This window comes from Sediminibacterium sp. KACHI17, assembly GCF_040362915.1.
Taxonomy (GTDB): Bacteria; Bacteroidota; Bacteroidia; order Chitinophagales; family Chitinophagaceae; genus Sediminibacterium.
This window is the reverse complement of the sequence record NZ_AP029612.1, coordinates 2768229-2975000: the sequence shown is the minus strand read 5'-3', so window position 1 is coordinate 2975000 and position 206772 is coordinate 2768229. Positions and strand designations below refer to the sequence as shown.

Below are 206772 nucleotides of genomic sequence, written 5' to 3'. Positions count from 1 at the left end.
TGTTAAAACGCTTGCCAGATAAAGGTTTCAGGGGATAAAAAATTATACCAGTTTGAGATGAAGACATTAACTCGGCATCTTAACATCATAGTAGACTTCATATCCACGTTGCAGATTATTCTATGATTTGCAGTAACATTCCTTCCGGATATGCAACCGATTCGAGATATAAACCTTTAGCAGGTGTTGTAAAATCTGCATGTGTACAATCTTTGCTTTCTATAATAGATCTGAATAACTGTTCTCCTTCTTGCACCGACACTTCCATTCTTGCAATACGCATCATGGTTCCTACAATACCCCTGATCATTCCTCTTAAAAACCGATTCGAAATAATCCTATAGGTCAATGCCCCATCCACCCCTTCCTCCCAATATGATGACCGGATTGAACAGATATAGGTCTTTACCTGACTATTACGCTTCGAAAAGGATGTAAAATCGCTGTATTCCATCAACACCAAAGCCATCCGGTCCAATAAGGTCTTATTCACAGGATAAGGGAATAACCACCCCCGATTCACCATAAATGGATTTTTCTGTCTGTAAATCAAGTATTTATAACTCCTCTGGATCGCATCAAACCTACAATGAGCATCATCTGCCACCCGATAAATGGCACTGATGGCTATATCAGAAGGCAATATCGCATTCAGGTTATACCTGTGTTTTGAAGTGAATTCCAGCGAACTGTCAAAATGAAAGAAATTCTGCAGCGCATGTACACCTGCATCCGTTCGGGAAGAGCCGGTTAGCGAAAAAGATTGTCTGAATAAGGTTTCCAACGCCTTGGTTACCTGAGATTGGATCGTTTCCTGTCCATCCTGAACCTGAAATCCACTATAGCGGGTACCATCATATGATAGTTCAAGAAAATATCGCATCAGAATAACTTGGGTCTGGTAAATGCCGAATGATTGACTGTTCTAAACATAACCTGATGCTGATTCTTCGCTTGCTGCGCCTTCAGCTCCTTTACAACTTGGGCCTCTCCCTTAGGTTTCAAAGCCGGGACATATAGAATAACAGTGTCGTTTTTAGGAGATCCGGATACAACAAATACCATATCAATGCCCTCCTCGGTTGCTTTATCATAGATTTTTTTGATCTCAGGCAAGACTTTATTGACTTTAGGTATTGCTACCACTTCTTTCGTTGATACTACTTCTTTGACTGTAATTGGTTTCGACTCACCCACCTCAGAAACCTGCTTGGTCGGCTCCGGTATTTCAACCGCTGGCTCTTTCTTTTCTTCTTTTGGCTGAACAGCAACAGAAATACCCTTTATCAAAGTAAAATCTACCAGATCAAATAGACTCCAGTTGTTATCTAATTCCTGTTTTAATGAAAATCCAAGGTCTTTGCCCGCTATCTTAATTGTGAACTTTTGTTCTTTTTCACTTTGCGCAAAACCAATATGCAATTCATACTCACCATCTGAAAGCTTTGGGATCAATAGATAACCTGTTGCATTAGAGCTCAGGTTAGCGCCCATCAAGCGCAGGTAAAATGGCTGATTGTTTTCTGTTTGTATAAATAAGTAACGTGCTGATTGACCATAAACCGTCGAAAAAAACAATATCCCCGTAATTAGGCACAATGTTTTGCAACTAAAAGAATACAAGTAGCGGTTCATGTCATAAAATTAAGACTTTCCCTGTGTCAGGATACGTTGGTGCATAACCTTTCAACCACTGGTCAAATTCTTAACTATTCACACGAGTTCTGTCTACTATCTTTAAGGCTTCTAAAACTGAAATATGAAACGTTTATTACTGCTTATTGCATTTCTACCCCTATTTACGGTAGCCCAAACTTCTGGAAGTGAGGATTGGAAAAAGATCTACAGATCCTTCCCTACCAAGATCAACAACCTTGTGCATACACGTCTGGATGCAAAATTTGATTATGAACAATCTTACTTGAATGGAAAAGTTTGGATCACGCTTGAACCACACTTTTATGCAACAGACTCATTACAGTTGGATGCCAAGGGAATGAATATTCATCAAGTTGCGATTGTAAAAGCCGGGAAAAATATTCCGCTGAAATATCAATACGACAGTCTGTTCCTGAATATTCAACTTGACAAGACCTACAAAAAAGGTGAACGCTATACTGTGTACATCGACTACACTGCTAAACCCAATGAATTCAAAGCCAATGGTAGCGCTGCTATTACAGATGCCAAAGGTTTGTATTTCATCAATCCAAAAGGAGAGGAAAAAGATAAGCCCACTCAAATCTGGACGCAGGGTGAAACAGAAGCAACTTCTGTTTGGGTGCCTACCATCGATCGTACCAATCAGAAAACAACACAGTTATTCAACCTAACCGTTCCTGCTAAATATGTGTCGCTATCTAATGGAAAGCTGATAGCACAAAAAGTCAATAGCGACGGAACACGCACTGATACCTGGTCAATGGACCAACCACATGCTCCATATCTATTCTTCATGGGTGTTGGAGATTTTGCTGTAGTAAAAGACACCTATAAAGGCAAAGAAGTTAACTATTATGTTGAGAAAGCCTACGAGAAAGTAGCGCGCAGAATATTTGGTGATACCCCTGAAATGATGTCTTTCTTTTCAAAAAAATTAGGTGTTGAATATCCATGGGTAAAATATAGTCAAATGGTTGCGCGTGATTATGTGAGTGGCGCCATGGAAAATACAACAGCAACCCTGCATCAGGAAAGTGCTCAACAAGATGCAAGAGAATTAACTGACGGTAACGGATGGGAAACGACCATTGCTCACGAATTGTTTCATCAGTGGTTTGGAGACCTTGTGACTGCAGAAAGCTGGAGTAACCTCACCGTAAACGAAAGCTTTGCTGATTATAGCCAGTTATTATGGTTAGAATATAAGTATGGAAAAGATGAAGCGATGTTTGAAAATTTCAATCAAATGCGCGGCTATATCGGCAGTGGTCAGCAAGGACGTGATCTGGTTCGTTTTTATTATAAAGACAAAGAAGACATGTTTGATGCAGTTAGCTACAACAAGGGCGGACGTATCCTGCATATGTTACGTCATCTTGTGGGTGATGATGCATTTTTTGCTTCTTTGAATAAATATTTGACTACAAATAAATTCGGGACAGGAAGCGGACATAAACTACGTTTAGCTTTTGAAGAAGTAACCGGTAAGGATTGGAACTGGTTCTTTAACCAATGGTATTTTGGAAACGGACATCCCAGAATTGATATCAGTTATCAGTACAATGCTGAAAAGCAATTATCTTCTGTCATCATCAAACAAATTCAATCTGGTGATAAAGTATTCAAGCTGCCTTTCACCATTGATATCTGGCATGGTAATGAAAAGAAAAGACATTTGGTATGGATGGAAAATAAAGCAGATACTTTCAACTTTTCTGTGAAGTCGAAGCCCGACCAGATCAATGTTGATGCCGATAAAATATTATTGGTTGATAAAAAAGACAACAAAACATTGGCAGAGTTTATTCATCAGTTCAAACATGCAGGTAACTATCTTGACCGCCGTGAAGCTGTTGCATTTGCCGGTAACAATACCAAAGAGGCAGCAGCTGTTCAACTGTTAACAGATGCATTGAGCGATCCATATTTCAGAATTCGCTCTTTGGCCATCACGAATTTAGGCAAGGTGAAACCCGATGATGCCATCACTGCAAAAATTGAAGCGATCGCAAAAAATGAGACAAGGAAAATGGTGAAAGCTGAAGCGATCACATATTTAGCGAATCTCAAGAAAGACAGCTACAAGACATTCTTTAAAGAAGCAACCAAAGACTCCTCTTATACGGTTGCAGGTGCTGCTTTGGAGGCGCTTACAGCTATAGATAGTGTTAGTGCATTACAAGTTGCCAATGAATTAAGTAAAGAACCTTCTAAGGGCCGTTTGAGTGAAGCGATTTCAAATGTATTGATCAGCTATGGTGATGAGAAAGCTTTTAAAGCTGTGTCAGAAAGTTATGCGAAGATGCCTTTGTCTTTTCCGAAGGTACAAATGAGTGCAACATATGCAGCATTTGCAGCCAAGTTGACAAATATGGAAGAATTCAAAAAAGCTGTTGATGCGATCATGGAGTTTCGTGATCTGATCCCCGGTTCTGCAAAAGCACAAACAGACCCTATCATCATTGGTGCATTGAAAGAATTAGCACAAAAGAAAGAAGCAGCAGGCGCCACTGCAATGGCAGAATATGTAAAAAGCAAACTTCCTGCTGATAAGAAATAATATTTTTCTCTCCTAACAAAGAAGGCCGCCCGATCATATCGGTGCGGCCTTTTAGTTGAAGTTGAATCAACAAATTTATAACAACTTAACGCTTGTTTTCGTTTCAATTTTACTGGTCAAAGGCATTTGTTGTCCCATCACTTCCATATTACCTTTGATATCACCTGAAGAAACCTCAGAGATCATCAATCCGGTTGCTCTGTCATAAATACGAGTAGACTTAACAGTACCTTCCGTTTTTTGCTTGATCTCCATTCCATTTTGAGTCATGGTAGATGATACTTTAACAGTAGCATTTGCCAGCACCTGAATTTCTTTATCCGTTACTTTTTCGATAACATTATTTATTTCAGATGTACCAGTTTCAGTAGAACTATTGGATGTCCAAGTATAACCCTCTTTGATTACTTCATCTTTCAACATCAAAAAGACGCGACCCATATCATTTCCTTCAGAAGCCGCTCCCGGAATTGTTTTCAGTGCTTCCAGCATTTCACCTTGCATGGTCACTTTTCCGCCGTCAATTGTAATTTCTGCTTCTTTGCCCAATGATTTAAAAGCATCTGCTAAAGCCGGATTAGATCTTACCGCTTCATCGTCAGAATCGAAACTTTGTTCTTGTCCCATCATAGAAACACTCGCCGTAATTCGTTTGATGATCACACCCATTGAGAACTTATTTGTTCCAACAGATTTCAATTCATGATCCAGGTATACTGTTGAGGTATTTGACATTTCCATATCCTGTCCCATCATAGAAGTAACATTATTCCCTTTTACCTCCGTGATCACCTGAAATTTTTTACCGACCGGTAATTTAATCTGTTGTGCCTTTGCTACGATCATGCATCCAAGCATCATCGTAGTCATCAAAAATTTGTTCATATTGTTTAGTTTATAATTTTTACCAGCCACCACTTGCGCCGCCGCCGCCGCTGCTACCACCACCGAATCCACCAAATCCACCGCCGCCGAAGCCGCCACTTCCTCCTCCCCAGCCACCGCCGCTGCTTCTGCGACCGCCACCTAAAACAGATGACCAAAAAATAGCTTCTGCAATATCTCCATAACCTCTTCTACTCATCATACCACCGCCTTTACCTCCACCGCCACCACCACGGGCAACGATCATCAATACCACAAATAAAATGATCACAAATGTCAGAATAGATTTACCGGTAGTGCCCCCCGATCCTTTTCGTTCTCGTTTAACTTTATATTCTCCGGCAGCTGCTTTTGCTAATGCATCCGTTGCTTTGTCAATGCCTCGATAAAAATTTCCTTCTTTGAAATTTGGCCCTATCTCATTTCGAATGATACTCGATGCAACCACATCAGGTATCGCTCCCTCTAATCCATACCCTACTTCTATCCGAATCTTTCTGTCTTCAATGGCAGCAATCAGTAATATACCATTATTTGTTTTTGCATTACCAATACCCCATTCTCGAAATAATTGATTGGCATACTCTTCAATTGGATAACCATCCAATGTCTTCAACAGCACAACTGCTATTTGGTTGGATGTACTATCATCTAAAGCCACCAATTTTTGTTCTAATATCTGGCGCTGTTCAGGAGAGAGCACATTTGCTGCATCATTCACCAATTTTGGCGGATTGGGTTTGGGTAGAATATTCTGTCCAACACCCACTGCCAGCCAACAAAAGGTCAGGAATAAGAGTAATAATTTTTTCATGCTTTCAGTTCGCTGTCATTTGTATGATCAGCCATTGATTTTATTTACCAAAAACAATATCGTCGGGTAATTCGTTTTTATCCCCCTTGTTGTCATAAGGGAAATGAAATGCCAATGCTTCACCGATATCTTCGATGATGGTTGCCAGGCCTTCTGCATAATGTTGTTGCCTGAATTCAGACAACATTTTTTTTACTTCGGCATTCCAGAAATCTGAACCCACTTTTTGATGAATACCCTCATCTCCAAAAACAGCGAGTTGCCGGTCTTTCATCGCGATATAGACCAATACAGCATTTCGCTGTGCCGTTTCATACATTTTCAGGTTACCGAAAATTTCCTGTGCTCTGCGAAGTGGATCAACGTATTCACATCTGTTCTCAATAAAGATCCTCACTTCACCACTGGTTCTTTGTTCTGCATTGCGAATAGCCGTAACAATACGCTCTCTTTCACTGTCTGAAAAATAGCGATCCGGTTTTTTTCTGAAGAGTCCGAACATGACTTTGATGCATTAAAAAACCACAGCGAGAATAGTTATCAGGATTGCCTGATATGCAACATCTGCACTGTGGTTTGTATGATTAAAATTTAACTTCCGGAGCTTTTTCAGCACCAGCATCTGCTTTAAAGCCTTCTTTTACTTTAAAGCCGAACATGCTAGCGAGAATATTCATTGGGAATGAACGCGCTTTCACATTGTAATCAGCAACGGCTTTATTGAAGTCATTACGAGATACTTTGATACGATTTTCAGTTCCTTCCAATTGCGCCTGCAATCCACGGAATGCTTCATTAGCTCTCAGGTTAGGATAATTTTCTGTTACCATCAACAAACGACCCAATGCCTGCGACAATTGTCCCTGTGCAGCCTGGTATTGCTGTAATTTTTCAGGTGACAGATCATTTGCATCTACCTTGATCTGTGTTGCACTTGCGCGTGCTTCGATCACATTCTGTAAAGTGGTTTGCTCAAAATTGGCTTCTCCTTTTACAGTGTTCACCAGATTAGGAATCAGATCTGCACGACGCTGATAATCACTTTCTACATTGGCCCAGGCATTTTTAACGACTTCATCCTGTTTTACCAATCCATTATATCCTCTGCAGCCACAACCACCTAAAATCAGGATCAGTGCAGCAATTACAATAAGGGTTAAATTCTTTGTACTCATGTTTAACTTGTTTGTTATGAAATTAGGGTTTTTATTCCTTTTAGAGCATTAGTAGTGGGGTTAAGTAAAATATTACATGGTTCATAGTTAATAGTCTATGGACCATGGTCTATGGACTATTCTTCCTATGCTTTTACCGCCGCTATGCCCGGCAGCTCCTTGCCCTCAAAGTATTCCAGCATGGCACCGCCGCCGGTGGATACATAACTTACTTTATCTGCAAATCCAAACTGGTTCACGGCAGCTACACTATCTCCACCACCCACAAGCGAAAAAGCACCATTTGCAGTGGCTTCCGCAACAGCGATTGCTATGGTTTTTGTTCCGTGCTGGAACTTCTCCATTTCAAATACGCCCATCGGACCATTCCATAAGATAGTTTTAGATCTTTTGATACAGTTGGCGAACTGTTCACAGGCGTTTGCACCGATATCCAATCCCATCCATCCATCGGGAATATGGTTACTTGGTGCAGTAGAAGTATTTGCTTCAGCTGAAAATTTATCCGCAATAACAGAGTCTGAGGGCAAGTGAATACAAACACCTTTGGCTTCCGCTTTTTTTAATAATTCAACAGCTGTTTCTAATCGATCATCTTCACACAATGAATTACCGATCGTACCTCCTTGTGCTTTCATGAAAGTATAAGCCATTCCACCACCAATGATTATATCAGTAGCTCTTTCCAATAAATTTTCGATGATCAATATCTTATCACTCACTTTCGCTCCGCCGATGATAGCAGTGAAAGGCTTTTCGCTTTGATGCATTACTTTCTCTGCACTCGCCACTTCACCATCCATCACTGTTCCAAACATTTTTTTATCGCCGGGGAAGAATTGAGCAATCACGGCAGTAGATGCATGTGCACGGTGTGCAGTTCCAAATGCATCATTCACGTATACATCTCCCAGTTTACTCAACTTCTCAGCAAATGCAAAATCTCCTTTTTCCTCTTCCTTGTAAAAACGAAGGTTCTCTAGCAATAATACCTGTCCGGGTTGTAAAGCAGCAGACATACTAACAGCTGATGCACCAATACAATCATCTGCAAACAACACTTCCACTCCACCCAGTAATTGACTCAAATGTTTCACCAAGTGTTTCAAAGAATATTTTTCAGTAGGACCTTCTTTTGGTCTACCTAAATGGCTCATAAGAATAACACTACCCCCATCAGCCAGAATTTTTTTGATGGTGGGGATGGTAGCCCGCATACGATTGTCGTCTGTTATTTCATACGCGGCATTCAGCGGCACATTGAAATCAACACGGATCAATGCACGTTGATTACTAAAGTTGTGGTTCAAAAACTTGCTCATAAAATGATTTGACATTGAATGGTGAAAATAAGAAAGAGTGACCAACCTATAAAGAAAAAGAGGCTGTAATCGCAATGATACAGCCTCTTTTAAATATGATGAATGATCAGTTTTTATTTTGAGATCAATCCTGCAAAATACTTTACAGTTCTCACCAACTGACTTACATAGCTCATCTCATTATCATACCAGCTCACAGTTTTTACCAACTGAGCATCTCCAACGGTCATCACTTTGGTTTGAGTTGCATCAAACAGTGAGCCATAGCTGATACCAATGATATCAGAACTTACGATCTCATCTTCTGTATAACCAAAGCTTTCATTGCTAGCTGCTTTCATGGCTGCATTGATCTCTTCTGCAGTTACTTTTTTATTCAGGATCACTGCCAATTCAGTTAATGAACCGGTGATGGTTGGTACACGCTGAGCGCCGCCATCCAATTTACCTTTTAATTCAGGCAATACCAGTCCGATCGCTTTTGCAGCACCGGTGCTGTTAGGAACAATATTAGCAGCAGCAGCTCTTGCTCTACGCAAATCCCCTTTAGGATGCGGTGCATCCAAGGTATTTTGGTCATTGGTATATGCGTGAATGGTAGTCATGATACCGGTTGCAATACCAAATTGATCATTCAACACTTTTGCCATTGGTGCCAAACAGTTGGTAGTACAAGATGCACAAGAGATAATGGTTTCACTGCCATCCAAAATGTGGTGGTTCACATTGAACACCACTGTTTTCAGATCTCCGGTTGCAGGAGCTGAGATCACAACACGCTTAGCACCAGCTTTGATATGTGCTTCTGCTTTTTCTTTATCTGTGAAGAAACCTGTTGATTCGATCACCACATCTACACCATGATTACCCCAAGGAATTTGAGCAGGATCTTTTTGTGCGTAGATCTTTACAGTTTCGCCATTTACCACGATTGCATCATCAGTAGAGGTAACTGTGGCATCAAAACGACCCTGTGCACTATCATATTTCAATAAGTGGGCTAAAACTTTAGGACTGGTCAGATCGTTGATCGCTACTACATCAATTCCTTCCATGTTGTAAATCTGACGGAACACCAAACGGCCGATACGTCCGAAACCGTTGATGGCAACTTTTACTGTACTCATTTGACTAATTTTTAAGGTATATGGGCTTTAAGAGTGGCAAATTTACATGGATTGATAAGAAATAAGCGGATATTTTTTGTAATGCAGGTATTGTGAGGATACTTGATCGTATAATGACGGATTTTGTAGCCACAGATTCACAGATTAGGCATGTAATCTGTGAATCTGTGGCTTATTTGTAACATTCTTGAAGAGCATCTAAATCATTGATTTCCATAAAAAGCATAAAAAATTTTGGCAGGAAGTTTTCAAAGCCTATTTTTGCGTCCCGATTGACAAAAAAATGCCCGGTTCGTCTATCGGCTAGGACATCTCCCTTTCACGGAGGAAAGACGGGTTCGATTCCCGTACCGGGTACAAAAGGCACTCTATCTGAGTGCCTTTTTTGTTTTATAGATTTCGCCCCACCCACCTGAAAGTTTCACCACTTACCTGACCCGGCTTTCATTCATGTGCTGGCGCTATCAGAATGTGAAAAAAGAAGATTTTTTCAGGACGGTGCAACAGTTTCCACATTTAAAATATCAAGCAGAAAAACAAACTACCATGAAAAGAAACAGTTTCATCGTACTCACCAGTTTGTTCCTGCTCATCACTGCCGGTTGTGAAAAGAACGAACAAACAAATACTGAAGGATGTATTCGGGTAAAAGTGCTGGATGCCGTTTGTAATACAGCAGTATTACAAATACTAGATCCTGCTTATTACCATCTTGGTGAAAATGGATATCAAAAAAACGGAGTTACTTATGACCATGTTTTTGGAACATCAATGCCCTGTAGATTACCCAACAATACTTCACCAGGCAGACCTGAGCAAGGTGTTGCAGATAAGCCCATGTACGTTAAGATCATTGATCAACCTGAACCGAGTGATCCAAACTGTGGAACATGCTTAGCTGTAATAAGCAACGCACCTAGTAAATGGCTACATGTTTCTTTTTCTCCACAATGCAATTCGAATTAAAAATAAAGTTATGAAGCTTAGATCGGTCACTTTACTACTATTACTCGCGTCCGCCTTATTGTCTTGTGACAAATCCTCCGACGAGTTGAAAGACCAGTGTTTTGAAGTGAAAATATTGAATGAGATCTGTGGTAATGCTGTTGTACAAATATTGGATCAGGAGCTTTACACGCACGGAGAGAACGGTTATAAACTTGATGATAGTAACTATGACCATGTTATTTCCACCAGATTCAGTTGCGCAGACATGTCAAAATTATATGCGAGTTCTTCTTCCCTGAAAGGTTTACGAATCAAAGTCAAGGTCACTGACAGACATGAGGATGACGCTTATTGTACCAGATGTGCTGCTACAATAGCCAATGCGCCACAAAAGTTTGTGTTGCTAAAAGTGACCAACGACTGCAAATAAATCAATCACTTTGTTCCATGTGCAGTTTCTGATGATGCGCGCCTGCCGCAATATGCAGTGCAAACCCGGCAATGGCGGTATCTTTTAAAAGATTGATAAACGCCATTGCTTTCATTTCTTTATCCCCCGCATTTAAATAGTTAGGCACATGCAGCGTGAGAATAAAAACGAAAAGGATAAAAGCCAATAAATACGCCGATGTCTTCACCATTCTGTTGGTGATAAATGAGAGGGCTACCAAAATGAATGCGGCACCTGTCAAATAAACCCACCATATTCCTCCGGGCAAAGAAGAAGGAATATAAACGACCAGATCCCTTGCATTTTGGAAATGATAAATCCCGAAACTGATCATCACTACCGATAAAAGGTAGATCGCGATTTTAGATACGATGTGATAGTTTTTCATGGCCGGCTGTTTTGTTGTTCTCAAAAATTACAAAACGAAATCGGCTCTTGCAAGTAAACCGCGTTAAAATTGTGCTTGCACCAGAGAAGTTCCCGCTGAGATCGTCACAGGATAAGCACCCGGCAAGATGCCGAATGTTTCTAAATATGTTTCTGAAGCACGGTCAATAAAATCTGTCACCCCTTCTTTCTTAATCAGATTAATCGTACAGCCACCAAATCCTCCTCCCATCATGCGTGCCCCTACAACATCTTTATGTTTACCTGCAAAGGTCACAAGAAAGTCTAACTCCGGACAACTTACACGATACATTTCACTCAAGCCTTTGTGTGTCTCAAACATTTTCTTTCCAAATGATACATAATCCTCATTCACAAGATCGATACATGCTTCCTGTACTCTTTTAATTTCTTGAACTGCATACAAACAATGATCGTATACATCATCGCTCAACCCTTTCAACTCAGACTCGATCATTTCTGCTGTCGCATCTCTTAAGCTACTTACTTCCGGAAATATTCTATTAAGGTGTGCAACACCAGCCTCGCAATCTAATCTGCGTTGATTGTATTCAGAATCTGCCAACGAATGTTTCACTTTGGTATTCAGTAATAAGAGTTGATATTCATTAGGCTGAAAATGGAAATACTGATATGCCAATGATCGGCAATCGAGTTGAATCACCTGATCTTGCTTGCCTAACATACTTGCAAATTGATCCATGATCCCACATTTCACCCCAATAAATTCATTCTCAGCTCGCTGTGCCAGTTTTACCATTTGCATGGTATCAAGGTCTAATGCCAATAATTGATTCAACCCAAAGATCACAGCGCACTCCACCGCAGCGGATGATGAAAGACCCGAACCGATTGGGATATCTCCTCTTACCACTGCATTAAATCCACCTAAACGATATCCGGCTTCTTGTAAGGTTACAACAACAGACAATACATAATTTGCCCAATGCACCTGCGTTTTTTGTATCGCTGTCAGTTCTATTTCAAAATGTTCCTGATAGTCTACTGAATACAATGCGATCTTTGTATCTGTTCTTTTTCCGATCGATACATAAACTGCATTATCAATAGCCGCCGGCAATACAAAGCCCCCATTATAATCGATATGTTCTCCAATGAGATTGATCCGCCCGGGTGAACGAACAATAAAATCCGGTTCGCCAAAATGTTCCCGGTAATAACGACCGGCATCTTGTATCAACAAATTCATTATTGCAGTTTTGTCTGATAATGCATTTCAGGTATCACTACTTCCTGAAACCCTTTTCTCAATAATCGATGCGCGAAATCCTGTTGCACTTCATATTCACCATGCACTAAAAACAAAGTGCGTATTTGTTTGGGATCCTGACAAGCCAGGAACTGACAAAGATCATCATAGTCGCCATGCGCACTCATGCTTCGCATCTGACCGATCTCTGCCTTGACTTCATACATTTCACCAAAAATCTTTACCTGATCTGCACCATTGGCCAATCGGCCACCTAAAGATCGGGGCTCACAATAACCAACCAAGAGTATCGTATTTTTCTCTTCCCCAATATTATTCATGATATGATGTTTCACCCTACCTGCGTCTGCCATTCCACTTGCAGATATGATCACACATGGCTGCGTCAATACATTCAGGTATTTACTTTCATCGACTGTTTTAATGAATTTCAATCCCGGAAAATCAAATGGATCTTCATCCTTCTCCATCACTTTACGAATACGCTTATTGAAATACTGAGGATAGGCTTTGAGCATTTCTGTTGCTTCTCGACTTAACGGGCTATCCACATAAATGGGAACATTTGGCAATCGGTTTTCCAGATCTAATTGATTCAATGCATACAATAATTCCTGGGTTCGTCCCACACTAAACGCAGGAATGATCAGTTTCCCTTTCTTCTGAATACAAGTCTTATCGATCCATTCATACAAAGTATCAGGCGTACCATGCACTTCGTCGTGTAACTTATTTCCGTAAGTACTCTCCAGAATAATATAATCAGCTTGTGGAAAAACAGAAGGAGAACGAAGAATAGCATCGTTGTATCGTCCCACATCACCACTGAAAGTCAACTGACGCGTGACTCCATTTTCAGATATTCGTAAATGTACTGCCGCGCTTCCAATGATGTGCCCCGCATCTGTGAACAACAATTCTACTCCTTTACTAATGTTGGTCCACTCATCGTAATTCACTTCTACAAAAAGCTCTAAAGCTTTTGCTGCATCCTCCAGATCATATAAAGGTTCGTAAGGAGGCAATCCTTGTTTTGCTCTTCGCTTGTTGATGAATTTAGTATCATCTCTTTGGATCACTGCCGAATCTTCCAACAAGATTGCTCCCAACTCTTTTGTTGCAGGTGTAGCATAGATCTTTCCCTCAAATCCTTCCTTAACCAGTCTGGGTATCAACCCAGAATGATCGATATGTGCATGTGATAATACAAGAATATCGATCGATCGTGCATCAAAACCGAATTCAGCATTCAATGCATCTGTTTCTTTACCCATACCCTGAAACAAGCCACAGTCTAAAAGGATCTTTGTTCCATCATCTAATGTCAACAAATGCTTCGATCCTGTTACTGTTCTTGCAGCTCCGTGAAATGCTATTTTCATACGATTATTTTAAGCTGATCAATGTTTTGCTTTGAATGTCCATGTCACCCAAAAATTGGCAACAACTTCCTGTTCTTCATTGGTACCTACTGAGTGACAAACAACCGTTTGCCCTTCTCCTGTTTGTATTGCTTTCTCTACTGCTTCTTCGATCATTTTACCATCCTTACAAATGAAGCTGATAAAGCCGGTTGCTTTTTTTGTAAAATTTCCTTCAACCTTTAATACCAGCATACTCACTGATGGCTTTCGTTGATAGATTTGTGCAAAACCTAAAATACCAGTACTCATTTCAGCCGCCATCGATTGCACAGCAAAATACATGGAACGAAAAGGGTTTTGTGAAAACCAGCTATAACGAACTCCGATAACTGCCTCGTTCGCATCAAAAGAACGGATCTTTAATCCGGAGAAAAATGCAGAAGGAAGTTTTTGTAATAGAAAGAACCGAAACTTCCAACGATTGGATATCTGTTTCCTAAAAATGTCAAAAGATGGATTCATACGACGGCTACTTGTTCTATAAATGTAACAAGAGACGTCCGAATGATCTTAAAAAAATTAACCGCTTACAAAAGAAGGGATGCAAGCAGATAATCTGCACAAAGAATCAAAATACAGCTTACGACCACTGCGCTCGTACTGGCACGACCGATTTCCAGTGCCCCGCCTTTTACATTGTAACCATAATATGCAGAGATACTACTCACAATAAAGGCAAATGTGTAAGACTTGTACAAAGCAAAATTGATGTTATATAAGTTCAGATTTTGTCTTAATCCAATATCAAAAATGTCTGGTGCTAAAATACCGGTAAGATTTCCTGCTGTTCTTCCTCCCCAAATACCCAGTACTGCTGAAATAGTGATCAAACATGGAATCACCAATAAAGAGCCTAATATCTTAGGCATCACGAGATAACTTTTTGTATTGATACCCATGATCTCTAATGCATCGATCTGTTCACTGATACGCATGTTTCCAAGTTCACTGGCTATCTTACTACCTACTACGCCTGCCAATACAATACTTACAACTGTTGGCGACAATTCAAGTATCATACTATCTCTTACGATCTGTGCAATCGTTGCCTGTGGCACCAATGGACTCACCAATTGATACGCAGTCTGAACCGTGGTTACAGCTCCCAGAAATAATGAAATAATGACAACGATGGGTAATGCTCCCAGTCCAATTTCCACACACTGATGCATGAACTCTTTCCAATACATACGCCAGTTCTCAGGCTTGGTAAACATGCCTTTTAACATGAGCAGGTAAGAACCTAAGTGGGTGAAGAATGACATGGTATGATTTTTTGCTTGCTGTTATTTAGACCATAGTCCATGGACCATGGTCTATGGTCTGTAGTCTATCTCTTCCTCTTCTTCAATCTCTTCCACCAACTGCTTCGCTGAACGACATCATTGGTGTCCATTCTGCATTTCAGTTGCGCGTCTACTACGGCTACTAAAGCCATATTAATGATGCTTCGAACGGTGCTGCCTAATTGTAATACATGTACAGGTTTTTTCAAGCCTAACAAGATCGGACCAATTGCATCAGCACCACCTACTTCTTTCAATAAATTATATGCCACATTACCCGCTGTTAAGTTGGGGAACATGAGCACATTGACGTCTTCATCTACCAGTTCGCTGAAAGGATAATTATCTCTTAAGATCTCTTTATTGAAAGCCATACTTCCCTGCATCTCACCATCCACAACTAAGGAAGGATTGCGTTGTTTTAAAATTCTGGTGGCATCTGCTACCAATTTAGCTTCGCCTGAGTCACTGCTTCCGAAATTACTGTAACTCAACATAGCGATACGTGGTGTCAGGTTGAAGTTGCGCACTTCTTTGGCTACCATCATCGTAATATCAGCGAGCTCTTCTGCAGTAGGATTGAAATTCACAGTGGTATCTGCCAGGAATAAAGGTCCTTTCTTGGTGAGCAACAAATACATTCCCGCGATCTTCTTCACACCCTCTTCCGTACCAATGATCTGTAATGCCGGACGAATGGCTTCTGCGTAATTTTTTGTAAGTCCTGATAACATTGCATCTGCATCGCCTGTCTCTACCATCATACAACCAAAATGATTGCGATCTTTCATGATCTTGATGCTTTCATAATGATTGAAGCCTTTTCGCTGTCTCTTTTTAAAGAATAACTCACCATAGAATTCACGCTTAGATTCCATTTCATCGCTACGTGGATCAATGATCGGCAGATCGGTGATATCAATATTATGCTCTTCAGCGATACGATTGATCTTGACAGGGTCACCCAATAAGATCGGATAAGCAACGCCCTCATCATAAATAATGCTGGCGGCCTTTAATATTTTTTGATTATCGGCTTCCGCAAATACCAATCGCTTAGGATCACGACGTGCTTTGTTACCGATGACACGGATCAACTGATTATCCAAACCTAAACGCTTGTTCAACTCCAACACATAAGCATCCCAATTCTGGATCTTCTTCTGCGCTACACCACTTTCCACCGCAGCTTTTGCTACAGCAGGTGCTACGGTTGATAATAGTCTCGGATCAAGTGGCTTGGGTATGATGTATTCAGGACCAAAAGACATATTGGTCTGGTTATAAGCCATGTTCACGATATCCGGAACAGGTGTTTTGGCCAGTTCCGCCAAAGCCTTTACTGCTGCCAGTTTCATGGCTTCATTGATCTGCCTCGCACGAACATCCAATGCTCCTCTGAAGATATATGGGAACCCCAAAACATTATTGACCTGATTTGGATAATCCGTTCTGCCGGTTGCCATGATGATGTCTTTACGAACAGCAATTGCATCTTCATAACTGATCTCCGGATCAGGATTGGCCATCGCAAAAACGATCGGGTTTTTTGCCATGCTTTTTACCATGTCCTGTGTTACTACATTACCCACACTCAATCCTAAAAATACATCTGCATCTTTCATCGCTTTTTCCAGCGTAATATCAGAACGTTTGACTGCAAATTTTCTTCGTGTAGCATCCAGGTCTGTTCTTCCTTCATGAAGCACTCCATCCTTGTCAAACAGAATAAAATTTTCATAGCGTGCCCCCAAAGCCACATACAATTGTGTACAAGCCATAGCAGCAGCACCGGCACCATTCACGACAAATCGAACTTTCTCAATTCTTTTTTTCTGTAACTCCAATGCATTCAAAAGTGCAGCACCGCTAATGATCGCTGTTCCGTGCTGATCATCATGCATCACAGGAATATTCATCTGCTGCTTGAGCTGCTGTTCAATATAAAAACATTCAGGAGCTTTGATATCTTCCAGATTGATCCCTCCAAATGTGGGTTCAAGTGCTTTAACGATCTGTACAAATTTTTCCGGGTCTTTTTCATTGATCTCAATATCAAACACATCGATATCTGCGAAAATTTTGAACAATACACCTTTCCCCTCCATCACAGGCTTACTCGCTTCTGGACCAATATCTCCCAATCCCAATACAGCTGTTCCATTACTGATCACCGCAACAAGATTTCCTTTTGCGGTATACTTATACACTTCTTCTATATTGTTATGAATCTCTTTGCAGGGTTCTGCTACTCCCGGACTATACGCCAATGAGAGATCTCTTTGTGTTTTGGCTTCTTTGGTGGGGATCACTTCAATTTTTCCCGGTCTACCACTAGAATGGTATTCAAGTGCTTGTTCCTTCCGCAGATCTGTATTTTTAGCCATATTATTTTTTTTCGTTACCAGCAACACATCGCTATTCAACTGCTGTTGTGTCACTCACTTCAGGTTCCGGTTCCCTGGCCGGACCATTTGGGGGATTGGGGTGCAAAATACAATATAAATAAAATCCGACGGGTATTTACTATGATTTCCCTTACCATTTTCTAAGGACGCAAATTGTGTCCTTAGAAAATGGTATTCCTGCTGTGTTAACTCAAACATGAAATCAGTAGGGAATCGTTCAATATTACGTCTGCCAGATTTTTTCAAATACTTTGTTTGCACTGCATATAATAAAGCCAGATCAAAATCAAGAATTACCTTCTGCGCTCGCAGTGTGTAAATTTTATGCTGGATATGTATAACGTTCCAATCAAAAAAAAATTTGCTAAACCATCCTTACATGACTTACAAAATATGATTGGCTTTGTAAGCACGTATGAATTACTGTAAAACCTTTGTATTTACCGCAGAACTAGCCGACAGTCGCTCCCAACCAAGCCATATTGCCCATGCCAATTTCTATGGCACGCTCATCTATATCAAACAATGGTGTGTGTACATTATGAACAATCCCTTTTGCTTCATTACGTACACCCAATCTGAAAAAGCATCCAGGAATAACCTGAGTATAATAACCAAAATCTTCCGCTCCCATTCTCATCTCAGTTTCCAGTACATTTTCTTTCCCCATGAATACATCAGCTTGTTGCCAAGCTGTTGCTGTGAAAGCTGGATCATTATCCACAGTAGGATATCCGATATCAATATGTAGATCGATCTCACCACCCATTGATTCTACCAATCCCACAGCATTTTTACGAATCAAATCATGTGCTTTGAAACGCCACTCTTCATCCATTGCTCTGAATGTACCCATGAGCTTTACTTCACTAGGTATCACATTGGTTGTATGTCCACCCTGAATGGAGCAAATCGATAAAACAGAAGGAGACAAAGGATTTTTATTTCGCGAAATAATTTGTTGCAGACTTACAATCAAATGGGAAGCGATCAAAACGGTATCAGCAGTTAAGTTGGGAGAAGCTGCATGTCCACCTTTGCCTTTGATGGTCATATAAATTTCATCAGCACTGGCCATCACTCTTCCTTTTCTGAAACTCAGCTTGCCGGTTTCCAATCCCGGATGAACATGTAATCCAATAATACCTTGAGGTGTAGGATTTTGCAATGCCCCATCACGTATCATATAACTGGCTCCCCCGGGATTCTTTTCCTCTCCGGGTTGGAACAAAAGTTTAACAGTGCCTTCCCAGCTATCGCGTAATTCATGTAAGATCTTGGCCGCGCCTAATAAGATGGAAGTATGCACATCATGACCACAGGCATGCATCACTCCGTCATTTTTTGAGCGATAAGGACGATCATTCTCTTCTTGAATAGGCAATGCATCCATATCGGCACGCAAGGCGATCACACGGCTTTCCGGATTTTTTCCTTGTATGACTCCTACTACTCCGGTAGTTGCCATTACAGTGAATGTGATGCCGATCTCTTTCAATTTATTTTGAACAAATGCGGAAGTATTGAATTCCTGATAGCTTAATTCCGGATGTGCATGTAAATGCGAACGAACCGCAATGAATTCCGATGCGTATTGCTGTGCTAATGTTTTTATTTTTTCTTGCAGCATGTAATGGTTAATTATTATTGCAGGAGGTCTTCATCATCGGTTATTGTGTACTCGATGACATCTTCAACTACATATACTCCTTTGGGATAAAAGCGATTCAATGTTTTTCTGAATTGTTCTGCGTCTTCCTTCTTTAAAAAATTACCGATCCGAACTTTGAATAAAGGCGATTGATAAGAAGTGTAGCTTTTCTGATCAGGGAATCGACTCAACAACTCAGTTTTGACTTTAAATGCCTGATCTCTGTTGGTAGTACTGATCACTTGTATGCGATATCCTTTATACTGTCCATTGCTGGTCATCATTGCAGAACGTTTATTGATCTGCGCTTGTTTGGCAGTAAGCAGATCTAAACGCTGATCTTTTCTTACAATGATCGAATCTGATGCCTGTGCGAAATGCATCCATCCCATCCAAAACAAAAACAATACAATACGCATAATGGACGTTTTCAGAAAGTTAGTAAAATTCTTTTGCAAAGATACGAAGCTCTGTTTCTCCGTAAGAAGTTCATGGATCGTTTAACAAATCAATAGTCGCTACCGCCTTTTGCCCCTTGCACAATGGCAACGCTGGCACTGCAACCTAATCTGGTAGCACCCGCGTCGATCAACTGCTGGGCAAACACATGGTCTCTGATGCCGCCCGAAGCTTTGATCTGCACATGTTCTGGTAGATGTAGGCGGAATAATTTTACTGCTTCGATCGTGGCTCCTTTTTCTGCGTACCCCGTGGAAGTTTTCAAGTAATCAATTCCCGCTACCCCATACAATTCACAACATTTAATGATCTCATCATCTGTTAATACCCCGCTTTCTATAATAATCTTTATGATCTTATTTTTACTCTTGATCACAGGCATGATATGATTGATCTCATTCGCGAGATAGACCCAATCTCCATTCTTAATGGCAGAAATATTTACTACCACATCCAACTCATCGGCACCATCCACCATCGCTAAAACGGTTTCTGCAATCTTTGCTTCTACTGCCGAATAACCGAAAGGGAAACCAATGACAGTTGCTACTTTAACAGCAGTACCTTCCAACAGAGATTTGGCTTTTTTAACAAAGTTGGGCGGTACACAGACTGCTGCAAAATCGTATTGCCTTGCTTCAGCACAAAGCTTTTCTATATCAGCTATCAGTGTAGTGGATTTAAGAATGGTGTGATCAATGTACTGATTCAGTGCCAACATATGCTTTTATCGTTTTATAATCTTTTCGTAACAATAATAGTAGCCATACAAAACCCAATCCCGATATAATAGTTACCCACATGGAGAATTTTCGTTTTGCTGCGAAATTCTTCAATTGCCAATGCTCATTCTCTGCATTGATAACTGTTATAAACTGTCTTTCGCCATCCAGAATCACATCATCATATTGTAAACGCATGGCATGTTTGTGTTTGATCTCTTCTTCGAATTCGTTCCACTCAGATGCTCTTAGTTCATTCAGCCTCAGCAATCTGTTCGGCTGATCTTTTAACTGAAAGAAAAAGTCGCGGTGCGGAATCATCCTCCTCCTTTTGCCTCTCGGAAGTTTATATTCAGCAAAACGTGTCTCTGAAATTATACCTGCCAAATAAGGTCTTTGTTCCTGTCGCTGTAATTGTTTTGAATATACTCGGCTAAATACTACGATGAACAAGATGAAAATGAATAGTATCCAGAGGGTAAAATGTCTTTTCCAAAAACGACCTGTCATGCTACAAAACTAAAGAAAAAGCCTCCCGAATAGGAGGCTTTTCTTTATAAGTCTTTACCGTGACAGGCTTTGTATTTCTTACCGCTTCCACACGGACAAGGATCATTGCGTCCTATTTTGGGTCCTGTAACAACGGGCTGCTGCTTAACAGGTGTAGGATCATAATAATCGTTCTCAGTAGGTGGTGCATCCATATCTTCTTTGGTAGTGCTGAGCTTACTCAGATCCGTCTTTTGTTGACGTCCTTCACGCACTTCTTCCCCATCATTCAAAGGAATACCTGCATGACATAAGAACTGAACAATGTTGACATTTACTTCACTGTCCATTTTCTTGAAGATATTGTAAGCTTCCATTTTATAGATCACCAGCGGATCTTTCTGCTCATAGGTTGCTGTTTGTACACTCTGTTTGAGATCATCCATGGCACGCAGATGTTCTTTCCACGCATCATCGATGAGTGCTAGTGTAACGGTTTTCTCTAAAGCATTTACCAACTCAGCGCCATTGCTATTGAGTGTTTTTTCCATGTTCGCCAATACCTGCATGCCTTTTCTTCCATCGGTAAATGGTACGATCACATTTTCAATATGATTGCCTTGCTGTTGACGAATATTTTTAAATACAGGAATGGCTTGTGTCATGATCTCCTGCTTCTTCCTGTCATAGTTCGTAACTGCTTCGAGGTATAACTTTTCGGTCAGTTGCTGTTCAGAGAGTTTAGCTAATTCTTCAGCAGTAATAGATGGATCAATTCCAAAATTCACGATCACTGCCAGTCTGAATCCTTCATGATCATTCTGCTCTTTGAAAGAATTCACCAGATCTTCTGCCACTGCATAAAAAGCATTATCCAGATCCAGTGCAAGTCTATCACCAAACAATGCATGACTTCTCTTCGTATAAACAACTGTTCTTTGTTTATTCATTACATCATCATACTCCAGCAATCGCTTACGAATACCAAAGTTGTTTTCTTCTACTTTTTTCTGAGCACGTTCAATAGATTTGGTGATCATGCTATGCTGGATCACTTCTCCTTCTTTATAACCTGCAAAGTCCATGATCTTGGCAATACGATCGCTACCGAACATACGCATCAGATCATCTTCAAGAGATACAAAGAATTGAGATGACCCCGGATCACCTTGACGACCCGCACGACCTCTCAGCTGTCTGTCTACACGACGAGACTCATGTCGCTCAGTACCCAGAATGGCCAATCCACCTGCTTCTTTCACACCCGGTCCGAGTTTGATATCTGTACCACGACCCGCCATGTTGGTAGCAATGGTAATGGCACCGGCCAATCCTGCTTCAGCAACAACCTGTGCTTCACGGGCATGTTGTTTTGCGTTCAATACATTGTGAGGTATTTGTTTCTGGCGCAACATTCTGCTCAATAACTCACTCACTTCTACGGATGTAGTACCCACTAGTACCGGGCGACCTGCATCACGCAGTTTTACCACTTCTTCAATTACTGCACCAAATTTTTCACGCTTGGTCTTATATACCAGGTCCTGCTCATCTTTTCGAATGGCGGTCACGTTGGTAGGAATAGCTACTACATCGAGTTTATAGATATCCCAAAATTCTGCAGCTTCAGTTTCAGCGGTACCGGTCATACCACCCAACTTATGATACATCCTGAAATAATTCTGGAGTGTAACTGTTGCATAGGTTTGCGTAGCCGCTTCGATCTTCACATTTTCTTTTGCCTCGATAGCCTGATGTAATCCATCCGAATAACGACGACCATCCAGGATACGACCTGTTTGTTCATCAACGATCTTTACAGAGCCATCCATAACAACGTACTCAACATCCTTGTCGAATAAGGTGTACGCTTTTAATAATTGATGAACAGTATGGATACGATCAGCTTTCACAGAGTAATCATTGATCACTTGTTCTTTCTGGTGTAATTTTTCTTCTGCGCTTACCCCTTCATTTTTATCAATGGTGGAAAGTGATACGCTGATATCCGGTAACACAAAGAATTGTGTGTCTTCACCTGCTTTCGTGATCAATTGAATACCCTTATCGGTCAGCTCAACTGAATTGTTTTTTTCATCGATGTAGAAATAGAGTTCTTCATCTGCTTTTGGCATTTCTCTTTGCTGATCTGCGAGATAATAATTCTCTGCTTTCTGCAACTTCACACGCATACCGGGCTCACTCAGGAACTTAATGAGTGCACTATTCTTCGGCAAACCACGATGCGCACGGAATAAAGCCAATCCGCCATCTTTCGGATCATCATTGCCCTCAGCTATTTTCTTTTTTGCCTCATTTAAAAATTGATTCACTGCTTTTTTCTGCGCCTCTACCAATTTTTCGATCCTTGGCTTCAGCTCAAAGAATTGCTGCTCGCCGGTATTATGTCCGATCGGACCTGAAATGATTAAAGGTGTACGAGCATCATCGATCAATACTGAATCGACTTCATCCACCATCGCAAAATGGTGTTTGCGTTGTACCATTTCCTGTGGAGAATGCACCATGTTATCCCGCAGATAATCAAAACCAAATTCATTATTGGTACCATAAGTGATGTCTGCGAGATATGCATTGCGTCTGGATTCTGTACTTGGTTCATGTTTGTCGATACAATCCACTTTCAATCCCAGCCATTCGAAAATAGGACCATTCCATTCACTATCACGACGAGCCAGATAATCGTTCACGGTAACAATATGTACCCCTTCTCCGGCAAGTGCATTCAGATAAGCAGGTAAGGTTGACACCAAGGTTTTACCCTCACCCGTAGCCATCTCAGCGATTTTACCTTGGTGTAAAACACTACCACCAATCAGCTGAACATCATAATGCACCATGTTCCAGGTAACCGTACCGCCCGCTGCTGTCCAGGTATTCTTGAAAATACTTTTATCGCCTTCAATACGGATATGCTCTTTCTTGACACTTAGCTCTCTGTCCAATGCGGTTGCCGTAGACACCATTTCCGGGTTTTCTTTGAAACGTCTTGCTGTTTCTTTTACCACAGCAAAAGCTTCAGGTTGGATCTGAGCCAGTATCTCTTCGATTTTTTTATCTCTTTCCTTCTTCAGTTTATCTACCTGCTGATAAATGGTATCTCTATTATGGATCTCATTTTCAGGCAAGCTTTCTGCTTCCTGTTTTTTATTCGCGATTTCTTTGTCGATATCTGTTAGATAAGACTGAATACGTTGTTTGAACTCTTGTGTCTTATTACGCAGTTCATCATTGGTCAACTGCTGATATTGTTCGTAGAATTGATTTATTTTTTGGATGATGGGCATGATCTGCTGCACATCCTTTTCACTTTTACTACTTCCGAATAATTTTGAAAAAAGTTTCAACATATATAATGCATCTAGTGTATTAGAAAAAAGTTAACAGTCAAAAACGGTGCGCAAAAAGTTTTTGAGCCAATTTGGCATTTTTAACTGAGGCCGCCAAAGGTAAAGAATTTGAACAGAGCAATTGCTCCGCTTATCAAGCGGCGATGATTTATACAAATACTTAACGAATTGAAGATGACCCAACTACGTGTCTTATTGCTGATTCCGGCTTTTTTTTCCGCCGTTATGGCACAATCACAAGGGAATGAACAAGATTCCATTGCCCGTCAGCGCATCAAATTGATAGAAAATAACATGTATGTTTTAGGCGCCTGGGCCAGTGCCAATATTATTCAGGGAACGATCTCGGCCAGTAATACCCAAGGCAGCGAGCAAGCCTTCCATCAAATGAATGCATATTGGAATACGGTCAATTTCGCCATTGCCGGGGTTGGGTTATTGGGCGTTCGAAAACAGATGAAAAAGCAATATGGGTTTAGCGACAATTGGAAAGAACAACAAAAAATAGAAAAGATACTATTGGTGAACAGTGGGTTAGACCTGGCTTATATCGCTACCGGTATGTACCTGAAAGAAAGAGGGATGCGACTAAATAACCCCAGGAATGAGGGGTTTGGGAATAGTTTACTGCTCCAGGGAGCATTTTTGCTCGTTTTTGACCTGATCCAATACGGTCAGCATCATAAAAACACCCGATGGCTGGAAAAAAAGATGGATCACTTACAAATGGGCGTTTCGGCGAATGGATTCGGGCTTAGTTATCGTTTTTAACGGCCACGGATAAGTGGTGCGTAAAAAAGCAAAGTTTTGATGGAATTTCAGGGTGATTCTGCTACTTTTGCAGCCAAATTGAAAACAGGGATCACAGAGCAACCTGAATCCTTGTTTCTTGAAAAATGAAACTTTTCAACCCATGGCAGGTCAGTTAAAAGAAGTACGTAATCGGATTAAGAGTGTTCAGAGTACTCAGCAGATCACAAAAGCAATGAAAATGGTGAGTGCGGCTAAATTACGCCGTGCACAAGATGCCATTACGCAAATGCGTCCTTATGCACAGAAGCTGCAGGAAATGTTGAGCAATATCGTGAGCAATACTGAAGGTGATATGCACATCAAACTGGCAGAAGAAAGAGCCGTTGAAAAAGTATTGTTGATCGTTATCACCAGCGATCGTGGTCTTTGTGGTGGTTACAATGCGAACCTCATTAAACTGGCCAAACAAACCATCGCTGAGAAGTATGCCGCTCAACACCAGAAAGGAAATGTAACCATCTGGAATATCGGTAAAAAAGGATACGAAAGTTTACAAAAAGCAGGCTACAAAGTAGATGCGACCTATAAAGATATTTTCCTGAACCTGAGTTTCGAATCTGTTCAGTCTGCAGCTCAGGCAGCGATGAAAGCTTTTGAAAATAAGGAGTTCGACGCTGTTGAGATCATTTACAGTGAATTCAAGAATGCAGCTACTCAGCGCTTTACTGCTGAGCAGTTCCTGCCAATTCCTAAAGTGAGCAACGGTACGTCTGCTAAAAAATCTGATTTCATCTTCGAACCTGCGAAAGAAGAACTGATTGCTGAACTGATGCCAAAGATCCTGAATACGCAGTTATTCAAAGCGGTATTAGACTGTAATGCCAGTGAACACGGTGCTCGTATGACAGCTATGGATAAAGCCAGTGAAAATGCGAACGAGTTACTGAAGACCCTTAAAATTAGTTACAACAGAGCCCGTCAGGCTGCTATCACTACTGAATTGACCGAGATCGTAAGTGGTGCTGCTGCATTGCAGGGATAAGCTGATTTGAAAATGTGGTAAAGTAAAAGTGTGGCTTTGCACATTTTTATGCTCCATTTATGACAATTCGTTATTTTCAAATTTTCAAATCAGCCCATTTTCAAATTAATCATGGAGATAAGCCAAATCATACCACACATTGAAGTGTTGATCTTTGCCAGTGAGAAACCGCTCACTTCTTTGGATATCGTTGAACTCATCAACAATACATTTGGTTTTCTGGAAGAGCGCGTAACGCTTGACCAAGTGGAAGCTGCGATACAAGGTATCTGTGAAAAATATCAATCTGAGTTTTATCCTTTTGAGGTACGTGAAAGTGGTGGTGGATGGCAATTCCTGACCAAAAAAGATTATCACAAGACCATTGCACAATTGAATGGCGATAAATTCCTCAAGCGCTTATCCAATGCGGCGCTGGAAACACTGGCCATCATTGCTTATAAACAGCCTATCACCAAAGGTGAGATCGAGTCTATCCGTGGTGTAAACAGTGATTACAGCATCCAGAAACTTCTGGAAAAAGAATTGATCCTCATTAGTGGCCGTAATGAACAAATGCCGGGAAAACCACTGGTATACGCTACTTCTAAAAACTTCATGGACTACTTTGGCATCAATTCTCCGGAAGACCTACCAAAGATCAAAGAAGTATTGGCGGAACAGATCGTTGAAGGAACGGTCATCCGTCCGGAAGACTTTACAGATCAGCCTGTAGCTGATGTTGTTGCAGAAGATGCCCCTACTGAAGAGGCGATCATTGATGGCGATACCTCTCTTTTGACCGTTAATGAAGATGGAGAACTCATCATCCAAGGTGAAGAAGAGCCTACCGAAAACAATGAGCCTTCCGATTCAGATAGCGAAGGTTCTACCGATGAAGAAAACCCTTCTGACGAAAATCAACAATAAGATGGAACAGCGGTGACATGAATATCTGCCAGACAAGTATCTTCGCAGTATGTCATCTTTTTTATCCAACGAGCAATTAAGAAATATTGCTGCTGAATACGGTACGCCATTGTATGTGTATAATGCAGATCGTATCACCGAACAATTTCAACAACTAAAGCAGGCTTTTAACAGTGAGAAGGTCAGTTTCTTTTATGCCTGTAAAGCACTGACCAATGTTAGTATTTTGAAACATATCAAGTCTATTGGTTGTAAGGTAGACTGTAGCTCTATTAACGAAGCGAAATTAGCAGTACATGCTGGCTTTCCATCTTCCGATATTTTGTATACCAGTAATGGCATTGCATTTGATGAAATCGAAGAAGCTGTTTCACTGGGTATCAACATCAATATTGATAGCTTATCAAACCTGGAAAAGTTTGGAAAAAAATATGGTCATAATTATCCGGTAGGCATTCGTCTTCGTCCGAATATCATGGCAGGAGGTAACTTAAAGATCTCTACAGGTCATGATACCAGCAAATTTGGGATACCGATCGAACAGTTATCAGATATCGTTCGCATCATGCAACAATATCAAATTCATATTGCCGGATTACATGTACACACGGGGAGTGAGATCAAAGATGTGGCGGTATTCATGAAAGTGACCGATGTGTTTTTTGATCTGGTACCACATTTCCCTGAATTACAATTCCTCGATCTGGGTGGTGGATTCAAAGTGCCTTATCAGGATCAAGAAGAGGGAACTGATATACAAGCACTGGCAAAAGAGATCTTGGCATTTGAAGAGAAAATTGAACAAACCTATCAGCGCTCGTTTCAGGTATGGTTCGAGCCCGGTAAATTTTTGGTAAGCGAAGCAGGATATCTGCTTACATCGGTGAATGTTTTAAAAGAAACCACCGCCACAACTTTTGCGGGTGTGAACAGTGGATTCAATCATTTGATCAGACCGATGTTTTATGAAGCCTACCACCGGATCCGAAACATCAGTAATGAGAAGGGTGAGATAAAAAACTATACCATCACCGGTAATATCTGTGAAACAGACACATTTGCGTGGGAACGTCCGATGCATGAGATCAGAGAAGGAGATCTACTGGTGTTTGATAATGCAGGCGCTTATGGATTTGAAATGGCGAGTAATTTCAATTCGCGATATCGTCCTGCAGAGGTTTTGGTAAAAGAAGGCAAATCCTATCTCATACGCAAAAGAGAAGTTTTTGAGGATTTATTAAGGAATCTAGTAGAGCCATTCTAAAACAAAAGATTAGTTTGCAGTCACATGATCGAGATCAAAAACATAAAGAAGATTTTTGGAGAGCGCACTATCCTTGAAGATATCAGTGCAGTGATGGAAGCTGGAAAGTGTAACCTGATCATCGGTACCAGTGGCAGTGGTAAAACCGTACTCACCAAATGTATGGTTGGATTGTTTCGTCCTGAAATTGGCGAGATCCTTTATGATGGAACAGATATGCTGTTGATGAATAATGATGAAAGAAAATTATTGCGTCAGCAAATTGGCATGCTGTTTCAGGGTACTGCTTTATTCGATTCAATGACCGTTGAGCAGAATGTTTTGTTTCCGCTAGATATGTTTACCAATTGGTCTGTAGCAGAGAAAAAGAAAAGAGTGAACGAGGTGTTGGATCGTGTGAACCTGAAAGATGCCCATAAGCGATATCCTTCCGAGATCAGTGGAGGAATGAAAAAAAGAGTTGGTATCGCCCGTGCGATTGTACTCAACCCTAAATATCTGTTCTGCGATGAACCCAATTCAGGGTTGGATCCACAAACATCTATGGTGATCGATCGTTTGATCAAAGAGATCACAGAGGAATACAATATCACGACCATTGTTGTAACACATGATATGAATAGTGTAATGGAGATTGGTGACCATATTGTTTATTTACATCAGGGAAGAAAACAATGGGAAGGATCTAACAAAGACATCATTTTCAGTAAAGATGAGTTACTCAATAAATTCATCTTTGCATCCGAATTCTTACAAGATGCAAAAGAAATGCGGATGATGGAGGCAAAAGCAGCAAATGGTAAAAACGGTCAATGAAAATAACCATGAAAAAAATTTTCTTTACACTTTTAGTGTCACTGACAGGCTTGATGTCTTATGCGCAAAACTCTTCTGAAGACCAGCCTCCTTTCCTAAAGACAAAAAAATTACCTGAATTCACGATCCTGCAAACCGATAGCACTTGGTTTACCAAGCAAGAGCTGCCTGCTTCCGATTTTACGATCATTGTGTATTTCAGTCCGGATTGTGGTCATTGCCAACATGAAGCCAAAGAAATGATGGCTGTGATGGACAGCCTGAAAAATAGTTTTATTCTTTGGGTGAGTTATCGTGAAATGGCAGATATCAAAGGCTTTGCGCAGGAGTATGGTTTTTTTAACCATAAAAACCTCAAAGTGGGTCGAGACCCGAATTATGGTATTCCTTCTTTTTTTCAGGTAAAATATACTCCCTATGTAGCTGTGTATGATAAAAAAGGCAACTACATAAAAGCTTATGAAGGAGGTGTGGAAATGCCTGAGTTATTAGGCCTTCTTAAAGAGTATAAGCAATAAAAAGGGCTGACAGGAAAAGTTTGTTAAACTGCTATCCACAGTGGTGTCAAAAAGCCTGAAACGTCGTCAACAAACGACTGCCAACCCTTACCTTTGCAGCGGAAAAAATTCCTCACTTTAAATAATCATTGTTTATGAAAGTAACCGTAGTAGGTGCCGGAGCCGTAGGAGCTACTTGTGCCGACAATATTGCACGCGCCGCATTGGCCGAAGAATTGGTATTACTGGATATTAAAGAAGGTCTGGCCGAAGGTAAGGCACAAGACATGATGCAAACCGCTGCTTTGCTGGGTTTTGACACCCGTATTACCGGCAGCACCAATGATTATTCAAAGACTGCTGGTTCAGATGTAGTTGTGATCACTTCAGGTTTGCCTCGCAAACCGGGTATGACACGTGAAGAACTGATCGGTACCAATGCCGGTATCGTAAAAGGTGTGTGTGAAAACATCCTGAAGTATTCCCCTAATGCCATCATCATCGTGATCAGTAATCCGATGGATACTATGACATATCTGGCATTACAATCTACAGGTTTACCTAAAAACAGAATCATCGGTATGGGTGGTACATTGGATAGCGCCCGTTTCAAATATCAATTGAGTCAGCACCTGGGTTGCAGTCCTGCTGATCTTAATGCAGTAGTAGTAGGTGGGCATGGTGATACCACTATGATTCCATTGATCCGTTTGGCTACTTGGAATAGTGCACCTGTTACTAATTTCCTAACAGAAGAACAGCAAAAGCAAATCGTGGCGGATACCATGGTTGGTGGTGCTACGTTAACCAAACTGATCGGTACTTCTGCATGGTATGCACCGGGAGCAGCTGGAGCAGCACTGGTAGAAAGCATTCTGCGTGATGAAAAGAAATTGTTTACCTGCTGCGTAAGTCTGGAAGGTGAATACGGACAAAAAGATATCTGTTTAGGTGTTCCTGTGGTGATCGGTAAGAATGGTTGGGAAAAGATCATCGACTTTAAATTGAATGAAGAAGAACAAGCTTTATTCAACAAGAGTGCTGAAGCAGTGAGAAGCATGAATGATGTGTTGAAGACTTTATAAGCTGCTGTTCATCCTTTTATTGAACCGTTTGTACATACATCCCTGTCTGTAAAAAACAGACAGGGATTTTTTTATCTCGACCTGCGACCGCTTGTCATGCCTTTGTCACTGCTCATCCCGAAACAACCCACTCAGCTGTAACATTCTTAAGTGCTTTGCGTCTGATTGAGCAACCTAAACAACAATAAAATGAGAAGGATTTTAACTGCGGCTGTGATCGGATTGAGTTCATTATTGAACACCGCTATCGCGCAAACCAGCAGTACTATTAAAGGAAAGATCAGTGATAACAGTGGCAAAGCATTACAGTCCGTTACTGTATCCTTACTAAAGTCTACAGACAGTTCCCTCGTAAAAGCAGATGTTACAGATGCCAATGGTGCATTTGAAATGGTATATGGCAAAGAAGGAAAATACTTGCTGAGTTATGTAATGATCGGTTTTGAAAGAACATATTCTCCTGTATTTGAAGTAAAAAACGGTCAAGGATTTGATGCAGGCAGTATCACATTACAACCCGCAGCTACTAAACTGCAGGATGTAACAGTTACTTCCCGTAAGCCAATGATCGAAATCAAGGCAGATAAAACTGTTTTCAATGTTGAGAATAGCATCAATGCTACCGGTAGTAATGCATTGGAATTATTACAAAAAAGTCCGGGTATCCAAGTAGATAATAATGAGAATATTTCCATGAAAGGAAAGACCGGTGTACGTATTTATGTTGATGGAAAGATGACCCAGTTAGGTAGTCAGGACCTAGCTGCTTATTTAAAAAGCATCAACAGCAATGATGTTGAAGCAATTGAAATGATCAGTAATCCGAGTGCTCGTTATGATGCGAGTGGTAATGCCGGTATCATCAATATTCGTTTAAAGAAGAATAAAAGATATGGCACCAACGGTTCTGTAAATATGGGATTGGTACAAGGTGTTACGCCGAAAGGTAATGGCTCTGTTAGCTTGAACTATCGCGATAAAAAAGTGAACTTGTTCAGCAATGTTGGAATCAATATCGGTCGCTATGAGAATACCTTAGATCTGTATCGTGTACAAAGAGACTCTGTTTATGATCAGAAAAGTACAAACTGGAGTAACAATAAGAGTGTGAATGCGAAATTGGGTGCCGATCTGTTTCTTAACAGTAAGAATACTTTAGGCTTTCTCGTTACCACCAACTTTAGTGATAATGACTGGACCAGTGAAAGTAATACCAACATCTCTTATAATCCGACCAAGCAGTTTGTAAAAAAACTGGTGGCTTTGAATACCATTCCCGGTAGCAGAACGAATATGAATTCCAATATCAACTATCGTTATGCTGATACCAGTGGTAAAGAGATCAACTTTGATGCTGACTATGGTTTATTCCGTGGTACCGGCAGAAGCTATCAACCTAACAATTACCTTGACAACACAGGTAATATGTTATCACAAGTGATCAACCGTAACTATACTCCTACCGATATTGATATCTATACTGCTAAAGTGGACGTAGATCAACCAAAATGGAAAGGTAAATTAGGATATGGTGCTAAGTTCTCTTATGTAAAGACAAAAAATACATTTGATTTCTTCAATGACATCAATGGAGTTCCAGTAAAAATCTTAAGCAGAAGTAACAGCTTTACTTATAATGAAAATGTGAATGCTGCTTATGTAAACTATCAGCGTCAGTTCAGTCCAAAATGGAGTTTACAAACAGGTTTACGTATGGAACAAACCAATAGCGAAGGTGTGTTGACCAGAGCTGATGGTGTGATTCAAGCTGATAACACTGTTAAACGCAGCTATCTGGATTTCTTCCCAAGTGCAGCGTTAACCTGGACTGTTGACCAGAAGAACACCTTGAATTTAACCTTTAGCCGTCGTATCGATCGTCCGACTTATCAGGATCTGAATCCATTTGAGAACAAATTAGATGAGTTGACCTACGAAAAAGGAAATGCGTTCTTACGTCCGCAGTATACCAATACGATTGAATTATCGCATACTTTCAAATACATGTTGAACACCACGATTGGTTATAGCCATGTCAAAGATTTTGCGACACAAACAACCGACACTACCAATAATGCCACTTATGTACAACAAAGAAACCTGGCAACACAACGTATCCTGAGTTTCAGTATCGGTTCTCCTTTACCGATTGCAAAGTGGTGGAATGGTTATGCAAATGTTTGGTACAACTATCAGATGTTTAAAGGAAAGATCGGCGCCAATGAGGTGAAAACTGAAATCCCAATGTTTGGAGCTTATATGCAACATACATTCACTTTAGGCAAAGGATACAATGCAGAGTTGAGTGGTTGGTTCAGTGGTCCGAATGTTTGGGGTGCAACCTGGAGAACAAAATCATTGGGTGGATTGGATCTTGGATTCCAAAAACAGATCTTGAAAAAACAAGGCACATTAAAACTTAGTGTAACGGATATCTTCTTTACCAATCCATGGACTGCTACCAGTAATTTTGGTGGATTGTTCATCAATGGACGTGGTCAGAATGAAAGTCGTACTGTACGCTTGGCATTCTCCTGGAGATTTGGTAACAACCAAGTAAAAGCTGCACGTCAACGTCAGACCGGATTGGAAAGTGAAGCAAAACGTATCAAAGGATAATAGTTGGTTTTGGTAATAAAGAAAGGGCTCCGAAATTTCGGGGCTCTTTTTTTATGCCATAGATGTGAGATATTGACCCGCAGTAGCAACGATCAAATTAATATCCTGATCCTGCATACATTTAAAATGTGCTCTCGGACAAGTCTTTGTTCCATAATTAGAACAAGGCTGACAAGCCAAGCCTTTTACGATGAAGTTATGATAAGCAGGTTTGTTGTGCTGTAGTAATTGTTCTGTACCATAATAAGGCTCTACATCCAATGCAGGTGAAGTACCTCCCCAAATAGCAAGTACAGATTTGTTGAGTGCACAAGCAATGTATTGCATACCGGTATCATGCGATATCACCAATTTGGATTGACGAATGATATCTGCCGATTCATGTAAACTGAATTTGCCACAAGCATTGTAAATCTTAACAGGATCAATTTTTGCGATCTCCTCTCCTTCTTGCTTATCTTCTTTTCCACCCACGAGTATAATGGGGTACTGCAATTTGGCGCAAAGCTCCCTTAGTTTATAAACTGGCAGTTTCTTGGTATAATAACTCGCGCCTATAACAATGGCTACAAAACCCGCACTATGCGATAAAGGAAGATCCTCAGCTTTTACCCTCACCGTTGCAGGAATAAAATAGTCCATTCCCTTCCCATCATTTTGAACACCAAGTGGTGCTAATGTATCCAAACAACGATCCACAATATGTCGGCCTGCCATTTTATTGATGTGCAGTCTTGTGAGTAATACTTTTTCAATGACCTCTTTATTGTAAGACAATACCGGAACTTTCAGTGCTTTTTTTATGCGCCAGGTTCTGAAATTTTTGTGAAGGTCGATGATGTAATCGTATTGCTCTGCTTTTAAAGCCTGGATCAAGCTATCGAGATCACTAGAGAAATAATAAAACTTATCGATATAAGGATTGGCTTCAGTAACTGCTTTCATCGATTGCTTGGACAAAAAATGTACTTCAGCGTCGGGTACTTGTAATTTCAAACAACGGATGGCCGGTGTTGTCAATACAATATCTCCGATAGAAGAAAAACGAATGACCAAGAATTTCATAGCTGCAAGATAAGAAGTATAGATATCACCTCTGTGAAACGCTGTACATACTCTGAGTAACACATTTATTCACCACAGAAGCAATAAATTACACGGAATACTATTATTCTTCAACGTAGTTGAGATCTTTATGAAAGGTCTCTTCGGTAAAGTAGTAAGCAATCAGTGTGATCGTCATTACAACAATACCTGTGATGATACCGCTGTACACCAAACTCCATCCCCATGATTTCTGAAAAAGATCCAAGAACATCATGTTGATCAATGGTAAAGCACCTCTCACCATATTAGGAATCGTAGTAGCTGCTGTTCCACGTAAATTGGTGCCGAATTGTTCAGCCCCCATCGTTACAAAAATGGCCCAGAAGCCCGTACTAAAACCTAGCAATGTACAGATAGCATACATGCTTGTATCCGATCGATTGTAATCACTAAAAAATAAAACCAACCCAACGATCGTGAGCATATAATAGATCAGCAACGCTTTTTTCCTGCTTTTGAAATACTGACTTACCAATCCAACCAACATATCACCGATCGCTATCGCTGCATAAGCAAACATGATGGATCTTCCAGAGTCAATGGTAGTACTTCCAAACATGGTATTCCCAAAACGATCACTTTGATTGACCAATATACCGATCACATACCATGTAGGTAAGCCGATCAGAATTGCGAAAACATATTTTTTGAGTCGTTTACCATTATTGATCAGCATGAAGAAATTGCCACGTACCACTTTTTGTTCTTTCGCTTCTCTGAACATGCCTGATTCGGCCACACTTACGCGTAGTAATAATAGTGCGATCCCTAATCCGCCCCCGATCTTATAACACAAACGCCAATCATCAGTGAACTGATAGGTGAAGTATGCTGCTACGGCGCCGCTTAATCCGATACCGGCTACCAGTGATGTACCTACACCTCTTTTATGCTTAGGCAACAATTCACTCACCAATGTAATACCCGCACCTAACTCACCTGCAAGACCTAGTCCACCAACAAATCTACAAGCCGCATACTGGTTTACTGTTTGAACAAACCCTGTAGCAAAATTCGCCAAAGAGTATAAAATGATCGATCCGAATAATACGCTGAGTCTTCCTTTTTTGTCTGCCAGCATCCCCCAAATGATCCCTCCAAGTAACAATCCGGTCATCTGCCAGTTGATCACACGTGTACTGTCTACCAGCATGGTAGCATCTGTTGCTCCAACACCCAGCATACTGGGTTTTTTGACAATGGTAAATAGTAAGAGATCGTAGATATCAACAAAATAACCTAGTGCAGCAACAATAACGGGCAAGGAAAGAACACCGTATTTTTTTTCGGTCATGACAAGCAGTTTGGAAAGTGAATGATCTATTCTTGGTATTAGATACCTTGAAAGAGATATCAATTATTTTGTTACGCTTCTTTGTTATCCTTCTTTTTTCCTGCAAACAGTTTAATGAATACCGGTGCGGTTGTGACCAGCACAATACCCAATACAATTACCTCCAGATGATCTTTCAGATCAAAACCAAATTGATTCAATATCCATTTTTGCAGAAAATGTCCCGCAAACAACATACTGAATACCCATGCCAAGCATCCGATAATATTAAAGAACACAAATTTCTTTTTATCCATCTGAACGATACCTGCCACAATCGGTGCGAAGGTTCTTACAATAGGAATAAAACGAGCAACAATGATGGCACCACCACCATGTTTCTCATAAAACTCATGTGCTTGTTCGAGGTATTTTCTTTTGAAGAGTATATTTTCTTTCCAGTTATACATGGCCGGACCAACTTTTCGTCCAAACCAATACCCGACTGTATTTCCGGCGATACCGGCTGCGGAAATAAGTAACATCAATAATAAAAGATCCAGGTATTCATTTCCGGTAGGAATAAATTCATTTGCCAGGTTACTGCTGTAGATACCGGCAACAAACAGAAGACTATCACCCGGTAAAAAGAAGCCTACAAATAAACCGGTTTCTGCAAAAACCACAAATAAAATGAGCCAGAGTCCTCCATGTTCAATGTAAAACTGAGGTTGTAGTAATTGACTCCAGTGAAAATCAGATAATAATATTTGTAACATGGAATGAATCTTAGGTTAAGCAGAAACTGAAATATCGGAAGGCTCATCCAATGCACCTTCCCATTTACTTACCACACTTGTTGCCAATGCATTTCCTACTACATTGGTAGCAGTTCGAAACATGTCACAAAAGTGGTCGATGGGTAAGATAAGTGCAATGCCTTCCGGTGGGATATTGAACATCGCACAAGTAGCAGTTACCACAACCAATGATGCACGTGGCACACCGGCAATCCCTTTACTCGTGAGCATGAGTACAATAAGCATGGTCAATTGTGTTCCCAGATCAAGTTGTATACCATAAGCTTGTGCAATGGCGATACTGGCGAAAGTCATATACATCATACTTCCATCCAGATTGAAAGAATAACCTAATGGAAGAATAAAGGATACGATCTTATCCTTACAGCCAAATCTTTCCAGTTCTTCTGTAAGCTTTGGAAACACTGCTTCACTACTCGTAGTACTAAATGCGATGATGAGTGGCGGAAAAATACGGCGTAAGAGATCGGGCAAACGTTTACCTAAAATGATAAAACCTACCGTTAACAATATTGCCCATAATGCTGCAATACCGATCAGGAAATACAGGAGATATTTGCCGTAAAAAATAAACACATCTAATCCTTTGGTAGCAATAACTGCAGCAATGGCTCCAAATACACCGATGGGTGCAAAGTTCATCACATATCCAACCATTTTCAGGATCACATGCGCAACAGCATCCAATCCTTTTACAACGATCTTGGCTTTTTCTCCCAATGCAGCGGTAGCCACACCAAAAAAGATACTGAATACTACTAACTGTAATATTTCATTGGTGGCCATTGCATCGATCACACTTTTCGGAAACACATGCTCCACAAATTTCTGAATGCTGAATTCTTGTGTCTTACCAACAAGGTCTTGCGCACCCGAGATATCAGCATTGCTAAGGTCAATTCCTTTCCCGGGTTGAAAAATGTTGACCAATAACATCCCTAATAATAAACTCACCAATGAAGCAGAGATAAACCATAATAGTGCTTTACCTCCGACACGACCTACCGTTTTCAAGTCTCCAAGTTTAGCGATCCCCACAACTAATGTTGAAAATACCAATGGGGCAATGATCATCTGTACGAGACGAAGAAAAATGGTTGTAAACAGCTTCAGATTCTTTGAAAAACTCTGAATGGTTTCAGCAGATGCGTTATCATGTACAAAATAGCCAAGAATAACACCGGCGATCATGGCTATGATGATATAGAGTGTAAGCCTATTCGATTTCTTCATTGGGGCTTTGTTAGTGACGCAATATAATACTTCTGGTGAAATGGCCTTTGTGAACGGTGAAATGACTGGTTCATAAAAGTTTTAGGGGATGAAAGCCAGAAATCCCTATTTTGCCAAATCTTTCTAATTCAGAAACTTAACCAAACTGTACTATGAGTTTATTTGTAAAGAAACCATTGGGTCAATTACTGGCCCAGGCCGATGAGGGCGACAAAGGATTAAAACGTACCCTCGGAGCCGGCAATCTAATTGCCTTGGGTATTGGTGCCATTATTGGTGCCGGACTTTTCGTGAGAACTGCTGCTGCTGCCGGACAGGCTGCAGGTCCGGCTGTTACCATTTCATTTATTATTGCTGCGATCGGTTGTGCTTTTGCAGGTCTGTGTTATGCAGAGTTTGCGGCTATGATTCCTATTGCGGGTAGTGCTTATGCTTACAGTTATGTAACCATGGGTGAACTGGTTGCTTGGATCATTGGTTGGGCATTGATCATGGAATATGCATTGGGTGCTGCAACGGTATCTATTGCATGGAGTGAATATTTAAATAAGCTTTTTGATGGAGGTATTCCTTATGAATGGTCGCATAGCCCCTTCGAGAGTTTTACAGACTCTGCTGGGGTATTACATAAAGGAATCATCAATGCTCCTGCATTGATCATCCTCTTATTATTGACTTTATTATTGATTAAAGGAACACAGGAGTCTGCAATGGTGAATGCGGTGATCGTATTCATTAAAGTAGCGATCGTAATTCTCTTTATTGTGTTGGGCTGGCAATATATCCGTCCTGAAAATCATACACCATATATGATCCCCGAAGGCACAGCAGCTGTTACAGACAGTGCCGGAAAAGTGATCGCTGACTATACAGGTGTATTCAAACATGGATGGGGTGGTGTTCTCGGCGGTGCAGCTATTGTATTCTTTGCCTTTATTGGCTTTGATGCAGTTAGTACTGCAGCACAAGAAGCCAAAAATCCAAAACGTGATATGCCGATCGGTATCTTAGGCTCATTGGTCGTTTGTACGATCCTGTATATCCTCTTCGGACACGTATTAACAGGTGTGGCTAACTGGCAGGAGTTCGTTGATCCAGAAAAAGGACGTGAAGCTTCTGTTGCTTATGCGATCTCTACCTATATGGTGAAATACCAGTGGTTATCTACAGCGGTAACCGTTGCGATCCTTGCCGGTTTCTCTTCTGTGATCCTGGTAATGTTGATGGGACAAAGCCGTATTTTCTATACCATGAGTAATGACGGATTGATCCCCAAAGCATTTGGTGTACTTCACCCTAAATTCAAAACGCCTTATAAAGCCAACTGGATATTATTTGTGTTCGTAGGACTGTTTGCAGCTTTTGTACCAGGCCACGTTGCGGGTGATTTGACCAGCTTTGGTACTTTATTCGCCTTTGTACTGGTAAGTGCAGGTGTATGGATCCTACGCGTGAAATCACCAGAGATTGAAAGACCATTCAAAACCCCATTGGTTCCATTGGTGCCGATTTTGGGTGTGATTGTTTGTACTGCGATGATCTTTGCCCTCGATGCACAAACCCTGAAAGTAGCTTTCGGATGGATGGCATTGGGTCTGGTTGTATACTTTGTGTACAGCAGACATCATAGCAAACTCCGTAATGGACAATAAAACAATCTAACTAACTGCTGAAAAAGCCTGCCCGAGTGGCGGGCTTTTTTATGTGCAATACACTTATTTTTGCAACCCGTTCACCTAAACAGATCATTATGGGAAGGATTTTTGAAGTACGTAAAGCAACCATGTTTGCCCGTTGGGACAGAATGGCCAAGCAGTTTACCCGTATCGGTAAAGAGATTGTGATAGCAGTAAAAGCCGGCGGACCAGATCCTGCCACCAATCCGGCACTACGTCGTTGTTTTCAGAATGCCAGAAGTGTGGGTATGCCAAAAGATCGTGTGGAAGCGGCGATCAAAAGAGCACAAGGGAAAGATACTTCAAACTATGAAGAGATCTTGTATGAAGGATATGCTCCACATGGAGTTGCACTGTTGGTAGAAACCGCCACAGATAACCATGTAAGAACCGTAGCCAATGTAAAAAGTCATTTCAATAAAGGAAATGGAGCACTGGGAAATAGTGGCAGCGTTAGTTTCCAATTCAAAAAAATGGGTGTATTCAAACTGAAGCCTGAAGGATTGAATATTGATGATCTTGAGTTGGAATTAATTGATTTCGGTTTGGAAGAATTAGGAGAAAGCAATGATGATAACGGAAATCCGATCATTGTTTTACGTTGTGCATTCGTAGATTTCGGAAGTCTGCAAAAAGCGTTGGAAGATAAAGGCCTCAATCCTATCAGTGCAGAACTTGAATGGATCCCAACGACTACCGTTCCTGTAACTGATGAACAAGCAGAAGATGTCAGCAAACTGATCGAAAGACTGGAACAGGATGAGGATGTGAATAAGGTGTTTCACAATATGGGTTAGAAGCTACTAGTTTCAAACAATAAGCTTCAAGCTAAAAATAAAAGATTGATATCTGCAGCAGCCATTTCCACACAGGGAATGGCTGCTTTGTTAAAAAACTTGTGGCTTGCGGCTTAAAGCTTGAAGCCTGCCCGAATGCTATTACCTTTACACTATGAACACTATTACAAATACTTCCCACGCTGTTATTCTTTTCGATGGCGTGTGCAATTTGTGTAATGCAAGTGTTCAGAAAGTGATCAAATATGATCCGAAAAGAAAATTTCGTTTTGCTTCTTTACAAGGTTCATTCGGACAAGAAGTCTTAAAGCAGTTTCATTTATCAGGTACTGATTTCAATACTTTCATTTTATTAAAAGACGGCCAGATCTATACCAAATCTACTGCTGCATTGAAAGTGGCAAAAGAGATGAGTGGGTTATGGTTTTTGCTTTACTGCTTTATCATCATCCCTCCTTTCATCCGGAATTTCTTTTATGACTTGGTTGCCAGGAACAGATACAAATGGTTTGGCAAACAAGATTCCTGCTGGCTTCCAACTCCTGATCTGAAAGAATTGTTTTATGAATAAATTAGCTACAGATTCAAAGATTACTGAACATCTGTGAATCTGTGGCTAATAAATAATTCCTTGAAGTTTATACCTTGATGCCTGTAGCTCCATCACTCCGCCATCAATGCTCTTACCGCATCTATTACATCTTCTGCATTTGGCTTAGCGAAATAATCACCATCACTTCCATAACCCGGACGATGTGCTTTTGCAGTTAATGTTCTTGGACTTGCATCCAGCCATTTGTATCCGCCTTGTTCTTCCATCACTTTATTGAACATATAAGCAGCTGCACCTCCCGGAACATCTTCATCAATGAAGATGATACGGCTTGTTTTTTTCAGTGATTGCAATATCACGTGATTCAAATCAAATGGCAATAAAGTTTGTACGTCCACGATCTCACAATCAATTCCTTCTGCCGCAAGTCTATCCGCTGCATCCTGAATGATACGTAAGGTAGAGCCGTAGGAAACAATGGTCACATCAGCACCTTCACGTATGATCTCCGGTACACCTAATGGAACCGTATACTCCAATAAGTTATCCGGTAATTTTTCTTTTAATCGGTAGCCATTCAAACACTCTACTATGATAGCCGGATCATTCGATTGCAACATGGTATTGTACATCCCTACCGCCTGCACCATATTTCTTGGCACACAGACATACATACCACGAAGTGCGTTGATCACAACACCCATCGGAGAACCGCTATGCCAGATACCTTCAAGTCGATGTCCGCGTGTACGAATGATCACGGGGCAACTTTGCTGTCCTTTGGTTCTGAAATGAGTAGTAGATACATCATCACTCAAAGGCTGTAAGCCATACAACAGATAATCGAGGTATTGAATTTCAGCGATCGGTCTTAACCCACGTAACGCCATACCGATGGCCTGTCCAACAATGGTCAATTCACGAATACCGGTATCTAATATTCTGTCTTTTCCATGCTTATCCTGTAACCCTGCAAAACCTTGATTCACGTCACCGATATGTCCAACATCTTCTCCAAAAGCATACACTTTCGGATTGGAAGCAAAGAGCATATCGAAATATTTATTCAATACTTCATACCCATTTACTGTGGGTGCATCAAAAGCGATCAAAGGTTTTACTTCCGGTACATTAAGTGCACTTTTTGTTCCTTCATTGTAGAGATGACTGTTGTACAGCGAAGTGTTTTCTTCCAGCAACTCAGCTCTCAATGATTTCAGTTCTTCTGCAGAAGGTGAAAATGGAGCGGTTTCAGTAACAATCGCAATTGCTCTTAGAATATCTCTTCTTAAAGGTTCTTTGTTGGCCGCCAGTTCATTGGCCATTTGTTGAATGGCATTGTATTTATCAATATCATTCACCATTACCTGACGAATCAGTGTTGCTGCTTTTTCTGCTTGTTGTTTGATTGGTGCAACATATTTTTCCCATGCACGATTGCGGGCTTCTTTTACGGTTTCTTTTGCTGCAGCTTCAACTTCTGCCAACTCCTCAACAGATGCCAGTCCGTTTTCTATCATCCACTCTTTCATCTTTTTGATGCAGTCCCATTCTTTCTCCCACTCCAATCTTTCGGCGCTCTTATAACGCTCATGACTACCACTGGTAGAATGACCTTGTGGCTGTGTTACTTCTTCTACATGGAACAAAGCGGGCTCATGTGTTTCACGCACTTTTTGCAAGGCCTCTTCAAACACTTCACACATACCTGCATAATCCCATGCTTTCACTTTATAAATATGAATACCGTTGGTATCTGCTTGTTTCTGAAATCCTTTTAATGCAGAAGAGATAGATCCCTTTGTAGTCTGGAAATTTTTTGGAACAGAAATACCATAACCATCATCCCAAACAAATACCGCAAGGGGCACTTGTAAAACACCGGCTGCATTAATGGTTTCCCAGAAATGTCCTTCACTTGTACTTGCATCACCGATGGTGGTAAAACAAATCTCATTACCGTTATGACTTAATTGCTCAAATGCTTCCGGATTTCTGGTCGAACGAAAACAACGTGAAGCAAATGCAAGACCTAATCCACGTGGCATTTGTCCTGCAGTAGGTGCTATATCAGAGGAAACATTTTTTCTGTTGGCAAGATCAAGCCAGTTACCATTGTCATCCACAAAACGAGTTGAAAAATGCGCGTTCATTTGACGACCGCCGCTGAAAGGTTCATTCTTCACATCCGGATCTGCATACAACTGGGCAAAATATTGTTCTACACTTGCCAAGCCGGTTGCGAACATGAATGTCTGATCACGATAGTAGCCACTTCTAAAATCACCCGGCTGAAAAAATTTCGCCATAGCGATCTGAGCTACTTCTTTACCATCACCAAAAATTCCGAATTTGGCCTTCCCGGTCAGCACTTCTCTTCTACCCAATAAACTCACTTCCCGACTGATCATGGCAATACGATAATCTTCGATCACAGCATTGCGAAAACCGTCAAAAGACAACATATCGTTTTTGTATCCCAAAGATGAACTTGATTCCATGCGGCAAAAATAACATTACCAACGGAATAGGCTAACGGAAATTAGTTTTCCGTAAAAAATGTACCTACCCGCAAAAAACGGCATGATATTAGCGATATTTATCCTGCGAAGCCGTTTAAGTTACCATAGAACCAAAAAAATTGACAAATGGTAGACTTGCTGCTATTATTTCTGTTGTAACTTTGAGAAAAGCATAATAAATACCTATTGATATGAAGAAGTTTTTGTTTTTAACCGTACTCGGTTTGATCGCTAGTGTTGGAGTCATGGCTCAGGATGTGAAATTTTCTGAAGGTGCTTTTAAGTTTGGAAAAATTGAGCAGAACAAGCCTGTAACTCATGTTTTCACTTTTACCAATAACGGTTCAAAACCGGCAGTGATTGAGTTTGCAACTGCAGAATGTGGCTGCACTACTCCAGAATACAGTAAAGAACCGGTTTTAAAAGGTAAGAACAGCACGATCAAAGTAACCTATAACGCAGCGGCATTGGGTACTTTTAGCAAACGTGTTACGATCAAGTTTGCAGGTATCAATGATCCGGTCATTCTTACAATCGAAGGAGAAGTAGTGGCTGCCAAAACATCCGGCAAAGCCAGCAAATAATATTCGTTTGAACCTATTTTAAGATGAGCGGTCCTGATGAAGGATCGCTTTTCTTTTGTACACTCCTGTAGCCCTATCTTTGCGGCATGTTACAGATCAGTCAACGCGGACAGGCCATGCCTGCTTCCCCCATCAGAAAGCTGGTTCCCTATGCAGAAGCTGCCAAAAAGAAAGGAACCAAAGTATACCATCTCAATATTGGTCAACCGGATATTGAAACACCCAAAATGGTACTGGATGCAGTTCGCCATAGTGATTTCAAGGTATTGGAATACAGTCATAGTGCAGGTAACGAGAGTTACAGAAAGAAATTGGTCGGGTATTATCAATCTGTAGGTATTGATGTTACTGCCCAGCAGATCATTGTTACCACCGGTGGTAGTGAAGCCATTTTATTTGGTTTTATGGCTTGTCTGGATGCAGGTGATGAAGTGATCATTCCGGAACCTTTTTATGCCAATTATAATGGTTTTGCCGTGGCTGCAGGAGTTACTGTTGTACCCGTAACTTCTCACATTGAAAATGGATTTGCTTTACCTCCGATTGAAGAGATAGAGAAAAAGATCACATCGCGCACTAAAGCCATTGTGATCTGTAATCCCAATAATCCAACAGGATATTTGTACAGCGCTGCAGAAATGGAGCAACTGAAAGATATTATTCTGCGTCACAATCTTTACCTGTTCTCCGATGAAGCGTACCGTGAGTTTTGCTATGAAGGTCATCAGGTGAGCGCCTTACATTTGAAAGGCGTGGATGATCATGTGATCATCATGGATACCATCAGTAAAAGATACAGCGCATGCGGAGGAAGAATCGGCGCTTTTATTACCCGTAACCAACAAGTACTGGATGCCGCTATGAAGTTTGCGCAGGCAAGACTCAGTCCGCCAAGCTTTGCACAGATCGCGGGAGAAGCTGCTATTGACTTGCCGGCAGATTATTTTGATACTACAAAAGCGGAATATAAATCAAGACGAGACCTGATCGTTAAGCGACTCAATGCGATGGAAGGTGTCTTTTGTCCGAACCCAGGTGGTGCTTTTTATGCCATGGCACAGTTACCCATAGATGATGCGGATATTTTCTGTCAGTGGCTGCTTGAATCATTCGAATATGAAAAGCAAACAGTAATGCTGGCACCAGCTACCGGATTTTATGGTACACCGGGATTGGGGAAAAAGGAAGTAAGACTTGCTTATGTATTGAATCTTCAAGATATCAATGCTGCCATGGATTGTTTGGAAAGAGCGCTGAAACAATATCCCGGCAGACAATAGACTGATTATCAACCTATTTCATAAATATAATAGCCTGATGTTTTAAATCAGGCTATTATTTTTATAATATTATATTATTTTTAATGTTTATTAAATGATTAATTTTTTGTCATTATCAAGTAAAAAGTCACCTTTTTTATAATATTATTTAAATAAATATATTAATGAGTGACAAAAATATTTATCTTTATCGGCAATCGATCAGTGGGGTATTAACAGACAAATGACCTCTTTCTTATATGGCAAGCAATCGAAGACCGTCCTCTGTTTCTACAGAGGACTTTTTGTTGGCAATATCTCTATCAACTAGCTGATTTAACATAGTTTAGATATTTTTAGAGCAACAGTAGTTACACAAAAGGTATCTACCCCTGTATGAAGAACTGCTATTCCATACTTATCTTATTGGTCTTTATTGCTATCCATAGTAACGGACAAAACTATACTGCTACATACGGTTCAGCTTATGCAGGGAGCACGGGAATTAGAAATAACCCAGCTGCTTCAGTGAATGCTGCATATAAATGGGACCTCACTTTTTTTACAGTGCAAGCGAAGGTGAGCACGAACTCATTGTTCATGCGAAATGACTCTGTTTTCCTTACACACCCTTTCAAAAACAGATTCCTGCACAACAATGTCGATCTAAGCCTATTCAATTTTTTATACAAGCCGAATAATAAACATGCTTTCGCCATTAATTTAAGAGCAAGGACTTATAATCACATCCGAACTGAACCGATCTCAGCCAGTGACTCGATATACAGTATCCATGATTTTATTGTACAAAACAGAATGACTCCTTATTTGGAAGGTTTTGCTACACACACTGGCTGGTTAGAGGCAGATCTGAATTATTCGCATGTCATACATGAAACCTATAACAGTAAACTCACGGGAGGTATCACGGTTCAAATCATGAAAGGTATTTCCGGAGCCTTTGCCAGGGTCAATAAACTGAGTTATCTCGAAACAAAAACATCTACTGATACTTTATACAATTTTATAACCGGAGGTAGTGCCTTTGGATACTCATCCAATTATGATGAATCGCCATCCGGTTCAACAAATTCCAGCAGCTTCATCAAGAACAGTTTAACAGGATTGGGATTAAGTATTGGCGCTGAATATTTATTATACGGAGAAAACAGTAATAGCTACCAGCAAAATAATGCCATCAATTATCAATGGAAAATAGGTGTTGCTTTAATGGATTTGGGCGCCAATAAATTTAAATCAGGTGAATACGGCGGACAATTCAGAAATATTGATCCGTCAATCACAGACATTGATGTAGATAGAAAGTTCACCAATATTGAATCGGGAAGAGATTTGAGAGATTCTTTAGCAACGATTTTTACAACCTCTGAAAATATCAGTAATCGTTTTAAGATCGGCAACCCAACCAGATTGAACATTAATGTTGACAGGTCTTTTGGAAATAATCTGTACTTGAATACAGACTTAAGTATCAATCTTCATGGCACATCCGGCTTCAGAAGACTTTTATCAAGAGAAATCAATTTATTGACTGTTACGCCAAGGTGGGAGACATTAAATTGGGGGTTTTATCTACCCATCCAATATAATAGTCAAAATCAGTTTCACATAGGTGCAGCATTTAAAGCCGGTCCATTGGTATTGGGCTTACATAATCTTCAATGGGTGAAGCAAATCAAAAATCTAAGTGGTGGCGGATACCTGATGTTAAGTATTCATCCTTTTAACAAGAGAAAAGTGTTAACCAAATTGGATTGCCCGGAATAAAAAATGGGTGGTAATGAATTCATCCAATACAATCGCTGTGTTAATCCGCTCCACCGCAATCAGGTATTTTATTGATTCACTACCAACCCAATGACTTAAGCAATCATTTGCTTTGTTACATCCTGTTGATGATTTATCGGGGGGAAATTAAAACTCATTTTTCCATACTTCGCTTTCAACTCATTCAAAATCTCAAAACTGATCGGGTGACGAATGAGATCGATCACGATTGAAAAACGATTCAACTTCACAATGTCATCAGGATCGATCGAAGAAGAAAGAATTACAAAACGAACTGAAGGAAATATGTACGCATATTTTTCAGAGAATAATTCCAGAAACTCCCATCCATCCATCACCGGCATATGAAGATCTAGAAATACTAATTCAGGTACATCTGAAGGCGTTCTACTATTGAGTAATAACTGATCAAATACCTGTAAAGCTTTGAGGCCATTTCCCGCGGTGATCACATCAGCTGCAAAAGCTGTTTTGCTGATCATTTTACTGGATACAAACAAAGAAATCTCATCATCATTCACAACCATTACTTTCCTGAACATATACTTTGTTTTTAGGTTATCTAATCCCTTCCACTGTTTTTATACAGTGAATTTCATTAGGGGGGTGGATATTGGATTTCAAACCTCTGCATCCTGCTCTTTTATTTACGTAAAAAGAACCGATTCAGTTTAACAAAGTAAGATCGCTTTTCACCCTTTCGCAATAACGTTTCCCTTTAAAAAACGGTAGGTGTTCTGATACATCCGGTAGTGATTATACTACATAAAAATGCCCTGTATGATAAGCATACAGGGCATTTAAGAGAAAAGGACAATAAATTATTTAGTTCAATCCGCCTTTACGTGTGGCTTTTGTAGGAGTAGGCCACTGTCCGGGCTGACCGGTTCTTGGATTGATCGGTAATACAATTTTTTCGCGTGAAGTCTTGGTATTGTCTTCACTAGCCATATAGGCTAAAATGGCAGTTAGGATTGCATTGTTCCTCACATCATCAAAAACAATTTTATCATACGTATCGCGGTTGGTATGCCATGTATAGTTTCCATAAGACCAACCCAGCGAACTTAATGAGAAAGCGGGTGCACCTGCTGCCAGGAATGATGCAAAGTCTGATCCGCCACCACCAGGAGAGCCGGGAAAGTTAGTAGTGATGTGTTGACGAATATCTGAAGGAACACGAGTCAACCAACGACTGATATACTCATAAGAATGCAAAAAGCCTTGTCCGGAAATATTGCTCACACGACCCGTCCCATTATCCTGATTGAACAATGCCTGCATATTCTGAACGATCTCAGGGTGATCTTCCACAAATGCACGTGAACCATTCAATCCTTGCTCTTCGCTTCCCCAATGTCCAACAAGAATCGTTCTTTTAGGATTAGGTAAAATCTTTTTCAGAATACGCATCGCTTCCATCATCGTAAGAGTACCGGTACCATTGTCTGTTGCACCTGTACCACCATCCCATGAATCGAAGTGCGCAGAAAGGATCACATATTCATCAGGCTTTTCAGAACCTTTGATCTCTGCAATCGTATTGAAGGTAGGTTGTACACCTGTTTCTTTAGAATCGGCACGAACACTGATTTGTGGCTTACTGCCTGATTCTGTCAAACGAAACAACAAACTATAATCTTCCAGAGAAAGATCAATCGTTGGTGTTTTTTTGGTGTTCGCACTGAAGATTTTATTGACACCAAAACCCTGTGACCAATTGGATTGTATCACACCCAATGCACCTGCTTCTTCTAATGCGATAGCCAGTGTACGAGCATTGTATCCTGATTTGGTGATTCTTCTTTGCCATGCCTGCGTTAACTCAGTACGATTTTTCTTCATCTTCTCAATGGATTCTTTCGTACCAAACTCATCCCAGTTATAATCGGGTCTACCGGTTGGCTGTGCCATTGATACCAACACGAATTTTCCTTTTACTGAAGGAAGCCATTGCTGAAAAGCAATAGAATCAGCTGCATCAGCGAGGACAATGGTTTCGCCAGTAACGGTTTTTCCGCCGGTACTAGGACTCCATGCAAGTTGCATACCTTCTAATGACTTTACCCATGGTGAGATCATATCCACATGTGTGATACCACGATCCCATCCACGCCATTCACCCCATTTTTCATTGCGGGCAGAAATTCCCCATCCTGCATATTTTGAAACAGCCCAATCATTGGCTTGCTTCATTTTCGGACTTCCGACCAATCTTGGTCCGATACCATCCATTAATTCATGCGCCAATTTTTCTAATTGGGAATTTTCTGTTGCTTCTTTTACGATCGCATCTACAATTGGGTCTTTGATGGATTGCGCAGGACCGAATCCGGGACGCTGAGCATAAGTCAGACTAGTGGTGCAAAAGGCAACCATTACAAAAAGCGAAGCCATATACCTGATATGACTGTTTCGCAGAAAGTTGGTGTTGGTTTTCATGTGTGAAAGATAACCAAAGCAACCCGAAGATGAAAGCTCCTCTATCATTTTAGGATGAGTGGATAAATACAGTGTGGTAAACCTTGAAGTTTTTAAGCCATACATAAAATACCCTATTCGATCTGATGAATAGATAGACGGCTTTCGTTCATTTGCAAGAAATCATACGGGCAAGTGGATGATAAATTTAGTACCCTTGCCACTCTCCGACTCCAAGGTCAACCTTCCTCCATGTCCTTTGGTAATGATATCATAACTCAGACTTAATCCCAGACCTGTTCCTTCTCCGGTAGGTTTTGTTGTAAAGAAGGGTTGAAAGATCTTACTTTTTATATGTTCCGGAACACCCATACCATTATCCGCAACTGTAATGCTGATCTCATTTTCATGCTTCTTGGTTTCAATGAATACCATTGGTTCATAATCTTTTTCACCCGATCTCTTTCGCTCATTGACGGCATAAAGTGCATTATTGATAAGATTCAATATAACGCGACCTATCTCCTGTGGCATCACTTGAATCACCCCGATACTTTCATCAAATTTCGTTTCAAAACCTGCATTGAATGTTTTGTCTTTGGCCTTTAATCCATGATAGGCCAATCTACAATACTCATCACATAAGTTATTGATTGCAATGGGTTCCTTTTGTCCTGAACTACTTCTGCTATGCTGTAGCATTCCTTTGACAATATCACCTGCACGCTTCCCATGATAATGTATCTTTTGCAGATTCTGTTGTATGTCTCCTGCAATATCTTTTACATCATCCAAATTACCTTTATCGATCTCCTGTTTCATTTCTTCCAGCAATTCTGCACTCACTTCACTGAAGTTATTGACAAAGTTCAACGGGTTCTGAATTTCATGAGCGATACCTGCAGTCAATTCACCCAAGCTAGCCATCTTTTCTGACTGAATCAATTGAGTTTGGGTATCTTTCAATTGCTTCAAAGTGTCCTCTGCTATTTGTTTTTGTATTTCAACGTTTTCTTTTTCTTGTCTTATTTGTTGTGTAGCAAGAACAACTTTTTGTTCCAATGTTTTTTTCTGTTGTAAAATTCTTCTGGTATTCCAACGAAAAACAAATGTTATACCGGCAAAAACAGCCACTACATAGAATACATACATCCACCAGGTTCTCCACCATGGTGGCAATACTTTGAATGTATACATCAAAGGTTCACTTACCAATCCTTGATCATTTTGAGCCTTTAACATGAATGTGTAAGACCCCTCATCAATGTTTCCGAAAGAGGCTGTTGTGGTGTTGGTCCAAGGACTCCAATCCTTATCGTATCCTTCTAATTTATATTGATATTTGACCAGATAATTTTTATCGGTTTCAATTGCATTGAATTCGAAACCAATGCTGTTTCTTTCATAAGGTAATACCAGGTCCTGTGGAATCGGATACCAACTATTGATACCTGAAAATTTGATCTTCTTAAACTTATTTTTTTGTTGCACCCTTTCATCATCATTCAGTTGTCGACCAAAGGCATTCATTTCTTCGATCACAACAGCCTTATCATGATCTACACCTAAGGAGTCAAGATCATTCCAAATAGGATTTTCATTATTGATCTTCAACTTTTGAATAACGAGAACAGGTGGTTTTGAAGATGTATTTCTTATGGCAGTAGGATCAAACCTAACCAGGCCTGTTTTCTCTGACCCTGTTGCGATCCAAATGATTCCTTTGCTATCGAGGTACATAGCTCCCTGACCTGCATTTACATCTTTAATAGGATAGCCGGTAATGGTATTGAAAACTTTTCCAACATGCCATGAAGGTTGTGTTTGATCGGCTGACGAATCAGCGATCAGTTCGAACATCCCTAAATTGGTTCCAACATACAGTATATGATCATTGCCCTCTACGATCTGAGTAACAAAATTATCCGGCAACCCATTTCGGATCGTATAGGTTTGAAATATTGGTTTTGTCAGTACCGTATCCTTTGAAGATAAAAAATGAAACGTATTGACCATTTCTTTGGTCATCATATTTAATCCTTGTTGTGTACCGAACCACAGATTCTTTTTGTTATCCTCCGTGATCGTCCATACAGTGTTATCTGCAAGACCCTGTTGTGTATTAAAGTTGATGAAAGATTTTCCGTCGAACTTACTGATGCCGCCACCATAGGTGCCGAACCATAGATCACCGGATGAATCTTCGGTGATACAAAACACTCCATTCACAGGAAGCCCTTGCTCCTGGGTATAATTCACAAAACTCTTTCCATCAAATTTACTGACACCACCTGTAGAAGTACCAAACCACAGATTCCCTTTTGAATCTTCTTTGATACAAAAAACAATATCACCTGCCAACCCATTTGCAGTAGTATATTGAGTGAAATATTGGCCATCAAATTGTATCACACCACCTTCAAAAGTGCCAAACCATAAATTCCCTTTTGAATCTTTAGCCGCACAATAAATATTATAATTTGAAAGTCCCTGCGCAAGACTATATCCGGTAAAGCTTTTAAGATCATATTTACAAATACCTCCTCCAAAACTACCCAGCCAAAGATTTCCGGACCTGTCTTCTGTTATACCATAAATGATATTATTAGGAAGACCTTGCTTTACCGTATAATTACTAAACCCATTCCCACCAAACTTACTGACACCGCCACCAAATGTTCCAAACCATAAGTTGCCTCTATCATCTTCTGTGATACAAGGAACCCTACTGCTCTCCAATCCGTTTCGGGATGTGTAATTGATAAATTTTTTACCATCGAATTTGCTAACACCTCCCCCATTGGTTCCGATCCAAATATTTCCTTTCGAATCACCCCTAACCGTCATGATCTTATTACCTGCAAGTCCATCTTTGATGGTATAAGACACAAATCTAACCCCGTCATATTTACATAAACCTGCACTATTGGTACCAAACCAGATGTTTCCTTTTACATCTTCATAAATGCTTCTAATTGTATCACTGGTTAATCCATTCCCTAAACGATACGTTGTAAAACTACTACCATTGTACCTGCTCACTCCGCCACCTAATGTAGCAAACCAAAGATCTCCCTTTCGATCTTCGAGAATATCTTTAATGGTATTGTTATATAATCCTTCAGTAACAGTGTACTTCGAAAATCTTTTCCCGTCATATTTAGTAATACCTCCTGAAGTACCAAACCATAACATTCCTTTTCGATCTTCTTTGATACTAAAAACCACATCGCCTGATAATCCTTCTTTGGTAGAGTAATTGGTGAAGACTTTACCATCATATTTGCTCACACCATTACCATCGGTACCAAACCATATATTTCCATTCCGATCTTCCAGAATACTCCAAACAATATTACTCGCCAGCCCATGTAGATTCGTATAGTTGGTAAATTTTTTTCCGTCAAACCTACTTACACCACCTCCATTGGTACCAAACCAAAGATGTCCGTTTCGATCTTTATAACTGCTATGCACCTGATCCAACGCAAGACCATCATCGCTTGTGTATGTTGTGAAAAGGGCTTTACCCTGTGCTTCTTCAGGAATTGGGAGATTGGTATTCTTATCGATAAAAAAATGATTCGCTGAACTCTCTTGATTTCCAATAGATGTTTGAACACCTGTGATTTTTGTTTTTTTAGGGGTCGGTAAATTCGCTAAGAAATATTGTTGAGGTGCTTTATATCCAACTTCGTTTTGCGAACTGCTTTTCTTGATTGTAAGGTTTAATGCTTCGGTATTCATTGTGTTCTGTGTGGGCTCATTACATCCACACATGCATAAGAAAGCAACCAAAATAAATACCTGGATAAATGAACCCAGATTCAATATTCTTTTATAAAAAAGCATTCGCAGGTATTATTTTAAAAATGTTGAGCGATGATTATCTGTTAATATATTATTTATAAAGCTACAAAGTCGAAAAATCTTATTTCATTTCACACACATATCACCAAAATGGCACAACTACTTTTCTACGGATGATAGACACATTCGATTCCCTAGTTTATTTTGTTCACCAAACATCTGCTACAATCTTTGTGTAAACTAGGTTTTCTCAATTAAATTACTTATTTTACCGTAAATGGTTGGTATGAAATATCCAATCCATTTATATTTTTCACCTAAACCCATTAATTATGCCAAAAGCAAAAAAGGCTGCGCCGAAGAAAAAGGCCGCACCAAAAAAGAAGGCTGCTCCAGCTAAAAAAGCTGCGGCAAAGAAAAAAGCAGCTCCTAAAAAGAAAGTAGCAACAAAAAAGAAAGCAGCTCCCAAGAAAAAGGCGGCAGTAAAGAAAAAAGCAGCCCCAAAGAAAAAAGCAGCTCCTAAAAAGAAGGCAGCAGCAAAAAAGAAAGCCAAGCCAATGAAATTTGGCGGAGTTCCTAATAACGGGAGTTAGTATCCTTGATCTTCTTACAAAAAGAATATAATCTAGAAGATCATTTGTTGTGATCTAACAGCATAGCAATAAAAAGCAGGATATTAATCCTGCTTTTGTTTTTTTAGATTTTCAATATCATTCAAAAGTACTTCTACTGATATGCCGGTAGGTGTTTTATCATTTTTGATGAATGTTTCACTGAACACAGCATAAGATTCCTCTCCATATTCTTTCCAAAAATCAATGGTCATTGTGATCTCTCTGCCCCATGTTACCACACGTAATTCATCCTTATTATAGCCTGTAACCAAAACCATATGTCCGATCCAAGAACCTTTTTTGGCATCTTTCTTTTTCCCACCTCTTGGAATTGTCCATTTCTTGGTTGTATTGTATTGTCGCTCTGCTGATTTAGGCAAATTCAAACCTACATAACATCCCCCAAACAGGTAAATGGTCTTTAATAATTGCTCGTGATTACCGTCCTCCACTTCTGCAAATGCAATGATCTTCTCACCCGCAATCCCATTCTTTCGCCAATATTTTAACACCTTCAATGCTTCAACTCCCTCGTCATTTTCATCCGTTTCAGGATTGTAATTGGTTAGGTCACAATAGGCCTTCATAATATCTTCTTCTTGGGGGCGTTGAAGTTTAGAAGTGTTAGAGGTCCATACCATAATAAGATGACCTGCCGCAGCACAGGTACATAAATTGGTTCTGAAATTACCCATAACACCCCATTTATCTTTCTTGATCTTTTTGCCCCAGTTATGTCTTTTGGGTATTGGAAGTTCATTTTGGGTATCAAGGTATCCGCTGAGTTTGAATGTCCGTTCATCAGAAATACGTGGTCTTCTTCCAAACTTAACTTTGGAAAACTTGATCTTATCTGATTGAGTAGATTTCATAGCCAGGGATTAATAAATATGCAGACCTTTTGGTTTAGGAATTTACAAATTTTAATTGAAAGATCTTATTTATACTAGGATCGTAATGCTAAAAATATCAGCACTTCATATAAGTTGTACTTTGTTTAGGAATAAATATCTCTATAGTGGAATGTCTCAGCTATATAACTTTCCTTATCACAGGAATCAGTCTAATTAAATAAGTGAAAAAATAAGACACTACAAAAGCAGCTATACTGACCATGAGAAATTTACTGGTCGCGTCCAATTCTAGTTTCAATAATAGTTTTTGAAGGATTATGACGACAAATACATGAACTAAATATATACCGAATGCATTTTCTGATAAAGATCGAAATATTTTCGTCTGTGCAGTTAATTTACTTTTAAATAAACTCATAATACCAATAGACAATCCAACACATAACATAGACTCTAATGAGCTTTGAATAAGCCAATGCCCGGTAAAAGATTCTGGAAGGAAAAATTGAATAATAAAAGCCGATACAGATACAAAAAAGAACAATAGCCCATTTTGTGGATTCAAAAATTTCAATGAATCTGTCTTTTGAAAAAAGATACCCAGAAAGAATAAGCTCAGATACTGCGGTATATGGGCAACTTCGACTGGTATTATCCAGGTTTTCCAAACATCAATAGGATAGAGCAAACGTATCAAGCCGGAACTGATTGACAGCACAACGATATATCCCACAACATGAATAGAGGTTATCTGTACTGCTTTAAGTTTACTAAAACGCTTAAAGCCTCTTTTCATTAAAAGAAATAAGAAAGAGTAGGCCAATAAAGAGGCGACAAACCACAAATGCCCTACGGCCTTGGGTGGTTCAAAAAAATAGGTTTGATAAAGAAAAGATAAGATCGATTCATTGGAATCAGATAGGAAATAATTGAAAGGCAAAAAAACAAATAATGTAAAGAAGATCAGTGGAATTCCAAGCCTTTTCAGTCGTTCGGAAATAAATACTGTGACTCCTTTTCTTTGTAAGCTAAACATCATAAAGTAGCCTGATATAAAGAAATATAGGCCCATCATAAAAGATGCGTTGATAAAGAAAAAATATCGCAGATAATCAGCATTTACGATGTCTTGAACAGGCCACATTCCTCCTGTAGGTCCGTAGGATTGGGCTGCATGATGCGATACAACTAGAAAAGTAAGAAATACTTTAACGTTGTCAATATAAGTGATCCTGATTTTTATACTCATGTGAAAATATGGTTTTGAACTAGTAATATCACTTCTATTACCCCAACCTCAATAGTCTAACCAACACTTGAATTCTACAATTCGGTCTTTACTTACCTGCACCAAAGAATCGCTTCCAGTTCCGGGTTTAATATGCACCACTACATTTCTTCCTGCATGAATTTCAATTTTCTCAATAGCCTGATGTGTGATCAAGAAATTTCGGTTGACTCTGAAAAAATGTTTGGGATCAACAGATGATGAGAGCTGATCTAAACTTCCGGAATATGGCAGTTTCTGTCCATCAGACTTTACAATAAAAATGACCTTATTGGCCGAATAAAAATAAGACACCTCTGCAACGGGAATGGAGAGTAATCTGGAACCTAAAGTAACTGCAAATCTTTCCTTGTAATTATTTTTTTCTGTTGCCAGCATTTTGATTTTTTCGTACAGTGACTCAACACTTTGATGTACCTGACTGTTTCGAAATTTATCTAGTGCTATACTAAGCTCTTCTTCATCACATGGTTTTAATAAATAATCAATACCACTTGTTTTAAATGCCTTTATTGCATAGGCGTCATAAGCAGTGATAAAAATCACAGGTTTTTTCCATTGCAAAAATTCAAATGCAGAAAAGGAAATACCATCATCCAGATGAATATCAGCCAAAACAAGATCCACATTCAATAATGGCAGTTGTTGTTTTACAGACTCGACACTGTCTAAAATTGCTACAACCTCCATATCCGGAGCTATGGTTGCCAAAGTATCTTTCAGATATTGTGCAGCATATTTTTCATCTTCGACAATTACAACTTGATAATGCATACATTCATTAAGATTGTTTTACCATGGGTATTTCCACAAAAAAAGTTTTACCGATTATGTACTTGATTGGCATTTCAGCTCCAAGATATTTATAACGACTTTTAATATTAAACCATCCGATACCAAGACTTTCGTCTGCTACATTCTTTGGATTATGATTATTTGAAACTACCAAACGCATTGACTCATTAAGTCTGATAACAATTTGCAAAGGTTCCTGTTTACTACAATGGTTATGCTTTATAATATTCTCTATTATAGGTTGTAAAATAAAATCAGGAACAAAATAACTCATCTGTATTTCTTCAGGAATACTGATCTCATAGTTGATCTTATCTTCAAACCTAACACTAAGCATATAGAGATATGACTTCACCGTCTTAAGCTCCTCTTTCAGTGTTATCCACCCCGACCTCTCTGTTTCCAAAACCTTACGGTAAAAATCAGCCATGCTCTTCGTAAAATCATGTGCGAGTTTAGGATTGGTATTGATCGTGGCGGCTATGATATTGAGGTTATTGAATAGAAAATGAGGATTTAATTGTTGACGAAGCATTTGCAACTGAGCTTGCATGAACGACTGCTCAGCTTGATGCTTTGCATCCTTCTCATGACTATATAATCGAAATACACGAAGTCCCACTTCTACACTGAATAAGATTGCATTAATAAAAAAGTAATACACCATTATAAAACGAAACTCCGAAAGTTCTTTAAGCTTGATGTCTATTGATTGTTTTATCAGGACGGTTAATAGTATCCCTATTAAAAAAAGCATTATAAGTCCAATCAATTCTGCTTTAATAAAATTAATAAGCACTTCCATTTTCCCATTTTCACCTCGAATGGTTTTTGCAAAAAAGCCACGCATTAAAAAGCGGGTCATCCAAAAGAAACAGTATACATAACAAGATGCAAATAATATTTCACCAAGAACATTTTCATGAAAATGAACAGGTAATCCATGTATAACAATGTCCTGAACAAGACTGATCAGGGCACCCAAAATGATAGACAGAATAATTCTGTTGAATTCCTTATTCATATACTAGAAAGACAACCGGGGTTATCCGGTTGCCTTATAGATGTAATTTACTGATTTAGGATCCATTCTACACCCGACCTCACCAATTTTGGTTCGTCGAGCTGGATGTAATGTCCACTATTTGATGTAGCAATAAACCAGCCTTTTGATCCTGCTGCCGTAGCCCATTCTCTGTGTAATGCCTCTATGATTGCTTTTATTGGAGCCGGCTCTTCAGAACTCGGTTTAATACTTGTCAAAACAGCCATTGGCAATTCAGTGATGGGAGGAAAGTTTTTGATAATTGCATAATTATCCTTGAAGTTTGATCTGAATTCTTCTTTTACCGCTCCATCAGGCATAACTGCTAAAGCTTGATTCAGTTGTTCTTCCAGAATGGCAGAGAACTCTTGTCGTTTATCAGCAGGAATCATTGTCATTAAAGTATCAAGCTGACGTTCATGCGTTGCGTCCACTAAAATAATCCCTTTTACTAAAGTTGGATATTTGTGGTAAAAAAGACGTGCGTAAATACCCCCCATTGAATGCCCTACGAGTGTGTAAGGAGGCTTAGCGTTCACTGCATCTAACACTTTTTTCAATTCGTTAACGATAACAGTAGCATTTCTCACACCTTGCACATTCTCTGACTTACCTACACCTGGTCGGTTATAAGCGAAGAAGCCATATCGTCCATCGTGCATATTGTACATGTAATTCCAATTATCCAGCTCAGAATTATATCCGCTTACATAAACAATGGTACCCAACTCACCTTCAGCATAGGCAACTTCAGTTGCTTTTTGGTTGACTTGAATGATACTTTTTTTGATAGTAGCACTTTGAATCTCTGATTTTTTACATGAAAGTAAAGTGATGACCGATAGTGCTAAGAATAATATTTGTTTCATTGGTTTCATTTTTATTCATTTATAATCCACCGAATAACAAACTAATTCCACCATCAACCCCATTCATTCTCTGTTTGGTAAATCCCATGTTATTTGTTTTACCTGTCATTAAGTAAGATCCGTGAACCTGGACCTGCATAAAAGATGTGACAGGTATATTCAAGATCAATTTAGGTTGAACGACAGGCGTCCATTTACCATCAAGTTTATACTCCGGTTTTACTCCTGTTGATTTTGTATGAAGTGCTCCAATACCTGTTGTGATACCGGCAGAGATGTGTACATTTCTTAATTGTCCAAAACGATATTCATTATACAGTCCATAATAAGAAAATTGAAACTTTCTATTTTCGGCACCAATGCGTTTACTTAAGAAGAAGTTATTACCTGATGCACCAAATGTCCACTTATCATTGATCAGGATACCACCATATCCACCAATATTTAAAGCCATTTTACCATCAACATTTGTTACTGATACCATACCGGCACCTAACCCTTTAATTTTACTTTTACTTTGAGCATTAACAGCTATCGCTGCAGTCACTAGAAATGCGAATAAGATTCCTTTTTTCATTGCTTACTTTTTTTGATAAATATTTTGTTTTACGAGGCAAAAATGAATCAGTGCCAGAAGACAACTTATCAACTCTTTACCGAATGACCATTCTGACCTGCTAAATGACCACCCAGGTGATTTTTAAATGGAAAAGAAACCATCTATAAGCAGCAATAATTTAAATCATACCATTAGCTACGTATGATCCACCTGTATTAGGAGAAAATATTTATTATCGACTTTCACTAGAAGTCAATGAATCGAAAAAAGTAACTGAGTGGCCAAATGCACGTATTTAGAAATCAGATAAGCCATTTCCGGCTAAAACAGTGGACATTTTAGAATATTATGAAGTACGGCAGGAGTTGAACCCGAGACCTTTGGGTTATAAGCAAAAAAAGAGCCTTCATAAGAAGGCTCTGTATCGTAGCGGGATCGGGAGTTGAACCCGAGACCTTTGGGTTATGATAATCAAATCATTAAGTTAAAAATCATATTAGACTAATCGGAATAAACAGGTAATTCAAAGAAAAAAGTTGAGCCCTTGCCTACTTCACTGGTAAACCCAATATTCCCATGATGTAATTCAACTATCTTTTTTACAATTGCCAATCCCAATCCTGTTTTTGACTCATTATTTGTAGGCTTATTATCAGTAGTGACGAATGGATCAAAAAGTTTATCATGATATTTTGCATCAATGCCTAAACCATGATCAATAATGCTTGTCTTTATTGTTTCACCATTATTTTTAGCTATCTGAATTTCTATTTCAGTATTCTTTTCGGAATATTTAATCGCATTTGTGATTAAATTATTTAGAACTTGCGTAATTCTACCTTTATCACAATTAACTTCTAATTGAGTATCCTCTGCCTTAACAATGATTTTTTGTCCCTTCTGATTAGCCATAAATTGATTGGATACAACAACATCATTAATAAGCTGTTTATAGTCAAGTTTCTGAATGACTAAATCGATTGTACCTGACTGAATCTTACTGATATTTAAAGTATCAGAAACAATATCCAAGGAATTTTGAGCAGTTATGCGAATCATGCTTAACCATTCTTTAGATTCTTCTGCTGTATTCTCATCTTCTAACATCATTTCAGTACACATTAATATTGATCCTATTGGATTTCGTATGTCATGTGCTGCCATACCTATGAACTTATTTAGTTCACTATTGGTTTGCTCTAAACTTTCTTTTGAAGCAGCTAATTCAATTTTAGTAGCTTTCAAAAATTTGTACTGCCTAATCCCGATGACTAAAATAACAGTTAAAAACCCTTTGGTTAAAGCATTTACAATATGAAAAAGTTCCTTGGTATAATCATGTTTATGATAATCAATAAATGACCAGATAAATGGAATTAGAATAGCAAACAAAATACAATAGGTACTAGAAATTCGCTCCTCGTCAGCAAATAATATAAGTGGAATTACATAAAGTGGAGCAATTGTTACTTCTGGAGAAATAAATAGGTCTAAAAAAGCAATGCAGAATAATAAACCAATTGATATAGCTATCCGCTTACCTACAGATCGAATCTTTATAAAACTAATCATAGACTAAGTTTAATAACTATATACTTCGATAAAATAAGCATTACCAAACTCCGATATAAGAAAGTTAATAAAATTTTTAACTATACATACAAAAGCTAATCGTCTCGGCCCGAGATCTTTAGGTTATGAACAAAAAAAGAGCCTTGATGAGAAGGCTCCTTATATCGTAGCGGGATCGGGAGTTGAACCCGAGACCTTTGGGTTATGAATCCAACGCTCTAACCACCTGAGCTACCCCGCCATGTGTAAATTTTCATTTACGGGGTGCAAATATAGGGGTTCATACTTAGTATGCCAACAATTTAGCGATCCGTTCTTGAACGGTTTGGGCATTGGGGAGCATGGCGGCTTCTAAGACCAGATTAATAGGTACCGCAGGCAGGTTCAATGCCCCCATCACTTCTACACGGGCATCCAGAAAATGATAGCAGTGGTTGGTAATGCGTAGGGCCAATGCTTCTGCAAAGGAATTATTTTGTTGCTCCTCGCTTAAAACCAGCACTTTGCCATGTTTTTTGACCTGGTTAAAGATCATTTCTTCATCTAATGGATGCAGGGTTCTTAAATCAACGATCTCAACCTGTCCGGGGAACTGAGCCGCGGCAGCTTTTGCCCAATAAACACCCATTCCATAGGTGATGATACAAACCGTTTCCCCCTTTTTCACACGAGAAATATCAGCAGCCAACACAATATTAGCCTTACCCAATGGCAACAGATAATCACGCGAAGGCTCTACCATTTTTGCATCTTCTGTGCCGGGTACTTTACTCCAATACAATCCCTTGTGCTCCAGCATGACCACCGGATTGGGATCATGAAATGCTGCCTTGAGTAAACCCTTCATATCAGCGGTATTCGATGGATACACCACTTTAATCCCCTTAATGGTTAGTAAAGTACTTTCCACACTACCACTGTGATAAGGTCCTCCCCCTCCATAAGCACCGGTTGGCACTCTTAAGACCATCCCTACAGGGAATTTGCCATTAGAGAGATAGCAAGATTTTGATAATTCTGTTACCAATTGATTGAAGCCTGGATAGATATAATCAGCAAACTGTACTTCTACCATGGGCTTGATACCAAGTGCAGAGAGCCCCGCAGTAGAACCTACAATATAGGCTTCCTGAATTGCGGTATTAAAAACACGATGCTCTCCAAATTTTTCACCCAATGTTGCTGCTTCTCTGAATACACCACCCAAACGGGCGCCTACGTCCTGACCATATAGAATTGCTTCAGGATATTCTTCCATCAGTTCTTCAATAGCATGTAATGCTGCATCTACCATCAAAACTTTCTCACCATTCTTAGGACTACGTTGCCCTTTTTCTTCGGTAATAGGTGTAGGAGCAAAAACATGTTCTTCAACCGAACGCGGATCGGGATCCGGTGCTGTTTGTGCACGTTGAAAATCTGCCTGTACTTTCTCTTCCGCCTGCTTCTCAATATCTGTGATCACATGTTCTGCAATTCCTACATCAGTAAGTAATAATCTTAATTTGGGAAGTGGGTCATACAATCCATGCTTCAATAAATCTTCCCTGCTTCTGTAAAACTCTCTTCGTACACCACTGGTATGATGTCCTAATAAAGGCACTTTAGCATGAACCAATGCAGGTTTTCTTTCCGTTCTTGTATATGCAATGGCTTCCGCCATGGTTTCATAACTGCGAATAAAATCACTGCCATCACACTGCCATCTTCTTAACCCTTTAAACCCTTGTGCATAATCATAGGCATTCATAGCTCTCACTTCTTCCGCAGAAGCACTGATGCTCCATTGATTATCCTGTACCAGGTATATGATCGGCAATTGCTTGAGTACCGCAAACTGTAAGGCTTCACTGACCTCACCTTCTGTAACACTTCCATCCCCTAAAGAACAAACTACTATCGGTAATTGACCGTCGGTAGTGGGCATTTTATTATGCTGTGTCTTTTCTAAATATTGAATACCCTGCGCCAATCCTGTTGTTGGAATGGCCTGCATACCGGTGGCACTACTTTGATGAATAATGAAGGGACGATTTTCATCTCTGCTGCTAGGATGACAGTAATAAGATCTTCCCCCGGAAAAGGGATCTTCTTTTTTGGCCAACAGTTGAAGCATTAGTTCATACGGTTGAAAACCGATGGATAACATGATACTATCATCTCTATAATAAGGGCTCACCCAATCGCAAGGCAGCAATTGCATACCAGTTGCGAGTTGAATGGCTTCATGTCCGCGAGAAGTAGAATGTACATATTTACAGATCTGTCTATTGGCATCATAAGTATCACACATGGACTTTGCGGTGACCATGAGTTGATATGCCTTGAGAAGTAATTCCGGGGTAAGCATTAATTAAGACGATCTTCTTTTTCCTGATGATTATTTGATCTCTAATTCAAACATTTTTTCTTCCTTGAGATAACCTTCCAAAATATCTCCAACCACACACTCACCTACTCCTGAAGGAGTTCCGGTAAAGATCAGATCACCAATATTGAGTGAAAAATACTGTGATATATGAGCCACAATATAATCACAGGAAAAGATCATGTGAGAAGTATTTCCGTCCTGAACCAGTTCTTTATTTTTTTTCATAGAGAACTGTATCGGTGAACGCATGAGTTCCGGTTGAATAGGTACCCATTTGCCTACAACTGCAGACTGATCCCATGCTTTGGCTTTCTCCCAGGGCAACCCTTTCTTTTTCAGTTCTGCCTGGATATCTCTCGCTGTAAAATCAATTCCTACGGTAATCGCATCATAATATTTAGATGCCTGATGTTCTTGAACGTATTTACCATTTTTAGAGATCCTCAGTACCAATTCAGCTTCATAGTGTAACTCATTGGTAAACTCAGGATAATAAAAAGGAGCATTGGGTTGAAGAAGTGCAGATTTCGGCTTCATGAAAATAACAGGCTCCTCAGGAACTGCATTTCCCAGTTCCTTTGCATGATCTGCATAATTCCTGCCTACACAAAAAATTTTCATACTCGTACGTTTATCATGTTAACCAGACATCAAAAACATCTGTTCCTAAAAAGGTCTGATGTTTTTCACAGGATCATGGACAAATCTTATGAAAGAATAACGTCTGAAACAGACTTATATTATAAAAAATTCAGGTTATTTACCTGACTCATGGTTTTCTCTAACCCAACAGTAGCAAATGACTCTATGATCTCCACGGATCTATCAATCTTTGCCTGAATGATCTTTTGTTCATCCGGCAACCATTTGCCCAGCACAAATTCTACCTGTCGACCTTTCGGGAACTGGTTACCAATACCAAAACGCAGTTTGGGGTATTGGTCAGTGCCTAAAGTAAGTTGAATATCCTTCAATCCATTATGACCGGCATCCGAACCGGATCCCCTCAACCTCAATTTGCTCAAAGGTAATGCGAGATCATCTACAATGGTAAGTGTCCTGGAAATATCAACCCCCTCTTTATCCATCCAGTACTTCATCGCTTTCCCACTTAAATTCATATAAGTGGTGGGTTTGATACAAATAAATAAACGGCCTTTCCATTTCACTTCCGCTACTTCTGCCAAACGATCCAGCTTAAAAAAGCCCCCATGCTTCAACACAAATGCGCTCACCACATCAAATCCAATGTTATGACGGGTATGCTTGTACTCTTCGCCAATATTACCTAGCCCAACGATCAAGAATTTGTTCATAAAGAGCAAAAATAAACAAGAGTTTTCTCAGTAGATGACTTAATTTTCAAGAACGATATTTGTGACCCCTGTATGTACATCCCTAGAGCAATAAGAAGCATCTTAGATATTGGTATTCACGCTGCATTAGACCCCATTGAATTGAAGAAAACAAGGGTGCTGAATCTTTGTGTTACATTAGGAATGCTTCATAACCTTATTTTCATTCCCATCAATATTTATGAAGGCCATTATTGGAATGTAGGCTTATTAACCTTGAATACGACAGGAGGATTGATCTTTCTCTTTATCAACTATTATAAATACATACAAACGGCTCGTTTGATCCTAAATATTCTGTCAACAGCCAGTATCTGTTTAAGCGCTATTAAATTTCAAAATGGGAATGAATATTTTCTGATCGCAAATTTGGTGATCATCAATATTATCTTCAAACGCCCTATCCTGATCACCCTCCTCTCTGCAATTACTATTTTTTGTTTTGTGTTCATACGAATTACCGATACCACTATCTGGATGATCGAAGCGTTTCCTGAATACAGGGTCAATATCAATATGACCAGTGCCTTGATCCTGGCTTTTCTTGGGTTACTCTACTATCGATATGAACAGATCTTTTATGAAAAAGAGTTGCAAGAAAGTCAATTGAACCTCGAGAAAAAAAATGCTGAACTGTCTGAATCGAATACAACTAAAGAAAAACTCTTTTCGATCATTGCGCATGATCTTCGTTCACCCATTGCTCAACTCCGTAACACATTAGATCTTGTAAATAAACAGTTGTTGACCTCGGAAGAATTCAATAAACTCACAGAACATATTTCATTACAGGTAAAACAATTGCAAGGCGGACTCGATAACTTATTGAAATGGAGTAACAGTCAGTTGGAAGGTATTGAAGCAAAGCCTCAAAAAGTTGATTTCAATCAAATGATCAGTCTGGTATTATCATTGATGCAAGCTGAACTGGAAAATAAAGAGATCAAAGTGAATGTGCGATCTGAAGGAGGCCCGATTTGGGCTGACCCCGATCATCTCCAACTGGTATTGAGAAACCTACTATCCAATGCCATCAAATACAGTTTTAAGAATCATAGTATAGATATCCATCATTATACACGTAATCATGAAGTGATCATTTCAATAGCAGACCAGGGAGACGGAATGGATAAGGCACTGAGGGATCATGTATTTTCTTCTGCGAATATTGTTTCCAAGCGAGGTACTATGAATGAAAAAGGAACCGGATTAGGTTTGAAATTATGTAAAGAGTTTGTAGAGAAGAATAGTGGAAGAATTTGGGTGGAAGAAAATCAACCGAAAGGAAGCATATTCTTTGTTTCATTTCCAGCAACGATCTGATAAAAAAGAGACCCGATACATATCGGGTCTCTTTGCTTCATAAGTATGTTCAACTTATTTCTTCTTCTCTTCTTTAGCAGCAGTTGCTTCTTCTTGTTTCAACTGACGAGTCATTACAACTGAAGCGATAGGAATACGAGGAGAGTTCAAAATCTCCATATTCTCTGCTTTTACATCTTCAACACGGATGTTACCATTCAATTCCAGATTGGTAATATCTACTGCGATGTTTTCTTTCAGATCCTTAGGGAAAGCCTTCACTTTCAGGGCTTTCATTTTTGTAACCAATTTACCACCCTCTTTCACACCTACAGAAGTACCTGTAAATTTCAGAGGAAGTGTAGCGATTACTTTTTTGTTGTCAACCAGCTCTAACAGGTCAACATGGATCAATGAATCTTCTACTTTATCAAACTGAAGATCTTTCAGAATGCATTTGTAGGTTTTACCATCCACTTTAACCTCGGCCAGTTGGAATTCACTTGTGTAAACCAAAGGCTTGAAAGCCTTTGCAGGAGCAAAGAAATTGATCTCCTGTGCACCCCCGTAAATTACACCTGGCACGTTTTCCTGAGAGCGAATCTGGCGGGCGGCTTTTTTGCCATGCTCGGTCCTCAGTTGTCCTTCGATTGTAATTGTTTTCATGTTTAAAATTTTGGACGGCAAAAGTAGGGAAAATCTGACGATTTTAAGCTACAAGTTTCAAGCTTCCAGCTTCAAGAGGATCAACAGCATAAAAAATCCTGTAAACATTTGATTTACAGGATTTTATAAATTTACAACTTGAAGCTTGCAGTGGGCAACTTATCTTATCCTCTTCCTTTCAGTTGAGAATGAATGAACAAGCTGGTGATACTTTTATTCTCGTAAGCATTGCGGATGGCAATTGCGAAAAGATCGGCTACAGAAATCACTTTAATTTTTGGAGACTCCTTTTTTAAAGGGATGGTATCACAAACCACAAGTTCCTCCAATACACTCTCCTCAATATTTTCATACGCCTTCCCACTCAGAACGGGGTGTGTGATCAGTGCTCTTACGCTTCTGGCACCCTTTTCTTTTAAGAGTCCGGCTGCTTTTGCCAGTGTTCCACCAGTATCACAGATATCATCTACCAATACGATGTCTCTGTCCGTTACATCACCAATCACTACCATGCTGGCAATTTCATTGGCACGTTTACGATGCTTATCGCAAATCACCATTTCTGCATTGAAATAACTGGCTATTTCTCTTACACGGTTGGTACTTCCTACATCCGGTGCAGCAAATGTGAGGTTTTGCAATTTCAATTGCTCGATATATGGAATGAAAATAGCAGAGCTGTCCAGGTGGTCAACCGGTACATCAAAAAACGCCTGAATTTGAGCGGCGTGGAGATCCATGGTTATCACCCTGTCCGCTCCGGCTGCTTCCAACAGAGTTGCTATAAGTTTGGATCCAATAGCGACCCTTGGTTTATCCTTACGGTCTTGTCTCGCGAACCCATAATAAGGTATCACGGCAATGATCTTATAAGCACTGGCACGTTTTGCTGCATCGATCATGAGGAGTAATTCCATCAGATTATCAGTGGGTGCATACGTACTTTGAACAAGGAAAACATAATCGCCACGAATACTCTCCAGAAAGATGGGCTGAAATTCGCCGTCGCTGAATTTCTGAATATTGATTTTTCCAACAGGAGCGCCAAACTGATGCGCTATTTTTTCTGCCAGCACCTGAGATCCTGTACCGGAGAAAATCTTGACAGATGGATTCATAATTGCAGGAATGAGCGGCGAAGATAGAGATTAGGTTCACAAATTTTCATTTGAAATTTTCAATTTTTTTACAATGCAAAAAAATACCATCAAAGATTGGGCTGCTGATGACCAGCCACGCCAAAAACTGCTTCATAAAGGGGTCGAAAACCTAAGTGATTCTGAATTATTGGCCATTCTTATCAACAATGGGATACCGGGAAAATCCGCTTTAGAGGTTGCCAAAGACCTATTAAGCCAATGTAACAATGACCTCAATGTTATGGGCAGACTCTCCGTTCAATCAATTTGCAAATTGAAGATAAAAGGATTGGGGGCGGCGAAAGCCATTTATATCACCGCTGCGCTAGAATTGGGACTACGCAGACACTTAAGTCATGTGAAAAAAGAAGTTATTAGAAGCAGCGGTGATATCGCAGATTATCTAAGAGCCAAACTAGCACATAAACACAAAGAAGTATTCGGTGTACTTTTTTTGAACCGCAGCAATAAGGTCATTGCATATGAACAGATCAGTGAAGGGGGAATCACCGGCACTGTGGTCGATATCCGCATTATTTTGAAAAAAGCATTGTTACATGAATGCGTATCCATGGTCATATGCCACAATCATCCAAGCGGCAATCTGGACCCCAGTCTGGCAGATGAGCTGATCACGCAGAAGATCAAAGAAGCAAGTGCATTACTGGATATCCGGTTACTCGATCATATCATTGTAAGCACTGAAGGACATTACAGTTTTGCTGATCAAGGTAAAATTTGAATGCTGTATTATGCTTGTGCAGTAGGACCTCCGAAGTTCATAGGAATTTCGATGTGTTCAAGATCTTGAATCGTTCCGTTGGCTGCTTCAAAGCGAGCAATATTTTCCTCCAATGCTTTCATAAAACGTTTGGCATGCATTGGCGTAAAGATGATTCTCGATTTAACGCGACTCTTGGGAGTACCGGGCATGACATTCACAAAATCTATTACAAACTCAGCATTACTGTGAGTGATGATTGCAAGGTTTGCATATTCACCTTCTGCCATTTCTTCACTGATCTCAATATTCAACTGGTGGTTGGGTTGCTGTTCCATGTTCATGATTTAAGGCGACAAAAATAAGCGATTAATGATTGCGTAGTAGATAAAAAGAGAAGGCCGGTAAGACTACCGGCCATTCTCATGTGCATGATAAACTATAAAAACTGAAAACGAGTGAAACTTAAATTCGGTATTGAATATACGGAATTTTAATATTTTTCAGATTATTTATCCCACCAAACTTTTGCATTTTGTGAGTTAGAATTATAGCCTGCTGCAGCAGTTGCATAATTCGTTGGATTATACAAAGGCTCATTCGGGCCATAAGGAATTCTTCTCGGAACCGGACTTGTAGAACCAGGAACAGCTGCCAGTACAGGGAATCCTGTTCTGCGCCATTCTGCCCATCCTTGGTTTCCATCAGGGAAATAAGACAGCCATCTTTGTTCTGCAATTTTTTGGTTGTCGCTGGTAGTACCAGTAAGTGCAACATTAGGCTGTGCCAAATAGGTAGCAATAGCAGCACTGTTGGTAATACCCCAGCGATTCATTTCTGCGGTGATACCGGCTTCATACATCACTGCTGCCACTTCTGTTGTCCAACCCAATCTTGCAGCTTCTGCTCTGGCGAGGTACATCTGACCAGCAGTCATCAGGAACATGGTTCCTGTTTGAGGAGTAGCAGTAAAAGCATACAAGAATGCAAAAGTTGGGTTAGCAGTTTGCCATGCCAATGCATCACTACGTGTTAATCCATAAGGGAAACCTTTAGCATTACTTCCGAATGTGTTGATACGAGGATCATTTTTATCGGTAAGATTATCCGTAATGGTCTTGCTCACAGCAAAGTCAAAACGCTGTGTGATCACGTAATAGTTATAGATCGGATTACGATAGTTACCACCAGGATAAGCAATACCGGCATTATCTGCATTGTTATCAATAACACCAGCAGCAATAGCAGCAGCAAACTCTGCTTTTCCTAAAGTTGCATTGGCTTTTGACATACGTAATGCGATGGTTGCGATGAGTGAATTAGCAAACTTTTTCCAACGAGTGGTATTGCCGCTGTACATCACATCACCTTGAACGGTAAGACCTCCATCAAATTGAGCTACGGCAGCTTTCAATTCTTTGATCAGATCAGGATAAATAAGCTCTTGCTTATCGTAAGCGATGGTTCCGTTCCCTTTTAATGCTTCAAAATAAGGGATATCACCATAAGCATCTGTCAGCATCATATAGTTATATGCTTTCAGAATTCTTGCGATAGCGATCTGGTTATTATTAGAACCAAATTGCGCTGCAGCAGCTTTTGTTGCAGGATCTGTATTTACATTGATGATGTTCTGAAGATCATACAGGTCACCCGCATAGATACCATCCCAGTTCAAAGTAGGGGTAGCATAACGTGAGATATCCGTGTATTGTGTTTCCGACATGTACTGACAGTACAAACCGGCGGTGGTATTGATACCGCTGCCCCATACGTTACCGCCTGCATTGGCCAATACGTTGGTCAGCAAGGCTGATGTAATAGGAACAGTTGTTGCATTCGGGTTGTTATTGATATTACCGAAATCGTTAATACCCTTGCTACAACCCGTAAGTAAGGTAGCAAAAACCCCTAACGCCAGTGCGGCTCTTTTTATATTCATTTGTTTCATATTAAATGATTTAAGGGTTTTAGAAATTAAGTTTTAAGTTGAAACCAACAGAACGTGAACCAGGCAGGTTACCATCTTCACCGAATACACCACTGATCTCTGATGGATCGAAGTTCTTAGTATCACGATAGATAAAGAACAGGTTACGAGCGATCACAGAAACAGATGCACCCTGGAACACTTTACCCAGCTTACCCAATTTTTGAGTAGGGATCGCATAACCTAAACTCAATTCACGCAGCTTCACAAATGTGAGGTCATGAACGAAAGGTTCTGCAATTTGCTGATAGTAGAATTGGTGGAAATAATCATACGCATCTACATATACATCTACTGGTGTTTTTCCGTCAGCGGCATCAACACCTCTCACGCGTACACCACCACCTGAAGCAACAGGGTCACGGATAGGATTGCCTTTATCATTCTTACCTGCTGTAGAAGCTAACAGACCAGAGAACGTTCCCCACTGCTCAGACAGAGAGAAGAATTTACCACCTACCTGATAATCAAATGTGAGGCCTAAGTTCCAATTCTTGTAGGTAACAAAGTTTTGGAAACCACCTGTTAATTTAGGTACAACAGAACCCCACTCTTTGGTAGCATCACCCTGATACCAACCTAAACCACCACTGAAACCGTTGGTAGTGATCAATGGCTGACCTTCTGCATTACGCTTGATACCACCGCCTCTTAACATACCCCACTGTTTGTCAACAAAGTGGAAGGCACGTGCGAAACGAGTACCAAATGAACCGCCGGCAAGTGTATAGCTGGTCAAACCAGGAGCCAACGCTTTTACTTTATTGTCTAAGAGGTAAGCAACTGTTTTACTTACATCCCAGCTAAGATTTTTTCTCTTAATGATACTTGCACCCAATTCTAATTCAAGACCCTGACGAGTTACACGTGCAGCGTTGATGGTTTGAGAAGTAAATCCACTCACACCACTCACGGTTACACCCAATGGCTCATCTCTGTTGTCTTCATTATAGTACACAAGGTTCATACGGATCTTGTTCTTTGCAAAACGGAGATCCAAACCTGCTTCCCATGTTGTGGTCAAAGCACCACGAAGATTAGCATCCGGAGTTGCATTTGGAGTTGACATCAGGAAGTTAGAACCCCACAATAATGGGTTAACTGCATAATTCAAATTCAAAGCATATGGACTGAGGGTCTTTGGTTTCTTACCCCATGAACCAAATACTTTACCAAAGCTTAACCAGTTAACACTCTTGGTGAATTCACTGAATACAAATGAAGCACCTACTGATGGAGATAACAATGAGTTATTTCCTTTAGGCAAAGTAGAGAACCAGTCATTACGTATAGCCCAAGTTAAACTCAGGTATTTCTTATACTCCAGATCACCGAATGCAAACAATGAATTCGCTTGTTGGTCAGATCTAGTGTTTGAAATAGTAGGCGTTGTCTTAGAGTTACTGATCGCATATAAACCAGGAACGTTCAAACCGTTATTGGTATTAGCTGCAACAGCTCTTTGACGAATATTCAATTTGTTCGCACCTGCATTCACAGTTACGGCCAAATCTCCAAATGTTTGGTTATAGGTGGCTACACCTTCAAAGTTCCATTCGTTGTTTACAGTATTGCTGGTTCCATAACTAGCCAACAAACCGGTTTGTCCACCAGAAAGTTCCAGTTCATTCGGTATTATATTTTCAACATTACCATTGAACTGATCTTTACGGATCGCACCTTTAAATCTGAAGTTTTTAGAGAACTTAACGGTCAGATTCAGATCTCCATATAAACGATCTCTTCTTTGAGTGAGATCAATATTCTGGAAATAAGTAAATGGATTGTACCAGTAGTTCGCAGCATATACACTGTTTCTAGGAGCAGCAGCACTCCATGAACCCGGATTACGACGGAAGTTCCATGAAGCAAATGTTCCGATCGGTGTTTTTAAGCCTGCAAGCTCACGCATGATATCAATATCCAAATCACGGTGAAACCACTGACTGAAGTTACCGGCAGAGTTATTGGCATATCCATCAGAAAAATCACCACTGATCTGCTGATTGGTATAATTCAAATTTGCTCCAACAGTAATATACTGACCCATATCCATCGTAAACGATGTATTCAGGTTATGTCTGAGTGATTTTGTATTCTCCAACATACCCTTGATGCTCTGATTCGTATAAGAAACACGCAGACTTTGTCCGGCACCATTGCTTTGTGTAAAGCTTACATTGGTATTAGATGTAACGCCTGTGTTCCAGAAATCTTTTGCATTATTCGGCTGAGGTGTAAAACTGGCTGTTTTACCAGAACGAGCATGTCCGGGAATGAAAGCATACCAAGGAATATACTCTGATCCATCAATCTTAGGACCCCATGAAGCATCATCCGTAAAATCACGATATCTTTTTCCATTTAATCCCTGCCATTCTGTTGGCATACCGGCTACATAGTTAAAAGTTAACCATGGGCCATCGCCACCACCATATTCATTTTGATATTGAGGTAAAAAAACAGCTCTATCAAAAGTTACTGACTGGTTTACTTCTACACCGATCCCTTTTACTTTACGTCCTTTTTTGGTCGTAACAACGATCGCACCATTACCGGCACGGCTACCAAACAAAGCAGTAGCATTCGCACCTTTTAAAACGGTGATATCTTCTACATCATCCGGGTTAATATCAAATGAATTGGTAATAGTACCATCTACAACATAGATAGCTCCCGCATCATTCAATGATCCACCACCACGGATACGTAAGAAACCTTGATCATTCAATTTAGCAGATGACTGACCTCTGAACTGAACACCGGCTACTTTACCGGCAAGTGCATTATTCAGATTCGGCTGACGAATCACATTCAATTGCTCTGAACTCACCACCTGAGAACTAAAAGGAGTGGTACGCTGAGATTTCTTCACACCGAATGCACTCGTAACGAACACTTCTTCCAACTCTCCTGCGAGGGTCTTGATCTGAATGTTCTGATACGCAGAGCTAGCCGTAAACTCATAGGTCTCATGACCGATGGCAGATACGATAACTTTTGCTCCCTGCTTTACTCTGAGTGTGAATTTGCCGAGATCATCGGCTCTTGCGGCATTATTTGTGCCTTTTTCTTGGATAGTGGCATTTGGAACAGGACCCCGGTCATCTGAAACCTGACCCTGAACCACCACTGTTTGCGCAAAGCTGGATAGCGTCCACAGCAATGCAGCAGCTAACAGTGTTAGACTTTTTCTCATGTGTATTATTTTAGAATGAAGAATAATTGTTAAAAGGCTTTAACAATTTCCAGCTTCAAGATAAGCCGTTTTTGTTCAACCGTTAAAAATTTTTTTATTTTTTTTAACATTTGCAAAAAAAAGGCTGATTAGCAGCCATTTATGCAAAAAAAGTATAAATATGATACTTTTTAAATATACGTTTAGGGCATCAGTCCGCAATTTGAGGTCGGTGAAATTGGACTAAAAATCGACGAAGTAGCTATTTTCTTGATCATATTGGAACAATGTAGAAAAAAAATGAAGGTTAATTTCCTTTAATAATTAAGAAAAAAATTAATCTGTTTTCTTTTTTTCAATACAAAAGGGAAGTCCTGTTGCATTTAAATACTTTTGCGCCATGTTAGTATTAGATGGAAAAATAGCAGCCGCAGCAGTTAAGGAATCCCTCAAACTCAAAACCGCTCAGTTGGCAGCCGAAGGCAAACGAAAACCACATTTAGCAGCCATTTTAGTGGGTAATAATGGTGCCAGCGAAACCTATGTGGCGAGTAAAGTCAAAAACTGCGAAGAAACAGGCTTCGAATCTACCCTGATCAGACTATCCGAAAATATTGATGAAGCCGCATTGCTATCTACCATTCATTCACTGAATAACGACCCTGCCATTGATGGTATTCTGGTTCAATTGCCATTACCTAAACAGATCAGTGAACAAAAAGTGATCGAAGCGATCGACCCTTCTAAAGATGTGGATGGATTTCACCCGATCAATGTAGGTAAACTCGTGCAAGGACTTTCCACTTTTATTCCGGCAACACCTTACGGCATCATGTTAATGCTTGAACATTTCAATGTTCAAACAAAAGGTAAACATGCGATCGTGATCGGGAGGAGTAATATCGTAGGTCGCCCCATCAGTATATTACTGAGCAGTAATGTAAAAGAAGGAAACTGTACCGTTACTGTTTGTCATTCACATACTCCTAACCTAAAAGAACTTTGTTTACAAGGCGATATTATCGTTGCAGCTCTTGGCAGACCCGGATTTGTTACTGCAGAGATGGTGAAACCCGGAGCTGTGATCATTGATGTTGGCATCACTCGTGTTGAAGATCCTACTGCGAAAAAAGGATTCCGCATCAAAGGTGATGTAGCATATGAAGAAGTAGCCGCCAAAGCATCTGCCATTACCCCTGTTCCCGGAGGTGTGGGATTGATGACCATTGCAGGATTACTTAAAAATACCATGCAGGCATACGAGCAAAGAGTGAATAGATCATAGACCAGGGTCCATGGACCATAGACAAAAAATAATCATATCAAAAACAACACTACATATACTACCACTTTACCCGTCATGGAAGCCTTCTACACCCTGCAAGGTGAAGGGTTTCATCAGGGTCGTGCTGCCTACTTTATTCGTTTGGGCGGTTGTGATGTTGGTTGTGTTTGGTGCGATGTGAAAGACAGTTGGGATGCATCCAAACATCCGCAACTATCCATTGATGATATTGTAGCAGAAGCAAAAAAATATCCCGGCAGATTAGCAGTGATCACTGGTGGTGAGCCCTTGATGCATCCGCTTGATGAGCTCACCCATTCCTTAAAAGCTGAAGGATTTGAAACCAATATTGAAACATCGGGCTCCTCGCCTTTAAGTGGTGACTGGGATTGGATCTGTTTATCACCTAAGAAATTCAAAGCACCGTTGCCTGATATCATCCCACTTGCTCACGAACTGAAAGTGGTGATTTTCAACAAACATGATTTTGAATGGGCTGAAACCTATGCTGCGCAAGTCAACCCTAACTGTAAACTGTATTTACAGCCTGAATGGGATAAAGCAGAAAAAGTATTGCCGCTGATCATCGATTATATCAAAGCAAATCCTCAGTGGGAATTGAGTCTGCAAACACACAAATACATCAACGTTCCCTGATCACGGGAATTTTAACAAGATGCACTTCTCTTTTTTACGAACTTTCAGCAGTGAAAAAAACGATCTTCCTTTTGGCTTTTGCATTATTGAGTCTGCATCTCAATGCACAGAGCTATGATGCTGATAAAATAAAGCCAAAGGCTTTGGCGCGCTATGAAAATGCCATTCAATTACTCAAAGATGGTCTGACACGCGAAGCCGTTCCCGTTTTACTGGAATGCATCAATATTGATTCTAATTTTTTAGATGCATATCTGTCATTAGCAGGAGCATTCGGTGAACTGAAACAATACCAACGTTCCGTGAACTTGTATGAAAAAGTGCAAGCAAAAGATGCGGAATATTTTAAAATCTATACCCTACCCTATTCTATTAATCTTGCAGGATTGGGAAGATTTGAAGAGGCACTAAAAGCGGTGAATACATTCTTATCGATCCCAAACATTAGTGAGAGAGGTCAAAAGAGTGCGGCCTATCGAAAACAATCCTATCAATTCGCTATTGAATATGCAGCCAAGCATCCTGTAACGGATTATCAGTTTGCACCGATTAATTTAGGTGATAGTGTTAATGGACCACGTTCAGAATATTACCCATCAGTAACTGTAACAGATAGTTTATTGGTATTCACTCGTAGAACCGGTGATCAGCGTGAAGATTTTATGCAGAGTACCATCACCAATAAAAAATTCGGGAAAGCACAATTGATTGATGGCGATATCAACCTAGAACCCAGAAAAGGGGCCATCACTGTTTCACAAGATGGCGAATGGTTACTGTTCGCCGGTGATTTCTCAGGACAAGGTCTAGGCTGGTATGATATTTATCTCTCACAATACACACCGCAAGGATGGAGTGAACCTGAAAATTTAGGTCCTGCGATCAATACAGAATTTTGGGAGAGCTCGCCTTCGATTAGTCCTGATAAACGAGTGCTCTATTTTAGTAGTAATCGGCCGGGCGGTTATGGTGGCAGAGATCTGTACATGTCTTTCAGACAACCAAACGGCAAATGGGGAAAAGCCATTAACATGGGTCCGATGATTAACTCGGCGGGTGATGAGTTTTCTCCATTCATTCACGCCGACAACCAAACATTATTCTATACTTCTGATGGATTACCCGGCTATGGAAATTCTGATCTATTTGTATTGCGTAAAAACGAAAAAGGAGAATGGGGGAAGCCAGAGAATTTAGGTTATCCCATTAACACGATCGAGAATGAAGGGAGTCTGGCTGTTTCAGCAGATGGACTCACTGCTTACTATGCAAGTGATCGGAGTGATAGCAGGGGAAATCTCGATCTCTATTCTTTTCAATTACGTCCGAACATCAGACCCAATAGAACTTTGTATGTAAAAGGAAAAGTAACAGATGCGATCACGCAAAAAGGTGTACCTGCTACTGTTGAATTAACAGATAACAACAATGATCTTGTATTGATGCGTGTACAAACGGATGAATTGGGAGAGTATTTCATAACGCTTCCCACAGGAAAAGATTACACATTCACGGTGAACAGAAAAGGATACTTGTTTTACAGTGAATTGTATGCGCTGAGTAAAAAGGAAGCAGATAGTGTGTACAAAAAAGATATCACACTAAAGCCTGTAAAACTGAATGAAAGCTTCGTCTTCAACAATATACTATTTGAATCAAACAGCTATGCATTACCGGAGAATGGTTTGGCCGAATTGTCGCAACTCATTCAAGTACTGAATGATAACCCAACACTAAAAGTAGAGATCAGTGGTCATACTGATAATATTGGTAATGCAAAAGATAACCTTACACTTTCAACAAATCGAGCTAAATCGATCGTAGATTATTTGATCAGCAAAGGAATCCATACAGAACGATTATCGTACAAAGGGTATGGAGATACGAAGCCGGTAGCAGATAATAATACAGAAACAGGCAGAGCCAAAAACAGAAGAACAAGTTTTACAATTACAGGTTTGTAACCATTGACTCAGTTTCTTCTTAAGGTTTCTAGCGCTTTAAAAAAAGTTTCCTGCGTAACCGGCTTTCCTTTGAAAGGCTTTACGATCGTTCTTTTCTCAGTCTTGATTTCTGTAGCTATTAAAACAGCTCTACTTTTTCCATTATAAGTTTCACTTGCAAGTACGAGACCAGGCAACCCGCTAAAACCTAAATGAGAAATAGGATATGGCAAGGAAGGTGCATACCACATTACGCTATTAGTCTGGTTCCCGGGTTTAGCCTTTAGAACCGCTTTGTAGCATGTATATCCTAAAACTGAGATGGAATCATTTATCAGATCATATACTGTTTGCCGATATTTTTCCTGCACCAAAAATTTATCAAGACCTATCGGCTCTGATTGAAAATATTGGTATTGATTTTTCAAATCCACGAATATGGTATGTGATCGAAAGCCAGATCCAATCATACTTTCAGCCCTTTCTCGTTCTCGTTCATAAGGCCTGATCAATGCAGCTGTGTCAAGTATGGTAATTTCATAATTAGGTAATCCCAAGCCATTTTTCTTACCCACATTTTTGATCAATAATGAATCAGTTGATCGAATCGATCCAGAAAAATATTTGACCGAAAAAGGTAATTGCAGCTGCTGAGCATCCGATTGAAGGGCAACAACCAAAACAAATAAAAAAAACGTACCGCGCATAAATGATAAAAAATATATATCTGTAAAATAAGGTAATTCCCTATGTATAAATACCTGTTTTTCGCATTATTTTTTTGGTGACATTGTTCGGATGATTACGGAAGAAACCATCTATCAATTATCCCTAACACGAATACCCGATATCGGCAGCATTCTCACCAAGCAACTGATCGAATATTTTGGAACCGCCTCTGCGATTTTCAAGGCCAGAAAAAAAGAGCTCGCAGCAGTAGAAGGCATTGGAGAAATAAGAGCTGCAAAGATCAAAAAATTCACAGATCATCATTTGTCTGAACAAGAACTGAAAAAGATAGCACAACATGGTCTTTCCATCCTTTTCATTACTGATCAGCAATATCCGCAACGACTTAAAAATTGTGCCGATCCTCCATTGATTCTTTTCTTCAAAGGCAATAGATCTTTGAACACATCCAGGATCATCAGCATCATCGGCAGCAGGAATGCAACCGACTATGGCAGAATGGTAACTGAACAACTGATCAAAACCTTACAACCTTATGATGTGATCATCGTAAGCGGATTGGCACACGGTATCGATGCCATTGCGCATCGATCAGCATTACAGCATCAACTTCCTACCATTGGTGTGATGGCACATGGTTTCAAAACTATATATCCGCATGTACACAGATCCCTTGCTAGAGAAATGATAGACCAAGGTGGGCTTCTCACAGAATTCTGGTTTGATGCATTACCTGACAGACATCATTTTCCCCAACGAAACAGGATCGTCGCGGGAATCTCTGATGCTACAATCGTGATAGAAACTGCTATAAAAGGCGGGAGTATGATCACTGCTGATCTTGCTTTTGGATACAACCGTGATGTATTTGCCGTGCCGGGTCGCATCTACGATCATCGCAGCAGTGGATGCTTGCAATTGATCGCTCAAAATAAAGCCACTATACTCACGGGCCCTGAGCAACTGGTCAGCGCATTGGGTTGGCAAGAACCAAAAAAGAAAAAAAATTCTCAAAAAAAACTATTCCTCGAATGCACACCCAATGAACAAATCATTGTATCCATCCTCTCCACTTGTGAACATATGCATGTGGACGAACTCTACCTCAAAAGCAACCTCAGCAGTTCAGCCATGGCTTCTGCGATTCTAAATCTTGAATTACAGAATATCATTATTCAACTGCCGGGGAAGAGATACCAATTGAGTTAGTTGGTTGATAGACCATAGTCCATGGAATACTGACTATGTTCTACCATGGTCTATGGTCCATCGACCATGAACCAAGACCACCAAATCATTTTTTGGAATCAATATTCCCATTGAACTATCTTTGCACATGGCAACAAGAAAATCTTCTCCCAGCAACACTGCTGCTGCATCCAGGTTATTCGGTGAGGGACTTACCTTCGATGACGTTCTGTTGATGCCCGCTTACAGCGAAATACTTCCACGTGAAGTTGACATCCGTTCTCAGCTTACCAAAGCCATTACATTGAATGTTCCGATCCTTTCTGCTGCAATGGATACCGTAACAGAAGCAGGTTTGGCCATTGCATTGGCGCGTGAAGGCGGATTGGGTATTCTCCATAAAAACATGACGATCGAAAAGCAAGCCGAACAGGTGCGCAAGGTAAAACGCAGCGAAAGCGGCATGATCATCGATCCGGTTACCTTATTGGTTGACGCTACGATCGGTGACGCTTTAAAACTGATGAAGGAGAATAAGATCGGCGGTATTCCTATCATTGATGGTGGACAGAAACTAGTGGGTATTCTTACCAACAGAGACCTCCGTTTTGAAACAGATAAAAAGAAAAAGGTAAAAGAAGTGATGACGAAGGAAAATCTCATCACTGCCCCCGAAGGAACCGATCTGAAAAAAGCAGAAAAGATCTTACGTCAATATAAAATTGAAAAACTTCCTGTTGTCAATAAACAGGGAAAGCTCATTGGACTGATCACTTATCGTGATATCATGCAGCTGAGTAATTTCCCTAATGGTGTAAAAGATAATTTAGGCAGACTATTGGTCGGTGCTGCCTTAGGTATCACAAGGGATCTGATGGATCGTGCTGCAGCATTACAACAAGTTGGTGTTGATGTGGTAACACTTGATAGCGCACATGGTCATAGCAAAGGTGTTATCGAAGCATTGAAAGCACTGAGAAAAAATTTCAAAAACTTACAGATCATAGCAGGTAATGTGGGTACAGCCGCTGGAGCGAAAGCATTGGCAGAAGCGGGTGCCGACGCCGTTAAAGTAGGTATTGGTCCGGGATCTATTTGTACCACCCGTATCGTTGCCGGCGCGGGTGTTCCTCAGCTCACCGCAATTATGGAAGCAAGTCATGCCCTAAAAACAAAAGGTACACCCATCATCGCTGATGGTGGTATTCGTTATACAGGTGATATGGTCAAAGCTTTGGCAGCAGGTGCAAATGTTGTGATGATGGGTAGTGTATTTGCCGGTGTGCAGGAAAGTCCAGGTGACACCATCATCTACGAAGGCCGTAAATTCAAAGAATATCGCGGTATGGGAAGTTTGGGTGCAATGAGTCAAGGTAGCGGCGACCGTTATTTCCAGGATGTTGAAGATGATATCAAAAAATTTGTACCGGAAGGAATCGAAGGTCGTGTGGCATATAAAGGTAGTTTGAGTGAGATCGTTTATCAATACGTAGGTGGATTAAGAGCCGGTATGGGTTATTGCGGTGCAAAGAATATCAAAGCTTTACAGCAAGCCACTTTTGTAAAGATTACAAATGCGGGAATGAAAGAAAGTCATGCACACGATATTGATATTACCAAAGAAGCTCCGAACTATAGTCGGAAATAACTGATACCCTATTATAAAAAGCTCCGGCATATACCGGAGCTTTTTTATTTTTTATTACGAACTTGGGGCAATAAATACAGCTTGTGAAAACACCTTCTTTATATCTCATCATATTATCAGGACTACTGCTGTACATAGCATGGCCTGCTTCTTCATTGATGCCATTGATATTTATTGCTTGGATACCATTATTGATGGTAGCAGATAGGAATATGACTGCCTCTCGTTTTTTTGGATCGACATTTCTCACAACACTCATCTGGAATACCGGCACTACCTGGTGGATGTGGAATTCAACGGATGTAGGAACCATCGCTGCTATCATGTTCAATAGTATGTTAATGACTTTTCCATGGTGGGGCTATTTTCATTTGAAGAAAAAAGGGAAACGCATCGGTTATATTTCTTTGATCAGTTTCTGGATGTGCTTTGAATATATACACCACAACTGGCAATTAAGCTGGCCTTGGTTATCATTAGGAAATGTATTCGCCATGTATCCTGATAGTATCCAATGGTATGAATTCACAGGTGTACAAGGTGGTACCTTATGGGTATTGATCGGCAATGTTTTTTTGTACGAAACTATTTTGTCTTTCCAACAAAAAGTCAATGTCAAAAAAAATGTGTTGATCAGTATCACTATACTCATCATACCTGTTATGCTATCGATATTCATCAAACCTAAGATCGAGGAAAATACCGCAAAACAAAATATTGTCATCGTACAACCCAATGTAGATCCTTATGGAAAATTCAATGCAGGATCTACCAGCGAACAGATCAATTCGTTATTACAATTAACAGAACAAAACATAGACAGTAATACTGCTTTGGTACTATGGCCTGAAACAGCCATGAGTGACGCTGAATGGCAGGACAATGTTTTATACAACGGCTATTATCAACCTGTTTTTGCGTTCAGTAAAAAACATCCAGCTATCAGTCTTGTTTCCGGGATTGAGACCTATAAAAATTATGGGTATGAAAAACAAACTGCAACAGCAAGAACAACAGGGAGTGGTACTTATTACGACGCTTTCAATGCAGCAGTACATATTACCAACGGGCTACCCATCGCATTCTACAACAAAAGCAAATTGGTACCCGGTGTTGAATCACTACCCACTTTTTTAAATTTCATGGCCCCTGTTTTTGAGCAATTTGGCGGAACAACCGGTGGATATGGAAGATCTGAAAGTGCTACTGCTTTCTCAACACCACAAAACCCTTATAGCAGTGCTCCCATTATTTGTTATGAAAGTGTGTATGGAGAATATGTGGGTGAATATGTGAAACAAGGAGCGAATATTCTCACCATCATGACCAATGATGGTTGGTGGGGAAATACGCCGGGGCATCGACAACATTTGCACTATGCAAAACTCCGTGCTATTGAAACAAGAAAATGGGTGGCCAGAAGTGCAAACACGGGCATCTCTGCAGTGATCGATCCACTTGGTGAGATCAAAACAAGCCAACCTTGGAATCAAAAAACGGCTATTAAATATCCAGTACCGGTGGTTAGCGGAGAAACTTTTTATGTGCAATGGGGTGATTATCTCTATAAAATTGCATCAGCGATCAGCTTGCTGTTGATCTTGTGGAAATTCACAGATAGATTCCGAAAAAAATAATCACATGTTCAATCAGTGTAGTTGGTCAGATGGAACCATTCATTATCAAGTAGTCGGAAAAGGTACTCCGGTTATATTGCTACATGGTTTCGGAGAGGACAGTAGTATCTGGGGTGCGCAAATCACATACTTAGAAAAAAAATGTATGCTGATCATTCCTGGTTTACCAGGTACCGGATCTTCAGAATGGACAAGCACTCAGGATATTTCAGCTCACTCAAATGCTGTTGACCCATCACGATTCACGATTGACAAGCTTGCAGATGCCGTTCATGCCATGCTTGAAAATGAACATATTGACCGATGTTTCATGCTCGGTCATAGCATGGGTGGGTATATCACATTGGCTTTTGCAGAAAAATATCCTGAGCAATTACTTGGCTTTGGATTGATCCATTCTACTGCATTTGCTGACAGTGAAGAGAAAAAAAATGTTCGGTTGCGAGGTATTGAAATGATGCACATTTATGGCGGATTCGCATTCTTAAAAAATACGATCCCGAATTTGTTTGGCGACCGGTGTAAAAAAGATAATCCGGAAATCATAGAGCAGTTGATCCAAAAATCAGCATCACTCACCACTTCTTCTTTACAGGCATACTATTATGCCATGATGCAAAGACCCGATCGAACAGCCGTTTTACAAGGCAACCCCTTGCCTATTTTGTTCGTTCTTGGAACAGAAGATGTAGCTGCCCCCTTAAACGATGTGTTACAGCAAACGCATCTTCCTCTAATCTCGTATATTCATGTACTGGAAGGAATTGGTCATATGGGTATGTTAGAATCAACAGAGAGGATCAATCAATATATCGATGCATTCATACATCAATCGTAATACTTTTTATGAAGAAACTATTCTTCATAATGTTTCTTCTACTATGCGCATTGCCCGCACTGTCCAGACATGTGGCGGGTGGAGAATTGTATTATGAATACCTGGGTTCTGGCAATGCTCCCAATACCAGTAATTATAGAATCACATTACGTCTCTTCAGAGAATGTTCTTCCTCCGGACCTCGTTTAGAAAACGAAAGGGTCAATGTAGGTATCTATGAGAATAGTATTTTATTCACAGAACTCTCTTTGCCGATCGTTGGTTCAGTGAATACACTTAAACTCCGAACAGATCTATTTCCTTGTTTAGTAGGTGATCCAGAAGTATGTTATGAAGTAGCGATCTATTCTAATGTTATTGCATTACCCAATAATATAAGCGGTTATTTGCTAACACGTTTAGGGTGTTGCCGTATTAACCAAATTTCAAATCTTGCGAATCCTGTGAATGTTGGTAGTAATTATATCACAAGAATTCCAGGTACCGCATCACTTGCTGAAGGACAACACAACAGTAGCCCTCAATTCCGCGTAAAGGATACGGCTTTGGTTTGCACACAAAAGAAATTTATACTTGATTTTGGAGCAACCGATTCAGATGGCGATAAATTGACCTATTCATTTTGTGAAGGGTTTAACGCACCTGCGGGTAGTAATGCTGCCAATTTTACTATCCCAAAAGACTTGGCCTTAGATCCCTTGACGTATGTGTTTCCTTACAATGGTAATCAGCCCTTGGGTGATAAAGTAACCATTGACGCGGAAACCGGTATCATTTCAGGTATTGCGCCAGCAGGTGGACAATATGTGGTAAGCGTTTGTATTACGGAATGGAGGGCAGGCAAACCATTTACAGAACATCGAAAAGATTTTATTTTAAAAGTGGATGACTGTGATCTGATCGAAGCAGATCTGCCGCCGAGAATTGTCAAATGTGATGACAATACGGTAAACTTTGAAAATGGTTCTACTTCGTCTTCCATTACTTCCTATTTGTGGGATTTTGGTGTTCCCGGAAACATGAATAATTTTTCTAGTTCCCCCACTCCTGTTTTTACATATGCAGATACAGGTAGATACATGGCACGATTAACAGTAAAAGGTCCTGAAGGATGTGAAGGAACAGATAGTACAGAAGTATTGGTATATCCCGGGTTTAAAGCTGACTTCAATAGTACAGGATTTTGTGTTCAATTACCTTATCAGTTTACAGATGCCAGTTTCGCCAAGTATGGTACGATCAATACATGGAAATGGAATTTCGGTGTAGATACTACGTTAGCAGATACCGCCATCATTGCCAATCCACAGTATAAGTATGCCGGAAGCTTGAACGCATCCGTAAAGTTGATTGTTGAAAGCAATAAGGGTTGTATCGACAGTGTTCAAAAATCAGTTACGATTCGTGATAAACCAACGATCAATTTACCTTTTCGGGATACGGTTATTTGTAGTATTGATAGTTTATTGATCCCTGTAACCGGTACCGGTAATTTCACTTGGCTACCCAATACCCATATTCTCGGAAGGAACACAAACCGACCAATCGTTTTTCCAAAAGATACTACCAGGTATATCGTAACCATGTCTGACAATGGCTGTACCAATACGGATACTGTTACGGTAAATGTAGTTGACTATATCACCGTACAAGTTGGACCTGATACAACGATATGCCTGAGCGATCCTATCACACTTCGAACAAATACAATTGCCAGTTCATTTTCATGGTCGCCTGCATTAACGCTTAACAATGCTTCTGTGAAGAATCCGATAGCAACGCCAACAGCGAATACTACTTACACTGTAATCGGCAATTTGGGTAGATGTCAGGCTACGGATCAGATCACTGTGAGGGTTGCACCTTATCCGCAAGTCAATATCTCCACACGTGATACTATTATTTGCTACGGAAGCCGGCTACAGTTAAATGCAAGTTATACCGGAACAGATTTTCGTTGGTCACCTACGAATGCATTATTGAATGCAAGCGGCATGAATCCTTTGGCTGGCCCTACGCGCAATATGGTTTATACACTTGTAGTGAGAGATACTCTATCCGGATGTCCAAAATCTGTTCGGGACTCAGTTCGGATACAAGTGGTTCCGAATATTATTGTAAAGGCCGGAAGAGATACGATGATCGTTCCGGATCAGTTATTGGCATTAGAAGCAACCGCATCGAGTGGATCTCAGTTTAACTGGACACCCTCCATCGGCTTAAACAATTCGATGATCTATAACCCGATCGTACATTTGGGAGAAGATATCGATTCGATATTGTATCGTGTTCGGGTTACGGATGCTGGAGGATGTTATGGTGAAGATGATATTCTCGTAAAAGTATTCAAGAGTCAGCCGGATATCCTTGTACCAAGCGGATTCACTCCCAATGGAGATGGTAAAAATGATGTTTTAAGACCCATTGCCGTAGGCATAACCGAACTCCAATATTTTAGGATCTATAACCGATGGGGGCAATTACTCTTCTCAACCAATCAACAAGGATTGGGATGGGATGGCAGGTATAATGGTATTCTCCAAGGTTCCGGTGCCTATGTCTATATCGCACAAGGAAAAGACATTTATGGAAAAACAGTATTTCGTAAAGGCACGGCGGTATTGATTCGGTGAAAATGAACCGTTTTCAGACAACAAATCGGTGTATTGACTTGTCAGATAAAAGAATTTCCTGTTATTTGACAAAATAAGCAGCAATTCATACCTGATTCTACTCTTAGGGTTGTTGTAAACCCGTTAAAAACGAAAAGGACTGAGTTTCTGGATTAGATGGAGTGTAATTTCACGCCACAGTAAGAAAGGAGTTTTGGTTCTATAAGCATGAAAAAGACGATACTCACCATATTTTTAATCGGCTTCCTGATCCCGGCTTTTGCAGGACATATTGCAGGTGGGGAAATTTATTACAGTTATCTAGGAGTAGGTAACGCAGGCAATTCACGATATCAGATCACACTTCGTTTATTTCGAGATTGTAATGCCTCCGGTAATAACGTAGCACAACTTCCGGGTTCTGTTCAGATCGGTATATTTAACAACACACTACCTTCCACTCGTTTTGGGAATCTGGTACCTGTCAATAGATCCGGCAATATTGAAACACTTAACTTAGGTAGTCCTGATCCTTGTATTACCGGTAATGTATCGGTATGTTATCAATTAGCGACTTATACTTTTACTGCTGAATTACCGGTTACTTCAGCAGGTTATATTATCATGTATCAAACATGTTGCAGAACAGATGCCATTACTAATATTGTTAAAGAACAAATCACTGCAACCACCTTTGGAGAAGGCGCTACATACACCTGTACTATTCCGGGAACTAACTCATTAGGTTCCGGAACAAATTCCAGTCCTGTTTTCGCTTTAAAAGACACAACGCTCGTTTGTCAGAACTCTCCTTTTAGTATTGATTTTAGTGCAACTGATCCTGATCAGGGTGATTCACTTTCATATAGCTTATGTGCAGCATACAATAGAGGAAATACGACCAATGCCAATGATGTCAATTATTCAAACCCGCCATTTGGTTTTGTGGGATATACAAATGGGTTTTCCGGTAGTAATCCTCTTGGTCCAACAGCCACAATTAATCCTGTCACCGGTATCATTTCAGGTATTGCTCCTGTTAATGGCTACTATGTAGTAAACGTATGTATCACTGAATGGCGCAATGGAATAGCGATCTCCGAGCATCGAAAAGATTTTACATTACGGGTATCAGATTGTTCGCTCACAGGGGCTAGTCTAAAACCTAGTTATATTACTTGTAATGGATTCACGATGAATTTTCAGAATGAATCTGCCAGTTCAAATATCACAAGCTATCTCTGGGACTTTGGTGAGAATAGACCAAACTCGAACTCAACGAATCCCACACCCACACATACTTATGCAGATACCGGAACCTATGTGCTGAAACTTACTGTTACCAGTTCAGGAGGATGTAAAGATTCTGCAACTGCTCAGGTAAAAGTATATCCTGGTTTTGTACCAAACTTCAATGTACAAGGCACTTGCTATCTCAATAGTTTTAATTTCACAGATGCAACAACAACACAGTATGGTGTTGTGAATAGTTGGCGTTGGGATTTGGGAGACCTTACTACAACAGCTGACACATCAAGAAGAAAAGACACCGTTTGGAAATATGCAACGCCACAAACTGTTCAGGTAAAATTGGTAGCAACGAATAGTAAAGGTTGTATCGATTCCATCACAAAGCCCATCATCATCCGCGATAAACCACTCGTTAATCTTGCATTTCGAGATACACTGATCTGTAGTATTGACACACTTACTTTACGAAGCACGATCGGAAACGGAACCGTTACATGGACCACCGACAGACCCGCGAGTTTGGCTCGGATGTTGAACATCAATACACCCAATCCCATCGTATACCCTGTTGATACCACCCGATACTTTATCACCATCAATGATAATGGTTGTATCAATACCGATACCGTCACCGTGAATGTTTTGGATTTCATTGATGTTGAATTAGGAATGGATACGAGTATCTGTCGCACCGACCAATTCACTTTGAGTCCGGTCAGTGACGCCCTGAGTTATCAATGGACCACTTCTACCGGAGTTACCATTCCCGGTAATACAAAATATCCGATGGTCCAACCGTTGGTGAATACCATGTATTATGTAACTGCGAATTTGGGTTATTGTCAGGATAGAGATTCTGTATTTGTGAAAGTTGCTCCTTATCCTCAGGTAGCTGTCCGTAGTGACACAACCATTTGTTTTGGAGATCGTGTACAATTAGGAGGGGCTATTGTAGGTGCAGATTTTAACTGGTCGCCATCTTCCTCTTTGATCAATGCCAATACTTTATTCCCGACCGCTGGTCCATCAAAGACCACACAATATATTCTCACAGCAATCGATACTTTAGGTTGTAACAAACCGGTTCGAGATACTGTGACCATCTTTGTTACACAGCCCCTCACTGCCTATGCAGGTAGAGATACTTTTGCTGTTGCCGGAAGACCTGTACAATTACTGGCTGAAGGCGGAATCAATTATTTATGGAATCCCATCACTGGATTAGATGATCCCACCAGTGCCACACCAATATTGACACTCCCGGAAACAATAGATTCGATCCGTTATATTGTTCGTGCGATCGGTGCAGGTGGTTGTTACGATGAAGACGATGTGATCGTTCGTGTGTTTAAAACAGGACCGGATCTATTTGTACCCTCCGCCTTCACTCCGAATGGAGATGGAAAGAACGATGTGATTCGACCCGTAGGTGTAGGCATTGCTACCTTACAATATTTCAGAATTTATAATCGCTGGGGACAATTATTATTCTCAACCAGTCAAACAGGAAAAGGTTGGGATGGTGTTTTCAATGGCATTGCTCAACCCCCGGGCACTTATGTATTTGAAGCAGTAGGAACAGATCAGTTAGGTAATCGTGTGTATAAAAAAGGTACGATCGTGTTGATCAGGTGATAGCGAATGGTTCATCCTAATGGAAGAACCCAAGAATCAACATCTTCATTTTTTACTATACGCAATGACCTATTAGCTATCCACCACCTTAACTTTGCACTATGAAAAAAATCATACTCATTACCGGAGCTACATCAGGTTTTGGAAAAGCTATTGCCTATACGTTTGCCGCAGCTGGATGGAACTGTATCATTACAGGTAGAAGAAAAGACAGATTAGATACCATAGCATCTGATCTAGAAGCAAAATATACTATTAAGGTTTTGTCATTGGCTTTTGATGTACAAGACCGGAAAACAGTGACCGATACATTGAGCCAACTGCCTGCTGAATGGCAAGCAATCGATATACTGGTGAATAATGCCGGTCTTGCATTGGGCAGAGATAGTTTTGAAAACGCCAACTTGGATGACTGGGATACGATGATCGATACCAATGTAAAAGGATTGATGTATGTAACCAAAGCGGTCATTCCTTTTATGATCAGCAAAAAGAAAGGTCATATCATCAATATTGGTTCTACAGCAGGTAAGGAAGTATACAAAGACGGGAATGCATACTGCGCCAGCAAACATGCGGTGGATGCGATCAGTAAAGCAATGAGAATAGATCTTTTACCACATCGTATAAAAGTAACAGCCATACATCCCGGTGCAGCCGAAACAGAATTCTCGATCGTAAGATTTAAAGGAGATGCATCTAAAGCCGATGCCGTTTATGACGGATACCAGGCATTACAGCCAGAAGATATTGCCAATATCACTTTGTATGCTGCAACCTTACCGGAACATGTTTGTATCAATGATCTCGTAGTGACCTGCACATCACAGGCCAACTCCTACTATTTACATAAGTAAAAAATATTCTACTTGAAACCTCCGCTATGATTCACATTGCGGAGGTTTTATTTTGGGTCGAATTGAACCAATTGTTGTAGTCGCATATGATACTCATTGATCATCTCTTCGACAATTGCTGAAGCAGGTTTGATCTCATGAATCAGTGAACTTACTTGTCCGATCTCAAGTTCACCTTCTTCCATATCACCTTCAAACATTCCTTTTTTAGCCCTAGCTCTGCCTAGTATTTGTTTCAATTCTTCTTCTGAAGCACCACGCAACTCTGCAGATTTGATTTCTTCTGCGAATTTATTTTTCAATAATCGTACAGGAACTACTTTTTTCATGGCCAATTGTGTATCACCTTCCCCCGCTTCCACGATCGCTTGTTTGAATGAAGGATGCGATGAAGCTTCCGGCGTACACACAAACCGACTACCCACCTGAACACCGTCTGCTCCCAATACCACTGCAGCCAACATTTGTGTACCGGTTGCAATACCTCCTGCCGCTATTACAGGAATATTAACAGCTGCACGTACCGCTGGTATCAAGACCATGGTAGTAGTTTCTTCACGACCATTATGTCCACCAGCTTCAAACCCTTCTGCTACAACTGCATCACAGCCTGCTTCTTCAGCTTTTTTAGCAAACTTGCTGCTGCTCACAACATGTACTACTTTAATTCCCTTATCCTTCAAAAATCCTGTCCATGTTTTAGGATTACCCGCACTCGTAAAAACGATCGGTACTTTTTCTTCAACAATGATATTCATCAACTGATCAATATCTGGATACAATAACGGCACATTGACACCAAATGGCTGATCAGTCGCCAGCTTACATTTTTGAATATGCTCACGTAATACATCCGGATACATACTTCCTGCACCCAACAAACCCAATCCCCCCGCATTGCTCACCGCACTCGCCAATCTCCACCCACTCGCCCATATCATTCCCGCTTGAATGATGGGATAGCGGGTGGTGAATAGGTTAGTAAGTCTGTTAGTTAATAGCTTATGGCTCATAGCATATAGTTATTGAAGTGATTTTTGAAAATTCGTGATCATCTTACATAAATGTTCATACTTGATATAAAATTGTCGAAAGACATCTTCTGAAAGATACCCTTTCTCTCTGGCTATAAAAATACAAGAAACCACTTCAATACCGGATCGAAGTGCATATCTGAGAAAGCGACAAAACTCTAATTTACTTTGACCCGTTGACCCTTCTGCTATGTTTAAAACAACTGAATCTGAGGCTCGTCTGATTTGACTTGACAAACTATGAAGTTCAAATGATGGAAACGTTTTTGCTAAGTCATTTACTTCGACAGATAATTGCAGTGCTTGATTCCATATTTGTAATCCTTCAAATCGAAATGCCATTGGATAAAATTAGTAACCATTCCTATTTATCGGATACGCATTTCTACTTAGTATTTATACCCATATGCCATGACCTATTAGCCATCTGCTACCCAAAATCAATCTCCGTATTATCCCCAATATTCAAACTACGACTGAGTCCTTTGACTGAGGCATCACTGCCGATGAGGGAGTTGTCCAGGACCACTTCATAAAGATTGGTATAAGATCCGATGATACTATCGCGTACAATAGAGTGTTTGATCGTGGTGTTGGCTCCAATGGCTACGTGTGGACCTATAATTGCATTTGAGATATCACAACCCGGCGCTATACTAACCGGTGGAATGATGATCGTGTCTTTAAAATCGTGTCCATCGACAATATTGCCTCCGAATTTTTTTAGCAAAGTAGCATTACTCTCCAGTAAAGTTTCTTTCTTACCACAATCAAACCAATTTTTCACTTTGAATGATTGAAACTTTGCACCACGCTTGATCATACAATCCAATGCATCTGTCAGATTATATTCACCATAGGTTTTAATATCCTGTGTAAACAGGTGATGTAAACATTCAAATAGGAAATGGGTCTCTTTGATCTTGTATAACCCTACCAATGCCATATTGCTTTTCGGGATAGCAGGTTTTTCTACGACTTGCTCGATAAATCCATCATCACCGATCGATGCTACTCCAAAATTTCTCGGGTCATCTACTTTTTTGATGCCGAGCATACTGTAAGGACTATTCACCACTTCTTTTACATCATACTCACAAATAGTATCCCCTAAAGCAACAAATACCTCATCTTGTCCAACGATATTTCTGGTCAATTCAATCGCATGACCGGTACCCTGACGTTCATTCTGAAACACAAAATGTGCGGTCATATCAGGATAGGTTTGCTTCACATAATCCTGAATTTTTTCACCCAGATATCCAACGATAAAAATGAACTCATTGATACCAGCTTCTCGAAGTTGATCAACGATATAACTAAGAATGGTTTTCCCTGCAATAGGAATCAACGCTTTAGGTTGTGTATAAGTATGCGGTCTTAGTTTAGTACCTGCACCCGCTACTGGTATGATTGCTTTCATGGGAGATATTTTTTGATGAGTCCATTCGCACAATGCTTACAACAGCTCCAACCTGAAGCGGTCTTACTCATCAAGAGGTCGAAAATAGGAAAATCTGGTCATTGGGCAAGTAGTGTGGAAATTTAAGCTGCAAGCCCCAAGCTGCATGCTGCAAGTATTTATGTATGTGATCAAGTGCTAATTTATTAACTACTTGTAGCTTGTGGCTTGTAGCTTGTACCTTGCCCCTCTTGGCTTATATTTGCATCAAATACTTCATCATGCAAAGAGATACCCTCGTATTCGATCTCATTAAACAAGAATTAGAACGTCAACGTCGTGGCATTGAACTGATCGCTTCAGAGAATTTTACCAGTTTACAGGTGATGCAGGCCATGGGTAATGTAATGACCAATAAATATGCCGAGGGGTATCCGGGAAGAAGATATTATGGCGGTTGTGAAATTGTGGATCAAACAGAACAATTAGCGATCGATAGACTTAAACAAATTTTCAATATTGAATATGCCAACGTACAACCACATAGTGGTGCCCAAGCCAATGCGGCATTGATGTTGGCAATACTCCAACCGGGTGATAAAATTTTAGGACTTGATTTGAGCATGGGTGGACACCTCACACACGGATCACCAGTGAACTTCAGTGGTAAATTGTATGAGCCGCACTTTTATGGTGTGAAAAGAGAAGATGGATTGGTAGATTATGAAATGCTAGAGGAAAAAGCAAGAACTGTAAAACCCAAACTGATCATTTGTGGTGCCAGTGCCTATAGCCGCGATTGGGATTATGCACGTATTCGCAAAGTAGCTGACGAGGTAGGTGCATTTGTATTAGCAGATATTGCACATCCTGCCGGATTAATTGCAAAAGGACTATTATCTTATCCTTTTGATCATTGTCATTTTGTTACTTCTACTACACATAAGACTTTGCGTGGACCAAGAGGCGGGGTGATCATGATGAAAAAAGACACCGAAAACCCATTTGGTTTGAAAGATGTAAAAGGAAATCTACGCATGATGAGTAATCTCATTGACATGGCTGTATTTCCCGGCACACAAGGTGGTCCGTTAGAACATGTGATCGCCGCTAAAGCCATTGCATTTGGAGAAATTTTGACTGATGAGTTTTTGACCTATCAACAGCAAGTGCAGAAAAATGCGCAAGCCATGGCAAAAGCTTTTGTGGATCGTGGTTATCAAATCATCAGCGGTGGTACAGACAATCACTTGATGTTGATCGATCTGAGAAATAAAAATATCAGTGGTAAAAAAGCAGAACAGGTACTCGGACATGCAGATATCACCGCTAATAAAAACATGGTACCTTATGATGATAAGAGTGCTTTTGTTACATCGGGGATTCGATTTGGTGTTGCTGCGATCACCACTCGTGGTATGATCGAAAAAGATATGGAGTTCGTAGTGAACTCAATTGATCAGGCACTCATGAATGCTGATGATGAAGGAAAATTGAAGGATATCAAAAAACAAGTGAATGAGTTTATGTCTCAGTTCACATTGTATCCTGAAATGTCATAAGAAAGATTCAAGAAGAAAGAGACAAGAATACAGTCTGTTTATTAAAAGAATTTTTCGCTAAAAGAAATATTATGATACAACGTGTACAATCATTGTGGTTGCTGGCAGCATCCATTTGCGGGTTCGCAACTTTGAAAATGCCTTATTATGTGGGTAGCGTTGGTGCAGCACCAGCTGAAGAATTTTCAGCGATGAGTCATCTTTTATTACTCATTCTTACAATCGCCGCTGCCATTGTTGCGCTCGTATCGATCTTTTTGTATAACAACAGACCTTTACAGTTGAAAATAGCTTTAGCCGGAATGGCAGTAAGTATATTGAATATTGTTTTGTACTTCGTCTTCACCAAGAAATATGATACCGGCGCAATTGCATTAAGCGCTGTATTCAGCTTCGCGGTACCGATCTTTTTTCTGATGGCTATTCTTGGAATTAATAAAGATGAGAAACTGGTAAAAAGTGTAGACCGATTGAGATAAAACTAGATTTAAAAAAATAAAGCCACAGCAATCTGTGGCTTTATTTTTTATAGAAACTTTCCCGTATAACTTTCTTTCACTTTTTTGATCCCTTCTGGAATACCGGCATAAACCACTTGTCCTCCTGCATCACCGGCTTCAGGCCCCATATCAATTAACCAGTCCGCAGATCTGATCACATCAGTATTATGTTCGATCACGATCAATGAATGTCCTTGTTCGATCAAAGCCTGAAATGATGCCAGTAATTTTTTGATATCATGGAAATGAAGTCCTGTAGTAGGTTCATCAAAAATGAATAACATATGCCCCACGCCCTTTCCTTTACCCAGAAAGCTCGCCAGCTTTACTCGCTGGGCTTCCCCGCCACTCAGTGTATCACTGCTTTGTCCAAGTTTGATATATCCCAAGCCCACATCCTGTAAAGGTTGTATGGCTGTCTTGATATTTTTTTCATCAGCAAAGAAATCAATCGCATCATCCACACTCATATCCAGGATATCAAAAATATTTTTCCCTTTATACTGCACTTCCAATACCTCTTCTTTGAATCTCTTACCATTACATACATCACAGGTCAGATGTACATCTGCGAGGAACTGCATTTCAACAATCTGTTCTCCTTCCCCTTTACAAGCATCACATCTTCCTCCGTCTACGTTGAAAGAAAAATGTTTGGCTTGAAACCCACGCATTTTTGCCAGAGGCTGCTTGGAATAAAGATCACGTATGGTATCATACGCTTTGATATAAGTAATGGGATTGCTTCTGGATGATTTACCGATCGGATTTTGATCTACCAACTCTATTTGAGAAATATAATCAGTATCTCCACTGATCTTATTATGTAACCCTACTTTCTCTGCCGGCTCCCCCTTTAATTTTTTGAGGGCAGGATATAATACCTGCTTTACCAATGTGGTCTTACCACTGCCACTCACACCACTCACCACACAAAGTGTATTCAGCGGAAATGTGACGGTGATATTTTTAAGATTATTCTGAGCAGCACCTTCAACAATGATGGAGCGGTTCCATTTCCGTACTTTGTCCGGAGCTTCAATTTTTAATTTTCCGGTGAGGTATTTACCCGTTAGACTTTCCGGATGATTCGTGATCAAATCGTAATCGCCCTCAGCAACTACTTCACCACCTAAGTGGGAAGCCAGTGGTCCCATATCAATAATATGATCTGCTTCACGCATCATCATCTCATCATGCTCCACAACAACCACCGTGTTACCAAGATCACGCAAAGACATCAATACACTGATCAGTCTTTCTGTATCTCTGGAATGAAGACCAATGGAAGGCTCATCCAAAATATATAAAGAGTTGGTGAGGTTGCTACCTAAACTTCTTGTTAGCTGGATACGCTGACTTTCCCCACCGCTAAGAGAGTTGGCCAAACGGTTCAAAGTGAGATAACCCAAGCCTACATCCAATAAAGTTTGTAAGCGCTGATGAATTTCAATCAGGATCCTTTTTGCGATCTGCTGATCATTTTCAGACAATACCAGCTCATTGAACCAATTTTTTAAATCACGAACCTGCCATTCACAGAGCTCACCAATATGCTTGCCGCCTACTTTAACATACAATGCTTCTTTACGCAATCGATATCCTTCACAAGCTGTACATGTAGTCCTACCACGATAACGACTCAATAAAACCCTGAACTGCACTTTGTATAAATTCTGTTCAACATCTTTAAAGAAATCGTCAATACCATAAGCGCCTCCAACGCCTTTCCATAATTGCTGGTATTGCTCTTTGGTCAGTTCTGCAATGGGCTTATGTATGGGGAATCCAACTTTAGAAGCACCTTTGATAAACTGTTCTTTCCACCAGCTCAATTTCTCACCCTTCCATGGAGCAACTGCACTTTCATACACACTGAGTCTTCGATCAGGAATCACCAGATCGGTATCAATACCTAATACCTGACTGAATCCTTCACAAACCGGACAGGCACCATATGGATTATTAAAGGAAAAAAGATTAGGCACCGGTTCTTCAAATACGATCCCATCCAATTCAAAACGATTACTGAAATGATGCAGATGATCTCCATCTACTTCAATGATCATTTCTCCATCACCTTCATAAAAAGCAGTATTCACTGAGTCCGATAAACGGTGTAGATCTTCTTCTTCAAAGTCTTTCACTACCATTCGGTCGATCAATACATAAGTGGCTTGCTTACCTGACTTATTATTTGGAATAGCTTTCTGTAAATTTTTATCGTCCATTTCAGTCAGCTCTTCGATACGAAGTATCTGACCTGCTCCTGCTTTACTCCATATCCGCGAAAAACCTTTCTGCATGAGGATATTCAGCTCTTCACGTGTATCTCGGTTGGCATGTTGTTTAAAGGGTACCAATATGACAACCTTAGTTCCATGGGGAAGTTTTTTTACAAAAGATACAACATCTGAAACATCATCTTTTTTTACCTCTTTGCCACTGATGGGAGAAATGGTTTTCCCTGTACGTGCATATAATAAACGCAGGTAATCATAGATCTCGGTCATACTCCCCACCGTACTTCTGGGTGTTCTGGTTATGACTTTTTGTTCAATGGCAATAGCAGGACAAAGACCTTTGATATAATCAACATCAGGCTTTACCATTCTAGCCATGAACTGCCGTGCATATGCGCTCAAGCTTTCGGCATAACGTCTTTGACCTTCCGCAAATAAAGTATCGATGGTCAAGGAAGATTTACCACTTCCGGATACACCGGTCACTACGATGAGTTTATTACGAGGAAAAGCTACCGTAACATTTTTAAGATTATGCATCCTGGCTCCTTTCACCAGAATGTTATCTCCATTATCCTTTCCGCTGAGAACACGTTGTTTCGTCTTTGTAGCCATAAGTGCAGCAATTTAAACACAATAATGACCGGTAGGTTTAGAAAAAGGAAAGATTTACCTGAAAGTGGTCATAAAAACAGATGTGAAAAATGTGAATAACCATTTCCTTGAAAAACAATGTATCCACAAAAGAAACTCGCGTATAAAAGATATTTAATTTAACATAATCGATTTAAAATCAGGGAAATTGATCCCTGATCGAAACTTTTTTTACAATCCAATATCCTGTTTTTAAAACGTAGCCAAACGACCCAAACATGAAAACATTAGACCATGTGTCTGATATTGATCTGATCCGTTCCTTTCAGGAAGGCGATGCCGGCTCCTTTGAGGTTTTAGTGACCCGATACAAAGACAGGATCTATTCATCCATTCTGTTTTTTGTAAAAGACACTTACCTCGCCGAAGATCTCTTCCAGGACGTTTTTATCAAGATCATCGACACCTTAAAGAACAGACGTTACACAGAAGAAGGGAAATTCTTACCATGGGCTTTACGCATTGCTCATAACCTGTGTGTTGATTATTTCCGTAAAGTAAAAAGAGCTCCGGCTATCAAGACCAGCGATAATCAGGATATTTTTGAAGTGATACAGATCACTGAAGAAGGTCCTGATGCGAAACTCATGCGTGCACAAAGTCATGACCGTGTCCGTAAAATGTTGGATCTATTACCCGAAGAACAAAGAGAGATCATTGTTTTAAGACATTACGCCAATCTGAGTTTTAAAGAGATCGCTCAGATCACCAATTGCAGTATCAATACCGCTTTGGGACGTATGCGATATGGGCTGATCAATCTTAGAAAAATGATGGTAGAGAAACAAATCGTCTTATAAGTTTACGCTCACTTGTTACGATAAAAAATAAAGCCCCGATCTAACAGTCGGGGCTTGTCAATTTTATAAGGATCTCTTTATTATTTCTTCTTTTCAAACGCCGCTTTCATTGCATCTAAATGATCGATGAATTTTTGCACATTTGGTACGTATCCATATTTGATATCACTTAAAGGGTTTCCCTCCAGATCCAGGAACATGTAAAGGGGTTGTGCATTAAACCCGAACTTAGTGATCTCATAATCTAAATTCTTTTGTCCCACATTGGTGATCAGATTACCATTTTTATCTTTGTAGTGTTCACTTTCAGGCAATTCAGTATCATACTCATCCACATACAAACTAACCAGTACAAAATTCTCTTTGATCCTCTTTAATACTTCAGGATTTTTCCATACCTGTTCTTCCATCTTTCGGCAGTTAGCACAAGTATGACCTGTAAAATCCAGCATCACAGGCTTGTTCAGGGCTTTTGCTGCTGCCATTCCTTCTTCCAGATCAAAATATGCAACCAATCCAAAAGGCACTTTTAATTTATCTGTGTATTTCACCGGAGCTTGTGCTGATGCACCATTGCTGTTTGATACCACTGCCGTATTAGTTCCGATCTTATATTTCAAATCATCCAGATTAAATTCCTGTGTTGTAGATGGAGGAATGAATCCACTCAACAATTTTAAAGGAGCGCCCCATAAACCCGGTATCATGTACACAGTAAAACTAAAAGCAATGATGGCGAAAAATAAACGAGGAACGCTTATGAATTTCAAATCACTATCATGAGAGAATTTCAGTTTGCCGATCAGGTATAATCCCATCAATCCAAATATTACGATCCATAAAACCAGGAACACATCTCTGTTCAATAATCCCCAATGATAAGTTAGATCTACATTTGATAAGAATTTCAAGGCCAATGCTAATTCTATAAAACCAAAAGTCACTTTCACTGAATTCAACCAACCACCACTCTTTGGTAAGGATTGTAACATAGATGGGAAAAAGGCGAATAAGGAAAATGGAATGGCCAGTCCAATACCAAATCCCATCATTCCTATGATCGGTGCTATACTCACACCTTGGGTGCTGGTTTGTCCGAGTAAGGTACCCACCAATGGTCCTGTACAAGAAAAGGAAACAATGACCAACGTCAAAGCCATAAAGAAGATCCCCAATAACCCACCTTTACCCGCCTGCTGATCTGCTTTATTCGCCCAACTATTCGGTAGCGTTAATTCAAACGCACCAAAGAAAGAGATCGCAAAAACAATGAAGAATGCAAAGAATAGCAAATTGGAAACCGGATGTGTTGAGATGGTATACAAAATCGTATCTCCGAAAATCAATGTCAATATCAGTGTTGGCACTGTATAAATCAAAACGATACTGAAAGAATACCACAAAGCATTGCGAATACCTTCGGCTCTGCTTTTACTTCTTTTCAGGAAAAAGCTAACGGTAACAGGAATCAGTGGAAATACACAAGGCGTTATGATAGCCAATAAACCTGTGATCAAGCAGATCAGAAAGATATTCCACAATGATTCATCTGCCTTTGCCTGAGCATCACCACCTGTGATTGCATCAACAGCAGGAATGGTAACAGATACTGTTTCAGAACCACTTGGATACTCATCTCCCCGAATCCCCAGCCAATCAAAGCTTCCTCTGATCTTCACTGTATCTTTTCCAATCTTTAAAAAATAGGTAAACGAAGCGCTATCCGTATACACCCATGAGTTCTGTTCTACGCCTGCAGGTTTCACAGATTGACTTGTAATTGGAGATTGTACAGAATCAATGATGAAACGACTGTCTGACTTTGTTGTATCCTGATTAAGTGTACTAACAAACACATCTTCTGTGTTTTGTTTTTGTACACCAAACAGCTGTACACCTTTACCAATGATTGCTTTCACCGTAACTACAGCAGTGGTATCTGAAGTTCGTTCTGCCTTGAAAGAAAACTGCACAGGTTTGTTCTCCTGTGCAGTAAGTATATTGGTAAAAGATAATGCTGTAATAAATAGGGTCGCTAAAAAATACTTCATACTTATTGTAGCTTAATATCAAAAGATTTTTTTGTTGGAGGTAAACACTGTGCATCGTCACAAACCATATAATCAATGGTACCTGTAACATTGGTTTTTACCTTTCCCTTTAATTTCACGGTTTGTACATACTGCACTTTATTCGATAAATAGAGTACATCTGTTTGGAATATTTCATCGTAGATCTTTTCTACTTTCCCGATCTCTTTAGGTGTACCAACCAGCGAGATCAATGGATTGGGCTTAACGGTCATTTTGGTAGGAATCGGACCGCCCTTACCTGTTTTCTGTGAGTAAATATGCCATTTGCCTTGAATGGTAGCGGTCAACACCACATCATAAGTATCTGCTGTTTTTTTCTTTGCTTCAAAAGTCCAGCTAACAGGATCTTTGATCTGAGCAGTAACCACTCCCGCGATCAACGTTAATAAAAGTGTGTAGTATATTTTTTTCATACGATGGATGTAAAGACGTTCATGAATAATAAACCTTACAATTAGTTCAGCCCTAATAATTCAAATACTTTTTTTCCGTCAAGATTATTCAAAGCGTTTGAAGTAGCTCTTTCCGGGTGTGGCATCATTCCGAATACATTATTACCTGCATTTTTAATACCAGCAATATTTCTTACAGCTCCGTTAGGATTGTATGCTGCATCGATATTGCCATGCTCATCACAATAACGGAAAATCACTTGACCATTGGCTTCCAGTTGATCCAGGGTTGCATCATCAGCAAAAAATCTTCCTTCTCCATGAGCGATCGGTATTTTCAAAGCTGCTCCGTCACCGTTTTTGATATATACATTCTTACAAATAAACTGTTGATTGGCATTTTGAAGCAATACACCAGGCAATAACCCACTTTCACAAAGAATTTGAAACCCATTACATACTCCCAGTACTTTTCCGCCGCGGTTCGCGAAATCGATCACGCTTTGCATCATGGGACTAAAACGAGCAATAGCACCACAACGGAGATAGTCACCATAAGAAAAACCTCCAGGGAGAATGATGCAATCATCGGTAGAAAACATACTCAGGTCTTTGTCTTTATGCCAGAGCATGATCACTTCTTTACCCAGGTCATGTTGTAATGAATCCTGCATATCCCTATCACAATTAGATCCCGGGAAAACGACAACACCAAATTTCATGAAAGTTAATTTATAGATGATTGCGTCCTTGTTTCACAGTTAAAAGACCCGAAAACAGGGGCACGACTAAATTTTGGCACAAAGGTACGTTCACACAAGTTAATACACCCCTAATTTTTCAACAGATACCAGTTATTCAGTGCAATGATGACGACCGCAGCGATGAACAAAAGATTGGGAAAACTGAGGTTCCGTGGATTGGAAAAGGCATTGGCAACAAAAGCGCTGATCGGAATCAGACATAGAATGCCAGATTCTAGTCCACCCAACTGAAAAATAAAAGGAACAGGTAATAAAGTCAGTAACATGACCATCATTACCCCCCAATTTTTCCGGATCTGGATCACCATCCGATTGATGCTTACCTGCCAAAAGAATAGTCCACACAATAATAAAACCCCTAATCCGATGATCCCTCTTAAAAAAACAGTACCCGAGGCGCCTTTAGGGATACCCAAATAAAAGTCAGGTATCATTGATTGGAAATCGCTCATTCGATCCATCAGGAAGAGCCCTGATACAACAAAATAGTAAGGCAAGGCAATACCCATCAATAAAATCAGCCATTCTGCCAATCGGAAAGGTCTGACAACTGCGAGTGCAAACATGACCAATCCTACCAAAATAGCCATCGGATGATAACACAATACTGAAAGTCCGGTGATCATTCCGGTATTGAAAAGAAGTGTTTTAGGATTGGAATGATTGTAAAGTCGACTCAATTTTACGAATATCCATATCACCAGCGAATTAGATACCAATGCCGGCGAAATGGCGCACCATTGCGGAATCACAGCCGTTAGTAATACATAGGTCATAGCAGGCACATAATTCGATGTCTGATACATCCTGAGTTCATTCAGTGCAAGATTCAATCGAATGGCCTGTACCAATACCAAACCATGATACAAGAGTAATCGGACCACAGAGGGCAATGAAGCAATATATCGATCTAAGATCAGTGAGATGAGTCCATCATTTGTTCCGCTATTGGTATCGATCACCGGGGATTCGGTTAAAAAATGAAAATGGATACCAACGCTTAATACAATTAAGAAGAAAATATTAATGAATGACTTATCTCTGAATAATCCGACCACAATAAGAAATCAAAGGGTTAATAATCAATTTTTGCAAAACAAGTATATCCTCTGTACTGACAAGGAATGATCAGTTGTCTGGCCCCAACTTGCTTTGCATGTCTGGGCATAAAGTTATAACCTCTATCCAGATTTTTAAAGGTTGGATTTCGATTGATCTGTCCATTTGGTGCAATACTTTGATCAGACAAGATATTATCCCTTTTCTCCTGAACATTGAAAAGGAAGTGCAACCTGTCTCCGGAGTTAAGCATACCGAATCCGATAAAGTTATCAGTATTATCATCATACTGTGATTTTCTGATCACATTGCTCCACTCCATTTTACCGGTTTTATCAAAAGAAATAACAGTTACATTATCCGCATAATAACGCGTCATATTGTTGTTGAAAGTGTTCATACGCCACCATGGATAAAACCCGAGGGGACTATTCCAGCTGTAATAATCAAGTTGTGACCAATATGGAGAACCGTAGAGATAATCCCAGCGACTCAGTGTATTTCCACGAGTACTACTGTATGCCGATTCTGAGATCACGATAAAGCCTCCGTCTTTGCGAAGAATGATATTATTCAAGAAGAAATCATTGAAAGCTGTTTTGGTGTTGCCTTCATTACGTGCATCAGTTCTAAACTCATCTGTAAATACTGTGGCTGTATTGAGCATCTCTTTTTGAGCATCTTTATCCCAGAGATAATAATAAAGACCATCAATATTACCTCTTCGCTGTTTACTGAAGTAAGAGGTTACGATATAATGTCGATTCAAATTATCCGCTTTGATTCGGATATCATCGAGATAAAATCCTTTGATCGACAGATCAGTGAATTTCACCACATCTTCATTTGCTTTTTTTGTGACCAGTGTCACTTTATTGATATTATCGTTTTGAGAAGTGCCGGATGCACGAATACAAGCCATATCACCATCATTATCGATGATGAATTCAGAGAGAAAATCATTGCGCTGTGGCATTTCAACACCTACCCTGCTTTTCTTAAGCAGATTCAGGTCTTTATCAAACAAAGCAGTTGTCAATACGTGCATACGATCATTCCTGCTGCTGACTTTGAAGACCATGATCTTCTGTTTATCATCACTGAAAAGAACAGTATATACATTCCTGTTGCTGGCATAGGTCATGTTGCTGGTTGTATCCAGTTGAATCGGATCACCTATCCGTTTTCCCTTTGAATCGAATTTCACTGCCATACAGTAAAAGACATTCCTCCGCTGAAACTGATAGAACATGTAAGCAAAGCCCGGATAGATCTGAAATTCTGTACTGATGGTACGCTCAGGAAGAAAGTCGAGTCTGTTTTTCTCGATCATTTTCATTCCGTTATCAAATGCACACATAAAACCAATATCCCGATAGCTCTTGTATATTAAAATATTCCCATCGACTTTACCCAATACCTCAAAATTCATGACACGGGCATCTTCCCTGTCCGGCTCAGAATAGGTGATCTGTTGAGCAAAGATTGATGGACATGTCAGCAAAAAGAGACATGTCAGGAAGAAGAGAAACTTTTTCATTTCCGAGCCCATTTTATGTATTTCAAATGTAAGGTATATGGCCTATACAAGGCAAGTAAGCGCTGAACCGATTTATAAATAGGTTTTCTTTAGAAACAGCTGCCTGTTACTAAAGTTGCCTGACAGGGGTGAAATAAATCTTAATTTCTTATATCCAATACTCTTTATGGTTACTTGAAATTTCCTATACATTTGTTAAAGATTCTGGCACAAATGCCGGACTCTACTTCGAGTGAGTAAGAATTTAAACAAGGTTACCTCTGCAGGACTCATCATTGCACTCGGTATCATCTACGGCGACATCGGTACTTCCCCTCTTTATGTACTGAATGAAATCATTCATGGAAAAGTGATAAGTGAAGCATTGATCCTGGGATCATTATCCTGTGTGATATGGACACTGACACTTCAAACCACGATCAAATATGTGATCCTGACTTTAAAAGCGGATAACAAAGGGGAAGGTGGCATTTTCAGTCTCTACGCTTTGGTACGAAGAAGAAAAAAATGGTTGGTAGTACCTGCCATGATCGGTGGAGCGGCTTTACTTGCTGATGGGATCATCACTCCTCCCATCTCTATCACTTCTGCTATTGAGGGCTTACGACAATTGCCTTCATTAAGTCATATTGAAACCAGTACCATTGTTGGGATCGTGATCGCTATCATCAGCGTTATCTTTTTTATGCAGCAATTCGGTACTGCATCCATTGGTAAACTATTTGGTCCTATCATGCTGGTATGGTTTGGTATGCTGGCTGTTTTAGGCGCCATTCACTTATTGGATGATATCGCCATTTTCAAAGCATTCAATCCTTATTATGCATTCGAACTGCTGACCATGTATCCGAAAGGGTTCTGGCTTTTAGGTGCTGTATTCCTTTGTACCACCGGTGCTGAAGCCTTGTATAGTGATCTGGGCCATTGCGGAAAAGGAAATATCCGTATCTCATGGATGTTTGTGAAATGCTGTTTGATATTGAACTATCTCGGACAAGGAGCTTGGTTATTGGCCAATTATGAAGGGGGGCCTATTCCTGAAAATCTTATTGCAGGAGGTTTCAATCCATTCATTGGTATCATGCCACAATGGTTTAAACTGGCAGGTATCATCATCGCCACTACGGCTGCCATTATTGCGAGCCAGGCATTGATATCCGGATCTTTCACATTGATCAGTGAAGCCATGCGACTCAATCTTTGGCCAAAGATGAAGATCCATTATCCGACAGAAGAAAAGGGTCAATTGTATATACCCGGCATCAGTTTGTTATTGTACATCGGTTGCGTCGCCATCGTTTTGTATTTCCAGAAGTCTGCCAATATGGGCGCAGCTTATGGTTTAGCGATCACCATGTGTATGATCAGTACTTCTATTCTCTTCGCGAATTTTTTGGTAAGCAGGAGAGTACTGCCTGTATGGATCTATATTTATTTGATCGTGTATCTGGCCATTGAATTATCGTTCCTGGTTGCTAACCTGGAAAAATTCATGCATGGCGGTTATGTAACACTCATCGTCGGTGGCGCATTATTCGCAGTGATGTATGTATGGTTCAGAAGTAGAAAGATCAAAAACAGATATGTTGAATTCGTTCGGATGGAACATTATATACCCATGATCCAGGAGTTAAGTAATGATAAGACCATCCCGAAATACGCTACTCATCTGGTTTACATGACCAGCGCCAATAATCCGAAAGAGATAGAGCACAAGATCATGTACTCTATTTTGAACAAGAAACCCAAACGCGCGGATATTTATTGGTTTGTACACGTGGATGTTTTGGATGATCCTTATACCTGCGAATATTCCGTAGAACATATCATTCCGAATGATATCATTCGTGTTGAGTTCCGACTAGGCTTTAGGGTGGAACAACGCATTAACCTCATGTTCAGAAAAGTAGTAGAAGAACTCGTGAACAATAAAGAAGTGAATATCACCAGCCGATACGAGAGTTTAGAAAAGAACAATGTTGTGGGTGATTTTCAATTCATCGTATTGGAAAAGTATTTGAGTCAGGATAATGAACTCCCCTTCTTTGAACGTATCGTGATGAAATTATATTTCTGGTTGAAAGAGATCAGCCTGGGTGAAGAACGTGGTTTTGGACTTGACCCCAGCAATGTGACCATTGAAAAGTTCCCGCTGATCGTTGCACCGGTTTCCAAGCTGAACCTGAAGCGTGTTTATTACGAAGGAAGTGATTTTGAATGAACCATATCTCTCCACAGGAACTGAAACAAAGAATAGAGGATGACCGCTTGTTTCTTCTCGATGTAAGAGAACAAACGGAACATCAGGAATTCAATATTGGCGGTAAACTGATACCACTGGGAGAACTTATGCTACACACCAACGAAATACCCTCTGATCAACCCGTGGTTGTGTATTGTAAAAAAGGTATTAGAAGTCAAATCGCCATTCAAAGACTCGAAGAAAAACTGGGGCTCACCAATTTGATCAATCTCAAAGGAGGCATGGATGCCTGGAAGAGAATCTTTGATCAATGATATTCTACGCCTAGTTACTTGTTCTTTTTTATTAGTATTTGAGGATATCCCTAATAAAATTATGATACTCATGAAAAGAAGGGAGATTGTTATGTCCACCACCTTCAATTCTGATGAGTGTGATCTTATGCGGATTGAAGCGTTGTAGTTTCTCACTATGGCTAATCGGTATCAGCCAGTCTTTTGTACCATGAATGATATAAGTATGGCAATTCACTTTCTGAATCCATCTATCAGTACGTAAATGAAAGCGGAGTACATATTTAATGGGCAGAATAGGTGCAAACCGCTCTGCTACTTTTCTAAAGCTGTAGTAAGGAGCATCCAATATCAAATAACGTGGCGTATTGTCTGATGCGATCTTTGCTGCAAATCCGCTCCCCATGCTTCTCCCATATACTAAGATATGATGCTGCGCATACTTCTCTACCAGCTTTTCATAAACAAACTGCATATCATTCAGCATATCTTTTTCCGTTCGTTTGCCGGTACTTTTTCCAAAGCCTCTGTAATCAACCAACACCACATCATAATCATACCGATAAAAATCCTTTGCATACTTCGCCCATCCTTTGATACTACGCGTATTGCCATGCAGATAAAGAATCAAGCCCTTGGGTTCAGGTCTGTAAAAATGCAGCCCATTGATCCGTACTCCGGGAGCAGGGTCGAAAAACAATTCTTCAAAAGGAATATCATATTCAAACCTGAAGTCATGCTTTAATTTCTCGGGCTTGAATATCAAACGTTCCTGTACAAGGTAGGTGAGTACAGATAATAAGACAACCGCCAGTGCAATATATAACAGTAGTTGACCCAAGGGGTACCGTTTTGTTGTAAGTTCCGAAAAAAGAAGGATTTGATCTTTGATTTTTTGATCTTTGAATGCCTGATCTGATTTTTTATGAAATTAGACAGCTGATATTGATGGATCTTTATCAATTCACAGGTCAAAAAATCAAAGATGAAAAAAGTCCCTCGTTGGCTCAAGATCATACTTCTCGTGTATGCCCTGATCGGGATCGCTTTTTATTCTTTCCAAAAGAAAATACTATTCCAGCCTGTAGTAGTTACAAAAGATAGTGTTTATCAATTCGAACAGCCTTGTGAAGATGTCTGGATACCTGTAGATGAAAAGAGTGAGACACATATGGTACACTTCACGGTTCCCGATAGTCTTCGAAAGGGAGTGGTACTATACTTTCATGGAAACAGGGGTAATGTAAGACGTTACCGACGTTTTGTAGAACAATTCACTTCACACGGTTATGCTGTATGGATGCCTGATTATCCCGGTTTTGGAAAGTCGACAGGTGAATTGACAGAACAGGCCATATATGATCAGGCTTTACAAGTATATAAAAGAGCCCGACAATTTTATCGTCCGGATCAAATCATCATCTACGGTAAATCAATGGGAACAGGAGCTGCAACCCAGTTGGCATCTGTACGAGATTGTAAAAGACTGATATTGGAAACACCTTATAACAGTATGCGTTCATTGGTAGGCATATACTTATGGATGTATCCTTTAAAGTCTATTCTGAAATACCAGTTCCCATCAAATGAGTTCATGAAAAAAGTCACTGCACCCGTTACCATTTTCCACGGAACAGAAGATGGGGTGATCCCTTATAGGAATGCAGTGAAACTAAAATCAGTTCTCAAACCGAGCGACGAATTCATCACCATCGAAAACGGCTCTCACAGAGATTTGAATACTTTTATTGAGATGAAGCAGAAGATGGATAGTTTGTTGGACTATAGACCATAGACCATGGTCCATGGTCTATGGTCTATCAACTAATACAGCTCCCCCTCTCCCCACTTTCAACTCATGCTTCACTCCTACTTTAAGCGGGTAGTTTTCGCGGGTGTGGCTTACGGGGAAATCAAAACAGATGGGGTATTTGTATTTTTTTACACGCTCATGGATCACTTCTGTGATAGTGGCGCCAAATGGGATGACAGTGTCTTTCATATCAGTAAATCCACCAATGATCAATCCCGACAAATCTTTCAAAACACCATTTCTTTCCAGTTGGATCATCATGCGATCAATATTGTAGATATACTCACCAATATCTTCAATAAATAATATCTTCTTTTTGAAAGAAAACGCTGATCTGCTTCCTGTCATATGTGCCAGTAAAGACAAATTACCTCCTACCAGCTCACCAGTGGCAGTGCCTATTTGATTCAAAGGATGGGCAACCGATCTGTATTTGTATGAACTGCCTTTGAGTATTTTTTTTAAAGATTGGATGAACTCATTTTCATATTCTCCGTCATTGAACGCAGCAGCCATCGGGGAATGTAATGAAGCAGTTTTCAGCTGTGTATATAAATGAGCATGCAGCAATGTGATATCACTGTATCCGATGATCCATTTAGGATTTTTTTTGAAGCGACTGAAATCAAGTAAGTCGATGATCCTGCTCATACCATAGCCACCTCTGCCACAAAGAATTGCCTTTACACTTTTATCATCCAGCATTTGCTGCAGGTCTTCCAGTCGCTCTTGATCTGTCCCGGAAAAATAATGGAATTGATTACCAAGGGTCTTTCCTACTTTAACCTGATAACCCCATTCCTGCAACACTTTGATGCAGGTTTGGGCCTTTTCTGAGGGCATATAACCGGAAGGGCAAACAATACCGATGATATCTCCTTTGCGTAAGTACGGCGGTGTCTTGATCATTCGGCAATTTAGCGTATTTGCACTTTCAGCGCCGCTTACGGGGCTAATCTGTATTTTTGCAGACTTATAAACAGGAAACAGCCAAGAGCGGATTTTATGGAGCAACCTAAAAGATACCTGATCACAGCGGCCCTTCCCTATGCGAATGGGCAAAAACATATCGGACATTTAGCCGGCGCTTATTTGCCGGCTGATATCTATGTGCGGTACCTCAAAGCACAAAAAAGAGATGTGGTATTTGTATGCGGAAGTGATGAACATGGAACAGCCATTCCTATCCAGGCCACTAAGGAAGGAACAACGGCAAGAGCCATCATTGACAAGTACCATCCTTTGATGGAACAAAATTTTAAAGACTTAGGTATTGCTTTTGATGTGTACCATCGCACCAGTGATCCATTGCATCATGAAACGGCACAGGAATTCTTCACCAAACTGAATAATAACGGCGACCTTGAGATCAAGGAATCAGAACAATATTATGATGAAGCTGCGAATACATTTTTAGCAGACCGATATATTAAGGGTACTTGCCCGAATTGTAGTTTCGATAGTGCTTATGGCGATCAATGTGAACGTTGCGGAAAAAGTTTAAGTCCTGATGAATTGATCAACCCTGTCAGCACACTGAGTGGAAAAACACCGATTAAGAAATCTACCAAGCATTGGTATTTACCGCTGAATCGTCATGAAGATTTTTTGAGAAAGTGGATATTGGAGGAACATGCCAATGACTGGCGTTCCAATGTACTCGGACAATGTAAAAGCTGGATCGATGGCGGATTACAGCCTCGTGCCGTAACACGTGACCTGGATTGGGGCGTGAAAGTACCCGTTGCAGATGCTGAAGGAAAAGTGTTGTATGTATGGTTCGATGCACCGATCGGTTATATCAGTGCTACCAAACAATGGGCGATCAATACCGGAAAAGATTGGAAACCTTATTGGGAAGATAAAGATACCAAGCTGGTGCATTTCATTGGCAAGGATAATATCGTATTCCATTGTATCATCTTCCCTGTGATGCTGAAACTGCATGGCAATATTTTACCGGATAATGTTCCATCCAATGAATTCATGAACCTGGAAAGGGACAAAATGAGTACGAGTCGCAACTGGAAATTGGATATGCAGGATTATATCAATGATTTTATCCAAAAAGAGAATGGTGGGACACAAATGGCGGATGTGTTGCGTTACTATCTTACTCAGATCGCTCCTGAAACAAAAGACAGTGAATTCATGTGGAAAGGCTTTCAGGATGCGAACAACAGTGAACTGGTGAGCATTTTCGGCAATTTCGTGAATCGCACTTTTGTATTGATGCATAAACTATGCAATGGAAAAGTTCCTGCCTTTCATCAGGATATTGCAGATGAATTAGATCAGCAGACCATTGCGGAGATCAAGAATTGTGCAACAAAAGTCACTTCCTTATTGGAAGAGTACCGCTTCCGTGAAGCATTATTTGAAGTGATCAATCTGGCTCGTACTGGCAACCAATACATGCAGAAAAAAGAGCCTTGGATCGTAGCGAAATCACTCGCAGAAAATCCGTCTGCTCAAAAAAGCATTGACAATTGCTTGCATATTTGTTTGCAGTTAACCGCTAACCTGGCGATCCTCAGCAACCCTTTCCTTCCTTTTACGGCTAAGAAAATGTGTCATATGATGAAGGTGGTTGAAAAAATGTTGGACTGGGAAAATGCCGGTAGCCTGAAGTTGCTGAGTGTTGGTTATAGCCTCAGAGCTCCGGAATTATTATTTAGAAAAATTGAAGACAGCGAAATCATGGAACAGATCGAAAAATTAAATGCAGCTAGTGTTAAGAAAGAGAGTGAGCAATCAGTAGTGAGTGGTGAAGCAAAAAAAATCACGGTAAAACCAGAGATCGTATTTGATGATTTTGCAAAGATCGATCTCAAAGTAGGTAAGATCCTTTCTGCAGAAAAAGTAGAGAAGGCAGATAAATTATTGAAACTACAGGTAGATCTTGGTTTTGAAACAAGAACCATTGTATCTGGCATCGCTATGCATTTCAAGCCGGAAGAGATCGTTGGAAAACAAGTAACCGTAGTGGTGAACTTAGCTCCACGTAAAATGAGAGGTATTGAAAGCAATGGAATGATATTAATGGCGGAAGATGCCAATGGAAAATTACATTTCATCAATCCGGAGGAACCCATTAATCCGGGTAGTGGGGTAAGTTAAGCGAACACCCATGGCTTCAAAAGAAAAACGCTGTGTGATTTTGATGATCACACAGCGTTTGTTTTTTAGCTGTAACTCGCACACTCTTTCAATTCTCGTTCAGAGTATGCCAGCTTGTATTGTTTTAGGACATCATCAGGTACGCCATTCCATTTGTTCGGAACATTGCCACGATAATCCAGGTCTTTTACACCGATCTCAGACGTATAAAAACCAGTCAGTGTCAGATCACGCATCAGGTTAAAGAATGATACACCTTGAGCCATTTCGGGCTTTGCCTTTTCAGGATAAGCGATCTGATCCACCAGTTGTATCCTTTGTGCAGCTGTACAGTCTACAAAAGACTTCTCAAACTGCTTGAATGATTGGATATCCAACCAACGCAAGCCTCCGCGCATCGGTGTTTGATGGGATGGCATATCCTTTACAATGAATTCCAGAAAATCCGGAACTTTTGCATCGGTGGCACTTCCACTTACATCATCTTTTGGAACAATGATATCAACCAAAATAGTAATGGTCGCCATTTCATGCTCTGTAAAGAATTTTTCTTCTTTCTCCAGTTTTGCGAGATACTTTTTTTCTTCTTCCATTCTGTCATCCAGATTTCCGGATGCAGTAGTGTTCTCTCTTTTATCAGTAGGCTTACAGGCATCAACCAATACACCGGTTACTACCGTACCGACTACCAACGCTTTAATGGATTTTCTTCTGTCCATATGAATATGTTTTTCCCGTCTCGTTCAAAACAAGACAGATCGATTTACAGATTTTGTTTTTTCATTTCATCAATGATATACTCAGATGCACGCATAGACAATGCAAGTATCGTCCAGGTGATATTCTTATCTGCCTGTGAAGTAAACTGACTTCCATCCACACAGAACAAGGTTTTACAGTCATGTGCCTGACTCCATTTATTCAATGCAGAGGTCTTTTTGTCATTCCCCATACGAGCAGTTCCAGCTTCATGAATGATGTTACCGGGATTGGCCAATCCATAATTATTGGAAGCATCATCATCGCCACCCCAAGTAATGATCGCACCCATTTCATGCATGATCTCTTTAAAGGTTTCCTTCATATGCTTGGCCTGCTTGATCTCGTAATCGGAATGCGTAGTATGAAAACGCAATACAGGGATACCATATTTATCTACGACCTTCGGATCGATCTCACAATAGTTATCAATTCTTGGAACAGCTTCACCTCTTCCGGCCATACCCACTCCTGCGCCATAGAAATAACGTACATCTTCTTTCAATGAAGCTCCATATCCTCCTGCTTCTTTTTTCACACCATTAACAGCATACTTACCATTCATGCCTTGCATGCCAAAGCCAAAGCCATAGGCAGGTTGACTCATACCGCCCCAGTATTCAATATGGTAACCACGAGGGAAGTCCAGTTTTTTATTATCCAGCCACCATGGTGTGTATACATGCATACCACCTACCCCATCTTCATTGTAACGCTTACGTCCGAAGAGTTCAGGTAATACACCCCCTAATGCAGCACCGGTAGAATCATGCAGGTATTTACCCACTACATTACTACTATTGGCTAACCCATTAGGGTGTCTGGTAGATTTTGAATTGAGCAATAAACGAGCTGTTTCACAAGCGCTTGCTGCAAGAATCACAACACGACCGCTCACTTGGTATTCCATCATGTCTGTTTTATCGACATAAGAAATACCGGTTGCGATACCTTCATTATTGGTGATCACTTCACGCGCCATTGCTTGTGTGATCACATCTACATTACCTGTTCTTACTGCTGGCTGTACCAATGCAGATGAAGAAGAAAAATCTGCAGCAGCTTTACAGCTTCTTCCACATTGTGCGCAATAAAAACATTCTCCTCGTTCTTTATTGATCTGTTTGGTAAGTATCGATAAGCGTGATGGGATAACAGGAACACCAATACCTGTTGCCGCTTTTTTGATCATCAACTCATGTAAACGAGGCTTAGGTGGTGGAAGGAAGATACCATCCGGATCATTCTCTAATCCTTCCAGTGAACCAAATACCCCTAATAATTTATCGATCTTATCATAATAAGGTTTTACATCATCATAACTGATCGGCCAGTCATCACCTAACCCATCGATGCTTCTGCGTTTGAAATCCTTAGGACCAAAGCGTAATGAAATTCTTCCCCAGTGATTGGTACGTCCACCGATCATACGGGCACGCCACCAATCCCATTTATCACTTCCTTCTGCCATGGTATAAGGTTCGCCATCGATCTCCCAGCCCCAGAAACAACCATCAAAATCACCGAATGGACGAAACTTGGTACTCGCTCCTCTGCGTGGCGACTCCCATGGATTTTTTAGTTGAGATGAATGTTTTGCAGGGTCATAATCTGCACCTGCTTCCAATAAACAAACTTTTAATCCGGCATTGGCCAATACATATGCAGCCATACCGCCACCAGCACCAGAACCTACGATCACAGCATCGTATTTCTTAGGTTGTTTTTTAATTTGGAGATCTCCCATGGAAATTTGAAAACCTGTCTACCGACAGGCAGGTTTGAAAATTTGAGAATGAAGTTATTGATTGTTTCTTGATAGTAATTCTGCTTTTATCTTTTTCCTGTTGGCTATATTCATAGTAAACAAAGGAAGAAATACAATTGGAAGAACGGTTGTTGCACTAAACCCTTTTTGGGTAAAAATGTAAATGGCAGATGCTGTCATCAGCACAATAACCACTCCCATGATTTGAATTGCAAGTTTTAACGATTTATCAGTTTTTTGCAACTCCTCAGTTGTCATTTCTGAAATAGGTTTTGATGCCATTTCCTAAGTTGTAATTGAAAAAAATATGGTGGTGAATTCACCTCAATATAAAGAAAAGATGATTTGAAATACGATTATGATCGCTGAATATATACCCATGCATTTTTTCCTGACAATAAAGTGACCAACACACGCTCATAAGCATCTACTTCATAAGCATCTGCCCGTTCTAATTCTGCCTGTGTAATTTCAAATACCATCCCGTCGATACTATCTGCTGAATGGTTTGCGGGAACTGCAATGGGGTGAAACAATTGTTCACTGGTAGCCAATACAGCTTCATCGGTGATCTCTAATTGCTGGATCCTATAACCCATCAATGTATCTGGGTGGCCTTCCAATAAACGTCCGAAAGATTCCAGTTGAACCTTAGGTTTCTGAAGGGTTCCATAAGAAAATAAAAAATGCATCAGGCTGTTTTCCCGAAGATACTGTATCTCTGTATTCACCAACCAAAGCCATACGATACAGATATCACTAATGATCGGGTCAAACCATCGGGCCTATTGTTCCTTACAATAAATGGGGAAGCTATACTGAATTGAAGATATCGGTGTGCATTGAGCTGATGAGTTGCCTGAAGGTTCCCATTCAAAGTCAGACCGGCTGAACCCGGGATATTTTGTCTGTCTCCCATGCGATTCTCATAACTATCCTCTCCCAAATGATAAATGGCCAATAAATTCGGATCAAACCTCCATTTACCAGATTTTGATTTGATGGGCAAACCTACACGCCATAATACGTCTGCTTTTCTTCGAAAAAGATTGGTGGAAGGAAATTCACCAGGTATGGGTGCAAGATCTTTAAAAAAGCTATTTCTATTGGATTGTATGACGGGTAATTGCACGGCTAAATTCATATCCAGTTTGCCCGTTGTAAATGCGGTTCCCAATATCAGATCATATGTACCTAAGCTAGTCTGGTAAACCATCGGTAAGGAAATATTGCGAATCTTTAGGTTAGATTGATTGAAAGGGATTTTCACTCCACCCAATATGTGCATCTGTTTACCTTTTCCTGTTTTGATACTATACCGAACCGTTGAATATATGTCACTCAAATTCGATACAGTACCATAGCCACCATTCACATGAGTAGCTACGAGTTTATGATCCCACTGCCATTGCTTGGAAACCTGTCTGGAATAAGACAATGATACCGCCCACAGATGTGTATCTTCTTCTCCTCTCAAATAAGAAAACTCAGAACGAAAACTATTCTTATCAGCTGCTGCCGGACGAATGGGTATCGTACAAAAACCTGCATCACTGCAACCTTGTGCAAATGGCTGAGCACTTATAATCGTTAACCATGAACCAGTAATAAAAAGAAATAAATGTTTACTGAAGTTTCGCATAACTAAAGAGATGATTGTATTGCTGACAGTGTATCAGCACAAATGAATAATCGGATACATTGGTACCTGTGGGTATATTGTAAGATTGTGTTCCACTATTTGATTTCAGGTTGCCCAAGTTCAAATGATTGCCGGGCGTAGCTGCTTGTGATAAATACACTTTTAAATCCGGACCGGAGCTCACGGAGAAACTATCTAGCTGAACTTGTAATGCACCTGATGCTTGAATGATCTTTGCTACTCCCATCACTTGAATACCTGCGGTAGGACTAAATGTCCCTCTTTTTAACGCAGGCGATGACATGGTGATGGGTGTATTGTTGTTTTGCAATGCTGCTCTAAGTTTTTCACTTTCCTTAGTGCAGGATATTACTAAGATGGATAGGGAAAGAAGCGTAATGAAAACTTTCATCTATGGCGATTTGTGCGATAGACGAAGGATTTCAGAGTGCCTTACAAATGGTATGATAAATAAAAAAGAGCATTCCTTCATCGTGATTTACGACTGAGCAGGAGCCCACTTGGTATGATGCGTAGGTGGTGTAACAATAAAAAAACCGCCCCTTAAAAGGAAGCGGTTTCTCATTGTATTTACTAACAATTTCATGTTAACTACTAGCTACAGCCCATGCTATTACCACAGTTCAAGCACTTGTAACAAGTACCCGAGCGAATGGTGATATGTCCGCAAGTGTTACAAGCAGGAGCATCACTTTGCATGTTCTTCGCTGCTGCATTCACTGCATCCATTCCGCTGTTCTCTGCTTTTACAGATGCTGTTGCGCGCTGTAATTTTTGAGGTTGTGCAGCAGGAGTGGTATTTGCCGAAGGAGCGGTTACACGAACACTGCTCAATTCAGGCTTTCCCAATAATGTAGCATCGCCATCATCTTCACCGGTATTACCGATCGTTGGACGATCCAGTACATGTACCAGGTCTGTTCTTCCTAGGTATTCGTAAGCCAATGCTCGGAATACAAAGTCTACCAGTGAAGTAGTGGTCTTGATATTCGGATGGTCTACCATACCGGATGGTTCAAACTTGGTGAATACAAACTTCTCTACAAACTCTTCCAGTGGCACACCATATTGTAAGCCTACAGAAACAGCGATCGCGAAGCAGTTCATAAAGCTGCGAAGGGTTGAACCTTCTTTAGCAAGATCGATGAAGATCTCACCCAATGTTCCGTCTGCATATTCACCGGTACGTAAGAAGATCACTTGTCCGCCGATCTTTGCTTTCTGTGTGAAACCACGACGCTTAGCAGGCAATGATTTTTTCTCAACGATGGTTGACAACTGACGCTTCAACTTCGTATCAGTAGACGCGTTCATGCGCTTCTGTACTTCTTCCAATAACTCATCCACAGTCAATTGACTCAGGTCAACGATATTAGAACCTGTTTCAATAGCAGGTGTTTCTTCATTGGCAGCTTGCACCTTATCGCTTGAAGTATCTTCTTCTTTCTTCTTCTTATCAGACTTATTGCTCAATGGCTGACTCAGCTTAGAACCATCACGGTACAATGCATTTGCTTTCAGACCCAACTTCCAGCTCAGCATATAACAATCAGCGATTTCCTCTACTGATGCTTCATGAGGCAGGTTGATGGTCTTAGAGATCGCACCACTCAAGAAAGGCTGACAAGCACCCATCATACGGATGTGTCCGTAAGCATGGATATAACGCTCTCCTTTTTTACCACATTTATTGGCACAATCAAATACAGGCAAATGTTCATCTTTCAGGTATGGAGCACCTTCGATGGTCATGGTACCGCATACATAATCATTGGCAGCATCGATTTGATCTTCAGTGAAGCCTAATGCTTCCAAGAGGTTGAAGCTCCAATCAGCATATTGCTCTTCTTTAAATCCTAAACGCTGCATGCACTCATCTCCCAGTGTAAAGCGGTTGAAGATGAATCCGATCTCAAAAGCAGATTTAGCAGCGCCATTCAACTTAGCGATCTCATCGGCTGTAAATCCTTTAGCAGCAAGGGTTTCATTGTTGATGAAAGGAGCACCTTCAAAAGAAGCGGCACCTACAGCATATTTTTCAATAGCAGTGGCTTCTGATTCATTATAACCTAAATTCTTTAAGGCCTGAGGTACAGACTGGTTGATGATCTTGAAATAACCACCACCGGATAATTTCTTGAATTTCACTAATGCGAAATCAGGTTCAACACCGGTAGTATCGCAATCCATAACCAATCCAATGGTTCCTGTTGGAGCGATCACGGTAGTTTGCGCATTGCGATAACCATATTGCTCACCCAATTGTACTGCATCATCCCATGCTTTGGTAGCAGCTTTCAACAGGTAATCAGGACAATATTTTGCTTTGATACCTTGTGGTTTGATCTCCAATCCAACATATGCATCTTCAGCATCATAAGCAGCTGCACGGTGATTGCGCATAACACGCAACATGTCTTCTTTATTTTCTTCGTACTTGTCAAAAGCACCAAGGAAAGAAGCCATTTCTGCAGAGGTTTTATAAGCCACACCGGTCATGATCGCAGAGATCGCACCAGCAATACCGCGAGCTTCTTCGCTGTCATAAGCAATACCGCTTACCATCAACATAGAACCGAGGTTCGCGAAGCCAAGACCCAGTGTACGGTAATCGTAAGACAGCTGTGCCACTTCTTTTGAAGGGAACTGAGCCATCAATACAGAGATCTCCAGTACGGTGGTCCATAAGCGGGTAGTATATTCAAATCCTTCTACATCAAATACATTGGTATCATCATCATGAAACTTACGCAGGTTGATAGAAGCTAGGTTACAAGCAGTATTGTCCAGGAACATGTACTCTGAACAAGGGTTAGATGCATTGATACGACCGCCTTTTGGACAGGTATGCCATTCGTTGATGGTTGTATCATACTGTGTACCCGGATCCGCACAACGCCATGCAGCATAAGCGATCTTATCCCATACTTCACGGGCAGGGATCTTTTTCATGGTACGACCATCGGTACGGGCTTTCAATTCCCAATCACCATCTTCTTCCAATGCTTTGAAGAAACTATTAGGGATACGAACTGAGTTATTGGAATTTTGTCCGGATACAGTTGCGTATGCTTCTCCTTCATAACTATTGTCATAACCGGCAGCTACCAGGGCAGCTACTTTTTTCTCTTCTTCTACTTTCCAGTTGATGAAGTCCATGATCTCTGGGTGATCCAGATCCAGACACACCATTTTGGCAGCGCGACGTGTTGTTCCACCGCTTTTGATAGCGCCAGCTGCGCGGTCTCCGATCTTCAGGAAACTCATCAATCCGCTTGAAGTACCGCCACCGCTCAGTTTTTCTCCGCTACCACGAATTTGTGAAAAGTTGGTACCCACACCAGAACCATATTTGAAAATGCGGGCCTCGCGTGTCCACAGATCCATGATACCACCTTCGTTCACTAAGTCGTCGCTCACGCTCAGAATGAAACAGGCATGCGGCTGTGGGCGCTCATATGCGTTGGTAGACTTTTTCAGTTTACCGTCTTTAGCATCTACATAATAGTGACCTTGTGGTTTTCCGGTAATACCATACACTTCATGTAATCCGGTATTGAACCACTGAGGTGAGTTGGGTACGCATGCCTGATTCAGGATGCTGTATACCAATTCATCATAAAATATTTGGGCATCTTTTTCAGAAGCGAAATAACCATAACGCTCTCCCCATACGCGCCAACAATGTGCCATACGGTGTGCTACTTGCTTCACGCTCGTTTCTCTTCCCACTGAACCATCGGGTTGCGGAACACCGGCCTTGCGGAAATATTTCTGGGCAAGGATATCGGTGGCGATCTGGCTCCATTGTTTAGGAACCTCCACGTTGTTCATTTCAAATACTTTTTCACCATTTGGATTTTTAATCACAGAATCTCTGTAATCGTATTCAAACTGGTCGTACGGACTAACGCCTTCTTGGGTAAAGCGACGTCCGAATTGCAAGCCTTTCTTAGAGCGAGTAGTAGCCATAATGCAGTTCTGATTTTAGCGGTTATTTAATGGGTCCCAGCGGATTAACGAAATGTTAAGCGGTTGACGAAAATATCTTTCCGATTTGATAATCCAAGTCCGTAAATATGCACAGCTTGTGAATAAAGAGTGTGAATTTTTTCACACCTCAAATCAGGGTTGAATTTGCGGGAATATCCCCCGTTGTGGGAAAGATTTTTTGGCATCTACCCTTGTTGAATAAAGAATTTTCCGTAAATAAAAAGGTAGAACAAAACGGAAATTTCTGCTTTTAAAAGGCCTTAAATTGCTTTCAACACATTATCTTTCAAATAAATACGAAACAAACAGGGGTTTAGCACCTTAAACAAAAACTTTTCTGCATTTTTGCAGTAGCATCTATATAATACTGAATGAAGCAGGTCATATATCAGCAATTGGCAGAAAGAAAGGAGGCGGGCAAGAAATCCTTCACCGTACTTATTGATCCTGACAAGGTCGACAATGCTAGCATTGAACAGTTGGTATCCCTATCTGTAGATGCGAAGGTGGACTATTTCTTTCTGGGTGGAAGTCTGGTGATCTCCAGTCACCTGGATGAATGCATCCAGCAAATCAAAGCTGCCTGCGATATTCCCGTGATTTTGTTTCCCGGCTCTCCTTCTCAAGTAAGTAAATATGCGGATGCGCTTTTATACCTGTCACTGATCTCGGGTCGTAATCCGGAATTATTGATCGGACAGCATGTGATCAGTGCACCTTTCGTGAAAAAGAGTGGTCTTGAGATCATGCCAACAGGTTATATGGTCGTTGACGGCGGCGCTCCTACTACCGTTTCCTATATCTCCAATGCAACCCCGATTCCGGCTGATAAAAACGAGATCGCAATGTGTACTGCCATGGCCGGCGAAATGCTGGGCATGAAATTGATCTATATGGATGCAGGTAGTGGTGCCAAAAGACCCATCACTGAAAATATGATCGAAAAAGTAGCCCGTCATATTGAAATTCCATTGATCATCGGCGGCGGGATCACCGACCCAGAAAAAGCCTACCGCAATTGCAAAGCCGGAGCTGACGTGATCGTGATCGGTAACGCCATTGAAAAAGATGTTTCTTTGATCAAGGAAATGAGCGCAGCCATTCACAGTAGCTCTATGGTTCAGCAGAACGGTTGATCTACCTCTTTTTATTTCAATAGAACCCATACCCATTAAGGAAATCAGCCCTTACCGTTAATGGAATTCATTGATGCCTGAATAGGCAATTGTTTTTCTTTGTACAAATTAAACCCTTATGAACAACGTCCCTTTGTATCTACCATTGGGCTTTGTAGCCACTGTTTTACTGACCTGTTTCTTTTTAGTAAAAGCTGCTCACGGTAATAAAATTGTTGCAGGTCTTTTGATCCTTTGGATGATCGGACAAGGTAGCATTGCAGCTACAGGTTTCTATACAAATACACAAACCTTACCACCAAGGTTTTTGGCCTTGTTACTGCCTCCTGTATCACTCGTCATCATTTTATTTGCCACTTCGAAAGGACGTAACTTTATCGATCTACTCAGACCTGATCAATTAACGCTATTACATGTTGTGAGGATCCCGGTAGAGCTTTGCTTATTCTCTTTGTATACACTTCAACTGGTGCCCGAACTGATGACTTTTGAAGGAATCAACTTTGATATCATTTCTGGTATCTCAGCACCGCTGGTTGCTTATTTGGGCTATTACAAAAAGCTACTCAACAAAACAGTGTTACTGATCTGGAATCTGATTTGCTTAGGGCTATTGATCAATATCGCTTACCACGGTATTCTTTCCGTACCTACATCTTTTCAGCGTTTTGGTTTTGAACAACCGAATATCGGGTTGACGCATTTCCCTTATGTATTTCTTCCCGGATTGATTGTTCCGGTTGTGCTATTTGCGCACTTGAGCAGTATCAGACAATTGCTAAAATCTTAGTGATCACCTACTCTCTTTTCTCCCGCTTCTATTGCAAGATGTAATATGTTTTGCGAAGGAGGTAAAAGACAAGTGGCATAAGATGTAAATACACATGGAGGATTGAATGCTTTATTGAAATCGAGTACAGTGATGCCATCTTCGCCTGGCATAGCTGCATACAAATAACGTCCGGATGCATAAGTAGACTGACCACTTGTTCGATCACCAAAAACAATAAACAGTTTATTACCCTCCTGCAATGCGTCGAGACTATAGGTTTCACCTTGCAAATCGAAAACAAGTTTTCCAGGTGAAAACTGTTGTGTTATTTGTCCAAGTACATTGGCTACTGGAATCTTTTTAGGAATAAGTGGAGGAACCAGTTTCGCTTTTACGCGAAATAATGTGTTCACCGGAAAACATGGAATGTGCTGCAAGGCATCGATAGCAGGATTTTTTAGATCTCTGAAACGTATACCAATCAACTCATCTCTTTGTAATAATGTCCATCGATAATGCGCAAAAGACATAGTCGACTGTTGCAATGAATCTGCATGGAAGACTACTTGTTCCTTTTGTGATCTTCCATTCGTTAATAATGCAATATCCTTTTCCAGGACCTGTTTGACCATATTCCCCTTTCTTTCAAAATATCCAACCTGCGCAGGAAAAGATGGTATCGGGAAACGAATATCATCAGTGGCACTTCCACCAAAATACTGTTTACCTTCTTTGATCCAGAAAAGTCCGGCCAGATTCAGCCATCCATTTTCAGCTTTTAATTCAATGATCCGCTCTTTCTTCCATTGGGCAATCTCTTCCTCGTAACTCAATTTTTGAGCTTGTACAAATAGAGATAGCAAAAGGAAGATGATAAAAAGGGCGTTTCTTAAATTCATCTGAGCGCAATTTCTAGTAAGGTATAAAAAAGAAAAAGGCTGTCCATGTGAACAGCCTTTCCTAACAAGCATTTTTTATCTCAGATCACTTGTATTCACTCTCGTAGGTGTATCTTTTCCACTCACAATACCTCTCGAACTCAATGCGATCGCGCGAATGATGCGTGTCATGTTATCAACATCAATAGTGTTGAATTCATCACTCGCTTTATGGTAATAAGGATCAACATCGATCTTGGTAGTAGAAATGGTATGTGCAGGTACTCCTAATCTTGCAAGGGTTGCATTATCAGAGCGATAAAACAATTGTTGTGCAGGATAAGGATCTGGATAGAATGTAAAGTCGGTTCCTGCTAAATTCGACTGCAGGATCTTACCCATATCTGTTTTTTCGTAGCCAGTGATGAATGCAGAATTCTTTCCCCACTTACTTTCTGATCCGATCATTTCAATGTTGAACATTGCCATTACTTGCTCAGGATTGAATTGACGTGAAAAATAAGTAGAACCATAGCCTCCTACTTCTTCCGCGGTAAAAGCAACAAAGATCAATGTACGCTCATTGTTATTGATGGCTTTGAAATATTGTGCGAGCACCATCATAGCTGTTGTTCCTGCAGCATCATCATTTGCACCATTAAAGATCGAATCTGTTTGAACATTCCCGTTTCGATCTTTACCCATGATCCCTAAATGGTCATAGTGACCTGAAAAGATCACGTATTCATTTTTTTTGCTCTTGCCCGGCAGCACACCTACCACATTCGCTAACGGCATTTCTGTGACCTCATGTTTGCTTTCGATACTGTAGGTCTTAGGATCAGTAGTGGCCAACATGAAAACAAGGTTCTTATCTGTTTTGAAAAGGTTGCTCTTCATCCTTGTGAGCGTACCCATGGCACGTGCATGACTGGTATCCACCAAAACAAAATAATTTTTGTTGGCGGTCATCAACTTTCTTGCTTCTGTAACGAGATTCGCCCCTTTACCAATGGTTATTTTTTCGTAACCGGATTGTTCTGTCACTTTGATCTCAGGTTGACAAGTCATCACAATCACATCTCTGCTATCAACACTGATGCCATCGATACTTGCGGTTACGCTAATGAACTTAGGACGTACCATGGCAAACTGTTGCAAGTAAGAGCCACTGTTGTTCCAGGTTTGCAATCCGGTTTTTTTGAACTCATCAGCGATAAATGCAGCTGCTTTGTCTATCCCTTTTGTGAAAGTTCTTCGGCCTTCCATTTCATCGGAAGACAATATCTTCTCAATTCTGGCTACTTCTTTTTCCGAGATCAGATCTTCTATCTTCTGCGCAAAACTGCTCAGCGATAACAATAAAAAGGCTGCAAGTAATAGGTTGTTTTTTTTCATATGGGGCTAATAGTAAATGAACCATAGTCCATGGTCCATGGTTAGGAAGATATGGTTTGATAATTATTCTGATTAACCAAGACGTTACCATCCATGGTCTATGGACCATGGACGATCAACCTTCTTTACAGACTCATCATTTCTTTAAACTTCACCGTTTGTCTGCGGCTTACTTCGATCTTTTCGCCACCTTTCAGGTCAACTAGCAGACCGCCGTTAAAGTAAGGTTCGATTTTTTCGATCCAGCGAAGGTTGATGATATGTTTACGGTTAGCACGGAAGAACATACGATCGTCCAATCTTTCTTCCAGTGCATTGAGTGATTTTAAGATCAATGGTTTATTGGTACCAAAGAAAACTTTAGCATAGTTACCAACACTTTCAAACAAACGGATCTCACCCAACTTTACAAACCAGCAACGCTCACCGTCTTTTACAAAGACCTGATCGTGTTCTGTAAGAGGACCTCTATTGATTCCATTCAATCCGGCGGATTCTTTAAAGATCTCAGCTTGCAGTTTTTGGATCGCATCAGCCAAACGTTTTGGTTCGATGGGTTTCAGCAGATAATCCAAAGCATTGACTTCAAAAGCTTTGATGGCATACTCATCATATGCAGTTGTAAAGATCACTTTTGGTGCCTTCTCTACTTCTGCCAGCAGATCAAAGCCGGTTTTACCGGGCATTTGAATATCGAGGAAGATCAGGTCTGGATTGAGGGACTCAATTTTTTCGATCCCATCATCCACATTAGCTGCTTCTTCAATTACCTCTATATCTGAGTGATCCTGCAATAATTTTTTTAACTCATTACGTGCAAGTCTTTCATCATCAATAATGATCGCTTTGATAGCCATAGATCGGTTATTATATAGAATTAAGAATAAACAGGTTGTACAGGCATTTTCACCACCGCTTCTACCATATTGCCTCCAATATCCCTGATCTCAAAGTTAGCTTTTCCGCCGAATAATAACTTCAGTCGGTTTCGGGTACTGTTGATACCAAATCCATCTGAGTTGGTGGTACTATTCAATTGCCCTGTATTTTGAATGATCAGTTCATGATGGTTATCTCTGTAATCAGAAATCACTTTGATCAATCCACCATCTTTTTGCTTCCCGATACCATGTTTAATGGCATTCTCAACCAATGTCTGTAACATCATCGGAGGCACTGGTTGGTCTAAGGTATCTTCATCGATCTCATACTCTACACGTAGTCTGTCCTCAAATCGGATATGTTCCAATGCCAGATAATCTTTTACAATATTCAATTCCTTTTCAAAAGGAACGGTCTCTAATTTTTCTGCCTGCATACTGCTACGCAGGATATTGCTCAACTCAGTGATCGCAGTACGGGCGCGATTCGGATTCTCATCCACCAATGCACGAATACTATTCAATGCATTAAAAATAAAGTGTGGATTGATGTGCGATTTAATGGTTTTAAGTTCCAGTTCTTTTACAAGGCTTTCCAGTTTTACTTTCTGGATCTCACTCTTCGTACCCAATTCCACATAATGCCAAATGTAATAAATTGACACCCAAACTAGTATCATGGGTGAATCAAAAATCAGGTTGGACAAGAATCTTTTTGCCACCGAAGCCTTGATGGCGGGGTCATAATATTGCAACCATTCCACTACTGCACTATTGGATAAGCTGTACAATACAATAATGCATAAAATAGTAATGGTCAACAACCACCATTTATTGGAATCAATAGGTGGACGAAGCTCCATTCTAATCACCAACTCACGTAATAAATGTGTAAATACCATACCCGTGAGAATGGTTACGACCAAACGATAATAAAATATCTCATTAATAGCGCCCTGACGATCTCTGAAGACAAAGGCAAAGAAAACCATGGTCAATCCGTAGAACAACCACCCCCCTAACTGGCACCACCAATACAAAGTAGATTTACTAGTCTTCATGTGGGAACAAATATAGCGGGAAAGCATCGCCGACTTATCCCGAAATTTGATTAAAGGCAAAAAGCACACTTGTTTGGCGTAAATTAATGTTCCTTGCCGACGAACCTTCTCTTTTGCCAACTGTTTCTTTACTTATTCTTGGCATATTGCTAAACACGAAAAGCCTATTTTTACATTTCAAACCCTTCCGCATGGAGATTAAACCGGGACAGTTACTAGGTAGAATCAATAACCCCGACGACCTTAAAACCCTTACCAGAGAGCAATTACATCAGGTTTGTGATGAATTGAGGCAGTATATCATTGATGTGGTAAGTGTTCATGGCGGACATTTTGCTGCCAGTTTGGGGGTGGTAGAACTAAGCGTTGCTCTTCATTATGTGTACAATACACCTTATGATCAATTGGTATGGGATGTGGGACATCAGGCTTATGGACATAAGATCCTGACGGGTCGCCGTGACCAATTCATTACCAATCGCAAATACAAAGGCCTGAGCGGCTTCCCAAAACGCTCTGAGAGTCAATACGATACATTCGGTGTAGGACATTCCTCCACCTCTATTTCAGCCGCTTTAGGGATGGCCATGGCTGCCAAATACAAGGGGGAGAACCGAAAATCCATTGCAGTGATCGGTGATGGGTCCATGACAGCGGGCATGGCTTTCGAAGCCATGAACCATGCCGGTGTGGCGGATAGCGATGTATTGATCATCCTGAACGATAATTGTATGAGCATCGACCCGAATGTGGGTGCTCTGAAAGAATATTTGACCGATATCAGCACATCACCTACCTACAACAAAGTAAGAGATGAAGTGTGGAATCTATTGGGTAAACTGCCTGTCGGTAAAAACTTAAGTCGCGACCTCGCTTCAAAAATTGAAGCTGGCGTGAAAGGGGTGGTGAGCAAGAGCAGTAACCTTTTTGAAGCGCTGAAGATTCGTTATTTCGGTCCAATCGACGGACATAACATCACCAAACTGGTAGATACTTTAAAAGATCTGAGAGAGATTCCAGGTCCAAAGTTGTTGCATATCATTACCACAAAAGGAAAAGGATATGCACTGGCAGAAAAAGACCAAACCAAATGGCATGCCCCGGGCTTGTTTGATAAAGTAACCGGCGAGATCTACAAGAAAAAGATCGATGTTCCTCAGCCGCCTAAATACCAGGATGTTTTCGGGCATACCATGATCGAACTGGCGGAAATGAATGATAAAGTGATGGGGGTTACACCGGCAATGCCTAGTGGTTCCTCACTCAAATTCATGATGGAAAAAATGCCTCACCGCGCCTTCGATGTTGGTATCTGCGAACAGCATGCAGTGACCCTTAGCGCCGGATTGGCCACACAGGGAATGCGTGTGTTCTGTAATATTTACTCTTCCTTTATGCAACGCGCCTATGATCAGGTAGTGCATGATGTGGCGATACAAAAACTGCCTGTTGTACTTTGCTTGGACAGAGCAGGACTAGTTGGAGAAGATGGACCTACACACCATGGTTGTTATGATATTCCTTACATGCGTTGTATTCCGAACCTGATCGTGAGTGCACCGATGAATGAACAGGAATTACGCAACCTCATGTATACTGCACAATTAGAAAAAACGGAATATCCATTTGTGATTCGCTACCCACGTGGTGAAGGTGTAATGCCAGAATGGAGAACTGCTTTTGAAGAAGTACAGATCGGTAAGGGAAAAAAAATTAAAGATGGAAGAGAAGTTGCGATTTTAAGCTTCGGACATCCGGGTAATTTTGCAACAGCAGCGATCAGAGAATTGAGAACAGAAGGATTGGATCCTGCACATTACGATCTGCGTTTTGTGAAACCAATAGATGAAGATCTGTTGCAAGAAGCTTTCAGCAAATACAATAAAATTGTAACTGTTGAAGATGGAACGGTAGTGGGCGGTTTCGGATCAGCCGTATTGGAATTCATGAATCAGCATGGTTATAAAGCTGATGTGAAAGTGTTGGGTATCCCTGACAGACTCGTAGAACACGGTACACCTAAAGAATTACATAGAGAATGTGCTTATGACGCACAAGGAATAGCAGATGCTGTTCGCGAATTGATGCGTGAGACAGTGACTGCTACTGTGTTGTTGGGATAATTTCTCTCAAATAAAATCTGTGAATCTGTGGCCAATAAATAAAACCACAGATTCACAGATTTTTTTATTCGGCAATAGGTGTAGGATCGTCAGTAAACGTGTTGGTAAAATCTTCGTCAGTAAGGCCTTCTTCTTTCAATTCTTCTTCACGTTTATCATTCCACTCTACAATGAAATTATTCTTTCCTTCTGCCACCAACAGTTTCATGAATTTTTGCTGGGTCAATTCAAGAATAGACAGGAATAAGAAGATAGCATGTATTCTGTCGTTACAGACTTCAAATACTTTTTCAAAAGCTACTGTTTTTTCTTTCGCGACAAAGTCAAGCATATAATCACGACTTCCTTCCATGGTGTAATTATAGCGCACCACAGTATGTACCGGTTTATTCTGTCGATCATGTACGCGCTGCATCACTTTTTCAAAAGCTTTCATCAGCTTGAACATCGTGATGTTTTGTATCTCTGTTCCTTCAGAAGCATCTTCGCCGATCTCAACCAATTCCTTTTGGAGGTTACCGCGTTTTACCATCAACATACGCATCGCTTCCATTTCAGCCATTTGAACAGCGGCTTCTTTAAAGCGTTTGTATTCCAGAATTTTATCGATCAATTCCTGGCGAGGATCTATCTCATTTCCTTGGGCATCGATTTCTTTACGCGGCAATAACAATCTCGCCTTGATGCGCATCAGTGTAGATACAAAGAGAATGAACTCACTACTCAGCTCAATATTCAATTTCTCTCCCTGATGAATAAAATCGAGGAAGTCTTGAATGATCTTAGTAATGGGAATATTATAGATATCCAGTTCATCCCGCTCAATAAAAAACAAAAGCAGGTCGAAAGGACCTTCAAACTGGTCTAATTTGATTTGATAATTCACAGTATTCACAACACAAACTTTAGCTGCAAAGAAAACCCCTTCAGGTCTTATTTCGACCGGAAGGGGGTAATATTTATCCACCGAGTCGATGGTCAATGGCCCATAGACCATCGTTGAGATGATAAGAATTAGATCCTTAAGCTATAAAGCTATTGCCTTACTAGCCTATGACCGCATTCCTACCATGGACTATAGACTACGAACACGGACTAGTCTACCTTCTTCAAAGAATCCCTGATCTCAGCCAGTAATTTCTCAGTTTCTGATGGACCGGCTGCTGCAGGAGCTTCTGCCGGGGCTTTCATTTTATTGATGCCTTTAATTACCAGAAACACTACAAATGCCACAATGATGAAATCCAGGACATTGGTGATAAACGCTCCGTATTTGATAGAGACCTCTGCTGCAGCTTCTGTAACTACGGCGCCACTGGCATCCTTTACTTCAGCAATTGCCTCTTTTAATACCCATACTTTATCATTAAAATCAACACCACCTGTCAGCATACCGACCAACGGCATCACAATTCCATCTACGAATGATGTAACGATCTTCCCAAATGAAGCACCCATGACAAAGGCTACTGCTATGTCTACCAGATTGCCCCGCATGGCAAAGTCTTTAAATTCTTTTAGCATTCCCATAGTTGAATTGGTTTGGTGAGTAATGAAAATACCTAATATAATTGAATAATGAAAGCAATCCCTCACCTTTACAAAAACAACACATTGAGAGATCGGATTATCAACTGGGGCATCTTTTTATTGTTATCTGTTATTTGGGGAAGTTCTTTTATTCTAATGAAAGAAGGCATGCATGTCTTGACCCCTTACCAGGTAGCATCAATACGTATTCTAAGTGCAGGACTGATCCTTACACCCTTTGCAGTAAAAGCACTCAAGCAAATACCTCAAAACAAGTGGCTGCTGGTGATCTTATCGGGATTATTGGGTAATTTTTTCCCTGCATATTTATTCTGTATTGCTGAAACACAGATAGACAGTTCATTGGCAGGTATCCTCAATGCACTAACTCCATTGTTTACCATACTCGTAGGCATTTCATTTTTTCAGTTGAAAGCAAATGCTACTAAAATCGCCGGTGTGATCATTGGTTTTATTGGACTATGCCTATTGATGTTTACAGGCAAAACCGTTAGCTTTCAAAATATCTCTTATGCAGGATTGGTGCTTTTAGCAACCGTTTTTTATGGCATCAATGTAAATATGGTAGGCAGACATATGAAAGAAGTGGGATCACTGAATATTGCTTCTCTTGCATTTGTATTCCTGATCATTCCATCCGCGATCATTTTATACTACACCGGATATACTGAAATGGCTTTGTCTGAAACAAGTGTTATCAAAGCTACAGGTGCTTCATTTATCCTTGGTGTCTTGGGAACTGCTTTTGCTTCTATTATCTTCTATATGCTCGTAAAAAGAGCAGGAACATTGTTCGCCTCTATGGTTACTTACGGAATCCCATTCGTAGCTGTTTTCTGGGGATTATTAGATGGCGAACAGATCACACTATTGCAAATCGGATGTCTGGGAATTATTCTTTGTGGGGTATACCTGGTAAATAAGAAAGAGAAAGTTTGATTTTTTGATCTTTGATTTCTTGATTTGTCTTTTGTGGATCAAGAAATCAAAGATCAAAAAATCAAAGATCACACTGCCATTACTTCTTTTTCTTTCGCGGCCAAATGTTTATCTACTAGAGAGATGAATTTATCGGTAATGTCTTGAATACTTTTTTCTGCATCTTTTGCAGCGTCTTCACTAAGACCATCTTTTTGCAATTTCTTTACCTGCTCAATCGCATCGCGACGGATATTTCGGATCGCTACTTTAGAATGCTCTCCTTCACCTGCCGCTTTTTTTACCAACTCTCTTCTTCTTTCTTCTGTTAACGGAGGCAAGAATAAACGCAACTGAACACCATCGTTCTGAGGAGTGATGCCAATATTAGCCGCCATGATTGCTCTTTCAATCGCTGCAAGCATATTTTTCTCCCATGGCTGAATACTAATAGTACGCACATCCAAAACACTAATATTCGCTACCTGATTGATAGGAGTGGGTGAGCCATAATAATCTACCATAATACCATCCAACATGGTTGGATTGGCTTTCCCCGCCCTGATCTTGGTGAGCTCCGTTTCCAAATGACTAATGGCCTTGGTCATACTTTCTTCCGTATCGGCCAATATTAAATCCAGATCTTCTGACATATGATGGTTTTGAGGGGGCAAATATAGTGAATAGTCCATAGTCGATGGTCCATAGTAATTTGTTTGATTTCTACCCTCATCAGTTGATATTTTCTTGCCATGTACCATGGACCATCGACTATGAACTATCGACTATTCCCCTATCTTCGCAACCACAAAACAAGCATATGGCAAGTATTCAGGAATTGAAAGCCGCGGCCAGTCAAATTAGGCGCGATATCGTTCGAATGGTTCATGGGGTTCAGAGCGGACACCCTGGTGGTTCTTTGGGTTGTACCGATTTCCTTACCGCTCTGTTTTTTCATACCATGAAACACGACCGCCAGTTCAAGATGGATGGTGTTGGTGAAGATCTTTTCTTCCTTTCTAACGGACATATTTCTCCTGTTTATTATTCAGTGCTTTCACGTTCCGGTTATTTTGATAAGCAAGAACTGGCCAGCTTCCGTAAACTCAATACCCGCTTACAAGGTCACCCTACTACTCATGAGCATTTACCCGGTGTAAGAATTGCCAGTGGCTCTTTGGGTCAGGGTATGAGTGTAGCCATAGGTGCTGCCCTTACAAAAAAATACAACAACGATCCACACCTTGTTTTCTCTCTCCATGGAGATGGTGAATTACAAGAAGGACAAATTTGGGAAGCAGTGATGTTCGCAGCCCACAATAAGGTAGATAACCTGATCGCTACCGTTGACTGGAACGGACAACAGATCGATGGTCCGACCAGCAAAGTATTGTCACTCGATAATCTTCACGATAAATTCAAAGCCTTTAACTGGACCGTTCTGGACATGAATGGAAATGATATGGAAGATGTAGTAGCTGTATTGGATAAAGCAAAATCAATGACAGGACAAGGCAAACCTATCTGTATCATGATGAAAACAGAAATGGGTAAAGGTGTTGACTTCATGGAAGGTAGCCACGAATGGCATGGCATCGCCCCAAGTGATGAGCAATTGGCGAAAGCTTTAGGACAGTTAGAAGAAACTTTGGGAGACTACTAAAAGAAGTGAAAATTGAAAATACTTTTATCAGAGCCGCTTAGAAAAACTAAGCGGCTCTTTCATGTTACCGATATGTGCATACTTCTTTACCGCTGTGGCAAGAACCACCGAACTACACAAAGTTCAGCACTGCGTTAGATGGAGGGTTTATTTGAGCGCAAGCTCTTGGCGACTGGCTTTTCGGGATGGGATCCATGCTGCAAGAAAACCAATGATGGTAACTGTTCCCAATACCAATAAATAATCAGTTGCTATCAGCTTTACAGGATAGGCTTTGACGATGAATGTATCTCCTGCCAATTTGATAAGTTCAAACTTAATTTGTAACCAACATATAAGGGTCGCCAACAACATTCCAAGAGCCGCGCCAAAACCTGCCAGCAGCAATCCTTCAGAAAGAAAAATCGCTTGTATTCTTTTTTGAGAAGCACCCATCGCTTGTAATACAGCTATATCTTTTTGCTTTTCCAAAACCAGCATCGTCAGTGCACCGATCATATTGAAAGCGGCTACAATCAGTATCAAAGAAAGGATGGCATAGATCACCCACTTTTCCATTTGCATAACAGCATACAAACTTTTGTTTTGCTCATACCTGGTTTGAACAATATACTTATCTCCCAGTGTCGCCTGCAACTGTTCTTTGACCTGATCTGCATCACCACGCACTTTAATTTCCGCAGCGCTATACTCATCTGCTTCCATATTCAGCATATAACGAAAGAAAGCCAGATTGGTAAAAGCATATTTGTTATCAAACTCTTGTTGTACCTGGAATGTACCACTCGCGCGGATATTATTGACACTGAGTCCATCCAAAGAATTAAAATTTGCTTTCCGATTCGGAGTGTACAATGTAAGAGGATATACACCCCGCTCCACATCTGCTCCAATCGCATTTTCAATTCCATAACCCAAAACAATAGATGGGTCTTCCAATGTACCCAAAGAGAACTTACCACGCTTGATATGTTCCGTAATTTTATTGGTAGTTACATATTGCTCATCAACTCCCTTTACAAGTACAATTGATTGATAAGGACCATTCACCAACAATGCTTTCTCTTCTGCAACCAAACTGAAGACAGCCACTCCGGGTGTTGATTTGATCTGTTGCTGAAGTTGATGATTGAGTAAGATGGTTTTGCCTTTTGCAGGAGAAATACGGATATCGGTATAAAAATCTGTGTACAACCCTTTTACCAACTCTTCAAAACCATTGAAAACACTGAGAATAATGATCAATGCAGCACACCCCACCGTTATAGCCGTAACGCTGATCCATGCAATGACATTGATGGCATTGGTAGATTTTTTTGACCTAAAATAGCGCCAAGCAAATAGAACGTTCACGGGATGGGTCGTGTGGTTGGTTAAATATATTAGTTTGGGTGAGTAGTGAGTTTAAAAATCATTCACTACTCACTACTGACTACTCACTATTCATTACTCACTCTCTTCCCCCTTCTTCTCCTCACTAATATTTTTAAATATCTCTTCCATCTTAAATACATAATCCAAGGTATCATCAAGATAGAAATGAAGAACAGGAATTCGGCGAAGTTGATGTTTCATTTTATCAGCCAACTCTTTTTTGATCTCCCATGCGCGACCTTCAATGGTTTTCATGGTGGCTTTGGTATCTTTTACCTGAAACAAACTAAGATAGATTCTTGCTTCTAACAGATCCGGAGTAACCTTAACAGAGGAAATAGATACCATTCCTCCATCGAGCATGGAAAGATTCAGTCTCCTGAAAATATCATTCATTTCCTCCTGAATGGCTCCTGCTACCTGACGCTGACGTTTTCCTTCTTCCATGTTGAACTGTTTGATTGGCTGTAAAATTACTTACTTTGCTGTGTTTTACCGATTTTATCCTGATATGAAGCGCTTTTCAAGAATACTTTTTTACTTAAGGAGTCAGAAGCAAAACATCGTATTGTACCTGATTTTCACCCTATTCTCTATCCTGTTTTCATTGGTATCACTGGCCATGCTTGCGCCTTTTCTTCAATTGCTATTCAATAAAGCAGCCCTGATCAATGTTGAGCCGGAGTTCTCTTTAACTGCCAATGGGGTGTTAAATTATCTCAAATACTTTATCAGTAAAATGATCACTGAAAAAGGTGAGATATATGCTTTAGGTGCAATTTGCGGTCTGATCATCATCTCAATTTTCTTCAAAAACGTCTTCACATACCTCTCTTTTAGGGTATTGGCACCCATGAGAAATTATGTCATGACCAAACTCCGTGCTGACCTTTACAGTAAAATATTAGAACTCCCGATCGGATATTTTACAGAACAAAGGAAAGGCGATATCATCAGTCGCATGAGCAATGACGCTAATGAAGTAGAATGGAGTGTCATGGGAACATTAGAAGCACTGATACGTGATCCTTTAAACATTATCATCATACTGGTTTTTCTGGTGATGCTAAGTCCGGCATTGTCATTATTCCTATTGGTATTACTACCACTTACCGGTTTTATCATTGGCAGACTGAGTCGTTCACTGAAAAAACAATCTACTTCCTCACAGGAAAAATTAGGTACACTGATGTCGATTCTTGATGAAACACTTGGTGGACTACGTGTCATCAAAGCATTCAATGCTGAGAAGATTTTACACAGCAAATTCATCAGTAATAACAATACGTTGAACCAGATCCGAAACAAGATGAACTTCAGAAAAGATCTGGCTTCACCGATGTCTGAATTTTTGGGTGTACTGGTATTGTCTTGTATTCTTTGGTTTGGTGGAAAATTGGTATTGGATGGACAATTTGGTTTGGAACCCGAGAGCTTTATTACCTATATCGTATTCTTTACGCAGATCATCAATCCGGCGAAATCCTTATCCGGCTCATTTTACAGCGCACAACGCGGTAGTGCCGCCATTCAACGAATTGAAGAAATTTTAAAAGCACCTGTTACTGTTACAGATCAACCTAATGCAAAGACATTGACCGAATTCAATGATAGCATTGAATTTAAAAATGTTTCTTTTTCTTATGAGGATGTAACCATTTTAAAAAATATCAACCTGAAAATCAAAAAAGGAAAAACCATTGCTTTGGTAGGCTCATCAGGTGCGGGAAAAAGTACATTGGCAGATCTTATCCCGCGTTTTCATGATGTCAGTGGTGGTGAGTTGCTGATAGATGGTGTAAACATCAAGGAGTACACGTTACACTCAATTCGGAATCAGATGGGGATCGTAACGCAGGAGCCGATCTTGTTCAATGATACCATTGCGAATAATATTGCGTTAGGTATCGATCATGCAGATCAAGAGCAAATAGAACAGGCAGCACGGGTTGCCAATGCCTATGATTTTATTCATCGTAAAGAAGAAGGATTTGATACCAATATTGGTGACAGAGGAAGTAAACTCAGTGGCGGCGAACGTCAGCGTGTAACCATTGCACGTGCTGTATTGAAGAATCCACCAATTTTAATTTTGGATGAAGCTACTTCATCTCTTGATACAGAAAGTGAAAGACTGGTACAAGATGCGATCAATAACATGATGCAACAAAGAACCTCAATTGTCATTGCCCATCGCCTCTCCACGATTCGCAATGCTGACGAGATCATCGTTCTCCAAAAAGGAGAAATCGCAGAAAGAGGTACACACGATGAATTACTGTTAAAAGGAGGGATTTATAAGAAATTAGTTGAAATGCAGGAAGTGAGATGAATAGTGAGTAGTGAGTAACATAAAAAGAGAAGCCCTCAAGTAAAATTGAGGGCTTCTCTTTTATTTTTAAGTTGTTAAACTCACTACTGACTACTCACTATTCTGCACTAGGCTTCACTAAACCCAGTTTAGCTTCTAAACTCAATGTAGCATGTGGAACCGCACGTAAGCGTGCTTTATCGATCAACTTACCGGTTACACGACAAATACCGTAGGTTTTGTTTTCGATTCGCATCAACGCTTTTTCAAGGTGATCGATGTAAGTGATCTGGCGGCTGGCCATTTGACTGAGCTGTTCTCTTTCCATGCTCATACTACCATCTTCCATGGTCATGTAACGCGCATCATCATTATCACCACCCATTTCATCTTTACGGGTGATCAGACCCTGAAGATAGGTCAGCTCTTTTTTAGCTGCTTCCAGTTTCTTATTGATCAACTCACGGAATTCATTTAAGTCCGCATCACTATACTTTACTAATGTCTCGTTACTTCTCACAGTTTCTACTCTTTTTTCTAATGGTGTATATCCGGGCTGATATGGGACGCTACTTTTGGTACTGGTCTTAGGAACTTTTACCTCTTTCAGCGGCTCAGGTGCTTTACGCACTGGTTTAACAGGCGGTGCAGGTGGCCCTTTTGGTTCAGGTTTCTTCATCGGAGGTAAAGGCGTGGATACAGGCTTTGCAGCTGGTGCTGGCGCTGCGGGTTTTACCGGAGCTTTTGCAGCAGGCTTAGCCGGTACAGCTGCTTTTTTTACAGGAGCCGGAGCTGGTTTAGGTGCTGGCTTCGCTGCTTTCACAGGTGCTTTAGCAGCTGGCTTAGGAGCAGGTTTTGCAGCAGCCTTCTTAGGCGCCGGTTTAACTGCTGCTTTCTTAGCAGGAGCCGCTTTTTTAGCAGCCGGTTTAGGTGCCGGTTTCGCTGCTTTTTTAGGAGCAGGCTTAGCAGCAGCCTTCTTAGGTGCTGGTTTTGAAGCTGTTTTCTTGGCTGGTGCCGCCTTTGGAGCCGGTTTTTTCGCTGCCTTAGGGGCTGGTTTCTTAGTAGCCATACGCTTTTATCCTTTTTTGTTTACTACCACTTTTAACAGGGTGTCATTGACCTCAATGTCAGTACCATCATTTAATTCAGGTACCCATTGAATGACATCTGCCAAAATTTCGCGGCAAATATAATCGTTATACTTAACAATGGACTCCTTAAGGCCTTCTGCCTCAAGAACGGTCACGAATATACGGTCTGTGAGTTCAAAACCGCTTTCTTTCCTGATATTTTGTATCCGATTGACGAATTCTCTGGCATCCCCCTCCTGTTTCAGCTCCTCCGTAAGGGTGATATCCAACGCTACGGTCAAACTACCCTTCCCTGCCACACTCCAGCCCGGAATATCTTCCGCAGCGATCTCCACCTCAGATAACAGAATGGTAATGATCTCCCCATCCAAATTCAGGTCTATTTGACCCGCTTTCTCGATAGTAGCGATCTCATGCTGACCAAAACCCGTGATCAATGCACCCGCTGCTTTCATTTTAGCACCCAGTTTGGTTCCTAGCGCTTTGAAATTAGGCTTGATCTTTTTCTTGATAATACCTTCCGTATCCGTGATGTATTCCATTTCCTTGACATTCACTTCAGCCTTGATCAAATCTTCGATCAATTCCAACTGATGTTTCATATTCGGATCAAGTACCGGGATCAATACTTTCTGTAAAGGCTGTCGTACTTTGATATTAACTTTTTTACGGAGTGATAATACCAACGAACAAACATCCTGTGCCAATTGCATTCTCTCCTCTAACACTTCATCGATCGCAGCTTCATTGGCCACAGGGAAATCTGCATGGTGAACAGATGCTATATTAAATCGACCCGTTACTGCATTCAGGTTTCGGAATACCGCATCACTGAAGAATGGAGAAATAGGTGCCATCAATCTTACGATCGTCTCCAAACATTCATACAAAGTTTGATAAGCACTGATCTTATCTGTTTCATAGTCGCCCTTCCAGAAACGGCGGCGACACAAACGCACATACCAGTTACTCAAATGCTCATCCACAAATTCTTCGATGGCTCTTCCGGCGATGGTGGGTTCATAATCATCCATCGCAGCCGTTACCTTTTTCACCAAACTATTAAGTGAAGAAAGGATCCAGCGATCGATCTCAGGTCTGTCTGCCAACGCAATGGGCGCTTCTTTAAATGCAAATCCATCAACGTTTGCATACAAAACAAAAAACTGATAGGTATTGTATAAAGTACCAAAGAACTTACGCTGTACTTCCTGAATACCTGCCAGATCAAATTTTAAATTATCCCAAGGTGATGCATTTGTGATCAAATACCAACGTGTTGCATCAGCGCCGTATTTTTCAATGGTTTCAAACGGATTCACCACATTACCCAAACGCTTACTCATTTTATTTCCGTTCTTATCCAACACCAATCCATTACTCACAACGGTTTTATAAGCCACACTGTCAAACAACATTACACCAATGGCATGTAAAGTATAGAACCAACCACGCGTTTGGTCAACACCTTCTGCGATAAAGTCTGCAGGGAATGATTGTCCCTTATCCACCAACTCTTTATTCTCAAAAGGATAATGCCATTGCGCATAAGGCATGGCTCCACTATCAAACCATACATCGATCAGATCCGGTACACGATGCATCGGTTTACCTGAAGGACTCACCAACACGATCTCGTCCACATAAGGTTTATGCAGATCAAGGATGCCTTCATGCAAATAATTCTTGTTGACATCTCCACCCAATACTTCATTGGCTTTGCGAATACCTTCATTCAATTCTTCGATGGAACCAATACAAACTTCTTCACTACCATCTTCTGTACGCCATACAGGCAAAGGCGTTCCCCAATAGCGACTGCGACTCAAATTCCAGTCCACCATGTTTTCCAGCCAATTACCAAAACGTCCTTCACCGGTACTCTTTGGTTTCCAGTTGATGGTCTTATTCAATTCCACCATTCTGTCTTTCACAGCAGTGGTCTTGATGAACCAAGCATCTAACGGATAATACAGAATGGGTTTATCGGTTCTCCAGCAATGCGGATAACTGTGTTCGTATTTTTCAACTTTAAATGCGCGGTTCTCTTTTTTTAGTTTTACGCAGATGTCCACATTCACATCTACATAATCTTTTTCGTCTTTGTAATTCTTGACATAGCGACCACTGAACTCTCCCAACCCATCTACAAATTTTCCTTCCCTATCCACCATGGTCAAAATACCGATATTGTATCTCTGGCCAACTTTGTAGTCATCTGCACCAAATGCAGGAGCAGTATGAACGATACCGGTACCATCTTCTGTTGTTACAAAATCACCACATAAAACGCGGAATGGTTTTGCACCGGGTGTGATCTCTTCAACCACAGATGGTGAGTTGGCTTCATAAGGAAGCAATTGTTCATAAGTAGCATCTTCAATAGCAGCTCCCTTAAATTCAGTGATGATTTTCCAAGGCAATAATTTTACTTCTGCATTGTATCCTCCAAAATCACCGTTCTCTCCTTCCGGCTTGAAATACTTACCCAGCAAGGCTTTTGCAAGTACAACAAATACTGGCAAATGTGTATAGGGATTGAAAGTTTGAACCAGTACATAATCAATATTCGGACCAACTGTCAATCCTAAATTGGAAGGAAGTGTCCATGGAGTGGTTGTCCAAGCCATGAAGAATACTTCATCAGTACCTGCAGCATCAAATAAGAACTGAGTCTTTACACTCTTGATGGCTTTAAACATCGCCACTGCACTTGTATCCTTCACATCCTTATAAGTTCCCGGCTGATTCAATTCATGCGAACTCAATCCTGTTCCTGCTGCCGGTGAATATGGTTGAATAGATACACTTTCGTACAAGTATCCTTTTTTGTACAACTGACTCAATATCCACCACAGTGATTCAATGTATTTGTTGTCGAAAGTGATATAGGGATCATTCAGATCAACCCAGTATCCCATTTTGGTAGTGATATCATCCCAAATGTCTTTGTAGCGCATTACAGCCTCACGACACTTTTGGTTATAATCCTCAACAGAAATTTTCTTGCCGATATCTTCCTTCGTGATACCCAATTCTTTCTCTACGCCCAATTCCACAGGCAACCCATGGGTATCCCATCCACCTTTACGCTTTACCTGAAAACCTTGCATGGTCTTATAGCGACACACCATGTCTTTCAACGTACGCGAAATGACGTGGTGAATACCGGGCATACCATTAGCACTGGGCGGACCCTCATAAAACACAAAAGGTGTTTTGCCTTCTCGAAGCGCAACACTTTGTTCAAAAGCCTGTCCATCCTTCCATTTGGCCAGTATCTCTTTTTCGATAGCCGGCAGGTTCAATCCTGAAAATTCAGCGTATTTAGCACTCATAGTCTTTCGGTCAGCTTGAAAATAGCCTGTAATCCTTTAACAGGCAGGTTTTAAAGGCTGCGAAGGTATGAAATGTGGGGGAGGAAAAGGGAGGGGAGAAAAGTCAAAAGTGAAAAGTCAAAAGTCAAAAAATGATTAGCAATTCAAAAAAGATTTTAACTGTTTGATAATCAATAACTTAAAGAAATGAAGTCTTAAAGAATTATCAAAATAAAAGCCCCTTTCACTTTTGACTTTTGAATTTTGAATTTTGAATTGATTACCCTCTTATACGCTTATACACCCGAATGGCGCTCATGAGCAACAGTACAAAAAGGATCAACCCCACCAGCCCCCATACGAAACTGAGACTTTGTTTGACCACAACCAGCATGACGATGGAGATGAGAAAAATTGTAGCTACTTCATTCCAGATACGAAGTTGATTAGAAGAATATCGATAAATACCTGCCATCTCTTGCTTAAAAATGCGATGCAGAGAGAAGTGATAGACATACAAAAACAAGACAAAAATAAGTTTCACCAACAGCCATCTTCCTGACACATCAAAAACAACTTTATCCCAGTTACCATGAAATAAGACAGACAATCCGAATATCAAAGTGAGAATAGCAGATGGCCAAGTGATTCCATACCACAATCGTTTCATCATGATAGAAAACTGCTCACGCAAAATTTTACACTCCACTTCTGTCTTATCGCCTGCTTCTGTTGCGTAAATAAACAGTCTGGGCATATAAAACAACCCCGCAAACCAGGTAACTATAAAAATGATATGGAGTGATTTGAGGTATTCGTACATGAGGGTTGATGGGTGAGAGGTTATTGAGATATTCGAAAGCTACGGAATATGGTCGATAGTCCATAGACCATGGTCCATGGACTATCGACTATGGACCACTACGCCAAAATCATCTCCTCCTTCCCGCTCCTGATCTCCTCCATCCATTGCTTAATTGTGGCAGTCCAAGCGGGGTGTACATTTAGACAAGGAATCAGCGTGAATGATTCACCGCCGGCATGCAAGAAGGTTTCTTTTCCTTCCTCACCAATTTCTTCGATGGTTTCCAGACAATCGCTGATGAATGCCGGACATGCCACCAACAATTTCTTTACACCTTCGCCTGGCATAGCTTCCAAACGCTTATCTGTAAAGGGTTGTAGCCAGCCACTACCCAATCTTGATTGGAAAGAAAGACTGTATTTTTCTTTTGGGATCCCCAATTTTTCAGCAACCAGTTTAGTGGTCACTACCAATTGATGTCGATAACATTCTTTATGAGCCGGAGAAGCCACTTCACAACAGTTCTCCACTTTCAAACAATGACAGCCGGTGATATCACTCTTACGAATATGTCTTTGTGGCACACCATGGTAGCTGAATAAAATATGATCATACGCTTGCTCAGTATATGGCTTGATAGATTCGGCCAAGGCATTGATATAAGTATCATCATCATAAAAAGGTTTGATGACACTCAACTTAAATGAATAACCATATTGTTTGTGCTGCTCCTTCGCATATTCCACTGCTGTTTCATAACTACTCATGGCATAATGCGGGTACAAGGGTAATAATACCACTTCTTCCAGACCAGGATGCTCTTTTAGTAAAGCATCATAGGCTTCTTTGGGTGAAGGAGTGCCATAGCGCATCGCAATGCCGATAGGCTCCTCAATATCATGCTGTAATGCTTCTTTTAATTGCTTGGTGAGTACGATCAATGGAGAGCCCTCATCGGTCCAGATACTTCTGTAAGCCTCAGCTGACTTAGGCGCACGAAAAGGAACGATGATACCACGAACCAATAATGCCCTTACGATATAAGGGATATCGATCACTCGTCCATCCATTAAAAACTCATTCAGGTATTTTCTTACATCTTTTACTTCTGTTGAATCAGGTGAGCCAAGATTCATCAATAAGAGTGCACGTTTCGCATTCGTTGCCATAATCACATTTGAGTTTGCAAAGTTAGAGTAACAAATCGCTTACTTAAAAGTTCTGAAAGATTTGTTTGCAGAAAAGAACGAAACAAAAACAGAAAGGGTTTTATTTCAGCATCATAAAACACCGCTTATCAGAAAACTGACAGAGAAATGACAATGTAATGACGTTTATCATGTTTTAAAAGAAACCATGCAGGATACCTTTGCGTACTTATTTGAGCGAGACCAAAAGGATCGTGGCAGTTTATGGAGACAGGACAATTTTTCATAGCGGGAATCAACTACAAGAAGACAGATGCAGCTGTTCGCGGTAACTATGCGATCAATCCAGAACAATATGCCATTATCTTACAGCGTGCCAAAGGAGCAGGTATCAAAGAATTATTCGTATTGAGCACCTGTAACCGTACTGAGATCTATGGCATCGCACCGGATGCAACTACTTTAGTTGATCTTCTGTGTGCAGTGACCATCGGAAACAAGTCTGATTTTGTTCAACGCTGCTATATCAAACAAGACGAAGAAGCTTTACAACATATTTTTGCAGTAGGTGCCGGACTCGATTCCCAGATTTTGGGTGACTATGAGATCGTAGGTCAAATGAAACTGGCGATAAAGTTTGCCAAAGAAAAAGGAATGATCGGCTCTTTTATCGAGCGTTTATTCAACACCGTTTTACAATCTTCTAAGCAGATCAAAAATGAAACGGCACTGAGTGGTGGCACTATTTCTGTTTCCTTTGCTGCCATTCAATTCATTCGTCAGCAATTGACAGACACTTTAGATAAGAAGATCGTTTTATTAGGAACCGGTAAGATCGGACGTAACACTTGCAAGAATCTGGTTGATTATCTTGATACAAAAAATATCACACTCATCAACAGAACTGCAGAAAAAGCGGCTGAATTGGCAGAAAGCTTGGGATTACAGTATGCAGATTGGAGCCAATTAGAGAATGAGATCCATCAAGCAGATATTATTATTGTAGCCACCAATGCTGAGCAACCGGTGATTACAGCAAAGAATTTAAAAGTTGATAGCAAAAAGATCCTGATCGATCTTTCGATTCCTCACAATATTGATCCATCACTGGCACAACAAGATAATGTATTGCTGGCAAATGTGGATGATCTGTCGAAGATCAATGACCAGACCTTACAAAAAAGAAAAGCGGAAGTGCCCAAAGCGATGAATATCATACGCAAACACATGAATGAGTTTGCTGTATGGAATCATCAACGCCGCCATGTCCCCATTTTAAAAGCGGTCAAGCAAAAATTACATGATATGCATTCCTGTGGATTGTTTTTAACTTCACGGAGAGCATCAGAAGATATCAATACAGAAGCCATTCAGAAAGTGGTGAACAATGTAGCCGTTAAGATGCGTAACAGACATCAGCCCGGTTGTTATTACATTGAGGCCATCAACGACTTCATGACGAGTAGTCATTAAACCAAGATATGACCAAGGTAGTACGTATAGGGACACGCGACAGTCAGCTCGCCGTGTGGCAGGCCACATGGGTGCAGGAACTCCTGAAAGAAAAAGGAGTGGCTTCTGAACTCGTGTATATTAAAAGCGAGGGAGATATTGATCTGGTGACACCACTGTATGAGATCGGTGTACAAGGCATTTTTACTAAAACACTCGATGCCGCTTTACTCAGCAATAAAATTGATATCGCCGTTCACTCGATGAAAGATGTGCCGACTCAACTTGCCAAGGGTATCCAAGAAGCAGCCGTCTTAAAAAGAGCATCATACAAAGACATTCTAGTTTATAAAGAAGAGCATGTTCCTAAAGCATTAGGATATGCAAATGGGATATGGACCATGGACCATGGACCATGGACTATGGACTATGGACTATTCGCCACCAGCAGCGTTCGTCGTAAAGCACAATGGCTCAACCGCTATCCCGATCATCAGTTTGATAATTTGCGGGGCAATGTGAACACCCGACTCCGTAAGCTGGAAGAAAGCAATTGGCATGGCGCCATCTTCGCAGCTGCAGGATTGGAGAGAATCAATCTTCGCCCGGAAAAAGCAATCGATCTTGATTGGATGTTACCAGCTCCGGCACAAGGTGCTGTAATGGTCGTATGTAGAGAAGGAGAAACTGAAATTTTCAATCACTGTCAGCAACTTCATCATAACGAAACAGCGATCTGTGCACATGCTGAAAGAAATTTTTTACGTCAATTGATGGGCGGATGCGCTACTCCGATTTCTGCACTCGCACAAATACAGGATGATCAGATTTTTTTCCAAGGTAATGTGGTGTCATTGGATGGTCGTGAGAAAGTTGATATCAAGACTACCGTACCTATTTCCGTTGGCGCTGCGATAGGCACTGAAGCAGGACAAGAAATTTTAGCGATGGGTGCTGAAGAAATCATAGAGGAAATCAGAAATGCAGGAAAGTAAAAAGAAAATATTATCTACCAGACCTGTAAAAGAGTCACTGATACAGGAAGCAGCTGAACAAAACATTGAGTTGGATATTATTCCCTTGATCGATACGGAACCAGTTCAAGATATTGATACTCAACAAGAAATTGAACAAATTGCTTTGCAATATGCTACGGTTGTATTTACCAGCATGAATGCTGTTGAAAGTGTGATCACCATGCTCGATCAGCACGTACCTGAATGGAATATCTATTGCATGGGGAATACAACACAAGAACTGATACGCAACTACTTTGGAGAACAAGCGATAAGCGGTACGGGCAACAATGCATCGGAACTTGCAGAAACCATTTTATCTGATGACGATGAGTTGGATGAAGTATTTTTCTTCTGTGGGGATCAGCGGAGAGATGAATTACCTGCCAAACTTAAAGAAGCAGGTATCAGTGTTGAAGAGATCATCGTATACAAAACCATCCCACTCCATCAAAAAATAGATACCACTTATAATGGTATCGTATTTTTTAGTCCGAGTGCCGTAGAAAGCTTTTTCAATAAGAACAAAGTCGCTACTTCAACTGTACTTTTTGCCATTGGAACTACTACTGAAGCCGCCATTAAAAGATATACTAACAATTCAATCATAACAGCTCATTCACCGGGAAAAGAAGAACTGGTGAGGAAAGCGATTCATTACTTTGTGAATGGTGAATTGTCAATTGTGAATTCTTAACATTGACCATTCACCATTCACCATTCACAAATAATTTATGCTAAAAAACGATTTACTCCTCCGAACCCTTCGTGGTGAAACAACTGAAAGAACTCCTGTTTGGATGATGCGTCAGGCCGGACGATACCTTCCTGAGTATATGGTATTGCGCGAGAAATATGGATTCTTTGAACGTTGTCAGACACCGGAATTGGCATGTGAGATCACGTTGCAACCAATAGATATTGTTGGCGTTGACGCCGCTATTTTATTTTCTGATATTCTCGTCGTTCCGCAAGCTATGGGACTGGAAGTACAGTTGATCGAAAGTAAAGGACCTGTACTACCCGATCCGATTAAAACCAATAAAGACATGGCACGCGTTCGTGTACCGGATGTTCATGAAACACTAGGTTATGTAATGGATGCCATCAAACTCATTAAACAAGAACTCAATGGAAGAGTTCCATTGATCGGCTTTGCAGGCGCTCCTTGGACATTACTATGCTATATGGTGCAAGGCAAAGGCTCTAAGACTTTTGACGAAGCAAAAGCATTTTGCTATACGCAACCGGAACTGGCACATCAGTTATTACAAATGATCACTGATACCACGATCGCTTACCTGAAAGCACAAGTAAAAGCAGGTGCTGATACAGTTCAAATTTTTGATAGTTGGGGTGGATTGTTGAGTCCTCATGATTTTGAAAATCTATCCTTACAATACATGCGACAGATCGTTGCTGCATTGAAAGATGAAGTGCCTACGATCGTATTTGCAAAAGGTGCATGGCATAGTTTAGAAAGTATGGCTGCTACAGGTGCGCATGGCTTGGGAATAGACTGGTGCATCAAACCTGAACTGGCTCGTCAGTTTGCAGGTAATAATGTAACACTGCAAGGAAACTTTGATCCTGCGAAATTACTATCACCGATCCCCGTGATTCAAAAAGAAGTAAAAGACATGTTACGTGCATTTGGTCCGGGTAGACATATCGCCAATCTTGGACATGGTATCCTTCCCAATGTTCCTGTTGATCATGCAAGAGCATTTGTGGATGCGGTAAAAGAATTTCGACATTCGTGAATTGTGAATTGTGAATGGTGAATCGTATTGACAATTCACCATTCACAATTCACAAAACAATACAACCTTATGATAAAAGAACAATGGATCTCCTTTATTCAACAACTGCAGGATGATATCTGCGCAGCATTGGAGAAAGCAGATGGCAAAGCTAGATTTCATGAAGACAAGTGGGATCGCGCAGAAGGTGGCGGTGGCCGCACGCGTGTGATTGGCAATGGTGCTGTGTTGGAAAAAGGTGGTGTGAATACTTCTGTGGTATTTGGCCCGGTTACAGATTTGATGCGATCACAATTAAAGATCAATGGACATAGCTGGTTTGCTTGTGGATTAAGCCTTGTGATCCATCCTTACAATCCGTTCGTACCAACCGTACATTGCAATTATCGCATGTTTGAATTATACGATGAAAAAGGAGAGGTCATCGACAGATGGTTTGGTGGAGGCACCGATCTTACACCCTATTACTTGTTTGAGGATGATGCCATTCACTTTCATCAGACCTATAAAAATGCTTGTGACCAGTTCGACCCTTCTTTTTATCCGACATTCAAAAAAGAATGTGATGAATATTTTGTGAACTGGCATCGCAATCAAGAAAGAAGAGGTATTGGTGGAATCTTTTACGATTACCAGCGTCCGGATGAACATAAAGACGTTCATTTCTGGATGGCATTTGCAAAAGCCTGTGGCTATGCTTTCATCGATAGTTACATTCCGATTGTTGAGAAAAGAAAGCATACTGGATTCACTCCGGAGAATAAATATTGGCAGGAAATACGTAGAGGCAGGTACACAGAATTCAACCTGGTACACGATCGAGGAACGATCTTTGGGCTCAAGACCAATGGAAGAATTGAAAGTATTCTGATGAGCTTGCCGCCAACAGTAAGATTTGACTACAATCATCAACCGGCTGAAGGTTCAAAAGAATGGGAATTGTGGCAAGCATGCTTACACCCAAAGGAATGGATATAAGTGTGATTCTTTGATCTTTGATTTCTTGATTTATTTCATAACAAACGCTCTGTATCGTTCGCATTGATCTAACATATTTTTGCAGGATGAATCGGAAAACTTTACAAGACAGAACAAAACAGTTCAATATTGATATCGTATTATTTTGTGAATGTCTGCCGAAAACACCTGCTGGCTTTGAGATTGCAAAAAAATTGATCCGATCTTCTGGATCGGTAGGAGCAAATTATCGTGCAACAAGCAGATCGAAATCACAGGCTGATTTTGCACATAAATTAAAAATTGTTCTGGAAGAAATCGACGAGTCACATTATTGGCTTGAAATCATTAAAGCAACAAAACTTAGTACAAATAGTATCATAGATCAATTAATAGTAGAAGCAAATGAACTAACAGCCATTTTCACTTCCGCTAATAAAACGTTTGATTTAAAAATGAAGTTGACCAAATAATAAATCAAGAAATCAAAGATCAAAAATTCAAAGATTCATGTATTTACAACGACGCAATCGCATCCTCCGCCAATCACCTGCTATTCGCGCAATGGTAGCGGAGACCATATTGAAGCCGGCTGATTTTATTGCTCCATTATTTATCGATGAAGGAGAGAATGTAAAAACAGAGATCGCTTCGATGCCTGGATATTACAGAATGTCTTTAGACCTTACGGTGAAAGAAGTGAAAGCATTGTGGGAGATGGGTATTCGATGTGTACTGCTGTTCATCAAATGTAAAGATGAACTAAAAGATAATACAGGGAAAGAGGCATGGAACAAGAACGGATTGATGCAGCGAAGCATCAAAGCGATCAAAAATGCAGTTCCTGAAATGATTGTGATGACTGATGTGGCTTTAGATCCGTTTTCATCTTATGGACATGATGGTATCGTAAAAGACGGCGAGATCGTAAATGATGAAACAGTAGAAGCATTGGTAAAAATGAGTATCAGTCATGCAGAAGCCGGATGTGATTTTGTTGCACCCAGTGATATGATGGATGGAAGAATTGGCGCTATCAGAAATGGTTTGGAAGAAAGTGGATTTACAAAAGTGGGCATCATGAGTTATAGTGCCAAGTATGCATCCTGTTTTTATGGTCCATTCAGAGATGCGCTGGATAGTGCACCCGGATTTGGTGATAAAAAAACCTATCAAATGGATTTCGCCAATCGAACAGAAGCGATCAAAGAAACGTTGATGGATGTGGAAGAAGGCGCAGATATCGTCATGGTAAAACCTGCGATGGCCTATCTGGATATTATCCGTGAAGTGAAGAATGCAGTAGAAGTTCCGGTAAGTGCTTATCAGGTAAGTGGTGAATACGCTATGATCAAAGCAGCCTCAAAAATGGGTTGGCTGAACGAAGAAAAAGCGATCATTGAGAGCCTTACATCTATTAAACGCGCAGGCGCAGATATGATAGCAACGTATTTCGCAAAAGATATTATTAAACTAATTACCGAATAGTTTATTGCCACTGAATGCACAGAGAAGCACTGAAAGATTCTGTGTATTTCTATGCATTCTGTGGCAATATATTAACAACAAATATAACTATGTATAATAGAAGTCTCTCTCTCTTCGAACGCGCGCAACAATCTATTCCGGGTGGGGTAAACTCTCCTGTGAGAGCTTTTAAAAGTGTAGGTGGTACGCCCATCTTTATTGAAAAAGCCAAAGGGGCTTATCTCTATGATGCTGATGGTAATCGTTATATTGATTATATCGCTTCATGGGGGCCTATGATCTTAGGACATGCCTACGAGCCCATAGTGAAAGCCATTCAGGAAAAAGCTGTTTTATCTACTTCGTATGGTGCACCTACTGAGTTAGAAATTGAAATGGCAGAACTCATAAAAAGTATGGCACCCAATGTTGACCTGATCAGAATGGTGAGCAGTGGAACCGAAGCTTGTATGAGTGCATTGCGTTTGGCTAGAGGATATACCGGCAGAAATAAATTCATAAAATTCGAAGGCTGCTATCATGGTCATGCTGATGCATTTCTAGTAAAAGCCGGTAGCGGATTGGCAACATTTGATATTCAAACGGTTCCCGGAATCACAGGTGGTGTATCTACTGATACTTTGACTTGTGCTTACAATGATCTTAATGCCGTTAAGAATTTGGTTTCTATCCATAAAAATGAAATTGCTGCCATCATAGTTGAACCCGTTGCAGGAAACATGGGTTGTATTTTACCTGCACCCGGATTCCTTGAAGGTATCAGAGCAATTTGTGATGCAGAAGGCATCGTTTTCATTTTCGACGAAGTGATGACAGGTTTTCGTTTAGGACAAGGCGGCGCACAACAAGTATTGAATGTGGATGCTGACCTTATCACTTATGGTAAAGTGATCGGTGCAGGTATGCCAGTTGGTGCTTTTGGCGGTAAACGTGCCATCATGGAAAAAATTGCTCCACTAGGAAATGTATACCAAGCAGGAACACTGAGTGGTAATCCGATCGCAATGATCGCAGGTTATACTTTATTGAATGAATTAAAAAACAATCCATCGCTCTATCAGGAACTGAATGATAAAACAGCTTACTTACATGAGGGCTTAAATAAAGTACTCACTGAAAGCGGAACTCCATTCGTCATCAACAGATTTGGATCGATGATCAGTGTACATTTCAGCGAAAAACCTGTGACTGATTTTGCATCTGCATCTGCAGCCAACAATGCATTATTCAACAAATACTTTCATGCCATGCTGAAAAAAGGTATCTACTTACCTCCTTCTGCATTTGAAAGTTGGTTCCTCAACAACGCATTGACTTACGCAGACCTTGATGCAACCATACAAGCCACAAAAGAAAGTCTCTCAGAAATATTATAAATAAAAAGGGGTCGATTAAATCGGCCCCTTTCTGTGTATCTCTGTGCCATCAGTGGCAATAAATCTATCTAAACAACTCCGACTGATTCCCCATCGAAGGACGATCCTTTCCCAAATGTTGATAGGCTTTTAATGTTACTTCTCTCCCTCTTGGTGTACGTTGTAAAAAACCCTCCTGTATCAAAAAGGGTTCATACACTTCTTCCAGTGTACCCGCTTCCTCACCCACTGCTGTTGCAATGGTAGTAAGTCCTACAGGCCCTCCTTTGAATTTATCAATGATGGCTGATAAAATACGGTTATCCATTTCATCTAGTCCATGCTCATCCACATTCAACGCTTTCAATGCATGCTGTGTAATACCTAAATCAATTTTGCCATCATTCAGTACTTGTGCGAAATCTCGTACACGACGTAACAAACCATTGGCTATACGAGGGGTCCCCCTGCTTCTTCTCGCTATTTCGAAAGCAGCATCCGGAAGGATACCGGTATTTAAAATCGCAGCACTTCTTTCTATGATCTTTTTCAAAGTTTCTGCATGATAATACTCCAACCTTGATTTGATCCCGAAACGTGATAATAATGGTGCTGTCAATAATCCACTTCTTGTTGTTGCACCCACCAATGTAAATGGATTCAAATTGATCTGTACACTTCTGGCATTGGGACCGGAATCGATCATGATATCGATCCTGAAATCTTCCATAGCAGCATACAAATATTCCTCCACCACTGTACTCAAGCGATGGATCTCATCAATGAACAACACATCATTGGGTTGAAGATTGGTAAGCAGGCCCGCCAGATCGCCCGGTTTCTCAATCACCGGTCCCGAAGTTTCTTTGATATTCACCCCCAATTCATTCGCTACAATCCTGCTGAGTGTAGTCTTACCCAATCCCGGTGGACCATGAAATAAAATATGATCCAATGCTTCGCCACGCAACTTAGCTGCTTTGATAAAAATGACCAGATTTTCGATCAATTGCGGCTGTCCAGAAAAGTCATTGATCTCTGCCGGACGTATGGCATTCTCAAACTCCTTTTCAGCAGCACTCAAGTTCATCGGATCTCTGTTCAAATTAGGATTAGACATGGAGTAAAGGTAGTAAATTGTGAGATAGTGAATAGTCAGTGGTGAGTAGTGAGTTCAAACTAAAAACAATAAAATATCATACTCCCTACTGACTATTCACTACTCACAATCCTATCTTAGCTTTAAAAATCTCCATGCAGCAAAAGACCGCACTTATCGTAGGGGCTAGCGGATTAACGGGACAACACTTGTTAGAATTGTTGTTGGATGATCCTTTGTACGCTCAAATAACCATCTATGTTCGAAAACCCGTGCATATCAGTCATCCCAAATTGGTACAGCAGATCGTTGATTTTGAGCGACTGGATGGTGCGATAGATGCAACTGATGTTTTTTGCTGCTTAGGTACTACCATCAAAAAAGCCGGATCTCAGGATGCATTCAAACAAGTAGATCTCATCTATCCTCAAAAGATCGCTGCACTGCAATTAGCGGCAGGGTCACAAAAATTTTTAGTGATCAGTGCAGTAGGCGCTGATGAGAGATCTTCCATTTTTTATAGCAGAACAAAAGGCCAGCTGGAAAAAGCATTGGCTTTATTAAGATATCCTTGTCTCTGTATTTTCAGACCTTCTTTTATTATGGGTGATAGAGCCGAAAGAAGAGTAGGTGAAAAGATTGGCATTTTCGTCGCCAAGCTAATGAGCCCTATTTTGATTGGACCACTCAAAAAATACAAACCTGTTTCAGCAAAAGCATTAGCAAAATCTATGCAACATGCGGCACATCATAGTGGCAATGGAACTCATCTTTTCGCATCAGATGACATAAAAACATACGAGTAATACTTCAGTGACTCTCTGTGTTCTCTGTGGCATTTTATTGCCACTGAGGACACAGAGAGTCACTGAATAGGATTATTTATAGAAAGTGTCTTTTAAAATGATACTTGGATCCGGACAGTTGGCTAAATATTGCTGACGTTCGCTGAATTTACAAACGCCCGGATAGTCTCCAACTTTCCCCTGCATATCTCGGATCAACTGAAAATGAAGATGTGGTGGCCAATGCCCGTTTTCATGAGGCTCACCGAAATGAGCAAAAGCTTCTCCTTTATAAATTGCTTTTCCCTCATACAACTCATCCAGATCATGAAAAGATAGATGTCCGTATAAGCTATGTAATATCCCTCCTTCCCATTCATGCTGCAGAATGATCACTGCACCGTAGTCACCATACGTTTCGTGGAAACCAAAACTATGGACAACTCCATTGAGAGGCGCAAATACAGGTGTTCCTGGATGACCCCATATGTCTGTACCTAGGTGAAGACGACGAGGTTCTTCCGCATCATCAAACACCCTACTTCTGCTGTATACAGTTCTATGCTCATTGTATCCTCCGATAGCATAACGAGCGCCTGAGTCTATTAAACACTGATCGATATAAGCAGAAAAAAGATCAATATCATTGACCAACGTTTCAGTAACTGCTTTGTTGTTGGCAGTCAGGTCCAATGCCAATAATTGATCTACACCTATTTCAAATGGAACTACAGGATGAAACATGAATGAAGTATTTCGACAAAGTTTCATTGAATTACTTGTAAAAAAAAATCTGCGAATCTGTGGCAAAATAATAAGCTACAGATTCGCAGATTACTAAGAACAGATCTACTAATTTTTCAGTTTCTTCAAAATTTCTTCAATAGCTCGATCCAATTGTGGATCACGTCCATTGATACGATCTTCGAAATTCATCGGGATCTTGATATCCGGCTCCACACCGGTGATCTCCAAATCTTTTCCATCTAAACTATAACAACCCCAGCTTGGTAAACGAACAAATGATCCGTCCACCAATCCGGTTCCACTGGTGAAGATGATCCAACGATATGTCGGCATTCCGATAATCGTGCCCAGCTTCAACGCTTTAAAACCTTGTGCTGTCATCTCAGCATCACTCAGCGATTGCTCATTGATCAATAAAACAATTGGCTTATCTGCCGGAGCAAAATTGGATTGAGGTGTTAGTTTTCCTTCTCGATATTTCCACTGCAGATAAGAACGCTGACTCAAGAATCGAAGCACTTCATCATGCACATTTCCGCCTGTATTGTAACGCAGGTCCAGGATCAACGCATCTTTCTGATAAAAATCCTGTGTCATATCGATCAGGAATTTATCCAGCTCACCTGTTCCCATATCTTTCATATTGTGATAAGCAATACGTTTCTTACTCTTCTCATCTACCCTTCTCTGGTTAATATCACTCCACTCCTCTGATAAATTTGCAAACAAAGATGCCTGTGGATGAATTTTTGCAGTGATTATTTGTCCGTTACGATTCAATGTCAGCGTGATCTCTCCATCCAAAGATGGCTTGCTGAAATAATAGCTTCTGTCCATAGATGGATCAACCGTTTCATCATTCACTTTCACCAGTACATCGCCGGGTAATACATCCACTGTTGCTTTGTCTGCATTACTTCTAGCTGCTATGTATTTTACTTTATAAGGATTATTGTTTTCAAAAATGATCCCGGTTTCCATTGTACGGTTAGACAGTTGAACATTTTCTTCCTCACCGAATGAATTAAAACCTAAGTGTGAGGAATTCAATTCACCCAACATATCTGCCAGTAACGTTCTCAGATCGCCACGTGTATTCAGGTGTGGAACGAAAGCCTCATAACGTTTACGCGTAGCCAGCCAATCAACACCATGGAATTTTTCGTCATAAAAATTTTCATTCAGATGCGCCCAGGCCTCTTTGAACATTTGTGAAAACTCACCCGATAAGCTTCTTCTGAATGTATGCACAATGTTTACAGGATCAACTTTGTTGCCATCAACATTCAATTTATAGATCAATCCATTGATCAAAACCATGGTCTTATCTCCACCTTCTGCATAATCAACACTGAAAGCATCAGCCCCATTGATCTTTTCTGTTTTTGGTGCTTCGAAAGGTTCTAGAACAGTTTTCCAAAGTGCCGGTCTTCCCTCATCATGATTACTCACATAAAGTATGGTGGTTTTATCTCCTTTCTGTAACACATTCAATAAAAATTGTGAACCGAAGTTTGGTCCTACCTGTTCCAGTCTGTCCATGATACCATTCAAATCCATCTTGATAGGTGCCGGTTCTTTTTTGGAACTGTCTTTCTTTTCTGTTTTGAACAACGCTTCATACTTATCACTACGATAAGGTGCGTCGATCTTTTCCAATGGCATACGATAGATACGTGGATTCTGCATACCAAATGGATAAGACGGCTTTGTTCGTGCAGAAACAAAATAAATATACTTTCCATCAGGACCCCATACCGGACTGGATTCTGTTACTCCCGTATTGGTGAGGTTGATGGTTTTATTTTCTTTGATATTGTATACAAAAACATCTTGCTCAAAATTTCTCACAGCTGTAAACAAAACATATTCATCATTGGGTGAAAAACCTGGATCTGAGTTTTGAAATGCCCAGATCTCATCTTTCACGATGGTTTTGTTCTCCCAGGTTTTTAGATCTAATATTCTCACTTCATCACGACCACTCAAATAAACCAGTTTAGTCCTGTTCTTATTCAATACACCCGAGCGATTGTTTCTCACTTCATTCGTGATCGCTTTTACCGGTGCACTGCCGTCTGCAGCTACTGTAAACCAATTCAACCAACCATCTACTGTTTGATTGAAGAGCAAAGTTTTATTATCACTCATCCACTTTATTTCTCTTGCACGTTCTGTATTCCCTTTATTGATCTGTTGAATGAATTTTCCATCTACATCACTTACAAAAATTTCACCGCGCGATGTGAATGCGATCTTTTTACCATCCGGTGATACATCTAAATTGGTAATATTGCCTCGTACATTATAGTCTTTATCAGCAGGTAAAACATAGTTCCTAACCAGATTGATGTTTAACTTCTCAGATCTTTTAGCACTAACGTCATATAACCATAACTGGTAATCTTTTTCAAATACGATCTTATTACCACCTGCGTTCACAAGAGGTGTTTTGATGGAAGTATTGAATCTTGTCAATGCAGTTTTCTTTCCGCCATCTATTGTGTAAAGATTGTACTCCCCATTCGCTTCATCAGAAACAAAATACACTTTTCCAGTTCGATCGATCGTTGTACCAAAGTCTTTTCCTTCCCAGTCTGTGTGTTTCTTGTATTGCTTGGTTGTGGGATTGTATGATTGAATATCAGGATTGAATGGTCCTTTATAACGCTTACGTGTTAATTGATTAGAGCTTTCCCAGGTATCATTGAAATAAATATCACCGGAAGGATGTTCTGCAATACCATGATCCAGCAAATAAAAATGATCCCCGAACAATCGCTGTGCATTACCACCTGCTGCGGGTACTGCAAAAGCTGATAATTGTCCCATTCGATTCGAAGTAAAATAAATCTTCTTACTATCCCAGCTCCAATTGTTGACTTCATCATTGGCACTATGATAGGTTAGTCTTTTGATTTCTCCGCCCGATAATGGCATCATATAGACATCTGCATTTCCCATTTGACGGCTACTGAAGGCTACCCATTTACCGTCAGGTGAAATACGCGGACTTGATTCATATCCTTGCATAGCAGTTAATCTTGTGGCCTGACCATCTTTTACCGATGCTTTCCACAGATCGCCCTCAAAAGCAAAGACTACAGTTTCTCCATCCGGACTCAGTGCCGGATTTGATAAGAAATATGCTTGTCCACCTTGCGCTATAACAGTGAGCGACAAGCAGGTCATGAAAAATGAAAGAATGAATTTCATTGGAAAATAATTTTGGATGGGTAAGATAATCATAAGAAAACCGATTTTGAAACAAGATGTTAGGAACGGTTAAAATCCAGAAAAGAAGTTTGTTGGGTAAGATGTTATTATATATTTTCACTATATAAATTTCGTATTTAAATGAGATGTCTGATTTTACTGATACTGTCTACTTGCTTTCATTTCACCATAAAAGCACAATGTGATACCTCTCTGATCGGTACATGGAAACCGATTTCTGTTTCTACAGCAGAAGTGTATTATAATTTTTTAACTGACTCTGTTTCAGTATCGGAGGAAATGAAAATCAACAATCCCGACTCCTCTGCGAGAAGCAATATGATTAGTATGATAAAATTTGTATTTGCTGATTTCAGGTATACATTTGGAAATGACAGTAGTTATGAAATGAGTATCCTAGAGGAGGTGAAGTTGCAAGGGAAATATTGCTTTTGTAACGAGAAGAACACGTTAAAAATAATTTCAGAAAATGGAATGGGAGCTCTGGTAACGGATACGTTAAAAGCAAGTCTCAACAACGGTATATTATTTTTAAGAATAAGCTTACAAGATGAAGATTTTTTTGAATTCACTTTAAAAAGAGAGAACAGTGAATCGATTGTACACGTCAATACCGATATAAACCCCGCATTTAATACTTCTCATACCATTCAAACTGCTCATGCGCGATCTTTGACTTCTCCTTTTTTATATACTTCAAAAGTTCGGCAGCAACCGGTGCGTGTTTCTTCCCCTTCAACCATATCAAACTCCAGGTCGTTTTAATGGGTAAACCGGGGATAGGAATAATTTGTAATTCCTGATTTCTTAATTCATTTCGAATACCGATCAGTGGCATGATGGAAAATCCCAATCCGGCCAATACAGCCTGCTTCACTGCTTCATTGGAAGTCAGTTCCATTTTTTTTGCCACTTTGATCCTTTTACGCTGAATAAACCCTTCCATGGTTTGTCGGGTACCTGAGCCGGGTTCTCTAAAGATCAAGGGTAACTGATCAAAAATTTCTTTTGCATGAATGTTTTTAACCTTGTGCCCTGCCTTACCGATCAGGAAAAGTTTATTCTGTAACAGATCAACTTTTTCAACTGCCAGTTTCTCAGGCAGAATCGATACCAATGCAAAATCAACCTCATTATTCTGTAAACTTTGTACGACCGCACTTTTATTCGTTACATCCATTTCTAAAGTCACGCCCTGGTTCTCACGCATAAAAGAGGACAGAAAAAAAGGCATTACATATTTACCGGTAGAGACAACTGAAATTTTCAGCCTGCCTGTCAACTGGCCTTTATACGCATGCATTTTATGTTGAATGGCTGTCACTTGATCCATGATTTCCTGAGCAGATGCTGCGATCTCTTTACCGAAATCGGTGACATATAAGGAACGACCGATCATTTCAGTAAGTGGCAGATCGAACTGCTGCTGGAAATTTTTCAACTGAATAGATACGGCAGGTTGTGTAAGAAATAACTCCTCAGCTGCTTTAGAAACACTTTTATTTTTGACAACGGATAAGAATATTTCCAATTGGTTCAAAGTATAATTCATAAAATTTATTTATGATTAGCATAATAAAGATATATAAATACTTATAACTTCTTTCGTACAACTTTGCGGTCAAATTAAAATTATGGATTCGAAAACTCTGACAACAGCACAAACATCCAGATCTCAGCACCCGATCCGCAGTATCAATCTCATTGACGGCGTGTTCTCTACCGAAGAAGCCAAGGAGATTCTGACCAACCTGTACAACAGCAAGATCAATTTCCATAACATGAAGAACTTCAGCCATACTGAACGCTATGGCCGTCCGCATACCGCATCAATTGCCCGTATCGAGTCTTTACGCATCAGCCTGCAAAAAGTGCTGGAAGCGATCAGAGAAGCCGAAAAGAGCAACCAGATGATCAAGATCAATTCTGCAGTTGAACTCGGTTTCATAGGTGAATTACAATAAGTGATCACAGATAACTGTACATCCCTTTTATTCATCTATTCTGCTATCATTCATGAACTTTAATCTTTTACTGGAAAACCTCACTAACCCTGCTCTTTTATTTTTTGTTCTTGGCATTGTAGCAGTACTTTTGAAAAGTGATTTGGAAATCCCCCCCAACTCATCCAAATTCATTTCACTGTACCTGCTTTTTGCCATTGGATTCAGGGGTGGACAGGAGCTCTCACATGAAGTACTTACCAGTGAGATACTTTGGTTGATGTTAGCAGGTATTGCCATTTCACTGATCATTCCTTTGTATACATTTTTCATTCTCAAAAAGAAGTTTAATGTATTCGACGCAGGTGCGATTGCTGCTGCCTATGGCTCTGTAAGTGCCGTTACATTTGTAACCGCCACTTCTTATCTTGAACAACAGCAATTGCATTTACATGGATACATGGTTGCTGTAATGGCTTTAATGGAATCTCCCGCTATTATCATTGGACTTTTATTGATCTCTTACTTCTCCACTACTGAATCCAACGAGTTCTCAAAGAGATCGGTGGCTAAGCATGCCATTACCAATGGAAGTGTGTTACTGATCTTAGGAAGTTTGGTCATTGGTTATCTGGCCAATAATAAACAGGCAGAAGACATCAAACCATTTACCAATGATCTGTTCAAAGGTTTTTTGGCGATCTTTTTATTGGATATGGGTATTACCAGTGGAAGAAAATTAAAATCACTCTTTGGATTTGGCTGGTTCCCTTTTGCATTCGCCATTTGTATTCCATTGTTCAATGGCGTTGCCGTGGCTTGGCTGAGTCAGTTTGTAACGGCTGATGTATCTAACCGATTTATTCTTTCGATACTCGCTGCCAGTGCATCCTATATCGCCGTACCTGCAGCCATGAAAATAGCAGTGCCGCAAGCCAACCCCGGTCTTTTTCTACCGATGACTTTAGCGGTCACTTTTCCGATCAATATTACAGTGGGGATGCCTTTGTATTACTGTGTGATTGTATAAATGCTTTTCTGTGTTTCTCTGTGTTCTCATTGGCAAATTACTTGTAACATTATATTGCCACTGAAAACACAGAACGGCACTGAAGTTATATGACTACGTTGATCATTTTACCTTTTACGAAGATGAGTTTCTTCAATGGCTTTCCTTCCATCCATTTTTGGACCAGCTCATTGGCAAGTACGATCTCTTTTACCTGATCTTCCGTTGCATCCAATGCAATCGAAATATTGGTGCGTGTTTTACCATTGATACTGATCGGATACTCTTTACTTGTTTCTGTAACATACGCAGCATTGAATACAGGGAAGTTTGCATCCAACACAGACCCTTCATTACCCAATTGTTTCCAGAGTTCTGCCGCAATATGCGGTGCATAAGGCGTTAAGAGGATCAGCAGTTCCTGAAGGATTTGTTTTTTATGACATTTAAGATCACTCAACTCATTTACACAGATCATAAAACTACTCACAGCCGTATTGAAACTATAACGCTCTGTATCATCATCGATCTTTTTGATGGTACGATGTAATACTTTAAGTTCAGCCGCAGTTGGCGTTTCATCATTCCACACTTTTCCTTTCTCTTCATCCAAGAATAAACGCCACAATTTTTTCAGGAATCGATGTACGCCTTCGATACCTTTTGTATCCCAAGGTTTGCTCTGGTCTACGGGACCTAAGAACATTTCATACATACGGAAAGTATCGGCACCAAATTTCTCCACCAATGTATCAGGATTTACGGTGTTGAATTTGGATTTGGACATTTTTTCTACTTCAACACCACAGATATATTTACCATCTTCCAAAATAAATTCAGCATTGGCATATTCTCCATTGCGCCATTTTTTGAAAGCTTCAATATCCAATTCTACTCCATCCACTATATTAACATCAACATGTAATTCATCTACTTCTACCCCGTTGATCAGGCTTGCGGAAACAAAAGTCTGTGTTCCTTTTTTTCTATACACAAATCTACTACTCCCCTGTATCATCCCCTGATTCAACAATTTCCTAAATGGCTCATCAAAACCGATATAACCTAAGTCATACAAGGCTTTGGTCCACATACGGCTGTATAATAAATGTCCCACCGCATGCTCAGTACCACCGATATACAGATCCACTTGATTCCAATAATCACTGACTTTCTTCTCGCAAAAGGCTTCTTGATTATTCGGATCCATGTAACGTAAGAAATACCAACTGCTTCCTGCATAACCGGGCATGGTATTGGTCTCGCGTACTGCAGGTTTACCATTGTAGGTGGTATTCTTCCAATCATTCAAATTGGCCAATGGACCTTCTCCATCCGGACCAGGGCCATAACTTTCTACATCGGGCAACAACAAAGGCAATTCTTTTTCATCCAATGGATACGCAACACCATCCTGCCAAACGATCGGGAAAGGTTCGCCCCAATAACGCTGGCGACTGAATGCTGCATCACGCATTTTATAATTCACTTTGCGTTTGCCAATACCCATTTCTTCCAGCTTGGTGATCACCACTTCAATGGCATCACGCATTTTCATACCATTCAAAAATCCGCTGTTGCTCAGTACTGCATCTTTGGTAGAATTGGCATCTGTTCCATCAAATGCATCGCCAATAATATTGGTGATCGGAATATTGAAATGTTTGGCAAATTTGAAATCGCGCTCATCACCGCAAGGAACCGCCATGATGGCGCCCGTACCGTATCCTGCGAGTACATATTCTGAGATCCATACCGGAATAGCTCTTCCGTCAAAAGGATTGATGGCATAAGCTCCTGTAAAACATCCCGTAATTTTTTTCTCTGCCTGACGCTCTCTGTCACTCCTGCTTTTTACATAAGTGATGTATGTCTCTACCGCTTCTTTCTGCTCAGGTGTTGTGATCTTTTCAATCAGTTCATGCTCCGGCGCCACCACCATAAAATCAACACCGAAAATGGTATCGGGACGAGTAGTATAAACAAGAAGCTGCAAGCTTGATTGTTCTTGTTGATGGCTTGCAGTCTGCAGCTTGAAGCTAATCTCCGCTCCTGAAGATTTACCGATCCAATTCGTCTGCATTTCTTTCATCGCTTCGCTGAACTCGATAGTGTCAAGTCCGCTGAGCAAACGATCTGCATATTCTGTGATACGTAAATACCATTGACGTAATTTCTTCTTGACCACAGGATGTCCGCCACGTTCGCTCACTCCATTCACCACTTCATCATTGGCCAGTACTGTTCCCAATGCTTCGCACCAATTCACTTCGCCATAACCACAAAAGGCAAGGCGATAATCCATCAAAATATCTTGTCGCTCTTTTTCAGTAAATGATTTCCAAGCTTCAGCAGTGAATTGTAGTGCAGGATTACCGGGGCAAATATGTTTGGTATTTCCCTCTTGTTCAAATGCGTTGATGAGCTCCCGGATCGATACTGCTTTTTGCTGATGACGATCGTAGAAGCTATTGAATAGTTGCAAGAAAATCCATTGCGTCCATTTATAATAATCAGCATCACAGGTACGCACTTCGCGATCCCAGTCATAGCTGAATCCGATATTGTCTAATTGCTTTCTGAAATTATCGATATTCTGAGCTGTACTTTTTGCCGGATGTACCCCATGCTCCAAAGCGTATTGCTCAGCAGGTAAACCAAATGCGTCATAACCCATCGGATGCAATACATTGAATCCCTTCAGTCTTTTAAAACGGCTCACGATATCAGAAGCGATATAACCCAATGGGTGGCCAACGTGTAAACCTGCACCACTTGGATACGGGAACATATCCAGCACATAATATTTAGGCTTGGTGCTGTTATTGCTTACCTGATAGGCTTTGGTATCCGTCCATTCTTTCTGCCATTTCTTTTCAATATCCCTGAAATTGTATTCCATAAGTTATGCGTGTACTTATAATTTTTTATGCTGTTTGATCGTTATTGAAGTGTCAGCAAAGCATGTTTAAGTCCGGAGATTCGGGTACATGCAACGGCTGCCGGCAATCCTAACATATATTTAACCCAAATACGTTGAGATTGCTCTATTTTCAATGGCAAATTGATCGTTAGAGTGGCTGCAAATGTAAGTCTTTAGGCGTCAAAACCCTACATTTGTGCCTCTTCCTCCGCCCATCTCCCCACGGGGAGAAGGGAGAAAAAATTGTAAAGTATGGCAGATAGTGCAAAATCTTCTTTAAAGCGTAGTAAACCGAATTATATCTATACCATCATTGGTGTGGCCCTAGTCTTGTTGATCATGGGTATCATGGGCTGGTTTTTCCTCAATATCAATTCGGTAGGCAGTGCTTTTAAGGAAGATATTCGTATCAGTGCTTATCTGAGGACCTTAAATAAAGATACCATTGGTCAGATCCAGCAACATATTGCTGCTCGTCCGTATACTAAAACGGTGACCTATGTAGACAAGAAAAAAGCTCAGGAGATCTGGAACCGTGAGAACAACGAAGACTGGGCCAAGATCCTGGATGTAAACCCTTTGCCTGAAAGCATTGATTTTTATGCGAAGGCAGAATATGTAAATAAAGACAGTCTCAATAAAATATCTGCAGAACTATTAGCGAAGTATGGCAATCAGATCACGGATATCCAGTACCCGCAAACATTGGTGGGTAATTTGAATGAACGTGCTGCGAAGATCGGTTTGATATTTTTAGTTATCGCGATCATTCTGTGTATCATTGTCATCATTAGTATCGATAATACAATTCGTTTAGCGATGTTCAGTAATCGATTCCTGATCAAGACCATGCAAATGGTAGGTGCTACAAGAGGTTTCATTGCGCGTCCTTTAAATATCAGGGCAGTGGTGAATGGACTGATCAGTTCCGGTATTGCGATCATTTTATTGTTCAGTATCATCAGCTGGGCTGAGAGTCAATTCCCCCAATTGAAGGCGATTCGTGACTGGAAACTTACTTTTATACTTTTCGGCGGACTGATCGTGTTAGGTGTGGGTATTTCTGTTTATTCCACCCACCGCAGTGTGCTGAAATATTTGAAAATGAAATTGGATGATCTTTATTAGTGAATTGTGAATAGTTAGTAGTGAGTAAGATAAAAAATACTGATTACTGACTATTCACTACTCACTACTCACTATAAAAAACAACTCCCATGAGTGAAACAAAAAATACTATGAGCCCACTTTTTACGAAAGAGAATTATAAGTGGATGATCATTGGCGCTGTTATCATTGCTATCGGATTTTTCTTAATGAGTGGTGGCAAAAGCAGTGACCCGAATGTATTTGATTATAAAGAAGTATACGGTACAACTCGCATAACAATTGCGCCAATCCTCATCGTGATCGGTCTGGCAATTGAGATCTTTGCGATTTTCAAGAAGAAATAATAATAGACCATGGTCCATAGTCCAGAGTTTATAGATGCTATAGACCATGGACTATGGACCATGGTCTACTAACCCACTCCCCATGACCATTTTCGACGCTATCATCATTGCGGTTGTTGAAGGATTAACGGAATTTTTGCCGGTGTCTTCTACCGGACATATGATCATCGCCAGTTCCTTTTTGGGCATTGCAAAAGATGATTTTACCAAGTTATTTGAAGTGGCTATCCAGTTAGGTGCCATTCTTTCTGTCGTGGTATTGTATCACAAGAAATTTTTCCCGCTTAACCGTTGGAATTTTTACCTCAAACTATTGGTAGCCGTGATCCCTGCGCTGGGATTAGGCGCTATTTTTTCGGATAAGATCGATGCATTGCTGGAAAGTCCATTGACCGTTGCGATCACTATGCTAGCAGGTGGTATTGTATTGTTGTTCATTGATAAATTATTTCAGCAACCAATCATTGAGAAAGAAGAAGACGTGAGTTTTGTTCGAGCACTATTCATTGGATTCTGGCAATGTGTAGCCATGATACCGGGCGTGAGCAGAAGTGCTGCAAGTATCATTGGCGGTATGCAGCAAAAATTGACCAGAAATCTAGCGGCCGAATTTTCTTTTTTTCTTGCGGTTCCCACAATGGCTGCAGCAACCGGTTATAAATTATTGAAGGCCTGGAAAGAAACACCTGAAATGCTGACCAATACTGATAATCTCATTGCTTTAGCAGTTGGTAATATCGTAGCGTTCATTGTAGCAATGCTTGCCATTAAATTCTTTATAGGTTTTCTGCAAAAACATGGATTCCGCTTATTTGGCTGGTACCGTGTGATTGGTGGAACGATCCTGCTGGTATTGGTGTTGACGGGATACTTGAAATGATTTTAGATATCAGATATCTAAGATTTCTTCTTCACTCTATCCGGATTTTTATTCAAGAAATCTTCCCATCCTTTTAAAGGTTTTCCTGTTTTGATAAGTGGGGATGAAGATTGATAGTGATGACAAAGTGCTACGGCCAGCGCATCCGTTGCATCAAAGTATTGTGGCTTTTCTTCGATCTGTAAAATGCGTTGTAACATTCTCCATATTTGATCTTTATCGGCATTGCCATTCCCTGTAATGGATTGCTTTACTTTTTTGGGAGAGTATTCGGTCACATTCAAACCGGCTTGCATGGCAGCTGCGATAGCAACACCTTGTGCTCTTCCAAGTTTTAGCATACTTTGAACATTCTTGCCGAAAAAAGGAGCTTCAATCGCAAAAGTGGAAGGCTTGTATAATTTGACCAATTCACAAACACGGGTATGGATCATTTCCAGACGCGCATAAATGTCTTTTTCTTTGGTCAGCTTGAGTACATCCATCAACAATACCTGAGGTTGTCCCTTATGGATACGCAATAACGCATACCCCATCAGTTGGGTACCCGGATCGATACCGAGGATGATCTCGTCTTTGGCCATGGGATGAAAATAGTGAAAACTGAGGTGAACGATAGATTTTAGCCATAAATCTCTTTGCGAATTATCTTCATACACGAGAAAGACCTCTTTTCACCATTCACTTTTCCCCTTTCACATCTTTACCCTTTCTTTGTAATGGTCTAAAAAGCAAGCACTGAACAAGAAGCTAAAAATATTTCTCAATTATTTCCTCGGACCTGTATTATTTATCTGGTTGAGCTTTTCTATTTATCAGCAGATCGTTGAGCAAAAAGATCTGGCAGGATCATGGGAGATGATCAAGTCATGTCTCTATGGCCCCCCATCCGGCAAGTTATTATTGGTGATTCTTTTGGTATTGATCAATTATGGTATTGAATCTTTGAAGTGGAAGATCATTCAATCATCGATTCAAAAAATATCATTTTGGAAAGCATTCAAAGCGGTGTTGTCGGGGCATGCAATTGCTTTTAATTCCATCAATCGCATTGGAGATACTGCAGGAAGGATTTTGTATTTAGATGAGGGGAATCGCTTAAAAGGTGCAGCATTATCTTTTGTTGGCAGTATCAGTATCATTATCATCCATATCGTATTCGGATTGGTAGGCATGACCTATATGCGAATTAACATTTTAGATGCAACGCATTCTTTAGAAGGTTTGTCGCTGTTTTGGATGACCGCATTAATGAGTATACTCACATTGGGTGTATCCGTACTCATTTTGTTGTTCTTCCGTTTGTCGTGGCTGATCCGGTTATTGGAGAAAATACCCTTTGTAGCGAAGTATCGTTTTGTAATTGAGCACATGGAATCTTTGCATTGGCGATTCTTAACAAAAATTTTGCTCATTTCCGCAATCAGATACGTTGTAATAGTAATGCAATATGTATTGTTATTCGGGGTGTTTAATGTGACGTTTGATTTTCTTGATGCTTCAGCTTTAGTAATGGTCATGTTTTTGGTGTTGATGATCATACCCTCGATCACAATGGCAGAACTGGGGCTTAGGGGAAGTATCAGTTTGCAGTTATTTGGCATGTTAAGTGATAATAAACTAGGCATCGTTGCGGCGGCTGTAGGTGTCTGGATAATTACACAGATCATACCGGCGATCATCGGTAGCATTTTTTTACTGGGAATCAGGTTTTTCAGTAACACAAATAAAGAATAGACATGAAGCGATTGTTTTTCTTAAGTATTTGGCTGATGGCATTTCAACCCATTTCTGCGGGAGATGAATTCTGTGGTATCCGAAACAGGGCTTTTGAAGAAGGAGAAAGTATTTCTTACAATGTTTTTTATTCTGTGATCGGTTTATATGTGAATGCAGGATCTGCTAACTTCTCTGTTTCACTTGATAAAATGAATAACCGCATCGCTTATCATGTGGTAGGAAAAGGGAGTTCAAATCCGAGTTATGACTGGATCTTTAAAGTTCGTGACAGATATGAAAGTTATATTGATACCGCCAATTTGCAGCCTTTAAAATTCATCCGGAATATTGAAGAAGGGGGCTATAAAAAATTCGAGAACATTACTTTTAATCAGGAAAACAATACTGCTGTAACAACTGAAGGTGTATTTAAAGTTCCGGGTTGTATACAAGATGTGCTGAGTTCAATTTATTATGCAAGGAATATTGATTTCAGTAAGTACAAGCCTGAAGAGAAGATCCCTTTCTCGATGTTTCTGGACAATGAAGTATATAATTTGTACATCAAATACCTGGGTAAGGAGACGATCAAAACCAAATACGGTAAGTTCAGGGCCATTAAATTCAAGCCACTATTGGTAAAAGGTACATTGTTTGAAGGAGGTGAAAAAATGACTGTATGGGTAAGTGATGACCCGAATCATATCCCTTTAAGAATTGAAAGTCCGATCGTAGTAGGTAGTGTGAAAGTTGATATGATGCAGTATCGCAATCTTCGTTACCCTTTAAGTTCGATGATCAGTTTCAACCGTTAATCATGATCGAATTTTCCGTAGGTTGATAGTGTATCGGTCGTGAATTAACGTTTCGGTGTAATTGAGATCTTTTGTACAATATGCGGCAAATAATCACTACAAATAAGGTAGCCAATACAATTCCGGCTATTATTCCCCACGCAAAAGAGTCGTAGTACTGTTTACCAATGTAGGCACCGAAAACGATGGTAGCTGCAGAGATCACTCCAGAAACAGCTGCGATAACTGCATTGCCATCACGATTGGATATCTCAATTCTGGCATGGCAGGTATCGCAGTTGATAGCGGAAAAGTTGTTGAGCAATACAAATTGCCTGAAGGATATCCGGCATCCGCAGCTCGGACATCCCATTACCTGGTTTTTGGACATTGGATTTTAAAATTGCTTGTTAAAGCTAGGATTCTATTGTAAACTTAATATGAAACAATTGGAGTAAGTGTCTGAAAAACACCGATTTTAGGACGTTTTTTCACGGATTTTTTGTCGAATAAAATCAGGTCTTTTACTACAAGCAACTAAAACCTACAATGTATTTAACGCAAAGGTTTCTGCTACGCGAACGCCTTTTTCAGTGAGTTGTAAGGTGCAACATTCATTGAAATAGTCATGTTCAAAGTATAATATGTAGTTTTTATCCACTGCTTCTTGTAGGAAATTTTTCTTCTCTTGTAGTGTTGTCAGTGGAAACATGTCATAAGCCATCACATAAGGAATGGGCAAATGAGCGGTAGAAGGTAATAGATCTGCCATATACACGAGGGTGTGTCCCTTGTATTGTATCTGGGGCAGCATCATTTTCTCTGTATGACCGTTAACGAATCGAACAGAAAAATGATTGAAAAGTTCAACAGTATGTAAATGACCATCCTCCCGAAAACCAGATACGGGACTTTCAACAAAATGTAACTGTCCACTCTCTTGTATCGGTAAAATGTTCTCTTTTAGAAAAGAGGCTTTTTCTCTGTCATTGGGTTTTACTGCCCAATTCCAATGTCGTTCATTACTCCAATACACTGCATTTTTGAAGGCCGGCACCAATTGATCTCCTTGCCGTATAATGCTACCTCCGCAATGATCAAAGTGAAGATGGGTTAAGAAAACATCAGTGATATCATCTCTATGAAAACCATGACGTGCCAATGATTTGTCCAATGTATCTTCTCCATGTAAATAATAATGACCGAAGAATTTAGCGTCTTGCTTATCCCCCATGCCATTATCGATCAATATCAGTTTATTGCCATCTTCCACCAATAAACAACGCATGGCCCAGGAGCACATATTATTTTCATCTGCCGGGTTCAGCTTGTTCCACATACTTTTAGGAACGACCCCAAACATTGCTCCTCCATCCAGTTTAAAATTGCCGCTATTGATCGAATATAATTTCATAGATCAGTTTACTTTTCCTTGTTTGTGTTTTGTAGCTGACGCAAAGGTGAGTAATATCAATCCAATCACAAAGAAAACCACTAGAGCCAGTACTGAATTACGTTGCGATCCCGTGTATTCGTTGATATAACCGAAACTGAACATTCCTATTACGATCGCGATCTTTTCAGTGACATCATAAAAACTGAAAAACGAAGTAGTGTCTTTGGTTTCAGGCATCAGCTTCGCATAGGTACTTCTGCTCAGCGATTGGATACCTCCCATTACAAAACCAACCAATACAGCAAGTGCATAAAACTCATTGACCCCATCACGAGGCAATAAATACCCGATGATACAAAGTATGATCCATAAAGAAACCGTTACCATCAATGCCCGGAAGTTGCCCAGCTTATCAGATAATTTAGCGATCGTATACGCTCCCGGTACTGCGACCAATTGAATGATCAATATCGCAATGATGAGATTCTGTGTAGGTATATTCAATTCACTCTTACCATACAATGTCGCTGCTAACATCACTGTTTGAACCCCCATATTGTAGAAGAAGAAAGCGGCGAGATAACGTTTGAGCACCGGAAGATGTGTCAACTGCTTCCATACCTTATTCAATTCTTTATAGCCATGCGTAAAAATACTTCCATGAGCAGAGGGTTGTCCGGCCGGTGTACTTTTGGGTAGTCTGCTCAATGCCAGTTGTCCAAATCCCCACCACCAAATACCTACAAGCAAAAAAGAGATCTGTGAGGCTTTGCCGGTGGTGATTCCAAATGTATCAGGCATCAATACAAATACAAAACAGATGATCTGTAAGATAACACTACCAATATATCCCATCGCAAAGCCTTTAGCACTGACCCTATCCTGGTCTGCAGGTGCTGCAATCTCCGGAAGGAATGAATTATAAAAAACCAGACTACTCCAATAACCAACACAGGCAATGATCATACAAATCAACCCGTAAGCCAGATTACTGCTGTTATAAAAGAATAAAGCACTACAGGCTATACTTCCAAGTGTACAGAAAAAGAAAAGGAATTTTTTCTTGTTGCCTCTATAATCTGCAATGGATGATAACATCGGTGACATGAGTGCTACAATAATAAAAGCAACTCCCAATGCATAGTTGTACAAAGAGGTATTGACAAACTCTCTGCCAAATAAGCGAACGGTATCATTAGAAGTAGCATCATTGCCATCACCTGTAACAGCTTCGAAATAAGCAGGAAAAATGGTAGAGGTAATAACGAGATTGTACACACTGTTTGCCCAATCATACATGGCCCAGCCATTAATGACTCTTTTGGATGCAGTTGTTTGCATAGGAGGGGTTTTGGTTCTTAAAGATAGGGGAAAGTGAAAAGTCAAAAATTAAAAATGAAAAGTGAGAGAATGTTCCTTACTATGGTCCATAGTCCATGGTGGGAAATATTTTTCACCTTTGACTTCTCATTCTCTTTACAACGCCGCCAGTATCTTCGCTTGAACCTGCTGAAGTTGTTCGGGTGATAACTTCAATTTTCCTCTTGTGAAATTGAGATCATCGGCAGTATTGATCGGGATCAAATGAACATGTGCATGCGGAACTTCCAGTCCTACCACACTCATGCCACAACGATCACACGGAAAAGCTTTTTCGATGGCTTTTGCGATGGGCTGTGCAAATAATAAAATTTCGGATAAAAGAGGTTGATCCAGATCAAAGAAATGATCTGTTTCATGTTTAGGAACCACGAGTACATGACCTTCGGTCAAAGGGAAAATATCCAGAAAGGCAAAGAATTTTTCATTCTCTGCTATTTTGTATGAGGGAATCTCACCGGCTATGATCTTTGAAAAAATCGTCATGGTACAAAGATTTATCCAATAAAAAAAGCATGTTGAAATGAATAAAATCATCATTTCAACATGCTCAATTGAAATTAAACAGTAATGTCTTCGATTTTGAACTTGATGATACCGGTTGGCGCTTGTACTTCTGCTACTTCTCCTTTTGCTTTACCCATTAAGCCTTTACCAATAGGTGAACCTGCAGAGATCTTGCCGGCTTTGAGATCTGCTTCTTTTTCACCAACAATTTGATAGGTCACCGTTTTTTTGGTGGCCATATTCGTGATCGTTACTTTGGTAAGGATGGTCACTTTGCTGGTATCTATATCACTGGTATCAATGATCTTGGCATTGGCAATAGCACCCTCCAGTTGCTTGATCTTTGCTTCCAGCATACCTTGCGCCTCTTTGGCAGCATCATACTCTGCATTTTCTTTTAAATCACCTTTCTCACGCGCTTCCGCAATAGCTCTGGATGCAGCAGGACGATCAACTGATTTCATCTTCTGCAACTCTTCACGCATTTTGTCAAATGTCTCCTTGGTAACATACATTGTACTCTCGCTCATACACTTTCGTTTAAAAAGGGTAAAAAAAATACAACGCCACATTTGATTGCAGCGTTGCACAGATATCCAAAAGTAAAAAATTCTTGAGAATGAAACGCCGTTTTATTGTTTTTTATTGAAAATAACCCTACTTTGGATAAGCCCTCCATTTGATCGATATCACAATGATAATCAATAAATTATGATAGGAATTTTGGTGCAATTGCTTTTGTCTGCACTCTTGCTCTGGTGGATAGAAAAGCAAAGTCTATCTGTTTTGGGATGGCAACCATCGATTAAAAGAATCCTTCAGTTGTCTATAGGTTTCTTATTGGCTATTATGCTTGCAGCCACCTATCATCTGATCAATGGTATATTGACAGGAACCAGCTGGCAAAGAAATCCTTCGTTCCGATTGAGCGAGCTTTTTAATGGATTGGGATGGATGCTCCGATCAGTGTTGTATGAAGAACTTATTTTCAGAGGTGCCTTATTTTATATTGCTTTGAAAAGACTGGGTACCACAAAAGCATTATGGTTATCCGTGATCGCATTTGGCATCTATCATTGGTTTTCTTTCGGAGCTTTTGGACAACCTTTTCAAATGATCTTTATTTTTTTGATCACAGCTGCTGCCGGCTGGATGTATAGCTATGCATTCATTAAAACAGGATCTTTATACGCTACGATCGGTCTTCATTTCGGATGGAACTGTACAGGTAGTTTATTATTCTCACAGAGCTCCATTGGTAAATACATCTTGATTCCTGTAAAGGATCCTACATTTCAACAAAACGACTTACGATCATTTCTTTTTATGTTTCTATATCAGTTCTTTATCCCGGCATTGATCACCTGGCTTTGGTTAAGAAAGATGGAGAAAGGAAAAAGTTAACTGTCGATCCCTAATTTATCCAATACCACTTTTGCCATAAGGTAATATGCTTCATGACTGTATCCGGCGATATGTGGTGTGATGATTACATTGGACTGAGAGAGCAGCCAATCCAGATCGGCTTTTTCATCAGGCGTATAAGTTTCGAGTTTTTCATTTTCCAATACATCTAATCCGGCTGCTTTTATTTTTTGTTGCTGTAATGCACGGATCAAAGCCTTGGTATCTGTTACTTTACCTCTACAGGTAGTAAGGAAATATGGTTGTTTTTCAAACTCCTTAAAAAAGCTATCGTTTGCATAGTGAAAAGTAGCGTCTGTCAATGGCAAATGAAGGCTCACCACATCTGCAGATTGCTGAATTTCTTGCAAAGAAGCTTCTTTGATATAACTGTTACTAAATCCTGATTTATAAATATCTAAACCAAGAACAGTCACCTGAAATGAGGCCAGCAGTTTTGCGAAAGCTTGTCCGGTGTTACCAAAACCAATGATACCAACGGTTTTACCGGTTAACTCATCTGCTCTGTTGGCGTCACGTAACCATTTTCCTTCACTTATCTCCCGATGACTGCTATGGATCTTATTCATTAGGTTCAATAACATTCCCAACGCATGTTCTGCTACAGCATTTCTATTTCCCTCAGGGCTACTTTCACAACGTATGCCTTTAGTGGTTGCATATGGTACATCGATCAATTCCATTCCACTTCCTAATCTACCAATCCATACAAGAGAAGTAGCTGCATCTATCATCTGCTTATCGATCTTCAATCTGGTAGTCACGATCAATCCAACAGCATCCCCGATCACAAGTTTTAGTTCATCATAACTGATGGAGGGTTCATATACACACTGATAACCTGCCTTCTCCAATCTTTCGATCAAGTAAGGATGAGCTTTTGCTGTAATGATGACCTTGGAAGTAGACATGTATTATTTTCCTTTTCTGCTATGACTTCATTTTATAGGTAAGTGCTGCAAAATCTGCTACCGTCAATTGTTCTGCACGTTTTGTAAAAATTGCTTCCTGCAAAGTATCGGCATCGAACATACCTTTCAAAGGGTTGCGTAACATTTTTCTTCTTTGATTGAATGCTGCTTTGACCAATACAAAAAAACTGCGTTCTGATCGCATGGGTTCATAAACAGCACGTCTCTTCAACCGAATGACCCCGCTCATTACTTTAGGAGGAGGGTTAAAGGATTCAGGCGGCACATCAAACAAGTATTCAACCTCATAAAAAGCCTGTATCAAAACACTCAGAATGCCATAGTCTTTAGTACCCGATGAGGAGACTACTCTCTCTGCTACTTCTTTCTGAAACATTCCAATCATCACAGGCACTTGTTCTTTCCATTCCAGTATACGAAACAATATCTGTGAGGAAATGTTGTAAGGGAAATTACCTACCACTGTAAACTGATCCGTAAAAGGAGCCGGTGTATCAAGAATGCTTTGATGAATAATTTTTCCTTTAATAGCAGGATAGGTCTTTTCCAGGTATACCACTTTCTCATCGTCCAATTCCACGGCTTTCAGTGAAATATCAGGTATCTTCAGCAAATACTTTGTGAGTGCACCTCCACCCGGCCCAACTTCCACCAACTGTGTCAACATATCTTGCTGTAAAGCATCCACAATACGTTCACATACAGATTCATCTTTTAGAAAATGCTGTCCAAGTGATTTTTTGAGCGTGTATTCCATTGGGGCAAAGGTAGGTAGTATTTGCGCTAATAGCTTATAGCTGATTGCTTATCGAAAGGCGTATTTTATTCCAATATGTACTTCTATTTGCAATTACCTATAAGCCATAAGCTTCAGTAAACACTAAATGCTTAATTTTATACCTTAAAGCTATACTGATGAGTAATGAAATGCAAAAGCCTGTGATTGGTTTCTCTTGTGGTGATTTGAATGGGATCGGGATTGAATTGATTTTGAAAACACTGGGTGATCATCGTTTACTGGATTTCTGTACTCCCGTTGTTTTTGCCAGTAATAAAAGCATCAATTTTTACAGAAAAAGCCTACCAGATATCAATTTCAACTATGCGAGCGGAAGAGATTTCACCAGACTGAACCCTAAACAGGTGAATATTTACAATTGCTGGGAAGAAGAAGTAGCGATCACTCCGGGTCAACTCAATGAAACGGGTGGAAAATATGGTTTGCTTTCTTTGAAAGAAGCTGCACAGGCTTTAAAAGATGGACATATCCATGGTTTGGTCACCGCACCAATTCATAAAAAAAATATTCAATCGGAAGATTTTCATCATACCGGACACACCCCTTTCCTGAAGGAGTTGTTTGGTGTCAATGATGTATTAATGTTCATGGTAGCTGATAACATGCGTATCGGTTTACTGACAGAGCATGTAACAGTTGCCGATGTTGCAAAACATATCACCAAAGAAAATATCATCAGCAAATTGAAGATCATGCATAGTAGTCTGCAAAAGGACTTTGGTATTGACAAGCCTAAAATTGCAGTGCTCGGTTTAAATCCACACGCAGGTGATGAAGGATTGATTGGTAGTGAAGAAGAAAATGTGATCAAGCCTGCGATTAAAGAGATCAAACATCAGATGCTGGTATTTGGTCCATATAGTGCTGATGCTTTTTTTGCAAGAGGTCAACACGAAAGATTTGATGCAGTACTTGCCATGTATCACGATCAGGGATTGATCCCTTTCAAATCTCTGGCGATCGGTGAAGGCGTTAACTACACTGCCGGATTGAATACTGTCAGAACCAGTCCTGACCACGGAACGGCTTTTGATATTGCCGGAAAAGGGAAAGCTGATCACAGCTCGTTCTTAGCTGCTACTTTTACTTGTATCGAGATCATCCGTCTGAGACTGGGTTTTGCAGAAATGAGACAGAATCCGCTTCGTAAAATGAGTGCCCGAATGATCGCTAATGCGGTAGATGAGCGTATCGAAGAAACTGAATAATGCATGTACGAATTATCCAATGATCAGTTAAGTATTGTGATCAGTTCCAAAGGAGCGGAATTACAAAGCATTTACGGCAAACAAACCGGTATTGAATACATGTGGTCTGGCAATCCTGTTTTTTGGGGTAAGAAAAGTCCGGTATTATTTCCCATTGTTGGTGGACTAAAAAATAATCGATACAAATATCAGGGTAAAGAATATTCTCTAAGCAGGCATGGTTTTGCAAGAGATCGTTCATTCACTATTAGTAAACAAACAGATGACAGTGTTTCTTTTTCTTTGAGATCAGACGAAGAAACAAGAGCTGTCTATCCTTTTGATTTTATTTTTTCCATCAATTATCAGTTGATCGGCAATAAGTTAAAAGTGAGTTATCAGATTGAAAATACCGGTGAGGAAGACATGTATTGTTCTGTTGGTGCTCACCCTGCTTTTGCAGTACCATTGATGCCTGATACTTTGTTTGAAGACCACTATTTACAGTTTGAGCAAGTGGAGTCTGCACCTATTTGGCCGCTTTCTGATGAAGGTTTATTATTGAGTGAGCCTATTGATTTTCTTCAAACACAAGATAAGCTTCCTCTTCGGAAGTCATTGTTTTATGGCGATGCATTAGTTTTTAAATCACTCCGATCAAACAGCATTTCGATCCTTTGTGATAAACATCCACATGGCATCAAAGTATCCTATGAAAATTTCCCATTCATGGGAATCTGGAGTGCAAAAGATGCAGATTTTGTATGTATTGAACCTTGGTGTGGCATTGCCGATGCTGCAAATACCAATAGCGAATTCACAACGAAAGAAGGCATTCATCATCTTTTACCTAAAACCATGATGAATAGAAGTTGGGCGATCGAAGTATGCTAATTATTTAAAGACACTATCTGCAATTCCCTTATTGATCGCGTAATTGGTATAGACGATCTCAACTCTTCCTTTTTTATTTTTTAATTTCTGCTCTTCGGTAAGTGGCTTTTCATTATCATCGAATTCGAGTGTAAGTCCCTTAGGAAGTTTATAATTTTTAGTATTGAAACTAAAAGTCACTTTATCAGGTAAACCAAAATTGGCGAACTTACCATAGGTCATTTCAATTTCATAAGTACCATTTTCTTTGGTAGTTGTTACTGCTTTTCGAACCAAAAGATTGACCTCATCAATATACATGGTGGTTAGCACTACATCACTATTTTCGTTGACAGGAAGCATTTTTACCACTTTTGTTTTAACACCTGCAACTGTTGCTTCGCCTGCAGCAAGGGCCACAAACTCATCTGTTGTAACAATAGAACTCATGTTAACGGAAACACCTCCTTTAGGTAACAGGGAAATACCTCCATCCTTTCGTAAGCGAAATTTATTAGGCTTCTTAAAATAAATTTTCACTTTCCCTATTGGCGCTTTGATAAAGGCAACATCTGTTTTCATTCTGCCATCAGCTTCATAATCATTGACCTGATCAAGCTTTGCTTTTACCTTCATGACCAAGGGAGTCATATCCTGTGCAGAAGAAGTAAAAAATGAGATGTGAAATAGAAAAAATAGTATGATCAGATTTCTCATAGTTATTGATTTAGCTTAAAACATCTTTCTTTCTGAACACAACGATTGCTGCAACCACAAATAAAATGATATGAATAAAAAGTACCAGTGCTGAGTTGACGATTCGTTCCGGATATTGGATACTACCAACGATGGCTTCATTGGTATCTGTTACCTGAATATCAAAAAATTCCTTCCATCCGATCATATGTGTCGTGAACAGATATGGCTTCACGAGATTGAATACCGGAATATTCATGGTACTGAGTATTGTGAAAAAGATGATCACACTCATCGTAGCAACAATTGGACCTATTGAGTTTTCTGCAAAGACAGATAAGAAAAAGCCAAGTGCTGCAACCGTTGTCATTGCTAATGCTGCGAATCCAAAAGCTCCAACATATCTCCAGAATACATCATTTTCTTTCAGCAATACAACATAACTGCTCTTCATCAGAAACATATCATCGGTTCCAAAGACCCACATACTAACAAAGAGTGCCAGGAAGGCGAGCCATACCAACAATAACAAAGTATAGATAGTAGAAGCAATGAATTTCGCCAGCATGAATTGTGTCCTGCTATATGGCTTTGAGAGTAAAACCCGCAAAGTACCCATGTTTGCTTCTCCGGAAATCATATCGGCAGCGATCAATGCGATCAACAAAGGCACATGTACCAATAGAAGTTGTAACATCACATAACATACCAAATAACCGTTCAGGATATTCCCTTCGATTTGTAGGGTAGATCCAAGATCATTTAACATGAAATCTACATAGGTCTTGCCATCCACTTTTAATCCGAACTGGATCATCACGATCAATGCAGTGATAGCTGCAAACGCGATGTAAGTTCGCGGTCTTTTGAAAATTTTATATAGCTCTATATTAATGAGTGTTCGCATATTGGCCTGATGTTACCTGTAAGAAAAAGTCTTCGAGTGAATGTCTGGGTTGTAAGGATAAAACCGGGATCTCCAATGATACCAGTTCGCGGTGTAAATCCGGAATATGATCACGATGAAGTTTGATCAGAATGGTGCTTGATCTTCTTGGCTGGAGTGATTGCTGCCATTTACTTTTCGTTAATTTCTGAAAGGCAGATTCATTATCCAATGTTTCTAATTCGATCAATGTTTGAGCAGGGTCAAAGAGTTCAGCGGCAGAACCTTCCACAAGTTTTTTTCCTTTATCAATGATCAATACCCTTGTAGCAACCTGTTCTATCTCATTCAATAAATGTGATGATACCAGAACGGTCTTATTCAGATCTTTACTCAGGTGTCTGATCAGATTTCTGATATCTGCGATCCCTTGCGGATCCAATCCGTTTGTGGGTTCATCGAGAATGATCAGTTTGGGATCATGCACCAAGGCTACGGCAATTCCTAATCTTTGCTTCATCCCTTGGGAGAATGTTTTTACGATGTCTTTTGCCCTTGAGGCCAATCCCACCATTTCGAGTTGTTGCATCAACTGTTGTTGTGTAGGTTTCAACCCACTCAATCGGGCGAAAAGTTGCAGATTATCGATCGCACTCAGGTATTTGTAGACATCGGGCTTTTCGATCACTGCACCTACTTGTCGAAGGATCTCTGTTCTATGTGAACTCAATGAAAGACCAAATAATTCAATAGCGCCGGCAGTTGGCTCAATAAGTGTTAAAAGCATTCGGATCGTGGTACTTTTTCCCGCACCGTTCTGACCCAGGAATCCATAAACATCACCTTCTCTGACTGAAAAGGAAAGATCATTGACCGCTGTTAAGTTTTTGAAAGACTTGGTAAGGCCTTTTACCTGTATTATTTCCTGCATTTCCATGTATAACAACGAAGGTACGGAGTAAGTTCGCAGCAGGTGAAAAGGGAAATGTGAAAAGTGAAAGAAAGGAGCTTATTCCTTTCCAACCTGAAGATATTGCTGGAGTGCCTGAACATAGGCTTCAAAGGCCTCAATGCCTTTGGGTGTTATTTTACAGGTTGTTTGGGGATAATTGTCTTTGAACTGTTTGGTCACATCGATATACCCTGCTTCTTTGAGCTTTTGCACCTGCACGCTGAGATTCCCCGCTGTAGCATTGGTCTTCTCACGGATGAATGTAAATTCAGCTTCTTTCACGCCAATGAGCAAACTAACAACAGCCAGTCTTAACTGAGAATGTAATATGGGATCCAGTTCTTTAAACATTCGCTTTCTGTTGTGCTAAGTATTTTCTTCTTAAGATCACACCGGGAATGAACCAGCAAATCAAGGCTGCAACGCCTCCCAATAGAAAATCATATTCTGAAATAGTAAAGCAAGACCAAATAAAAAGTCCATAAGTGATCAAAGCTCCATACAACATCGGTTTGAATTTTTTCACAATACCGGTAACCAATGTGGGCAATGCATAGATGAGAATGAATAAGGAATATATACTTGGCGTGAAGGTACTAATAGGTTCATCTGCTTTGCTGTTATCAAGATAATGTTTGGTGAGTTGCCATCCTTCGATCTTGATAAATTCATTGGTCACATTAGGAACAATGATCTGATAGATATTTAATCCGAAGATGGTTATACCAAATACAAGCCAAACAGCATTCAAAGCATCGTCTTCATATTTTTTAACTTTATTGGATTTCTTCTCTTGTATTGAAATAACGATCTGCGGGATGATTGCAGCGAGTACGATCAACCAGATATCAAACCCGATGCTGAAATCATATGTACGTTCAAAATAAGTGGTCACGGATGCTATGGTCACAACGGTTCCCCATAAAAGAGATCCAATACCGGTTTCATGATAGCTGCCTTTGGCCTTTTGGATCATGTTAGTGATCAGGTCAAGGCTTTCCTGTTCGGTCATTTGTTTTTGGTCTGCCATGAATTAGTTCTTTTTGGTGTTGTATCGGATACGCAATAAGTGTCCGGGAATGATATAGCTGATCAATATGGCCAGCGCTCCCATCAGTAACTGGCCTGCGAAATTAAACTTTATAGAAACAGCAGCGATGATAAAGTTAATGATGCCCCCTATAACAAGTGGTTTAAAACGGATCAGTTTACCACTCACAAAAGTGCCAATACCATACATGAGAATATAATAAGTGAATGCCGTCTTCCATGCTTCAGAAACAACATTGATGAATACCATTACAAAAAATGCCATCCCTATCGAAAGCCATAGATAGCTTAGTGCTTCTTCGATATAGGTAAACGATTTTTGTTTTTTTGCCTGTCGAGAACTATAAACACCCGAAATAATGCCACCGATAGGCATGGTCCACCAGACAAAACTGTGATAAGGGTATTTATAATAGACCATCAATACATATTCCACGATACAACAAGTAAATACAAGCCATCCCCAGAACAGCAGATAAAAACTATCAACTGCAACCGAATCTTTTGTCTTCCGGATCATGGTTTGAATCAGTTGCAGACTCTCTTCCGGAGAGAATGATTTTTCATGATCGTTTGGATAATCAATGTTTGACATGGTCATTGTTTTTTGGGTCTGGTATATTTTCTTAAAAAGATCGTAATAAAGATACTACCTATTACAGTCGGCAGTAACCAAAGTATCCATTGCATTTCGATCTCAATATTTACTACCAAGAATGCAGTATAAGAGGCAATCATGGCGCCCATCATTCTTACGATATGATTATATAACCATGATTGTTTAACGGTGGTATTACCAGTCATTAACCTGATATCTAAGAGCACATAGCTCAAACATATCAATCCGAATACACCGGGAACAATACTAAAGGTATTTCCATCCACTAACCCTTTCACAGACTGGATCACTAAAAAAACCGCAAACGAAAATCCAAACAGCGTGATCAGATAATCTTCAAGAAAAAAAGCTCGCTCTTGTTGTTTTGATTTTCTTTTCAACAGTACGATTCTGTACCCACTCAGGATCATGTATAAAGTAAACCCTCCTACTGCAAAAAGAAAAAGACTTTCATGTCCGGGAATCCAACTCAAAATCAAAGCACTGAAAGAGGCGATGAACATTCCCCAAAAAAATATCTTCCCGGATATCAGATGAGGCTTGGAGCCCTTTTTAACAGATGCGGCAATAGTGCCGGTAATCAATCCGGCACTACCACCAATTATATGGAGTATCAAGAGAGGAATAAATAATTGCTCCATCTTTTAAAGTTATTAGATCACAATCTTGTTTAGTGAATAAGGATCAGAAAATTACTGACAAGCAGCTAACAATTTCGTTGCCTGATCTTTACCCCAATTCGGATGCATGGCAGTTTGTGGCTTGTACGTTTCAAACAATTGTATTGCTTTTTCAAATAATTTTTTTGCAACTGCTTTACCACCACCGAATGCCTCCGGAGTATTCATCAAGGTTTGTCCGTCGAGCAAATAGATACGTGGATTATTGGCATCTACTTTCTTGGCTTCTGCTAATGCGTTCGAAGCTTCTGTACCATAGGTCTGCCAACGAGCCATTGGATCAACGGTCATTTGTTGAACAGCGATCATTTGACGCATGCAATAAGTATCAGCGTTTCTTTCCAATGCTTCAGCCTTACTCAAGAGGTCTTTGCTTTTTTCTGCCACTTTATCCTTATCTGCTTTTGGATTCATCCAACCGGTAAGGTGATTTGCATATGCAGCATAATAGTAGGGAACCCATTTGTCTTTTTCCGCATCCGCAATACGTTCAAAGAAAGCAGATGCTGCCGCCATATCTTCTGCTGTTTTTGCAGCACTCAATTGCTCCAACCCTTTTTGTATTCCGGCCTCATATTTAGTTTGTGCAGCCAGGTGTCCGGCAATAAACATCGATAAAATGATAATGATCTGTTTCATGGTTTTAAGTTTGATTTTTTGATCTTTGATTTCTTGATTTTATTTTTTGAATTTTCACTTTTTATTTTCCTCTCGCTGCTTCAACTTTTCATACTCTTCCGCTGCGGTTAAAAATTTTGTTCCGTGATAGGCATGGAAGTATTGAAAAGCCAGACCTACACCCCATCCTAGCATTACCCAGATAGGCCAGAAGTAAGAGCCGATTCCTGATGTGAAGAACCATACCACAACCAGAAAGGCATTAACGATCAGATAACTAAAGAGCGCCCATTTGAATCCGGCTCTGGCCTTCGCAATTTGCCAAAGTTGTTCATCGCGTTGTTCGTTGTTCATGGTATTATGTTTGATTTTTTATTTCTTGATTTTTTTCCTTGTAAGCTATAGCTTACAGCTTGAGGCTTATAAATTATTGTTTATAGCATCCTGCCTTCTATCCACACCCCAACTCAGGAACACACCTAAGAAAAAGAATTGCGGCGCCGGAGGTGTGATGGCTTCTTTTCTTTGTCCATTGTATGAGTAATTGTATCCGAATATTTGTTTACTGTTCAGCACATTTGTAACTGAGCCAACTATTACTGCATATGCTTTACCCAATGAAGTCAGATAATTAAAGCTGAATCCGAGATTATGATAATCGATGGTTTTACCTTGATCAGCAATCGTAAACTGACTTCCACTTTGTACTAAGTGATAATAAGGACGACCGGTAGCATAAGAATACGTGAAATTGAATCCTGTATTGATCTTGCTGATGAAACGTTTCATCACAAAAGAAGCGGTATGATTGGCTGCAAATGTTGGTTGCAATTGTTTAGGATAATTCAAAAAATCACGTTTGGTATCCAGGTAAGAGTAGCTTACCCAATAATCTAAACCTTTGAATGTTTTTTTATCTCTCCAGAATAATTCTATTCCCTTTGCATCACCAGCTCCTGCATTGTTGAAAGAAGGATGTGTTTTTACCAGTCCATCATATTTTTTGTAAAAAGCTTCTACACGAAAGGTTTGTAAAGCGGTATTCTTAATATAGTTCGCGATGAAATGTGTGGCTTTGGCATAACCGAAATTAGTAGTGGCATACAAATAATTATTTTCCGGTTTCTGATAGAATTCGCCATATGCAATACTCATCTGCGCTCCTTTCCCTGTTTTATAAGCGAGTGATAAACGAGGTGCGATATTGGCTTTGTTGATCAAAGAAGAATGTTCAAAACGTGCACCCACTTTCGCAGCCAGATCATTGGTGATATAAAGATCTGCTTCTGAGAATAACGCCTTGAAATGATCCGGTAATGTTGCGGTCTGATTGTTAAATGTGCTACGATTATAGAAATACATGTATTCACCACCCATTCGCAAGACACTGATACCGCTTAATCTTTTATCAAAAACAGCTTTGATTTGTGATAAGTCAGAACGTGTTTTGATCTGAAAATTATTGTTATCGATCCAAGACTGTCCGGTTGTGGTCTTTTGATTTTGTTGGTTTTGTATTTCCTGATCTATATCATTGTAATCTGTGCTGTAACCCAATCCCAGATTCATCTTCCAGCCATTACCCAGATTTTCTCTCCAGCTAAGGTTATTATAGACGTTGATATTGTTCAGACCAAAAGCATTCTTCAAATTAGGATCATCAATATTCGGTCTGCGCAAACCAAGATCACTGGCTCCAAAAGTTCCATAGTACTTGATCATACCTCCATTTTTGGTTTTCATACGGAAGTTGAGATCTGCCGTATGAAATTCAGGCATGCGGAAATAATCAGGTTTTTGTTTGACGATACTGAAGTAGGGAAGCAAGTTGGTATAACCGTAGTTACCTCCCCATGATGATTTTTTATCTTTTGCGACTTTTTGTAAACCCGCTCCAAGAAAGACTGTTGAGATAGATGCAGATACTTCTGAACGATCCGGAATATCAATACTTTCCATGATGAGTGCAGAAGACAATGCTTGTCCGTACAATGCTGAATAGCCACCCGTGCTGAATACCGTTCCTTTAAAAAGCGCCGGAGCAAAACGTCCGCGCGATGCAATATCCGGCACACTGGCAAAGAATGGATTGTTCACTAAAGTTCCATCGATAAATTGTTTGGCTTCATAACCGGCACCACCTCGTACAAATAAGCCTTCTTGCTCACCTACTTGTTGTGCACCGGGTAACGTTTTTACCACAGCAGAGATATCAGCATTGGCTCCTCCGGTTGTATATACATCTAAAGAACTTAATACGGTAGCAGCTTTTTTCTTATCGCCTGCTTCAAAACTTCCTGCCGTTACTGTAACTGCTTTAAGTTCACTGATCTCTTCTTTCAGTATAAAATCAATTTGAATAGGAAGAGAATCAATTGTCACTTCCTGCTCTACTGTTTTATTTCCGATACTGCTTGCAACGATGAATTGCTTTCCTTTTTCATAGGTCTTGAAAGAAAAGCTACCGGTAGAATCAGATACGGTTCCATCATAAGAACCTTTGACTACAATATTGGCACCTGCAAGGATTCTACCTCTTTGATCTTTTACAGAACCGGTTACTCTGATTTGGGCTTGAATACCACTCACTAGCAGTACCATCATCAGACTTATCATCCATTTTTTCATTGCTCAGTTGTTTTGACAGGACAAACATAGAATAGTTTATTTTATAAACCAAATTATAAATAAAACTTTTTTATTAGCAAATCAACTGATTGATTTTCAATAAAAAAGGAACTGCGTATGGCAATTCCTTTCCGATTTTTTATCAGTTTACTAGTGTTTTAAACGATCCATCTATCCTTTGCGAATGCCTTTGCATACATTAACAAGGCTCCAATCACCATGATATTGCGGAAAATATTCAGCATATCATTACTGCTTTCGGCTGCTCTGGGAATATGGATCAGGAAGATCATCAGCAAAACATACAAAGCCATGAGCAAGGAAGCCAGCTGATCGTATTTACCGATCAGGCAACTCACAATAAATGCGGTGATCAAAACACCTGTTGCATAATTCAGGAAAAGTCGTGCAGGAAAGAAAGAAGGAATCATATCCGCACCAACTTGTGGTAATCCGAAATGTAGTCCGGTGTATAATAGGAATGACAGTATAAAGAGCCATTTCCCAAGTGATAATATTTTTTGCATAAGATTTTGTGTTGAAGTTTAAATTTCAAATGGCATGATCGGGCGAATCTCCACTACTCCCTTTTCATATTTCAGAATGGGACAGCTTTTCGACCAGTCTGTTACTTCATCCAAACTTTCAGCTTTACAGATCAGATAACCTGTTAACAAGATTTGTTGCTGAATAAGAGGACCATTCTGTACTCCTTGCTGATAGACGATTGTGCCATCAAATTCTATCGGTTTACTGGATACCAATTTTCCTTGCATTGCGATATTTCCGATCCACTGTTGCCACTTGGGCATGTCTTCCAGCATATCTTCAGGCGAAGTGATATACTGTCCGTTCCCGGATTGATTGTAGAATAACAAAAGATACTCTTTCATGATTGTGAAGATTTAGGTTTTAAAATTTGGTCCTCACAAAAATGAAAAGGTTAGTATAGGTGGCTCTTGACAAATGTCAAGATTTTACAACTTGCCTTTTAGTCTGGTATAGGTTTCGGGAGAGATGCCCAGGTAAGAAGCGATCATTTTGCTGGATAAACGTGTGAATAGTTTAGGTTGATGATCCATCATCCAACGCAAACGTTCAAGTGCATCCATTGAAACAAAACTATTGATCCGATAAACAGAATTAGCATAAGACAGCTCTAATATCTGTCGGTACATTTTTTCAAATTGCGGGAATCGTACCGATAATTCCATAAAGTGATCCCTATTGATGAATAGTACTTGTGATGCTTCTGCGGCACGGAAAAATTCTTTAGAGGGTATTTGTTGTAAAAAGCTGTTGATCTCCATCAACCAATGTTCTTCTAAAATAAAATCACGGGTTGTTTCATTACCTACCGCATCAATTGTAAATACTTGTATGACACCACTCACAATAAAATAACAAGATCTGCAAAGTTCTCCCTCTCTTAAAAGGTATTCATTACGCTTCAACTCGAGGGGTTGAAAATAAGAGATCACTTCTTCCAACCCCTCAGTATCGGTACCGAGTTTAGCTCTGATGTGTTTTTCTAAAACCTCATGCATAGGTTGAATGATTTGTATCTATGAAAATTACCAATAATTACATTTAGGACAGTCAATCGGTTTAACAAAAAAAGCCCCGGACTAAAATCCGGGGCTTTGTATAGTCAGTTAAACTAAGACTGATTATTTGTACTGAGGCATTAAGCTCTTCGCCAGTTCAACCATTTTGTTGATACCGTCTTCAGGCAGATTACCTTTCTTGAATTCAGCCAGTACATCAGGAAGTTTGTTTTCCATTTCCATGAGGAAGTGTGCTTCAAAGTCTTTCACTTTTTTCACAGCTACTTCACGTAACAAACCTTGTGTACCTAAGTAAATGATCGCAACTTGCTTTTCTACTGAGAATGGAGTGTACTGAGGTTGTTTCAGGATCTCCACGTTACGAGCACCTTTATCCAATACCAGTTTGGTAGCAGCATCGAGGTCACCACCGAATTTAGAGAAGGCTTCCATCTCACGATAAAGGGCCTGATCCAGTTTCAGTGTACCTGCTACTTTCTTCATGGATTTGATCTGCGCGTTACCACCCACACGGCTTACAGAGATACCTACGTTAATCGCCGGACGAATACCAGCGTTGAACAAGTTACCTTCTAGGAAGATCTGTCCGTCAGTGATAGAAATTACGTTCGTAGGAATGTATGCAGAAACGTCACCTGCCTGTGTTTCAATGATCGGCAATGCGGTCAAAGAACCACCACCTTTTACAAGATGTTTGATAGATTCAGGGAGATCGTTCATGTTTTTAGCAACATCATCATTAGCGATCACTTTCGCGGCACGCTCTAACAAACGGCTATGCAAGTAGAATACGTCACCAGGATATGCTTCACGTCCGGGAGGTCTTCTCAACAACAGAGATACTTCACGGTACGCAACCGCTTGCTTAGACAGATCATCATAAATGATCAATGCGGGGCGACCGGTATCACGGAAGAATTCTCCGATAGCGGCACCAGCAAATGGAGCATAGAACTGCTGAGGTGCAGGATCAGATGCAGAAGCTGATACGATAGTTGTATAAGCCATTGCACCGTTATCAGCCAAAGTCTTCATAACACCGGCAACGGTAGAAGCTTTTTGTCCGATCGCAACATATATACAATATACAGGCTTACCTGCATCGTAAAATTCTTTTTGATTGATGATGGTATCGATACAGATTGCGGTTTTACCGGTCTGACGGTCACCGATCACCAACTCACGCTGACCACGACCAACAGGGATCATCGCATCGATCGCTTTGATACCGGTTTGTAATGGTTCTTTAACAGGCTCGCGATAGATTACCCCAGGAGCTTTACGCTCTAAAGGCATTTCGTATAATTCACCAGCGATTGGACCTTTACCGTCAATAGGTTCTCCAAGGGTATTGATCACACGACCAACCACACCTTCACCTACTTTAATAGAGGCGATCTTACCGGTTCTTTTTACTTTAGCACCTTCTTTGATATCACTGCTCTCTCCCATCAATACCACACCCACGTTGTCTTCTTCAAGGTTCAGGGCAATGGCTTTGGTGCCGTTTTCAAATTCAACCAGTTCACCACTGCGTACGCCATTCAGGCCATACACACGGGCGATACCGTCACCTACCTGTAACACGGTACCCACTTCTTCTAAATCGGCAGATACATTGAAATTGCTGAGCTGCTGTCTCAGTATCGCTGATATTTCATCGGGTTTAATGTCCACCATACTGTATTCTTTTAATGATGATTGTGTTTGTTATTATCGTAACTGCTGAACATATAAATTCTGCAGGAACTGTTTTTTGATGTCTTTCAGGTCGCGCAAGATACTTGCATCAACCAGGTTATTATTGAATTCCAGAACAAATCCACCGATCAGACTTTCGTCTGTTTTGGTTTCCAGTTCAACATTGGCAAAACTTTTGTCGCCTTTTACCTTCTGTTCGATAGATTTTTTCAGTTCGTCGCTTACAGGCACCGCAGTGGTTAATACTACTTTGTGAATGCCTTTGATCTCATTGTATTGATCGATGAATGCATTAGCGATCTCATACAGATCACCTTCGCGTCCTTTTTTCACCAACAGGTTATTGAATGCGGCTGTCAGCTCACTCACTTTACCATTGGTAACGCTGCTGATAATGCTATTCTTCTGATCTGCTTTGATTACCGGACTCTTCAACAGATTTACAAAATCTCTGCTGCTTTTACAAACAGCCTGCAGGTACTTCATATCTGCGTACACTGTTTCCAGCTGACCTTTTTCTGTTGCGAGGTCAACCAGACTCTTAGCGTATCTTCCTGCTAAACGTGGATTCTGCATTTATTATTCAGTTTGAGAATTTGATTAATTCAGTTTTACTCCATCAGCCAGTTGCTTGATGTAGTTTTCCTGCTCAGCTTTATTGCTCAGTTCGCGACGCAATACTTTTTCAGCTACTTCTACCACTAAAGAACCTACCTGATTTTTAACATCAGTTAAAGCAGCATTCTTTTGTTGGTTGATCGCTACTTGTGCATCGGCAACAATTCTGTCATATTCATTCTTGGCCTTCTCTTTAGCGTCAGCTACCATTTTATCAGCGGTTTCTTTCGCTTCTTTGATCATCTGAGCTCTTTCTTCACGGGCTTTAGCCAATAATGCTTCATTTTCACTCTGCATTGCAGCGATATCAGCCTTCATTTTATCGGCTTTGCTCAAAGCATCTTCAATTCCTTGTTCACGATCATGGATCGCTTTCAGCATTGGCTTCCAAGCGAAGGCGCGCAATACAAAGAATAAAACGATGAATGCTACAGTATTCCAGAATACTAATCCGATATCAGGTAATACCAGCGGGTTGATCTCTAATAACATAAACTATGTTTATACAGCGTTTGAAATTTCTTTCTTTGAAAGTTATACGGACCCTTCCGCCCTTTGCATGGGGTCCGTATAAAAAGTTGAACGGATTATCCGTTACCCAACAGGGCAACTACCACCGCAAACAGGGCAACCGCTTCCACGAAAGCCGCAGCAACGATCATGTTTGCACGGATATCGTTAGCAGCTTCCGGCTGACGTGCAATACCTTCTACTGCACCTTTACCGATCTGACCGATACCGATTCCGGCACCGATAGCAGCTAAACCAGCGCCGATTGCGGCAACACTTCCTACTACCATTGTTTTATGTTTTAATTGTGAGTGAAAAAAAGTTTTTATTAATGATGCGCTGCTTCATGGTGATGCTCTTCTGTTGCCATTCCAATGTACATAGCGCTCAACATGGTAAAGATGTATGCTTGCAGGAATGCCACAAGCAATTCGATCAATCCGATGAACACTGCAAAAGGAACCGCAATAGCAGATGCAAACACAGTTTTAAATATGAAGATCAGGCAGATTAAGCTCAGTACAAGGATGTGACCCGCAGTAATGTTCGCAAACAATCGGATCATCAATGAAATAGGTTTGGTGAACACACCAATCAATTCAATAGGTGCTAGGAACAATTTCATGGACCAGTGCATACCCGGCATCCAGAAAATGTGCTCCCAGTAACTTTTATTACCATTCAGGTTTACTACGATGAATACGAATACCGCCAAGGTCATCGTAAACGCAATATTACCACTCACATTCGCTCCACCAGGGAAGAATGGAATTAATCCTAAAAAGTTATTGATCAAGATCAAGAAGAAAATGGTCAATAAGAAAGGCATGTATTTCGCATACTTGTGACCGATATTTGGCTTAGCCACTTCATCACGCACAAATAATACGATCGGTTCCATGAATGACTGTAATCCTTTAGGCGCAGATTTCACACCTCTCTTACGATAAGCACCGCCTACGGTCAGGAATACCAATAATAAGATCAGGATCGAAACAAATAAAGAGGCTACGTTCTTGGTGATAGAAAAATCCCACACTTTGGCTGTAGCTGCTTCATCAATAGAACCATCCGCATTCACCACTTTGATCTTACCCTCGATGGTTTTATAGTTATAATTACCTGCATACATCGCAGGCTCATGATGTTCGTCCATCAATTTCGCGGAAGAAAATACCTCTAAGCCTTTATCAGAATACAGGATCACAGGTAAAGGAAGGGTTGTATGCCCCCACAAATGCCAGCTATGGTCATCTTTAATGTGCTCGAGAATGGTCTCAGTTACATTAAAGTCGCCTTCGCCATGACCTGCAGCGGCAGATTGAGGCGTTTCATTGGCATATGAAAAAGTAGAAAACAGCAATGTGAAAAGGCTGAAAGTCGCTACCAGTAAAGATTTTACACTCATGCGGGCCATACCTGTCTCGAAATTTGCGGCAAAGATAGGGGTAAAGGGGGTGAAAAAGGAAAGTCTAAGCAGGAAAACAAAGAAAAAAATCAACCATTCCCGTTTAGGTCATTTTCCAAGAAGATTTTGATTTTTTCGAGACCTGTCAGGGCTGTGGAAGTACCCCATCTGTTAGCTTACTTTACGTTTATTTTTAGGGTATTTGGTAGTAAAAAAACGAAATTGTATTACACTAAATAATAATGCGTCAGTTTCAGACGAATTTTTACACCAATGCAGCCTTCTTTTTCTCAAACTGCATCTCATGCAATTTGGCATAAAATCCGCCCATGAGCAAGAGTTCATCATGACTACCGATCTCTTTGATCTCACCTTTATCCAGCACGATAATTTTATCCGCTTTACGAATCGTTGAAAGCCGGTGAGCAATGACAATGGATGTTCGGCCTGAGATGAGTTTATCAATGGCTTTTTCGATCAGTATTTCACTTTCGGTATCGATGGACGAAGTCGCTTCATCCAAAATCAAAATAGACGGATTGTATAATAATGCACGGATGAATGACAGCAACTGTCTTTGTCCCAAACTAAGCGTGCTTCCTCTTTCCATCACATTGTAATCATAGCCACCCGGCAATTGCATAATAAAATCATGCACCCCAATGAGCTTTGCTGCTTCTTCCACTTGTTCTTTACGAATGGATGGATCACGGAGGGTAATATTGTCTAAAACAGAACCCGAAAACAGGAATACATCCTGTAAGACCACACCCATACTTTTTCTCAATCGATCGAGATCATATTCATTGATATTAACTCCGTCGATTTTGATCACTCCTTTTTGGATATGATACAATCGATTCAACAAACTGATGATCGATGTTTTCCCACTGCCTGTATGTCCAACCAAAGCAACGGTCTCTCCGGCTTTTACCTGAAAGCTGACACTTTTCAATACATAGTTCTCGTCTATATATGCGAAGGAAACATCCTCAAAAGCAATATCACCTTTGATAATTGCAGGCTGATAGCTTCCATGATCAGCAGCAGATAACTCATCTGTGTTATCCAATACTTTAAACACCCTTTCTGCTGCCACCATTCCCATTTGTAACACATTGAACTTATCAGCAATGACGCGTAAGGGACGGAATATTTGGTTCAGGTATAAAATGAATGCCATGAGTAATCCTGCGTCCAAAGATTTACCGGCGATCCACCATACGAGTAATCCGGTACTGAGTGCAAGCACCACTTCTACGATGGGAAAGAAAACTGAATAGGCAAAGATGGCTTTGATATTCGCGTTGCGATGTTCGGCATTGATCTTCTTAAACTTGTTCATCTCCCGCTCTTCTGCCGCAAACGCTTGCACCACCTGCATTCCAGTTATATGTTCTTGTACAAAAGCGTTCAGACTAGCCACTGCATTCCTAACCTTTACGAAACTTTTATTGACACTCTCCTTAAAATAATACGTTGCTATGATCATGATCGGAAAGGGGGCCAGACTGATGAGTGTCAAACGCCAATCCATCCAGAACATGGTAGCAAGTGTTATAATGATCGTAAGTAAATCTGCAATGATCGGGATAAGACCGTCAGAAAAGATATCATTGATCCTTTCAATATCATCGATCGTTCGGGTAGTAAGTGTACCAATCGGCGTTTTATCAAACTGCCGCAGATTCAGTCCTAATATCTTTTTATAAACAGCGATACGCATGTCTTTCACCACATGCTGCCCCATGGATGCTGTTATAAAACTGAAGATGAAACGGATCGATGTTTCAATAACCAGGAATACAATCTGAAAAAGTGTAACTGCTATTATGAATCGGCTGGCATCAGAAAGATCGGTATTCCAAAGTACCGTTTCTAACCAACCCGGAATATGAATGGATTTACCCGTTGCTTTATCCACTGTCAGCTGGATCAAATAAGGTCGGATAGGCGCAAACAAAGCCATGACCACAGCCAACACTAAACTGAGATAGAACATCCCTCTATAAGGCCTCACGAAATGGAATACCCTGCCTAGTAAGGAAAAATCAAATACCTTCTTTTTACTCGTTTCATTCATGACAGTTGCCAAAGGTAACAACTATGACGGGGCAGAGTTTACCGATGCTGTAATTTTTGGGAGGGGGCATAGACCATGGTCCATAGTCCATGGTCTATGGTCTATGGACTATTCGTATATTCGTATTCAGATATGGAGCAAGCGAAAGATACTACTGTAGAGGTGGTTTTACCCCGTTATAACCTGAATGCTGATCAGGAAAAAAATGAGATATTAAGACATTATCGTGCCCTTTTAAGAAGTCTGAAATCAAAGCTCAAAAAAGGTGATAAAGAATTGGTGCGTCATGCTTTTCAAATGGCAGCCGATGCACACAAAACCATGCGCAGAAAAAGTGGTGAACCCTATATACTTCATCCGATAGCTGTAGCAATGATTTGCGTGGAAGAGATCGGCTTAGGTGTTAGAAGTACCATTTGCGCATTATTACATGATACCGTTGAAGACACAGATATTTCCCTTGAAGATATTGAACGAGAATTTGGTACTGAGATCTCAAGAATTGTAGATGGTCTTACCAAGATCTCAACCGTGATGGATACCAACACATCACAACAAGCGGAGAATTTCAAAAAGATCCTTTTAACACTTACGGATGATCCTCGGGTGATTCTGATCAAACTGGCAGATCGTTTGCATAACATGCGTACGTTGGATCATATGAAGCGGGAAAAACAATTAAAGATCGCTTCAGAGACCGTATGGGTTTATGCACCGCTGGCACACAGAATGGGATTGTACAATATCAAGACCGAACTGGAAGATCTCTCCATGAAATATATGGAGCCGGAAGCTTACAGAGATATTGCCAAAAAACTCGCTGAGACCAAGAGAGAAAGAACCCGTTATATCAATGAATTTATTCGTCCGTTAAAGGAAAAAATGCAGGCAGCCAATTTCAATTTTGAAATTTATGGTCGCCCAAAAAGCATTCATTCTATCTGGAATAAGATCAAAAAAAAGGGCGTGGCTTTTGAAGAAGTGTATGATCTCTTCGCCATTCGTGTGATACTGGATTCCCCGGCTGAAAAAGAAAAAGAAGATTGTTGGAAAGTATATTCCATGATCACTGATGAGTATATGCCTTCTCCCGAGCGTCTGAGAGATTGGCTGAGCAATCCCAAAAGCAATGGCTATGAAGCCTTACACACGACCGTAATGGGACCGCAGGGTAAATGGGTAGAGGTTCAGATTCGTACAAAACGAATGAATGAGATCGCTGAAAAAGGTTTGGCGGCTCATTACAAATACAAGGAAGGAAATAATGAGGAAGACAGGTTTGATAAATGGTTTGGACAGATCAGAGAGGTCTTGAGTACACAGGACACAGAAGGGGTCGACTTTTTACAAGATTTCAAAACTTCTTTTCTTGCCGAAGAAATTTATGTATATACCCCCAAAGGGGAGGTGAAAATGCTTCCCATGGGAAGTACAGCCCTCGATTTTGCATTCTCTATTCACTCTGCCATTGGTAGTAAATGTATTGGCGCCAAAGTGCATCACAAGTTGGTACCTATCAGCCATAAATTAAGAAGTGGCGATCAGATCGAGATCATCACCAGCAATAAACAAAAGCCCTCTGAAGACTGGCTGGGTTTTGTGGTAACCGCCAAAGCAAGGAATAAGATCAAAGATGCTTTAAGGGAAGAAAAGAGAAAAGTGGCGGAAGACGGCAAATACATACTTCAAAGAAAATTGGAGAGTATGGGCGCGGCTTATAGTTCATACAATATTGAAGAACTGGTTCAATTCTATAAACTTCCATCATCGCTAGACCTTCATTATAAAATTGCCACCAAAGCGCTTGATCTGAAAGAACTAAAAGATTTTCAGGTTTTAGGTGATAAGATCGAAGTGCCTAAACCCAAACCTGTTGTTCAGGAGATCATTACAGATCCGGCACAAAAAACATACAGCAAAAAAGATTCTGAGCTGATCATTTTTGGTGAAAGCAGTGATAAGATCATGTATACGCTGGCCAAATGCTGTAATCCCATACCCGGTGATGATGTGTTTGGTTTTGTGAGCACGGGAAAAGGACTGATCATACATCGAACCGGTTGCCCAAATGCAGCACAACTACTCGCTAATTATGGGCATAGAGTGGTAAAGACCAAATGGGCGAAGAACAAAGAAATTTCTTTCCTTACCGGACTCAAGATCATTGGTTTGGATGATGTAGGGGTTGTGAATAAAATCACGAATGTAATCAGCGGTGACCTTAAGATCAATATTGCGGGATTAACCATCGAATCAAGCGAAGGCTTATTTGAAGGAACCATCAAAATATTCGTACACGACAAAGAGGAACTGGAAGAGTTGGTCGACAGACTGAAATCACTAAATGGTATTCAGCGGGTAGATCGATTTGATACGGAAAATGAGAAATGAAGAGCGCGTTGACAGATATTAGTTAGCAGCTGACAGCAAGAAGAAAGATTGGTTTTCCTGTCAACTGTTAACTTTCTCCAACCAAAAATATTCTTCCAGAAACCCCAAACTATCTCCTATTTTTGCCGCGATTCAAAGCAAACTTATGGTGGACGTTTTACTGGGTTTACAGTGGGGTGATGAGGGCAAAGGAAAGATCGTAGATTACTTTGCACCCAAATATGATATCATTGCCCGTTTTCAGGGCGGTCCGAATGCAGGACATACCTTATATGTGAATGGACAAAAAATGGTGTTGCACCAGATACCTTCCGGTATTTTTCATCAGCATATAATCAATATCATTGGTAATGGAGTGGTGCTTGATCCGGTGACATTAAAGCGTGAGTGCGATGCTGTTGCAGCTTACGGTATTGATGTTCGCAAGAATCTGTTCATCTCACAGAGAACGAATCTGATCGTGCCTACCCATCGTGCTTTGGATAAAGCATCAGAATTACAAAAAGGTGATGCCAAGATCGGATCAACTTTGAAAGGTATCGGACCTGCTTACATGGATAAGACAGGAAGAAATGCATTAAGAGTGGGAGATATTTTAAGCCCGTCTTTTGATGCACAATACAAAGAGCTACGCACAAAGCATCAGACCTTATTGAATAATTTCAATTTTACAGAAGATATTTCTGCGGCAGAACAAGAGTTTTTTGATGCGATTGAATTTCTGAGAACATTGAATATTATCAATTGCGAATACTTTATCAATAAAAGTTTAGCAGAAGGTAAAAAAGTATTAGCTGAGGGAGCACAGGGAAGTATGCTGGATATCGATTTCGGTACATTCCCATTTGTTACTTCTTCCAATACCATTTCTGCGGGTGTTTGTACCGGATTAGGGGTTTCTCCAAAACAGATCAATGAAGTATTGGGTGTTACCAAAGCCTATTGTACACGTGTAGGCGGTGGTCCATTCCCAACTGAATTGAATGATGCAACCGGAGAAGAACTAAGAAGAATTGGTAGCGAATTCGGTGCTACTACCGGACGTCCGCGTCGTTGTGGCTGGATTGATCTGGTTGCTTTGAAGTTTGCCTGCATGATCAATGGTGTTACGCAGCTCATTATGACAAAAGCCGATGTATTGGATAGTTTTGAGACGCTGAATGTATGTACCGCTTACAAAATCAATGGACAGGAACACACCGAAGTTCCTTTTCAGATGTCTGGTGTAGATATTGACCCCGTTTGGAAAAGTTTTTCAGGCTGGAAAATAGATAGCACCAGTATCAAGGATGCGGGTTCTTTACCTGAAACCATGACAACTTATATCGATTTCATCAACAAATATGTTGGTGCACCTGTTAAATATGTTTCAAACGGACCAGGCAGAGAACAGATTGTAGCCATCTAGTTTGTGGCATCGCATTTGTAACAAAAAAATTTTTTTGGTTAATCAGAATTTGCGTTGAAATTTTACGCAGTTAATCTTATTGGAAATATGGCAGCAAGATCTGATAAGGATAAAAAATCCTCCACCCCCAAGAAAGCAGCACCAAAAAGTGCTGGTGAGAAACCGTCTCCAAAAAGCAAAAAGCAAATGGAAGACGATGATGATGATTTGGAAGATGATGATGATGAGATGGATCTCAAAGCTTCTTCCAAAAAAACAGCATCTAAATCTTCGTCGAAAAAATCAAAATCGGATGATGATGATGACGACGATGAAGACATAGATGATGAATCCGATGATTGGGAAAAATCTGAAGATGAAGAGGATGATTGGGATCCTGACTTCGATGAATTTGATATTCCTAAAAGCAAAGGAAAGAAAGCAACAGGTGGCGCCAAGAAAAAAGGCGATGACGATGATTTCAGTCTGGATGAAGACTTCAAAGAATTCGACCTCTTTGATGATAAAGATGGCGGTTTCGATGATGATGACGATGATGATTTTTAATCGGCTTAAATAAGCGATCTATCACCTATTCTTTCTCTATAACAGATAGTATAGAAACCAAACAACAAATGTTGAACTGGGCCGATCAGTTCAACATTTGTTGTTTTCTGGACAATCATCAATACCAAAGTTCAGCCTCAGTTGTTGAGTGCATGCTGGCTTGCGGCGTAACCGCCGCAATACCTGCCAATGCTTCTCTGAAAATACTGGATGAATTCATCCATACCCATACCGGTAAATGGATATTTGGTCATCTGGGATATGACATCAAGAATCAAATCGAAAATCTTAGCTCTGAACATCCTGACGGCATTCAGTTCCCTGATCTTTTCTTCTTTGTACCTGCAGCAGTGATTTCACTAAAAGATCAGACACTGGAGATTGAAGTGTATGATGGTACGGATGCTACTGATATTTATGCCTCTATAAAAGCTGCACCCTTAATTGTAAATCGCCCTCAGCCTCCTATTGCTGTTCAACCTAAAATGAATAAGCAACAATACTTGGCAACTATTCAGCAACTCAAACAGCATATACAAAGAGGCGACTGTTATGAGATCAATTATTGTCAGGAGTTTTTTGCAAAAGATATTGATATCGAACCATTGAATCTGTACCTACAACTCACGAAAGTCTCACCCAATCCTTTTGCCTGTTACTATCGACTAACTGATAAATACCTGCTTTGTGCCAGCCCTGAACGGTTTTTGCAAAAAAAGGGAGATCGATTATTATCACAACCAATTAAAGGAACCATTCCTCGCCATCATACAGATCCGGAAGCAGACCAAAAACTGATTGAACAATTACAGAACAGCGAAAAAGATAAAAGTGAGAATGTAATGGTGGTGGATCTGGTGAGGAATGACCTGAGTAAAGTATGTCAACAAGGATCTGTAGAAGTAACTGAGCTGTTTGGTATTTATAGTTTTCCGCAAGTACATCAGATGATCTCTACTGTTGCCGGAGTACTGGATCCCTCAAATCACTTTACCGATATCATCAAAGCTTGTTTTCCGATGGGTAGCATGACCGGCGCGCCTAAAAAAAGGGTCATGGAGCTAATCGAACAATATGAGCAAAGTAAACGTGGATTATATTCCGGTGCTGTAGGTTATATCAGTCCAAGCGGAGACTTTGATTTTAATGTGGTCATCAGAAGCATTCTTTACAACAGTAGCAACCAATATCTGGGCTACCAGGTTGGTGGCGGTATTACTTTTTATAGTGATCCTGAAAAAGAATATGAAGAATGTCTGGTAAAAGCTGCAGCGATCAGAAGTGTACTCGAAGGAAATTAAATCACTTATCGGGAAGCAGAAGCACTTTCCAACAATGATTTCAACGACTCCATCAGTAATTGTTGTTTTTTAGCCTGAAATATCTGTTCCTTGTCTTTCAGTATTCTCATGGAATACTTTTTCCCTTCGGCCAAGGTCTTATCAAAATTAGGGTTCCAACGATTGAATTGGTTGAGATTCATCAATAGTGCATTGGAGACGATCAGCGAATTGTACCTGCCTGCTATTTCAACTACGGTTGAGTTATTGATCTCATCCGTGGTTAACTGCACTGTTTCTGTGCTTTGTAAAGTTGCTTTTTTCTGCTCTGTTTCAGCAGCCGTCATGGTTGTCCAGCCCCCACTACCCTCGAATGCATAATGGGTACCAATGAATTTTTTAACATGGTTTCTCGTTTCCTCCGGCAAATGATATTGCAGGTCCCAGAATTCTTTACTCCCTGATTTTCTGATTGCCTGTTTAACTCTGCCGGCACCTGCATTGTATGCAGCAACAACCAATAACCAGTCGTTGAATTCTGCATATAGTTCACGCATGAGTTTAGCAGCGGCATGTGTGCTTTTGTAATAATCCAATCGTTCATCAACAGCACCCACACGAAGGCCAAAACGTTTTGCTTCATAGGGCATTAACTGCCAAGGTCCTGCTGCACCCGCCCAAGACACTACATTGGATCCGAGATGACTTTCAATCACACTGAGATATTTCATCTCTTTTGGAAGTCCATATACCGTCAGTACATTATCATAGAGATCAAAGTAAGGTTTACCCCAGCTTTTCATTTTCTCCAGATGTTCCCCATTTTTTCGAACATATTCTTGAACGAATGCTACTGCTCTTGGATTCAGCTGTGCCTCATAAGGTTTCGAAGCATCAAAGCGCTGAGTAGTAAACAGGCTTTTAAAGCCGCTTTTATCATTCAGGGTAGAATCGTGATCCGTGGATGCTGCCCCTATACTAGCAGCTGTAAAAGACATCATACCCAATGAACCTGCCACAAATGCAAAGCAGACCAACAATGCTTTGCTGGTGCTGATATGACTCTGTATGCTGATACCAAACCACTTCATGTGATCAAATCCTTTAATTATCAATAAGTTCAGTAATGGGTTGCAGTAAGTTGGGTTATGCTCAAAACAGCAGGTCTCTTATTCAGACAACTCTAAAAACTGTTTTGAAAGGCGAAGCAAAGATACCTCATCATCCTGAGAAGTCATAATCTGTAAGCCAAAGGGCATCCCGTTAGGGTGTTGGAATAATGGAATGGAAATAGCGGGTATGCCAACCAGATTGGCAAACACTGTATAAATATCGCCTAAAAACATAGCCAACTGATCGTTTTGCAGCTCTCCTATCCGGTATGCTGGAGCCGGTACGGTTGGTAAGATAATAGCGTCATAAGAAGCAAAAACAGATTCTGTAAGCAACTGCAACTTTCTTCTAACTTGCTGAGCCTTAGTGAAATAGGCATCGTAATAACCGGCACTGAGTACAAAAGTTCCCAGCATGATCCTTCTCTTTACTTCCTTACCAAATCCTTCACTTCTAGATAATTTATAGAAGTCTGTCAGATCATCTGTTGACTGAGTAGATCTATGTCCAAATCGGACCCCATCATACCGGGAAAGGTTACTAGAAGCTTCAGCCGTGGTTAAAACATAGTAAGTAGGAACGATATACTCAAGTAATTCAAAATCAACAGCTTCGATAATATATCCATGGGCTGTTAATTTTTTGATAAAGCCTTCAGTAGCAGCTTTGATAGCCGGATCCAAGCCCGGATGATCCAAGGCTTCTTTAAAGTAAGCGATCCGTTTGGGATGGTCATCCCTGTTTTCCAATGCAGCAGTATAATCCGGAACAGGTAGCTGAGAAACGGTACTATCAAACTCATCTGCACCGGCAATGACCTGTAGCGTACATGCCACATCTTCTATATTTTTTCCGAAAATGCCGATCTGATCAAAAGAAGAAGCATACGCGATCAGTCCGTAACGAGATATCCTTCCGTAACCGGGTTTGAGTCCGATAATCCCACAAAAATCCGCAGGTTGTCTGACCGATCCACCAGTATCACTGCCTAAACTGATCATGCAGTGATCGGCCTGAACGGCAACGGCTGAACCTCCAGATGAGCCACCCGGAACCCGGGCTTCATCTAAAGCATTTTTAACTGGACCAAAGGCAGAATGCTCATTACTGCTACCCATCGCAAATTCATCACAGTTTTGTCTACCGATGATGATGGCTCCGGCATCTAATAATTTCTTTGTAGCAGTAGCATGATAAACGGATACAAATCCTTCCAACATCCGGGAGGATGCGGATACTCGATGATCTTTATAACAGATCACATCTTTTAGTCCAACCACCACGCCATATAAAGGCGATAGTACTGTATCAGACTTCCTTTCTGCATCGAGTTTTGTTGCAGCTGCCAAGGCTTCATCTGCATATACTTCAAGCCAGGCATTTAAGTGCTGATCGGCTTGTATCTTATTGATATAAAAACGAACGGCCTCCACACAGGTGGTTTGGCCGTTCTGTAATGCTTTATGATAGTCTTTGATTGTGCTAAAACGAAACAAAGGCTAAAAGGCTTTTTTAAATGAAATACTATTGTGCAGCTTGATCCTTTTCTTTGATGCCTTCTTCCAGTTCTTTTTTCACATTGTTCTTTGCATCATTGAACTCGCGGATACCTTTACCAAGTCCACGCATGAATTCGGGGATCTTTCTTCCGCCAAACAATACCAGTACCACCACTGCGATCAATAAAATTTCCTGAAATCCTAAATTACCCATAAAAATATGTTTTGAGGATATCAAAGGTAAGGTAAAACAAGAGTGAATTATCTATTTTAACAGCAAAGTTTATGGATAAATATTTGGTCTTGGATACCATAAAAAAAGCGGAAACCGATGTTATCAGTTTCCGCTTTCACTATAGCCAGAATTAGATTAGAATCTTTTTTCCTTAATACGAGCACTCTTACCGCTACGCTCACGTAAGTAATACAATTTAGCGCGACGAACTTTACCGGTCTTATTCAGAACGATAGAATCGATGTTTGGAGAGAGGATAGGGAACAAACGCTCAACACCTACTCCATCAGAGATCTTACGTACAGTGAATGAAGCAGTAGCTCCATTTCCTTGTAATTTGATCACATCACCTCTGAAGCTCTGGATACGCTCCTTACCACCTTCAATAATTTTATAGTTAACAGTGATATTATCACCTGCTTTGAACTTAGGATATTCTTTCTTTACCGTTAACTGCTCGTGTACAAACTGAACTGCTGCGTTCATAACATTTAATTTTTGCGGACGGCAAAGGTAAGGATGGGCAGGGGATTCTCCAAAAGAAAAATAGTTCTTTTTGGGCTACAAGCCACAAGCCGCAAGCTACAAGCTCGTTTTGGAGATGGTGCGAATCAATCCAATTAGCATTTTTTGAACCTCTTTAACTTTGTAAATAATTGATTTTAAGCTATTTGCGTTCGCATAACACAAGGCTTCTACTATCAATATCTGAGTTTCCAATTCGTAAGCCGACCCCAATGCAGTTTCTAAAAACCGCCGATATTCTTTTTCACTACTACGACTTCCTCCTTCCGCAATATTTGATGGAATAGAAATGGCTGCACTATTGACCTGGCTGATAAGATTATAGCGTTCTGAAGCAGGAAATGACTCGGTAAGCCTATAACATGCAATGGATAACTCAAAACTCTTTTGCCAAACCTTCAACTCTTTAAAATTTCGCATAGACTGACATATTGAAATATTTCAGTCTCAAAATAAAAGATGCCACTACGGTACATCAGTAGTGGCATCTTTTAAGTATAATTTGTGTATTTCTAAGCTCCACTTGAAGCTTGTAGCTTGCGGCCTGTGGCCCCCAAGCTCATAGCTTATCTGGCTACATTCACCGCTCTCTTCTCTCGTATTACAGTGACTTTGATTTGACCAGGGTAGGTCATTTCGGTTTGAATTTTTTGGGCAATTTCGAAGCTGAGTTTATCGCTATCTCCATCCGTTACTTTTTCTGCTTCTACGATCACACGTAATTCTCTTCCGGCTTGAATTGCATAGGCTTTTTCAACTCCTTGGTATGCAAGCGCAAGGTTTTCCAGGTCCTTGATCCGCTGTAAATATTGTTGCATGATCTCACGACGTGCACCCGGACGAGCGCCGCTGATCGCATCACAAGCCTGTACGATCGGAGAGATCACATAGAGCATTTCCATTTCATCATGGTGGGCGCCAATGGCATTTACTACGGCCGGATTTTCACCATATTTCTCAGCTAGCTTCGCACCCAACAATGCGTGGCTCAATTCAGTTTCTTCATCCGGAACTTTTCCAATATCGTGCAACAGTCCCGCACGCTTCGCCAACTTTGGATTCATACCCAATTCTGCCGCCATAATACCGCAGAGATTAGCAGTTTCACGACTATGCATCAATAAGTTCTGTCCGTATGAAGAACGGAATCTCATCTTTCCAACAATACGAATCAGTTCTTTATGCAATCCGTGGATACCCATTTCTATCACTGTACGCTCGCCGATCTCCATCACCTGCTCTTCTAACTGACGTCGGGTTTTTTCTACCACTTCTTCAATACGAGCTGGGTGAATTCTTCCGTCTGCAACCAATCGCTGCAAACTCAATCGTGCGATCTCTCTTCTCAATGGATCGAATGATGACAGGATGATCGCTTCCGGTGTATCATCCACAATCAGGTCTACACCTGTTGCTGCTTCGATAGCACGGATATTTCTTCCTTCTCTACCAATGATCTGTCCTTTGATCTCATCTGTTTCCAGATTGAAGACAGTTACTGTGTTTTCAATTGTTTGCTCAGCTGCAGTACGCTGAATGGTTTGAATGACGATCTTACGTGCTTCTTTATTGGCCTTTTGTTTGGCATCTTCAATGATCTCCTGCTGTAAGGTAAGCGCTCGGGTTTGAGCTTCCTGACGAAGACTCTCTACCAACTGTGCTCTTGCCTCTTCTGCACTGAGTCCGGCAATTTTTTCTAATCGACGGATATGCTCTTCCTGATGTTTTTCTAACTCGGTACGTTTGAGGTTCACCACTTCGATCTGACGATTCAAGTTTTCCTTGATCGCTTCATTCTCTTTAATCTGCTTGTCTAAGGCAGTTTCTTTTTGATTGATCGAGATCTCTTTTTGCTTCGCACGATTCTCTGATTCACTGATCTTACGGTTGCGTTCATTCACTTCGCGCTCATGCTCTGCTTTCAACTGTACAAAGCGTTCTTTGGCTTCCAGCTGTTTTTCCTTTTTAATGGTTTCAGCTCTGAGCTCCGCTTCTTTCAGAATGTTTTGTGCCTGTAAATTGGCTTCGTCGACTTGCTTTTGGGTATTCTTAGCGAAGATGAATTTACCTGCTATCAATCCCGCAATGAGTGCCACAGCTGCGGCTATGATCAAGACTAGCGTCTGGTCCATGTTGTAGTTCGTTTTTTAAATAATTCAAAATCATTGATTCACAATAACACATCACAATTTACCATAATGAGTAAATGGATAGAAGCGAAGATAATTAAATACGTAGAAGAAAAGTGAAATCTGTTTAGAATAGTCCATGGCTTATGGTCGATGGACCATGGTCAATGAACCATGGACGATGGTCTATGGACTAATCAAGCCCCTTCTTCCAGCGCCCGGTCCAATTGACGCTCAAGAGCCGCCAATTTTTGGGAGGCTTCCTGCCATTTCACCAGTTCTATCCCACTTTGGTTTTGTTCTGTAGCGAACCAAAGTAGAACCATCGAAACATAATCTTGCATGTCTTTACCAGCCAGATTAGCTTTGAATTCTGTGATCTTATCGTTGATCAATCCCGCTGTTTTACGGACCATTTCCTCGTCCTTCGGTTCAATACGGAGCCGGTAATTACGATCAGCGATGACAATATTGACAGGAATTAATTCAGACATGGGATTAGGTGTTTAACAGCGCCAAACATTTATCGATTTCTTTGAGATAGCCATTGATCCGCTTTTCCAACAATGCCTTTTCTTCCGGAGATTGAGCGGTAGTGCCGATTTTCAATGCATCCAGCTGTTGACGAAGCATCGCTACCGTTTCTTCTTTTTCCAGTAGCAATTGTTTGCTTTTTTCCAATTCTTTCACCAGCCGTTGGTTCTCCTTGACCAACACTTGCTGGTTACGCAACAATTGCTGTAGCTTTTCTTGAATGTTTTTTATGTGCAGATCAAGATCTAACATCTCTCTAAGATAGTTTCAATTTTAGGGGTTACAACATTTTTAGTGCACTTGTTTTGCACCTTAGCTTATGGCCTATGGGTCATAGCAAATAGTAAGAATCATGTTTTTCTATTAGTCATAAACTATTCGCTATTAGCATCACTACTTTCTGATTTCCGCCCCCACTTCCTTCTCCAAAGCCTGAATCAGCTTGGATACCATGCTGTCAGCTTCTTTATCGGTTAGTGTTTTTTCTTCATCAGTGAAAGTAAAACTGATGGCCATCGATTTTTTTCCTGCCCCCAGTTTGTCACTTTCAAATACATCAAATAAACGGGTATCTGTTAAACGGGGTATCTTAAGTTTCTGCACCACTGTCTCAATCTCACCATAAGTCGTGTTTCGATTGACCACTAGTGCCAGATCACGCTGCATGGTCGGAAACTTATTGACCTCTTTGTAAGTGATCTTTTGTTTGGATACCAATTGTACAAGTGACAGGTAATTGAGCTCAACAAATACTACGGTTTGTTTGATATCAAATGCTGCTGCTTTCTTTTTATCAACCTCCGTTACGATTCCTAATTGCTGCTTTCCAACATATATTTCAAGAACCGATGCATTGTCGGCTGATGACTGAAAATGCATACCCTCCAATCCTGTCAATTGAATAATGGCTTGTGCTATTCCTTTACCATGATAAATATCGAAAATACCCGGTTTGCCCCTCCATCCTGCTTCATGTGCTTGTCCGGTCAGATAAATGCATAAACGTTCCTCTTCACGATACTGACCGATGCCATCGGTTGCATATACTTTTCCAAATTCAAACAACTGCAAATGCAGGTTTCGACGATTCAAGTTATAAGCAACGGTCTCAAGTCCTGTTTCCAACATGGTGGGACGTAAAACATCCAGCTCTACACTCAGATTATTCAACATCTTCACCGAACCTGCCAACACTTCTTCTGAAAAATATTTGCTATTGGTAATCGAATTGGTGAGTATTTCAACAAACCCGAGTCCAACCAGATAGCCTGCAACTTTATCTTTCAATGCTTCCTTCACACCAGATGTTGCAACAGCCGGACTGATCGTGATCGAAGTGGGGATCTCGATGTTATCCAATCCGTCAATTCGAATGATCTCTTCAACAATATCTGCGGGAATACTGATATCGGGTTTATTATAGGGTACTGCAACTTTCAGTTCATCAATATCCTCTTTGATCACTTCAAAACCTAATGCAGTAAGGATCCTTTTCACTTTATCAGGGTGATAATTCTTACCGCTTAATTTTTTAATATAATGATACTTGACCGCTACTTCCGTTTTGGCTTTTGGGGAAGGATATATGTCTACAACTTCGCTGGTAATAGTTCCGCCTGCTACTTCTTTTATCAGTAAAGCAGCTCGTTGTAACACTTGTACGCAACCGGATATATCCACTCCTTTTTCAAAACGTGTGGCCGCTTCAGTTCTTAATCCGTGACGTAATGAAGTTTTGCGAATGGTAATTGGATGAAACCATGCACTCTCCAGGAATATTTTTGTAGTGGTAGCTGTAACTCCACTTTTGACACCACCAAAAACACCGGCAATACACATTCCTTCACCGGCTCCATTACAGATCATGAGATCTTCGGCAGATAATTTTCGTTCTTTTTCATCCAGTGTAACAAAACTGCTATTCTCAGATAGATTTTTCACGATCACTTCCCCGCCTTTGATCGCATCCGCATCAAAAGCATGAAGCGGTTGACCGGTCTCATGCAAAATATAGTTCGTGATATCAACAATGTTATTGATCGGTCTTTGCCCGATAGCAAGCAAACGATTCTTCAGCCAAGCCGGTGATTCTTTCACGGTAACCCCTGAAATACTCACTCCCGCATACCTGGGACAAGCTTCCTGATTTTCTACGGATACTTTTATAGACAGGTCTTTGGAATCTGTTTTGAATGAATGACTATAAGGAAAAACAGGCTTTGCTTCCTGTTCATGATGTGTGAGATAAGCACATACATCTTTCGCAACACCCAAATGACTCATCGCATCCATACGGTTAGGCGTAAGCCCGATCTCATAAATCCAATCATTATAGGGTGTAAACAAGGTAGCTGCAGGAGTACCGGGAACCAAATCGGCAGATAATACCATGATGCCGTCATGACTGGTACCTACGCCGATCTCATCTTCGGCACAAATCATACCCTGACTTTCAACTCCGCGAATCTTGGCAACCCGCATGGTCAAAGGGTCTCCATTGATCGGATAAATGGTTGTACCAACGGTAGCAACGATTACTTTTTGTCCGGCTGCCACATTAGCGGCGCCACAAACGATCTGCAAAGGCGTTTCTCCGCCAATATTTACAGTTGTGATCTTTAATTTATCAGCATTGGGATGTTGCTCACAGGTCAGTACTTCACCAATTACCAATCCTTTTAATCCGCCTTTGATACTTTCATATGCTTCTAGGCTCTCCACTTCCAATCCAATAGAAGTCAAAATTTTAGACAATGCCTCCGGTTCAATGGTTTTAGGGAGATATTCACTCAGCCAGTTGTAACTAATGGTCATATTCGGTTGCTCTTTTCGGGGTGTAAAAGTAAGGATAATAAGCTGCAAGCCACAAGCTACAGGCTACAAGCTTTGGTGCAAAAGATTTAGATCTCAAATTTTCAAGTACAACACCTCATTTTTGATAACAATTAGTCGATAGTCAGATCTGCTTCACTTGAAGCCTGTAGCTTGAAGCTTGCGGCTAACCGATAGTTCAGTTACGATTTTCCTCCCTCTCCAACCCTCTTTTTTAGAAATTTCTTTGTACACAGGGTTTTGTGCATTTCCAGTGTGTTTGGTCGGAAAACTTTTGATTTTGGGGGATAACCTTAGTAATTTGTGTGAATAGAGCGGTGAATAAACTGCGTGGAACTGTGAATTGATGTGGATGAAAAATGCCCGAAAAAAATTTTAGTAAGACAAATTTCTACCCCATATTCGCTCCCCCTAACTGCCGAGGTAACAATTCCATAATACAGGAAATGACTTAGGACGGAAATAGGAAACTTACTAACCACCAACAAAGAACCATGGATCTGACCAGCCTGAATAAAGACCGCAAGAGAAGAAAACCAGCAATTGATCTTAGCACAATGGTATATGGAAAAGTACCCCCTCAGGCCAAAGAATTAGAGGAAGCGGTACTCGGCGCTATTATGCTGGAGAAAAGTGCTTTTGATACCGTTACTGAAATTGTAAAACCCGAATGTTTTTACGTAGAAGCGCACCAGCTCATTTTCAAAGCGATGCAAAGCTTGCAACAGAAGAGTATGCCAATCGACATTCTTACTGTTGTTGAAGAATTGAAAATGAAAGAACAATTGGATCTTGTTGGCGGCCCTTATTATGTTACCAAACTCACCAACTCTGTTGTTTCTACAGCCAATATTGATGCACATGCCCGCATCGTTTTACAGAAGTTCATTCAGCGTGAACTCATTCGCATCAGTGGCGAGATCATTGGCGATGCCTATGAAGACAGTACAGATGTTTTTGATCTGTTGGATGATAGTGAGACCAAGATGTTCAATATCACAAACAATTATCTGAAAAAGAATTTTGAAGATGTTGGCAACGTCTTGGCTAAAACACTCAATAGAATTGATGAACTGCGTACCAAAACAGAAGATGTATCAGGTGTGCCTAGTGGATTCTCAACATTGGATCGTGTAACCTATGGATGGCAACCTACCGATTTGATCATCCTTGCAGCAAGACCTTCAGTAGGTAAAACCGCATTCGCATTGAACCTTGCGCGAAATGCAGCACTGAATAAGGTTAAGCCAGTTGGTGTG

At 40.4% G+C, this 206772-nt stretch carries 183 protein-coding genes and 2 tRNA genes (1 of these 185 cut by a window edge); 69 read left to right on the top strand and 116 right to left on the bottom strand.

Features of this window, described 5'->3' with window-relative positions; all coding sequences use genetic code 11:
- Positions 1–115 precede the first annotated feature (115 nt).
- Together truA and ABXG83_RS13190 are read right to left on the bottom strand one after the other, a co-directional pair.
- Positions 116–883: a tRNA pseudouridine(38-40) synthase TruA gene (gene truA / locus ABXG83_RS13195; protein WP_353549335.1), complete on the bottom strand. Its 768-nt coding sequence runs from the start codon at positions 881–883 to the stop codon at positions 116–118.
- Positions 883–1623 carry a hypothetical protein gene (locus ABXG83_RS13190; RefSeq protein WP_353549334.1) on the bottom strand — a complete coding sequence of 247 codons (741 nt, stop codon included), beginning with the start codon at positions 1621–1623 and terminating at the stop codon, positions 883–885. The genes truA and ABXG83_RS13190 overlap by 1 nt, the downstream gene beginning before the upstream one ends.
- Before the next feature lie 136 nt (positions 1624–1759).
- Between ABXG83_RS13190 and ABXG83_RS13185 the strand changes: the two genes are divergently transcribed.
- Positions 1760–4222: a M1 family metallopeptidase gene (locus ABXG83_RS13185; protein WP_353549333.1), complete on the top strand. Its 2463-nt coding sequence runs from the start codon at positions 1760–1762 to the stop codon at positions 4220–4222.
- A 75-nt stretch (positions 4223–4297) separates the two neighbouring features.
- Here the strand turns inward: ABXG83_RS13185 and ABXG83_RS13180 are convergent, their stop codons facing one another.
- The 6 genes from ABXG83_RS13180 to gap form a co-directional block, all read right to left on the bottom strand.
- Positions 4298–5107 (bottom strand): DUF6263 family protein, encoded by an 810-nt coding sequence (locus ABXG83_RS13180; protein ID WP_353549332.1) that lies wholly within the window; start codon positions 5105–5107, stop codon positions 4298–4300.
- A gap of 19 nt (positions 5108–5126) precedes the next feature.
- Positions 5127–5921 (bottom strand): TPM domain-containing protein, encoded by a 795-nt coding sequence (locus ABXG83_RS13175; RefSeq protein WP_353549331.1) that lies wholly within the window; start codon positions 5919–5921, stop codon positions 5127–5129.
- 40 nt (positions 5922–5961) lie between these two features.
- A complete protein-coding gene (locus tag ABXG83_RS13170; RefSeq protein ID WP_353549330.1) occupies positions 5962–6423 on the bottom strand; it encodes a TPM domain-containing protein in 462 nt (153 codons plus the stop codon).
- Positions 6424–6505: 82 nt separating this feature from the next.
- On the bottom strand, positions 6506–7096 hold the full coding sequence (locus ABXG83_RS13165) for a LemA family protein (RefSeq protein WP_353549329.1): 591 nt from the start codon (positions 7094–7096) through the stop codon (positions 6506–6508).
- Between the two features lie 125 nt (positions 7097–7221).
- The gene (locus ABXG83_RS13160; protein ID WP_353549328.1) at positions 7222–8418 is read right to left on the bottom strand and encodes a phosphoglycerate kinase; all 1197 of its coding nucleotides are present in this window, start codon (positions 8416–8418) and stop codon (positions 7222–7224) included.
- Positions 8419–8531: 113 nt separating this feature from the next.
- A complete protein-coding gene (gene gap / locus ABXG83_RS13155) occupies positions 8532–9545 on the bottom strand; it encodes a type I glyceraldehyde-3-phosphate dehydrogenase (protein ID WP_353549327.1) in 1014 nt (337 codons plus the stop codon).
- A 285-nt stretch (positions 9546–9830) separates the two neighbouring features.
- On the opposite strand from gap, the gene ABXG83_RS13150 reads away from it, so the two are divergent.
- The 3 genes from ABXG83_RS13150 to ABXG83_RS13140 all read left to right on the top strand — a co-directional run bounded on the left by ABXG83_RS13150 (position 9831) and on the right by ABXG83_RS13140 (position 10923).
- A tRNA-Glu gene (locus ABXG83_RS13150) sits at positions 9831–9902 on the top strand.
- Between the two features lie 189 nt (positions 9903–10091).
- Entirely contained in the window at positions 10092–10511 is a 420-nt protein-coding gene (locus ABXG83_RS13145) for a hypothetical protein (protein WP_353549326.1), read from the top strand.
- Positions 10512–10521: 10 nt separating this feature from the next.
- Positions 10522–10923 (top strand): hypothetical protein, encoded by a 402-nt coding sequence (locus ABXG83_RS13140; protein ID WP_353549325.1) that lies wholly within the window; start codon positions 10522–10524, stop codon positions 10921–10923.
- A 1-nt stretch (position 10924) separates the two neighbouring features.
- On the opposite strand, the gene ABXG83_RS13135 is transcribed toward ABXG83_RS13140, so the two are convergent.
- The 12 genes from ABXG83_RS13135 to secA form a co-directional block, all read right to left on the bottom strand.
- Positions 10925–11332 carry a hypothetical protein gene (locus tag ABXG83_RS13135; RefSeq protein ID WP_353549324.1) on the bottom strand — a complete coding sequence of 136 codons (408 nt, stop codon included), beginning with the start codon at positions 11330–11332 and terminating at the stop codon, positions 10925–10927.
- Positions 11333–11395: 63 nt separating this feature from the next.
- Entirely contained in the window at positions 11396–12562 is a 1167-nt protein-coding gene (galK, locus tag ABXG83_RS13130) for a galactokinase (RefSeq protein WP_353549323.1), read from the bottom strand.
- Positions 12562–13965: an MBL fold metallo-hydrolase gene (locus tag ABXG83_RS13125; RefSeq protein WP_353549322.1), complete on the bottom strand. Its 1404-nt coding sequence runs from the start codon at positions 13963–13965 to the stop codon at positions 12562–12564. The genes galK and ABXG83_RS13125 overlap by 1 nt, the downstream gene beginning before the upstream one ends.
- An 18-nt stretch (positions 13966–13983) precedes the next feature.
- Entirely contained in the window at positions 13984–14469 is a 486-nt protein-coding gene (locus ABXG83_RS13120) for a thioesterase (protein WP_353549321.1), read from the bottom strand.
- A 65-nt stretch (positions 14470–14534) separates the two neighbouring features.
- Positions 14535–15272, bottom strand: coding sequence for an ABC transporter permease (locus ABXG83_RS13115; RefSeq protein ID WP_178887688.1), 738 nt, complete (start codon positions 15270–15272; stop codon positions 14535–14537).
- Between the two features lie 65 nt (positions 15273–15337).
- A complete protein-coding gene (locus ABXG83_RS13110; protein WP_353549320.1) occupies positions 15338–17680 on the bottom strand; it encodes an NADP-dependent malic enzyme in 2343 nt (780 codons plus the stop codon).
- 54 nt (positions 17681–17734) lie between these two features.
- Positions 17735–18013: an ORF6N domain-containing protein gene (locus tag ABXG83_RS13105; protein ID WP_353550767.1), complete on the bottom strand. Its 279-nt coding sequence runs from the start codon at positions 18011–18013 to the stop codon at positions 17735–17737.
- Positions 18014–18152: 139 nt separating this feature from the next.
- Positions 18153–19331: a M20 family metallopeptidase gene (locus ABXG83_RS13100; RefSeq protein WP_353549319.1), complete on the bottom strand. Its 1179-nt coding sequence runs from the start codon at positions 19329–19331 to the stop codon at positions 18153–18155.
- Positions 19332–19345: 14 nt separating this feature from the next.
- A complete protein-coding gene (locus ABXG83_RS13095) occupies positions 19346–19771 on the bottom strand; it encodes an SPOR domain-containing protein (RefSeq protein WP_353549318.1) in 426 nt (141 codons plus the stop codon).
- An 89-nt stretch (positions 19772–19860) separates the two neighbouring features.
- The gene (gene deoC / locus ABXG83_RS13090; protein WP_353549317.1) at positions 19861–20532 is read right to left on the bottom strand and encodes a deoxyribose-phosphate aldolase; all 672 of its coding nucleotides are present in this window, start codon (positions 20530–20532) and stop codon (positions 19861–19863) included.
- Positions 20507–20854 carry a hypothetical protein gene (locus ABXG83_RS13085; protein WP_353549316.1) on the bottom strand — a complete coding sequence of 116 codons (348 nt, stop codon included), beginning with the start codon at positions 20852–20854 and terminating at the stop codon, positions 20507–20509. The genes deoC and ABXG83_RS13085 overlap by 26 nt, the downstream gene beginning before the upstream one ends.
- A 233-nt stretch (positions 20855–21087) precedes the next feature.
- Complete coding sequence (gene secA / locus ABXG83_RS13080) at positions 21088–24393, bottom strand: preprotein translocase subunit SecA (protein WP_353549315.1); 3306 nt, start codon at positions 24391–24393, stop codon at positions 21088–21090.
- Positions 24394–24567: 174 nt separating this feature from the next.
- On the opposite strand from secA, the gene ABXG83_RS13075 reads away from it, so the two are divergent.
- The 8 genes from ABXG83_RS13075 (at position 24568) to ABXG83_RS13040 (ending at position 33378) form a co-directional block, all read left to right on the top strand.
- Positions 24568–25164, top strand: a complete 597-nt coding sequence (locus tag ABXG83_RS13075; RefSeq protein WP_353549314.1) for a hypothetical protein — start codon at positions 24568–24570, stop codon at positions 25162–25164.
- Positions 25165–25306: 142 nt separating this feature from the next.
- The gene (gene atpG, locus ABXG83_RS13070; protein ID WP_353549313.1) at positions 25307–26188 is read left to right on the top strand and encodes an ATP synthase F1 subunit gamma; all 882 of its coding nucleotides are present in this window, start codon (positions 25307–25309) and stop codon (positions 26186–26188) included.
- Positions 26189–26299: 111 nt separating this feature from the next.
- Positions 26300–27097: an SMC-Scp complex subunit ScpB gene (scpB, locus tag ABXG83_RS13065; RefSeq protein ID WP_353549312.1), complete on the top strand. Its 798-nt coding sequence runs from the start codon at positions 26300–26302 to the stop codon at positions 27095–27097.
- A 49-nt stretch (positions 27098–27146) separates the two neighbouring features.
- Positions 27147–28361, top strand: a complete 1215-nt coding sequence (lysA, locus tag ABXG83_RS13060; RefSeq protein WP_353549311.1) for a diaminopimelate decarboxylase — start codon at positions 27147–27149, stop codon at positions 28359–28361.
- Between the two features lie 24 nt (positions 28362–28385).
- Entirely contained in the window at positions 28386–29177 is a 792-nt protein-coding gene (locus tag ABXG83_RS13055; protein ID WP_353549310.1) for an ATP-binding cassette domain-containing protein, read from the top strand.
- Positions 29174–29695 carry a redoxin domain-containing protein gene (locus ABXG83_RS13050; RefSeq protein ID WP_353549309.1) on the top strand — a complete coding sequence of 174 codons (522 nt, stop codon included), beginning with the start codon at positions 29174–29176 and terminating at the stop codon, positions 29693–29695. The genes ABXG83_RS13055 and ABXG83_RS13050 overlap by 4 nt, the downstream gene beginning before the upstream one ends.
- A 134-nt stretch (positions 29696–29829) precedes the next feature.
- Positions 29830–30759, top strand: a complete 930-nt coding sequence (gene mdh / locus ABXG83_RS13045; protein WP_322195024.1) for a malate dehydrogenase — start codon at positions 29830–29832, stop codon at positions 30757–30759.
- A 189-nt stretch (positions 30760–30948) separates the two neighbouring features.
- Positions 30949–33378: a TonB-dependent receptor gene (locus ABXG83_RS13040; RefSeq protein ID WP_353549308.1), complete on the top strand. Its 2430-nt coding sequence runs from the start codon at positions 30949–30951 to the stop codon at positions 33376–33378.
- A 51-nt stretch (positions 33379–33429) separates the two neighbouring features.
- Here ABXG83_RS13040 and ABXG83_RS13035 read toward each other — a convergent pair whose 3' ends face one another.
- The 4 genes from ABXG83_RS13035 to ABXG83_RS13020 all read right to left on the bottom strand — a co-directional run bounded on the left by ABXG83_RS13035 (position 33430) and on the right by ABXG83_RS13020 (position 37812).
- Positions 33430–34443, bottom strand: a complete 1014-nt coding sequence (locus ABXG83_RS13035) for a glycosyltransferase family 9 protein (protein ID WP_353549307.1) — start codon at positions 34441–34443, stop codon at positions 33430–33432.
- 103 nt (positions 34444–34546) lie between these two features.
- Entirely contained in the window at positions 34547–35779 is a 1233-nt protein-coding gene (locus ABXG83_RS13030) for an MFS transporter (protein WP_353549306.1), read from the bottom strand.
- Between the two features lie 71 nt (positions 35780–35850).
- Entirely contained in the window at positions 35851–36537 is a 687-nt protein-coding gene (locus tag ABXG83_RS13025) for a VTT domain-containing protein (protein ID WP_353549305.1), read from the bottom strand.
- A gap of 15 nt (positions 36538–36552) precedes the next feature.
- Positions 36553–37812, bottom strand: a complete 1260-nt coding sequence (locus ABXG83_RS13020; RefSeq protein WP_353549304.1) for a dicarboxylate/amino acid:cation symporter — start codon at positions 37810–37812, stop codon at positions 36553–36555.
- 152 nt (positions 37813–37964) lie between these two features.
- Between ABXG83_RS13020 and ABXG83_RS13015 the strand changes: the two genes are divergently transcribed.
- From ABXG83_RS13015 to ABXG83_RS13005, 3 genes are all read left to right on the top strand, one after another.
- Positions 37965–39464 carry an amino acid permease gene (locus ABXG83_RS13015; protein WP_353549303.1) on the top strand — a complete coding sequence of 500 codons (1500 nt, stop codon included), beginning with the start codon at positions 37965–37967 and terminating at the stop codon, positions 39462–39464.
- 98 nt (positions 39465–39562) lie between these two features.
- Positions 39563–40285 carry a YebC/PmpR family DNA-binding transcriptional regulator gene (locus ABXG83_RS13010; RefSeq protein ID WP_353549302.1) on the top strand — a complete coding sequence of 241 codons (723 nt, stop codon included), beginning with the start codon at positions 39563–39565 and terminating at the stop codon, positions 40283–40285.
- A gap of 154 nt (positions 40286–40439) precedes the next feature.
- Positions 40440–40856: a thiol-disulfide oxidoreductase DCC family protein gene (locus ABXG83_RS13005; RefSeq protein WP_353549301.1), complete on the top strand. Its 417-nt coding sequence runs from the start codon at positions 40440–40442 to the stop codon at positions 40854–40856.
- A gap of 92 nt (positions 40857–40948) precedes the next feature.
- Here the strand turns inward: ABXG83_RS13005 and ABXG83_RS13000 are convergent, their stop codons facing one another.
- Entirely contained in the window at positions 40949–43339 is a 2391-nt protein-coding gene (locus tag ABXG83_RS13000) for a thiamine pyrophosphate-dependent enzyme (RefSeq protein WP_353549300.1), read from the bottom strand.
- Positions 43340–43551: 212 nt separating this feature from the next.
- Between ABXG83_RS13000 and ABXG83_RS12995 the strand changes: the two genes are divergently transcribed.
- From ABXG83_RS12995 to ABXG83_RS12985, 3 genes are all read left to right on the top strand, one after another.
- Positions 43552–43944 (top strand): DUF1573 domain-containing protein, encoded by a 393-nt coding sequence (locus ABXG83_RS12995; RefSeq protein WP_353549299.1) that lies wholly within the window; start codon positions 43552–43554, stop codon positions 43942–43944.
- 86 nt (positions 43945–44030) lie between these two features.
- Positions 44031–45224, top strand: coding sequence for a pyridoxal phosphate-dependent aminotransferase (locus tag ABXG83_RS12990; RefSeq protein ID WP_353549298.1), 1194 nt, complete (start codon positions 44031–44033; stop codon positions 45222–45224).
- Positions 45225–45599: 375 nt separating this feature from the next.
- Positions 45600–46991, top strand: coding sequence for a hypothetical protein (locus ABXG83_RS12985; RefSeq protein ID WP_353549297.1), 1392 nt, complete (start codon positions 45600–45602; stop codon positions 46989–46991).
- Between the two features lie 95 nt (positions 46992–47086).
- Here ABXG83_RS12985 and ABXG83_RS12980 read toward each other — a convergent pair whose 3' ends face one another.
- The 3 genes from ABXG83_RS12980 to ABXG83_RS12970 all read right to left on the bottom strand — a co-directional run bounded on the left by ABXG83_RS12980 (position 47087) and on the right by ABXG83_RS12970 (position 53285).
- Entirely contained in the window at positions 47087–47554 is a 468-nt protein-coding gene (locus ABXG83_RS12980; RefSeq protein ID WP_353549296.1) for a response regulator, read from the bottom strand.
- A 283-nt stretch (positions 47555–47837) separates the two neighbouring features.
- Positions 47838–49454 carry a M20/M25/M40 family metallo-hydrolase gene (locus tag ABXG83_RS12975; RefSeq protein WP_353549295.1) on the bottom strand — a complete coding sequence of 539 codons (1617 nt, stop codon included), beginning with the start codon at positions 49452–49454 and terminating at the stop codon, positions 47838–47840.
- Between the two features lie 162 nt (positions 49455–49616).
- Positions 49617–53285: a two-component regulator propeller domain-containing protein gene (locus ABXG83_RS12970; protein WP_353549294.1), complete on the bottom strand. Its 3669-nt coding sequence runs from the start codon at positions 53283–53285 to the stop codon at positions 49617–49619.
- Positions 53286–53575: 290 nt separating this feature from the next.
- Between ABXG83_RS12970 and ABXG83_RS12965 the strand changes: the two genes are divergently transcribed.
- Positions 53576–53836 carry a hypothetical protein gene (locus tag ABXG83_RS12965; RefSeq protein WP_353549293.1) on the top strand — a complete coding sequence of 87 codons (261 nt, stop codon included), beginning with the start codon at positions 53576–53578 and terminating at the stop codon, positions 53834–53836.
- 83 nt (positions 53837–53919) lie between these two features.
- Here the strand turns inward: ABXG83_RS12965 and ABXG83_RS12960 are convergent, their stop codons facing one another.
- From ABXG83_RS12960 to pth, 11 genes are all read right to left on the bottom strand, one after another.
- Positions 53920–54729 (bottom strand): hypothetical protein, encoded by an 810-nt coding sequence (locus ABXG83_RS12960; RefSeq protein WP_353549292.1) that lies wholly within the window; start codon positions 54727–54729, stop codon positions 53920–53922.
- Between the two features lie 160 nt (positions 54730–54889).
- Entirely contained in the window at positions 54890–55960 is a 1071-nt protein-coding gene (locus ABXG83_RS12955; RefSeq protein ID WP_353549291.1) for an acyltransferase, read from the bottom strand.
- Positions 55961–56008: 48 nt separating this feature from the next.
- The gene (locus tag ABXG83_RS12950) at positions 56009–56773 is read right to left on the bottom strand and encodes a LytTR family DNA-binding domain-containing protein (protein WP_353549290.1); all 765 of its coding nucleotides are present in this window, start codon (positions 56771–56773) and stop codon (positions 56009–56011) included.
- Between the two features lie 7 nt (positions 56774–56780).
- Positions 56781–57779, bottom strand: coding sequence for a histidine kinase (locus ABXG83_RS12945; protein WP_353549289.1), 999 nt, complete (start codon positions 57777–57779; stop codon positions 56781–56783).
- Between the two features lie 86 nt (positions 57780–57865).
- On the bottom strand, positions 57866–58708 hold the full coding sequence (locus ABXG83_RS12940; RefSeq protein WP_353549288.1) for an alpha/beta hydrolase: 843 nt from the start codon (positions 58706–58708) through the stop codon (positions 57866–57868).
- A gap of 19 nt (positions 58709–58727) precedes the next feature.
- Positions 58728–59285, bottom strand: a complete 558-nt coding sequence (locus ABXG83_RS12935; RefSeq protein ID WP_353549287.1) for a hypothetical protein — start codon at positions 59283–59285, stop codon at positions 58728–58730.
- A gap of 483 nt (positions 59286–59768) precedes the next feature.
- A complete protein-coding gene (locus tag ABXG83_RS12930) occupies positions 59769–60839 on the bottom strand; it encodes a HAMP domain-containing sensor histidine kinase (RefSeq protein ID WP_353549286.1) in 1071 nt (356 codons plus the stop codon).
- 167 nt (positions 60840–61006) lie between these two features.
- Positions 61007–61080 (bottom strand) — tRNA-Met (locus ABXG83_RS12925).
- Between the two features lie 45 nt (positions 61081–61125).
- A complete protein-coding gene (locus tag ABXG83_RS12920; RefSeq protein WP_353549285.1) occupies positions 61126–63150 on the bottom strand; it encodes a thiamine pyrophosphate-dependent enzyme in 2025 nt (674 codons plus the stop codon).
- A gap of 69 nt (positions 63151–63219) precedes the next feature.
- A complete protein-coding gene (locus ABXG83_RS12915; RefSeq protein ID WP_353549284.1) occupies positions 63220–63831 on the bottom strand; it encodes a fumarylacetoacetate hydrolase family protein in 612 nt (203 codons plus the stop codon).
- A gap of 119 nt (positions 63832–63950) precedes the next feature.
- On the bottom strand, positions 63951–64526 hold the full coding sequence (pth, locus tag ABXG83_RS12910; RefSeq protein ID WP_353549283.1) for an aminoacyl-tRNA hydrolase: 576 nt from the start codon (positions 64524–64526) through the stop codon (positions 63951–63953).
- Between the two features lie 72 nt (positions 64527–64598).
- Here pth and ABXG83_RS12905 point away from each other — a divergent pair, with 72 nt between their 5' ends.
- Positions 64599–65888 (top strand): HAMP domain-containing sensor histidine kinase, encoded by a 1290-nt coding sequence (locus ABXG83_RS12905; RefSeq protein ID WP_353549282.1) that lies wholly within the window; start codon positions 64599–64601, stop codon positions 65886–65888.
- A gap of 54 nt (positions 65889–65942) precedes the next feature.
- On the opposite strand, the gene ABXG83_RS12900 is transcribed toward ABXG83_RS12905, so the two are convergent.
- A complete protein-coding gene (locus ABXG83_RS12900; RefSeq protein ID WP_353549281.1) occupies positions 65943–66533 on the bottom strand; it encodes a 50S ribosomal protein L25 in 591 nt (196 codons plus the stop codon).
- 164 nt (positions 66534–66697) lie between these two features.
- Positions 66698–67651 carry a ribose-phosphate pyrophosphokinase gene (locus ABXG83_RS12895; protein WP_353549280.1) on the bottom strand — a complete coding sequence of 318 codons (954 nt, stop codon included), beginning with the start codon at positions 67649–67651 and terminating at the stop codon, positions 66698–66700.
- 73 nt (positions 67652–67724) lie between these two features.
- Between ABXG83_RS12895 and radC the strand changes: the two genes are divergently transcribed.
- A complete protein-coding gene (radC, locus tag ABXG83_RS12890; protein ID WP_353549279.1) occupies positions 67725–68414 on the top strand; it encodes a DNA repair protein RadC in 690 nt (229 codons plus the stop codon).
- 8 nt (positions 68415–68422) lie between these two features.
- Here radC and ABXG83_RS12885 read toward each other — a convergent pair whose 3' ends face one another.
- The 3 genes from ABXG83_RS12885 to ABXG83_RS12875 all read right to left on the bottom strand — a co-directional run bounded on the left by ABXG83_RS12885 (position 68423) and on the right by ABXG83_RS12875 (position 73582).
- A complete protein-coding gene (locus ABXG83_RS12885) occupies positions 68423–68731 on the bottom strand; it encodes a DUF3467 domain-containing protein (RefSeq protein WP_353549278.1) in 309 nt (102 codons plus the stop codon).
- 170 nt (positions 68732–68901) lie between these two features.
- Entirely contained in the window at positions 68902–70344 is a 1443-nt protein-coding gene (locus ABXG83_RS12880) for a SusD/RagB family nutrient-binding outer membrane lipoprotein (protein ID WP_353549277.1), read from the bottom strand.
- A gap of 19 nt (positions 70345–70363) precedes the next feature.
- A complete protein-coding gene (locus ABXG83_RS12875; RefSeq protein ID WP_353549276.1) occupies positions 70364–73582 on the bottom strand; it encodes a SusC/RagA family TonB-linked outer membrane protein in 3219 nt (1072 codons plus the stop codon).
- Positions 73583–73961: 379 nt separating this feature from the next.
- Between ABXG83_RS12875 and ABXG83_RS12870 the strand changes: the two genes are divergently transcribed.
- The 3 genes from ABXG83_RS12870 (at position 73962) to ABXG83_RS12860 (ending at position 77467) form a co-directional block, all read left to right on the top strand.
- Positions 73962–74846: a bifunctional 5,10-methylenetetrahydrofolate dehydrogenase/5,10-methenyltetrahydrofolate cyclohydrolase gene (locus ABXG83_RS12870; RefSeq protein WP_353549275.1), complete on the top strand. Its 885-nt coding sequence runs from the start codon at positions 73962–73964 to the stop codon at positions 74844–74846.
- Between the two features lie 75 nt (positions 74847–74921).
- Positions 74922–75503: a 7-carboxy-7-deazaguanine synthase QueE gene (locus ABXG83_RS12865; RefSeq protein ID WP_353549274.1), complete on the top strand. Its 582-nt coding sequence runs from the start codon at positions 74922–74924 to the stop codon at positions 75501–75503.
- Positions 75504–75553: 50 nt separating this feature from the next.
- Entirely contained in the window at positions 75554–77467 is a 1914-nt protein-coding gene (locus tag ABXG83_RS12860) for an OmpA family protein (RefSeq protein WP_353549273.1), read from the top strand.
- An 8-nt stretch (positions 77468–77475) separates the two neighbouring features.
- Here the strand turns inward: ABXG83_RS12860 and ABXG83_RS12855 are convergent, their stop codons facing one another.
- Complete coding sequence (locus tag ABXG83_RS12855; protein ID WP_353549272.1) at positions 77476–78153, bottom strand: GLPGLI family protein; 678 nt, start codon at positions 78151–78153, stop codon at positions 77476–77478.
- A 91-nt stretch (positions 78154–78244) separates the two neighbouring features.
- Between ABXG83_RS12855 and dprA the strand changes: the two genes are divergently transcribed.
- The 7 genes from dprA to ABXG83_RS12820 all read left to right on the top strand — a co-directional run bounded on the left by dprA (position 78245) and on the right by ABXG83_RS12820 (position 89802).
- The gene (dprA, locus tag ABXG83_RS12850; protein WP_353549271.1) at positions 78245–79345 is read left to right on the top strand and encodes a DNA-processing protein DprA; all 1101 of its coding nucleotides are present in this window, start codon (positions 78245–78247) and stop codon (positions 79343–79345) included.
- A 127-nt stretch (positions 79346–79472) separates the two neighbouring features.
- A complete protein-coding gene (gene guaB / locus ABXG83_RS12845) occupies positions 79473–80972 on the top strand; it encodes an IMP dehydrogenase (protein ID WP_353549270.1) in 1500 nt (499 codons plus the stop codon).
- Between the two features lie 83 nt (positions 80973–81055).
- Positions 81056–82609, top strand: a complete 1554-nt coding sequence (gene lnt / locus ABXG83_RS12840) for an apolipoprotein N-acyltransferase (protein ID WP_353549269.1) — start codon at positions 81056–81058, stop codon at positions 82607–82609.
- Positions 82610–82613: 4 nt separating this feature from the next.
- Positions 82614–83447, top strand: coding sequence for an alpha/beta hydrolase (locus tag ABXG83_RS12835; RefSeq protein WP_353549268.1), 834 nt, complete (start codon positions 82614–82616; stop codon positions 83445–83447).
- A 29-nt stretch (positions 83448–83476) separates the two neighbouring features.
- Positions 83477–86080: a PKD domain-containing protein gene (locus ABXG83_RS12830; RefSeq protein ID WP_353549267.1), complete on the top strand. Its 2604-nt coding sequence runs from the start codon at positions 83477–83479 to the stop codon at positions 86078–86080.
- A 207-nt stretch (positions 86081–86287) separates the two neighbouring features.
- Positions 86288–88945 carry a PKD domain-containing protein gene (locus tag ABXG83_RS12825; RefSeq protein ID WP_353549266.1) on the top strand — a complete coding sequence of 886 codons (2658 nt, stop codon included), beginning with the start codon at positions 86288–86290 and terminating at the stop codon, positions 88943–88945.
- A gap of 101 nt (positions 88946–89046) precedes the next feature.
- Positions 89047–89802, top strand: coding sequence for an SDR family NAD(P)-dependent oxidoreductase (locus tag ABXG83_RS12820; protein ID WP_353549265.1), 756 nt, complete (start codon positions 89047–89049; stop codon positions 89800–89802).
- Between the two features lie 47 nt (positions 89803–89849).
- Here ABXG83_RS12820 and ABXG83_RS12815 read toward each other — a convergent pair whose 3' ends face one another.
- The 3 genes from ABXG83_RS12815 to ABXG83_RS12805 all read right to left on the bottom strand — a co-directional run bounded on the left by ABXG83_RS12815 (position 89850) and on the right by ABXG83_RS12805 (position 92259).
- Entirely contained in the window at positions 89850–90815 is a 966-nt protein-coding gene (locus ABXG83_RS12815) for a nitronate monooxygenase (RefSeq protein ID WP_353549264.1), read from the bottom strand.
- A gap of 9 nt (positions 90816–90824) precedes the next feature.
- Positions 90825–91178, bottom strand: a complete 354-nt coding sequence (locus ABXG83_RS12810; RefSeq protein WP_353549263.1) for a four helix bundle protein — start codon at positions 91176–91178, stop codon at positions 90825–90827.
- Between the two features lie 88 nt (positions 91179–91266).
- A complete protein-coding gene (locus ABXG83_RS12805) occupies positions 91267–92259 on the bottom strand; it encodes a sugar phosphate nucleotidyltransferase (protein WP_353549262.1) in 993 nt (330 codons plus the stop codon).
- A 260-nt stretch (positions 92260–92519) separates the two neighbouring features.
- Between ABXG83_RS12805 and glyA the strand changes: the two genes are divergently transcribed.
- Together glyA and ABXG83_RS12795 are read left to right on the top strand one after the other, a co-directional pair.
- A complete protein-coding gene (glyA, locus tag ABXG83_RS12800; protein WP_353549261.1) occupies positions 92520–93800 on the top strand; it encodes a serine hydroxymethyltransferase in 1281 nt (426 codons plus the stop codon).
- A 71-nt stretch (positions 93801–93871) separates the two neighbouring features.
- The gene (locus tag ABXG83_RS12795; RefSeq protein ID WP_353549260.1) at positions 93872–94279 is read left to right on the top strand and encodes a DUF4293 domain-containing protein; all 408 of its coding nucleotides are present in this window, start codon (positions 93872–93874) and stop codon (positions 94277–94279) included.
- A 47-nt stretch (positions 94280–94326) separates the two neighbouring features.
- Here ABXG83_RS12795 and uvrA read toward each other — a convergent pair whose 3' ends face one another.
- Positions 94327–97158: an excinuclease ABC subunit UvrA gene (gene uvrA, locus ABXG83_RS12790; protein ID WP_353549259.1), complete on the bottom strand. Its 2832-nt coding sequence runs from the start codon at positions 97156–97158 to the stop codon at positions 94327–94329.
- A gap of 257 nt (positions 97159–97415) precedes the next feature.
- On the opposite strand from uvrA, the gene ABXG83_RS12785 reads away from it, so the two are divergent.
- Positions 97416–97997, top strand: a complete 582-nt coding sequence (locus ABXG83_RS12785; protein ID WP_353549258.1) for a sigma-70 family RNA polymerase sigma factor — start codon at positions 97416–97418, stop codon at positions 97995–97997.
- A gap of 80 nt (positions 97998–98077) precedes the next feature.
- Here ABXG83_RS12785 and ABXG83_RS12780 read toward each other — a convergent pair whose 3' ends face one another.
- The 5 genes from ABXG83_RS12780 to ABXG83_RS12760 all read right to left on the bottom strand — a co-directional run bounded on the left by ABXG83_RS12780 (position 98078) and on the right by ABXG83_RS12760 (position 103845).
- The gene (locus ABXG83_RS12780) at positions 98078–100048 is read right to left on the bottom strand and encodes a thioredoxin family protein (protein ID WP_353549257.1); all 1971 of its coding nucleotides are present in this window, start codon (positions 100046–100048) and stop codon (positions 98078–98080) included.
- 2 nt (positions 100049–100050) lie between these two features.
- Positions 100051–100503, bottom strand: a complete 453-nt coding sequence (locus tag ABXG83_RS12775; RefSeq protein WP_353549256.1) for a protein-disulfide reductase DsbD domain-containing protein — start codon at positions 100501–100503, stop codon at positions 100051–100053.
- A 41-nt stretch (positions 100504–100544) separates the two neighbouring features.
- On the bottom strand, positions 100545–101204 hold the full coding sequence (gene purQ, locus ABXG83_RS12770; protein ID WP_353549255.1) for a phosphoribosylformylglycinamidine synthase subunit PurQ: 660 nt from the start codon (positions 101202–101204) through the stop codon (positions 100545–100547).
- 110 nt (positions 101205–101314) lie between these two features.
- The gene (locus ABXG83_RS12765; protein ID WP_353549254.1) at positions 101315–102304 is read right to left on the bottom strand and encodes a hypothetical protein; all 990 of its coding nucleotides are present in this window, start codon (positions 102302–102304) and stop codon (positions 101315–101317) included.
- 17 nt (positions 102305–102321) lie between these two features.
- Positions 102322–103845 (bottom strand): hypothetical protein, encoded by a 1524-nt coding sequence (locus ABXG83_RS12760; protein WP_353549253.1) that lies wholly within the window; start codon positions 103843–103845, stop codon positions 102322–102324.
- 232 nt (positions 103846–104077) lie between these two features.
- Here ABXG83_RS12760 and ABXG83_RS12755 point away from each other — a divergent pair, with 232 nt between their 5' ends.
- Complete coding sequence (locus tag ABXG83_RS12755) at positions 104078–106066, top strand: KUP/HAK/KT family potassium transporter (protein WP_353549252.1); 1989 nt, start codon at positions 104078–104080, stop codon at positions 106064–106066.
- Positions 106063–106362, top strand: a complete 300-nt coding sequence (locus ABXG83_RS12750; protein WP_353549251.1) for a rhodanese-like domain-containing protein — start codon at positions 106063–106065, stop codon at positions 106360–106362. The genes ABXG83_RS12755 and ABXG83_RS12750 overlap by 4 nt, the downstream gene beginning before the upstream one ends.
- A 31-nt stretch (positions 106363–106393) precedes the next feature.
- On the opposite strand, the gene ABXG83_RS12745 is transcribed toward ABXG83_RS12750, so the two are convergent.
- The gene (locus tag ABXG83_RS12745) at positions 106394–107182 is read right to left on the bottom strand and encodes an alpha/beta fold hydrolase (RefSeq protein WP_353549250.1); all 789 of its coding nucleotides are present in this window, start codon (positions 107180–107182) and stop codon (positions 106394–106396) included.
- A 144-nt stretch (positions 107183–107326) separates the two neighbouring features.
- Between ABXG83_RS12745 and ABXG83_RS12740 the strand changes: the two genes are divergently transcribed.
- Positions 107327–108136, top strand: coding sequence for an alpha/beta fold hydrolase (locus tag ABXG83_RS12740; RefSeq protein WP_353549249.1), 810 nt, complete (start codon positions 107327–107329; stop codon positions 108134–108136).
- A gap of 15 nt (positions 108137–108151) precedes the next feature.
- On the opposite strand, the gene ABXG83_RS12735 is transcribed toward ABXG83_RS12740, so the two are convergent.
- On the bottom strand, positions 108152–109063 hold the full coding sequence (locus ABXG83_RS12735; protein ID WP_353549248.1) for an LD-carboxypeptidase: 912 nt from the start codon (positions 109061–109063) through the stop codon (positions 108152–108154).
- A gap of 96 nt (positions 109064–109159) precedes the next feature.
- Between ABXG83_RS12735 and metG the strand changes: the two genes are divergently transcribed.
- On the top strand, positions 109160–111274 hold the full coding sequence (gene metG / locus ABXG83_RS12730; protein WP_353549247.1) for a methionine--tRNA ligase: 2115 nt from the start codon (positions 109160–109162) through the stop codon (positions 111272–111274).
- Positions 111275–111339: 65 nt separating this feature from the next.
- Here the strand turns inward: metG and ABXG83_RS12725 are convergent, their stop codons facing one another.
- From ABXG83_RS12725 to ABXG83_RS12695, 7 genes are all read right to left on the bottom strand, one after another.
- Positions 111340–111993, bottom strand: coding sequence for a gluconate 2-dehydrogenase subunit 3 family protein (locus tag ABXG83_RS12725; RefSeq protein ID WP_353549246.1), 654 nt, complete (start codon positions 111991–111993; stop codon positions 111340–111342).
- A 44-nt stretch (positions 111994–112037) separates the two neighbouring features.
- On the bottom strand, positions 112038–113780 hold the full coding sequence (locus tag ABXG83_RS12720; RefSeq protein ID WP_353549245.1) for a GMC family oxidoreductase: 1743 nt from the start codon (positions 113778–113780) through the stop codon (positions 112038–112040).
- Between the two features lie 54 nt (positions 113781–113834).
- The gene (locus ABXG83_RS12715; RefSeq protein ID WP_353549244.1) at positions 113835–114083 is read right to left on the bottom strand and encodes a hypothetical protein; all 249 of its coding nucleotides are present in this window, start codon (positions 114081–114083) and stop codon (positions 113835–113837) included.
- Between the two features lie 74 nt (positions 114084–114157).
- On the bottom strand, positions 114158–114493 hold the full coding sequence (locus tag ABXG83_RS12710) for a gamma-glutamylcyclotransferase family protein (RefSeq protein ID WP_353549243.1): 336 nt from the start codon (positions 114491–114493) through the stop codon (positions 114158–114160).
- A gap of 35 nt (positions 114494–114528) precedes the next feature.
- On the bottom strand, positions 114529–115443 hold the full coding sequence (locus tag ABXG83_RS12705; RefSeq protein ID WP_353549242.1) for a hypothetical protein: 915 nt from the start codon (positions 115441–115443) through the stop codon (positions 114529–114531).
- Complete coding sequence (locus ABXG83_RS12700) at positions 115427–115855, bottom strand: DM13 domain-containing protein (RefSeq protein ID WP_353549241.1); 429 nt, start codon at positions 115853–115855, stop codon at positions 115427–115429. The genes ABXG83_RS12705 and ABXG83_RS12700 overlap by 17 nt, the downstream gene beginning before the upstream one ends.
- A gap of 203 nt (positions 115856–116058) precedes the next feature.
- A complete protein-coding gene (locus tag ABXG83_RS12695; protein ID WP_353549240.1) occupies positions 116059–119436 on the bottom strand; it encodes a vitamin B12-dependent ribonucleotide reductase in 3378 nt (1125 codons plus the stop codon).
- Positions 119437–119828: 392 nt separating this feature from the next.
- Between ABXG83_RS12695 and ABXG83_RS12690 the strand changes: the two genes are divergently transcribed.
- Together ABXG83_RS12690 and ABXG83_RS12685 are read left to right on the top strand one after the other, a co-directional pair.
- Positions 119829–120593: a geranylgeranylglyceryl/heptaprenylglyceryl phosphate synthase gene (locus tag ABXG83_RS12690; protein WP_353549239.1), complete on the top strand. Its 765-nt coding sequence runs from the start codon at positions 119829–119831 to the stop codon at positions 120591–120593.
- A gap of 118 nt (positions 120594–120711) precedes the next feature.
- Positions 120712–121383 carry a hypothetical protein gene (locus tag ABXG83_RS12685; RefSeq protein ID WP_353549238.1) on the top strand — a complete coding sequence of 224 codons (672 nt, stop codon included), beginning with the start codon at positions 120712–120714 and terminating at the stop codon, positions 121381–121383.
- Here ABXG83_RS12685 and ABXG83_RS12680 read toward each other — a convergent pair.
- The 4 genes from ABXG83_RS12680 to ABXG83_RS12665 form a co-directional block, all read right to left on the bottom strand.
- On the bottom strand, positions 121380–122264 hold the full coding sequence (locus ABXG83_RS12680; RefSeq protein WP_353549237.1) for a DUF1684 domain-containing protein: 885 nt from the start codon (positions 122262–122264) through the stop codon (positions 121380–121382). The two genes, ABXG83_RS12685 and ABXG83_RS12680, sit on opposite strands and share 4 nt — an antisense overlap.
- 75 nt (positions 122265–122339) lie before the next feature.
- Positions 122340–123641, bottom strand: coding sequence for a M28 family peptidase (locus ABXG83_RS12675; protein ID WP_353549236.1), 1302 nt, complete (start codon positions 123639–123641; stop codon positions 122340–122342).
- Between the two features lie 125 nt (positions 123642–123766).
- Entirely contained in the window at positions 123767–124498 is a 732-nt protein-coding gene (locus ABXG83_RS12670; protein WP_353549235.1) for a response regulator, read from the bottom strand.
- A gap of 20 nt (positions 124499–124518) precedes the next feature.
- The gene (locus tag ABXG83_RS12665; protein ID WP_353549234.1) at positions 124519–125583 is read right to left on the bottom strand and encodes a histidine kinase; all 1065 of its coding nucleotides are present in this window, start codon (positions 125581–125583) and stop codon (positions 124519–124521) included.
- Between the two features lie 191 nt (positions 125584–125774).
- Here ABXG83_RS12665 and dxs point away from each other — a divergent pair, with 191 nt between their 5' ends.
- Positions 125775–127706 carry a 1-deoxy-D-xylulose-5-phosphate synthase gene (dxs, locus tag ABXG83_RS12660; RefSeq protein ID WP_353549233.1) on the top strand — a complete coding sequence of 644 codons (1932 nt, stop codon included), beginning with the start codon at positions 125775–125777 and terminating at the stop codon, positions 127704–127706.
- A gap of 64 nt (positions 127707–127770) precedes the next feature.
- Here the strand turns inward: dxs and ABXG83_RS12655 are convergent, their stop codons facing one another.
- Positions 127771–128601 (bottom strand): segregation/condensation protein A, encoded by an 831-nt coding sequence (locus ABXG83_RS12655; RefSeq protein ID WP_353549232.1) that lies wholly within the window; start codon positions 128599–128601, stop codon positions 127771–127773.
- A gap of 200 nt (positions 128602–128801) precedes the next feature.
- Positions 128802–129236, bottom strand: coding sequence for a large-conductance mechanosensitive channel protein MscL (mscL, locus tag ABXG83_RS12650; RefSeq protein ID WP_353549231.1), 435 nt, complete (start codon positions 129234–129236; stop codon positions 128802–128804).
- 84 nt (positions 129237–129320) lie between these two features.
- Here mscL and ABXG83_RS12645 point away from each other — a divergent pair, with 84 nt between their 5' ends.
- Positions 129321–130196, top strand: a complete 876-nt coding sequence (locus tag ABXG83_RS12645) for a DMT family transporter (RefSeq protein WP_353549230.1) — start codon at positions 129321–129323, stop codon at positions 130194–130196.
- Positions 130197–130264: 68 nt separating this feature from the next.
- Here the strand turns inward: ABXG83_RS12645 and frr are convergent, their stop codons facing one another.
- The gene (gene frr, locus ABXG83_RS12640; protein WP_353549229.1) at positions 130265–130828 is read right to left on the bottom strand and encodes a ribosome recycling factor; all 564 of its coding nucleotides are present in this window, start codon (positions 130826–130828) and stop codon (positions 130265–130267) included.
- Between the two features lie 44 nt (positions 130829–130872).
- On the opposite strand from frr, the gene ABXG83_RS12635 reads away from it, so the two are divergent.
- Complete coding sequence (locus tag ABXG83_RS12635) at positions 130873–131838, top strand: transketolase (RefSeq protein ID WP_353549228.1); 966 nt, start codon at positions 130873–130875, stop codon at positions 131836–131838.
- Between the two features lie 147 nt (positions 131839–131985).
- On the opposite strand, the gene ABXG83_RS12630 is transcribed toward ABXG83_RS12635, so the two are convergent.
- The gene (locus ABXG83_RS12630; protein WP_353549227.1) at positions 131986–133191 is read right to left on the bottom strand and encodes an ABC transporter permease; all 1206 of its coding nucleotides are present in this window, start codon (positions 133189–133191) and stop codon (positions 131986–131988) included.
- 93 nt (positions 133192–133284) lie between these two features.
- Entirely contained in the window at positions 133285–133659 is a 375-nt protein-coding gene (gene rbfA, locus ABXG83_RS12625; protein ID WP_353549226.1) for a 30S ribosome-binding factor RbfA, read from the bottom strand.
- 64 nt (positions 133660–133723) lie between these two features.
- On the opposite strand from rbfA, the gene ABXG83_RS12620 reads away from it, so the two are divergent.
- Complete coding sequence (locus ABXG83_RS12620) at positions 133724–135544, top strand: ABC transporter ATP-binding protein (RefSeq protein WP_353549225.1); 1821 nt, start codon at positions 133724–133726, stop codon at positions 135542–135544.
- A gap of 97 nt (positions 135545–135641) precedes the next feature.
- Here ABXG83_RS12620 and ABXG83_RS12615 read toward each other — a convergent pair whose 3' ends face one another.
- The 4 genes from ABXG83_RS12615 to hemH all read right to left on the bottom strand — a co-directional run bounded on the left by ABXG83_RS12615 (position 135642) and on the right by hemH (position 141905).
- A complete protein-coding gene (locus ABXG83_RS12615) occupies positions 135642–136592 on the bottom strand; it encodes a TraR/DksA C4-type zinc finger protein (protein ID WP_353549224.1) in 951 nt (316 codons plus the stop codon).
- A gap of 6 nt (positions 136593–136598) precedes the next feature.
- A complete protein-coding gene (ileS, locus tag ABXG83_RS12610) occupies positions 136599–139952 on the bottom strand; it encodes an isoleucine--tRNA ligase (protein ID WP_353549223.1) in 3354 nt (1117 codons plus the stop codon).
- Between the two features lie 259 nt (positions 139953–140211).
- The gene (locus ABXG83_RS12605) at positions 140212–140754 is read right to left on the bottom strand and encodes a CopD family protein (RefSeq protein WP_353549222.1); all 543 of its coding nucleotides are present in this window, start codon (positions 140752–140754) and stop codon (positions 140212–140214) included.
- A 98-nt stretch (positions 140755–140852) separates the two neighbouring features.
- On the bottom strand, positions 140853–141905 hold the full coding sequence (gene hemH / locus ABXG83_RS12600) for a ferrochelatase (protein ID WP_353549221.1): 1053 nt from the start codon (positions 141903–141905) through the stop codon (positions 140853–140855).
- A gap of 243 nt (positions 141906–142148) precedes the next feature.
- Between hemH and hemA the strand changes: the two genes are divergently transcribed.
- The 8 genes from hemA to hemL all read left to right on the top strand — a co-directional run bounded on the left by hemA (position 142149) and on the right by hemL (position 149936).
- On the top strand, positions 142149–143357 hold the full coding sequence (hemA, locus tag ABXG83_RS12595) for a glutamyl-tRNA reductase (protein ID WP_353549220.1): 1209 nt from the start codon (positions 142149–142151) through the stop codon (positions 143355–143357).
- 8 nt (positions 143358–143365) lie between these two features.
- Complete coding sequence (hemC, locus tag ABXG83_RS12590) at positions 143366–144331, top strand: hydroxymethylbilane synthase (RefSeq protein WP_353549219.1); 966 nt, start codon at positions 143366–143368, stop codon at positions 144329–144331.
- On the top strand, positions 144318–145049 hold the full coding sequence (locus ABXG83_RS12585) for a uroporphyrinogen-III synthase (RefSeq protein WP_353549218.1): 732 nt from the start codon (positions 144318–144320) through the stop codon (positions 145047–145049). Before hemC ends, ABXG83_RS12585 begins: the two co-directional genes overlap by 14 nt.
- Positions 145050–145086: 37 nt before the next feature.
- Positions 145087–146115 (top strand): uroporphyrinogen decarboxylase, encoded by a 1029-nt coding sequence (gene hemE / locus ABXG83_RS12580; RefSeq protein WP_353549217.1) that lies wholly within the window; start codon positions 145087–145089, stop codon positions 146113–146115.
- 69 nt (positions 146116–146184) lie between these two features.
- Positions 146185–147093, top strand: a complete 909-nt coding sequence (gene hemF, locus ABXG83_RS12575) for an oxygen-dependent coproporphyrinogen oxidase (RefSeq protein ID WP_353549216.1) — start codon at positions 146185–146187, stop codon at positions 147091–147093.
- A gap of 86 nt (positions 147094–147179) precedes the next feature.
- Positions 147180–147545 carry a four helix bundle protein gene (locus ABXG83_RS12570; RefSeq protein ID WP_353549215.1) on the top strand — a complete coding sequence of 122 codons (366 nt, stop codon included), beginning with the start codon at positions 147180–147182 and terminating at the stop codon, positions 147543–147545.
- Between the two features lie 37 nt (positions 147546–147582).
- On the top strand, positions 147583–148560 hold the full coding sequence (gene hemB, locus ABXG83_RS12565; RefSeq protein ID WP_353549214.1) for a porphobilinogen synthase: 978 nt from the start codon (positions 147583–147585) through the stop codon (positions 148558–148560).
- 89 nt (positions 148561–148649) lie between these two features.
- On the top strand, positions 148650–149936 hold the full coding sequence (gene hemL, locus ABXG83_RS12560; RefSeq protein WP_353549213.1) for a glutamate-1-semialdehyde 2,1-aminomutase: 1287 nt from the start codon (positions 148650–148652) through the stop codon (positions 149934–149936).
- Positions 149937–150000: 64 nt separating this feature from the next.
- Here the strand turns inward: hemL and ruvB are convergent, their stop codons facing one another.
- Positions 150001–151035, bottom strand: coding sequence for a Holliday junction branch migration DNA helicase RuvB (gene ruvB, locus ABXG83_RS12555; RefSeq protein ID WP_353549212.1), 1035 nt, complete (start codon positions 151033–151035; stop codon positions 150001–150003).
- 134 nt (positions 151036–151169) lie between these two features.
- Here ruvB and ABXG83_RS12550 point away from each other — a divergent pair, with 134 nt between their 5' ends.
- A complete protein-coding gene (locus ABXG83_RS12550; protein ID WP_353549211.1) occupies positions 151170–151820 on the top strand; it encodes an NAD(P)H-binding protein in 651 nt (216 codons plus the stop codon).
- A gap of 72 nt (positions 151821–151892) precedes the next feature.
- Here the strand turns inward: ABXG83_RS12550 and ABXG83_RS12545 are convergent, their stop codons facing one another.
- The 3 genes from ABXG83_RS12545 to ABXG83_RS12535 form a co-directional block, all read right to left on the bottom strand.
- On the bottom strand, positions 151893–152543 hold the full coding sequence (locus tag ABXG83_RS12545) for a peptidoglycan DD-metalloendopeptidase family protein (RefSeq protein ID WP_353549210.1): 651 nt from the start codon (positions 152541–152543) through the stop codon (positions 151893–151895).
- A gap of 108 nt (positions 152544–152651) precedes the next feature.
- Entirely contained in the window at positions 152652–155762 is a 3111-nt protein-coding gene (locus ABXG83_RS12540) for a S41 family peptidase (protein WP_353549209.1), read from the bottom strand.
- A gap of 652 nt (positions 155763–156414) precedes the next feature.
- Positions 156415–157335, bottom strand: coding sequence for a LysR family transcriptional regulator (locus ABXG83_RS12535; RefSeq protein WP_353549208.1), 921 nt, complete (start codon positions 157333–157335; stop codon positions 156415–156417).
- Positions 157336–157417: 82 nt separating this feature from the next.
- Here ABXG83_RS12535 and ABXG83_RS12530 point away from each other — a divergent pair, with 82 nt between their 5' ends.
- Positions 157418–157747: a hypothetical protein gene (locus ABXG83_RS12530; protein WP_353549207.1), complete on the top strand. Its 330-nt coding sequence runs from the start codon at positions 157418–157420 to the stop codon at positions 157745–157747.
- A 52-nt stretch (positions 157748–157799) separates the two neighbouring features.
- Positions 157800–158756, top strand: coding sequence for a sodium-dependent bicarbonate transport family permease (locus tag ABXG83_RS12525; protein ID WP_353549206.1), 957 nt, complete (start codon positions 157800–157802; stop codon positions 158754–158756).
- Between the two features lie 85 nt (positions 158757–158841).
- Here ABXG83_RS12525 and leuS read toward each other — a convergent pair whose 3' ends face one another.
- On the bottom strand, positions 158842–161637 hold the full coding sequence (gene leuS / locus ABXG83_RS12520; protein WP_353549205.1) for a leucine--tRNA ligase: 2796 nt from the start codon (positions 161635–161637) through the stop codon (positions 158842–158844).
- A 273-nt stretch (positions 161638–161910) separates the two neighbouring features.
- On the opposite strand from leuS, the gene ABXG83_RS12515 reads away from it, so the two are divergent.
- The 3 genes from ABXG83_RS12515 (at position 161911) to ABXG83_RS12505 (ending at position 163992) form a co-directional block, all read left to right on the top strand.
- Positions 161911–162786 (top strand): permease-like cell division protein FtsX, encoded by an 876-nt coding sequence (locus ABXG83_RS12515; protein WP_353549204.1) that lies wholly within the window; start codon positions 161911–161913, stop codon positions 162784–162786.
- 89 nt (positions 162787–162875) lie between these two features.
- Positions 162876–163112 (top strand): DUF3098 domain-containing protein, encoded by a 237-nt coding sequence (locus tag ABXG83_RS12510; RefSeq protein WP_353549203.1) that lies wholly within the window; start codon positions 162876–162878, stop codon positions 163110–163112.
- Positions 163113–163194: 82 nt separating this feature from the next.
- Positions 163195–163992, top strand: a complete 798-nt coding sequence (locus ABXG83_RS12505; protein WP_353549202.1) for an undecaprenyl-diphosphate phosphatase — start codon at positions 163195–163197, stop codon at positions 163990–163992.
- A 17-nt stretch (positions 163993–164009) separates the two neighbouring features.
- Here the strand turns inward: ABXG83_RS12505 and ruvC are convergent, their stop codons facing one another.
- Complete coding sequence (ruvC, locus tag ABXG83_RS12500; RefSeq protein ID WP_353549201.1) at positions 164010–164576, bottom strand: crossover junction endodeoxyribonuclease RuvC; 567 nt, start codon at positions 164574–164576, stop codon at positions 164010–164012.
- A 214-nt stretch (positions 164577–164790) separates the two neighbouring features.
- On the opposite strand from ruvC, the gene ABXG83_RS12495 reads away from it, so the two are divergent.
- From ABXG83_RS12495 to ABXG83_RS12485, 3 genes are all read left to right on the top strand, one after another.
- Positions 164791–165729 (top strand): lysylphosphatidylglycerol synthase domain-containing protein, encoded by a 939-nt coding sequence (locus ABXG83_RS12495; RefSeq protein WP_353549200.1) that lies wholly within the window; start codon positions 164791–164793, stop codon positions 165727–165729.
- Between the two features lie 2 nt (positions 165730–165731).
- Positions 165732–166526 carry a DUF3108 domain-containing protein gene (locus ABXG83_RS12490; RefSeq protein WP_353549199.1) on the top strand — a complete coding sequence of 265 codons (795 nt, stop codon included), beginning with the start codon at positions 165732–165734 and terminating at the stop codon, positions 166524–166526.
- A gap of 185 nt (positions 166527–166711) precedes the next feature.
- Positions 166712–166906 (top strand): hypothetical protein, encoded by a 195-nt coding sequence (locus ABXG83_RS12485; RefSeq protein WP_353549198.1) that lies wholly within the window; start codon positions 166712–166714, stop codon positions 166904–166906.
- A gap of 143 nt (positions 166907–167049) precedes the next feature.
- On the opposite strand, the gene ABXG83_RS12480 is transcribed toward ABXG83_RS12485, so the two are convergent.
- The 4 genes from ABXG83_RS12480 to greA form a co-directional block, all read right to left on the bottom strand.
- Positions 167050–167919 carry an MBL fold metallo-hydrolase gene (locus tag ABXG83_RS12480; RefSeq protein ID WP_353549197.1) on the bottom strand — a complete coding sequence of 290 codons (870 nt, stop codon included), beginning with the start codon at positions 167917–167919 and terminating at the stop codon, positions 167050–167052.
- 3 nt (positions 167920–167922) lie between these two features.
- On the bottom strand, positions 167923–169242 hold the full coding sequence (locus ABXG83_RS12475; RefSeq protein WP_353549196.1) for an MFS transporter: 1320 nt from the start codon (positions 169240–169242) through the stop codon (positions 167923–167925).
- Positions 169243–169377: 135 nt separating this feature from the next.
- Positions 169378–169767, bottom strand: a complete 390-nt coding sequence (locus ABXG83_RS12470; protein WP_353549195.1) for an HIT family protein — start codon at positions 169765–169767, stop codon at positions 169378–169380.
- 74 nt (positions 169768–169841) lie between these two features.
- A complete protein-coding gene (gene greA / locus ABXG83_RS12465) occupies positions 169842–170318 on the bottom strand; it encodes a transcription elongation factor GreA (RefSeq protein ID WP_178886929.1) in 477 nt (158 codons plus the stop codon).
- Positions 170319–170499: 181 nt separating this feature from the next.
- Here greA and ABXG83_RS12460 point away from each other — a divergent pair, with 181 nt between their 5' ends.
- A complete protein-coding gene (locus tag ABXG83_RS12460) occupies positions 170500–171192 on the top strand; it encodes a CPBP family intramembrane glutamic endopeptidase (RefSeq protein WP_353549194.1) in 693 nt (230 codons plus the stop codon).
- On the opposite strand, the gene ABXG83_RS12455 is transcribed toward ABXG83_RS12460, so the two are convergent.
- Together ABXG83_RS12455 and rsmA are read right to left on the bottom strand one after the other, a co-directional pair.
- Positions 171189–172124 (bottom strand): NAD(P)-dependent oxidoreductase, encoded by a 936-nt coding sequence (locus tag ABXG83_RS12455; protein ID WP_353549193.1) that lies wholly within the window; start codon positions 172122–172124, stop codon positions 171189–171191. The genes ABXG83_RS12460 and ABXG83_RS12455 overlap by 4 nt on opposite strands.
- A gap of 19 nt (positions 172125–172143) precedes the next feature.
- The gene (gene rsmA / locus ABXG83_RS12450; protein WP_353549192.1) at positions 172144–172902 is read right to left on the bottom strand and encodes a 16S rRNA (adenine(1518)-N(6)/adenine(1519)-N(6))-dimethyltransferase RsmA; all 759 of its coding nucleotides are present in this window, start codon (positions 172900–172902) and stop codon (positions 172144–172146) included.
- 158 nt (positions 172903–173060) lie between these two features.
- On the opposite strand from rsmA, the gene pdxA reads away from it, so the two are divergent.
- Entirely contained in the window at positions 173061–174152 is a 1092-nt protein-coding gene (gene pdxA / locus ABXG83_RS12445; RefSeq protein ID WP_353549191.1) for a 4-hydroxythreonine-4-phosphate dehydrogenase PdxA, read from the top strand.
- Positions 174153–174155: 3 nt separating this feature from the next.
- Positions 174156–175025, top strand: a complete 870-nt coding sequence (locus tag ABXG83_RS12440; RefSeq protein WP_353549190.1) for an aldose 1-epimerase family protein — start codon at positions 174156–174158, stop codon at positions 175023–175025.
- Here ABXG83_RS12440 and ABXG83_RS12435 read toward each other — a convergent pair whose 3' ends face one another.
- From ABXG83_RS12435 to ABXG83_RS12345, 19 genes are all read right to left on the bottom strand, one after another.
- A complete protein-coding gene (locus tag ABXG83_RS12435) occupies positions 175026–175721 on the bottom strand; it encodes a hypothetical protein (RefSeq protein WP_353549189.1) in 696 nt (231 codons plus the stop codon).
- A gap of 10 nt (positions 175722–175731) precedes the next feature.
- Positions 175732–176607 carry an ABC transporter permease subunit gene (locus tag ABXG83_RS12430; protein ID WP_353549188.1) on the bottom strand — a complete coding sequence of 292 codons (876 nt, stop codon included), beginning with the start codon at positions 176605–176607 and terminating at the stop codon, positions 175732–175734.
- The gene (locus ABXG83_RS12425; RefSeq protein WP_353549187.1) at positions 176591–177517 is read right to left on the bottom strand and encodes an ABC transporter ATP-binding protein; all 927 of its coding nucleotides are present in this window, start codon (positions 177515–177517) and stop codon (positions 176591–176593) included. The genes ABXG83_RS12430 and ABXG83_RS12425 overlap by 17 nt, the downstream gene beginning before the upstream one ends.
- A gap of 78 nt (positions 177518–177595) precedes the next feature.
- Positions 177596–177889, bottom strand: coding sequence for a transcriptional regulator (locus ABXG83_RS12420; RefSeq protein ID WP_353549186.1), 294 nt, complete (start codon positions 177887–177889; stop codon positions 177596–177598).
- Entirely contained in the window at positions 177882–178568 is a 687-nt protein-coding gene (locus ABXG83_RS12415; RefSeq protein ID WP_353549185.1) for a hypothetical protein, read from the bottom strand. Before ABXG83_RS12415 ends, ABXG83_RS12420 begins: the two co-directional genes overlap by 8 nt.
- A 3-nt stretch (positions 178569–178571) precedes the next feature.
- The gene (locus tag ABXG83_RS12410; protein ID WP_353549184.1) at positions 178572–179183 is read right to left on the bottom strand and encodes a hypothetical protein; all 612 of its coding nucleotides are present in this window, start codon (positions 179181–179183) and stop codon (positions 178572–178574) included.
- A gap of 2 nt (positions 179184–179185) precedes the next feature.
- Positions 179186–179848, bottom strand: coding sequence for a hypothetical protein (locus ABXG83_RS12405; protein WP_353549183.1), 663 nt, complete (start codon positions 179846–179848; stop codon positions 179186–179188).
- Positions 179849–179899: 51 nt separating this feature from the next.
- On the bottom strand, positions 179900–180526 hold the full coding sequence (locus tag ABXG83_RS12400) for a hypothetical protein (RefSeq protein WP_353549182.1): 627 nt from the start codon (positions 180524–180526) through the stop codon (positions 179900–179902).
- A 54-nt stretch (positions 180527–180580) separates the two neighbouring features.
- A complete protein-coding gene (locus ABXG83_RS12395) occupies positions 180581–180859 on the bottom strand; it encodes a 2TM domain-containing protein (protein WP_353549181.1) in 279 nt (92 codons plus the stop codon).
- A gap of 66 nt (positions 180860–180925) precedes the next feature.
- The gene (locus ABXG83_RS12390; protein ID WP_353549180.1) at positions 180926–183133 is read right to left on the bottom strand and encodes a TonB-dependent receptor; all 2208 of its coding nucleotides are present in this window, start codon (positions 183131–183133) and stop codon (positions 180926–180928) included.
- A 158-nt stretch (positions 183134–183291) separates the two neighbouring features.
- The gene (locus tag ABXG83_RS12385; RefSeq protein WP_353549179.1) at positions 183292–183660 is read right to left on the bottom strand and encodes a hypothetical protein; all 369 of its coding nucleotides are present in this window, start codon (positions 183658–183660) and stop codon (positions 183292–183294) included.
- An 18-nt stretch (positions 183661–183678) separates the two neighbouring features.
- Complete coding sequence (locus tag ABXG83_RS12380; protein WP_353549178.1) at positions 183679–184026, bottom strand: YciI family protein; 348 nt, start codon at positions 184024–184026, stop codon at positions 183679–183681.
- Positions 184027–184110: 84 nt separating this feature from the next.
- Positions 184111–184680 carry a Crp/Fnr family transcriptional regulator gene (locus ABXG83_RS12375; RefSeq protein ID WP_353549177.1) on the bottom strand — a complete coding sequence of 190 codons (570 nt, stop codon included), beginning with the start codon at positions 184678–184680 and terminating at the stop codon, positions 184111–184113.
- Between the two features lie 123 nt (positions 184681–184803).
- A complete protein-coding gene (atpA, locus tag ABXG83_RS12370) occupies positions 184804–186381 on the bottom strand; it encodes a F0F1 ATP synthase subunit alpha (RefSeq protein WP_353549176.1) in 1578 nt (525 codons plus the stop codon).
- A gap of 33 nt (positions 186382–186414) precedes the next feature.
- Positions 186415–186978 (bottom strand): ATP synthase F1 subunit delta, encoded by a 564-nt coding sequence (gene atpH, locus ABXG83_RS12365; protein ID WP_353549175.1) that lies wholly within the window; start codon positions 186976–186978, stop codon positions 186415–186417.
- 24 nt (positions 186979–187002) lie between these two features.
- Positions 187003–187512, bottom strand: a complete 510-nt coding sequence (gene atpF / locus ABXG83_RS12360) for a F0F1 ATP synthase subunit B (protein WP_353549174.1) — start codon at positions 187510–187512, stop codon at positions 187003–187005.
- Between the two features lie 95 nt (positions 187513–187607).
- Positions 187608–187820, bottom strand: a complete 213-nt coding sequence (gene atpE / locus ABXG83_RS12355) for an ATP synthase F0 subunit C (protein WP_026768996.1) — start codon at positions 187818–187820, stop codon at positions 187608–187610.
- Positions 187821–187858: 38 nt separating this feature from the next.
- A complete protein-coding gene (atpB, locus tag ABXG83_RS12350) occupies positions 187859–188947 on the bottom strand; it encodes a F0F1 ATP synthase subunit A (RefSeq protein ID WP_353549173.1) in 1089 nt (362 codons plus the stop codon).
- A 256-nt stretch (positions 188948–189203) separates the two neighbouring features.
- Positions 189204–191021, bottom strand: coding sequence for an ABC transporter ATP-binding protein (locus tag ABXG83_RS12345; protein WP_353549172.1), 1818 nt, complete (start codon positions 191019–191021; stop codon positions 189204–189206).
- A 132-nt stretch (positions 191022–191153) separates the two neighbouring features.
- Between ABXG83_RS12345 and ABXG83_RS12340 the strand changes: the two genes are divergently transcribed.
- The 4 genes from ABXG83_RS12340 to pabB all read left to right on the top strand — a co-directional run bounded on the left by ABXG83_RS12340 (position 191154) and on the right by pabB (position 196667).
- Positions 191154–193412, top strand: coding sequence for a bifunctional (p)ppGpp synthetase/guanosine-3',5'-bis(diphosphate) 3'-pyrophosphohydrolase (locus tag ABXG83_RS12340; protein ID WP_353549171.1), 2259 nt, complete (start codon positions 191154–191156; stop codon positions 193410–193412).
- 145 nt (positions 193413–193557) lie between these two features.
- Entirely contained in the window at positions 193558–194820 is a 1263-nt protein-coding gene (locus ABXG83_RS12335) for an adenylosuccinate synthase (RefSeq protein ID WP_353549170.1), read from the top strand.
- A gap of 87 nt (positions 194821–194907) precedes the next feature.
- A complete protein-coding gene (locus ABXG83_RS12330; RefSeq protein ID WP_353549169.1) occupies positions 194908–195366 on the top strand; it encodes a hypothetical protein in 459 nt (152 codons plus the stop codon).
- Between the two features lie 68 nt (positions 195367–195434).
- Positions 195435–196667 carry an aminodeoxychorismate synthase component I gene (gene pabB, locus ABXG83_RS12325; RefSeq protein WP_353549168.1) on the top strand — a complete coding sequence of 411 codons (1233 nt, stop codon included), beginning with the start codon at positions 195435–195437 and terminating at the stop codon, positions 196665–196667.
- Between the two features lie 5 nt (positions 196668–196672).
- On the opposite strand, the gene ABXG83_RS12320 is transcribed toward pabB, so the two are convergent.
- The 9 genes from ABXG83_RS12320 to pheT form a co-directional block, all read right to left on the bottom strand.
- On the bottom strand, positions 196673–197737 hold the full coding sequence (locus ABXG83_RS12320) for a lytic transglycosylase domain-containing protein (RefSeq protein WP_353549167.1): 1065 nt from the start codon (positions 197735–197737) through the stop codon (positions 196673–196675).
- Positions 197738–197815: 78 nt separating this feature from the next.
- Entirely contained in the window at positions 197816–199255 is a 1440-nt protein-coding gene (gatA, locus tag ABXG83_RS12315) for an Asp-tRNA(Asn)/Glu-tRNA(Gln) amidotransferase subunit GatA (RefSeq protein WP_353549166.1), read from the bottom strand.
- A gap of 28 nt (positions 199256–199283) precedes the next feature.
- Positions 199284–199472 carry a twin-arginine translocase TatA/TatE family subunit gene (locus tag ABXG83_RS12310; RefSeq protein WP_178886965.1) on the bottom strand — a complete coding sequence of 63 codons (189 nt, stop codon included), beginning with the start codon at positions 199470–199472 and terminating at the stop codon, positions 199284–199286.
- Positions 199473–199628: 156 nt separating this feature from the next.
- The gene (rplS, locus tag ABXG83_RS12305) at positions 199629–199979 is read right to left on the bottom strand and encodes a 50S ribosomal protein L19 (protein WP_133474606.1); all 351 of its coding nucleotides are present in this window, start codon (positions 199977–199979) and stop codon (positions 199629–199631) included.
- Between the two features lie 96 nt (positions 199980–200075).
- The gene (locus ABXG83_RS12300; protein ID WP_353549165.1) at positions 200076–200438 is read right to left on the bottom strand and encodes a four helix bundle protein; all 363 of its coding nucleotides are present in this window, start codon (positions 200436–200438) and stop codon (positions 200076–200078) included.
- Between the two features lie 146 nt (positions 200439–200584).
- Positions 200585–202150, bottom strand: coding sequence for a ribonuclease Y (gene rny, locus ABXG83_RS12295; RefSeq protein WP_353549164.1), 1566 nt, complete (start codon positions 202148–202150; stop codon positions 200585–200587).
- A 194-nt stretch (positions 202151–202344) separates the two neighbouring features.
- Positions 202345–202641 carry a cell division protein ZapA gene (locus ABXG83_RS12290; RefSeq protein ID WP_353549163.1) on the bottom strand — a complete coding sequence of 99 codons (297 nt, stop codon included), beginning with the start codon at positions 202639–202641 and terminating at the stop codon, positions 202345–202347.
- Between the two features lie 4 nt (positions 202642–202645).
- Positions 202646–202933, bottom strand: coding sequence for a hypothetical protein (locus tag ABXG83_RS12285; RefSeq protein ID WP_353549162.1), 288 nt, complete (start codon positions 202931–202933; stop codon positions 202646–202648).
- A 141-nt stretch (positions 202934–203074) separates the two neighbouring features.
- On the bottom strand, positions 203075–205495 hold the full coding sequence (pheT, locus tag ABXG83_RS12280) for a phenylalanine--tRNA ligase subunit beta (protein WP_353549161.1): 2421 nt from the start codon (positions 205493–205495) through the stop codon (positions 203075–203077).
- 512 nt (positions 205496–206007) lie between these two features.
- On the opposite strand from pheT, the gene dnaB reads away from it, so the two are divergent.
- Positions 206008–206772: the start of a replicative DNA helicase gene (gene dnaB / locus ABXG83_RS12275; protein ID WP_353549160.1), read on the top strand. The gene runs 807 nt beyond the window's last position; 765 of the gene's 1572 nt are visible here — the first part of the coding sequence; the start codon lies at positions 206008–206010; its stop codon lies off the right edge, out of view.

Bases quoted from the DNA above. Each gene is read 5' to 3' on its own strand.
- ABXG83_RS12320 (WP_353549167.1), bottom strand. From the start codon at position 197,737: ATGAAGTGGTTTGGTATCAGCATACAGAGTCATATCAGCACCAGCAAA.
- ABXG83_RS12620 (WP_353549225.1), top strand. From the start codon at position 133,724: ATGAAGCGCTTTTCAAGAATACTTTTTTACTTAAGGAGTCAGAAGCAA.
- ABXG83_RS13030 (WP_353549306.1), bottom strand. From the start codon at position 35,779: ATGACCGAAAAAAAATACGGTGTTCTTTCCTTGCCCGTTATTGTTGCT.
- ABXG83_RS12905 (WP_353549282.1), top strand. From the start codon at position 64,599: ATGTACATCCCTAGAGCAATAAGAAGCATCTTAGATATTGGTATTCAC.
- ABXG83_RS12455 (WP_353549193.1), bottom strand. From the start codon at position 172,124: ATGTCTACTTCCAAGGTCATCATTACAGCAAAAGCTCATCCTTACTTG.
- atpB (WP_353549173.1), bottom strand. From the start codon at position 188,947: ATGGCCCGCATGAGTGTAAAATCTTTACTGGTAGCGACTTTCAGCCTT.
- pdxA (WP_353549191.1), top strand. From the start codon at position 173,061: ATGAGTAATGAAATGCAAAAGCCTGTGATTGGTTTCTCTTGTGGTGAT.
- ABXG83_RS12920 (WP_353549285.1), bottom strand. From the start codon at position 63,150: ATGGTCACCGCAAAGTCCATGTGTGATACTTATGATGCCAATAGACAG.
- hemB (WP_353549214.1), top strand. From the start codon at position 147,583: ATGTATTTACAACGACGCAATCGCATCCTCCGCCAATCACCTGCTATT.
- ABXG83_RS13085 (WP_353549316.1), bottom strand. From the start codon at position 20,854: ATGATTCCGCACCGCGACTTTTTCTTTCAGTTAAAAGATCAGCCGAAC.
- ABXG83_RS13180 (WP_353549332.1), bottom strand. From the start codon at position 5,107: ATGAACAAATTTTTGATGACTACGATGATGCTTGGATGCATGATCGTA.
- ABXG83_RS12805 (WP_353549262.1), bottom strand. From the start codon at position 92,259: ATGAAAGCAATCATACCAGTAGCGGGTGCAGGTACTAAACTAAGACCG.
- ruvC (WP_353549201.1), bottom strand. From the start codon at position 164,576: ATGGCCAAAGACGAGATCATCCTCGGTATCGATCCGGGTACCCAACTG.
- ileS (WP_353549223.1), bottom strand. From the start codon at position 139,952: ATGAGTGCTAAATACGCTGAATTTTCAGGATTGAACCTGCCGGCTATC.
- ABXG83_RS12750 (WP_353549251.1), top strand. From the start codon at position 106,063: ATGAACCATATCTCTCCACAGGAACTGAAACAAAGAATAGAGGATGAC.
- hemE (WP_353549217.1), top strand. From the start codon at position 145,087: ATGCTAAAAAACGATTTACTCCTCCGAACCCTTCGTGGTGAAACAACT.
- ABXG83_RS12415 (WP_353549185.1), bottom strand. From the start codon at position 178,568: ATGGCAGACCAAAAACAAATGACCGAACAGGAAAGCCTTGACCTGATC.
- ABXG83_RS13025 (WP_353549305.1), bottom strand. From the start codon at position 36,537: ATGTTACAAATATTATTATCTGATTTTCACTGGAGTCAATTACTACAA.
- ABXG83_RS12480 (WP_353549197.1), bottom strand. From the start codon at position 167,919: ATGAAATTATATTCGATCAATAGCGGCAATTTTAAACTGGATGGAGGA.
- atpA (WP_353549176.1), bottom strand. From the start codon at position 186,381: ATGGTGGACATTAAACCCGATGAAATATCAGCGATACTGAGACAGCAG.
- ABXG83_RS12535 (WP_353549208.1), bottom strand. From the start codon at position 157,335: ATGAATTATACTTTGAACCAATTGGAAATATTCTTATCCGTTGTCAAA.
- ABXG83_RS12285 (WP_353549162.1), bottom strand. From the start codon at position 202,933: ATGTTAGATCTTGATCTGCACATAAAAAACATTCAAGAAAAGCTACAG.
- ABXG83_RS12380 (WP_353549178.1), bottom strand. From the start codon at position 184,026: ATGAAAGAGTATCTTTTGTTATTCTACAATCAATCCGGGAACGGACAG.
- atpE (WP_026768996.1), bottom strand. From the start codon at position 187,820: ATGGTAGTAGGAAGTGTTGCCGCAATCGGCGCTGGTTTAGCTGCTATC.
- ABXG83_RS13140 (WP_353549325.1), top strand. From the start codon at position 10,522: ATGAAGCTTAGATCGGTCACTTTACTACTATTACTCGCGTCCGCCTTA.
- ABXG83_RS12960 (WP_353549292.1), bottom strand. From the start codon at position 54,729: ATGAAATCTACTCAATCAGATAAGATCAAGTTTTCCAAAGTTAAGTTT.
- ABXG83_RS12810 (WP_353549263.1), bottom strand. From the start codon at position 91,178: ATGGCATTTCGATTTGAAGGATTACAAATATGGAATCAAGCACTGCAA.
- ABXG83_RS12710 (WP_353549243.1), bottom strand. From the start codon at position 114,493: ATGCATTTTTTATTTTCTTATGGAACCCTTCAGAAACCTAAGGTTCAA.
- rplS (WP_133474606.1), bottom strand. From the start codon at position 199,979: ATGAACGCAGCAGTTCAGTTTGTACACGAGCAGTTAACGGTAAAGAAA.
- hemL (WP_353549213.1), top strand. From the start codon at position 148,650: ATGTATAATAGAAGTCTCTCTCTCTTCGAACGCGCGCAACAATCTATT.
- ABXG83_RS12900 (WP_353549281.1), bottom strand. From the start codon at position 66,533: ATGAAAACAATTACAATCGAAGGACAACTGAGGACCGAGCATGGCAAA.
- ABXG83_RS13145 (WP_353549326.1), top strand. From the start codon at position 10,092: ATGAAAAGAAACAGTTTCATCGTACTCACCAGTTTGTTCCTGCTCATC.
- ABXG83_RS12980 (WP_353549296.1), bottom strand. From the start codon at position 47,554: ATGTTCAGGAAAGTAATGGTTGTGAATGATGATGAGATTTCTTTGTTT.
- mdh (WP_322195024.1), top strand. From the start codon at position 29,830: ATGAAAGTAACCGTAGTAGGTGCCGGAGCCGTAGGAGCTACTTGTGCC.
- ABXG83_RS12290 (WP_353549163.1), bottom strand. From the start codon at position 202,641: ATGTCTGAATTAATTCCTGTCAATATTGTCATCGCTGATCGTAATTAC.
- ABXG83_RS12885 (WP_353549278.1), bottom strand. From the start codon at position 68,731: ATGGAACAGCAACCCAACCACCAGTTGAATATTGAGATCAGTGAAGAA.
- ABXG83_RS12970 (WP_353549294.1), bottom strand. From the start codon at position 53,285: ATGCTTTTTTATAAAAGAATATTGAATCTGGGTTCATTTATCCAGGTA.
- ABXG83_RS12615 (WP_353549224.1), bottom strand. From the start codon at position 136,592: ATGGCTACTAAGAAACCAGCCCCTAAGGCAGCGAAAAAACCGGCTCCA.
- ABXG83_RS12795 (WP_353549260.1), top strand. From the start codon at position 93,872: ATGATACAACGTGTACAATCATTGTGGTTGCTGGCAGCATCCATTTGC.
- ABXG83_RS12505 (WP_353549202.1), top strand. From the start codon at position 163,195: ATGACCATTTTCGACGCTATCATCATTGCGGTTGTTGAAGGATTAACG.
- ABXG83_RS13175 (WP_353549331.1), bottom strand. From the start codon at position 5,921: ATGAAAAAATTATTACTCTTATTCCTGACCTTTTGTTGGCTGGCAGTG.
- rbfA (WP_353549226.1), bottom strand. From the start codon at position 133,659: ATGGAAGAAGGAAAACGTCAGCGTCAGGTAGCAGGAGCCATTCAGGAG.
- purQ (WP_353549255.1), bottom strand. From the start codon at position 101,204: ATGAAATTTGGTGTTGTCGTTTTCCCGGGATCTAATTGTGATAGGGAT.
- ABXG83_RS13000 (WP_353549300.1), bottom strand. From the start codon at position 43,339: ATGGAATCAAGTTCATCTTTGGGATACAAAAACGATATGTTGTCTTTT.
- ABXG83_RS12510 (WP_353549203.1), top strand. From the start codon at position 162,876: ATGAGTGAAACAAAAAATACTATGAGCCCACTTTTTACGAAAGAGAAT.
- ABXG83_RS12975 (WP_353549295.1), bottom strand. From the start codon at position 49,454: ATGAAAACCAACACCAACTTTCTGCGAAACAGTCATATCAGGTATATG.
- atpF (WP_353549174.1), bottom strand. From the start codon at position 187,512: ATGTTATTAGAGATCAACCCGCTGGTATTACCTGATATCGGATTAGTA.
- ABXG83_RS13040 (WP_353549308.1), top strand. From the start codon at position 30,949: ATGAGAAGGATTTTAACTGCGGCTGTGATCGGATTGAGTTCATTATTG.
- pabB (WP_353549168.1), top strand. From the start codon at position 195,435: ATGTTGAACTGGGCCGATCAGTTCAACATTTGTTGTTTTCTGGACAAT.
- mscL (WP_353549231.1), bottom strand. From the start codon at position 129,236: ATGGGAATGCTAAAAGAATTTAAAGACTTTGCCATGCGGGGCAATCTG.
- ABXG83_RS13120 (WP_353549321.1), bottom strand. From the start codon at position 14,469: ATGAATCCATCTTTTGACATTTTTAGGAAACAGATATCCAATCGTTGG.
- atpH (WP_353549175.1), bottom strand. From the start codon at position 186,978: ATGCAGAATCCACGTTTAGCAGGAAGATACGCTAAGAGTCTGGTTGAC.
- ABXG83_RS12985 (WP_353549297.1), top strand. From the start codon at position 45,600: ATGAAGAACTGCTATTCCATACTTATCTTATTGGTCTTTATTGCTATC.
- ABXG83_RS12490 (WP_353549199.1), top strand. From the start codon at position 165,732: ATGAAGCGATTGTTTTTCTTAAGTATTTGGCTGATGGCATTTCAACCC.
- metG (WP_353549247.1), top strand. From the start codon at position 109,160: ATGGAGCAACCTAAAAGATACCTGATCACAGCGGCCCTTCCCTATGCG.
- ABXG83_RS13160 (WP_353549328.1), bottom strand. From the start codon at position 8,418: ATGAGCAAGTTTTTGAACCACAACTTTAGTAATCAACGTGCATTGATC.
- hemF (WP_353549216.1), top strand. From the start codon at position 146,185: ATGATAAAAGAACAATGGATCTCCTTTATTCAACAACTGCAGGATGAT.
- guaB (WP_353549270.1), top strand. From the start codon at position 79,473: ATGGCAACAAGAAAATCTTCTCCCAGCAACACTGCTGCTGCATCCAGG.
- rsmA (WP_353549192.1), bottom strand. From the start codon at position 172,902: ATGGAATACACGCTCAAAAAATCACTTGGACAGCATTTTCTAAAAGAT.
- ABXG83_RS13075 (WP_353549314.1), top strand. From the start codon at position 24,568: ATGACCCAACTACGTGTCTTATTGCTGATTCCGGCTTTTTTTTCCGCC.
- deoC (WP_353549317.1), bottom strand. From the start codon at position 20,532: ATGTTGGCACTGAATCAGTACATTGATCACACCATTCTTAAATCCACT.
- truA (WP_353549335.1), bottom strand. From the start codon at position 883: ATGCGATATTTTCTTGAACTATCATATGATGGTACCCGCTATAGTGGA.
- ABXG83_RS12895 (WP_353549280.1), bottom strand. From the start codon at position 67,651: ATGAATCCATCTGTCAAGATTTTCTCCGGTACAGGATCTCAGGTGCTG.
- ABXG83_RS12670 (WP_353549235.1), bottom strand. From the start codon at position 124,498: ATGGCTATCAAAGCGATCATTATTGATGATGAAAGACTTGCACGTAAT.
- ABXG83_RS12605 (WP_353549222.1), bottom strand. From the start codon at position 140,754: ATGTACGAATACCTCAAATCACTCCATATCATTTTTATAGTTACCTGG.
- ABXG83_RS12785 (WP_353549258.1), top strand. From the start codon at position 97,416: ATGAAAACATTAGACCATGTGTCTGATATTGATCTGATCCGTTCCTTT.
- ABXG83_RS12330 (WP_353549169.1), top strand. From the start codon at position 194,908: ATGGCAGCAAGATCTGATAAGGATAAAAAATCCTCCACCCCCAAGAAA.
- ABXG83_RS13050 (WP_353549309.1), top strand. From the start codon at position 29,174: ATGAAAATAACCATGAAAAAAATTTTCTTTACACTTTTAGTGTCACTG.
- dxs (WP_353549233.1), top strand. From the start codon at position 125,775: ATGGAGATTAAACCGGGACAGTTACTAGGTAGAATCAATAACCCCGAC.
- scpB (WP_353549312.1), top strand. From the start codon at position 26,300: ATGGAGATAAGCCAAATCATACCACACATTGAAGTGTTGATCTTTGCC.
- ABXG83_RS12865 (WP_353549274.1), top strand. From the start codon at position 74,922: ATGGAAGCCTTCTACACCCTGCAAGGTGAAGGGTTTCATCAGGGTCGT.
- ABXG83_RS12690 (WP_353549239.1), top strand. From the start codon at position 119,829: ATGAAGCAGGTCATATATCAGCAATTGGCAGAAAGAAAGGAGGCGGGC.
- ABXG83_RS13165 (WP_353549329.1), bottom strand. From the start codon at position 7,096: ATGAGTACAAAGAATTTAACCCTTATTGTAATTGCTGCACTGATCCTG.
- ABXG83_RS13135 (WP_353549324.1), bottom strand. From the start codon at position 11,332: ATGAAAAACTATCACATCGTATCTAAAATCGCGATCTACCTTTTATCG.
- frr (WP_353549229.1), bottom strand. From the start codon at position 130,828: ATGTCAGAAGATCTGGATTTAATATTGGCCGATACGGAAGAAAGTATG.
- hemH (WP_353549221.1), bottom strand. From the start codon at position 141,905: ATGGCAACGAATGCGAAACGTGCACTCTTATTGATGAATCTTGGCTCA.
- ABXG83_RS12825 (WP_353549266.1), top strand. From the start codon at position 86,288: ATGAAAAAGACGATACTCACCATATTTTTAATCGGCTTCCTGATCCCG.
- ABXG83_RS13005 (WP_353549301.1), top strand. From the start codon at position 40,440: ATGAACACTATTACAAATACTTCCCACGCTGTTATTCTTTTCGATGGC.
- ABXG83_RS12420 (WP_353549186.1), bottom strand. From the start codon at position 177,889: ATGTTTAAAGAACTGGATCCCATATTACATTCTCAGTTAAGACTGGCT.
- ABXG83_RS12425 (WP_353549187.1), bottom strand. From the start codon at position 177,517: ATGCAGGAAATAATACAGGTAAAAGGCCTTACCAAGTCTTTCAAAAAC.
- ABXG83_RS12485 (WP_353549198.1), top strand. From the start codon at position 166,712: ATGGTAGCTGCAGAGATCACTCCAGAAACAGCTGCGATAACTGCATTG.
- ABXG83_RS12385 (WP_353549179.1), bottom strand. From the start codon at position 183,660: ATGCAAAAAATATTATCACTTGGGAAATGGCTCTTTATACTGTCATTC.
- ABXG83_RS12335 (WP_353549170.1), top strand. From the start codon at position 193,558: ATGGTGGACGTTTTACTGGGTTTACAGTGGGGTGATGAGGGCAAAGGA.
- ABXG83_RS12735 (WP_353549248.1), bottom strand. From the start codon at position 109,063: ATGATCAAGACACCGCCGTACTTACGCAAAGGAGATATCATCGGTATT.
- atpG (WP_353549313.1), top strand. From the start codon at position 25,307: ATGGCAGGTCAGTTAAAAGAAGTACGTAATCGGATTAAGAGTGTTCAG.
- ABXG83_RS12515 (WP_353549204.1), top strand. From the start codon at position 161,911: ATGGCAGATAGTGCAAAATCTTCTTTAAAGCGTAGTAAACCGAATTAT.
- uvrA (WP_353549259.1), bottom strand. From the start codon at position 97,158: ATGGCTACAAAGACGAAACAACGTGTTCTCAGCGGAAAGGATAATGGA.
- ruvB (WP_353549212.1), bottom strand. From the start codon at position 151,035: ATGTCTAATCCTAATTTGAACAGAGATCCGATGAACTTGAGTGCTGCT.
- ABXG83_RS12780 (WP_353549257.1), bottom strand. From the start codon at position 100,048: ATGAAGTATTTTTTAGCGACCCTATTTATTACAGCATTATCTTTTACC.
- ABXG83_RS12935 (WP_353549287.1), bottom strand. From the start codon at position 59,285: ATGAAAAAAGGAATCTTATTCGCATTTCTAGTGACTGCAGCGATAGCT.
- ABXG83_RS12585 (WP_353549218.1), top strand. From the start codon at position 144,318: ATGCAGGAAAGTAAAAAGAAAATATTATCTACCAGACCTGTAAAAGAG.
- ABXG83_RS12990 (WP_353549298.1), top strand. From the start codon at position 44,031: ATGTTACAGATCAGTCAACGCGGACAGGCCATGCCTGCTTCCCCCATC.
- ABXG83_RS13055 (WP_353549310.1), top strand. From the start codon at position 28,386: ATGATCGAGATCAAAAACATAAAGAAGATTTTTGGAGAGCGCACTATC.
- ABXG83_RS13010 (WP_353549302.1), top strand. From the start codon at position 39,563: ATGGGAAGGATTTTTGAAGTACGTAAAGCAACCATGTTTGCCCGTTGG.
- pheT (WP_353549161.1), bottom strand. From the start codon at position 205,495: ATGACCATTAGTTACAACTGGCTGAGTGAATATCTCCCTAAAACCATT.
- dprA (WP_353549271.1), top strand. From the start codon at position 78,245: ATGATTACGGAAGAAACCATCTATCAATTATCCCTAACACGAATACCC.
- ABXG83_RS12460 (WP_353549194.1), top strand. From the start codon at position 170,500: ATGATAGGAATTTTGGTGCAATTGCTTTTGTCTGCACTCTTGCTCTGG.
- ABXG83_RS12570 (WP_353549215.1), top strand. From the start codon at position 147,180: ATGAATCGGAAAACTTTACAAGACAGAACAAAACAGTTCAATATTGAT.
- ABXG83_RS12855 (WP_353549272.1), bottom strand. From the start codon at position 78,153: ATGCGCGGTACGTTTTTTTTATTTGTTTTGGTTGTTGCCCTTCAATCG.
- ABXG83_RS12835 (WP_353549268.1), top strand. From the start codon at position 82,614: ATGTTCAATCAGTGTAGTTGGTCAGATGGAACCATTCATTATCAAGTA.
- greA (WP_178886929.1), bottom strand. From the start codon at position 170,318: ATGAGCGAGAGTACAATGTATGTTACCAAGGAGACATTTGACAAAATG.
- hemA (WP_353549220.1), top strand. From the start codon at position 142,149: ATGGAGACAGGACAATTTTTCATAGCGGGAATCAACTACAAGAAGACA.
- ABXG83_RS12740 (WP_353549249.1), top strand. From the start codon at position 107,327: ATGAAAAAAGTCCCTCGTTGGCTCAAGATCATACTTCTCGTGTATGCC.
- lysA (WP_353549311.1), top strand. From the start codon at position 27,147: ATGTCATCTTTTTTATCCAACGAGCAATTAAGAAATATTGCTGCTGAA.
- ABXG83_RS13100 (WP_353549319.1), bottom strand. From the start codon at position 19,331: ATGCTGCAAGAAAAAATAAAAACATTAGCACAGCAATACGCATCGGAA.
- ABXG83_RS12635 (WP_353549228.1), top strand. From the start codon at position 130,873: ATGGTCCATAGTAATTTGTTTGATTTCTACCCTCATCAGTTGATATTT.
- galK (WP_353549323.1), bottom strand. From the start codon at position 12,562: ATGAATTTGTTGATACAAGATGCCGGTCGTTATTACCGGGAACATTTT.
- ABXG83_RS12760 (WP_353549253.1), bottom strand. From the start codon at position 103,845: ATGAAAAAGTTTCTCTTCTTCCTGACATGTCTCTTTTTGCTGACATGT.
- ABXG83_RS12955 (WP_353549291.1), bottom strand. From the start codon at position 55,960: ATGAGTATAAAAATCAGGATCACTTATATTGACAACGTTAAAGTATTT.
- ABXG83_RS12675 (WP_353549236.1), bottom strand. From the start codon at position 123,641: ATGAAAAAAAACAACCTATTACTTGCAGCCTTTTTATTGTTATCGCTG.
- ABXG83_RS13115 (WP_178887688.1), bottom strand. From the start codon at position 15,272: ATGTCATTCTTCACCCACTTAGGTTCTTACCTGCTCATGTTAAAAGGC.
- ABXG83_RS12940 (WP_353549288.1), bottom strand. From the start codon at position 58,708: ATGAAACAAATATTATTCTTAGCACTATCGGTCATCACTTTACTTTCA.
- ABXG83_RS13110 (WP_353549320.1), bottom strand. From the start codon at position 17,680: ATGGCTAAAAATACAGATCTGCGGAAGGAACAAGCACTTGAATACCAT.
- ABXG83_RS12340 (WP_353549171.1), top strand. From the start codon at position 191,154: ATGGAGCAAGCGAAAGATACTACTGTAGAGGTGGTTTTACCCCGTTAT.
- ABXG83_RS13170 (WP_353549330.1), bottom strand. From the start codon at position 6,423: ATGTTCGGACTCTTCAGAAAAAAACCGGATCGCTATTTTTCAGACAGT.
- glyA (WP_353549261.1), top strand. From the start codon at position 92,520: ATGCAAAGAGATACCCTCGTATTCGATCTCATTAAACAAGAATTAGAA.
- ABXG83_RS12525 (WP_353549206.1), top strand. From the start codon at position 157,800: ATGAACTTTAATCTTTTACTGGAAAACCTCACTAACCCTGCTCTTTTA.
- ABXG83_RS12475 (WP_353549196.1), bottom strand. From the start codon at position 169,242: ATGCAAACAACTGCATCCAAAAGAGTCATTAATGGCTGGGCCATGTAT.
- secA (WP_353549315.1), bottom strand. From the start codon at position 24,393: ATGTTGAAACTTTTTTCAAAATTATTCGGAAGTAGTAAAAGTGAAAAG.
- ABXG83_RS13035 (WP_353549307.1), bottom strand. From the start codon at position 34,443: ATGAAATTCTTGGTCATTCGTTTTTCTTCTATCGGAGATATTGTATTG.
- ABXG83_RS12430 (WP_353549188.1), bottom strand. From the start codon at position 176,607: ATGCGAACACTCATTAATATAGAGCTATATAAAATTTTCAAAAGACCG.
- ABXG83_RS12310 (WP_178886965.1), bottom strand. From the start codon at position 199,472: ATGGGTAATTTAGGATTTCAGGAAATTTTATTGATCGCAGTGGTGGTA.
- ABXG83_RS12915 (WP_353549284.1), bottom strand. From the start codon at position 63,831: ATGAAAATTTTTTGTGTAGGCAGGAATTATGCAGATCATGCAAAGGAA.
- ABXG83_RS12950 (WP_353549290.1), bottom strand. From the start codon at position 56,773: ATGCATTATCAAGTTGTAATTGTCGAAGATGAAAAATATGCTGCACAA.
- ABXG83_RS12875 (WP_353549276.1), bottom strand. From the start codon at position 73,582: ATGAGAAAAAGTCTAACACTGTTAGCTGCTGCATTGCTGTGGACGCTA.
- rny (WP_353549164.1), bottom strand. From the start codon at position 202,150: ATGGACCAGACGCTAGTCTTGATCATAGCCGCAGCTGTGGCACTCATT.
- ABXG83_RS13185 (WP_353549333.1), top strand. From the start codon at position 1,760: ATGAAACGTTTATTACTGCTTATTGCATTTCTACCCCTATTTACGGTA.
- ABXG83_RS12720 (WP_353549245.1), bottom strand. From the start codon at position 113,780: ATGGGAGATCTCCAAATTAAAAAACAACCTAAGAAATACGATGCTGTG.
- ABXG83_RS12680 (WP_353549237.1), bottom strand. From the start codon at position 122,264: ATGAATTTAAGAAACGCCCTTTTTATCATCTTCCTTTTGCTATCTCTA.
- ABXG83_RS12700 (WP_353549241.1), bottom strand. From the start codon at position 115,855: ATGAAAGTTTTCATTACGCTTCTTTCCCTATCCATCTTAGTAATATCC.
- ABXG83_RS12410 (WP_353549184.1), bottom strand. From the start codon at position 179,183: ATGTCAAACATTGATTATCCAAACGATCATGAAAAATCATTCTCTCCG.
- ABXG83_RS12375 (WP_353549177.1), bottom strand. From the start codon at position 184,680: ATGCATGAGGTTTTAGAAAAACACATCAGAGCTAAACTCGGTACCGAT.
- ABXG83_RS13125 (WP_353549322.1), bottom strand. From the start codon at position 13,965: ATGAAAATAGCATTTCACGGAGCTGCAAGAACAGTAACAGGATCGAAG.
- ABXG83_RS12345 (WP_353549172.1), bottom strand. From the start codon at position 191,021: ATGAATGAAACGAGTAAAAAGAAGGTATTTGATTTTTCCTTACTAGGC.
- ABXG83_RS12870 (WP_353549275.1), top strand. From the start codon at position 73,962: ATGTTAGTATTAGATGGAAAAATAGCAGCCGCAGCAGTTAAGGAATCC.
- pth (WP_353549283.1), bottom strand. From the start codon at position 64,526: ATGAACAAATTCTTGATCGTTGGGCTAGGTAATATTGGCGAAGAGTAC.
- radC (WP_353549279.1), top strand. From the start codon at position 67,725: ATGCAAAAAAATACCATCAAAGATTGGGCTGCTGATGACCAGCCACGC.
- ABXG83_RS12400 (WP_353549182.1), bottom strand. From the start codon at position 180,526: ATGAAACAGATCATTATCATTTTATCGATGTTTATTGCCGGACACCTG.
- ABXG83_RS12820 (WP_353549265.1), top strand. From the start codon at position 89,047: ATGAAAAAAATCATACTCATTACCGGAGCTACATCAGGTTTTGGAAAA.
- hemC (WP_353549219.1), top strand. From the start codon at position 143,366: ATGACCAAGGTAGTACGTATAGGGACACGCGACAGTCAGCTCGCCGTG.
- ABXG83_RS12545 (WP_353549210.1), bottom strand. From the start codon at position 152,543: ATGTTTCATCCTGTAGTTCCATTTGAAATAGGTGTAGATCAATTATTG.
- ABXG83_RS12725 (WP_353549246.1), bottom strand. From the start codon at position 111,993: ATGGACAGAAGAAAATCCATTAAAGCGTTGGTAGTCGGTACGGTAGTA.
- ABXG83_RS12965 (WP_353549293.1), top strand. From the start codon at position 53,576: ATGCCAAAAGCAAAAAAGGCTGCGCCGAAGAAAAAGGCCGCACCAAAA.
- ABXG83_RS12685 (WP_353549238.1), top strand. From the start codon at position 120,712: ATGAACAACGTCCCTTTGTATCTACCATTGGGCTTTGTAGCCACTGTT.
- ABXG83_RS12530 (WP_353549207.1), top strand. From the start codon at position 157,418: ATGGATTCGAAAACTCTGACAACAGCACAAACATCCAGATCTCAGCAC.
- ABXG83_RS12470 (WP_353549195.1), bottom strand. From the start codon at position 169,767: ATGACGATTTTTTCAAAGATCATAGCCGGTGAGATTCCCTCATACAAA.
- ABXG83_RS12995 (WP_353549299.1), top strand. From the start codon at position 43,552: ATGAAGAAGTTTTTGTTTTTAACCGTACTCGGTTTGATCGCTAGTGTT.
- ABXG83_RS12715 (WP_353549244.1), bottom strand. From the start codon at position 114,083: ATGGCATCAAAACCTATTTCAGAAATGACAACTGAGGAGTTGCAAAAA.
- ABXG83_RS13020 (WP_353549304.1), bottom strand. From the start codon at position 37,812: ATGAAGAAATCGAATAGGCTTACACTCTATATCATCATAGCCATGATC.
- ABXG83_RS12930 (WP_353549286.1), bottom strand. From the start codon at position 60,839: ATGATTAGTTTTATAAAGATTCGATCTGTAGGTAAGCGGATAGCTATA.
- ABXG83_RS13095 (WP_353549318.1), bottom strand. From the start codon at position 19,771: ATGCGTATTGTATTGTTTTTGTTTTGGATGGGATGGATGCATTTCGCA.
- ABXG83_RS12815 (WP_353549264.1), bottom strand. From the start codon at position 90,815: ATGAGCCATAAGCTATTAACTAACAGACTTACTAACCTATTCACCACC.
- ABXG83_RS12390 (WP_353549180.1), bottom strand. From the start codon at position 183,133: ATGAAAAAATGGATGATAAGTCTGATGATGGTACTGCTAGTGAGTGGT.
- ABXG83_RS12405 (WP_353549183.1), bottom strand. From the start codon at position 179,848: ATGGAGCAATTATTTATTCCTCTCTTGATACTCCATATAATTGGTGGT.
- ABXG83_RS12395 (WP_353549181.1), bottom strand. From the start codon at position 180,859: ATGAACAACGAACAACGCGATGAACAACTTTGGCAAATTGCGAAGGCC.
- ABXG83_RS12550 (WP_353549211.1), top strand. From the start codon at position 151,170: ATGCAGCAAAAGACCGCACTTATCGTAGGGGCTAGCGGATTAACGGGA.
- ABXG83_RS12695 (WP_353549240.1), bottom strand. From the start codon at position 119,436: ATGGCTACTACTCGCTCTAAGAAAGGCTTGCAATTCGGACGTCGCTTT.
- gap (WP_353549327.1), bottom strand. From the start codon at position 9,545: ATGAGTACAGTAAAAGTTGCCATCAACGGTTTCGGACGTATCGGCCGT.
- ABXG83_RS12300 (WP_353549165.1), bottom strand. From the start codon at position 200,438: ATGCGAAATTTTAAAGAGTTGAAGGTTTGGCAAAAGAGTTTTGAGTTA.
- leuS (WP_353549205.1), bottom strand. From the start codon at position 161,637: ATGGAATACAATTTCAGGGATATTGAAAAGAAATGGCAGAAAGAATGG.
- ABXG83_RS12435 (WP_353549189.1), bottom strand. From the start codon at position 175,721: ATGAGAAATCTGATCATACTATTTTTTCTATTTCACATCTCATTTTTT.
- ABXG83_RS12540 (WP_353549209.1), bottom strand. From the start codon at position 155,762: ATGAAATTCATTCTTTCATTTTTCATGACCTGCTTGTCGCTCACTGTT.
- ABXG83_RS12775 (WP_353549256.1), bottom strand. From the start codon at position 100,503: ATGAAAAAAATATACTACACACTTTTATTAACGTTGATCGCGGGAGTG.
- ABXG83_RS12830 (WP_353549267.1), top strand. From the start codon at position 83,477: ATGTTTCTTCTACTATGCGCATTGCCCGCACTGTCCAGACATGTGGCG.
- ABXG83_RS13015 (WP_353549303.1), top strand. From the start codon at position 37,965: ATGAGTTTATTTGTAAAGAAACCATTGGGTCAATTACTGGCCCAGGCC.
- ABXG83_RS12880 (WP_353549277.1), bottom strand. From the start codon at position 70,344: ATGAAACAAATGAATATAAAAAGAGCCGCACTGGCGTTAGGGGTTTTT.
- ABXG83_RS12440 (WP_353549190.1), top strand. From the start codon at position 174,156: ATGTACGAATTATCCAATGATCAGTTAAGTATTGTGATCAGTTCCAAA.
- ABXG83_RS12665 (WP_353549234.1), bottom strand. From the start codon at position 125,583: ATGAAGACTAGTAAATCTACTTTGTATTGGTGGTGCCAGTTAGGGGGG.
- ABXG83_RS12705 (WP_353549242.1), bottom strand. From the start codon at position 115,443: ATGCGAAACTTCAGTAAACATTTATTTCTTTTTATTACTGGTTCATGG.